We start from the raw sequence: 229,075 nt of genomic DNA on the forward strand, positions 1-229,075 counted from the left end.
GCGATCAGCGTGCGCAGGCGGCGCTCGGCCTCGGCCGGGCGCTCCTCGCGGCGGGCCAGTTGCGCCTGCAGCAGTTCGATGTAGTACGGCAGTTGCGGGTGGCACTCCGGCGGCGTCGCCGGGTTGGCCCCCGAATAGGTTTCCCCCAGGCGCTCCAGCCAGGCCGAGGCCAGCTCCAGCTGGCCCTGGGCCAGCCACAGCTCGCATTTGACCAGGGTGATGACCGACAGGTAGTAGACCGGCGGCACGTCCCACACGTGCATCAGCCGCTCGGCCTCGGCCAGTTGGGCGAAGGCCTGGGTGTAGTTGCCCTGGCGCCCTTCCAGGCCGGCCAGCGCGCAGTAGCCGATTACCAGGCTGACGTCGCGGCAGGCGCGGGCCTCCTCGATGCCGGCGCGCAGTTTCTGGCGCGCCTCCTCGCCTTGCAGGCCCAGGCCGCGCAGGTAGCCCTGGTAGATCAGCAGCCGGCCGCGCACGGCGTAGCGCCGGTGCGCCGGTTGCCCGGCCAGGCGCGCCAGGCCCTGTTCCAGTTCCTCGCTGGCGCGCAGGACTTCGCCGCGGGCCTGCAGGCCGCGGGCGCGGTCGTAGTGCACCAGCGCTTCGAGCAAGGGGTTGCCGAAGCGCTGCGCCAGCTCCAGGGCCTCGCGGTTGAGGCCGCGGGCGCCCCAGGAGTCGCCGCGCACGATGGCCAGGTTGGCCAGGCTCGACAGGCACATCAGGCGCGGCCCGGAGCGCTCCATCGGGAGCTGCGCCAGGGCCTCGGCGCAATGCCGTTCGGCGCCTTCGATGTCGCCGCGGCCGCGGGCGATGATCCCGGCCAGGGCCTGCCACTGGGCCAGCAGGTCGGCCTGGGTAGCGGCGTCGGCGGCGGGCAGGAAGCGCGCCAGCTGGGCGCCCAGCTCCTCGGCGGCGTCCAGTTGGCAGGCCAGGGCCAGGGCCCAGCTGTACAGCACGATCAGCCGCGGCGTGCTGGCCAGCAGGCTGTCGGGCAGGTCCATCTTCCAGCGCAGCAGGGTGGCGACGTTCTGCTCGGCCAGCAGTTGTTCTTCCGACAGGCTCTGCACCAGGCTCGCCGCCACTTCCGGGTGGCCGGCGCGCAGGGCCTGGTCCACCGCCTCGTCGAGCAGCCCGCGGGAGCTGAACCAACGGCAGGCGCGCAGGTGCAGCGAGCCCGCCGAGGGGCCGTCGGCCGGCAGTTCGCGGGCCAGCAGCAGGTCGGAGAACAGGTGGTGGTAGCGGAACCACTGGCCCTGCTCGTCCAGCGGCACCAGGAACACCTGGTGCCGCTGCAGGTGGCGCAGGATGGCGGCGCTGTCGTGGCTGTCGCGCAGGGCGTCGCACAGTTCGCCGCAGAAGCGCTCGAAGCGCGCCGTCTGCAGCAGGAAGGCCTGGACCTCCGGCGGCTGCTTGTCGATCACCTCTTCCAGCAAATAGTCGCGGATCAGTTCCTCGGTGCCGTTCAGCGGCGCGTCGCAGCCCTGGCCGCCGAGGCCCTCGGGATGGGCCAGCAGCCACAGGCGCAGGCCGGCGATCCAGCCTTCGCTGCGTTCGATCAGGCGCTCGACCAGCGCCTCGCTGGCCGGGGTGCCGCTGGCCGAGACCAGCGCGGCGGTTTCCTCGGCGGTCAGGCGCAGGTCCTGCTCGCTGAGTTCCAGCAGCTGGCGCGACAGGCGCAGGCGCGCCAGGTGCCAGTCCGGGCGCTGGCGGCTGGTGACCAGCAGCACCAGGCCGGGCGGCTGGTGGTTGAGGAGGAATTGCAGGCAGCGGTCGAGCACCGCGCCCTGGGCCAGGTGGTAGTCGTCCAGCACCAGCAGCAGCGGCGCCTCGGCGGACAGGCGCTCGGCCAGTTCGTCGAGCAGTTCGTCGAGCCAGGCCTCGAAGGCGAACGGCTGGTGGCGCTGGCGCATCTTCAGCACCGCCATGGCGTCGTCGCCGAGGTTGGGCAGGTACAGGCGCAGCCCGTCGAGCAGGCGTTCGAGGAAGCGCCCCGGGTCGCTGTCCCGCGCGCTCAGGCCCAACCACAGGCTGCGCCAGTGCGGCGCCAGGGATTCGCAGAACTCGATGGCCAGGGAACTCTTGCCGAACCCGGCCGGGGCCGAGAGCAGCAGCAGGCGCCCGCCCAGGCCCGCGCCCATGCGCTGGCACAGCCGCGCGCGGCTGACGTAGCCGGCGGGCAGCGGCGGCCGATAGAAGCGGCTGCCGCCTGGCGGGCTGGCGTTCTCCGGCGGGAGTGGCAGAGTCGAGAAGTCGGTCATGCCCTGGCGCTTGCTCTAGTTCTTATGGGGGATCTTTCGTAGCCGAGCCTAGTAGCTCGACCGGGCTATTTGAAGCCGAATTTGTTACATAACCCGGCGTTTTGCCACTAAATAATTCAGCATTCTCAGATAAATACGACATATTCCGACGGAACATCCTCTTCTGTATCGGCAGGGGATTCCGTATTCACAGCCGGAATATCCGCCAATTATCGGAAAGGTAACGGGGTTCGCGGTTTTCGGGGCGTTGGGATGCCTATGGGCTGGCCCACGCCGAGGTGTTCCGTAGGATGGGTTGAGCCTGCGAAACCCATGCTGCCGTGGTGATGGGTATCGCTTCGCTCAACCCATCCTACGGGGCTCGTCCCCCTGTAGGAGCGCGTCCTGCGCGCGATTTCGCGGGCAGGGCCCGCTCCTACAATTCCAGGATGGCACGGGCGTAGGAGCGGACCTTGTCCGCGATGGCCGGGCATTCCGGCGCGGATCGCGGATGAGATCCGCTACGCTGCCCCACCTGCGCCGTTCCCCTGTAGGAGCGCGCCCTGCGCGCGATTTCGTGGGCAGGGCCCGCGAGGCCGATACATGGGCAAAAAAAGGGCCGCAACGCGGCCCTGGAGGAAAGCCGGCCCGCAGGCCGGCGCGTGGGTTCAGCTGGCCCGGGCTAGGCCCACGGCCTGCAGGCGGGCGGCGATTTCGTCGAGGATGGCCGGGTCGTCGATGGTGGACGGCGGCGCGTAGTCCTCGCCGTCGGCGATCTTGCGCAGCACGGCGCGGAGGATCTTGCCCGAGCGCGTCTTGGGCAGGCGCTTGACCACCACCGCGCGCTGGAAGCAGGCCAGCGCGCCGATGCGCTCGCGGACCAGCGCCACCAGTTCGCGCTGCAGCTGTTCCTCGGTGACGCGCGCGTCGTCCTTGAGCACCACCAGGCCCAGTGGCACGTGGCCCTTGAGCGGGTCCTGCACGGCGATCACCGCGCATTCGGCCACCGCGTCGTGCAGCGCCAGCAGCTCTTCCATCTCGCCGGTGGACAGGCGGTGGCCGGAGACGTTTATCACGTCGTCGGTGCGGCCCATGATGTGGACGAAGCCGTCCTCGTCGATGAAGCCGCCGTCGCCGGTGTGGTAGTAGCCGGGGAAGGCCCGCAGGTAGGCGCTGAGGTAGCGCGGGTGGTCGTTCCAGAGGGTCTGCGCGCAGCCGGGCGGCAGCGGCAGGCCGATGACGATCGAGCCGGTCTGCCCCGGCGCCAGCAGGCGCCCCTCCTCGTCCACCACCTGCACGTTGTAGCCGGGCACCGCCAGGTTGCTCGAACCGGCGCGCTGCTCCTGACAACCCAGCCCGGTGCAGGGCGCGGTCACCGGCCAGCCGGTCTCGGTCTGCCACCAGTGGTCGAACACCGGCTTGCCGGTCAGTTCCTCCAGCCACTGGTGGGTGCTGCTGTCGAGCTTCTCGCCGGCGAGGAACAGTTGGCGCAGCGAACCCAGGTCGTAGCGCTTGAGCAACTCGCCGTTGGGGTCTTCCTTGCGGATCGCGCGGATCGCCGTGGGCGCGCAGAACAGCGCGTTGACCTGGTGTTCCTCGATCACCCGCCAGTAGCTGCCGGCGTCCGGCGTGCGCACCGGCTTGCCCTCGTAGAACAGCGTGGTGCAGCCGTTCATCAGCGGACCGTAGACGATCAACGAGTGGCCGACCACCCAGCCGACGTCGGAGATGCCCCACCAGACGTCGCCCGGCTGCATGCCGAAGATGGTCGGCAGCGTGTAGTGCAGGGCCACCGCGTGGCCGCCGTTGTCGCGCACTATGCCCTTGGGCTTACCGGTGGTGCCGGAGGTGTACATGATGTACAGCGGGTCGCCGCTGGCCACCTCCACCGGGTCGGCCGGCTCGGCGTGGGCCACCGTCTCGCGCCAGTCGAGGTCGCGCCCGGCGTGCAGCTCGGCCATCGCCTGCGGGCGCTGCCAGACCAGCACCTGGGCCGGCTGGTGCAGAGCCAGCTCCAGAGCCTTGTCCACCAGCGGCTTGTATTCGATGACGCGTTCGAACTCCAGGCCGCAGGAGGCGGTAAGGATCAGCTTGGGCCTGGCGTCGTCGATGCGCAGCGCCAGCTCGTAGGGGGCGAAGCCGCCGAACACCACCGAGTGCACCGCGCCGATGCGCGCGCAGGCCAGCATGGCCATGGCCGCCTGGGGCACCATCGGCATGTAGATGATCACCCCGTCGCCCTTGCCCACGCCCAGGGCGCGCAGGGCGCCGGCCAGGCGCGCCACTTCGTCGCGCAGCTCGCGGAAGCTGTAGCGCTGCTGCACGCCGGTGACCGGGGAGTCGTAGATCAGCGCCGCCTGCTCGCCGCGGCCCAGGGCGATCTGCCGGTCCAGGGCCAGGTAGCAGCTGTTCAGGCGGCCGTCGGCGAACCAGCGGTGGCTGCCGTCGGGGAGAGTTTCGAGGATGTTGCGCGGGCGCTGGTACCAGGCCACGGCCTCGGCCTGTTCGGCCCAGAAGGCGGCAGGGTCCGCAATGGAGCGGGCATGGGATTGCCGGTAATTCATCATCTGACCCTCTGAATTGTTTTTATCGAGGTCGAATAACGAGTATGGACAGGCCGCGGGGAGCCGCCATCAACCTTTGGTCGTAAGCCGGCGGCGCCTTCCCGGGAGACCGCGCCCCGCGGCCGAACCGGCTGCCCTGGCAGCGGGCACAGCTTCGCCCAGGTCAGCGAGGCCCTGGGGTATGACGATAGCTATTATTTTTCAAGACTTTTCAGCAAGGTCATGGGGCTGTCGCCCAGCGCCTACCGCGTCCGCCTGGGCGAGGGCCGCGGCGGCGCCTGAGGACCCCGGCGCCGATTGTCGAGTCGCCCCGGACAGCGCGGCTGGCGGAACTACACTCAGCTTCCCCCAACACAGACACGGGTGTCGCGCCATGCACATACTCGTTCGTCCGTCGGCCGGCGCCCAGGGCAAGCGCTGGCAGGTCTGCCTCGATCAGTTCGCCGTGGACTTCCGCAACGAGCAGGAGGCGCGGCACTTCGTCAGCACCCTGGAGGCCCGCCTGCGCGCGCCCCACGCGCTGCCGCGCACGGAGCAGCCACTGACCGGCTGAAGCGCCTCAGACGCTGCGCTCGCTGATCTGCCCCGTGTACCAGCCCAGCAGCGCCGCGCAGCCGCCGCAGGTCGTGATCACCAGCGCCATGGGCAGCGCGCTGCCGTCGTGCAGCACCCCGACCAGCGCCGAGGCAGCCGCCGCCACCGTGAACTGCAGGCTGCCCATCAGCGCCGAGGCGCTGCCGGCGTGGCTGCCCTGCCCGGCCATGGCGCAGGCCGAGGAGTTGGGCAGCAGGAAGCCCAGGCTGGCGATGGCGCCGAACAACGGCAGCAGCAGCGGCCACAGGTGTTCCGGGCGGTACAGGGTGACCGCCAGCAGCGCCAGGCCGCAGAAGAAGTACACCCACACCGCGCGGCGCAGCCAGAACCCCGGCCCGCGGTAGCGCAGCAGCCGCGCGTTGACCTGGGCCATGAGGATGAAGCCGGCGGCGTTGCTGCCGAAGATCCAGCCGTAGTGTTCCGCCGGCACCTGGTAGAGCTGGATGAACACGAAGGGCGAGCCGGCGATGTAGGCGAACATCCCGGCGATGGCCACGCCGCCGGTCAGCGCGTAGCAGAGGAAGGCGCGCTCGCCCAGCAGCCGGCGGTATTCCCCCAGGGCGCCGGACAGCGGCGGCCGCGGGCCGGCGGGGATGGTCTCGGGCAGCCACAGGGCGATGGCGCTGCCGGCCACGGCGCTGAACGCCACCAGGCAGAGAAAGATCGACTGCCAGCCGAACAGCCCCAGCAGCGCGCCGCCGCCCAGGGGCGCGAGGATCGGCGCCAGGCCCATCACCAGCATCAGCTGCGAGAAGGCCTTGGCCGCCGCCACCGCATCGCACAGGTCGCGCACCACCGCCCGCGAGATGACCATGCCGGCGCAGCCGCCCAGGGCCTGGACGAAGCGCGCGCCGATCAGCCAGTGCAGGTCCGGCGCGAAGGCGCAGGCCAGCGAGGCCGCGGTGAAGATGATCACCCCCAGCAGCAGCGGCAGGCGCCGGCCGTAGCGGTCGGCCAGCGGGCCGTAGAGCAGCTGGCCGATGGCCAGGCCGGCGAAGTAGGCCGACAGGCTCAGCTGGATGTGCTCGACGTCGGTGCCGAAGGCCGCGGCCAGCGCCGGGAAGCTGGGCAGGTAGAAGTCGATGGCCATGGGGCCGAAGGCGCTCAGCGCGCCGAGGATCAGCAGGATGCGAAAGGTCATGGAACACCGTTGGCCCCGTCGCCTGACGGGGCCTGGAAAGATTCGGGCAAGAATTGCAAGCAGGCTAACGAAACGCCGGCAAGCATATCAATTCGCCGGCCCCGGGGCAGGGCCGGAAGAGGAAATTTGCGAGTTGGCTTCAGGCGCCGGCCAGGCGGCCGGCGCCCGTGCCCGTCAGTGCCCCGGCCCCTCCCCCCGGGCCGCTTCGGCAGCCGGCTGGGCCTTGGTCTTGCGCTTGCCCAGGCGTTCGGCGGCCGATTCCACCAGCATGTAGAACATCGGGATGAGGAAGGTCGCCAGCACGGTGGCCGCGAGCATGCCGCCGATCACCCCGGTGCCGATCGAATGGCGGCTGGCCGAGCCGGCGCCGCTGCTGATGGCCAGCGGCACCACGCCGAGGATGAACGCCAGGGAGGTCATGACGATCGGCCGGAAGCGCAGCTTGGCCGCCTCCAGCGCCGCCTGCAGCGGGCTCAGCCCCTGCTCCTCGCGGACCATCACGGCGAACTCGATGATCAGGATGGCGTTCTTCGCCGCCAGGCCGATCAGCGTCACCAGGCCGACCTGGAAGTACACGTCGTTGCTCAGCCCGCGCAGCCAGATGGCGAGGATGGCGCCGAACACCGCGAAGGGCACCGCGGTGACCACCGCCAGCGGCAGGGTCCAGCGCTCGTACTGGGCGGCGAGGATGAGGAACACCAGGATCAGGCCGAAGACGAACGCGGTGCTGCCCGAGCCCTGGGTCTCCAGCTCCTGGTAGGCCGAGCCGATCCAGGTGAGGAAGTAGCTGTCGCCGAGGGTCTGGTCGGCCACCTCCTGCATCGCCGCCAGGGCCTGGCCGGAGCTGTAGCCCGGCGCCGGGCCGCCGAGCAGCTTGGCCGCGGGGAACACGTTGAAGCGCGCGTAGGAATCCGGGCCGAGGGTGCGCTGCACGCTGACCAGGGCCGACAGCGGCACCAGGTCGCCGCTGGAGGAGCGCACGTACACCTGGGTCAGGTCCTCGGGCTTGCGGCGGAAGTCCGACTCGGACTGCAGGTTGACCTTCCAGGTCCGCCCGTAGAGGGTGAAGTCGTTGACGTAGTAGGCGCCGAAGGTCGCCTGCATGGCGGTGAACACATCGTTGATGGCTACCCCCAGCGAACGCGCCTTGGTGCGGTCGAGGTTGATGAAGTACTGCGGCACGTTGGCGTTGAAGGTGCTGGTCACCCCGGCCAGTTCCGGGCGCTTGGCCGCCGCCGCCATGAACTTCTGCACCATCTGTTCGAGCTGCGCGGAGGTGCCGCCGCTACGGTCCTGGATGTACGCCTCGAAGCCGCCGGTGGTGCTCATGCCGGTGATCGGCGGCGGGTTGAAGCTCATCACCACGCCATCCTGCTGCCTGGCGCCCATGGCCATGAAGGTGCGCGTGAGGTTGCGCGCGTCCAGCTCGGGGGTCTCGCGCTCCTTCCAGTCCTTGAGGGTGACGAAGGACACCCCGGCGCTGGTGGTGTTGGCGTTGGTGAGGATGTTCAGGCCGGCGAAGGTCAGCACGTCCTGCACCGCCGGGTGCTTCTCCAGCTGCTGCGAGACGGCGTCGGTGAGCGCCTCGGTGCGCGACAGCGAGGCCGCCGGCGGCAGCATGTAGGCGTTGATCACGTAGCCCTGGTCCTCGTCGGGCACCAGCGAGCCGGGCACCCGGCCGAACAGCACGAGCATCAGCGCGATCATCCCGCCGAACACCAGCAGGCCGATGAGCACGCGCTTGAGGAAGAACTGCACGCCGGCGCCATAGGCCGAGGTGGCCGCGTCGAACATCCGGTTGAACCAGCGGAACGGCGCCGGCGGCTCCTTGTGCTCGGGCTTGAGGATCAGCGCGCAGAGCGCCGGCGAGAGGGTCAGCGCGACTATCCCGGAGATCACCACCGAGACCGCGATGGTGATCGCGAACTGCTGGTACATCTGCCCGGCCAGGCCGCCGAGGAAGCCCACGGGGACGAACACCGCGCAAAGCACCAGGACGATGGCGACGATCGGCCCGGTCACCTCCTCCATGGCCTTGATCGCCGCCTCCCGCGGCGGCAGCTTCTCGGTGCGCATCACCCGCTCGACGTTCTCCAGCACCACGATGGCGTCGTCCACCACGATGCCGATGGCCAGCACCATGCCGAACAGCGTCAGCAGGTTGATGGAGAAGCCCAGCAGGTACATGCCGGCGAAGGTGCCGACCAGCGACACCGGGATGGCCAGCACCGGGATCAGCGTGGCGCGCAGGTTCTGCAGGAAGATGTAGACCACCAGCATCACCAGCACCAGGGCCTCGAAGAAGGTGTGCACCACCTCCTCGATGGACACCTTGACGAAGGTGGTGGTGTCGTAGGGGATCTTGTAGACGACGCCTTCGGGGAAGCGCTTGGCCAGCCGCTCCATGGTGGTTTCCACGGCCTCGGCGGTGTCCAGGGCGTTGGCCCCCGGCTGCAGGTAGACGCCGAAGGAAGCGTTGAGCCGCCCGTTCAGCGTGGTCTTCATCGAGTAGTCCTGGGCGCCCAGCTCGATGCGCGCGACGTCCTTCAGGCGCAGGCTGGCGCCGGTGCTGTCGGTGCGCAGGATGACGCCCTCGAACTCCTTCGGGTCGGTGAAGCGGCCCTGGGTGCTCACCGTGTAGGTGAAGTCCTGCGGGGTGTTCAGCGGCTCCTTGCCGAAGTTGCCGGCGGCGAACTGCGAGTTCTGCTCGCGGATGGCGTCGACCACGTCGCTGGGGGTGAGGTTATACTGCGCCAGCTTGTCCGGGCGCAGCCAGATGCGCATGGCGTAGTCCTTGGAGCCGAACTGAGTGACGTCGCCCACGCCGGGGAGGCGCTTAAGCTCGTCGATGACGTTGATCAGCGCGTAGTTGCTGATGAACACCGGGTCGCGCGAGCCGTCCGGGGAGAACAGCGTCACCACCTGGAGGATGTCGGCGGACTTCTTCTGCACCTTCACGCCCTGCCGGCGCACTTCTTCCGGCAGCTTGGCCAGGGCGGCCTGGACCTTGTTGTTGACGTTGATGGTGGCCTGGTCCGGGTCGGTGCCGACCTTGAAGTACACGGTCAGGCTCATGGCGCCGCTGCTGTCGGAGTTGGACAGCTGGTAGATCATGCCCTCGACGCCGTTGATCTCCTGTTCCAGCGGCGCCGCCACGGTCTCGGCGATGACCTGCGAACTGGCGCCGGGGTAGGAGGCGGTCACCGAGACCTGCGGCGGCAGGATCTCCGGGTACTGCGCCACCGGCAGCGCGCGCAGGGCCGCCAGGCCCGCGAGCAGGATGACGATGGAGATCACCATGGCGAACACGGGGCGGTCGATGAAGAAGCGCGAGATCACGATGGCCGCTCCTTCAGGACTGGGCTGGCTGGGCGGGGGCCTGCTGCGCCGGCGCGGCCGGCGCCTCGACGGCCTTCACCGGCTGGTCCGGGCGGACCTTGGGCAGGCCGTCGACGATCACCCTGTCGCCGTCGTCGACGCCGGAATCGACTATCCAGCGCTGGTTGACCACCTGCGAGGTGGTCACCTGGCGCACGCGGGCGAAGCCATCCTTGTCCACCACGTAGACGAAGGTGCCGCGCGGCCCCTGGGCCAGGGCGCGCTCGGGCACGGTCACCGCGGCCTTGCGGACGATGCCGGTGACCACCACGCGGACGAACTGGCCGGGGATCAGGTGGGTTTCCGGGTTGGGCACCACGGCGCGGGCGTTGATGGTGCCGGTGCCGGTGTTGACGAAGCTGTCGGTGAAGTCCACCACGCCGTCGATGGGGTAGCGGCTGCCGTCGCCGAAGAAGATCTGCGCGTTCAGCTTGCCGTGCTCGGGCAGCACCAGGCGGCCCTGCTGCACGCCCTCGCGCAGGCGCGCGGCCTCGGTGTCGGAATAGGCGAAGTTGACGTAGATGGGGTCGAGCTGGGTCAGCTCGGTGAGCAGGCTGGTGTTGGGGTCGCTGGCGGTGACCAGGCTGCCCTCGGAGCGCGTCTCCTTGCTGGCCATGCCGGAGATCGGCGCCTTGACCGTGGTGTAGTCCAGGTCGATCTGCTTGGCGTCGACGTTGGCCTTGGCTGCCTCGACATCGGCCTTGGCCTGCTCGTAGTCGGAGGTGTAGCGGTCCAGCTCGCTGGCGCTGGCGAAGCCCTTGCGCTGCAGCTCGCGGATGCGCTTGAGGTCGCGGTCGGTCTGGCGGTAGCGCGCCTGGGCCTGGGCCAGCGCGCCCTTGGCCTGGCCGAGGGCGGCCTGGTAGGGGCGCGGGTCGATCTGGAACAGCACCTGGCCCTGCTTCACCGGCCGGCCTTCCTCGTAGGTGCGTTTCTGCAGGATGCCGCTGACCTGGGCGCGCACCTCCACCTCGCGGTAGCCGGCCGCCCGCGCCGAATACTCGAGGTTCAGCGGCAGGCTGGCGCTCCTGGCCACTTCCACCGTGACCTCCGGGGCCGGTGGCGCCGCGCTCCCCTCGTCCGCCAGGGCCGGCAGGACAGACTGCGCGGCGACCAGGGCACACAGGGTCAGGGCGGCGGGCAAGCGCGGGGTGAACGGCATAGAACCTCTCCATGGAAAATGTCGGCTAAGACGATTCGGCACGCTATCGGGGGAAATCTGCCATCCGCCAGTAACTCACGGTTCCCGCTCGAAATTTCAGTAAACTGCGGAAATACCAGTGAGCCTAGCCCGTGTAGCAAACCGCGCCATGAGAAGAACTAAAGAAGATTCGGAACGAACCCGCCAGACGATCCTCGACTCGGCGGAGGCGCTGTTCCTGGAAAACGGCGTTTCCAGCACCAGCCTCGAGGAGATCGCCCGCAACGCCGGGGTCACCCGCGGGGCGGTGTACTGGCACTTCGAGAACAAGGCCCACCTGTTCAACGAACTGCTCAACCAGGTGCGCCTGCCGCCGGAGCAACTGGCCTTGCGCTTGTCCGGCTGCGACGGGGTGGACCCGCTGCAGTCGCTGTTCGACCTGTGCGTGGAAGTGGTGCACAGCCTGGCGCAGAACGCGCAGAAGCGCCGCGTGCTGACCATCCTGATGCAGCGCTGCGAGTTCACCGAGGAACTGCGCGAGGCGATCCTCCGCCACAACGCCTTCATCCGCCAGTTCATCGACCTTTGCGAGCAGCTCTTCGCCCGCGACAAATGCCGGGTGCGGCTGCTGCCCGGGGTGACGCCGAAGACCGCCTCGCGGGCGGTCCACGGCCTGATCCACGGGCTGATCAACGACTGGCTGCGCGACCCGCAGCTGTTCGACCCGCTACAGGACGCCGAAGCGCTGCTCGAGCCGCTGTTCCGCGGCCTGATCCGCGACTGGAGCCAGGCCGGCGCGGCTCAGGCCAGCGCGGCCTCGTAGCCCTCCTCGCGGATCGCCGCCAGCACCTCTTCGCTCGCCAGGCGGCTGGCCACCCGCACCTCGCCGCCGGCCAGGTCCACCTGGACCTCGGCGGCGCCGTCGCGGGCCTGGATCGCCTGGGTGATGGCCCGCACGCAGTGGCCGCAGGACATGCCTTTCACGCTGAACGCTTGCATGGTCGAACTCCTCGGGTTCGCTTGACGATGGGCGCAGTGTCGACCTTGCCACCGTGGCAAGGTCAAGCCCCCTGCGGCGCCACGCCGCGGGCTTGCCCCCGGCGCCGCCCTCGGCCAAGCTCTGCGCATCCGAGCCCTACCGGGAGCCCCCCATGCACCGCCTGCTCCGCGCCCTGCCCTGCCTGCTCTGGCCCGCCCTGGCCCTGGCCGCCGACCCGCCGACGGTGCAGGCCTGGCCGCAGCAGGAGCCGCCGCCGCCCGGCTATGCCGTGCTCAACATCAGCCGCCAGGGCCTGCAGAGCGGCAGCGCCTGCGACATCGACCTCTACGTGCGCGGCGAACTGCTGGCGCGCCTGCAGCCCGAGGGCACGGTGGCGCTGAACCTGTCCCCCGGCGAGGTGCCCATCCGCCTCGCCGTCTCCGCCACCGGCGCCTGCCGCGACGGCATGCAGCAACTGCAGGCGCAGACCCTGCGCCTGCGCGCCGGGGAGATCCGCAGCTACCGTATCGGCTACCGCGAAGGCGGGCTGTTCCTGACGCCGGTCAACGATCCCTGAGCGAGGGCTTGACCTTGCCCTCGTGGCAAGGTTCATCCTCGCAGCATCGTCGGATCGTGACCGCCGCGCCCGCAGTAAGCGGGCGGCGGACATCAGGAGGATCGTCCATGAACAGCCCCATCGAGCTCGACCTGCCGGTGACCGGCATGACCTGCGCATCCTGCGTCGGCCGCGTCGAACGCGCCCTGAAGAAGGTGCCCGGGGTGCTCGCGGCCAGCGTCAACCTGGCCAGCGAGCAGGCGCGGGTGAGCGTCGACTCGCCCGAACAGCTGCCGGCCCTGGTGGCCGCGGTGGAGAACGCTGGCTACCAGGTACCCAGCCACAGCCTGGAGCTGGCCATCGACGGCATGACCTGCGCCAGTTGCGTGGGCCGCGTCGAGCGCGCGCTGAAGAAGGTCCCCGGGGTACGCGAGGCCAGCGTCAACCTGGCCAGCGAGCGCGCCCGCCTGGACCTGCTCGGCCCGGTGGACCCGGCCACCCTCATCGCCGCGGTGGACAGGGCCGGCTACCACGCCCGCCTGCTGCAGGCCGAGCGCCCGGCCGAGGACCCGGCCCTGACGCGCCTGGCCCGCGAGCGCTGGTTCCTGCTGGCGGCCATCGTCCTGGCCGTGCCCCTGGTGCTGCCGATGTTCGCCGAATGGGCCGGGCTGCACTGGATGCTGCCGGCCTGGGTGCAGTTCGCCCTGGCCACCCCGGTGCAATTCATCATCGGCGCGCGCTTCTATGTCTCGGCGTGGAAGGCGGTGCGCGCCCGCAGCGGCAACATGGACCTGCTGGTGGCCCTGGGCACCAGCGCCGGCTATGGCCTGAGCCTGTACCTGTGGCTGAGCGCCGCCCCCGGCGCCATGCCGCACCTTTATTTCGAGGCCAGCGCCGTGGTGATCGCCCTGATCCTCCTCGGCAAGTACCTGGAAAGCCGCGCCAAGCGCCAGACCGCCACGGCCATTCGCGCCCTGGAGGCGCTACGCCCGGAACGCGCCACGCGCATCCGCGACGGCCACGAGGAAGACGTCGCCATCGCCGAGCTGAGCCTGGGCGACGAACTGCTGGTGCGCCCCGGCGAGCGCTTCCCGGTGGACGGCAAGGTGCTCGACGGCCGCAGCCACGCCGACGAGGCGCTGATCACCGGGGAAAGCCTGCCGGTGCCCAAGGCCCCGGGCGACAAGGTGACCGGCGGGGCCATCAACGGCGAGGGCCTGCTGACCATCCGCGCCACCGCCCTGGGCGGGGAAACCGTGCTGGCGCGCATCATCCGCCTGGTGGAAGACGCCCAGGCGGCCAAGGCGCCGATCCAGAAGCTGGTGGACAAGGTCAGCAACGTCTTCGTCCCGGTAGTGATCGGCATCGCCCTGGTCACCCTGGCCGGCTGGCTGCTGGCCGGCGCCGGCGTGGAAACCGCGTTGATCAACGCGGTGGCCGTGCTGGTCATCGCCTGTCCCTGCGCCCTGGGCCTGGCCACGCCGACGGCGATCATGGCCGGCACCGGCGTGGCCGCACGCCACGGCATCCTGATCAAGGACGCCGAGGCCCTGGAAGTGGCCCACGCGGTGAGCGCCGTGGCCTTCGACAAGACCGGCACCCTCACCTCGGGCACGCCCAGCCTGGTCCACTTCGCCGTGGCCGAAGGCGAGCCCGACGCAGCCCTGGCCCTGGCCGGCGCCCTGCAGCGCGGAAGCGAGCATCCGCTGGCCAAGGCGGTGCTCGGCGCCTGCGCCGAGCAGCACCTGCGCGTGCCCATCGTGAGCCACAGCCAGGCCCTGGCCGGGCGCGGCATCCAGGGTCAGGTCGGCGAGCGCCTGCTGGCCCTGGGCAACCGCCGCCTGCTCGACGAACAGGGCCTGGCCGCCGGCGAACTGCAGGACAAGGCCACGGAATGGGAAGGCCAGGGCCGCACCCTGTCCTGGCTGCTGGAACTGCAGCCGCAGCCGCGCCTGCTCGGCCTGTTCGCCTTCGGCGACAGCCTCAAGCCCGGCGCCGCCGAGGCGGTACGGGCATTGCGCGAGCGCGGCATCGGCAGCCACCTGATCACCGGCGACAACCGCGGCAGCGCGCGGGTGGTGGCCGAGGCGCTGGGCCTGGACGACGTCCATGCCGAAGTGCTGCCGGCGGACAAGGCCGCGGTGGTGGCGCAACTCAAGAGCGGCGGCAAGGTGGTGGCGATGGTCGGCGACGGCATCAACGACGCCCCGGCGCTGGCCGCGGCGGACGTCGGCATCGCCATGGGCGGCGGCACCGACGTGGCCATGCACGCCGCCGGCATCACCCTGATGCGCGGCGACCCGCGGCTGGTCCCCGAAGCCCTGGACATCGCCCGGCGCACCTACGCGAAAATCCGCCAGAACCTGTTCTGGGCCTTCATCTACAACCTGGTCGGCGTGCCCCTGGCCGCCTTCGGCCTGCTCAACCCGATGGTCGCCGGCGCCGCCATGGCCGCCTCCAGCGTCAGCGTGGTGAGCAACGCCCTGCTGCTCAAGCGCTGGAAACCGGCGCACGACGCCAACGCAAAGGGAGACGGCGATGAACATCGGTGAAGCGGCGAAGAAGAGCGGTCTGTCGGCGAAGATGATCCGCTACTACGAATCCATCGGCCTGCTCGCCCCGGCCGGCCGCAGCGCCAGCGGCTACCGCCACTACAGCGAGCAGGACCTGCACCGCCTGGCCTTCATCCGCCGCTCGCGGGACTTCGGCTTCTCCCTGGAAGAAGTCGGCCGCCTGCTAGCCCTCTGGCAGGACCGCCAGCGCGCCAGCGCCGACGTCAAGGCCCTGACCGGCCAGCACATCGCCGAACTGGAACGCAAGATCGCCGAACTCAGCGCCCTGCGCGACACCCTGCAGGAACTCCACGACCACTGCCAGGGCGACCACCGCCCGGACTGCCCGATCCTCAAGGACCTGGAGTCGGGGAGTTGTTGTCATTGAAGTCCCTCTGCTGTCCCAACGGCCTTGCCGGCTGCGCCGAGGTGCTCTTCGTAGGATGGGTTGAGCTTGCGAAACCCATGCGGTCGCGGCGATGGGTATCGCTTCGCTCAACCCATCCTACGACGGCGTTCCTCCTATGGTTGATCGGCGGTAGGGCGTATAACCGTTCGCGGTTATACGCCGCCATCCTGAACTCCATGGCCATCCGATCGGCGGATAACGCTTCGCGTTATTCGCCCTACGTCCACATGAAGCACAGCATTTCCCCGTAGGAGCGAGCTTGCTCGCGAACGGTGTTTACCGGCAGCAGCTGTGTTTCGGATTGACTCCGCTCCCTCTCCCCAGCCCTCTCCCTGAAGGGAGAGGGGGCTAGGCCGTGCCGAGAGCAGGCATGGTTTCAGCCGGAAACCACCGCGCTTGCCGGCTGACTCGGGAAAACCAGATCGCACCGAACGGTCCCCTCTCCCTTCAGGGAGAGGGTTAGGGAGAGGGCGCTCTTCAGGGCCAGCACCAGAGCAACCTCACCACACCATCACCATAAGGCCTGGCCCTGAACCAAGGTCAGCCACGCACCTGCGCCACCACCCCACGCCGCCACAGCGACGCCGGCAGCACCGTCACCGCCAGCCCCACGAAGACCAGCGCGCAGGCCAGCCAGTCCTGGGCGGTGAGTCGTTCGCCCAGCAGCAGCCAGCCGGACAGCAGGCCGGAGACCGGCACCGCCAGGGCGAAGGGGGTGACCTGGCTGGCCGGGTAGCGGCGCAGCAGGAAGCTCCACAGGCCGAAGCCCACGGTGGTGGCGAGGAAGGCGATGTACAGCAGCGCGCCCATGCCTTCCCAGCTGATGCCGGTCAGCGCCGTCGAGATGGCTTGCGGGCCTTCGAAAATCCACGACAGGACCAGCAGCGGCAACGGCGGGATCAGGCTCACCCAGCTGATCAGGCGCAGCATGTCGCTGGCCCCGGAGCGCTTGGTGGCGATGTTGGAGAAGGCCCAGGCCAGGGCCGCGGCCATCACCAGGGCGAAGGCCAGCAGGCTGTCGCCCAGGGGGCGTTCCAGGCCGATCAGCAGCAGGCCGCCGGCGGCCAGGGCGAGGCCGGCCAGGGCGCGGGCGCTGGGGCGTTCGCCGAGGAAGGCGGCGGCGATCAGCACGGTGAAGAACACCTGGCTCTGCAGCACCAGGGACGACAGGCCGGCGGGCATGCCCAGGTGCATACCGACGAACAGCAGGCCGAACTTGACCACCCCCAGCAGCACGCCGATCTGCACGATGCGCCAGAACGGCGCCGGCAGCGGCCCGCGCAGGAATACCAGCGGCAGCGCCGCCAGGGCAAAGCGCAGGGCGCAGAACAGCAGCGGCGGGAAGTCGTGCAGGCCGACCTTGATGATGACGAAGTTGACGCCCCAGATCAGCGTGACCAGCAGGGCGAGGAGGACGTGCGGCAAGGGCATGGCGGTGCTTCCGGGTGGGATCGGGCCACGCTAGCAGGGCCGCGGCGGGCTGTATGTACACAGTTGCCGCGCAAATGCATCAGGACAGTTCGATGCGCAACTGCGGCCAGCGCCGCGTCCAGTCCTTGCCCCGCAGGCGCTGGCGGTAGACCTCGGGCTTGCCGCGGAAATGCTCGGTGGGGCGAACGCGCAGTTCGAACAGGTCGTCCAGGCCCAGCGGCGCCAGCAGCTCCAGGCCCTGGTCGGCGAGGCGCACCGCCACCGCGGTGCAGACTTCCGGCCAGTGGCGCATGGCGTCGGCGACGTCCGCATAGGGCGCATCGCCGTTGCGCAGGTGCATGCGCGCCTGGTTGCGCACCGACCAGGGCGCCTGCGGGCAGGCCCGGGCCAGGCGTCGCTCGAAGGCTGCGTCGGCCTCGGCCTGCAGGCAGCGGGCGTCGAAGTACAGCACGTCCACGTCCGCCAGCGGGCCGGGCGCAAGTCCGTGCAGGTGGTCCCAGACGGTGTTGCGCACGACGCCGGCGCCGATCCAGGCGCCGGGCGGGCCGTAGTCGCGCAGGGCGCGCAGCAGGCCCAGGCGTTGCGGACAGGCGGCGAGCAGCGCGATCAGGCGCGCCGCCTGCGGGCTCACTGCAGCCACGGCGGCGGTGGCGGCTCCTCGGCGCGCGGCGGGCCATCCTGCTCGGCGCGGGCCGCCTCGCGGCGCTCCTGCTCGCGCAGGGCGGCGGCGATCTCGCGCATCACCGCATCGACGTCGGCTTCCTCTTCCGGCTCGTCGAAGTGGCCGGTCAGCGGGGTGTCCGGCTGCAGCTTGCCGTCTTCGAACAGCGCCCACATTTCCTTGGCGTAGCGGGTGTCCTTGAGCTCCGGGGCGAACTGGCCGAAGTAGGCGGCCATGTTGCCGACGTCGCGTTCGAGCATGCGGAAGGCATGGTTGTTGGCCGCCGCGTCCACCGCCTGGGGCAGGTCGATGATCACCGGGCCGTCGGGGCCGAGCAGCACGTTGAACTCCGAGAGGTCGCCGTGCACCAGCCCGGCGCAGAGCATCATGACGATCTGGCGGATGAGGAAATCGTGGTACTCGCGCGCCTGCTCCGGCTCCAGCACCACGTCGTTGAGGCGCGGCGCGGCCTCGCCGTATTCGTCGGCGACCATTTCCATCAGCAGCACGCCATCGAGGAAGTCGTAGGGCTTGGGCACCCGCACCCCGGCGTTGGCCAGGCGGAACAGCGCCGCCACCTCGGCGTTCTGCCAGGCCTCCTCCTGCTCGCGCCGGCCGTAGCGCGAGCCCTTGGCCATGGCCCGGGCCTGGCGGCTATTGCGCACCTTGCGGCCCTCCTGGTATTCCGCGGCCTGGCGGAAACTGCGTTTGTTGGCCTCCTTGTAGACCTTGGCGCAGCGCAGCTGCTCGCCGCAGCGCACCACGTAGACCGCCGCTTCCTTGCCGCTCATCAGCGGGCGTATGACTTCGTCAACCAGGCCGTCCTCGATCAGCGGCTCTATGCGTTTGGGTGTCTTCATCAGGCTCCGTCGTCGTTCTTGTCCGGCCCAAGCGGCCGCAGCCGCTCCTTATACGACATGCGCCGGGTGACGCCCAGCACCGACCGCCGGAATCATGGTGGCGTCGTGGTCATTTCGATGCTTTCGCCCAGGGCGTCGGCCATGCGCTCGATCTCGCTGCCCAGGGCCTGGGCGTCGTCGGCGTAGCGGATGGCGATGGCGGCGAAGCCGTCGGCGACCTCGGCGAAGGCCTCCACCACCTGCGGGTCGAAGTGGCTGCCGCTGGCGGCGAGGATCTGCTGGCGGGCCTCATCCGGCGACAAGGTCGCGTGGTAGGGATGGCGGCTGGTCAGCTCGTCGTAGCAGTCGATCAGCGCCAGCAACCGTGCCGACAGCGGAATCTGCTCGCCGCGCAGGCCCCGCGGGTAGCCGCTGCCGTCCCAGCGTTCGTGGTGGCCGTAGGCGATTTCCTTGGCGTAGCGCAGGAATTCCGCCGGGCTGCCCAGGCGGCGTTCGGCGGCGGCCAGGGCGTCATGGCCGATGCGCGTGTGGCTCTGCATCAGCAACTGGTCCTCGGGACTGAGCTGGCCGGGGTTGAGCAGCACGCGGTCGGGCACCGCCACCTTGCCGATGTCATGCAGCTGCGCCGAGCGCGCCAGCAGTTCGATCTGCTCCAGGTCCAGGCCGCCGGCCTCGCCTTCGCGCCGGGCCAGGGCGTCGGCGAGCAGGCGCATGTACTGCTCGATGCGCAGCAGGTGGCGGCTGTGCGGGTTGTCGCGCAGGTCGCAGAGGGTGGCCATGGCCTCCAGGGTGGCGTCCTGGGCGGCCTGCAGTTCGCGGCTGCGGCGGCGCACTTCCAGCTCCAGGTATTCGCTCTTGTCGCGCAGGAAGTCGGCGTTGGCCTTGAGCTTGAGGTGCGCGCGGATGCGCGCCAGGGTCACCGGCGGGCTGATCGGCTTGGTGATGTAGTCCACCGCGCCCAGGTCCAGGCCGCGCTGCTCGTCGGCGGTGCTGACCATGCCGGTGAGGAAGATCACCGGGATCTCGGCGGTCAGCGGGTCGGCCTTGAGCTGGCGGCAGACTTCGTAGCCGTCCATCTCCGGCATCATGATGTCGAGCAGCACCAGGTCCGGCCGCGGCTCGCTGGCGGCCAGGCGCAGGGCCTTGGCGCCGCTGCCGGCGACGCGCACCTGGTACTGGCCCATGAGCAGCTCGCTCATGAGCATGAGGTTGTCCGGTTGGTCGTCGACCACCAGGATCACTTCCTGGTCCGGTCGGTCCAGCATGCTGTCCAAGGTTCCACCCCTCTTGCGCTCAGATGCGGATGTCGCGCTCGCGCGACAACACCAGCAGTTTTTCCAGGGCCCGCTCGAACTCGAAGCGACGGATGCTCGCCGCGACTTCGTCGTACCCGTCATTGAAGATACTGCGCAGCAGGCCCGCGCGCTCGCCCACCAGTCGTCCGGCGCGCGGGTCGTCGGCGGCCAGCAGGTGCGCCAGGCGGCGCACCACCTGCTCGGCCTGCTGGCGCTCGGCCGCCGGCAGTTCGACCGCCGGCTGCCCCGCCGGTTCTGGCGCCTCCAGCAGCGGCGGCGCCGTCGAGGGGGAGCGCAGGATGCGCGACAGGTCGATGGGCCGCGCGTCCTCCACGTGGCCCAGGGGCAGGCGGCACCAGAACAGGCTGCCCCTGTCCGGCTCGCTTTCCACCCCGACCTCGCCGCCCATGGCCTCGGCCAGGCGCTTGCAGATCGCCAGCCCCAGACCGGAGCCGCCGTAGCGCCGGGTGATGGAGTTGTCGGCCTGGCGGAAGGACTCGAACAGGCGTTCCTGCTGCGCCGGGCTGATGCCGATGCCGGTGTCGCGCAGGCCGAAGTACAGCCAGTCCTCGTCGCCGGCCTGCATGTCCAGGCGCACCTCCAGCGCCAGGGAGCCGTGCTCGGTGAACTTGAGCGCGTTGTTGCCGTAGTTCATCAGAATCTGCCGCAGGCGCAGCGAGTCGCCCAGCAGGTGCGAGGGCAGCCGCGGGTCGATGTGACATTCCAGGCTCAGGCCCTTGCCCGCGGCGCGGATCGCCAGCAGGTCGACCAGCTCGCCGAGCAGGCGCTCCAGGTCGAAGTCCAGGTGCTCGAACTCCAGGCGCCCGGCCTCCACCTTGGACAGGTCGAGGATGTCGCTGATCAGCTCCAGCAGGTACTGGCCCGAGCCCTGGATCTTGCCCAGGTAGTCGCGCTGCTGCGGGTCCAGGGCGGTCTGTTCGAGCAGGTGCGCCAGGCCGATGATGATGTTCAGCGGGGTGCGGATCTCGTGGCTGACGTTGGCCAGGAACTCGCTCTTCAGCCGCGCCGCCTGCTCGGCCAGGTCGCGGGCCTGGGCCAGGGCTTCCTCGGTGGCCTTGCGCGCGGTGATGTCGCGGCTCACCCCGACCAGCCCGAGCAGCGCGCCGTGGTCGTCGTGGAAGGCGCTGCGCAGGGTGTCGAACAGCACCCGCCGGCCATCCGGGTAGACCACCCAGCCCTCGCTGGCGAACGGCTGGCTGGCCGACAGCGCCTGGCGGTCGCGCTCGCCGCGGCCGGCGCTGGCGGCGTCGCTGAACAGTTGGGCGTCGCTGCGCCCGATCACGTCCTCGGCCGGCAGCCCCAGGCATTCGGCGAAGGCGTGGTTGGCGCCCAGGTAGCGGCCTTCGGTGTCCTTGAACCAGATGGGGTCGGGGATGGCGTTGATCAGCGCCAGCAGGGTGCGCCGCTGGCGGTGCTCCTCGGCCTCGGCGCGGGCGCGCTCGGCCACCTGGATCTGCAGGCGGCGGTTCCAGACCAGGACGAAGGCGAGCAGGGCGAAGAAGCCCGCCACGTAGGGCCAGGCCGCCTGCAGCAGCTGCATCCAGTCGAAGGCGTCGATCTGCGGCAGCCAGCGCTGGCGGATGCGCTCCTGCTCGCCGTCGTCGATGCTGGCCAGGGCGCGGTCCAGCAGCGGCACCAGGGGCGCCAGCTCGCGGCGCACGGCGAAGCGCACCTGGCTGTTGTCCAGGCCGCTGTCGCCGCGCACCTCCAGGTTGCTCAGGTTGAGCTGGCCGATCAGGTAGTTGGTCGAGATGAGATTGCCCACGTAGGCGTCGGCGCGCCCGGAAGCCACGGCCTTGAGGGCTTCGGCGGTGTCGTCGACGATGACGAAGGCCACCCCCGGCACCGCCGTGCGCAGCAGGTCGTGTACGGCGAAGTCGCGCTCCACGGCCACGCGCTTGCCGGAGAGGTCGTCCAGCACCCGCACATTGCTGTCGCGGCGGGCGAAGATCAGGCTGCTGGTGCTCAGGTAGGGCTGGCTGAAGGCGAGGAAGCGCTCGCGCTCGGGCGAGCGCGCCACGGTCGGCAGCAGGTCGACCTCGCCCTTGCGCGCCGCTTCGATCACCTGCGCCCAGTCGTCGAAGGTCTGCGTCTGCAACTGCAGGCCCAGGCGCTGGGCGACCTGGTTCAGGTAGTCGGCGCTGATGCCCTGGAACCCGCCCTGGGCGTCGACCATCTCGAACGGCGGCCAGCCATCGCGGGAAATGCCCACCCGCAGCGTCGGGTGGGCCTCCAGCCAGCTGCGTTCGTGGCCGCTGAGCGCCAGTTCCGCGCCCCACAGCGGTGGGCACAGCAGGAAGCAGAGCAGCAGGCAATGGCTAAGGAGTCGGCGGCAGGGCATGGCGGGCTCTCGACGGACCTCCTGCAAGCGTAGCCGGCAGTTTGAAAAGCGATTACGGATTGCCCGCCCGCCGGGCGACGCCGACAATTTCCCCATGTACCCGGTCCTCCCTGGAGAGCGCCATGCCCCCACTTCCCGATGACGAACGCTGCTGGCAGGCGGTCTGCGAGCGTGACGCCGGCTTCGACCAGCGTTTCGTGTTTTCCGTTCGCTCCACCGGCGTCTATTGCCGGCCGAGCTGCCCGGCGCGGCGGCCAAGCCGCGCCAACGTGCGCTTCCACGCCGACGCGGCGGCCGCCGAGGCCGCGGGCTTCCGCCCGTGCAAGCGCTGCACGCCCGACGGCGAGAGCCCGGCGCAGCGCCTGGACGCCCTGGTCGTCGCCGCCTGCCAGTTGCTGGAGCAGGCCGAGCGCCCGTTGACCATGGACGAACTGGCCGCGCGCATCGGCCTCTCGGCCTCGCACCTGGCCCGCGCCTTCAAGGCGCGTACCGGCCTGACGCCGCGGGCCTGGGCCGAGGCCCGCCGCCAGCAGCGCCTGGCCGCCGCCCTGCCGCAGGCGCGTTCGGTGCTCGATGCCGCCCTGGAGGCGGGCTATTCCGGCACCCGCGCGCTCTACGAGGCGCCCACCGCGCTGAGCCCGGCGCAACGCCGGCAGAAAGGCGCCGGCACCCGGCTGCGCTATGCCATCGCCCCCTGTCCGCTCGGCCAGGTGCTGCTGGCCGCCAGCCCGCGGGGCGTCTGCGCCCTGCTGTTCGGCGACGCGCCGGAGCAGTTGGAGGCGGAACTCCGCCAACGCTTCGCCGCCGCCGAGTTGCAGCGCGACGACGCCGGCCTGGGCGACTGGCTGGGCCGGGTGCTGCGCCAGCTGGAGCAGCCCGAACGCGCCGCCGGCCTGCCCCTGGACCTGCACGGCAGCGCCTTCCAGCTGCGCGTCTGGCGCGCCCTGTCGCAGATTCCCAGCGGGCAGACGCGGCGCTACGGCGAACTGGCCGAGCAGTTGCACAGCCATCCCCGGGCCATCGCCCGCGCCTGCGCCAGCAACCCGGTGGGGCTGCTGGTGCCCTGCCACCGGGTGGTGGCCGCCGACGGCGGCAGCGGCGGCTACCGCTGGGGCCTGGAGCGCAAGCGCGAGCTGCTGCGCCGCGAGGACCAGGCGGCGCAGCAGGACGAACCGGCCTGAGCTGCCTCCGATCGGCCAGGCCCATGGCAGAGCCCTCGCTGTGCTATGGTTCGGCCCCTCGAAGGACCGCCTGCAAGCCCCATGACCCTCTGGAACCTCATCACCCGTTTCGGCGACAGCTCGCTGCTGCTGCCCTGCGCGCTGTTCATCTATGCCTGGTTGCTGCTGCGCCGGGAAACGTACAACGCCAACTGCTGGCTGCTGCTGTTCGGCCTGGCCGCCGGCGTCACCCTGGTCTCCAAGCTGGCCTTCATGGGCTGGGGCATCGGTATTCCCGCCTGGAACTTCACCGGGCTGTCCGGCCACAGCATGATGGCCGCCAGCGTCCTGCCGGTGCTCTGCAGCCTGCTGCTGCCCGCCCGCCCCGCCTGGCGCCTGGCCGCCGCGGCCGGCGGCGCCGTGCTGGCGGTGCTGGTGGGCGTGTCGCGGCTGCAGATCAACGTCCATTCGCCGGCGGAAGTCTACGGCGGGCTGGCCGTGGGCCTGGCCGCCAGCGGCGCCTTCCTCTGCCTTACGCAGCGCCGCCTGCCGTCGCTGTCGCCCGTGCTGCTGGCCCTGGTCCTGCTGCTGGCCTCGCTGCAGGGCGTGACCGGCGTGCGCGCCCCCACCCACCAGATGCTGGAACGCATCGCCGCCTACATGGCCGACCGCGACCAGCCGTTCAAGCGCGGCGAGTGGGGCGGCTTCCATCGCCTGGACGCCCAGCAGACGCCAGCGGCCTGAGCCGAGATGCCCTTCGTAGGATGGGTTGAGCCAGCGAAACCCATGCGGTCGTGGTGATGGGTATCGCTTCGCTCAACCCATCCTACGGTGAAATACCCTGCCTCCCTTACAGACCGCGCTGGAGCGCTCTTCGTAGGAGCGGGCCCTGCCCGCGATTCGCGCGCAGGGCGCGCTCCTACAAGGGAGCGGAGCGCGTGTTCGGAAAACCGAACGCGCGAACGGCATCTATTCGGCAGTCCGAACACCCGTCTCGCCAACGGCCCGCCGACCCTGAATATAAATCCTTTAAATTCAATTACTTGAAATAAATCCCAGGGACTGGCACGGTCCCTGCTCCAGTGCTTCCCGTGAGCATGCGGCAGCGCCGCGCTTGCCCGCCGGCCGCCAGGAGGGCCCGCCGCCGGGTACGCCTGCCGCAGGATCGACAACAACCAGAACAAGTCGAGGAAGCATCAATGCGTATCGCACCCCGTGTGCTGGGCGTGGCCATCGTCGCCGCCCTGTTCGCCACTCCGGCCCTTTCCGAGGAACTCACCGGCACCCTGAAGAAGATCAAGGACTCCGGCACCATCGTCCTCGGCCACCGTGACGCCTCCATCCCCTTCTCCTACCTGGCCGACGACCCGCGCCAGCCGGTGGGCTATTCCCACGACCTGCAGCTGAAGGTGGTGGAAGCGGTCAAGCAGGAACTGGGCATGCCCGACCTCAAGGTGCGCTACAACCTGGTCACCTCGCAGACGCGCATCCCGCTGGTGCAGAACGGCACCGTGGACATCGAGTGCGGCTCCACCACCAATAACCTGGAGCGCCAGAAGCAGGTCGACTTCTCCCTCGGCATCTTCGAGGTGGGCACCCGCCTGCTGACCAGGAAGACCAGCGGCATCAACGACTTTGCCGACCTCAAGGGCAAGAACGTGGTGACCACCGCCGGCACCACCTCCGAGCGCCTGCTCAAGTCGATGAACGCCGAGAAGAAGATGGGCATGAACATCATTTCGGCCAAGGACCACGGCGAATCCTTCCTGATGCTCGAATCCGGCCGCGCCGTGGCCTTCATGATGGACGACGCGCTGCTCTACGGCGAAATGGCCAAGGCCCGCAAGCCCGACGACTGGGCGGTGGTCGGCACCCCGCAGTCCTATGAAATCTACGGCTGCATGGTGCGCAAGGGCGATGAGGGCTTCAAGAAAGTGGTCGACAAGGCCATCGCCGATACCTTCGCCTCCGGGCAGATCAACGACATCTACGCCAAGTGGTTCACCCAGCCGGTGCCGCCCAAGGGCCTGAACCTCGAATTCCCGATGAGCGACACGCTCAAGAAGCTGATCGCCAGTCCCACCGACAAGTCTGCCGAGCAGATGTAACGGTGGCGCCCCGCCGCGCTCACGAGGCGCGGCCGGGCGGGGAACGGGAGCGCCAGCGGCGCTCCCGGCCTCCCCTTCCTTCCCGATCCACCACCGGAACACGCCCGCCACCCACGGGCGCAGGCGCCTGCGCGCCGCGTTCCGGCCGTTTCGACGCCCCGCACGGGGCCATCGAGGGCAACCTTCATGAACTACAACTGGGACTGGGGCGTGTTCTTCAAGTCCACCGGGATCGGCGACGAGATCTACCTGGACTGGTACATCGCCGGCCTGGGCTGGACCATCGCCGTCGCCCTCACTGCCTGGCTCCTCGCCCTGGCGCTGGGCCTGGTGCTGGGCGTGCTGCGCACCGTGCCGAACCGCTGGCTGTCGGCCATCGGCACCGGCTACGTCGAGCTGTTCCGCAACGTGCCGCTGCTGGTGCAGCTGTTCATCTGGTACTTCCTGGTCCCGGACCTGCTGCCGCAGCCGCTGCAGGACTGGTTCAAGCTCGGCCTGGCGCCGGAGACCTCGGCCTTCGTCAGCGTCGTGGTGTGCCTGGGCCTGTTCACCGCCGCGCGCGTCTGCGAGCAGGTGCGCACCGGCATCCAGGCGCTGCCCGGGGGGCAGGTCGCCGCCGGCCGCGCCATGGGCTTCAGCCTGCCGCAGGTGTACCGCTACGTGCTGCTGCCGCAGGCCTTGCGCATCATCATCCCGCCGCTGACCTCGGAGTTCCTCAACATCTTCAAGAACTCCTCGGTGGCCTCGCTGATCGGCCTCATGGAGCTGCTGGCGCAGACCAAGCAGACCGCCGAGTTCAGCGCCAACCTGTTCGAGGCCTTCACCCTGGCCACGGCGATCTACTTCACCCTGAACATGAGCCTGATGCTGTTCATGCGCCTGGTCGAGCGCAAGGTCGCGCTGCCCGGGCTGATTTCCGTGGGAGGCAAATGATGGACTTCGGCTCGATCGTCCCGGCGCTGCCGGGCCTGTGGGACGGCATGGCCATGACCCTGCAGCTGACCGGCCTGGGCGTACTCGGCGGCGTGGTGCTGGGCACCCTGCTGGCGCTGATGCGCCTGTCCCACAACCGCCTGCTGAGCAACCTCGCCGGCTTCTACGTCAACTACTTCCGCTCCATCCCGCTGCTGCTGGTGATCACCTGGTTCTACCTGGCGGTGCCCTACATCCTGCGCTGGATCACCGGCAGCGACACCCCGGTGGGCGCCTTCACCAGTTGCCTGGTGGCCTTCGTGATGTTCGAGGCGGCGTACTTCTGCGAGATCGTCCGCGCCGGCATCCAGGCCATCCCCAAGGGCCAGATGGGCGCGGCGCAAGCCCTGGGCATGACCTACGGCCAGTGCATGCGGCTGATCATCCTGCCCCAGGCGTTCCGCAAGATGACCCCGCTGCTGCTGCAGCAGAGCATCATCCTGTTCCAGGACACCTCGCTGGTCTACACCGTCGGCCTGATGGACTTCCTCAACGCGGCGCGCTCGCGCGGCGACATCATCGGCCAGCCCCACGAATTCCTGATCTTCGCCGGTCTGGTCTACTTCATCGTCAGCTTCACCGCCTCCTTCGCGGTCAAGCGCCTGCAGAAAGGGTTAGCCCTATGATCACCATCGACAACGTCAACAAGTGGTACGGCGACTTCCAGGTCCTCACCGACTGCAGCACCTCGGTCGCCAAGGGTGAAGTGGTGGTGGTCTGCGGGCCGTCCGGCTCGGGCAAGTCGACGCTGATCAAGTGCGTCAACGCCCTGGAGCCGTTCCAGAAGGGCGACATCGTGGTCGACGGCACTTCCATCGCCGATCCCAGGACCAACCTGCCGAAGCTGCGCTCGCGGGTGGGCATGGTGTTCCAGCACTTCGAGCTGTTCCCGCACCTGACCATCACCGAGAACCTGACCATCGCCCAGGTCAAGGTGCTCGGCCGCGGCAAGGACGAGGCCACCGAGAAGGGCCTGGCGCTGCTCGACCGCGTCGGCCTCAAGGCCCACGCCCACAAGCACCCCGGCCAGCTTTCCGGCGGCCAGCAGCAGCGCGTGGCCATCGCCCGCGCCCTGGCCATGGACCCGATCGTGATGCTGTTCGACGAACCCACCTCGGCGCTGGATCCGGAGATGGTCAACGAGGTGCTCGACGTGATGGTCCAGCTGGCCCAGGAAGGCATGACCATGATGTGCGTGACCCACGAGATGGGCTTCGCCCGCAAGGTGGCCGACCGGGTGATCTTCATGGACCGCGGGCAGATCGTCGAAGACTGCGCCAAGGAAGAGTTCTTCGGCGACCTGGAAGCCCGCTCCGAGCGCGCCCGGCAGTTCCTCGCCAAGATCCTCACCCACTGAAGCCCACCCATGCCCCGTAGGATGGGTTGAGCGAAGCGATACCCATCAGCGGCCGGCCCGTCGCCACGCCCGTCGCCACACCCGGCGCCGGGCTGGCCCGCTTCCGACGACTGTGATGCAATGCCCGCCCAGCCATTGACCCTGCCACCGCCGAACGTGAAGCCGAGCCTCGTGCGCAACCTGCTGTTGCCGATTCCGCTGATCCTGCTGATGCTCGGCTTCGGCTACGGCGGCTACCTGGTCAGCGCCGGCGCTGGCACCCGCGCCCTGGTCGCCAGCGGCGAGCGTCAGCTGGAACTGCACGCCCGCGGGGTGGAAAGCGAGATCAGCCGCTACACCTACCTGCCCAGCCTGCTGGAGCTGGAAAACAACGTCACCCGCCTGCTGCTGGAACCCACGTCCGACCGCCGCGACCTGGTCAACGCCTACCTCGAAGGCCTCAACCGCCGCGCCGGCAGCCGCGCCATCTACCTGCTGGACACCTCCGGCCGGGTGCTGGCCACCAGCAACTGGCAGGACGCCGACAGCTACCTGGGCGAGGACCTGTCCTTCCGCGCCTACTTCCAGGACGCCGTGCAGGGCCGCCCGGGGCGCTTCTACGGCATCGGCAGCACCGTCGGCGAGCCCGGCTACTACCTGGCCCACGGCCTGGTGCATGGCGGGCGCATCGTCGGCGTGGCGGTGGTCAAGGTGAAGATGGAGGCCCTGGAGGAACGCTGGGAGAAGGCCCAGCTGCAGGCCTTCGTCAGCGACGAGAACGGCATCATCGTCCTCTCCAGCAACCCGCAGCTGCGCCTGAAGGCGGTGCGCCCGCTCAGCGCCGCTGACAAGGAGCGCCTGGCGCGCAGCCTGCAGTACTACTGGTGGGCGCTCAACGAATGGCAGCCCAGCTCGCGCCGGGCCCTGGGCGAGGGCGTGGAGGAAATCGGCTTCCGCGACCGCGACGCCAGCGGCGAGCAGCACACCGAGCGCCTGTACCTGAAGCAGAGCCGCCGCCTGAACGACACCCCCTGGGACTTCACCCTGCTCAGCCCGCTGCAGGACGTGCGCCGCGAGGCCATGATCCACGGCGTGCTGGCCGCGGTGGGCTTCGCCCTGCTGGCGTTCCTGCTGATCGCCTGGAACGAGCGGCGCAAGGTCCTGGCCACCCGCCTGGCCGCCCGCGAGGCGCTGCAGCAGGCCAACGACGAACTGGAGCGGCGCATCGCCGAACGCACCGCCGACCTGCGCGCCAGCAACCAGCATCTACGCGAGCAGATCCGCGAGCGCCGCCAGGCCGAGGACACCCTGCGCAAGGCCCAGGACCGCCTGGTCCAGGCCGGCAAGCTGGCGGTGATCGGGCAGATGTCCACCAGCATCGCCCACGAACTGAACCAGCCGCTGGCGGCGCTGCGCACCCTCTCCGGCAACACCGTGCGCTTCCTCCAGCGCGGCGCCCTGGACATCGCCAGCAGCAACCTGGAAGCGATCAACGAAATGGTCGACCGCATGGGCCGCATCACCGCCAGCCTGCGCGCCTTCGCCCGGCGCGCCGACGACCACGGCCAGGCGCGCCTGGGCAAGGCGGTGGACGCCGCGCTGCGGGTGCTGCAGGTGCGCCTGAAGGACTGCCCGCTGGTCCTGCACCGCGAATTCGACGACGTGTGCCTGGGCATCGACCAGACGCGCCTGGAGCAGATCCTGGTCAACCTGATCGCCAACGCCCTCGACGCCATGAGCGCGCAGGCCGACCGCCAGCTCTGGCTCAGCGGCCGCGCCGAGGGCGCGCAATACCACCTGACGGTGCGCGACAACGGCCCGGGCATCCCGCCGGATGCCCGCGAGCACCTGTTCGAACCCTTCTTCACCACCAAGCCCGGCGAGCACGGCCTGGGCCTGGGCCTGACGCTCTCGGCCAGCCTCGCCACCGCCGCCGGCGGCAGCCTCGGCGTGGCCCACCCGGAGGCCGGCGGCACCGCCTTCGAACTCAGCCTGCCCCTGCTGCCCACTCAGGAACCCACGCCATGAGCGACGAAAAACTCCGCGTACTGGTGGTCGAGGACGACCCCCACGTGCTGCTCGGCTGCCAGCAGGCCCTGGCCCTGGAAGACATCGACAGCGACGGCGTGGCCAGCGCCGAGGAAGCGCTGCGGCGCGTGGGCGCCGACTTCCCCGGCATCGTCATCAGCGACATCCGCCTGCCCGGCATGGACGGCCTGCAGCTGCTGGCCCGCCTGCGCGAAAAGGACGCGCAGCTGCCGGTGGTGCTGATCACCGGCCACGGCGACATCGCCATGGCGGTGCAGGCCATGCGCGACGGCGCCTACGACTTCATGGAAAAGCCCTTCGCCCCCGAACGCCTGGTGGACGTGGCGCGGCGCGCCCTGGAGCACCGCCGGCTCAGCCGCGAGATCGGCCAGCTGCGCCGCCAGCTGGCCGGGCGCCAGGCCCTGGAGGCCCGGCTGATCGGCCGTTCGCCGGCGATGCAGGCGCTGCGCGAGCTGATCGCCAACGTCGCCGACACCTCGGCCAACGTGCTCATCGAGGGCGAGACCGGCACCGGCAAGGAGCTGGTGGCGCGCTGCCTGCACGACTACAGCCGGCGCCAGGCCAAGGCCTTCGTCGCGCTGAACTGCGGCGGCCTGCCGGAAAGCCTGATCGACAGCGAAATCTTCGGCCACGAGGCCCACGCCTTCACCGGCGCCGGCAAGCGGCGCATCGGCAAGATCGAGCACGCCGACGGCGGCAGCCTGTTCCTCGACGAGATCGAGAGCATGCCGCTGAACCTGCAGGTCAAGCTGCTGCGGGTGCTGCAGGAACACCAGCTGGAACGCCTGGGCTCCAACCAGCTGATCCCGGTGGACTGCCGGGTGATAGCCGCGACCAAGTCGGACCTCGCCGCCATGGGCCGCGAGGGCAGCTTCCGCAGCGACCTCTACTACCGCCTCAACGTCATCACCCTGCAGTTGCCGCCGCTGCGGGAAAGACGCGAAGACATCCTGATGCTCTTCGAGCACTTCCTGCAGCAGTCCTCGCTGCGCTTCGACCGCCCGGCGCCGGCCATCGACAACGCCACCGCCGCCAGCCTCATGGCCCACGACTGGCCGGGCAACGTGCGCGAACTGCGCAACGTCGCCGAACGCTTCGCCCTCGGCCTGCCGGTGCTGACCGGCGGCGGCCAGGGCCCGGACGCCAGCGAACCGCGCTTCGCCGAAGCCGTGGAAGCCTTCGAACGCAGCCTGCTGCAAAGCGCCCTGGAACGCCACGCCGGCAACCTCAGCCAAGCCGCCGTGGCACTGGGCATGGCCAAGACCACGCTGTTCGACAAGGTGAAGAAATACGGGTTGGCGTAGCTCCAGGGAAGCACGGTCGTAGGAGCGGACTCCGTCCGCGATTGTCCGATCCATTGCACCGAACCCTCCATCGGCACAGCCCTCGTAGGATGGGTTGAGCTTGCGAAACCCATGCGGTCGTGGTGATGGGTATCGCTTCGCTCAACCCATCCTACGGGGTGTCATATTTGCCGGAAGGTGCAGGAGACGCCCCTTACCCCGCGCGCACCTCTTCCAGCAATTCGGGATGGCGGTCGAGCACCTTGAGCAGCTTGACCAGCGCCAACGGCGGGCGCGTCTTGCCATTCTCGTAGCGGGAGAACGCGTTCACGCCGCCACCGAAGATCTCCGCGGCCTCGCGCTGGTCCAGCGCCAGCTTCTTGCGTACCGCGGCGATGAATCCCGGATCGACCATCGAAGCGTTCACCCGCTTGTTGAAGGCCAGCATCTGGGCATTCACCCGCGCCGACTCTTCGGCGTCCAGCACCGCCTCGCCACAGGCCGGGCAGAACTCACCGCGCACAGCCGTTATCAGGGTGCTCTCCCCCTTGTAGGCATAGGGAAGGTCGCGGGTCTCGTGGAGCAGTTCGGCTCCACCGCAGAGGGGACATTTCATGCTCATAGCTCCTTGAAGGACACGACAAGCACATCGTCTATGACGGTCAACTTCAGATAGATCCGCCCCACGGCGGTCGAAGGTCGGTAGACGTCCTGCCAGACCCGATGATCGGCGTGAGTCGTCATGCTCTTGTGGAAATCGCGGGGCGCCAGGGCCTCGATGACCGCCAGCATGCCGGCGAAGTCCAACCCCAGCGCCGCGCCGCCGGAGAGCGCGGAATAGGTCGCGCGAACCCTGCCCTGGGCAAGCAGCGACTTGACTCGATCGAGACGGCAATGGGGTGCCGATTTCTCCATCGAGCAAGGCTAGACAAACCCCGGCCATTTGGCAACTTGGTTAATTCCAGCCTGCCGCATTGCACTCCCACGCAAGCTCCGGGACACTACCCGCCTTTCCCATCGCCGCCCCGCCGGAGCCGCCCCATGTCCGCAAAATCCGAAGCCTTCTGGAACCAGCTCTGCGCCGACGCCGGCGTCGATCCGCAGCGGCGCCTGGCCGCGCGCCAGGCCATTCTGGCCGATGCGAAGGCGGTGGATGCCTGCTTCTACCGCCCCGACGACAACGACCCGGACGCCGAGGAGCTGGACCTGGGCGACGCCAGGGTGCTCATTCTCGGCCCCTTCGAGGCGCCCGCCGACTGGGACGCCGCCGAGCGCGAGGCGTTCTTCGAGGATGCCGACCCGGCGGCCTTCTTCAACGCCCTGGTGGAGTGCGAGGCCGCGCCCGGCAGCAAGGCCTTCTTCGTCCCGGAGATCGGCGATTTCGTCGCCGTGATGCCGAGCCCGGACAAGGTGCAGATGTACTTCCTGCACGACTGGCACGAAGAGGAAGACGGCTGCCATTGCGTGCTGGTGCGCGACGACGAAGGTCTCTGAGCCGACACGCAACCCAGGCTTTTTCCTACAGAAGCAGCGGTGAATCTCCACTAGGCCGGGCGCCGGGCCGAACCTACAGTTGCGGGCTCATTGCACCCAGCGGCGCCCGCCATGCCCCACGATCACGACAGCCTGCCGGTGGAACTCGAAACCCACCTGCCCAACCACGCCCCGCGCATCCTGCGCGGGCGCATCAGCCTGAACGACTACCACGACCTGCTGCTGGGCGACACGCCCGCCCTGGTGCGCCTGACGGACCTGCATGGCCAGAGCGACCTGTTCATCCGCGGGGTGAACATCCGCTGGGTGGTCCGCACCGACGACAGCGACGCAGCCGCCTAGGCGCCGCGCCGAAACCTGCGCGGGCCTGGCTGAACCGAAGCTGAATATCGCCACGATTCATCGGCGCCCGGGGAACCGGGCGTCACGGCGTCAGTCACAGAGGAATCTTCGGCAACTTCCTACGCAGCCTTCGGCAGCAGCGCCGTGCGAGAGCCCACCATGCAACCGGATCAAGACACCCTCTGGGTCGAACTGGAAACCCTGGACAACGCCCAGCGCCCGCATCGCCTGCGCGGACGCATGCAACTGCGCGACTACTTCGACCTGCTGGCCGGCTGCGCCCCCAGCCTGGTGCGCCTGGACGATTGCCGCGCCGACCGTCGCGGCCCGGTGGCCGACCTGTTCATCCGCAGCGTGCATATCCTGCGGGTGATGGCCCTGGGCCCGGTGCCGGCCTGAAGCGGCCTCAGTCGGCCATCCCCTTGTAGACATAGGTCATCGGCCGCGGCCCCGGCAGGTACTCGCGGCTCAGTTCGCGCATCTGGAAACCGCCGGCCTCGATCAGCGCCGGGATGTCGCGGTCCAGGTGGCAGCCGCCGGCCAGCGGCTTCCAGATCGGCGTCAGGCGGTGCTGCCAGGCGCGCACGCCGGCATCCGGCGCCAGGCCGTGCTCGCAGAAGAGGAACTCGCCGCCCGGCTTGAGCACCCGGCGCATCTCCCGCAGCGCCGCCAGCACGTCCGGGATGCTGCACAGGGTGAAGGTGCAGACGATGGAGTCGAAGCTGCCGGCGTCGGCGCGAATCTGCCCCAGCTCCAGCGCCACCATTTCCACCGGGATGCCGATGCCCGCCGCGCGCTTGCGCGCCAGGCCCTGCATCTGCGCCGCCGGGTCGACGCCGACGATTGTCGACACTTTCCCCGCGTCGTAGAAACCCAGGTTCAAGCCGGTGCCGATGCCGATCTCCAGCACCCGGCCACGGGCCCGCGGCACCAGCTTCGAACGCTGCTTCATCACCTCGCCCATGCCGCAGGCGCAGTCGATCAGCCGTGGCAGCAGGTAGCGGTCGTAGACACCCATGCTCGTCTCCGGTGGCGGTTTCGCCCAGCCTAGCGCAGCCCAGGCCGCGTCGCGCGGGCTTTTCCGCCATCCGCCGGATTCCTGGGAACCTTTGTGCATAACTCGTCGGCCCATTAGACGATTGTCGACAATCCCCTTGACCACACGAACGAGGGGGGTTAGTTTTCGCCGCACCTGATGTGGATTGTCGACACCATGAACGAATCCCTGCTCCTGCCCAACGACGTCGAAGGCGACGGCGAGACGCTTTCGGAACACGTGTTCCGCAAGATCCAGTCGGCCATCGTCAAGGGCGAGATCGCCCCCGGCAGCAAGATCTCCGAGCCGGAGCTGGCGCGCACCTACGGCATCAGCCGCGGCCCGCTGCGCGAGGCGATCCACCGCCTGGAGGGCCAGAAGCTGCTGGTGCGCGTGCCCCACGTCGGCGCGCGGGTGGTGTCGCTGAGCCACGCCGAACTGATCGAGCTGTACGAAATCCGCGAATCCCTGGAAGGCATGGCCTGCCGCCTGGCCGCCGAGCGCATGAGCCAGGCCGAGATCGACGAGCTGCGCCGGGTGCTCGACACCCACGAGCGCGACGAGGCCTTCCAGGCCGGGCGCGGCTACTACCAGCAGGAAGGCGACTTCGACTTCCACTACCGGATCATCCAGGGCAGCGGCAACCGCACCCTGAGCCAGATGCTCTGCGGCGAGCTGTACCAGTTGGTGCGCATGTACCGCCTGCAGTTCTCCGCCGTGCCGAACCGGCCGCGCCAGGCCTTCGCCGAGCACCACCGCATTCTCGATGCCATCGCCGACCGTGACGGCGAACTGGCCGAACTGCTGATGCGCCGTCACATCGGCGCCTCCAAGCGCAACATCGAGCGTCACTACCTGGACGCCCAAGCCAAGACAGCCAACGAACGAGGTGAGTCATGAGTCTGCTTTCCCCCGGCCAGCGTTTCCGTACCGCCCTTGCCGAAGAGAAACCGCTGCAGGTGATCGGTGCGATCAACGCCAACCACGCCCTGCTCGCCAAGCGCGCCGGCTTCAAGGCCATCTACCTCTCCGGCGGCGGCGTCGCCGCCGGCTCCCTGGGCCTGCCGGACCTGGGCATCAACACCCTGGACGACGTGCTCACCGACGTGCGCCGCATCACCGACGTCTGCGACCTGCCGCTGCTGGTGGACATCGACACCGGCTTCGGCCCCAGCGCCTTCAACATCGAGCGCACGGTCAAGAGCCTGATCAAGGCCGGCGCCGCCGCCGCGCACATCGAGGATCAGGTCGGCGCCAAGCGCTGCGGCCACCGTCCGGGCAAGGAAATCGTCTCCACCGAGGAAATGGCCGACCGCGTGAAGGCCGCCGCCGACGCCAAGACCGACCCGAACTTCTTCCTCATCGCCCGCACCGATGCCATCCAGGCCGAGGGCGTGGACGCCGCCATCGAGCGCTGCCTGCGCTACGTGGAAGCCGGCGCCGACGGCATCTTCGCCGAGGCCGCCTACGACCTGCCGACCTACAAGCGCTTCGTCGACGCGCTGAACGTGCCGGTGCTGGCCAACATCACCGAGTTCGGCGCCACCCCGCTGTTCACCCGCGACGAGCTGGCCTCGGTCGGCGTGGCCATCCAGCTCTACCCGCTGTCGGCCTTCCGCGCCGCCAACAAGGCCGCCGAAGCCGTGTACACCGCGATCCGCCAGGAAGGCCACCAGCAGAACGTCATCGAGCTGATGCAGACTCGTGCCGAGCTGTACGACCGCATCGGCTACCACGCCTTCGAGCAGAAGCTCGACGCGCTCTTCGCCAGCAAAAAATAAAAGCCGATAAAAGCCGAAAAAAGCGCTGGAGGCTGGACGACTCGCTCTTCGTTCAGCCTCCAGCCTCCAGCGCTCTTATCGGCTCTTAAAAGTCCAAGATGAGGAAACACCGATGAGCACGACTGAAACCACAACTGCCTTCAAGCCGAAGAAATCCGTGGCCCTCTCCGGCACCGCCGCCGGCAACACCGCCCTGTGCACCGTCGGCCGCACCGGCAACGACCTGCACTACCGCGGCTATGACGTGCTCGACTTCGCCAACCGCTGCGAATTCGAGGAAATCGCCCACCTGCTGGTCCACGGCAAGCTGCCCAACGTCGCCGAGCTGGCCGCCTACAAGGCCAAGCTCAAGGCCCTGCGCGGCCTGCCGGCAGGCGTCAAGGCCGCCCTGGAAACCCTGCCGCCGTCGGCCCACCCGATGGACGTGATGCGCACCGCGGTGTCCGTGCTCGGCTGCCTACAGCCCGAGAAGGACGACCACAACCACCCCGGCGCCCGCGACATCGCCGACAAGCTGATGGCCTCCCTGGGCTCGGCGCTGCTGTACTGGTACCACTTCAGCCACAACGGCAAGCGCATCGACGTGGAGACCGACGACGACTCCATCGGCGGCCATTTCCTGCACCTGCTGCACGGCGAGAAGCCGCGCGAGTCCTGGGTGCGCGCCATGCATACCTCGCTGAACCTGTACGCCGAGCACGAGTTCAACGCCTCCACCTTCACCTCCCGCGTCATCGCCGGCACCGGCTCGGACATGTACTCCTGCATCGCCGGCGCCATCGGCGCGCTGCGCGGCCCGAAACACGGCGGCGCCAACGAGGTGGCCTTCGAGATCCAGAAGCGCTACGACAACCCGGACGAGGCCGAAGCCGACATCCGCGCCCGCGTCGAGAAGAAGGAAGTGGTGATCGGTTTCGGCCACCCGGTCTACACCGTGTCCGATCCGCGCAACAAGGTGATCAAGGAAGTCGCCCGCCAGCTCTCCGAAGAGCAGCACAACAGCAAGATGTACGACATCGCCGAGCGCCTGGAAAGCGTGATGTGGGAAATCAAGAAGATGTTCCCCAACCTCGACTGGTTCAGCGCCGTCAGCTACCACATGATGGGCGTGCCCACCGCCATGTTCACCCCGCTGTTCGTGATCGCCCGCACCGCCGGCTGGTCCGCCCACGTCATCGAGCAGCGCATCGACGGCAAGATCATCCGCCCGAGCGCCAACTACGTAGGTCCCGAAGACCTGAAGTTCGTGCCGCTCAAGGACCGCCCCTGAATAACGATGAATAACATCATGAATACCCAATACCGTAAAAGCCTGCCCGGCACACAACTGGACTACTTCGACGCCCGCGCGGCCGTCGAAGAGATCCAGGCTGGTGCCTGGGACAAACTCCCGTACACCTCGCGCGTGCTGGCCGAGCAGCTGGTGCGCCGCTGCGAGCCGGAGCTGCTCACCGCGGCCCTGGAGCAGCTGGTCTACCGCAAGCGCGACCTCGACTTTCCCTGGTACCCGGCGCGCGTGGTCTGCCACGACATCCTCGGGCAGACCGCGCTGGTCGACCTGGCCGGCCTGCGCGACGCCATCGCCGACCAGGGCGGCGACCCGTCCAAGGTCAACCCGGTGGTGCCGACGCAGCTGATCGTCGACCACTCCCTGGCCGTGGAAGCCCCGGGCTTCGACCCCGAGGCCTTCGAGAAGAACCGCGCCATCGAGGACCGCCGCAACGAGGACCGCTTCCACTTCATCGAGTGGACCAAGACCGCGTTCAAGAACGTCGACGTGATCCCCGCCGGCAACGGCATCATGCACCAGATCAACCTGGAGAAGATGAGCCCGGTGATCCAGGCGCGCGGCGGCGTGTCCTTCCCCGACACCTGCGTGGGCACCGACTCGCACACCCCGCACGTGGACGCCCTGGGCGTGATCGCCATCGGCGTCGGCGGCCTGGAAGCCGAGACCGTGATGCTCGGCCACCCGTCGATGATGCGCCTGCCCGACATCGTCGGCGTCGAGCTGACCGGCAAGCGCCAACCCGGCATCACCGCCACCGACATCGTCCTGGCCCTGACCGAGTTCCTGCGCAAGGAGCGCGTGGTGGGCGCCTACGTGGAGTTCTTCGGCGAAGGCGCGGACAGCCTCTCCGTCGGCGACCGCGCGACCATCTCCAACATGTGTCCGGAATACGGCGCCACCGCCTCGATGTTCTACATCGACCAGCAGACCATCGATTACCTCAAGCTCACCGGCCGCGAGCCCGAGCAAGTGGCGCTGGTGGAGAACTACGCGAAGACCCTCGGCCTGTGGGGCGACGCCCTGAAGACCGCCGAGTACGAGCGCGTGCTCAGCTTCGACCTGGGCAGCGTGGTGCGCAACATGGCCGGCCCGTCCAACCCGCACCGCCGCCTGCCGACCTCGGCGCTGGCCGAGCGCGGCATCGCCGACGAGGCCAAGCTGGAGTCCGGCCGCGACGAAGAAGCCCACGGCCTGATGCCTGATGGCGCGGTGATCATCGCCGCCATCACCAGTTGCACCAACACCTCCAACCCGCGCAATGTGGTGGCCGCCGGCCTGCTGGCGAAGAAGGCCAACGCGCTGGGCCTGGTGCGCAAGCCCTGGGTGAAGACCTCCTTCGCGCCGGGCTCGAAAGTCGCCAGGCTGTATCTGGAAGAAGCCGGCCTGCTGACCGAGCTGGAGAAGCTCGGCTTCGGCATCGTCGCCTACGCCTGCACCACCTGCAACGGCATGTCCGGGGCGCTGGAGCCGAAGATCCAGCAGGAGATCATCGACCGCGACCTGTACGCCACCGCGGTGCTCTCGGGCAACCGCAACTTCGACGGGCGCATCCACCCCTACGCCAAGCAGGCCTTCCTCGCCTCGCCGCCGCTGGTGGTGGCCTACGCCATCGCCGGCACCGTGCGCTTCGACATCGAGCAGGACCCGCTGGGCACCGACAGTCAAGGCAACCCGATCACCCTGAAGGACCTGTGGCCGTCCGACGAAGAGATCGACGCCATTGTCGCGGCCAGCGTGAAGCCCGAGCAGTTCCGCCAGGTGTACATCCCGATGTTCGACCTGGGCAGCGTGAAGGAAGCCGACAGCCCGCTGTACGACTGGCGCCCGATGTCCACCTACATCCGCCGCCCGCCGTACTGGGAAGGCGCGCTGGCTGGCGAACGCACGCTCAAGGGCATGCGCCCGCTGGCGATCCTGCCGGACAACATCACCACCGACCACCTGTCGCCGTCCAACGCCATCCTCGCCAGCTCCGCGGCCGGCGAATACCTGGCGAAAATGGGCCTGCCGGAGGAGGACTTCAACTCCTACGCCACCCACCGCGGCGACCACCTCACCGCACAGCGCGCCACCTTCGCCAACCCGCAACTGGTCAACGAGATGGCCGTGGTCGACGGCCAGGTGAAGAAGGGTTCGCTGGCCCGCGTGGAACCGGAAGGCAAGGTGATGCGCATGTGGGAAGCCATCGAAACCTACATGAACCGCAAGCAGAACCTGATCATCGTCGCCGGCGCCGACTACGGCCAGGGCTCGTCCCGCGACTGGGCGGCCAAGGGCGTGCGCCTGGCCGGCGTGGAAGTGATCGTGGCCGAAGGCTTCGAGCGCATCCACCGCACCAACCTGGTGGGCATGGGCGTGCTGCCGGTGGAGTTCAAGCCGGGCACCACGCGCCTGACCCTGGGCCTGGACGGCACCGAGACCTACGACATCGAAGGCGAACTGTCGCCGCGCTGCGACCTGACCCTGGTGGTCAACCGCCGCAACGGTGAAGTGCTCCGCGTCCCGGTGACCTGCCGCCTCGACACCGCCGCCGACGTCAGCGTGTACAAGGCCGGCGGCGTGCTGCAGCGCTTCGCCAAGGACTTCCTCAAGGGGGCAGTAGCCTAAGACCGCAGGTTCGAGAAAAGCGCTGGAGGCTGGAGGCTGAAAGCTGAACGAGAAGCCGCTCCCTCGTTCAGCCTCCAGCGCCTTTTTCGGTTTTTCATCCCCTCAGCCAGGACGAAATCATGGCTCAGCAACCCCAGATAAAGATTCCTGCCACCTACATCCGCGGCGGCACCAGCAAGGGCGTGTTCTTCCGCCTGCAGGACCTGCCCGAGCGCTGCCAGGTGCCGGGCGCGGCGCGCGACAAGCTGTTCATGCGCGTGATCGGCAGCCCCGATCCGTACAGCGCGCACATCGACGGCATGGGCGGCGCCACCTCCAGCACCAGCAAGTGCGTGATCCTGTCCAAGAGCAGCCAGCCCGGCCACGACGTCGACTACCTCTACGGACAGATTTCCATCGACAAGGCCTTCGTCGACTGGAGCGGCAACTGCGGCAACCTCTCCACCGCCGCCGGAGCCTTCGCCATCCACGCCGGCCTGGTCGACCCCGAGCGCATCCCGGACAACGGCACCTGCGTGGTGCGCATCTGGCAGGCCAACATCAACAAGACCATCATCGCCCACGTGCCGGTGACCAACGGCCAGGTCCAGGAAACCGGCGACTTCGAGCTGGACGGGGTGACCTTCCCCGCCGCCGAGATCGTGCTGGAGTTCCTCGACCCGTCCGACGACGGCGAGGAAGGCGGCTCGATGTTCCCCACCGGCAACCTGGTGGACGACCTGGAAGTGCCCGGCGTCGGCACCTTCAAGGCGACCATGATCAGCGCCGGCATCCCCACCGTGTTCGTCAATGCCGAGGACATCGGCTACAAGGGCACCGAACTGCGCGAAGACATCAACTCCGATCCCGAGCAACTGGCGCGCTTCGAAAAGATCCGCATCGCCGGCGCCCTGCGCATGGGCCTGATCAAGACTCCCGAAGAAGCGGCCACCCGCCAGCACACGCCGAAGATCGCCTTCGTCTCGCCGCCCAAGGACTACCGCACCTCCAGCGGCAAGCAGGTGCAGGCCGGCGACGTCGACCTGCTGGTGCGCGCGCTGTCCATGGGCAAGCTGCACCACGCGATGATGGGCACCGCCGCCGTGGCCATCGGCACCGCCGCGGCCGTGCCGGGCACCCTGGTCAACCTCGCGGCCGGAGGCGGCGAACGCACCGCCGTGCGCTTCGGCCACCCCTCCGGTACCCTGCGCGTGGGCGCCGAGGCCAGGCAGGTGGACGGCGAATGGACCGTGACCAAGGCCATCATGAGCCGCAGCGCGCGCATCCTCATGGAAGGCTGGGTGCGGGTGCCGGGCGACGCCTTCTGAGCGCCGCCGCGTAGGAGCGGATTCCGTCCGCGATGGCCCTGGCCGGCGCAATCGCGGATGAATCCTACGGTTCCAGGAAGCACGGCTTTTCGTAGGATGGCGTTGAGCGAAGCGATACCCATCAGCGCAACCGCATGGGTTTCGCAAGCTCAACCCATCCTACGAAGAGCACCTCGGCGCAAGACAGTCGCTCCTACGTTGCAGGCGAGCACCTCGGCAGCTGCTCGCCGTAGGATGGGTCGAGCGAAGCGATACCCATCGCCATCGTTCGCGAAAGCTTTGCGCCGCCAGCGTCTAGACTCTCCCGGATTACCGCGCAGGAGCACGCCATGAGCACCAACGCCGATCCGAACACCCGCCCCGACTACGACGGCGTCCTGCAGCAGATCGCCGACTACGTCCTGACCTACCGCGTCGACTCCGCCGAAGCACGCGACACCGCGCGGCTGTGCCTGATGGACAGCCTGGCCTGCGCCCTGCTGGCCCTGCGCTTCCCCGAATGCACCAAGCTGCTCGGCCCGCAGGTGGAAGGCACCGTGGTGCCCCACGGCTCGCGGGTGCCGGGCACGCGTTTCTGCCTCGACCCGGTCAAGGCCGCCTGGGACATTGGCGCGCTGGTGCGCTGGCTGGACTACAACGACACCTGGCTGGCCGCCGAATGGGGCCACCCGTCGGATAACCTCGGCGCCATCCTCGGCCTCGCCGACCACCTGGCGCAACGCGCCCAGGCCAACGGCGAGCCGCCGCTGAGCATGGGCGACGTGCTGGAATCCATGGTCCTGGCCCACGAGATCCAGGGCGTGTTCGCCCTGGAGAACGCCTTCAACCGCGTCGGCCTGGACCACGTGTTCCTGGTCAAGCTCGCCTCCACGGCGGTGAGCGCACGGCTGCTCGGCGCCGACCGCGAGCAGCTGCTCTCCGCCCTCTCCCACGCCTGCGTCGACGGCCAGGCGCTACGCACCTACCGCCACGCGCCCAACGCCGGCTCGCGCAAGTCCTGGGCCGCCGGTGACGCCAGCAGCCGCGGCCTGCGCCTGGCGGACATCGCCCGGCGCGGCGAGATGGGCATCCCCGGCGTGCTGAGCGCGCCGCAGTGGGGCTTCTACGACGTGCTGTTCAGCCACACCAACAAGGACCTGGCGCTCAAGCCCGACGACCAGCGCCGCTTCCGCCTGCCGCAGCCCTTCGCCAGCTACGTGATGGAGAACGTGCTGTTCAAGATCAGCTTCCCCGCCGAGTTCCACGCGCAGACCGCCGTGGAAGCCGCGGTGCAGCTGCACCCGCTGGTGCGCAACCGCATCAGCGAGATCACCCGCATCGTCATCGACACCCAGGAATCGGCGATCCGCATCATCTCCAAGACCGGCCCCCTGGCCAACGCCGCCGACCGCGACCACTGCATCCAGTACATGGTCGCCGTGCCACTGATCTACGGCACCCTGGAAGCCGAGCACTACGAAGACGCCTTCCACGCCGCGCACCCGCTGATCGACCGCCTGCGCGACAAGATGGAAGTGGTGGAAGACCCGCGCTACAGCCGCGAATACCTGGAGCCGGGCAAGCGCAGCATCGCCAACGCCGTGCAGGTGTTCTTCAGCGACGGCAGCAGCACGCCGAAGATCGAGGTGGAATACCCGGTGGGCCACCGCCGCCGCCGCGCCGAGGGCATCCCGCTGCTGGAGGCGAAGTTCCGCAACGCCCTGGCCACCCGCTTCGCCCCGCAGCGCTGCGCGCAGATAACCGCGCTGTGCGACGACCCCGCGCAACTGGAAGCCACGCCGGTGCACCGCTTCATGGATTTGCTGGTGATCTGAGCAAAGGAGCGTCCTGGACGTAGGGCGAATAACCGTTCGCGGTTATCCGCCGATACACCGTGGCCACAGCCCACGCCAAGGCCAACCCGGACGCCGCCGGGGAGCAAGGCCAATCGGCGGATAACGCCGTAGGCGTTATTCGCCCTACGCCAGGCCCAACGGTGACGTAGGGCGCATAATCGTTCGCGCGCCGCCCACGCTCAAGCCAACAGATCCCCCTGCAACTGCTCCAGCAACACCTGGATGCGCGCCAGGCGCACCGTGGGGTCGTCCATCTCCAGCAGCACCTGCTTCTGCTCCGGCTCGAAGGGCAGCAGGTAGGCCAGTTGGCAGGCCAGCTCCTGCTGGCCGTGGACTTCGCCGCCCATCTCCAGGGTGGCGACCATCGGGTGCAGCGACAGCGCGCCGAGCAGCGCGGCCAGGTCGTCGTGTTCCTCGGTCAGCGGCTGGTCGGGCTGTTCCTCCAGCCAGGCCACGTCGGCTTCCAGCAGTTGGTCCGGCTGCACCTGCGTATCCAGCACGCGGAAACGCCGGCCGCCCTCGACGCGGATGCCCAGCAGGCCGTTGGGCAACTGCTGCCAGTCGCGGATCAGCGCCTCGCAGCCGACCTGGCTGAACGCCTGCGGCGCCTCGCCCACTTCGCGGCCTTCGACGATGGACACCACGCCGAAGCCGCCGCCCTGCTTCATGCAGCGGCCGATCATGTCCAGGTAGCGCGCCTCGAAGATCTGCAGGTCCAGGCGGCAACCGGGGAACAGCACGGTGTTGAGGGGGAAGAGCGGCAACTTCATGTGAATCTTCCTGCTTCAGGCGATCAACGCTACCGCCAACGGTAGCAGCACTGCGGTGGCCACGCCCATCAGGCTCATCGCCAGGGCGGCGAAGGCGCCGCATTCCTCGCCCTCCTGCAGGGCGCGGGAAGTGCCCACGGCATGGGCGGTCATGCCCAGCGCCATGCCCTGGGCGGCCGGGTGGCGCACGCCGATGCGGCGCAGCAGCTCCGGGCCGAGGATGGCGCCGAGCACCCCGGTGATCAGCACGAACACCGCCGCCAGCGCCGCCACGCCGCCGATCTGGCTGGCCACCAGCATGGCGATGGGCGAGGTCACCGACTTCGGCGCCAGGCTCATCAGCAGCTCGCCGCGCAGGCCGAACAGCCAGCCCAGGCCGATACCGGCCACGGTGGCCAGCACGCCGGCCACCAGCAGGGTGACCAGGGTCGGCCAGAACAGCTGGCGGATGCGCTTGAGGTTGAGGAACAGCGGCACCGCCAAGGCCACGGTGGCCGGGCCGAGCAGCACGGTCAGCACGCTGACCCCGGCGCTGTAGGCCTGGTAGTCGATGCCGGTGCCCAACAGCACCAGGATCACCATGGCCATGGACACCAGCACCGGCTGCAGGAACACCCAGCGCGTGCGCTCGTAGGCCGCCAGGGCCAGCTGGTAGGTCGCCAGGGTGATGCCGATGCAGAACAGCGGGTGATGGGTGACCGCCTGCCAGGCGCCTTGCCAGTCAAGCATCGCGGGCCTCCTTGCGGCCGCGCTGGCGGTCGATCAGCTTCTGCATCAGCCAGCCGGCGAACAGGAAGGAGCCCAGCAGCGACAGCGCCAGGGCCCCGGCCAGCGGCCAGAAGTCCGCCAGCAGCTGGCGGCCGTAGACCATCACCCCCACCGCCGGCGGCACCAGCAGCAGCGGCAGGTAGCGCAGCAGCGAGGAGGCCGCGAGCGTGATCGGCTCGCCCACTTCCCCGCGCGCCAGCAGGAACGCCAACAGCAGCACCAGCCCAATGATGGGGCCGGGGATCATCGGCAGGATGAGAACATTCAGACCGGTGCCCAGCAGTTGGAACAGCACCAGCCAGGTCAGGCCGCGGAGCAGCATGGCAACCTCCTGTGAAAAAGCCCGACATTATGCCCAAGTACGCCCGGCCTATGGCATGGCATTCGCTTCAAGCATAGGTGCGCAGCCGTCATCGACCTGTGCCATGCTGCATCGCACGCAAAAAACAACAACACGCGTTCGCGGAGGAAAACATGCCGTTCGTTCCCGTCAGCACCCTCAAGGACTACATTGGCAAGGACCTGGGCCATTCCGAATGGCTCACCATCGACCAGAACCGCATCAACCAGTTCGCCGAGTGCACCGAGGACCACCAGTTCATCCACGTCGACCCGGAGAAGGCGAAGAAGACCCCGTTCGGCGGCACCATCGCCCACGGCTTCCTCTCCCTGTCGCTGATTCCCAAGCTCTGCGAAGGCCTGCTGGTGCTCCCGGAGAACCCGAAGATGGTGGTCAACTACGGCCTCGACAGCGTGCGCTTCATCCAGCCGGTGCCGGTGGATTCGCGGGTGCGCCTGCAGGTGACCATCCTCGACGTCAGCGAGAAGAACCCCGGCCAGTGGCTGATCAAGGCACGCTGCACCCTGGAGATCGAGGGCCTGCCCAAGCCGGCCTACATCGCCGAATCGCTGAGCCTGGCCTTCGTCTGACGCCGGCGCCCGGCCCCCTGCAAAAAAGCCCGCGCCCGCGGGCTTTTTTGCGTCACACTGGTGCAAAACCGCCGTGACCGACCTGCCGCATGCGCCTGCACCTTCCCCTCCTCGCCCTGATCCTGGCCCTGGCGGCCTGCGACCAGGGCCCCGCCCAGCCCTCGGCCGACCTGGTGCTGCCCGACGGCGCGCGCTACCACGGCGCCCTCGTCGACGGCCGCCTGCACGGCGAGGGGCGCCTGGAGCACGGCAACGTCGCCTGGTACCGGGGCCGCTTCGCCAAGGGCCTGTTCGACGGCCCGGGCGAATGGCACGGCGCCGACGGCAGCCACTACCAGGGCGGCTTCCGCGCCGGCCTCTACCACGGCCAGGGCCAATTGGACGACGGCCAGGGCAACGAATACGCCGGCACCTTCGAGAACGGCCAGCTACGCGGCAAGGGCAGCTTCAGCGACGCCGACGGCGACCGCTACGAGGGCGGCTTCGAGAACACCGAATTCAGCGGCCAGGGGCGCTTCGTCAACGCCGACGGCGACGTCTGGAGCGGCCAGTTCAGCCAGGGCGCGCTGAACGGCCAGGGCAAGTACGAAGGCCGCGACGGCAGCCGCTACGAAGGCGGCTTCAAGGACTGGCGCTTCGCCGGCGAAGGCGTGCTGACCCAGGCCGACGGCCAGGTCTACCGTGGCCAGTTCGCCGACGGCAAGTTCGCCGGCAAGGGCAGCCTGCGCGGCGCCGACGGGCGCCTGCAGGCCGGCACCTGGAGCAACGGCCTGCTGCGCCGCGACGAACAGGGCCGGCGCCTGCCCAACCCGGTGGAGGTCGGCCTGCTGGAACAGGGCCGCCTGCTCGACCGCGCCCTGGCCGCGCTGCCGCCTTCCACGCCGCAGGTGGAGCTGTACGCCCTGAGCGTGGGCGGCGACGGCAAGCAGAGCGTGTTCCTGCGCGAGGCCGACTACGTCGCCCGCCTGCTCGGCCAGCGCTTCGGCGCGCGCGGCGTGGTCACCCTGGTGAACAACCGCAACCATGCCGACGACCGCCCCATGGCCACCCGCGAGAGCCTGGCGCGGGCGATCCGCGCCCTGGCGCGCAGCAGCGGCCCGGAGGACCTGGTGTTCATCTACCTGACCAGCCACGGCAGCCACGACCACCAGCTGATCCTCGACATGCCCGGCATCCGCCTGGACAACCTGCCCGCCGCCGACCTGGCCGAACTCCTCGCGCCGCTGAAGGATCGCGACAAGGTGCTGGTGATCTCGGCCTGCTACAGCGGCGGCTTCATCGAACCTCTGAAGGACGACAGGACTCTGATCATGACCGCGGCGCGCAGCGACCGGGTGTCCTTCGGCTGTTCCGAGGAAGCGGACTTCACCTACTTCGGCCAGGCCCTGTTCGCCAACGCCCTGAACGCCACCGACGACCTGCAGCAGGCCTTCCAGCTGGCCAGCAGCGAGGTCGCCCGGCGCGAGACGGCGGACGGCTTCGACGCTTCCGAGCCGCAGCTGTGGGCGCCAGCGGCCGTGCTGCAGCGCTGGAACACCTTGCGTGCGGGCCAGGCCAGCCGGGCCCTGAGCGCCGATGCGGGGCACGTGCAGGAAAAACGATAGCCCGGCAACTACGCTTGTAACTGTGTCAGCGGAGAAACCAGGATGTATTCAACACCGACGCATGTCATTCTCGCCGGCGCCACCGGCCTCACCGGCGAACACCTGCTCGACCGCATGCTCAGCGAGCCGACGGTCAAGCGCGTGCTGGCGCCTACGCGCCGGCCACTGGCCGCCCACCCGCGCCTGGAGAACCCCATCGGCCCGCTGGCCGAACTCATCCCCAACCTGGCCGGGCCGGTGGACACGGTGTTCTGCTGCCTGGGCACAACGCTCAAGGAGGCCGGCTCGGAGGCGGCCTTCAAGGCGGTGGACTACGACCTGCCGCTGGCCCTGGGCGAGCACGCGCTCAAGCTCGGCGCGCGGCACTACGTGGTGGTCAGCGCGCTGGGCGCGGACAGCAAGTCCTCGCTGTTCTACAACCGCGTCAAGGGCGAGCTGGAAGAGGCCCTGCAGAAACAGGGCTGGGCGCAACTGACCATCGCCCGCCCGTCCCTGCTGCTGGGCCAGCGCGAGGAAATCCGCCTGGCCGAACTGCTCGCCGCGCCCTTCGCCCGCATCCTCCCCGGCAAGCTGCACGGCATCGAAGCCTGCGCCCTGGCCCGCGCCCTCTGGCGCCTGGCCCTGGAGACGGGCAAGGGTGTGCGGTTCGTGGAGTCGGACGAGTTGCGCAGGCTGGGGAAATAGTCCCGACAGCGCCGAGGCGCTCTTCGTAGGATGGGTTGAGCCTTGGCGAAACCCATGCGGCCGTGGCGATGGGTATCGCTTCGCTCAACACCATCCTACGACGGTATTTCCTGTTGCGCCCTGCGCGCGATTTCGCGGGCAGAGCCCGCTCCTACAGTTCGGCATGAGGCATGGCATTCCCCCGTAGGAGCGGACCTTGTCCGCGATAGCCGGAGGTTCCGGCGCAGTTCGCGGATAAGATCCGCTACGCGACGCCCACCTGTAGGAGCGCGCCCTGCGCGCGATTCGCGGGCAGGGCCCGCTCCTACAGTTCGGCATGAGGCATGGCATTCCCCTGTAGGAGCGGACCTTTTCCGCGATAGCCGGGGGTTCCGGCGCGGTTCGCGGATAGGATCCGCTCCTACGCAACGCCCACCTGCAGGAACGCGCCCTGCGCGCGATTTCGCGGGCAGGGCCCGCTCCTACAGTTCGGCATGAGGTATGGCATTCCCCTGTAGGAGCGGACCTTGTCCGCGATAGCCGGGGGCTCCGGCGCGGTTCGCGGATAGGATCCGCTCCTACGCGACGCCCACCTGTAGGAGCGCGCCCTGCGCGCGATTCGCGGGCAAGGCCCGCGGCGTCAATTCCCGCCCCACACCTGCAGGCCGATGCCCAGCTCCGCGGCAATCGACAGCGGCAACAGCACGGTGTCCAGCAACGCGCTACCCGGCAGGTCCAGCCGTGGGTATTTCGGCGCCTCGGTGCCGTAGTGGTCCTGCGGGCAACAACCGCCGTTGATGGAATACCAGTCCAGCCGCGTGCCGGCGTAGATCAGCGGGGCGCCGGGCTTGTTGGCGTTGAGGGTCTTCACGGTGGCGCAGCCGCCCAGCTGCAGCAACATCAAGGCGGCTAGGAGCTTATTCGTCACTGACAAGGTGGTGTTCGCCCCAGCGCGGCAGCATGTCCTGGGGGATGCCCAGTTGGTTGAGGATGCGCGCGACCACGAAGTCGATCAGGTCGTCGATGGTCTGCGGCTGATGGTAGAAACCCGGCGCCGCCGGCAGGATCACCGCGCCCAGGTTGGACAGCTTGAGCATGTTCTCCAGGTGGATGCTGGAGAGCGGCGCCTCGCGCGGCACCAGGATCAGCTGACGGCGCTCCTTCAGGGCGACGTCGGCGGCGCGCTCGATCAGGTTGTTGCAGGCGCCGCTGGCAATCGCCGACAGCGTGCCGGTGGAGCAAGGCACCACCACCATGGCGCCGGGCGCGCCGGAGCCGGAGGCCACCGGGGCCATCCAGTCTTCCTTGCCGTAGACGCGGATCTGCCCCGGCGCGGCGCCGGTGTATTCGCTGAGGAAGGCCTGCATCGCCTGGGGCTTGCCCGGCAGGGTCACGTCGGTCTCGGTGGCCACCACCAGTTGCGCGGCCTTGGAGATCAGGAAGTGCACCTCGCGGTCTTCCTGCACCAGGCAGTCGAGCAGGCGCAGGCCGTACTGCGCGCCGGAGGCGCCGGTCATCGCCAGGGTGACGCGTTCGGCTCCCGCCATCTCAGTCCTCCAGGGCCTTGGCCAGCTTGCCGTGCAGGCCGCCGAAGCCGCCGTTGCTCATGATCACCACCTGGGTGCCCGGCGTGGCCACGGCCTTCACGCCCTCGATGATGGCTTCCAGGGAGTCGCACACCTGGGTCGGCACGGTCGAGCCGGCCACAGTGGCGGCCAGGTCCCAGCCCAGGTTCGGCGGCGCGTACCAGAACACCCGGTCGGCCTGGGTGACACTGTCCGCCAGGCCGTCGCGGTGGGCGCCCAGCTTCATGGAGTTGGAGCGCGGCTCGACCACGGCGATCACCGGGGCGTCGCCGACGCGCTTGCGCAGGCCGTCGAGGGTGGTGGCAATGGCGGTCGGATGGTGGGCGAAGTCGTCGTAGAGGGTCACGCCCTTCACTTCGGCGACCTTCTCCATGCGCCGCTTGACGCTCTTGAACGCCGACAGCGCGGCGCAGCCCAGCTCCGGCACCACGCCGACGTGGCGCGCCGCGGCCAGGCAGGCCAGGGCGTTGGCGACGTTGTGCTGGCCGGTCAGCTCCCATTCCACCGTGCCCTGGGCGGCGCCGTCGAACAGCACCTCGAAGCGCGAGCCATCGGCGCTGAGCAAGCGCGCCTGCCACTGGCCGCCCTCGCCGGTGGTTTGCACGGGAGTCCAGCAGCCCATGCCGATCACCCGCTTGAGCGCGGTTTCGTTTTCCGGGTGGATGATCAGGCCTTCGCCGGGGATGGTCCGCACCAGGTGGTGGAACTGCCGCTCGATGGCCGCCAGGTCCGGGAAGATGTCCGCGTGATCGAATTCCAGGTTGTTCAGGATGGCGGTGCGCGGGCGGTAGTGGACGAACTTCGAGCGCTTGTCGAAGAAGGCGCTGTCGTACTCGTCGGCTTCCACCACGAAGAACGGCGTGCCGCCCAGGCGCGCGGAGACGCCGAAGTTCTGCGGCACGCCGCCGATCAGGAAGCCCGGGCTCATGCCGGCGTGTTCCAGCACCCAGGCCAGCATGCTGCTGGTGGTGGTCTTGCCGTGGGTGCCGGCGGCGGCCAGCACCCAGCGGCCCTGCAGCACATGGTCGGCCAGCCATTGCGGGCCGGAAACGTAGGGCAGGCCCTTGTTCAGCACGTACTCCACCGCCGGGTTGCCGCGGGACAGGGCATTGCCGATCACCACCAGGTCCGGCGCCGGCTCCAGGTGGGCGGGCTCGTAGCCCTGCATCAGCTCGATGCCCTGGGCCTGCAGCTGGGTGCTCATGGGCGGGTAGACGTTGGCGTCGGAACCGGTGACGCGGTGCCCCAGTTCCTTGGCCAGCACGGCCAGCGAGCCCATGAAGGTGCCGCAGATGCCGAGGATGTGGATATGCATGCAGACTCCTGCAATCAAGCCTGGGAAGGCGCTTCGAATGGGCGGCAGATTAGCACAGCGCCGGGTGCCGGCGGGGTGGCTGGATGCATCAGACGGCGCCATTGGGCGGGGGTTCCACGCAAGCCATTGGTGGGCCTGGCGTAGGGCGTATAACCGTTCGCGGTTATCCGCCGATACACCCAATCTTCACCCAAAGCCAAGGTCGAACCTGAAGCCATCCATCTACACAGCCGCCCCCACCGCCAAGGTCGAACCCGGAGCCGCCTGGGGCCTGGGTCAAACGGCGTACAACCGCGAACGGTTGTACGCCCTACGGTACGGAGCGGCTCAAACCATGGCGGCGCAGCTTGCGGTACAGGGTGTTGCGGCTGATGCCCAGTTGCTGCGCGGTGCGGCTCATGTGCCAGCGCTGCGCTTCCAGCACTGCCAGCAGGGCGCCGCGCTCGGCGTCGAGCAGGCAGTCGGCGGGTGCTTCCGCTTCGGGCGCGGGCTTGGGTTGCGCGGCGCGGCGGATGTCCACCGGCAGGTCGGCCAGGTGCACGCGGCCGCCCTCGCTCAGCGCCACCAGGGTGCGCAACACGTTGCGCAGCTGGCGCACGTTGCCCGGCCAGGGATGGTCGAGCAGGACCTGGCGCACGTCCTCGTCGAGCACGATGGGCCGGCCCCGGGATTCTTCGGCGAGCAGTTGCGCCAGCAGCTGCGGCCGGTCCTCGCGCTCGCGCAGGGCCGGCAGTTGCAGCACCAGGCCGTTGAGGCGGTAGTAGAGGTCCTCGCGGAAGGTGCCGGCGGCCACCAGCGCCTCCAGGTTGCGGTGGGTGGCGCTGATCAGGCGCAGGTCCACCGGCTGCGCCACGCCGTCGCCCAGGGGCACCACCTGGCGCTCTTCCAGCACCCGTAGCAGGCGCGTCTGCAGGGCCAGGGGCATGTCGCCGATCTCGTCGAGGAACAGGGTGCCGCCGTCGGCCTGCAGCAGCTTGCCGCGCATGCCTTCCTTGCGCGCGCCGGTGAAGCTGCCGCCGCGGTAGCCGAACAGCTCGCTCTCGATCAGGCTTTCCGGGATGGCCGCGCAGTTCAGCGCGACGAAGGCCTTGCCGGCGCGCTCGCCGGACTGGTGCACGGCCTTGGCGAAGGCCTCCTTGCCCGAGCCGGTCTCGCCGTGCAGCAGCAGCGGCACGTCGTGGGCATACACCTTGAGGGCGCGGCGGAAGTCCGCGGCCAGGTGTTCGTCGCCCAGGCACAGCCCCGGCGCGACAGGCGCCGGCCGCGCCACGGGCACCACCAGCGGCCGCGGCTCGCCCCGCAGCTGGGCGTGGAACTGGCGCCCGGCATGGCTGCGCAGCGGCCAGCTGAGGCCGGCCTGGGTGCTGGCGCGGCCGAGCAGCTCGTCCAGGCGGATGTCGAAGCAGTCCTCCACCGATCGGCCGAGCAGGCCGTCGCGCGGGCGGTCGAGCAGGTTCAGCGCGCCCTGGTTGGCGGCGAGGATGCGCCCGGCGCCGTCGAAGGCCACCAGGCCCTCGCTGAACAGCCCGACGTACTCGGCCTGCAGGTGGAAGCGCAGCAGCCACTGGCCTTCGAAGCGGCGCAGGAAGTAGCAGCTCTCGATCATCTTCGCCGAGAGGTTGACCAGGGCCATGGTGTGGAACTGGCTCTGCCGCGACAGGTCGCGGCGCGCCGAGGACACGTCGAGCACCGCCAGCAGTTCGCCGTGGGGGTCGAACACCGGGCTCGCCGAGCAGGTCAGGCCGGTATGCAGGCTGCGGAAATGTTCGTCGCGGTGGATGGTCAGCGCCTGGCGCTCGATGAGGCAGGTGCCGATGCCGTTGGTGCCCTCGCGGGCCTCGCTCCAGTCGGCGCCCAGCCACAGCCCGGCGTGCTCGAAGGTGGCGCGCTCGGCCTCGTCGCAGACGCGGTTGAGGATCACCCCGCGGGCGTCGGTGAGCAGCACCGCGTGGCCGGCGCCGGCGAGTTGCTGGCGCAGGCTGGTCATCTCGCCGCTGGCGATCTCCAGCACCTGCTGCAGGCCTTCGCGGCGCTCCAGCATGCGCCGGTGCTCCAGCACCGTGGGCGGCAGCGTCTGCGCCGGGTCGAGGTGGTATTCCTCCAGGCAGCGCAGCCAGGAACGGGCGATCGACGGATCGGCGGCGGGGCCGCTGGCCGGTTGCTGCCCGCGGGCCACTGTCATGACCTGGCGGGCGTGGCGACTCATGGCGTTCGCACTCATTGTTATGGTTCTCCACGGAAGGGACGGCAGGCAGTCCCGGGGCGACCGTTCCCGCAGCATCGTCCAGCGCGCCGCGCAATGCAATGCCCGCGTGACCTGGCGGTCAGCCGCTGTACCGGATGCGGGACAAACTGTCACCCAGGCCTGTACCAGCGCTGCCACACCGTCCGTCGGCGGGTGCCCACCAACCGACCGCCGGCCCAGCAACCACGCGGTTCGCGCTGGCATGGCCCGGCCCTTGCTCTACGCTTGTCAGACCGCAAACGCGTCCTCCCCAACAAGCACAAGAGCCAGGAGATCCACCATGCGTTACGCCCAACCCGGTAGCCAAGGTGCTGTCGTTTCCTTCAAGTCCCGCTACGGCAACTACATCGGTGGCGAGTTCGTGCCCCCGGTCAACGGCCAGTACTTCGTCAACACCTCGCCGGTGAACGGCCAGCCCATCGCCGAGTTCCCCCGCTCCGACGCCGCCGACATCGACAAGGCCCTGGACGCCGCCCATGCCGCGGCCGATGCCTGGGGTCGCACCTCGGTGCAGGAGCGCTCGCTGGTCCTGCTGAAGATCGCCGACCGCATCGAACAGAACCTGGAAGTGCTCGCCGTCACCGAGACCTGGGACAACGGCAAGCCGGTGCGCGAAACCCTCAACGCCGACATCCCGCTGGCCGCCGACCACTTCCGCTACTTCGCCGGCTGCATCCGCGCCCAGGAAGGCTCGGCCGCGGAGATCAACGACAGCACCGTGGCCTACCACATCCACGAGCCGCTGGGCGTGGTCGGGCAGATCATCCCGTGGAACTTCCCGCTGCTGATGGCCGCCTGGAAACTCGCCCCGGCCCTGGCCGCCGGCAACTGCGTGGTGCTCAAGCCGGCCGAGCAGACGCCGCTGGGCATCTGCGTGCTGATGGAGATCATCGGCGACCTGCTGCCGCCGGGCGTGCTCAACGTGGTGCAAGGCTTCGGCAAGGAAGCCGGCGAGGCGCTGGCCACCAGCAAGCGCATCGCCAAGATCGCCTTCACCGGCTCCACCCCGGTGGGCTCGCACATCCTCGAATGCGCGGCGAAGAACATCATCCCCAGCACCGTGGAACTGGGCGGCAAGAGCCCGAACATCTACTTCGAAGACATCATGCAGGCCGAGCCGACCTTCATCGAGAAGGCCGCCGAGGGCCTGGTGCTGGCCTTCTTCAACCAGGGCGAGGTGTGCACCTGCCCGTCGCGGGCGCTGGTGCAGGAATCCATCTACCCGCAGTTCATGGAAGTGGTGATGAAGAAGGTCAAGGCGATCAAGCGCGGCGACCCGCTGGACACCGACACCATGGTCGGCGCCCAGGCCTCGCAGCAGCAGTTCGACAAGATCCTCTCCTACCTCGACATCGCCCAACAGGAAGGCGCCGAGGTGCTGGTCGGCGGCCAGGTCGAGAAGCTCGAAGGCAGCCTGGCCACCGGCTACTACATCCAGCCGACGCTGCTCAAGGGCAGCAACAAGATGCGCGTGTTCCAGGAAGAAATCTTCGGCCCGGTGGTGGGCGTCACCACCTTCAAGGACGAAGCCGAGGCCCTGGCGATTGCCAACGACACCGAATACGGCCTGGGCGCCGGCGTCTGGACCCGCGACATCAACCGCGCCTACCGCATGGGCCGCGGCATCAAGGCCGGCCGCGTGTGGACCAACTGCTACCACCTGTACCCGGCGCACGCCGCGTTCGGCGGCTACAAGAAATCCGGCGTGGGCCGCGAGACCCACAAGATGATGCTTGACCACTACCAGCAGACCAAGAACCTGCTGGTCAGCTACGACATCAATCCGCTGGGCTTCTTCTGATAGCAGCGAGCTTCCGACTCTCTTCCGCGCGGCCTTCGGGCCGCGCTTTTTTTTCGCCTCGAAGAAGTAAGCGTTCGCGGTTATCCGCCGTTATCTCCCGGCATGGATGGGAAATTCGCAGTCAACCTGTAGGAGCGGGCCCTGCCCGCGATTCGCGCGCAGGGCGCGCTCCTACATGGGAACGGTGCGGGTCGCGCAGCGTAATCCGCGCCGGAATCTCCGGTTATCGCAGTCAAGGTCCTACGTTGCAGGCGTGCGCCGGGAAGATCAGGCTTCGTCGCTGCGCCACTGCCGCGGGCTCACGCCGAACCAGCGGCGGAAGGCGCGGGAGAAGGCGCTGGTCTCGGAGTAGCCCAGCAGCGGCGCCAGCTCGGAGATCGGCCGTTGGCGCTGGCGCAGGTAGTGCACCGCCAGTTCGCGGCGGGTGTTTTCCACCAACTGGCTGAAGCTCAGTCCGGCCTCGCGCAGGCGCCGTTGCAGGCCGGCGGTGGTCAGCTCCAGGCGCTCGGCGATCAGTTCCAGCACCGGCTCGCCCTCGCTCAGGGCCAGGCGGATCTGGGTGCCGGCGTCTTCCAGCAGGTCCGGCCCGCGGCCCTGCTCGCCCAGGCGGCGGATCACGTCCTGCACCAGGAACAGCAGGTTGGCGTCGCGCTCGGGCATCAGCCGGCCCTTGATGTCGGCCTTGGGCACCAGCAGCGAATTGCAGCCGCGCTGGAAATGCACCGGCGCGCCGAACACCCGCGCGTGCTCCTGCCAGTCCTCCGGGCGGGCATGCTCGAAGCCCACCGCGCGCGGCGACCAGCCCTGGCCGAGGGCGTGGCGCAGCAGGTTCAGCGCCATGCCCATGGTCAGCTCGGCGTCCTGGCGGCGGTCGAGGATGGCGCCGTGCTGCACCTGGTAGTCGAAGCGGAAGCACTCACCGCAATCCACCAGGCGGATCAGGGTGCTGTGCTGGTGGAAGGGAAAGGCCGCGGCGAAGTTGCGCAGGGCGTCTTCCAGGGTTTCCGAACATAGTCCGACGTAGCCCAGCAGGCCAAGGGCGCGGGGCTGGAACTGCTGGCCGTAGCGCAGGCCGAAGTTATCGCAGCCGGACTGCCGCGCCGCCTCCTCCAGTACCTGGCAATAGTTGGTCAGGGCCAGGCTCAGGGTGGGGTGGCGCAGGCGCTCGGGGTCGATGCCGGCGCGGCCGAAGACGCGGTCGATGTCGCCGCCCTGGGCGGTGATGAAGCTATCCAGGCCGCTGGCGGCGGCGGACAGCACGCCCAGGTTGCTCGCCGAGGGCGTGGCGACGGCACAGGAAAACAGGGACGGGTTCATGGGCACGCTCGTTGTTATTGATCGCTTATCCGACAAAACTACTTAGCAATTACCGTTAGCAATTAACGTGCCTCGCACCGGAACCCCGAAATACCCCATGACAGCCATCCCATCGGCCCCTGGACGCGACATTCCCGTGCAGGCCCCGCGCCATCCTGGGGCGATGGGTAACACCTCGTTGCAAGTTGACCGCAGAGGCCGCACGGCGGGCTCCAGGGTCAAGTCCTGGGCCGCCGCCGTCGCTACCATCGAAACCAGGCAACCCGTCCACGCCCCGAGGGGCAGAGGAGTCCGCAATGAGCGCATCACAACTAAAACCGACGCTGGGAACCTTGCACCTCTGGGGCCTGGCCGTGGGCCTGGTGATTTCCGGCGAGTACTTCGGCTGGAGCTACGGCTGGGGCACCGCCGGCACCCTGGGCTTCCTGGTCACCACCCTGATGGTGGCCCTGATGTACACCTGTTTCATCTTCAGCTACACCGAGCTGACCACCGCCATCCCCCACGCCGGCGGTCCCTTCGCCTACAGTCTGCGGGCCTTCGGCAAGACCGGCGCGACCATCGCCGGCATCGCCACCCTGATCGAATTCGTCTTCGCCCCGCCGGCCATCGCCATGGCCATCGGCGCCTACCTCAACGTGCAGTTCCCGGCGCTGGACCCGAAATGGGCGGCCACCGGCGCCTACGCCATCTTCATGACACTGAACATCCTCGGCGTGAGCATCGCCGCCACCTTCGAGCTGGTGGTCACCGTGCTCGCCGTGGCCGAGCTGCTGGTATTCATGGGCGTGGTGGCGCCGGGCTTCAGCTTCAGCAACTTCGTGCTCAACGGCTGGGCCGGCTCCAGCACCTTCAGCAGCGCGGCCATCGGCGGCATCTTCGCGGCCATTCCCTTCGCCATCTGGTTCTTCCTCGCCATCGAGGGCGCGGCCATGGCCGCCGAGGAAGCCAAGGACCCGAAACGCACCATCCCGCGCGCCTACATCGCCGGCATCCTCACCCTGGTGACCCTGGCCATCGGCGTGATGATCTTCGCCGGCGGCGTCGGCGACTGGCGCGAGCTGTCGAACATCAACGACCCGCTGCCGCAGGCCATGAAGGCGGTGGTCGGCAACAACTCCACCTGGATGCACATGCTGGTGTGGATCGGCCTGTTCGGCCTGGTAGCCAGCTTCCACGGCATCATCCTCGGCTACTCGCGGCAGTTCTTCGCCCTGGCCCGCGCCGGTTTCCTGCCCGCTGGCCTGGCGAAGCTGTCGCGCTTCCAGACGCCGCACCGGGCCATCCTCGCCGGCGGCGTGGTGGGCATCGCGGCGATCTTCAGCGACAACCTGATCAGCCTGCAGGGCATGACCCTGACCGCCGCGATGATCACCATGAGCGTGTTCGGCGCCATCGTCATGTACATCATGAGCATGCTCAGCCTGTTCAAGCTGCGCCGCAGCGAGCCGCACCTGGAGCGCACCTTCCGCGCGCCCGGCTACCCGATCGTGCCGGGCATCGCCCTGGCCCTGGCGCTCGTCTGCCTGGCTGCCATGCTGTGGTACAACCAGGTGATCGCCCTGGTGTTCCTGGCGCTGATGCTCGCCGGCTTCATCTGCTGCAACCTGGTGATCGCCGCGCGCCGTGGCGTGCCGGCCAGCTTCGCCAGCGAAGGTTGATCCACCCGCGCCGGGCCGCGAGGCCCGGCGCCGTTGAGCACAAGGAGTTCCCATGCCCGGATACGCCCACAGCGTCGGTGGCCAGACCTGGCGCTTCGACAGCCTCAGGCAGCTGATGGCCAAGGCCAGCCCGGCGCGCTCCGGCGACTGCCTGGCCGGCGTCGCCGCCAGCAGCGACGCCGAGCGCGTGGCCGCGCAGATGGCCCTGGCCGAGGTGCCGCTTAAGCGCTTCCTCGACGAGGCGCTGATCCCCTACGAAGCCGACGAAGTCACCCGCCTGATCATCGACGGCCACGACCGCGCCGCCTTCGCCCCGGTCAGCCACCTGACGGTGGGCGACTTCCGCGACTGGCTGCTCGGCGACGCCGCCGACGAGGCCAGCCTGCGCGCCCTGGCGCCGGGGCTGACGCCAGAGATGGCAGCGGCGGTATCGAAGATCATGCGCGTGCAGGACCTGGTGCTGGTGGCGCAGAAAATCCGCGTGGTCACCCGCTTCCGTAATACCCAGGGGCTGCGCGGGCGGCTGTCCACCCGGCTGCAGCCCAACCACCCCACCGACGACCCGGCCGGCATCGCCGCCAGCGTCCTCGACGGCCTGCTCTACGGCAACGGCGACGCCATGCTGGGGATCAACCCGGCCACCGACAGCCTGCAATCCATCTGCACCCTGCTGGAAATGCTCGACGCCATCATCCAGCGCTACGAAATCCCCACCCAGTCCTGCGTGCTGACCCACGTCACCAGCTCCATCGAGGCGATCAACCGCGGCGCGCCGCTGGACCTGGTGTTCCAGTCCATCGCCGGCACCGAGGCGGCCAACGCCAGCTTCGGCGTGAGCCTGGCGGTGCTGCAGGAAGGCTACGAGGCGGGCCTTTCGCTCAAGCGCGGGACGCTGGGCGACAACCTCATGTACTTCGAGACCGGCCAGGGCAGCGCGCTCTCGGCCAACGCCCACCACGGCGTCGACCAGCAGACCTGCGAGACCCGCGCCTACGCCGTGGCCCGGCACTTCAAGCCGTTCCTGGTGAACACCGTGGTCGGCTTCATCGGCCCGGAGTACCTGTACAACGGCAAGCAGATCATCCGCGCCGGCCTGGAGGACCACTTCTGCGGCAAGCTGCTGGGCGTGCCCATGGGCTGCGACATCTGCTACACCAACCATGCCGAGGCCGACCAGGACGACATGGACATGCTGCTGACCCTGCTGGGCGTGGCCGGCATCAACTTCATCATGGGCATCCCCGGCTCCGACGACGTGATGCTCAACTACCAGACCACCTCCTTCCACGACGCCCTCTACGCCCGCCAGAGCCTGGGCCTGCGCCCGGCGCCGGAGTTCGAGCAGTGGCTGGAACGCATGCACATCCTGCAGCAGCGCGAAGGCAAGGTGCGCCTGGCCGAGCAACTGCCGCCGGCGTTCCGCCCGGCCCTGGCGCAACTGAACTGAGGACGCGCGGATGAGCGAAGAGAAGTCCACCGCCACCCCCAACCCCTGGCAGGAACTGCGCCGCCTGACCCCCGCGCGCATCGCCCTGGGCCGCGCCGGCACCAGCCTGCCGACCAGGGCGCAACTGGACTTCCAGTTCGCCCACGCCCAGGCCCGCGACGCCGTGCACCTGCCCTTCGACCATGCTGGCCTGAGCGCCGCCCTGGCCGAACGCGGGCGCGCCAGCCTGCTGCTGCACAGCGCCGCCGCCGACCGCCACACCTACCTGCAGCGCCCCGACCTGGGCCGCCGCCTGGACGAAGACTCGGCGGCGCTGCTGCGCCAGCACGGCGAGGCCAACCCCGCGGGCTACGACCTGGCCGTGGTGGTGGCCGACGGTCTCTCTGCGCTGGCCGTGCAGCGTCATGCCCTGCCCTTCCTGGAACGCCTGGAGGACATGGCCGCGGCCGAGAACTGGAGCCTGTCGCCGGTGGCCCTGGTGCAACAGGGGCGCGTGGCGGTGGCGGACGAGGTGGGCGAACTGCTGCGGGCGAAGATGGTGGTCATCCTCATCGGCGAACGCCCCGGCCTCAGCTCGCCGGACAGCCTCGGCCTGTACTTCACCTGGGCGCCGAAGGTCGGCCTGAACGACGCCTACCGCAACTGCATCTCCAACGTGCGCCTGGAAGGCCTGAGCTACGGCATGGCCGCCCACCGCCTGCTGTACCTGATGCGCGAAGCCTGCCGCCGCCAGCTCTCGGGGGTGAACCTGAAGGACGAGGCGGAACTGCCGACGCTGGAAGGCCAGGGGCCGGGGGCCAACTTCCTGCTGGCCGGGCGCTAGGGCACGCTCCTGCTTCGTAGGATGGGTTGAGCGAAGCGATACCCATCACCCTGACCGCATGGGTTTCGCAGGCTCAACCCATCCTACGAAAAGCGCCTCGGCGCAGCCGGCAGGCCAATTGCCCTGCGTCCGGCCGAAACACCACTGTCGATCAAACGCTCGCTTGGATTGCGCTTTCAACGATTTCTGGTGCAGCATCCGGGCAGTGCTGTGCTGGCACAGCACCTGCATCGTGACAGCAGCCCATTCACCGAACGCAGAGATCCGCCCATGCGCATCGTGCAAGCCACCCTCGATCACCTCGACCTGCTCGCCCCGCTGTTCGTCAAGTACCGTGAGTTCTACGGGATGCTGCCCTACCCCGAATCCTCGCGGAAATTCCTCGAGAAGCGCCTCAAGCGCAAGGAGTCGGTGATCTACCTGGCGCTGCCGGACGACAGCGACGACAAGCTGCTGGGCTTCTGCCAGCTCTACCCGAGCTTCTCCTCGCTGTCGCTCAAGCGCGTGTGGATCCTCAACGACATCTACGTCGCCGAGGACGCCCGCCGCCAACTGGTGGCCGACCACCTGCTGCAGCACGCCCGGCAGATGGCGCGGGAAACCAACGCCGTGCGCATGCGCGTGTCCACCAGCACCAACAACGAAGTGGCGCAGAAGGTCTACGAGTCCATCGGCTTCCGCGAGGACACCGAGTTCAAGAACTACATCCTGCCCATCAGTGACGATCTCGTCTAAGCCGAGGGCGCATTACGCTGGCAATGGCTTAACGCCAGCATTACAGTGAAGCATCGCACGTGCCGCCCGGCGTTCGGCGGCTAAGGGGCTCCATGGGCATTCCCCAGCGTCTACTGCGTCACTTCTCCCTGCTCCTGCTGTTCGGCCTGGGCACCGTCCAGGCCGATACCCTGCGCGTGGCCACCCTCGACTGGGAGCCCTACGTCGGCGCCGACCTGCCCGGCCAGGGCCTGGCCAGCCGCATCCTCGACGAGGCCCTGGCGCTCAACGGCGACCGCGCCGAGCGGGTGTTCCTGCCCTGGCAGCGGGCCCTCAACGAAACCCGCGAAGGCCACTACGACGCCCTGATGCCGGCCTACCTGTCGGCCGACCGCAGCCGCGACTTCTACACCTCGATGCCGCTGCTGGACTCGCAACTGGGCTTCTTCCACCGCCGCGACCGCGCCATCGCCTACCGCGCCGGCGACCTCGACAGCCTGCGCCCCTACCGCATCGGCGTGGTGCGCGGCTACGTCAACCAGGCCGATTTCGACAAGGCCGACTTCCTCACCAAGGAAGTGGTCAACAACGACTGGCAGAACCTGGAAAAGCTCCTGCGCGGGCGCCTCGACCTGGCGGTGGTGGATCGCTACACCGGCTACCACCTGCTGGCGCGCAACGCCCCGGCGCTGCGCGAGCAGCTGGAATTCATCGAGCCGCCGCTGGAGGTCAAGCCCCTCTACGTGCTGATTCCCAAGACCCGCACCGGCGGCGAGGCGCTGGCCGCCAACCTCGACCGCGGCCTGCGCACGCTGCGCCAGAGCGGGCGCCTGCAACAGCTGATCGCCGACGCCCACCTGGAAACCGCCCAGGGCATCCGCGCCGTGGCCGAACACCCGCTAGCCGAGCAGGTACCAGACGCCGCCGGCCACGACCGCGCCCGCGAAGGCGCCGACAACCGCCCAGCGGCGCCAACCCTGGACTGGCAGGCGAGCCTGCGCTAGCCCGGCCCCGCTTCGACAGCCGCACCGGCGCCAAAAGCGCCCCCGGACAGGGACATCGGGCGAGGTTCCGACAGAGATTTCCACTGCGGAACTGCAGCCTTCATGCCGACAGTCTTTTCACTCGCGCGCTGTAATATCCTGCAACCTGTCGTGGGCAGACGCCTGCGACAAAGCGCGCCCCACGGCAACGCGGGGGTGCCTATAATGCCGGGCTCGGCAGTTCACCACGCGGTTTTCAAGGCGCCTCATGGATTTCAACCCGATCGACCTCGTTCTGCATCTCGACACCTATCTCTCGCTGCTGGTCAACAACTACGGGGCCTGGATCTACGCCATCCTGTTCCTGGTGATCTTCTGCGAAACCGGCCTGGTAGTAACGCCCTTCCTCCCCGGCGACTCCCTGCTGTTCATCGCCGGCGCCATCTGCGCCACCGGCGGCATGGACCCGTGGGTGCTGGGCAGCCTGCTGCTGTTCGCGGCCATCAGCGGCGACAGCACCAACTACGTGATCGGCCGAACCCTGGGCAAGCGCCTGTTCAGCAACCCGGACTCCAAGGTGTTCCGCCGCGACTACCTGGACCAGACCCACGCCTTCTACGAGCGCCACGGCGGCAAGACCGTGACCCTCGCGCGCTTCCTGCCCATCGTGCGCACCTTCGCCCCCTTCGTCGCCGGCATGGCCTACATGCCCTACCTGCGCTTCCTGTTCTTCAGCGTCGCCGGCAGCATCGCCTGGGTCGGCGGCCTGGTCACCCTGGGCTACTTCTTTGGCAACGTGCCCTTCATCAAGCAGAACCTCTCGGTGATGATCATCGCCATCATCGCCTTCTCCCTGGTGCCCATGCTGATCGGCGTGGTCCGCCACAAGCTGGCGCGCAACGGCAAGCCGCAGGCCTCGGAGCGCTGATACCGCGATGTGGTCGTTCAGCGCCTGGCGCCGCCGGCGCTTCCTCGCCCGCCACCCGCTGGACGCCCAGCTGTGGGCCGAGGTGCTGCGCCACCTGCCGATCCTCGACGGCCTGAGCGAAGAGGAACTGCGCCTGCTCGGCGAGCGGGCGCTGCTGTTCCTGCGCGACAAGCACCTCACCACCCTGCCCGGCGTCGAGCTGGACGACTTCCGCTGCCTGCTGCTGGCGGCCCAGGCCCAGCTGCCGCTGCTGCACCTGCCGGAGCTGAACTGGTACGGCGGCTTCCACGAGTTGGTGCTCTACCCGGACGACTTCCTCAGCCCGCAAAAGCACCGCGACCCGGCCGGGGTGATCCACGAGTTCGACGACGAGCGCAGCGGCGAAACCTCGCTGCAGGGCCCGGTGGTGCTGGCCTGGCCCGGGGTGGAAAGCGGCGGCGGCTGGGACGCCTACAACCTGGTGATCCACGAACTAGCGCACAAGCTGGACATGCTCGACGGCGACGCCAACGGCCTGCCGCCGCTGCACCGCGACATGCGCATCGGCGACTGGTCGGCGGCCATGAAATCGGCCTACGACGAGATGAACCGCAAGCTCGACCGCCATCCCGAGGCGCACACCGCCATTGATCCCTATGCCGCGGAGAACCCGGCGGAATTCTTCGCCGTCACCAGCGAATACTTCTTCACCGCCCCGGACCTGCTGCACCAGGCCTATCCGAAGGTCTACGAGCAACTGGGGCTGTTCTACCGGCAAGATCCGCTTGCGCGCCTGCAGCGACTGCAGCGCGAGCACCCCGACTATCAGGAAACTCCGGCGCACTGAGCGATGTCTGTGGCTTGGCCACGGCAATCTGCCTATAATCCGCCGCACTTTTTCGGCCCGACCAACCCCCTTGGAGTCGTCCATGAGCTACAGCAGCATCCCGGCTGGCAAAGACCTGCCGAACGACATCTACGTCGCCATCGAGATCCCGGCCAACCACGCGCCGATCAAGTACGAGATCGACAAGGACACCGACTGCCTGTTCGTCGACCGTTTCATGGCCACCCCGATGTTCTACCCGGCCAACTACGGCTTCATCCCCAACACCCTGGCCGACGACGGCGACCCCCTGGACGTGCTGGTCGTGACCCCCTACCCGGTGGCCCCGGGTTCGGTGATCCGCGCCCGTCCGGTCGGTGTGCTGAACATGAGCGACGAAGCCGGCGGCGACGCCAAGCTGATCGCCGTACCGCACGACAAGCTGAGCGTGCTGTACCACGACGTGAAGGAATACACCGACCTGCCGGCCCTGCTGCTGGAGCAGATCAAGCACTTCTTCGAGAACTACAAGGACCTCGAAAAGGGCAAGTGGGTCAAGGTCGAAGGTTGGGGCAACGCCGAAGAAGCGCGCTCCTACATCACCAAGGCCGTCGCCGCCTTCCAGGCCAAGTGATGGTCGCGGGGCAACCCGCCACGAAAAAGCCCCGCCCCCGCGCGGGGCTTTTTTCTGCGCGCGACAGGCACGCTCGTCGCAACGACGGCGCCTGGTGGAAAAGCCATTAGTCAAGCCCGGCCGAATTTGCTAAAGTGCGCGCCCAAGACGCCGGTCCCAGAGCCGCGTCCACAGCATTCAAAGGCGGTCGCTGCTTACCAGAAGTAAGGACGGGCCACCCCCTGAAGAGCCGGCCACAAGCCGGCTTTTTTAATGTCTGCAGAAATCCACCAATGTCCGTCAAGCCCTAGAAAATCAAGGGCTTGAGACGTACCATCTGTCTCTCAACGTCCACCAATAATCGATAGAATCTCCCGCCAAAGTGTGGGTGAGGGTGTGGGTAGATAGGGAGTCTGTATGGGTAAGCTAACGACCAAGACCATCGAATCCTTGGCTAGGACTGCAGAACCTGGAAAAACCAACGATGGCGATGGGCTCTACTTCCAGGTAGCCAAAGGCGGCTCTTCGAGCTGGATCTTTCGTTACAAGCTGGACGGGCGAAGCCGTGAAATGGGACTCGGCCCCTTCCCGGTCATTACCCTCAGCCAAGCGCGGCAACTCGCAGCGGATCAGCGAAAACTTCTCGCGACCGGGATCGATCCCCTAGCCGCCCGAGATGCAGGGCGAGAAGCGAAGCGAGAGGCTGAGCGCCAAGCTGCAGCGCGTCGTAGCACGTTCGAAGATCTTGCCCGCGATCATCAACAGGCCCATGGAGCCACCTGGTCTGAAAAATGGCGTAAGGGCTGGCTGCGGAAGCTGGAGCTATACGCATTCCCCATCATCGGGAAGCTATCGGCTGACGATATCCAAACCGAGCACATGCTGAGCGTCTTACGGCCGATCTGGTCGACAAAAACGCGTACCGCCGATGAAGTGCGTGGACAAATCGAGCAGATACTAGATGCAGCCAAGGCTCGCCGCCTTCGCGACGGCGACAACCCCGCCCGCTGGCGCGGCCATCTGGAAAACCTCCTCAGCAAAGCTGAAAAGAAAAAAGCTCGGCAACGCCAGCACTTCCCTGCCATGCATTGGCGCGACCTGCCGGAGTTGATGATCAAACTGGCTCAAGACTCCAGTCGAGATGCCGTAGCCGCACGCCTGCTGATTCTGACTGGAGCTCGCTCCCACATGATCCGCTTCGCGCAATGGCCCGAGATGGACTTTGCAACTGGGACATGGGCGCTTCCGGCCGAACGCATGAAGATGAGAAAGCCGTTCGTCATTCCCCTACCCTCTCAGGCTGTGGATATCCTGCAAAGCCTGCCTCGTACGGATTCGCCGTATCTGTTCCCAGGAAAAGGCAAGAGCGGTGCCATACATGCCAATGCCATACGCAACCTCCTGCATAAGCTAGGGCATGCAGACATTACTCGACATGGCTTTCGCTCCACATTCCGCGACTGGGCCAACGAGAACACTCACTACCCACGAGAGGTATGCGAACTCGCACTCGCTCATGACGAACGGGATCAGACCGAAGCCGCTTACTCTCGCTCAGACTTTCTAGAGAAACGCAGGGCGCTGATGGCTGACTGGGCTGAATTCTGTACAAATTCCATGCGACAGAAATAACCCCCTCTGCCACATTCCTGTCGGTAGAGATCGATCACTCAACCCAACGGCTCACGCCCGCCCCTAGCCTCCATGAGGTTGGACAGAGGTGGTGGTTCACCATAATGCCCTGCGCCCCCGAGAGGTAAGGCGCCGATTTCCCAACCCAAAGCTAGCTACACTCGATGTCGGACGATACTCGACCGCAATTTTGGAGCGTAGCTATGCAGGAAAGCACCACACCAGCCACCATCTACTCAGCATCCAATCCGTGCTACACGGGGCGTTTCCCAGACTCTCAGCATGACGAACTATGGCTTGCAGATATCAAGGCCTGTAAGCCTGGTGGATCATGCCGCCTTTTCAAGGATGTGATGTTTGTCGAGTCCCAAGAGACGGTGTACCTCTATGGACTCGAACATGAAGACGGTCGCCCGAGAGAGCTCAAAAGGGAACTGGCAGATTCTCAGCAACTCTTCGTCGGTTTTGTGCGAGAGCAGACTGAGCTCACGCTGGCTAGGATGGGACTGCTCGCTCCTGTCTTCAACGGGGCGGAATACGCCTGCCAAGCCCGTGTCACTGCAGCCTATATGATCCACCGTGAAAATTTGCGGTATCTCGCCTTCGGCTACCACAATCGCGAGGGCGAGTACGTCAGAGAAAAATTGGAAGAGCCTGAGGACTGGCTCGACAACGCCCGAGCAATCCGGTCTTTTGACGAGTTGGAAACGCCAGGGACGTGAATCGCTAGCGGGAAGCTTTGAGTTGTCGCCAATAGCTCCCCTCTAGGGCCTCCGTGTCGCTAAATATCAACCAGACACGCATCAAGCGACCGAAGGAGAATCCATGAGTTCGTACGGTGAATACATCGAAAGGTTGGCCAGGAAGGTCGAAGCACGGCTGCAGGACATCGAGGCGATCTACAACTTTGATCTTGGGGATGAATTCGAAGTCGCCATCTGCGCTTTGCTGGAGGACATTCTGCCATCCAAGTTCGGTGTGTGCAGGGGCTTTGTCGTGGCTGAAAATGGCGAAACGGCTGGGGATGACCTCATCATCTACGACAAGATGTCCAGCCCCACCCTACGCTCCAGCATGAGACGTCAGTTTCCCGTAAAAGAACAAATCCCGGTTGACGCTGTGTACGCCTACATTGAGTGCAAGCACTCGATTACTGATACAGCAGTGTTGGAAAAGGCGATCGGCCAGGCCGAGGCAGTGAAAAAACTGATGCTTACCCGCCGACCTCTTTCCAATCCCGACTATGAAGCGGATGGGCCGACATACAACGGAAAGGTCAGGGGCTGGCCCCGCACTTATCCCCCGCTCAAGAACCAACCCTTCTGTGCGATTTTTGCACGCAAATACTCACTTGGCGTTTCTGTTCACAACGCCCAAGGGGAGCACACTCCAGATCTGCTAATTCTTGGGAATGACCACATAGCAACTCATACCGTGAACATGGGCGCGGACGGTATTAAATCGGCACTCTTTTACGATACTAAGTTTGGGTCACCCCTGTGCGTGGAATCAGCCCCTGGAAATGCATACGGTCTAGGTCTGGTGATCCTTCTACAGGCACTGAGTTGGGTTCGACTTCTGCCGATTGACTGGATAAGGGCTCTGAACGCCACCTTCCTCGACAACCTGCTCAACCGCAAAACCAGCCCTCACCGCTGAAGCCCTCAACCTCCACAGCCGGTGTCCGGTATGGAGTGCGATACCATCGACCGACGGACAGCCAAGGCAAGCCTTCTATGGCCGTAATCTAGTCTCCGGCTATTGCTGGGTTGGGGATAAGGTGTTGGTGCTGAGCCGCCATCTGCCTCCAGTGCCGTACCTCGGTGCTGACGCTTATTCCTACAACGTTCTCGCCTTCGAAGACTGGGAAGAAAACATGCGTCACATTCCAACTGCAAAAAAGTAAGAAAGGAATGTGCCGATGAAGGGTGTGATTAAAGTTAAAGGATTTAATAGATGGCAGTACGGTTAGACTTTTTGACTCAAGATCCAGATGAGATTGCGCTGGCAGTACGTTATTGGGCCGTAGATGAGAACGGGGATTATCTGGAGAAAGTGAGTGAGCTCGTCCCATTTCGGGAGGTTGTTCAATCTGGATTGATTTCAAAATATGTTCGTCAATACTGTCTGGCTTATGATGAGAACTGTGTGTGCGCACACTGCGATGGCGCTATGCTGGTATTGAGTCGTACTGACACCAAGAAAACTCTTCAGCGCTCTGTTCGCCCTTGCGAGGGGTGTGCGAAAGTCATAGCGGAGCGTGATTTAAAGCTAAAACAGGCAGAGATGGAGGAGCTTCAGTGGCGATTAGCAGAGCGCATTGAATATGTATGCTCTAGAGCGATTGCATATGATGGCCTGCCAGATGATATCTGCTTAATCCTGTTGGCGGTGGATGCGCTTGTCGCACCTCGTCTTGCTAAAGGTACTTTTAGAGAAGGCGATTGCGCTGGTCTTGTACCATATAGCCCAGAGTCCTATATTGCTCGTCTTTATGAAGATGGAGTCATAATCGACGACCCGGGATCGTCCGTGTCCGGGGCTTATTTTATTCGAGATGGGCGCCTCAAAATGAATTGGGCGAGTGTCGAGTTATTCTTGCCTGGGGATAGGCAATTGGGGCGTGGTGGGGAAGCTTTAGAGATAATTACCCAGCGAGAATTCGTCGACTCAGAGGCTATTGCCATCCTTTGGCAGGACTACGCTGTGGGTGACGTAATTCGGTATCTGTTGGATCAGTGCTATATTTACGGCCTCGAACTCTATGATGAAGATATCGAGAAGGTGCAGGCTACCGTCAGATTCGGGTTGCGATCCTACAGTGTCTCGCAGCTTTGGTTCATTATGTGGAAGGTTGTAAAGGATGCTGCGAGTCTTGCGAGTCGTGAGTATTACAACCGCCTTAAGGCTGCGGCGACGATACCGAGCAAAATTCGAAAGCAACTTGAGAAGGCTGATTCTGAGGGTGGTATAAGAAGGGGCTGGGACCGTCCTGAAAACCATCTCGCAGGATCGCTCGGGATGGTGCTCCTAGAGTTGTTCGGAATTAATGAGTACACGAAAGGGAGCGAAGTAATAGAAATACTTTCTCAGCTTGGCGGTACTTCAGAAGGTAGGTGTAGGGAGGATATGCGGGCCTTGGTTTCCTCTTTCATGAAGGTTGCAATTGAAAGCGAGGCGAGTGTGGCGTTTATGGAAAAATTTGCGGAGTTCATTCGCTCTGGGCTTGAGACAAGAGCTGCGCTTGAAGAGGTTATGAAGGATGACTGCTGAGTAGTCATTTAGCAAGATTTGCCTTTCTATAAGGTAAACTCAGGTGACTGAGGTTGTGTTTAGGTGAGGGAGCGCTTGGGCTGAGGTGAGTCGACGCGACAATTGCTCCGACAGCGCGGTCGCGGAAAGCTGTGCGGTATTCCAAAGCTTGGGGAGAGTCTAGGAATGCTGGAGAGATTCAAATCTATAGATCAGGCCGGACGGCAGCGGCCCGATCTATAGTTGACTCTCCCGTTTCTAGAAAACGATCTTAACCGAGAGCGCAGTAGGCCCTTTCATCGTAAAGGCTAGTTTGAACGTCACGTCCACGTTGGCCTTTATTCCCTCATTCGGTAGGTTCTCAAATCGATCAGCATGAGCAAATATGCTGTCATTAAGCTCTGTGCACTTGATAAAACAGAAGCTCACATGTTCGTGTGAGATGTGCCCGCGATAGATAATTTCATTGCCATCTGAGTTGATCGATATTCCGTTGAGTGCGTTCTTTTGTCGAGGTGGCATTCTGGCCTTTTTTAGAAAAGAGAATATATCTCTAGACTTGGTTCTGTCACCATGAAGGTACTGGTGCCGGGCATACCAGAATTGTGCGTCATAGTTTGAGTCCGACGGAGAGAAGCTTCGTTTAAGATGATGCTCAATTTCAGTGTTCTGTTGCTCGTTGTTTAGCTTTATCAAAAGTTTTGCAAGCTCTAAGTGAAGTGGCTTGCTGTTGGGGTTGTGGATTATGCCGTCACGCAAAATACGTTCCGCATCTTCATGCTTAAATGAGTCGATACGTTGCCGTGCTAGGCGTATAGAAACAAATTCACTTGAACTGTTCTTTTCGTAAGCCTCTTCAAGAATATTTTTTGCTCTGTCGTTGTCGTGGAGCTTTTTGGCTAGATCCTGTTGTCGGGTTAATAGGTACTCGTCACCCGGAAATTTTTGCAGGCCTGTGTATATGGTTGTTTCGATTTTCTTTACTTGCTCAAGAAATACGCGCTTTGTTAGGTCGTCGAACTCAATCCTGCTGATTTCGTCAATTCGAGACTCAAGTTCATCAAGTTGAAGCTCTGCTAGCCCATTAATTGCACGTGAGTCCTTCTGTCCAGGAACAAGTCGTTCAAAAATTACTCTTGCTTCTGCTCTGTACTTCTCTATTTCCAAGGAGTTGCTGCTTTCTCTGGCCAATCTCTTGTAGATGTTGGCCTTTGTGTGGGCAATAGCCTTGTCTGCTCTCCCTTCTGGAAGAGCCTTTTCAGCTTGAAGGATGATGCTAAGAGCAGCCCTTGTGTCACACCCTGGATGATTAAATTCGAATACAGCCTTTTGGTGAAGAATATAGTGTTGGTCGGCCCCTGTTTTATCCGCCGCTTCATATATTTTACCCGCAAGAGCTTTGTCGCCGAATATTTCAGCTAGCTGCTTTCCTTTTATGAGGTGGTTGAAGGCCTCACTATCGGCGCCATATTCGAGATTTAGATGCTCTAAAACTCTAACTATTTGGGTTGCTTTCTCTTCGGGGGTCTTTAATGCGTGCTCAAAAACAAACTTTGCTATCAGCGAGTGCCGAGCAATAAAGGCATAGTCTCGCGAGGCGTGGTCCATATAAACTTTAACTACATGTTCGAGTGGGCCGAAGAATCTGTTCCTGAACTCCTCAATGCCTATTCCAGAAATTCTTGATATTAATCCGACTCGAACTGGTACATCTAACCTGTTGAGAGTGCAAACATCCATGTACAGGATCTGTGCCTCAGGAGGTGTAATCCTGGCGTATTCATCTAGCACAATCTCTTCAAAAGGCTTCCCAGATGTGGCCTCGTGTAGAGCGACCAATAGTTGGCGGTCAGCGCTTAATGAAAAATATTTCCGAACATCATCAACCTTGTCGCTCTTGAAGTTTCCAAGGCAATTGTGTTGGCTTAGTTTTTCAATTAGGTCGTTGGTTTCCTTCTCGGAAAGAGTGGAGATTTCATATTCCGAGCTAATATACTGGTCTAGATCCGCGCCATATTGGTTCCATTCATTGTTTCTTGCGGAGGTGAGGATTGAAATATTGGCCGGTTCGTATTCAAAGGCCCTGTACAGCTTAAGAAGGTCATCCGCGTGGGATATTGCGTCATCAAGTACAAGTATCAGCCTACTGGTACACTTCAATGCCAACTCTTTAATTAGGGCGGGCCGAAGTATTGCGCCGTCGCGCAGCCGAACAACCATCGCACCAAGGTCATTAGCTGCATACCAGGAAACTCTTTTTAATACTGTTGATTTCCCGCTGCCTGCATACCCTTTAAGGAGGAAAGTATTCACTCCTGCTAGGCTCGACTCAATCACTGAGTCTATTATTATTTGGTCGCTAACACGCCTTTTTATATCTAGGTCCTGTCGAATTCCTCCCCACTCCGCGTCTAGCCCCTTATAAAAGTCGATAGGTTTGACGCCGCTGAATTTCATTCCTGAATATATGTGCTCAAGCTCTGTGTTTAGATAGGTTTTCAAGTGCTCAGATAGGGTTAAGCCGGGCTTGAGATGTCTGTCAACCGGGCTGGCCTCGGATGGGGAAAGTTTTGCTAGTGCCCGTAGTCGTCGATCTATTTTATGGTCTACAAAACTTAGAAAATCTTCAAAGGTCGCTTTTATAGGCTCGACACGCTGGCCAGACCACATCTTAATGTCGTACTTCCCCAGCCCGGGGTCGACCAGCAGATACGTTGGTCGATTAACCCCCATGTCGTTAAGGTCAAATAGTATCTGCTGAATATTTGGGTCACTAAGCTGATATCCGCAAAAAATAATAGGATGTTCAAGTCCGAAATCAGAAAGATGTCGAAAAAGCCTCACTCGTCCCTTTTTGTGCTTCGCATATTCTTCACTGGCAAGAATTAAGGGAAGTTCAGGGTCGTTAATGGTATTTATACATCCATGAAGCTTAAAGTAAGGGACTAGCGTGCTGTCACTCATTACATCACTGAAGTTGCCGCCATCGCGGATAATCGGTGCGATATTTTGCATGCGATCAGGGACGTCCGAGTACGCACGCTCTATGATAAGATCGTAATTAGTTGTGAAAATGGAGTGCCAGCGAAAACTTGGTATGATTTTATGAAAATTAGCGGGCTTTAAAGGGTAGAATGTCTTCTTGATGAACTGCTGAACTTCAAGAAGGCCGCCTTCATGTTTTGCGTAGTCAGAAACCTGGACGAGAGTCTTATGTTTTTCCTCGCCACCTAAGAATTGGTCTGATATACGATCGCGGAGGCCGAATCCCGATAGGGGTAACTCTCCATGGTCCCCCTTAGCACCGAATGCAGCCCCTGCTCCTAGAAAGAGGATTGCTTTACCTTGTGCAATCTTGTCAAGAATCCATGGCTTCACCAAGTCGTCCATTCTCTACTCCATCAGATAACGATACCGGCTACAGAGTTCTTTTTTCTGCGCTCGGTTGAGTATGCCTCAACGTAAAAGAAATTCTCAGCTTGCTCTAGCCCCAGTTGCACTCGCTCTGAATTTCCCTGCCCGCTCGACTCTATCCCTCTTGCCACGCTTCGTTCGTAAAGTTTGATCTGCTGAGATGCACATAAATTTACGCAATCCTTTACTCTTTTTTGTATATTGTTGATTTTATGGAAGTTTTCAATATGATTTTCTATGTGTTGTGTTCATTACCGTTCTGAGTGTTAATCGGGCCTGTGAAGGCCGGGCAGACTCCGCTGCCGGGAGGGACGGCGCGTCAGAGAGGAAGGCGCTCAGCCGGCATGGATTCGTATCGAATCACAGCCCGTGCCCAAAGATCGCCTTTTCCGGCCGCCCGTTGAATGGATGAGGGCGATGTCACGAGCCACTTGCCAATTTTCGGTTTGACCAGGGGCTGCCCCATCCGGGAATGGCAGGCTGCTAGGAATGGCACCATTTTTTCGATGATATGCGGATCTAGATGCGCCACCTCTGGCGATGCATAGCGAGCTTCAGGAGCGTATTTCAGCCCCTTGGGCATGCGGTAGCCCGTGTCCCAGAAAAGCGCCGGGATCTCAGAGGCTGCGAAACTTGAACCGACAGGCAAGTAGTACGTACCTAGGTCAATGATCGAACTATCGAGTTCAACCCAATAGTGTGAGTGTTCGCCAGACTCGGATGCATACCCTTGCATGGAGGCCTGGCGCTGATCCCGCGAGACGACAAAGGCCAAGAAGTTCCCCCCACGACCACAGGGCTGTGCCCCATTGCTCGAAGGAGACTGTGCACACCAAAGGATGCGTACAGGCATCGCTTGTAGTAGTCGTCTGGAAACTGGCCCCTCAGACACCTATCAACCACGCAGAGAACGCGCTCAACAATCGCTGCCTCAACCAAAACGAGTTCTTCCTTAGAACATAGCGACTCAGTAGAAGCTGCAGTTGTAAGGCATGTCGGTGACTTGTGCCAGTACTCCACAGTTTCCGGACTATCTTGGGCCGCTTCCTGCAGAGCGATGCCAGCACCGTAAACGACCTAAGCAAGCTGACCTGTGCCCGGCTCACCTCTTCGATGAATCGTTTCATACGCTGCCTCACTGACGTTGCTCCAGCAACTCTAGGCGAGGACGACGTTTTCACACAGCCTGGCCCCAAAGCGGACGCTTGATCCTTCAGTAGTTCGTTCCCGGAGAAGGGGCAAGCCGCACGTAAATCGCGCGAGCTCACTTTTTTGGCCAAAGTACGAGCGGACGTCCTGCCGGCTAACCCACCACTCGTCCATCTCCTGCGACTCATTCGGTAGTATCGCTCGTTGTATTAGTGCTCGACCTGCAACTCTGCAACCAGCTCCTCCCTGGTCGCGGCGGTGTAGTCGTCTCGCTTGAGCTTGAGGTTTTCGAGCATGAAACCGTGCGTAAGCTCGAATCCATCAAGCAGCGTGTACCAGTTCATGACGTATAGCTTCATGCGCGGGTCATCAGTCACGAGGCCTGGGTCGTTACGCAGGACATGAGATTGCAATCGGCTTTTGATGTTGGAGTCCGCCGAGGAAATCTGGCGACCGAGGAGGATAAGCTCAAAGTGCATCTTTTCCGACTTGAATTGTGGCTCGCTGGCGATGATTTCCGAGTAGTCCTCAAGCTGCCGGAGGTGCTTCTTGTTAAGAGATATCGCCGGACGTTTTATCTCCACCACGATGCATTTGTAGATCCTGTTCCCCAGCGAATCAAAGGCTGGAAACTTGCGCGCCATGAAGAGATCGACTTGCCGCTGTGCACCGGGAAAATCGGCCTCTTCATCAACATCTTCCATGCTCAGCGGCGACCGCGCCATGACCTCATCCCGCATACGGCGAACAATCTTGGCGAAGGTATCCTCCTCCGCGCCTATGGTCTCGTAGCGGGGCCCAAACAGCCATGTGTTGCTCTCGATGATCTTTTGCAGGTCAGGCGTTTCGAGAACTTCGCGGTAGTGCTCGTTCATCACATACCGCAGTTGCTGTACCGCGGTTGCTCGTCGTTGCAGCACCTCGATGCTCGCGACGATGTTCTCGAGCGTCGTACGATGCAGTTGCTTCGCTAGGTCTTGCATCGATTTCTCATCGAGGCCTAGCGCGCCTTCGAGCACCTCGAACAGGGCGTCATTCTCGTTTGAGACGGCTAGCCTATCTAGAAGGCGAATGATCAGCATCGCCTGCTTCTTGTTGGCTTTGTGGAAGATGCGCGGTTCAGCGATGTAAATGTTCCGCACCAGCTCGCGGGTGTTCTGGTGCCGCCATTCTTTCTCCGTGTCATCCATTCCCGCGTAGCTCGGGAAGTAGCCTTCATCTTCGTAGCCCTGCACCACCTCCTCGGCTCGCAAGCGCAGGAAATCGTCATAGACGGACTGGCACAAGCGGTCCAACTGTGACTTGAACTTCTTCCAGGTTGAGGACGCCGGCGTGTGCGCTTCCGGATTTAGCAGATCCTTCTCTTTCGAGAAGGTGTCAGCCCATGCCGATGTCACGCATATGCTGGTGTAAAAGTTAGGCTTCTGGTTGAGCGAACTCAGTACTTTGTCGACAGGTGCACCCTTGGAATTGAGCAGATATAGGTACGACAGCTCCGAGGTGGGCCGTTGCTCCCAGCGAAACACCTGTGCCAAGAAGACAGCGTCGTCAGCCGCAATTTCTTTCTGAACCACCTCATGTTTCGGAACCAGAACGGGCATGCCATTCAGTACAACCTGTTTCTCCGGATGCACGGCAAGGTACCAACCGAACTCGATGGAGAATTTCTCGCGAAGCTTATCCTGCTCCGGCAGAGCACCCGTGAAATGCGTGAGCTCCACTAAAGTGCCTTTTCCTTGCGTCAGCAGTTCCTGCTTCTGTTCGGACCTATCCAGAAGCCGCCCTTCAAAATCTTTGATAGTCGGCTCGGCGACGTCGATTACGGCATCGATGTTGTTGAACTTGGTGAACCATGATGCATAGCGACAAAGCAGATGGAACGCGAGGCGCCCGCGACCATGCTCGCCCTTCATTGAGAGGTTGGCCTTCTTTGCCGAGTCGTTGAAGCTACCGAACGTGTCGTTTAGGGTGTCGAATTCTATTCCATCACCGTTGTCTAGCACGACGATACGCTCCACGCCGTGCATATCATTCTCGAGCACAGTGACGGATATAGAGCTCGCGGCGGCATCGAAGCCGTTCCAGACCAGCTCGAATAGAGGTTGCCAAGGCTCCGCCTTTTTGAAGTGTTTTTTGATACCGGAGTTGCCGATGGCGGCACTGCCCTTGAAGACAGTATTCATACGTTTCCCCGTCATATTTCGGACGATTTTTGCATAACTCCTCGAGCAGATGGGAGTCCGCCTCCAACGTGTAAAGCTCGGCCGAGGAGATAAGGCTATCCGTGGCAGTGTTGGTTGGATGACCGTGCCGTCGAGTTCGGTCAGGTCTCAGTTCCGTCCGTTGTCATGGCTTGTGAAAGTTCGCGGCAAAGTAGTCGATCACCTCCGCGGCCTGTGTTCCCTGACGAAAACGCTTCTGCTCTGCGAAATCGATCGAAGGCAACAAATGGATCATCTGGTGCTCCGCATACTGGGCCATGACCTGATCAGCATCCAGTGCCCCTGCACGCTGCCCCGTGAGTGTGTTTGCTGCCTCAATAGCTGCGCCGATCATCACGTCCGCCAATTGCACCGCCGGACTGGACTTGGAGTCGACCTGGGTCACTGACTGGAGCTTCAGGGGGAAAGTGATGCTCGCGATCTCTGATTGGCGGAATGTGATCGCTTCCTCGTGGCTGATGTAACGCTGAAGCACATCGTGATAGGTGAGCATGTTCTTGGACTGATCATGTTCGACCCGATAGGGACCCTCGGCCATGACCTCCATCCGGCTGACTAAGGACTGGAGCACTATGAAGGCGGCATCGGTACTGACGCCGGGAGTGGCAATAGCCTGGAGGCATTCCGGTGCTGCGAATTGCGCTAGGGGACCCAGGGCTTCCGGCAGCTCCCGCCAGCGCGATGCCCGCGCGATCGCTACCAAGTCGTGAAGGGCCACCCGGCTCTTTTCCTTCACTGCGCGCTGGAAGCTCGAGAGCAATCGATCGAGCGCACCTGGCCCAAGGGTCTTCGGTCCCGTTACGTACAGCAGTGACGCGAGAGAATAGTTTTGCCCGTCCTTGTAGAAGTCTATCCCGCGCTCGTAATAGAACGGCTCGACTGCGTAGTCCAGGAACATCAGCAGTAGAAGGAAGCGCTTGTCACAGACGTAGGTCACGCACTTGTGGTGCATCAGCAGATCGCGCTGGAGCGCCAGGAGGCGAGGATGGTTACCCGGCCGGCGCGCTAAGGCCCGATACTTGAGCTCGTCGGCCTGCAGCTTGGGAAAGTGCTCTCGGATCAGGCGCTTGGCCTCGTCATCGTCGATGGCGATAGCCGTAGCTCCTTGGAACCGTTGCTCAGGGTTGAGCAGGTCGAAACCGGTGTAACCGCTTTCGTCGATTCGAAAGCACTCCATCTGCAGGCCTCGTCTTACGGCTGGAAAGATTCCGTCAAATTAGTAGCTAGGAACAAGTACAACGCATGCAAGCATGCTTTCCGCAGCGTTTCTATTCCGTCACATGTCTGCTCCTGGCCACTTATTGCCAGCCGCGACTGGCAGCTTTGGGCTTTCTACGACACAACAGTTCGATTCGAAAAAATTTCAGTTCTATATCACTGCCATGACATTCCCACCACGGAGGCTCTCCAGCCATGTCATTGCAGTGCCCTCGCTGTAACTCTCCCAAGATCGCATCCCTGCATCCCGCCATGAAAATCGGTGCCTTCGTCGGCACGGTCGGTGGTGCCGCGCGTGGTGCTTCCGCCGCTCTTGCCGGTGGCCAGGCCGGTGCGGCAGTCGGCGCCATTGCTGGTCCGCTGGGCATCACCCTCGGCTCGTTGTCCGGCGCCATTCTTGGCGGTTTGGCCGGTGGCGTCGGCGGTTGTGCGCTCGGCGCCCAACTCGGCGACCAGTTGGATCGCCACGTGCTCGCCAACAACCTCTGCCTGATCTGCGGGCATCGCTTCAACCTGCCGACCTAATCGGTTTCGCGCTTCTTCTTCCCCCTTCCCTTTCATCCCTTCCGCCGGTGCTGCGCGTGGCGCAGCGCTTTATGCCGGCTATTGCTCACAGGAAACTCATCATGGCTCATCTCATCGAACGTATGGCCTATGTCGGCGAAGCCCCCTGGCATGGTCTGGGCAGCCGCCTCTCCCCGAAACAGCCGCTGGAAGTCTGGCAGCGTGAAGCCGGTATGGACTGGCAGATCCAGGAAAGCCCAGTCCACTTCAAATCGGACGCGGTCGGTCACCTCGGTAGCATCCACTCCTTTCCCGAACAGAAGGTGCTCTACCGCTCCGATACCAAGGCGCCGCTCTCGGTAGTTTCTCAACGCTACCAGGTGGTACAGCCGAAGGAGGTCCTGGAGTTCTACCGCGACCTCACCCAGGTCTCCGGTTACGAGCTGGAAACCGCCGGCGTGCTCAAGGGCGGTCGCAAGTTCTGGGCGCTGGCGCGCACCGGACAGAACACCTCGCTGAAGGGCAACGACCTGGTCAACGGCTACCTGCTGCTGGCCACCTCCTGCGACGGTACCCTGGCCACCACGGCAACACCAACCACGGTGCGAGTGGTGTGCAACAACACCCTGACCATCGCCGTCGACGGTGCCACCCGGGCGATCAAGGTGCCGCACAGCACGCGCTTCGATGCCCAGGCGGTGAAAAAGCAACTGGGTATCGCCGTCTCGCAATGGGACGAGTTCATGTACCGCATGCACCACCTGGCCGAACGCAAGGTGCAGTGGCACGAGGCAATGGGCTATTTCATGCAGGTGCTCTGTGATGCCCAGCCCAACAATCCGTTGCCGGATGCCTTGCCGAACGAACGTGCGCTGCGTCGGGTACAAAGCCTGTACGAAGGCCGCGGCCGTGGCTCGCAGTTGGAAGCCGCCAACGGCACTGCCTGGGGCCTGCTCAATGCCGTCACCGAGTACGTCGACCACGAACGCCGTGCGCGCAGCAACGAGTACCGCATGGACTCGGCCTGGTTCGGCCAAGGGGCGGTGATCAAGCAACGCGCCCTGAATGCGGCCCTGCAGTTGGTGGCCTGACGGCCGTTCCCTCCTCTCGTTATCCCTCTTTGCCCAGCCGGTTCTGCGACGACAGCGGTCGCTCGCCGAGACCGCGGCGTTGGGCGTTCTCTTCCACCCGCCGGGGTTCCGCTCCTGGGGAGTGGGCTCCGGTGTTTCATTGGAGGCCTCTCTCATGGGCTGGCTGTTCTCATCCCGTACCCGGGCAGAGCTGATCCGGGACCTGACTCAACCTGAAGACCATGTGCACGCCCGCATTCACGTCATCGCCCACACCCTGCGGGGCAACGTGCTGTGGTCGGTCACCGAAGTGACGGCGAAAACCGAAGGCGTTTACCCAGACCTCGTTCCCGGCGAGTCCATGCGCTACATCCGCTGTGATCTGTTGCAACGCAGTGGCGGTGAGTGGGGGTACAAAGCCATGGATGAGTCCATGGCGCCGTACGACTACAGCTGCCCGCTGCGCTATCTCGACATGGCCCAGGAACTCTCGCCCGGCTGGCGCGAGAAGGTTCGTGCCCATCACGCACGGCGCCGTCAGCCGGCGACCGCAGTAGCCGGTGGTGTAGCCCGGTAAGTGGGCGTGATCGCAGCGCCGCCTGGAGGCGGTCCTTTCGTTGATGGCCTGACAGCCACCCACTCCCTCACCCGATGCCCGACTGGCTTTGCCGGCCGGGCATTTTTATGTCCGGAGAAAAATCCTCATGACTCATGCTCACTCCACGCCCAACAGGGCACGGCAGCGCCCTGCCCTGCGCCTGGTCGGCACCAAGGACCTGTCCCGTGACGACTGGCTGGCCGTGCGCAAGCACGGTATTGGCAGTTCGGACGCTGCAGCCGCGGTCGGCCTCAACCCCTACAAGTCGCAGTTGGAACTGTGGCTGGAGAAGACCGGCCGCGATGCCGGACTGCCCAAGAGCGATCCGAACGACGAAGAAAGCCCGACCTACTGGGGCAACATCCTCGAGCCCATCGTCGCTAACCACTATGCCCGCCGCACCGGTAACCGGGTGCGACGGATCAATGCCGTGCTGCAGCACCCCGACCCGAAACTGGATTGGATGCTGGCCAATATCGACCGCGAGGTGATCGGCGCCAGCGACGTGCAGATCCTCGAATGCAAGACCGCCGGCATCAATGGCGCCCGTCTCTGGAAGGAAGGTGTGCCGGTGTACGTGCAGTTGCAGGTGATGCACCAGTTGGCGGTCACCGGTAAACAGGCGGCTGACGTGGCCGTGCTACTCGGTGGCCAGCACCTGGAGATCCATCGCATCGAGCGCGACGATGAGCTCATCGCCCGGTTGATCGAGCTGGAGCGCGACTTCTGGGACTACGTGCAACGCGATACGCCTCCACCGGCGGATGGTTCCGACTCGGCAGAGCAGGCCCTGCGCTGCCTGTACCCGGAGGACCAGGGGCACACCCTGGACTTCACCCAGGATCCGCTGCTGTCGGCAACCTTCGATGAACTGCAGACGGTACGCGTCAGTCTGGAGCTGCAGAGCAAGCGCGAAGCCGAACTGAAGCAGCAACTGCAGCAGGCCATGGGCGATGCCAGCCGAGCGCTATTCGCCAATGGCTCGGTGTCCTGGCGCAAGGCCAAGGACAGCGTGGTGCTCGATGTGCCGCGGCTGCTCAAGGAAAAGCCCTACCTGCTGGCGCGCTACCCCACCACCAAGGTCGGCAGCCGGCGCTTCCTGATCACCTGATTTCGCTTCCCCCCTTGACCACCCCGGCGTTTCCCCTGCGCCGGGGTGGTCTTTTTTATTCATCCACTGGAGAACCACCATGCTCAAAGGCTTGGCTATTACCCCGCCGGTGCTCGGGCGGATTTCCATCGGCAAGGTCGTCGAGAAGAACGGCAAGCGTCTGCCGGAGAAGGACGATCAATTCACCATCACCTCGCAGGTGCAACTACGCGATGGCTGGGTGGCCCATCCCGTCGACGAGGAATTGCGCAAAGCCCAGGAGGGCAAGATTCGGCGCATTCCGATTCGTCTGCTGTTCAACGCGCCTGAGCTGAACTTCCGCGCCGAGTACTGCCTGTTCGATCGGCAGTCCGGGCGGCCGGTGTGTGTCGGCAACGGTGAGACCTGCAAGCGCCGGGGCCAGGACGGCATCGCTTCGCTACCCTGCCCTTCGCCGGATGGCTGTCCATTGGCCAAGGGTGGTGCCTGCAAACCCTACGGTCGCCTCAACGTCGCAATCGGCGACGAGGATCCGCTGGGCAGCTTCGTGTTTCGCACCACCGGCTTCAACAGCATTCGCACCCTGGCGGCCCGGTTGCAGTACCTGCAGGCGATTTCCGGCAACCGCCTGGCGTGCTTGCCGCTGGAGCTACGTCTGCGCGGTAAGTCCACCCGGCAAAGCCATGGCTCGCCGATCTTCTACGTCGACATCACGGTACGCAGTGGCCTTTCAATGGAGGAAGCACTGCTGCAAGCGCGGGAACTCGATGAAGCACGCCAGGCCTCAGGCTTCGATCAGGTGGCGCTGGATGCCACCGCGCGACTGGGCTTTGCCAATGGCGCTTTCGAGGACAGTGACGAAGAAACGGGGGCCATCGCCGAAGAGTTCTTCCCGGAGCCTGCTCCTGAATCGCCCCCTTCAACTGCTCCTGCAGCAGAGCCACACACCGCACCGAAACCCACCCTGTCGACACTGCTGAAAGCCCGCGCCGAAGCTCGGGCCCAACACGCCGCGGAGTGACATCCGCGGCGTCACCCCCATTCAACCTACGAGGAGGATCGCGCCATGAACCTGGTGCGCTTCATTGGTTTGCTGTTCGTGTTCATTGGGATGCTGGCCAGCTGTGCGGTAGCTGTGGCGCTGCTGGTACTCATGCTGCGCTTTTGGCCAGTACTACTCGCTGTAGCTCTAGTTTGTGGCGTATTCGGGAGGGTGCTGAAAAGGATGGGGTACAGCTAAACGAATCAGAGGTCCTGGAAGAGAGCAGCCAATGTCATTCCTAACGCATCCGCCAACACCTTGATTGCATCAAGACTCGGATTGGCCCCACCGGTCTCGATGCGAGACATATAGGTCCGAGCAAAACCGCACCTCTCCGCGAACTCCTCTTGCGTGATGCCGCTCGCTACCCGCAGCTCCCGGATACGGGTGCCAAAGCGAATGCGCAAGGACGGGTGGTGGGGCTGGCTCATCATTCCCAAATCGTTTAGGAATGTGATCTAATCGTGAACACACTAATCGTGACATTCGGCGATTTTCTGCCCGCTTGAACTCGATTAGCTGGTTCGCATGCCTTGAGGAAGGACCCTCCCGCCGTGATCAGCAGAGACACAGAGGGTCGGATTTCAACAACCTGCTACGCGAGAACCAAAATGAATTTTCGAGCCCCCCTTATCACAGCATTGCTTTGGGCCGCACTGCAGGCGTGCGTCATCCCTGTCGCCCAGGCAGCCGATACAGCCATCCCCTGCTCCAAACCTTGGAGCCTCAAAGGGACGCCCTTCAACAGTGTATTCACTCGCTACAACGGCCCCGTTAGCACCTGCCTACCGCTGGATGCTCCCCGAAACGTCCGTCTGGTCATGCCAAACGGGGAGGTTCGCAATACCTATGGCTACATCCCCGTGACCTGCGGAGAAGATGGTATCTGCGCGCTCGGCAATGAGTTCTATGGCAACGCTCCGGCAGGCCATTACATCGTGGCCTCCGGCTGGTACATGGGAACGGATACGACAGGGCAGCCTGTGTCTTATGCGAGGGGCACAGGACCCGCCTTCAATGGCAAACCCTACGTTGCCAACCCGAACATCAAACGCGAGCCCGGCGAGAAATTCCATGTCGCTTGCCCCGTCAACGACAGTGCCTACTGCTTCGTCGATACCGACATGGGGCTCATCACAGTGAAGATGGAGAGCTTGCCGACAATCGGTATTCCGACCGTGAAAGCAGAAGAGGTCGAAGCCAAGGGTGGTAGCTGCCAGTCCATTCCCATGTGCTACGACAAGGATGGTAAGCAAATAGGCCTGGATCCTGAGTTTCTAAAGTAACACTTACTACATTTCTCAAACTCGCCCCATGGAAATCCAATTTCCGTGGCGTTTTCGATCACCTAAAGGAAGCCAAAAATGGAACCAAATAACGAAAACACTCAAAGCACTGAGTCGGATAATGACAATACTTCTGCTGCTATAAATCCAGCTTTTATCGGCTGGGGAGTGGCCGCTGTGGTCTGCTCGATAATCATGATCGTCTTCAATACGTCCCCCCTGGTTCTGGGAGCAAGTTTCTTCACAAAGCTATTTGCCGTAATCGTCGGTTCGGTGTTGGGCTGGATCGGCGCGTTGCTCGGTGATGCCATCCGCAAGTTCGCTCATCCCGATGCCGTCTACACCAATGGTGGCATCCTCAGTCTGGTCTGGATAAAGGTGTTCTGGCTCCTGGGCCCGCAAGTGATCGGCCTGATTGCAGGGATCGCCATCGGCTGCGGCATCGTGCTGCGATAACGGAGTAGCCATGAAAGCAGTAGCCCTTACCCTGCTGTGCGCACTGTCCCTTGCCGCCTGCTCCGATGAAAACTCGAAACTCCGAGGACAGTTCATCGCTGGCTGTATTCAAGGCGGCGCGCCCAAGTCCATTTGCGCCTGTACCTTCCAAAAACTGGAAGAGAAATACACTCCAGCCGAGCTTCGGAAACTCAACACGCCTTATAGAGCGCCACCTGAGAGCTTCGTAAAAGACACGATGCAAGCGGCTCTTGCCTGCCAAAGGGAATAGTTCCAACCCAGAAAACCTAGACGCCAATCTCACCCCTCCTGCAGCCAAGTTCACGGCTGCAGGAGGGGTGAGATGGCCTTTCTTTTTTCTTTTATCAGGAGAACACAACGAACGCTTACTCAGAACAACCTAACTAATAACCCAAAGCCAACCTGATGTTTCTTTGCTGATCAGCACTGTTTAAGGAATAAACGATGAATTCTGCGGCATGTCGTAAAACGCTTTTATCGCTTGCTGTTTCCACAGCCAGCTTTTCCCTGAGTGCTCACGCCCTCCCCCTGACTGATACGGGAATCCACACGGAAGAACAGACCTACAGTGACACGGTGGAAGTCACCGGCACCTTCAATGGCAGCGAACAGCCCATTCGCTTCTACAGCGACACCTTCCACCACGACCTGGTGCTCAACGCCCAGGTGCAAGCCACCGGCGATGACCTCAATGGTGTCGACCTGTCCTTCGCCGGGAACGATGACAATCCCTCTTCGATCGGCGCGCCGACAGAAGTCTTCGGCAACCTGCAGAACAAGGGCAGCATTTCGGTGAACGGCGCCGGCGTCACTGGTCTGCTGATCGACCCCGCTGTTATCCACGGCAACCTAGTCAATGAAGGTACCCTGCAGGTAGCCGGTGGTGTGCTCGAGGGCGATGGCATCCGCGGCCTCAAGTTCGCCGGCCAATCCGAGCTTCAGGGCGACCTGGTCAACGCCGCCAGCGGCAAGATCCTCGCCGATGGCCAGGAAGCCACGGGCATCCAGCTCAAGGGCGGCAGCATCGGTGGCAAGCTGATCAACAATGGCCTGATCCAGGTCAGCGGTACTGAATCGACGGGCGTTCTCGCCACCTATGACGATGACATGGGTGGTCCGGATCGAGTGGACCTCGGCGGAATCGAGAACCACGGCAGCATCGTGGCCAGCGGCGACGATGCAACCGCGCTGCGTCTCGACGGTGTGAGCTTTGCCAGCGCGCCGGTGCAGGTGCTCAACACCGGCACCATCCAGGCTGACGATGCGGCCATCGAGGTCGGTGCCTTCGATATCGACGGCGCGAATGCCAGCAATACCCTGGTCATCCAGAACAGTGGCAACCTGATCTCCCAGGACGAAGCCATCGATGCCTCCCAGGCCAGTGGCGGTGTGCACCTGGTGTGGAATGCCGGCAGCATCACCGGCAACTTGATCGACCTGTCCAACATCGAAGTGAACGGCGACGTGACCTTCAATGGCACCGACGCCAGCACCGATGGCGCGAACATCCGCCTGAAGGACGCCGGTTGGCTGGATGTCGGCAGCGATGCGGGCAACACGCCGGCGCACCTGGAATTCGCTCAGCCGCACACCACTATCCAGGGCAACCTGGACGTGGCCGGCAACTCGTCGCTGGGGCTCAACCTGAGTTCGGCCACGGATCCGAACAAGGCCGTGGTTGCGGTCTCCGGCACGGCGGAGTTCGCCAAGGGCTCGCAGATCCAGTTGGCGGCCCAGGGCAATGACTTCAAAGCCCAGGGCACGACCTACACCCTGGTCCAGGCCGGTACCCTGCAGGATGATGGGGTGAGCGTGACCAGCCGTTCGGCACTGCTGAACGTCGACACCGTCAGCAGCGGCGGCAACCAGATCGTGGCCAAGGTCAACACCAAGGGCCAGGACGAAGTCGGCGACGTGATCGGCCAGATTGGTGGCTCAGCCAACGCCCAGCGTGCGGGGGCAGCCTTCAGCCAGGTGGTGACCGGTCTGGCGCAGAGCAATCCCAACGATCCGGTGTTCCAAGCCTACGTGAATGCCTCGCAGGATCCAGCAGCGCTGAAGCAACTGGCTGAGCAGCTAGCCCCTGAAGTGAACGGCGGTGCAACCCAAGCCGCCACCAGTGGGCAAACGCTGGTGAGCAACGTCACCGGCAATCGCACCAGCAGCCTACGCGGTGCATCCTCGGGAGATGTCCTGCAGAACACCGGTGTCTGGGCCCAGGCGTTGTACAGCGATGCCAACCAGGACCTGCGTGACGGCGTAGCCGGCTTTAACGCCTACAGCCGCGGCATCGCCATCGGCGCCGATGGCAAGCTCACCGACCAGTTGACCCTGGGCGTGGCCTACAGCTTCCTGCACACCGGCGTGAACAGCGACAACGGCAACACCACCGATGTCGATGGCAATGCCCTCACCCTGTACGGCGGCTTCGAACAGGGCAACTACTTCGTCGACGCCAACCTGAGCTATGGCCTCAACGACAACGAGAGCAAGCGTCGCATTGCCAGCACCACGGCCAAGGGCGACTACGACAGCCAGGTCCTGGGGGCCAACGTCGTCGGTGGCTACACCTATCACCTGAACGAGCAGTTCCTGGTCGAGCCGCGCCTAGCCGCACGCTATGCGCGCGTCGATATCGACGGCTACCACGAGAAAGGTTCGTCGGCGGCGCTCAAGGTGGATAGCCAACGCTACGAAGTGGCGGAACTCGGTGCTGGCGTGCGCGTAGCCGGCAACTTCCTGGTCGGCAACGGCAGCCTGCAGCCGCAGGCCAAGCTGATGGCCTACCATGACTTCGCTGCCGACGAAGCCCAGAGCACGTCGACCTTTGTGCTGGGTGGCACGCCCTTCGTGAGCCAGGGCGCCAAGGCCGTGCGCAACAGCTACGAAGCGGGTGTGGGGGCGGACTACCATCTGGGTGCGGTCACAGTTGGTGTCAGCTACGACTACACCGGCAAGACCGACTTCAACGCCGACACCTTCACGGCCAAGGTCCGTTACGACTTCTGATGAGCCACTACCTTTCCGGCCCACGCAGGTGGGCCGGTTTTCTTCGAGTTCTCCCGGCGCTGCTGCTCAGCGCCCTCCTCGCCGGCTGCCAGTCGCCTCGCGAGGCGCTGCAGCAGTTGGCGGATGCAAATGACCGGCAACTACAAATCCTGCCGGGGCAGCCGTTTCCGCTCGCCATGCTGGCACCGCAGGGCACAGCGAAAACCACTCGCCTGCGCGTCTACCTGGAAGGCGATGGCCATGCCTGGGCCACTGCGACACAACCCAGTCAGGATCCGAGTCCGCACAACCTGCTGGTGGCGCGGCTGGCAATAGATGATCCAACGCCGAATGCCTATCTGGCGAGACCTTGTCAGTTCGTCATGGCACCAGCCTGCAATCTCACCCTCTGGACCCATCGGCGATTTTCCCAGGAGGTGGTGACCAGCCTAAGCCACGCACTCGACCAGTTGAAGCAGCGTTATGGCAATCGGGAATTCGAGCTGGTGGGGTATTCCGGAGGCGCAGCGTTGGCACTGCTGCTGGCAGCCCAACGGAAGGATGTTGCCCAGGTCCAGACTCTGGCCGGCAACCTCAGCCCACGGCTTTGGGCACAAATGAAAGGACTCTCGCCCCTCGGCGGTTCGCTGGATCCGTTGGACTATCGGGATCAACTGGCAGCAATACCGCAGCGACATCTGGTAGGCGACGCAGACAACGTTGTCCCCGCATCGCTAGCCACGACTTACCTGGCACAATTACATCCATATACCTGCAGTCAGATTGTGATCTCGCCTGCGACAGATCACGAGCAAGGGTGGGAGACCGCCTGGAGAAAATGGCGAGTTCAACCACTAAATTGCATGAGCAATTGAATCCATAATTAAAAGATATCGGTGATCATCGCCCATCCTTAGCAAACGAACCATAGTCCACTATCAACCAAAATCAGCCGCATCAATGATGCGGCGCCACACGTCCGGTTGTCGCGCTGTGAGCTTCGTGAAGACCATAGATGAACAAGTCTCTTCATGGCCAGCCGAGGCCGGCCAGCATTGCTCGTGAACACTCGCCAGCCCCATGCGAAAAGACCGAGAACGGATTCTGAAGCGTGGGTATGGAGCGCCGGACCTGTCCCCCAAGCAGCTTTCCCAAGCCCAGGCCGGCGATATGTTCTAGAACCGCGTATCCGCATCCTGCGTCGCGCCGTAGTAAGCATGAATTTCCTTGCTCCAGGTCGGGTCCTGCATGTCAGGCCAATCGTCCTTGTCGAATCCAGGCGCATTGGCAAGGCGTTCCTTGTCGACGTCCAGCACAAAGCGCTTATGCGCCGTGTCCAGAGTCAAGGCGCTCCAAGGTACAGCGAACAACTTCTCACCCATGCCGAGGAAGCCACCGAAGGACAGCACTGCATAGGCGACACGGCCGCTTCGCGTGTCCAGCATGATCTCCTTGATGTCACCTAGGTCTTCGTCTTGCGGGTTGTAGACATCATTGCCGATCAGGGTGTCGGCCCCCATCAGGCGAGGGCCTGGCCCCGGGTCCGTGCCGCTCTTGGCATCGGCGCCGTTGTAGGACTTATACATGCCGTAGGTGTCGCGATCTTCATAGTTCATGTTCAACTCCTGGCAATACGCCATGGGACCAATTGGGCGAAGCGTCGAACCAAGGCTCGACGCTTCGACTGTTCAAGCTGCTCGCAAAGTGAGCGCCAGTCTGTACGTTAGGGAACGTTAGTGCTGCCTCTCAGTCACCCTCTTCTCGCCAGGCCATTCTGGCTAGGGGATCTTGGTACGGTGCCGTACAGACCCCTCCTCCTGGCCGGCTGCAACCTACACAAAGACAGGCCATTGCCATGCAGTGGAAGGAGGCATCAAATGTTCGAAGCTCTCGTACTAACGCTACTGGCCCTGTGGGCACTAGGGTTGATCACCTCGTACTACATGGGAGGGCTGATTCACATTCTGCTGCTCGTGGCAATCGGACTGGTGGTGTATCGATTCAGAAGAAGACCGCTGCCGTAACATCTGTACATTGCACCAAGGCTCATTCCGAGCTCACACCGTTGCGGGCAGTCGGCAGGCAGACGATGGCAACCCAGGACCATTGCGTCGAAGCGTCGCCATGCATCCCTCCACAGATTTCCGAGTTGAGCGCCTCCGCACGGACTGCCCTGGCGCCGGGTACGCCGCGGGCGAGCATCACGGCACGCGCACGCTCGGCATCGTTATGCAAGGTCCCACGAAGAGTGACCAAGCCGCCGCAGGTGCTCACCGCAACGGCCGAGCCACGGATGTCCCCCATGGACACGAAGGCCAGCATCACTTTGGTGGTTATCCAGATATCGTCGGTGGCCAGGCCGAACTCCGTGGCGAAAACCCTGCAACGTCCGTCATTCACCGGCGCCTGCCCTGGGCTCTTCGATTCGACCTCCACCTTCGCTCGAACGACCGATGCCTGCGGTAACGGTCGTGCCCCGGTGATCCGGTTGTCCACCGAGATGATCCCCGCAACGCCCATGGCGATACGCGCAGCCAGCCTCCTGGCCCCCCCGTCGTCGACGCGCCCGCTCAAGATGGCGCGGCGTGCCTGCACGAAGGCTTCCAGGTTGCTGGTACGCAACTCGGGGCGTTGCGCATACCCCGTGAGAATCGATATCTCCAGGCGTATGTCGGCAGCGTCCTGCGCCCCCTGTTCGGCGGCGATGGGCGCAGCGCTCGCGGCCAGCAAGAACCCTGCGAAAAACCCACGCATGATCGTACCCGGCCTGAAAAGCCTGCATCCCATGGTGCTCGCTCCTGGACTTGATGTTTAAATCATGCCACCGGCGAGTTCCGGCATCGGTGCGCTGGCGTACCCTGGAGCTCGCCTCGGCGCCCCTGCTGCGGTAGCGCTCTGTACGCTTGCGCACAGATACCAGGGGTGCTCATGCGTAGGCTGGAGCCAGGTCGCAAAGAGGCGGCCCTTTTCCAGGAGAATCGCCATGGCCGGCTATCGCCATCAGGTATCGGGCGTGTTTGCCCACCGTGCACAGGCCGAAAGCGCACGTGTCCGGTTGAGCGAGCGCGGAATACACGACTGGCAGATGCGGATACTCGGCGCCGAGGACCTGCCTCCTGCTAACGGCTCCAGACAGATCAAGCGCACACTCCGGCAAATACTAACAAGTGGTGCGGTCGGGACTCTGCTCGGCTTGGCGGTGAGTACGCTGACCGCCATCGCCCTGACCCGCACCAACGCCGGGCTGTTCAGCGGCCCCCCGCTGGTTCTTGTGGGCTGGGGAAGCGCCCTAGGCGCCCTGCTCGGAGGAATGATCGGAACTTCGGCGAACGCCGGCCAGGTTGACAGGACCTTCCGCTATGCCATTGCCCATGGCGACGTCGTCCTGCTGGTGGAGACCCTTTCGGAACGCGAGACACTGCTCGCCCGCGACACCATCGAAGCCTCCCTAGGCGTCGGTACGCACATGGACATCAGCCTGGTCTGAACCTGCGCAAGAGCAGGCCGGGCTTAGCCAATGGGCGCCCCTTGCGACGGAGCCCTTTCATCACCGACCAGTCGGTGCTCCCCAGGTTACCCAGGGTAGCGGGGCGCGGCTGGCAGCCAACGAGGTTTTCCCATGAGACCACCCCGGCAACTGCACGACCTAGGCCAGAGCCTGTGGCTGGATAACATCACCCGCGAGCAGCTCGACAGCGGCACCCTGCGCCGCTACATCGACGAGCTCTCGATCAGCGGGCTGACCTCCAATCCGAGCACCTTCGACGCCGCCATCGGCAACGGCAGTGCCTATGACGCCGGTATCCGCGAAAAAGCCCAGGACGGGCTCTCCGGCGAGGCGCTGTTCATCGAACTGGCCCTGGAAGACCTGCGTCGCGCGGCGGACCAGTTGCGTCCGCAATTCGAGGCGAGCCACCGGCTCGACGGCTGGGTGTCGATGGAAATCTCGCCGAACCTGGCCGACGACAGCGCCGCCAGTCTCAAGGCGGCACGACACATCCAGAGCCGGGCCGCGCGGCCCAACCTGCTTGTGAAGATTCCCGGCACCCGCCACGGCATCCCAGCAATCGAGGACGCGATCTTCGCCGGCGTGCCGGTCAACGTCACCCTGCTTTTCTCTCCAGAACATTACCTGGCTGCCGCCGAAGCCTACCTGCGTGGTATCGAGCGACGCATCGCCGCCGGCCTGGATCCGCGGGTCGGTTCGGTCGCTTCATTGTTCGTCAGCTGCTGGGACGTGGCGGTGAACGACCAAGTATCGGCCGAACTGCATAATCGCCTGGGCCTGGCCATCGCCGGGAAGACCTACCACGCCTATCGCCAACTACTCGCTTCGCTACGCTGGCGCCGCCTAGCTGCGGCCGGGGCACAACCTCAGCGGCTGCTCTGGGCCAGCACCGGCAGCAAGATCCCCACGGTCGCCGATACCTTCTACGTCGAGGCCCTGGCCGCACCAGACACGATCAATACACTGCCAGAGAAAACTCTGCAGGCGTTTTCTGAACACGGTTCGCTGACGCAGACCATGGCCGAGGACGGTGCTGACGCCGAAGTGCTGCTCGCGCGCTTCGGCCAGGCCGGAGTGGATATCGGCGCTCTGGCGGAACGCCTGCAGAAGGAAGGCCTGGAGGCATTCATCAAATCCTGGCGGCAGTTACTGCATCGTATCGACGAGAAGAGCGCGGGCTTCGCCCCACGCCGACGCTGGGTAAAATGACCGCCATCGGGCCGCCAGAGTGCGCTAACGCACTGACGGCCGCCCCCATCACTGACAAAGTACTGACTCCGGCCGCCACGAGCACGGTATGTACCGGCTCCGCCATCCAGCGGCCCTTCCCTTGCGCTACCGTTGGAGCGTGCCCCGTGAACGAAGATCAAGTGAAAGGCAAAGTCAAACAGGTTTCCGGCCAAGTCAAGGAAACCACTGGAAAGGTGGTCGGCAACAAGTCGCTGGAGAACAAGGGCAAGGTGCAAAAGACGATCGGAAAGGTCCAGGAAAGCGTTGGCGACATCAAGGAGGATATCAAGAAGGGAATCTAGCCTTGGCCATATGGTAGGGACAGGCCACGGCCTGCGACGCCTGACTGGAGGCAGTGAAAAAGGCTCCGCCTCTTACCCGATGATCGTTGTGAGGCGGAGATCGTCAAAACACTCTGTCGCGGTCGCTTGGTGATACACAGCAGTGCCACCTCCAAGCGACCAGGAAGGTCCCCCATGATCACTCACTTCAAAGTCGACGGACACCTGGCCTGCGGCCGCCATGGCAGCAACCTCCTTTCCACTGGCGAACCTAGCCGCGTGAAGTGTCGCAACTGCAGAGGCACCGAGGCTTTCCAGAGAGCCCGCAAGGACATGAGAAATGCCGCGCGCAGAGCCGCCCGCAAGTCTCTGAAAGTCCATACGAAGCAAAGCTGGCGTGCATTCTGGCTGGAGAAGCTCACTGAGATGCCCGGGTTGCAGCGCCTCCCAAGAGGCTTCAGCGGCCAACCGTACATCTAGTAGTAGCCACCGCCCAGGCAGCCAAGCCTGGCTGCACCGTACCGGCACCCTCCACATCGGTCCCGTTCTCGATTCCCCGCCTCCGAAGCCAGGGGCGTCGTTGGCGGGGCTATTATTATCGGCCGTCGCCGGCATCAGTGTCTCTGTCGGGGTAAGGGCCATGACCGGTCGTCAGGCCGCTCAGCGCTTGATCCTGGAAATTTTGGTCCCCTCGATACTGATGCCGGCCATCAGCCCCTGCTGGTCGAAGACGAAGGCATAGGCGTCATCCTTCAGCGTCGAGGTCGAGAGGTTCTTCGCCACCCCCTCGTCCACCACCACCACGGTGGGCCCAACGCCGATCTCCCAACCTTGGGTGTTGCTGACGTACTGGACGGCCTTCTCGGTCATCAGGAACACAACATAGCCATACGACTGGGCGCCCGCCTGCAGGCCCCAGGAACCGGTCACGGAGTTGTAGTAGCCTTCGACCTTCGAGCCCTTCAGCAACTCGCCTTCACCATAGCTGCCGCCGAACACCAGGCCTGCCTTGATGACCTTGGGGAACACCAGCACAGCCTTGGCATTGTGGGAAATGGTCTCGGCGAACGGGGTGGCCTTGTAGAGGATCTGCAGGGCCTGGAGGGAGTCCTTGTCCAGGTCCTCGGCAGTGGCCCCCCTCGCATCGGTCATGAACCCCGCCGAGACGAGCGAGAAGAAGGCAAGCATGAGCAATGGAACGAAAGTTCGTGAACTGATCATCGTCGTACTCCACAGGTAGATGAGGACTCGGTCATGAATGGCCTGCGCTTGCAGGTCCACGCCCGAGTACCCGGGTGATAGCACCGATGCACATCGCGGCGTGTCGATCATGATGTGGGGAGAATGGCAATTCTTCCGTACGCTAGCGCACCCACGGCACCAGGACTCCCCGGCATTACACGCCTTCCGTGCCTATGGAAACGCCATGACGGCCGGTGTTCGGAATCACTGCTCAGCAGACGGGTCATCGTCGTCGGGAAGGAGAATGTTCTTCAGTTGCGGCCACTTCGAACCGTAGCTCGTCGGCTCCTCCAACGGCACAAACGCCGGCTCTTCCGGGGGCTGTACCTCGTCTGGTTTGCCGCCGGCTGCCTTGCAGCTGCCACGGGAGGAATAGCGTTCAGCAGCCGATTCATATCGCTGAGCCAAGGGAATGCCCTCGCCTGTCGACGGCTTCTCGATGGTGGATTCAATACGCTTGCACATGGTGCTCTCCAGGTACGGCTTCGGGTTTCAACAACAAAACGATGAACGAAAATCGCCGCCGCGTCGGTGCGTAGGCGTACAGACCAGGCCCACCATCGGCTGCAGGACGAAACAAGTTCATCGCGCAGTTGCGTAGAAGCTCGAAAAATGGACAGCCTCACCCTGAGCACCCAGCAGTACCCGCCCGACGCGGCGCCAAGTGCACCGCAACGCCTGTATCCGCAGAAACTCAGCGGTGTCCGCTACCTGGACATCCTCGAGATCGACGGCACCTACACCCTCATACCGGCCTACGGATGCACCAAGCACGTAACGGGCGAAGACCTGACCAACACCGATGCCTGGAAAAAGCAGCATTGAACGGCAGACCCCGGCCCAGTTGCAGCCTCTTGCCATAACCGGTGGGCAAATGTTCGATAGCGTACCGACTGGCCCTACCGATGCTGCAAATCTTGATTCCCCGCAGCCCTTCGATGACGAGGGGCGCAAGACAACAGCGAGGCCGCCATGAACAAGTACACACCCACCGAACACGGCGCGATCGAGAAAGCACCGAACCAGCAGCGCCGCTCCGAGCACGACTCCCCCTTGGCCCACCGGGCCGAACGTTCTTCAGACGGCAAGCCGCAGGAGAGCAGTCCGGCGCCCGCCACCACGACGGAACCCACGAACCGGGGGAGAAAACCGTTACGGGCCAGTGATCAGAAGGGCTAGACGCGTTTCCGGAGTACCAGGGCCCGGCGGTCGTAGCCCACTCCCGACGGTACGTAAGGAGTCAAAGACGATGCTGACATTCCAAGATGCAAAACAACGGCTCATGTCCGCCTTCACGCCCTTCACCTGTACCCCTTCCAAGAGCTGGGACGGCTCGTTGAGCCTGCTTTTCAGGAACCCGGGGACGGGAGCCGTCGAGACCTTCGTCACCGCCATCGGACCTGAGCAATGGCAGAGCGAAGTCGCCATCGCACGACTCATCGGCGAGTTGCGCCTGGAGGCAAACACCTGGAATTGCGGCCATTTGTTTGCCGACGACTTGGAGCACGATGCGAACGAACGGCCCCCAGAACAATCACTGGAGGCAGCATGAGTACCTTTACCATCGAAGGCTGGTGCAAGGCTGGCAACGAACAGAAGGCCGTCGCGCTGGAAGGCATCCACTTCTGTCTGAATGGCAACGATCACCTGCTGCTGGAACAGGCGCAGGAACGCCTGCAAAGAACCCATGAGCCGGACGTCATGGTCTACGTCAACCTGGCCACGCTGGAACTGCGCCTACCGCCAGGCTATGGTCCCTTGTCCGACTGCGGGATGCGCGTTTACCTGGACTCGACCCAGCGCGGTCAGTTCCACTTGGTCGGCCACCGGGCCAGCGACGGCAGCCTCATCTATAGCAACGCGGTGCTGATTGATCAGTTGATCTAGATACGGCCACCCCGCATGACCACACTCGAGCCGGCGCTAGCAACGGTACTGGCGCGATCCAGCATACGCCATGACGGTACCCGGAAGACTTTGACAGCGGGCTAATTCTCCGACCATTTGCGCGCGTTTTCCGCGCGCGTGGCCGGGTCGTCCGCCCTTGGTGGTTGCCAGAGCGAACTCCTGGCAGTGCTTGCACTCACCCGGCACCAAGCCCGCCGACAAAGTACCAAGGCGTGCCGCCATTGCCGTTTGAGAGCGGCCGCCACGGAGCGTTTCATGATACCTGCGGCTCCTGGCTCATCAGATCATCATCGCCGCGGGCGGCGTGACGTTCCGCTTCGGGGGTTCCCTTCGATGCCGTCGATGGGCGGGTCAACTCGGTATCCGCGGCCTGACGAAGAGCCTCGTCGGCGCGGGTCTTCGGGTTGGAGTAGTTTTCCGCCGGGGACAGCCGAGGTGCTTCGTGGCGGGGACCTTGTGGGTGGGATTGCCCCTTCGGGCGACTGGACTCATTGTTCGGGCCTTGCTTGCCTGGCTTGTCCATGGTGACCTCTTGGCTCATCCCGCTCTCGCATCATTGCGAGGCGTCGGGGGTACTGACAATGGCAGCCCGCGGCCACCATGTCGGTGCGTTAGCACGCATACCCGGAGGCCAGAATTGTCTTCGCGGTGATCCTGTCCCCGTCGACCTCGGCCCGCCCCGCATCGGGGCGAGCGACCGGACTCGGCCACTGGGTGCGCTACCGAACAGACAGTGGAAGTCCGGGCTCGCAGGGTAGATACGCGACAGATCGCCTGGCGATCCCATCTCCAGGACGAAAAAGAGATGACAGTTGCGCTTTCCAGCCTCGAAGAAGGAGTACCCTGATGCCGACCGACCATTCGGATGCTTTCGTCTTTTTCGGCGTGCGGGGCGACCTGGCGCAAAAGAAAATCTTCCCGGCTCTGCAGGCTCTCACCCGTGCCGGCGAACTGGACATGCCGGTCATCTGCATCGCCCGCGCGGGCTGGACTTCGGGGCAGTTGCAGGAATGGGTGCGCACCAGTCTCGAAGAACACGGTGGAATCGATCGCGACGCCTTCGCCCGACTATGCAGCCGCCTGCACTACATCGATGGCGACTACGACGATGCGCAGACCTATGCCCGGCTCAGGCAAGCCTTGGGCGACGCGGTCCGGCCGCTGTACTACCTGGGCATCCCGCCGAGCCTGTTCGACAGCGTGGCCCGGGCCCTGGCTGAATCCGGCTGCGCCGGCAACGCTCGGGTGGTCCTGGAGAAACCCTTCGGCCACGACCTGCGCTCCGCCCAGGCACTGAACCGCTCGCTGCGCGAAGTCTTCCCCGAGCCAGCGATCTTTCGCATCGACCATTACCTGGGCAAGGAGGCGCTGCTGAACCTGCTGTACTTCCGCTTCGCCAACGCCTTCCTCGAACCGGTGTGGAACCGCAGCTACATCGACAACGTACAGATCACCCTGGCTGAGCGCTTCGGCGTGCCAGGCCGCGGCCATTTCTACGAAGAAGTCGGAGCGATTCGCGACGTGGTGCAGAACCACCTGCTGCAGGTCATCGCCCTGCTGGCCATGGATGCGCCGCAGGGTACCGACAGCCGCTCGATGCGCGCCGAGAAGCTGCGGCTGCTGCAGGCCATGCGCCCGATCGACACGACGCAGGCGGTACGCGGCCAATTCCACGGCTACCGGGACGAGCCGGGCGTCGCGGCGCACTCCCAGGTGGAGACCTTCGCCGCCCTACGCCTGTACATCGATACTTGGCGCTGGGCCGGCGTCCCCTTCTACATCCGCGCAGGCAAGTGCCTGCCACTGACTGTCTGCGAAGTCCTGGTGACGCTCAAACGCCCACCGCTGGCAGTGTTCGACGCGCGCCCGGAGGCCCGCCCGAACTATTTCCGCTTCCGCCTCGGCCCGCAGGTCACTCTCGCTACCGGCGCCTACGTCAAACGCCCTGGCGAAGCGATGCGCGGAGAGACCGTGGAACTAGTGGCGCACCATGCCCCAGGCAATGAGGAGCTACCCTATCAACGCCTGCTCGGCGACGCCCTGCGCGGCGATGCCACCCTGTTCAGCGGAGACGAGTGCGTCGAGGCGGCCTGGCGCGTGGTCGATCCTATGCTGTGCCAGCCAGGCGTGCTGCACACTTACGCCACCGGCAGTTGGGGACCTGCGGCCGCGGCCAGCGTGCTGGACAGTGGCGACGACTGGTACGACCCGCAAGCGGAGGCCCTTTCGCCATGCTGAAACCGGTCCCACTGGTCTTCCTCGTCGACGTCGACAACACCCTGCTCGACAACGACCGCTTCATCGACGACCTCTCAGCGCACCTCGTCCAGGCCTTCGGCAGTGAGCAGAGCAAGCGCTACTGGAGGGCCTTCGACGAGTTGCGCAGCCAGCTCGGCTATGCCGATTACCTGGGCGCCGTGCAGCACCTGCGCAACGGCTGCGACAACGAGGAGGAGTTGCTGCGGATGTCCAGCTTCCTGCTCGACTATCCGTTCCGCGCACGGCTGTATCCCGGCGCCATGGCCCTGCTCGCGCACCTACGCACGCTGGGCCAGACGGCGTTGCTGTCCGATGGCGACATGGTCTTCCAGCCACGGAAGATCCAATGCTCCGGGCTGTGGGAGGCAGTCGGTGGCCAAGTCCTGATCTACGTTCATAAGGAACGCATGCTCGCGGCTATGCAGCGCCGCTTCCCGGCCCGCCACTACGTGATGATCGACGACAAGCCACTGCTGCTGGCAGCGATGAAACGCGCCATGGGTTCACGCCTGACCATTCTGTTCGTCCGCCAGGGCCACTATGCTGCCGAAGCCTTCAACCGCCGCATCTCACCAGCGGCGGACATCAGCGTCGAGCGCATCGGCGACCTCTGCGCACTGAACATGTCGGACCTGAGCATCGCCGCAGCGACCGACCTGGTGGCCAACGAGGACATGCCATGATACCGGCCCAGCAACTGCACGACCTCGACCGGCGGGACACCGAGCCGGGCAAGGTCTCGGCCGGCAGTCTGCCCCGGCACGCTGGCCAGTCACAGGAGCCCCTCCCATGAGCAACGGCATCAGTCCCCTGGCCGGACAGTTGGCCCCCGCCGCGTCGCTGGTCGACGTCGCCGCCCTGCTCGCCGCCTACGCCGACCTGCGCCCCGATCCGGCGGAACCGGCGCAGCGGGTCGCCTTCGGCACCTCCGGGCACCGCGGCATCCCGTTCGAGCGCAGCTTCAACGAGTGGCACGTGCTGGCGATCAGCCAGGCCATCTGCGACTACCGCAGGCTGCAGGGCATCGACGGCCCGTTGTACCTCGGCGCGGACACCCACGCGCTGTCGCAGCCGGCATTCGAGAGCGCGCTGGAAGTGCTCGCCGCCAATGGCGTGGAAAGCATGATCGCCAAGGGTGGCGAGTTCACCCCGACGCCCGCCGTGTCCCATGCCATCCTGGCATACAACCGCGGGCGCGGCAGTGCGCTGGCCGACGGCATCCTCATCACTCCGTCGCACAACCCGCCGGACAATGGCGGCTTCAAGTACAACCCGCCCGCCGGCGGCCCGGCTGCCGACGAGGTCACCGGCTGGATCGAGGCCCGCGCCAACGCCCTACTCTCCAGTGGCCTGCATGGCGTGCGGCGGATGCCCTTCGGCAGCGCCCGCCTCGCCGCCAACACCCATGGCCACGACTTCCTCCACACCTACGTCAATGATTTGGTCCGGACCATCGATTTCGCCGCGATCCGCGCCGCCGGTCTGCACCTGGGTGTGGACCCGCTCGGCGGCGCCGGCGTGCATTACTGGCGGGCCATCGCCGAGCGCTACCGCCTGGACCTCGACGTGGTCAGCGAAACCGTCGACCCGACCTTCGGCTTCATGCCGCTGGACTGGGACGGCAGGATCCGAATGGACCCCTCCTCACCCTACGCCATGCAACGCCTGCTGGCCCTCAAGGACCGCTACGACCTGGCCTTCGCCTGCGATACCGACCATGATCGCCACGGCATCGTCACCCGCGGCAGTGGGTTGCTGCCGGCGAACCATTACCTGGTGGTGATGATCGACTACCTGTTCCGCCACCGCCCACTGTGGACCCCCTCGGCGGCCGTCGGCAAGACTCTGGTCAGCAGCGCACTGATCGACCGCCTGGCGGCCCACCTCGGGCGGCGCCTGTACGAGGTGCCGGTGGGCTTCAAATGGTTCGTCGACGGCCTACTCGACGGTACTCTGGGCTTCGCCGGCGAGGAAAGCGCAGGGGCCTCCTTCCTGCGCCAGGATGGCACGGTCTGGACCACCGACAAGGACGGTATGGTCGCGGCCCTGCTGGCTGCGGAACTCACCGCGCGCAGCGGCCACGACCCCGGCCAGCGCTACCGCGAGATCGCCGACGCGCTCGGCGACCCGCTGGCCGACCGCGTCGAGGCACCGGCCAGCGCCGAGCAAAAGGCGCGGCTGGCGAAGCTCTCGGCGGTCCGGCTGAACGCCGGCGAACTGGCCGGCGAGAAGATCACCCAGGTACTCGACCGCGCGCCGGGCAACCAGGCGCCGATCGGCGGCATCAAGGTCTGCGCCGCCAGCGGCTGGTTCGCTGCGCGACCATCCGGCACCGAAGCGATCTACAAGATCTATGCCGAGAGCTTCAAGGACCCAGCTCACCTGCAGGCCATCCTGCAGCAGGCGCAGGGCATGGTCGACAGCGCGCTCACGAGCCCTTGAACCCCGGCTGCGGAGGCCATCATGCCCAGCGTCCTCGATCGGCAATGCATCGATACCCTGCGTTTCCTCGCGGTGGACATGGTGCAACGGGCCAACAGCGGCCATCCCGGCCTACCACTGGGCGCCGCCCCCATGGCCTACGTACTGTGGACCCGCTGGCTGAAAACCAACCCGGGCAACCCGGACTGGCCCGACCGCGACCGTTTCGTCCTCTCCGCCGGGCATGGCTCGGCGTTGCTCTACGCCTTGCTGCACCTCAGCGGCTATGACCTGTCCTTGGAGCAGTTGCAGCGCTTCCGCCAATGGCGCAGCCAGACTCCTGGCCACCCCGAGCGCGGCCATACCGCCGGCGTCGAAATCAGCACCGGGCCGCTCGGCCAGGGCCTGGCCAACGCGGTGGGCATGGCCGTGGCCGAGGCGCAACTGGCCGCGAGCTACAACCGCCCCGGGCACAGCGTGATCGACCATCGCACCTTCGCCCTGGTCAGCGACGGCGACCTGATGGAGGGCGTAGCCAGCGAGGCCGCCTCGCTGGCCGGGCATCTCGCCCTGGGTAAGCTCACCTGCCTATACGACGACAACAGCGTGACCCTGTCCGCCGGTACCGCCATCGCCTTCAGCGAGGATCGCGCGCAGCGCTTCGCCGCCTATGGCTGGCACACCCAGGCGGTCGAGGACGGCAACGACCTCGACGAGTTGGAGACCGCCCTGCGCGCCGCCCAGGCGCAGGTTTCCCGCCCCTCGCTGATCCTGGTGCGCACGCACATCGGCTATGGCTCGCCCGAGCAGGACAGTTTCAAAGCCCACGGCGCGCCGCTGGGGGTCGAGGGCGTGCGCCTGACCAAAGCCAGGTTGGGCTGGCCTGCGCAACCGGCGTTTCTCATCCCAGACGTAGTCCTCGCGCACTTCCGCCTGGCCCTGCAACGCGGTGCCGGTGACGAGGTGGCCTGGCGCCAACGCATGGCGGCCTATGCGCAGGCCTTCCCGGTGCTGGCCAAGGAGCTGGCGCAACGCCTCGATGCGCAACTACCGACCGACTGGGACGCCGACATTCCGGTGTTTCCCGCCGACGCCAGCGGCCTACCCAGTCGCGATGCCTCCGGCCAAGTCATGAACGCCATCGCCGCGCGGCTGCCGGCACTGGCCGGCGGTTCCGCCGACCTCGATCCCTCGACTCGGACTGCTCTCAAGGGGCTGGGCGACTTCAACGCGGCGCCGGCAGCGGGCGAAGACCTGCAAGGCTCCGATAGCGCCGGCTGGAGCCGCTCGGGGCGCAACCTGCACTTCGGCGTGCGCGAACATGCCATGGGCGCCATGCTCAACGGCCTGGCTGCCCACGGCGGCTTCATCGCCTACGGAGCAACCTTCCTGGTGTTCTCCGACTACCTGCGCCCAGCGCTGCGCCTGGCGGCGCTGATGGGCCTGCATCTGGTCCACATGTTCAGCCACGACAGCGTGGCCCTTGGCGAGGACGGCCCGACCCACCAACCAGTGGAGCATCTGGCCAGCCTGCGGGCGATCCCCGGCCTGCTGCTGATCCGACCGGCCGACGCCAACGAAACTGCTGTGGCCTGGCGGGTCGCCGTAGAGACCCGCGACCGCCCGGTGCTACTGGTGCTCAGTCGGCAGGCGCTGCCGACACTCGACCGCATGCGCTACGCCGCCGCCGAGGGGCTCAGGCAAGGCGCCTACGTGCTCAGCGACCCGGTGACCGGTCCACCCGAACTGATCCTCCTGGCCAGTGGCTCGGAGGTAACGCTGATCCTCGCCGCCGCCAGGCGCCTGGCGGGCAAAGGCATCGCCGTGCGCTGCGTCTCGATGCCCTGCTGGGAACTGTTCGAAGCGCTACCTCAGGCCGAGCGCGAGGCCGTGCTGCCGTCTCAGGTAACGGCACGGCTGGCGGTCGAGTTGGGCGTGCGCCAGGGCTGGGAGCGATACATCGGCGCCCACGGCGAGATGCTCGGCGTCGAGCGTTTCGGTGCCTCGGCGCCAGCCGAGGTGTTGCTGCACGAATACGGCTTCAGCGTGGACAACGTCTGTGCCCGCGCCGAGGCGCTGCTCGCCCGCTGCCACACAGGCCCTATTCCTTCCTGAGCTCGTGGCCACCGAACTGGTTGCGCAGCACCGCCAGCAGGCGGTCGGCGAAGGACTCGGGGTCGCGCGAACGCAGCCGGGCGATCAGCGCGTGGGTGATGACCGGTGCCGGCACGCCCAGAGCGATGGCCTCGTCCACCGTCCAGCGGCCCTCGCCGGAGTCGGCGACGTAGGGCACGACGTCGTGTAGGCCCGGGTGTTCCGCCAAGGCCTTGGCGGTCAGCTCCAGCAACCAGGAACGTACTACGCTGCCATGGCTCCAGATATCCGCCAACTGCTGCAGATCGAGGTCGAATTCGCACTTGTGGCGCAGGATCGAGAAACCTTCGGCATAGGCCTGCATCAAGCCGTATTCGATGCCGTTGTGCACCATCTTGGCGAAGTGCCCTGCCCCGGCAGGGCCAACGCGTCCCCAGCCGCGGTCAGGCACCGGCGCCAGGCATTCGAACAGCGGGTACAGGCGCTCCACCACCGCCTCGTCGCCACCGATCATCAGGCTGTAGCCCTCGGCTAGGCCCCAGACGCCGCCGCTGGTGCCACAATCCACGTAGCCGATGCCATGTCCAGCGAAGGTCGCGGCCCGGCGCAGGCTGTCCTGGTAGTGGGAGTTGCCGCCGTCGACCAGCGTATCACCGGCCCGCAGCAGCGGCAGCAGGCCATCCAGGGTGGCGTCGGTGACCTCGCCGGCTGGGACCATTAGCCAGATCACCCGCGGCGGCTGCAATTTTGCTACCAGTGCGGCTAGGGACTCCGCGGTTTGCGCGCCCTGCCCTTCGAGGGCCTTGCGGGCCTCGATCCTGGGATCGAAGCCGACCACCGGGTGACCGCCGCGCTGCAGGCGCTGGGCCATGTTGGCGCCCATGCGCCCCAGTCCGATCATGCCGACTTTCATGGGAAGTCCTCCTTGCGGGCCGTGGGTAATCGTTCAACGCTCCAGCCAGCGCATCAGGCGCGCCCTGATCCGGGCCGACAGGCGAGTCCGAGTGTAGGCGTCGGCCGCCATGCGGATCGCCTCGGCCTGGGTCGGGTAGGCATGCATCACCCTGGACAGGCTACGCAGGCCAATGCCCGCAACCATGGCCAAGGTGACCTCGTTGATCATGTCGCCGGCATGCCGGGCGACTATGGTCGCGCCGAGGATCCGGTCGCTGCCTTCGCCGACGTGGATTTTCACGAAACCGTCGGTTTCGCCGTCGGTTACCGCACGGTCAACCTCGTGCATCGGGATGGTGAAGGTCTTCACCGGGATGCCCCGCTCGTTGGCCTCGCGCACGTAGAGCCCGACATGGGCGATCTCCGGGTCGGTGAAGGTGCACCAGGGCACGACCAATGCGCTCATCCGCCGGCGGCCGCGGAACAGCGCGTTGTGCACGGCGATGTGTGCCGAGGCCGCCGCCGTATGGGTGTACTTATGTTCCAGACAGACATCGCCGGCAGCGTAGACATTCGGGTTGCTGGTGCAAAGGAAATCGTCGACGCGGATGCCGTCAACGGCGCCGTGGTCGATGCCAGCGGCTGCCAGGCCTAGCCCCTGCACGTTCGGCGAGTGGCCAATGCCGGTGAGGATGGTGTCGACCGCAAGCGTGTGCCGATAGTCGTCGCAGAGCAGCTCGACGCGCTTCTCCCCCGCCACCGCGCACACGCCCAGTACCTGGGTGTTCAGGCACACCGCGATGCCGTCGCGGGCGAAGGCGTCGGACAGCAGCTGCGCGGCATCGCGCTCTTCGTTACCGAGGAACAGCGGCATGTCCTGAACGATGGTGGTCCGTGAGCCGAGACGGCAAAAGGCCTGGGCCAGCTCGCAGCCCAGCGGGCCGCCACCAATCACCAGCAACCGCCGTGGCAGGTCGAGGAGGTCGAAGACGTTCTCGTTGGTCAGGTAGCCGGCCTCTGCCAGACCGGGAATCAGCGGCACACTAGGCCGGGCACCGGTGGCGACCAGAGCCTTGCTGAAGCGCAGCAGCTGCCCCTCGACTGCCAGCGTATCGGAGTCGACAAAACACGCCTCGCCGAAGAACAATTCGACGCCCAGCGCGCGCAAGCGCAGCGCCGACTCCGCCGCGCTCAGGTGGCCGCGAATATGCCGTACGCGTGCCATCGCCGCGGCGAAATCGACCTGGATATCCCCTGGTATCCGCGCGCCATAGCGCTGCGCATCGCGCATCTCGGCGTACAGACGGGCCGTACGGATCAACGTCTTCGAGGGCACGCAGCCATCGTTCAGGCAATCGCCGCCGATCAGCCGGCGTTCCACCAGGGCCACTCGCGCCCCCAGCGCCAGCGCGATTTTCGCAGCAGCCAGGCCGGCCGGACCGGCACCGACGATCACCAAGTGGTAGCGCCCGCTGGCGCGGGGGTTGCGCCAATGCGGTGGGGGCGCGTTGGTCACCAGGCCCGTCTTGGCGGCAGCTTGCGGAGGCCGGTCATCGTCGGCCATCAGTTCGCTCCCCGTGCACCAGCCAGCCGCCCTGGAACCCGGCGCGACGTAGGCCGGTGCGCAGATAGGGTGAGCGCCGCATCAGCTGCCAGAGCCCCTGGTTGCAGTGGTTCTCGATCATCAGCAGGACGATGCCCTGGTCCAATCCAAACTGCCCGGCAGACACCCAGGCACGCCCATCGGCTCCAGCCAGGCCTGGGTTGAAGCTGCTGGCCAAGCGCCCTTCGCGGCACATTTCCGGGTAGCACGCGAGCATGTGCCGTAGTGCTGGCAGAACGATTTCTGCGGCGAAGGGCAACGACGCCAGCAGCGCCGGCGCCGACAGTGAACCGTCATCGGGGCCGTAAGGCACGCCGCGGGCGGCATAGCCGAACAGCCGGCGGCGTTCGTTGGCTTGGTCAGTCTGTTCGTCGCTCGGCCCGTCGCAAGCCGACAAGCCCCAGCAGTTTTCCGCGTAGCCGGCAAACCCGTGTGGGTTGTGCCGCGCGTACTCGCGCTGGATGTAGGTGGCACGCCGGCTGTTCTCGAAGTAATCCGAGCGTTTCTCGCCCATGAACGGGTCGCGAATGCCGCGGAAGTCGATCCAGGCATGGGAGAACTGGTGGATGAACAGCGGCCCGGCATACAGGTAGTCGTGGTCGTAAAGGTTCTCCCACTGGTAGGTGGCGGTCCAGGCGCGGTAGCCGTCGGCAGCTATCGGCTGGCTGGGTGAGCCGAGGGCCAGCACATACAGCAGAATGGCCTCACTGTAGCCCTCCCAGCCGTAGTGCAGGAAGCCACACTCAGGCTTCCAGCCCTGACGGATGGTCGCTTCGCCGCCCTGCGCCCAACACCAGTCGACCCGCCGGTAGAGTTGCTCGACCAGATCGCGCAGTTCGTGTTCCGCGGCGTTGGCTCCGCTGAAGAACTCGCTGGCGGCGAACATCCCGGCGATCAGCAGCGCGCTGTCGATCATCGACAGTTCCGAACGCCAGGCCCGCGCGCCGCTACGGAAATCCAGAAAGTGGTAGTAGAAGCCCTTGTAGCCGCTGGCCATGGGGTCGTCGCTCTGCTCGCTGCTGGCGAAGAAGCGCAATGCCGCGAGACTGGAGCGCAGCGCTTCGACACGAGTCAGCCAGCCGTGCCGCACCGCCAGCGGGTAGGCGCTCAGGGCAAGACCGACCACCGCGATGCTCACCGGAGAGTCGGGCCGCGAGGTGTCGGCCACCAATCCGTTACGCGGATTTAGGTTTTCCCGGAAGTAGCTGAAAGCCGCACGCTGCAGGTGCTCCAGCAGCGCCTCGGCGGGCAGCGTGGAAAGTCGCGTCGGCGAATACGGGCTGCAAAAGTCCATTTCGCCGGCTATGACCGGAGCGTCCGCTCGATCAGCAGCACCAGGGCGAGTAGCGCAAGGATCAGCAGGACGTGGATGAAACCACCCAGGGTGTGCGAGGTCATCATCCCCAGCGACCACAGGGCAGCCAAGACGACCACTATGCCTTCAAGCATGCCGATTCTCCTCCCCTACCGCTGGCAGGGTTGCATGACAGCCCCAGCGTGCACGCCCGGAGCCGTGCTGGTCTGTGCGCCAACGTACCCAGGAGCACTGGCTAACGGCGGCGCCAGGTGTATGCTGAACGGCGGGTGAGGTGAAAGGCTTCCACCGAGAAAGGATACGGCTATGCAAGAGACCCCTTCCCCCCTGCAGAACCATTTGCTGGCCGCGTTGCCGAGCACCGTGCAGGAGCGCCTGTTCCCCCACCTGGAGCTGCAGCACCTCGCCCTCGGCAAGGTTCTCTACGAGTCCGGGGACGCCATGCGCCACGTGTTCTTCCCCACCGATGCCATCATCTCGCTGCTGTACGTGATGGAAAACGGCGCCTCGGCGGAAATCTCGGTGGTCGGCAACGAGGGCCTGATCGGCGTCGCGGTGTTCATGGGCGGCGAAAGCACCCCGAGCCGGGCCATCGTGCAAAGCGCCGGCAATGTCTACCGGTTGTCCGGGCAACGCATCAAGGAGGAGTTCAACCGCCACGGCGAGATGCTCCAGCTCATGCTCCGCTACACCCAGGCGCTGATCACCCAGATGGCCCAGACCGCGGTGTGCAACCGCCACCACTCGATCGACCAGCAGCTCTGCCGATGGCTACTTTTGTCCCTCGACCGATTGCCGAGCAACCAGTTGACCATGACCCAGGAGCTGATCGCCAACATGCTCGGGGTACGCCGCGAAGGCGTCACCGAGGCCGCCGGCAAGTTGCAGAAGCAAGGGGTGATCGAGTACAGCCGGGGGCGCATCACCGTGCTCGACCGGGCCAAACTGGAAGAGCTGAGCTGCGAGTGCTACGCGGTGGTGAAGAAGGAGACCGACCGCCTGCTGCCCTATGTCCCCACTTGGCCATCCGTCCCCTCCGGGGGGCAACGACGCAAGGAGTAGGTCCGCAGCAACCCGGCGAACTCGTGCAGCGCATGCAGTTGGCTGGCCTCCGCCTCGCTCACCCACTGCACGATGGCCTCGCCCAGCCCTGGCCCGGCGGCCCTGGCCCAGATCCGCTGCAGAGCCATGCGCCGTTCGTAGGCAACGCCCAGTACCCGACTCACTTCCAGCGTAGCGTTGACGAGCGCCTGCTGGTGCTCGTCGAGCAAGCTCGGCTCGCGCCCCAGCAGCCGCCGCGCGCGCCGGATCAAGCGACGCAGCGAGGCGTCGGCATTGGCCAGCTCCTGCGCCACCAGCGGCGCCATGACCTGCTTGCGGTACTGCGCCATGACCTGGAAGCGATCGTTGAAGATGGCCATGGCGGTGTCCGCATCCAGGCTCCGCTTGCCCTGCAGCCGATAGGCGACAGGCGCCACCCTTAGCGCCCGGGCCAGTCCCAGGCCGCTGAACAGGCGGATCCATGCCCAGCCCAGGTCGAATTCCCAGGATTTCACCGACAACTTGGCCGAGTTGGGATAGGTGTGATGGTTGTTGTGCAGCTCCTCGCCGGCCACCACCAGGCCCCAGGGCACCAAATTGGTGGCGGCGTCGCGGCATTCGAAGTTGCGGTAGCCGACGGCATGGCCGAGGCCATTGACCACGCCGGCGGCCCAGAAGGCGATCCACATCATCTGTACGGCCCATACGGTCAGGCCCGCCACACCGAACAGGGCCAAGTCGAGCAGCGCCATCAGCGTCACCCCGCCATTGGGGAAGCGGCTATAGAGGTGCCGCTCCAGCCAGTCGTCCGGGCAGTTCTTGCCGTACAGGCGCAGCGTCTCCGGGTTCCTGGCCTCTTCGCGATACAGCTCCGCACCTTGCCAGACAACCCGGGACAGGCCCTTGTAGCGCGGACTATGTGGATCTTCGGCGGTTTCGCAGCGGGCGTGGTGCTTGCGGTGGACGGCGGTCCACTCGCGAGTGAGCATTCCGGTGCTCAACCATAGCCAGAAACGGAACACATGTTTCAGCGTGGCATGCAATTCCAACGAACGGTGCGCCGAGTACCGATGCAGGTAGAGGGTGACGCTGAGCGTGGTGAGGTGGGTGAGCAGCAGCGTGACGGCAATCAGTTGCCACACCGATAGATCAAGAAGGCCGGAATACCACATGGCGGCGTTGCCTCATGGTGAGTGCGGATGGCCCTTCGTGGAGCCACCCGCATGGCACTAGACTCCGACTCCCGGGATCAGAGCCGCCGGCCCTGTAGCACCCGGAATACCACGGCCATGAGTGCCAGAATCAGCAGGATGTGAATGAAGCCTCCCAGAGTGTACGACGAGACCACCCCGAGCACCCACAGGACGATCAATAGAACCGCAATGGTTTCGAGCATTTTGACACCTCCGCTATCGACAGCTTCAGTCTGGGCAGCCCGGGCGCGCGTGTCTGTTCGTCAACGCACGCAGGAAAAAGCATCGAGGCCGGAGTCATTCATCAGGGGACGGCGCGCGCTCTTCCTGATCCTGCCGGAGCGGCGCCGGGTCGGCGTCGTGGCCCTGCGAAGACTCTGGTGGCGCCGGCCGCTTGGCGCGATCGATGAAGGAGTAGCGCGCGGCGGGCGAGCCATGCTCCCCGCCAGACGTCTGTTCGCTGCCTTCGGCGAATGCCGGTTCACCAGTGGTTTCGATGGTCCTTTTCATGGGAACCTCAGAAGAATGGAGTCTGGCCAGCACCACAGCGGCGCGGCTCCGGTCCGGAGTTGGCCGATCAGTACCGCAGTCCCTTCGCCTGCACCTCCCTGACGCCCCGCACGTTGGATGCCAGCTCGATGGCCAGGCTCCGTTCCGCTCGGCTGCCCAGCCCACCGCTGAGGGTGACGATGCCATTGTGGGTGCTCACGGTGATATCCGAACTGCTGACGTTGCGCGAATACAGCAGGGTCGATTTCACCTTGGTGGTGATCCAACTGTCGGAGATGCCCTGCCCGGCGGCATTCACCGTGCTCTTGCCGGTGGCCAGCGCAGTATTCGGCTGTTCAGCCTTGACCTGGATGCCGTTGTCCACTGCAACGACACCCTGGGTGGTCGAAGCCAGGCGGCCGGCCGCGGTACGTGCGGCGGAACTCGTGGCGGTGCCACGCAAGGTCACCTTGCCGGCGGTGGTTTCGACGTTGGTCGACAGGCCATCGGTGTATTTGCTCCACAGCAACTTCGACTTGACCGCGGTGGTAATGCTGGCGTCGTCGATCGTCTGGCCAAAACCACGGACGCCATCCTGCTTCGGCGGCAGATAGTCGGGCTTGACCAGGATCTGGTTGTCCACCGACCTGATCCCCTTCACCCCCATGGCGATCTGCGTCGCCAGGTCCTTGCTGGTGCTTTCCTCCACGGTGCCGCGCACGGTGGCCTTGCCGTCGAGCACCGAGACCTCGAGGCCGTTGTCACGCAGGTACGGGCTCAGGGAGTAAGTCGTGGCGATCTGCGATTCCTGCCGCGCGTCCATGACCTCTTGCGAGGTCGGGCTTGCGGCGAAGGCCGGGCCGCCCGCCGCCATCGCCATGGCGATGCAGGACGCCACCTGCAGTTTGCGGAAATAACTGTGCATGCTGTTTCTCCACCAGGGATAGCGTTGCGTCCGCCCCTGGGCGGCCCCGTCCCTGGGACCTGCCGCCCACTGCAGCACACGGCAGCAGCAGGACGGCAGGTTCGTACCTAGGGTTGGTGCAAGGTGCTGTGCCGGGTATACGCGCCACAACGGCACGTCGGCGACGTCTGTGGCCATCAGGTTTCCTTGGGCTCGGCCTTTTTCATGCCAGGCTTGGTTTCCTGCGTGCGTTCCGTGCGGGTATCGGTCGGTGACTGCGGATGAGTCTTTTCAGCGGCCTTGGGAAGGCCGCTACCAGGGTTGTGCTTGTTCGTTCTGTTCATACTGACCTCTGTGTGCCGGGATTCGCGAAACTGCGAGGAAACCGGGAATGAGACAGTGACAGGCGTGCCCCCGGGCGTCGGTGCGCCGACGCACTTATCCGCAGCAAAAGGCTGCGATAGCGCCCGGAGCCCTGCCCTACGTGCGCTAGCAGACAGACCGCCGCTGCCGCCGTTAGGGATGCTAGAAGCTCAGTCCGAAGGCCCATTCCCGAGCCTTCGCCCTCACCGATCGGGGACCAGCATGAAGCTGCTCAAGTTGGAGCACAGCCCGGCAGCCTACCTCGCCGACTTCATTCTCTATGGCCTGGCCAGCCTGGCCCTCGCGGGCCTGCTCGCAGCTTTCTGCCCACCCGTGCTGCGTCTGCAGAGCCTGCTCCTCGCGCTGCTCGGCCTGCTCGGCTGGACGCTGCTCGAATACCTGCTGCACCGCTTCGTGCTGCATGGCCTGCAGCCATTTCGCGACTGGCACCTGCAGCATCACCGGCGCCCCACCGCGCTGATCGGCATACCCGCGCTGCTCAGCGCCCCGCTGATGGCGCTGCTGGTGTTCCTGCCGGCCCTGCTGCTGCTCGATGTCTGGCGCGCCGGGGCGCTCACCCTCGGCGTGCTCGTCGGCTACCTGCTCTACTCAATCACCCATCACGCCCTGCACCACTGGCACGGCATAGACAATCGCTGGCTGTCACGGCGCCGGCGCTACCACGCCTGGCACCATGGCACGCTGGCGCAGCCTGGCCACTACGGGGTGACCAGTGGCTTCTGGGACCGCCTGCTGGGCAGCGACCGCCAGGCGCTGGTGCGCGGCCGGCCCACACCGGGCGCAGTGAAGGCGGCCGGATTGGCGCCACCACGCTCGCTGGCCGCCGAAGCCGCGGGCCGGTTGTTGCAACGCCTGCTGCGCGGTACCGGCGCGAGCTTCGCCATCCGCCTGTGGGACGGCGACGAGCTGCATTTCGGCAACGCCGGGGCACCGCGCTTCACCCTGGTCTGCCGTACTCCCGCGGCGGTCCAGGCTCTGGTGCTGGGGCACGACCCACTGCGCCTGGTCGAGTCCTACTTGCGCGACGACATCGACGTCGAAGGCGACCTGTTCGCCGCCATCGGCATGAAGGATTTGCTGCAGGACAACCCACTGCCCTGGCACCAGCGCCTGCGCATCGGCCTGGAGGCCTTGCGGCTGCCTTGTGCCGGCAGCGGCGAAACCCTCACCGGAGGCTACCGGCGCCCGGTGAGAAGCCATACGAAGCAAGAGAACCGCGACGCCATCGCCTTTCACTACGACGTCTCCAATGCCTTTTACGGCCTCTGGCTAGACGCCGACATGGTCTATTCCTGCGCCTACTTCGAACACCCCGGCGACAGCCTGGAGCAGGCCCAACACGCCAAGCTCGAACACATCTGCCGCAAGCTGCTGTTGCAACCCGACGAGCAACTGCTGGACATTGGTTGCGGCTGGGGCGCGCTAATCATCCACGCCGCCCGCTATCACGGCGTGCGCGCTCATGGCATCACGCTCAGCCGCAAACAGCTGGAATTGGCCCGCGAACGCATCGCCCAGGCAGGCCTGGACGACCGGGTGACGGTGGAGCTGTGCGACTACCGCGACCTTGAAGGCGCCGCCCGCTACGACAAGATCGCTAGCGTCGGCATGTTCGAGCACGTCGGGCTGGCCAACCTACCGCTGTACTTCGCCACCATGCAGCGCCAACTCAAGCCTGGCGGGCTGTTCCTCAACCACGGAATCACCAACACCCGCGAGGGCTGGAAAACCACCACCGGCACCCGCTTCATCAACCGCTACATCTTCCCCGACGGGCAACTGGATAGCATCGGCAACATCCAGCGCGCCATGGAGCGCGCGGACTTCGAGATCACCGACGTCGAGGCCCTGCGCCGTCATTACGCGCTGACACTCAGGCACTGGGTCGCGCGCCTGGAACAGCACCACGCGGAGGCCTTGCAGCACGTCACCGAGCCAATCTACCGCACCTGGCGCCTATACATGGCGGCCAGCGCGCTGGAATTCGAAGCCGGCGGCCTCGGCATCTACCAGATTCTCGCCAACCGCCGCGCCGACGGCGCCGCCAGCCCGCTGCCGCTGACCAGGCGGCACCTGTACGCACAGTGACAGTGCCAAGGGTATCGCATAGACGAGTGAACGCCCCACGCGCAGCGTCAAGAGAGCCCCCATCATCGCACCGTCGGAGGTCCCACCATGAACCCCATCACCCTGTTCATCGTCACCGTACTCACGGCCATCGGCGCCGTGCTCTTCTACAACGACCACCTGGCGGCCGGCATCGCCCTGCTGGCCAGCGCCCTGGTGGTCTCGCAGGCACTGAAGATGGCCAATACCTGGCAGAAATTCGTGGTGCTGCGCGCCGGCAAGCTGCAGGGTGTCCACGGCCCGGGCCTGTTCGTCATCGTTCCGGTGCTGGACAGCGTGGTCGCGGTGATCGACGAGCGCATCCAGACCACCGCCTTCAACGCCGAACAGGCGCTGACCCGCGATACCGTGCCAGTGAACGTTGACGCCATCATCTTCTGGCACGTGCATGACGCCCGCAAAGCCGCGCTGGCAATCACCGATTACCGCCAGGCCATCGACCGCGTGGCGCAGACCTCGCTGCGCGAGATGATCGGTTCGTCGATGCTCGCCGCATTGCTTTCCGACCGCCGCAGCTCCGACCGGCAGCTGTGCCGAGAGATCGGCGAAAAGACCCTGGAATGGGGCGTGACCGTCACCTCGGTGGAAATCCGCGACGTGGCCATCCCGGAAGCCTTGCAGGATGCCATGTCGCGCCAGGCCCAGGCCGAACGCGAGAAGCAGGCGCGGATCATCCTCGGCTCGGCCGAGGCGGAAATCGCCGGGCGCTTCGTCGAGGCCGCCAAGGTCTATGCCACCCAGCCCTCGGCCCTGCAGTTACGGGCGATGAACATCATCTACGAGACCACCAAGGAACGCGGCACGACCATCCTGATTCCCAGCGCGATGGTCGACAGCATGAACCCGGCCGCCGTCGCCGCGTCCCTGGCGGCACAGCCAGGCGTGGTCTACGCCGGTGTCGGGCCGGCGTACGAACGGCCCCATGGCAATGGCCAGACGCCCGAGGAAAGACGCCAGGCCGCCCGCCTCAACGAAGCGCTGTCAAAGGAACAGTTGTAGATGGTGCTCGCCCGTCTCCAGCCGGACGCGTATCGTGCCCTCATCGCAAAGCAGCGGCCTGTCGTCGAGCAGCGCCCGCTGTATTCCCCGACAGCGCAGTCCGGCGGACACCAGGCTGATCTCGTAGCGGCAGCCTTCCAGCGAAACAATGGCCTCGAAGCCCGGCCAGTCCCTCGGGATGCACGGGTCCATGACCAAGTTCGCGCCCTCCCGGCGCAAACCGAGAATGCCCTCCACGCCTGCCCGGTACATCCAGGCGGCGGAGCCGGTGTACCAGCTCCAGCCACCCCGCCCGATGTGCGGGGCGACAGAATAGACATCGGCGGCGACCACATAGGGTTCGACCTTGTAGCGCTGCACTGCATCCGGCGTAAGCGCATGGTTGATCGGGTTGAGCAGCGCGAACAGCCTGGCGGCCTTGTCGCCCTCCCCCAGGCGCGCCAGCGCGAGGATATTCCACATCGCCGCGTGGGTGTATTGCCCGCCGTTCTCGCGCACGCCCGGCGGATAGCCCTTGATGTAGCCGGGGTCACGCTGCGTGTGGTCGAAGGGTGGGGTGAACAGTAACGCCAGGCCGTCTTCCTGGCGGATCAGCCAGCGCTCCAGGGCATCCATGGCGATGGCCGCGCGTACCGGGTCGGCGCCGCCGGAGAGCACCGCCCAGGACTGGGCGATGGCGTCGATCCGACATTCCTCTCCGGCTGCCGTACCTAGCCAGGCGCCGTCGTCGAAGGTCGCCCGGCGATACCACTCGCCATCCCAGGCGTCGCGCTCCAGGGCGTGCTGCAGCCCCCCCGCATGTTCGCGCCAGCGCTCGGCACGTTCGTCGTCACGGCCATCGGCCAGGGCGGCGAAGCGCTCCAAGGTATGCAGAAGCAGCCAGCCCAGCCAGACGCTCTCGCCCTGGCCACCTGCGCCGACGCGGTTCATACCGTCGTTCCAGTCACCGCCTCCGATCAGCGGCAGGCCGTGGGCGCCGGTCAGTTCCAAGCACTGGTCGAGGGCGCGGGCGCAGTGCTCGAACAGCGAGGCGCTCTCCTCCGCCGGCAGCGGCTGGAAGAACGCATCGCTCTCGCCGGGGTGCAGTTGCGGCCCTTCGATGAAGGCTACCGACTCATCCAGTACAGCACTGTCGCCCGAAGTCTCGATGTAGCTGGCACAGGCATAGGCCAGCCAGACCCGGTCGTCGGAGATCCGCGTACGCACGCCCTGCCCCGTCTGCGGCAGCCACCAGTGCTGCACGTCGCCCTCGACGAATTGCCGGCCGGCGACGCGTAGCAGATGGCGGCGGGTTTCCGCCGGGCAGGCGAACGACAGCGCCAGGCAGTCCTGCAGCTGGTCACGGAAGCCATAGGCGCCGCTGGCCTGGTAGAACGCCGAGCGCGCATGGATGCGGCAGGCCAGGGTCTGGTACAGCAGCCAGCCATTGAGCATGAGGTCCATGGCGCGATCCGGTGTGCGCACCCGGACCGCGCCGAGCAGCCCTTCCCAGTGCGCGATCACCGACGCGAGCAGCGCATCCAGGTCGGCCACGCGGTAACGCTGGAGCAGTTCGCGCACCTCACCGGCTGAACTGGCCTGGCCTAGCAGGCCCAGCACCTCGACCGACTCGCCGGCAGCCAGTTCGACCACGCACTGCAGGGCCGCGCAGGGATCGAGCCCGGAGCCGCAGGCCCCGGTCAATGGCACAGAGCCCAGCAGCGCCTGTGGCGCCGCCAGGCTGCCGGTATAGCCGATGAACTCGCTGCGGTTGGCGCTCCAGGCGCTCTGCCGGCCGCCGAGGTCGGCGAAGGCTAGCGGGTCGGCAAAGGCGATACTCCAGGGGTTGCGCGCCAGCAACGCGCCGCTGGCGGCATCCACCTCGGTCTGGATGAACGGCGCCGACGACCCGCGCGCGGTCCCTAGCACCCACTCCACGTACGCCGTGACCGAGAGCCGGCGCGTGCGTCCGGAGGTGTTGCGCAGGGTCAGCCGGGAGATTTTCAGCGGATCGTCCAGCGGTACGTACTGCAGCAGTTCCGCCTCGATGCCGTGGGCGCAATGGCTGAAGCGGCTGTAACCGAAGCCGTGTACACAATGGTAGACCCCTCCATCGCGGATCGGCTGCGCGGTGACACTCCACAGCGCCCGGCTCTCCTCGTCGCGGATGTAGAAGGCCTCGCCCGGCGGATCGACGACCGGGTCGTTGGACCAAGGGCTGAGCTGGTTGTCCCGGCTGTTGCCGGCCCAGGTGTAGCCACTGCCCTCGGCCGAGACCTGGAAGCCGAAAGCCGGGTTAGCGACTACGTTGATCCATGGCGCCGGGGTGGTGCGCTCGCCGTCCAGGTCGATTCGGTACTCCCGGCCGTCGCGGTCGAAACCGCCCAGGCCGTTGAAGAACTCCGGCCGCTCGCCGTTTTCACCGGCGGCCGCCGGCAAGACCGGGGCGATTGCCTGCGCATGCCTGGTCGGTGGCACGCGCAGCTCGGCCGGCGGCAGGTGGCTGAGCTGTGCTGCGATCAAGCCGCGCCGTGCCGGCAGGCTGACCCGCGCCACCGATTGCAGCAGCTCCCGCGCTTCCAGCGTCATCAGGTCGGCGCGCAGGGTATACACGCCACCGCGCAGGGCCTGACCGTTGGCACGCGGACGCGACGGGCTGCTGCGCACGGCGGTCTCGATGGCCACCTGCAGGTCCTGCACATAGGACGAGGCGCGTTCGTTGACAATCACCAGGTCGATGTCCAGGCCCTTCATGCGCCAGTATTCGCGGGCACGCAGCAATTGCCGCACCAGTGCCAGATCCTCGATCTCGTCGATGCGCAACAGGACGATCGGCAGGTCGCCGGAAATCGCTAGCGGCCACAGCCCCGACTGGCGCCCGGCGCCGCGCCGGAGCGCCTCGGGCGGCGCGCGGAAACGCCGGTCGGCGTACAGGATGGGCGCAGCCAGGCGCTGGAAGTCCGCGGCTTCCTCGACGTCGATGCCGAGGTCGCGCAGCTCTACCTGGGCCTGGGTCCAGGCCAGGGTCTTGGCGCGTTCGAAAGCGCTGCGCTCGTGATGCTTGTCGATCAGGTCCAGCAGCGCCTCGCGGGAGCCCGCCACCAGGGTCCAGAACGCCACCCGCGCGACCTTGCCCGGCGCCACCCGCAGGCGCTGGCGCAGCGCGAAGATCGGGTCGAGAACACTGCCCTGGCTATTCGACAGCGGCCGGTGCGAGTGGATCGCCTGCGCTTCGCGCAAGCTGCGGCCTCTGCCGAGGAAGCGGGCGCGGTCGGACTCGTACTGCGGCTCAGCGGTCAGCTCGCCCTCGACCACGGTGAAATGCGCCGCCCACACCGGCTTATCACCAGGCGAGCGCGGACGGCGGGTAGCCATCAGCGCGCCGAACTCGGCGAGGTACTCGGTCTGCACGAACATCCGCGAGAACACAGGGTGGGCAGCATCGGCGGCCGGGGTCGCGAGCACCACCTCGGCATAGGAAGTCAGCTCGATTTCCCGCGGGCGGCGACCGTGGTTGGTCAGCGAAACCCGTCTCACCTCGCCGTCGTCCTCGCCGGACACCAGTACATCGAGGGTGGTCACCAGCGAAGCGTCGCGCTGGATGAACTCGGCGTGGTCCTCGTCGAACAGCACCTCGCCGTTCTCCACCGCCTGCCCGCTGGGCTGCATGGTTGGCGACCACAGCGCCCCGCTCTGCATGTCGCGCAGGAAGATGAAGCTGCCCCAGTCGTCGCGGGTGGCATCCTCGCGCCAGCGGGTCACGGCGATATCGCCCCAACGGCTGTAGCCGCCACCGGTGGCGGTGAGCATCAGCGCGTAGCGGCCGTTGGAGAGCAGATGGGTAATGGGCGGTCCGCCGAGCGCAGCCTCGACACGGCGCAGCGTCGACACCTCGCCACGGCCCTCGCTGGCCGACACCGTGACCTCCTCAGCGCGCGGATGGGCCAGCGCCACATCGCGCGGCACGCGCTCCTGCAACAGCAGCTCACTGGCCTGGATCATCGGCTCGCGGTGCAGGCGGCTACGCATGCACCCGTCCTGCAGAGCATTGGCGATGGCGACGATGCTCATGCCCTGATGGTGGGCCATGAAGCTTCGCACGATCGCCACGCTTTCCTCGTCCTGCAACCGCGAACGGGTGAAATCCAGCGCTTCGTAGTAGCCGTAGCGGCCGAGCGCACCGATATCAGACAGTCGTTCGAAATTGCGCTGTGCCGCCTGCGGGTCGACCATCGCCGCCAGTGCCGTGGCATAGGGTGCGACTACCACGTTCTCGGCCAGCCCACGCTTGAGGCCAAGCCCCGGCACGCCGAAATTCGAATACTGGTAGGTGAACTCCAGGTCGCGAGCGTTGTATGCCGACTCCGAAATGCCCCAGGGGATGCCCAGGGTGGTGCCATAGGCCTGCTGCTGCGCCACCACGCACCAATTGCTCCGCTCCAGCAAGCTGCCGGCCGGTGCGCGCATGACCAGCGATGGCATCAGGTACTCGAACATCGAGCCGGACCAGGAGATCAACGCCGAACCACCGGCCACTGGCGTCGCGGTACGGCCCAGATGGAACCAGTGGCGGGTCGGTAGGTCGCCCTTGGCGATAGCGAACAGGCTGGCAAGGCGCGCCTCGGAGGCCAGCAGGTCGTAGCAACTCGGGTCGAGGCGATTGTCGTCCACGGAATAGCCGATCGACAGTAGCTTGCGTTCCGGGTTGAGCAGGAAGCCGAAGTCCATCTCCAGCGCCAGCCGTCGGGCAGTGTCGGCCGCGGCCTGCAGGCGCTCCGCCAGAGCGTCCCGATAGACCGGCAGACGATCGCGGCTGTGCTCGACCAAGGCCTTGCGCAGGGCCTCGATCCAGTACAGCAGGTCGCTCACAGCGCCCTCTTCCCCAGTCGGCACCAGGCAACCGGCCGCCTTGGCAGCCTTCTCGGCCAGGCGCCCGAGGCTCGGCAGCAGCACATCGAGCGCCTGCGGACCGCTCAGGGCAACGTGGATTTCTTCCAGCTCGGCCTGCAATTGCCGCAACGGCTCTCCACCGACCAGCGGCTGCCCAGCGATGCCATTGGTGACCTGTAGCGCCAGTTGCAGGTCATCCAGCAGGCCCTGACGCGCCTGGGCCACCGTTGGCTGGTCGCACCATTGCTCGCAGGCATTGGCGAGCACGATCAGGTGCCCGGCGAGGTTGCCGCTGTCTACCGAGGACAGGTACATCGGATCAAGGATGCGCAGGTCTCGGGTGCCGTACCAGTTGAAGAAATGGCCGTGGCTGCGCGGTAGTTTCTCCAGCACCGCCAGGGTGCCCTCCAAACGCGCCAGCGTCTCGTGGGCGCCAGCCCAGCCGAAATCGCGCGCGGCCACCGTTGAGAGCAGGTAGAGGCCGATGTTGGTCGGCGAGGTGCGGTGCGCCAGTACCGGCTTAGGCTGCTCCTGGAAATTGTCCGGCGGCAGCAGGTTGTCCGCCGGGGTAACGAAAGTCTCGAAGAAACGCCAAGTACGCCGGGCAGTCAAGCGCAGGGCCTCGGCGTCCTCCAGCGACAGGCTCAGCCGCCGGGCCATACGGGTTGGCCGGCTGCTGTACCAGGCGAGAACCGGTGCGCCCAGCCAGAGCAGCGTCAGCGGCAGAACCAACGGCCAGTTCGTCGGCACCAGGGCTAGCCCGGTGAGCCCCGCCAGCAATGCCAGCGTGGTGCCCGCTGCCATCTGCCGGTAGCTGCCGCACCAACCGGGCATTGGCCGGCTCGACGACTGCGCGGCCGTGGTCCACTCCAGCAGGTGCCGTTGGCTGACATACGTTCGCCACAGGGTACGGACAATAGCATCGCCCATGCTCCATGCCTGGTTGGGCAGAAAGGCCAGCGACAGAAGCATCTGCAGCGCGGTACGGCGTAGGTCGGCCCCGAGCATGGCGAAGTGACTGCGCAGGCAGATCGCCCTGCGTGCCGGCAACAGCGCGCAGGCGATCGGTAGCAAAGAAGGGATCACCTGGGTGACCAGCACCAGCAGTGTGGCGAGCAGCGCCAGGGGAAGCGGCAGCCACCAGCAGAGCAGCAGGCTAGCTAAGGCGAAGGGTGAGACCAGCGAGCGACGCAGGTTGTCGAGCATCTTGCAGCGGCCGATCAGCGGGACCGCATGCGGTCCCGTCCAGTGCCCGAGCATCCAGGGCAGCAGTTGCCAGTCGCCGCGGGTCCAACGGTGCATGCGCTTACTAGCCACGTCGAAGCGCGACGGCGACTCCTCGACCACCTCGACGTCCGAGGCCAGCCCCGCGCGGGCGAAGATGCCTTCGAATAGGTCGTGGCTGAGCAGGCGATTATCCCCTACCCGGCCGGCCAGCGAGGCCTCGAAGGCATCCACGTCATAGATACCCTTGCCGGTATAGGAACCCTCGCCGAACAGGTCCTGATAGACGTCCGATACGGCCGCCGCGTATGGGTCCATGCCGGCGGGGCCAGAGAACACACGCTGGTACAGCGAGCCCTCGCCGCCTATCGGCAGCGACGGCGTCACCCGAGGCTGGAGCACCGCGTGGCCGTTGACTACGCGTTGCAGCGCCGCGTCGAAGCGCGGCCGGTTCAACGGATGGGCCATCTTGCCGATCAGGCGTATCGCCGCCTCCCGTGGCAGGCGGGTATCGGCGTCGAGGGTGATGACCAGTTGCACGTGGGACGGGACCCGTGGCGGCTCCCCGGCGACCGGCAGGAAGCTGGTATCGGTTGCGCCACGCAGCAGGCGGTTCAGCTCATGCAGCTTGCCGCGCTTGCGCTCCCAGCCCATCCAGCAGTTCTCGGCGGCATTGAAGCGCCGACTCCGGTAGAGCAGAAAGAAGCGCTGGCCGTCGGGGCCGGGGCCATAGCGTCGGTTCAGGCGCTCAATCGCCTCGGCCGCCACCGCGAGCAAAGGCCCATCGCTGTCCAGTACCTCCTGTTGCGCATCGACCCCATCCAGCAGCAGGACGAACGCCAGGTCGCCGCCGATGCCCGCCAGATGGTGCACCTCCAGACGCTCAATCTGCTCCAGCAAGTCGGCCTCGCTGGTCAGCAGCGTCGGTACGGCGACCAGCGTACGCAAAGCCTGCGGTACGCCGCCCAACAGTTCCAACGCCGGCAGGGTTATGGCGCCGAAGCTCCAGGTGACCAGGCGGTTGATCAGGGCGGTTGCCGCCTCGGTCACCGGCACGCACAGGCACAGCAGGAACGCCAGTATCCAGCCCCAGGGGAGTGCCGGGCGGTATAGGAGCTGCGCCGCCAGCACCAGCAACAGGGCGCTGAGCAGCAGGATGGCGCCGATGTAGCCGCCTATGCCCAGGCGTACGTTGAAGCGACTCAGGCACAGACGCAACGGCGCGCGGAACGCGATGGCACGTTCCAGCGCCGGACGCCCCTCGGCAATCAGGTGAAAGCCCGGATCGGCGGCGCGGCGGGCCTCGACACCTTCCTGTCCGTCATGGGCAGCCCGGTGGGTGGCCTCCAGTACCTGATCGACCACTTGCAGTTCACTGAGCCTGCAGCCTCGTGCCAATTGCTCGATGGCGTTGCGATAGAGGTTGCGGGTTGGGAAATCCATGGCAGCAAAGGCACTGCCGGCACGCAGATGCGCATCCACCAGGCTGACGCTCTCGAACAGCCGGGCCCAGTCGATGTCGGAAATCAGCCGCATGCTGGTGATCACGTTGCGTACCGTAACGTTCGAAGCACCCTGGCGTTGCTGCGCGTGTTGCACCACCTCTTCGACCGTGGTGCCCTGCTCGCGCAAGCGCTCCTCCAGCCAGCCGAGCGTGGGGGTCGTACGCGGGTCCTGGTCGCGCAGGCGCTTGGCCAACTGCGCGGCGAACAGCTCGGACAGCGGCCCCCGCGGACGCTGAGCGATGTCCGCATCCAGCGCCGAACGGGCGCACCCGGCTACCAGCAGGCGGTCGGCCAGCGCATCGGCGTCGGCCCGGGTCTCCCGGCCGCTGCCGATCTGTTCGGCGAGCCGTCGCAGGTTCTCGATCAGCACGATGCGCAAGGTGATCGCCACCGCCCACAGCTCGCCGATGGTCAGCGGCTGGACGTGCTGGTAGGCAGTGATGAAGCGCCGCAGCAGATCCACGTCCAGGTGGCTGTCGGTATGTGCGACGAAGGCCCAGGCCAGCCCGAAAACTCTCGGGTAGCCGGCGAACGGCCCCTCGGCGAGCTTGGGGAGTTGCCGATAGTAGCCCGGCGGCAGGTCATCGTGGATCTCGCGGATCTGCTCTTCGACGATGTGGTAATTGTCCAGCAACCATTCGGCGGCGGGCACCACCGCATGACCACTCTCCAGTTCGGCGGCACTGGCCCGGTAGGCCGCCAGCAGGACAGCGGCGTTGTCGTTCATCCGAACATGCAGAGGCAGCACCGACGGCGGATGCTCAGTCACCTGCTGGGCAAGGGCCAGGCTTTGAGCATGCTGTTCGAGTCGCTCGACGCCGAACAGTTCTTCGCGCACAGGGGTCAGGCTGTCCCAGGGAGGGAATGAACGGCTACGGACAAAGGCCCGTCGAAAAAACGATGTCATAGGCAGGACTCCGGGTCCGTGGCAAAAGCCTTGGCCCCTTCAACAAAAGGCAGGGTCAGCCATGACGGTGCAAATACTGACGCCTCGATTCGGGTGAACGCTCGATAGGAAGCAAAGCGGCGCTGGGTACAGTTCAGGATCAGTCCCGACTGAAAAGCTTCTGCGCCATCCGATTGGCCTCATCGCGAGTCATGGAATAGCGCTTCTGCACCACACCCAAAACCTGTTGCTTTACCTGAATCACCTGTTTGAAGCGTTCCCGACTCCAGATCACCTTTATGGCATCAACACGCCTCCGCCATTTGGCGAGCAGGCTGGCTTCAACAAGACATTCGAACGAATCGTTGCCAGTCTGGGGTAAGGCCGCACCCCATGCGGGGGGAGTATCTAAGGCCGAATGGTCAGCCCATTTGTCAGAATCAGGGGTGTCGTCCTTCGTCTTGGGCAAGTCGGGCGCTTTCGACTCAACAGCTGCAGTCTTCACGTCGGAGAGCTGCCTGAACTCCTCGCCATCGATGGGTGCTTTCATGTAGACCTCTGAAGCGAACCGGCAACGCACGAAATTGTCCATTGTCGGTCCTCTCAGACTGACGGTCTTACCTGGTAATGTCGGTGCGCTGGCGCACTTACATCATCAGCACAACCCTCCGAATGAGGATAAGCACAACCGTCTCGCCGCTTATTGGAGCCAGTTCAGCCTCCGTTCTCGAGAAATGCCTGACCCCATACCGAACTCACACCCCTCAGACATGAAGTCGACATATACACCCAAAGCAGGTCAGGCAAGGCTGGGCTGCTCTCACGACGGCGAACTACGGCTGGTCGGCCGACCAGTGGTTCAAGCGCTTGGATGTGGATGAGAGCGAGATACCCGCCTGGCGTGCCAAGCTACTTAGCAACGAACCATATCTGGATGCCACGAATACCCTGCCGGAGCGTCTGTAGAACGGTCGTCACCACACAGTCAACGCGGAGGTCAACATGCTCTTGCCGGGCGCGGAAGCACAAGGCATGACTCACAACCAGTGCCTGGAGCTACTGGAAGGTGTCGAGGACACCCTTGAGCTTCTGACCTCCACACTGAGCTATCTGATCCATGCGGAGAGCCAGCGTCCCCTGCCGGATGCGGCAGTGATCGCTTCCTGGGAAGCGTTGCGAGAGGAGGTCATCGACGTTGAACATGCCCTGCCAGGCGCCGACGTGACGGTCTACCAGCAGACGTTGCTGATCTACGGCAAGCGCAATCGCGAGTTGCGTCCGTTGATTGACCGGTACATGGCCAAATAGTTACATCCCCACCGTCCTGGAGGCCGCCCGGCCTCCAGGGCGTTTACGCCCCACACTCCACGCATTTCCGACCGGCTCTGCAGCCAACCTTTCACGCGGGTCAGCATTGGCCTGATGAGTATGGGGAAAGCGAAGGGGACTGCAATGAGGGGTCCATATACGGACGCTCGAGTCCAATGAGCTTGCATTAAATATATGGAAATTCGTATATTCGATTTTCCATATATTCAGGTGAAGCCATGATCACTCCGCCCGAAGTCTTCAAGAGCCTGGCCGACGAGACTCGCGCCCGAGCGACCCTACTCATCGCCAGCCTGGGCGAACTCTGCGTCTGCGAACTGATGTGTGCCCTGGACGACAGCCAGCCGAAGATCAGCCGCCACCTGGCGCAGCTGCGCAGCAGCGGCCTGCTGCTGGATCGCCGTCAGGGCCAGTGGGTGTACTACCGCCTCAACCCCGAGCTACCCGCCTGGGTACACGAAATGCTGCAGGTAACCCTGCTGGCCAACGCGCAATGGTTGGCCGACAACACCCTCCGCCTGCAGAACATGGACGGCCGCCCCGTCCGTGACGCCGCCTGCTGCTGATCACCGCCGAGCAAGTCCTCCCATGCTGGTCGCCGTTGCTGTCTTCGTCTTCACCCTCATTCTGGTCATCTGGCAGCCCAAGGACCTCGGAGTCGGCTGGAGCGCCGCCCTGGGCGCGATCATCGCCCTGGCCGCCGGCACGGTTTCCCTGCACGACATCCCAACCGTGTGGGCCATCGTCTGGAATGCCACCGCCACCTTCATCGCCGTCATCATCATCAGCCTGCTACTGGATGAGGCCGGCTTCTTCGAGTGGGCCGCGCTACACGTGGCGCGCTGGGCAAACGGCAGCGGTTACCGCTTGTTCGCCTTCTGCGTGCTGCTCGGTGCGGCTGTCTCCGCGTTGTTCGCCAACGATGGCGCGGCGCTGATCCTCACCCCCATCGTCATGTCGATGCTGCTCGCGCTGCGCTTCTCGCCGGCTGCGACTCTGGCATTCGTAATGGCAGCCGGTTTTATCGCCGATACCGCGAGTCTGCCGCTGGTGGTTTCCAACCTGGTGAACATCGTCTCGGCCGACTACTTCGGGCTGGGCTTCGCCGAGTACGCGTCGATAATGGTGCCGGTATACCTCGCCAGCGTGGCCGCGACATTGCTGGTGCTGTTCCTGTTCTTCCGCCGGGATATCCCGAGGCAGTATGCCCTCGATGCGCTGAAGGAACCCAAAGCCGCCATTCACGACCGCGCCACCTTCATCGTCGGCTGGTGGACGCTGCTGGTCTTACTGGTCGGCCTGTTCGCCCTGGAGCCGCTGGGCATCCCGGTCAGTGTCGTGGCCGCTGTCTGTGCAGCGATCCTCTTCGCCGTCGCCGCCCACGGCCACCGCATCTCCACCCGTCGCGTGCTGCGCGAAGCGCCCTGGCAGGTGGTGGTGTTCTCCCTGGGTATGTACCTGGTGGTCTACGGCCTGAAGAACGCCGGTCTCACGGACATCCTCACCCACCTGCTCGACCGGCTTGCCGAGCAGGGACTGTGGAGCGCTGCCATCGGCACCGGCCTGCTCTCGGCGCTGCTGTCCTCGGTGATGAACAACATGCCCAGCGTGCTGGTCGGCGCCTTGTCGATCCAGGCCAGTAGTGCGGAGGGGTTGGTGCGCGAGGCGATGATCTACGCCAACGTGATTGGCTGCGACCTCGGCCCGAAGATCACGCCCATCGGCAGCCTCGCCACATTGCTCTGGCTGCACGTGCTGGAGCGCAAGGGCATGCGCATCACCTGGGTCTACTACTTTAGGGTCGGCACTCTCCTGACCTTGCCTGTGCTGTTGATCACCCTTTCGGCCCTGGCGCTGCGCCTGGGCCTCTGACGTCCGCGTTGAGCGGAGGAGCCTTCCATGCGAGTCCTGTTCATGTGCACGGCCAACAGCTGCCGCAGCATCCTTTCCGAAGCGCTGTTCAACCATCTGGCTCCGGCAGGCTTCGAGGCAGTCAGCGCCGGCAGCTTCCCCAAGGGACAGGTGCTGCCACGCAGCCTCACCACCCTGCAGCAGGCCGGCATCTCCACCGAGGGCCTGAGCAGCAAGGGCAACGACGCCTTCGCGGGCAACCCGCCGGACATCGTCATCACCGTCTGCGACAAAGCCGCCGGCGAAGCCTGCCCAGTCTATTTCGGCCCCGCGCTGAAGTCCCACTGGGGACTGGAAGACCCTTCCGATGTCGTGGGTGACGAGGCCTCGATCGATGCCGCCTTCCGCGCCACGCTGGCCCGTATCGAGCGGCGCTGCCAGGCCTTTTTCGCGCTGCCCTTCGATACCCTCGCCCGAGATGAACTCAAGCGCGAGCTGGATCGCATCGGCGCGCTCTGAAGAGGAGGAGAACATGTCCGAGCAACTGCCCAACCTCGACCTTTCGCTGTTCGACGCGCCGCCGCCGACGCCCCGCGCCAGCGAACACAAACCGCGCATCCTGCTGCTGTACGGATCGACCCGCGAGCGCTCCTTCAGCAGGCTGCTGGTGGAAGAAGCCGCGCGCCTGCTGGAGCACTTCGGCGCCGAGACTCGCCTCTTCGATCCATCCGGCCTGCCGCTGCCTGACGACGCCCCCGTGGAGCACCCCAAGGTGCAGGAGCTGCGTGACCTGGTGCAGTGGTCGGAAGGCCAGGTGTGGTGCTCCCCCGAACGCCACGGCGCACTGTCCGCGGTATTCAAGGCGCAGATCGACTGGATTCCCCTAGCACTTAGCGCCGTCCGCCCCACGCAGGGCAAGACGCTAGCGGTAATGCAGGTCTGCGGCGGCTCGCAGTCGTTTAATGTGGTCAACCAGTTGCGCGTGCTCGGCCGCTGGATGCGCATGTTCACCATCCCCAACCAGTCCTCGGTGCCCAAGGCCTACCTGGAGTTCGACGACGCCGGGCGCATGAAGCCTTCGGCGTACTACGATCGTGTAGTCGACGTCATGGAAGAACTGGTGAAGTTCACCCTGCTGCTGCGTGATCGTCAGGAGTTCCTGGTGGATCGCTATTCGGAGCGCAAGGAAAGCGCCGAGCAGCTCTCCACCCGCGTCAATCAGCGCTCCATCTGAGGTCGCCATGCCCATCGAAATCAGAGAAGCACGCCCCGAAGATGCTCCTGCGATCCAGGCTATCTACGCCCCGATAGTGGCAGGCACGGCAATCTCCTTCGAGGAAATACCGCCGACCATTGAGGAGATGCGGCAAAGGATCGTCACGACTCTGCAGACCTATCCGTACCTCGTCGCAATGCGCGATGGGCGCCTGGTTGGGTACGCCTACGCCAGCCAGCACCGGGCGCGTGCCGCGTATCGATGGGCAGTGGATGTCACCGTCTACATCGCGGAGAGCGAGCGTCGCTCTGGTGTTGGCCGCAGACTCTACGCGGAACTGCTTCCGATCCTTACCAAACAGGGATTCAACGCGGCCTATGCCGGCATTGCGCTGCCCAACGCCGGTAGCGTCGGCCTGCATGAGCTGCTGGGATTCCGGCACATCGGCACCTTCCCGCAAGTCGGCTTCAAGCTGGGCCAATGGCACGACGTAGGCTACTGGCGCCTGGAGCTTGGTTCGCCGAGCGGTTCGCCCAGAGACCCTCGTCGATACCCGGACATCGCCCTCTGACCGTCCGCTATGGGTTGTGCTCGTTCCCTGTCGGCCATGGCCATGCGGTGTGATGCGTCAGATCCGATGCAAGTGCTTGGTCAAGTCGAATGCAATCAGGTGGTCAAGTAAGTGCAATTGCGCATGGGGCAGCTAGGCGACGGGACCTAAACCAGATATGTAGAACTCGCCCCGCCCTACTGAAAGTCGGGAGCTCGACCATCATCCCAAACTATCGAACCGCTCCCAGATGGAAGCACCTGGCGCCTACTGGCTTAATACGAAGAGGCTTTGCGAAGCCTGATAGACGACGTATTGCATGAGCGATGTTGACGATGGCTCTTTCATCGGGATGATCGAATACTCCAACACCCAGCTCGCCCCAGTAGCGGCTCATGTCATGGTTCGAACTGAAGTAGCCTCCTCGGCCTTGAGTCACCCCGCTCCAGAACTCGCCGATGCTTCTCGCCTTGTTCCAGTCGCTTTTGACGTAGGTACCATCGAAGAAGAACGTCGTACGGATGAGGTATCCCTTGTCCGCATCCTGCCCCACCAAGTAGGTGTGCCCTACCTCATGCTTGAAGATCGAGCTACCCCTCCTTTGGAGCATGAAGCGCCTCAGATCTTCAAAGAGCTGCTTCACCTGCACATCCACCAAAGCACCACCGAGATACGAGAAGTCGATCCGCACGATCACCGTTCGAGAACGTTTTTCCAGTACTGCCTTCGCATAGTTGAAAACCGCCACCTGGTTCTTCTCGGTCCGGTAACGGCAGTCGTACCGCTCACGCAGGTAGCGCTTACCACAGGCTCTCTCACGGATTCGATCCACGAGCCAATTGAACGTCTCCACCTCGCTGAGGTAACGGCTTTCACTCTCGTCCAGGCAGGTGATGCCTACCAACGGACTGAACTCAATGCCGACGTCCTGGCAAGCCTCCCGAAAAACCCGTAGCTTTTCGCTGACTGCGTGGCCGTCCGTAGAGATCGCGAAGTCATACATCGGTTGGAGATCCACGAGGAATTGTCCAACCGAAGTGGCTACGGCGCGCTCCTCCCCAGAGCGGCTAGTCGTGATGATGAACGCAGGCTCACTAGAGAGTTCGATGTGTTCCACGAAGTAATCAATCATCATGGAAGCATCAGCTTGAGACAGTTGGCGTGGCTGGGGATAAGAAAAGTTGATCATGGCACGGCACCTGGTTGTTGGGTTTCATACCAGGTGCCGGATTGGTTTTTTCTACTGAGTCGGCCTGAAACCTACCCCGCCCTACCGGATGCCACGGAACAACTTCTGCCGTCGTCCCACGCGGAAGCAACGAGCCCTTGCAGGCCTCATCCGCAGATGCTGGCCGTCCTTCGCCAGGTAGCGCATCGCCTCGATGACATTGGTCCGCATGTGCGCATCCCCTCGACGCACCACGCCCACCCCACAGGCATCCCCATAGCTCTCCTTGTCCTCATTGCAGCTGTGGTAGTAGCCCTGCCCTCTCGTGATTTCCACCCACAACTCGCCGATCTGCTGAGCCTTGTAGCGGTCACTCCAGACGTGCTCTCCGGTGAAGAAGAAGGCGGCATGGATGTGAATGCCCCTCTCCTCCCCCTGCTCCACCGAGCAGATGTATCCCGTCTCGTGCTGGAAGATCGGATTACGCTCCCGAGCCCTCGTGAGCGCCTCCAGGTCGTCAAACACCTGCTCGACTCGCAGCCTGCTCTGCACCACTGCCCGGTAATGCAGATCCACCCGTACCACCACCGTACGTGCGCAGAGATTCAGCACCCAGTCGGCGTACTCAGCGACGTCGATCTGTTGCTGCTTGGCTTGATGGGTACGGTCGTTCTTTCTGCGTCGATACCACGGGGCTTTGGTGAGCTCACGGATCCTGTCGACCAAGGCATTCATGCTCTGGTGATAGCTCAGATAGCCCTGACCATGCGGGCAAACCAGGTCCCTGTCCAAACCGATGTCCTGGCAAGCCTGCAGGAATACCTGCAGATGCTCGCTGTAGCTGTACGAGCATCGATCATCGAAGAAGTCGACCATCGACTGCATGTGCTCGAAGTGGCTGGACAGGTTGGTGGGTTGCATTCGCTCCTGCCCTGAGCGTGTACGAATGGTCTCGTAGGCAGGACTGCTGGAGGATTCGACAGCCCTTACGAAACGCTCGATACGGATGGAGATATCGGATTGGGAGAGATAGGTGGAAGTACGTTTGCTCATGATGAGTACCTGATTGGTTTGTGATCGCATACCAGGTACTGGCTGAGTATTTATTTATCGAGAAAGGACTGGCTGATGGTGGCTATCGCCAAGACCATTGACTGCTGACTCATGAGTGATGATGGCTGGATGAAGACTGTGCTTAGTAGGTGAACCCTATTCGGGTGGGATAGGCTCACGTGGAGTCCATTCGAAGGTGATCTATGCAGACGTGGGAGTCTCCAAGCGTGGGTGAACGAGTCCGGTTTGATAGGGGTAAATCCAGTGGGTCTGTAGACCTATCCCTATATAAATAAAACCAGCTCAACGAAGGATCGCTCTCCCCAGCAAGGCAAGGTGATGGGGAGCAACATCACCTTGCCTGCCGAGCGTTCTTCCAGGTGGAGCACTGTGGGAATTAGCTGATTCCAAGACTCGACTCCACCCAGCCGGCATAGACGCCATGACCGACTAACGCCGGTCATGGCGCAGATATTTAGTGTTTAACCAACCACACCCAGGCGACCCAATCGGACAGGAGTGTCCTCAGCCGAATCACGCTCTTCGATTCTAGCCAGGATCCAGTCGTGCACCTCGCTGTCTACCCAACCGACACAACGGTCACCCAGCGAGACGGGCTTCGGGAAGGTACCCTCCCCGATGTACTTGTAGATGGTCGACCGTGCCAAGCCGGTCGAATCGATGACTTCTTTCAGACGGATGATCCTCATGAACGGGCTCCTCGTGTTCGTTCAGAGGATTGGCAAAAAATGGTTTTTTTTACTGTGCCCGGGCTCTTCTTACCTTGCGTGGTAAGGTAACCAATCCGAAGTCCATTCGGTTCTGCAGAGCCAACTCAGTGTCGTTTCTTGCAGGCAATCGTTTCAGCGCACCTCGGGCCGACGCCTCAAACACCGCAAAACGGCCTACCCCTTCAGGGACTGGTTGATACAGAATCGTGAGTGCTTTGTATCCGAGGTCGTCCGACACCGGAAGGATTCGAATTTGAGCGGCAGAGAAATCCACCTCAGACACTTGTCCAAACCGTGTCCTGCATTCATGTGCAATTTCTAAAGCCCACGAATAGATACGCTCACACACCTCACCAAAATCAATCCCCCCTCTCCTAGCCAGACGCGCATCCGGAGATTTTCCGCTGACCTCACCAGAAGTCTCAGTTGCCAACTCACCCAATCGATCAGGGACAGGCTCTCGGAAAAAGTCTTTCGCAATCAGCTCCCGCAAAACTAAATCGTTAACCACCTTGCCCTCGGCCAGATCTTTCCAGTGGCTAGAGACAAGCCAAGACGCGTATCGATAAAGCAGATGCTGCAGATAAAAAAATGGGCGTCGGCTGCGCCCAGCCGAAGAGAAGAACTCCAGAATGCTGGCAGACATTTTATTAGCATTTCTCGATCTACCACCAGCAAGATGCTCATCAATGGCTAACCAAAGAGTGTGCGCGTGATCATCTGCTTTTGCGTCAGAATCAGAGGCGATGTGGACCGCTATCGCACCCTGAGCCCTGACAGCATCGACATTGAGGAAATAAGTGCTGTGGACCCTCCCCGTTGCGAACACTTTGCTCGAAAGACCTGAAATATGCCGCCGAATTAGCCCAAGGGTCATCAGCCGGTGCAGACGGTTTTTCACCTGCTCGATCTGCATTCCTGAAAGCTGGCTAAGCTCCGGCAGCCCAAGTTGAACCTCACCAAACTGATCCGCACGCGAAAGCAAAACAGCAAACAGCACACGGTTACGGAGACTTAATCTTCCACGACCGCCAGGGGGTTGGCGCGCTCCTCTCTTAGATGCCGTGGAACTTGCTCCATTGACTGGCTTAAGCCTTAAAACAGGAAACGCTAAGTCCGCCCCTGAAAAAATCGCACGCAACAACTCACCGTGCCGGAGATATGGCTCATCCGCCAATGCGCCCCGCTTACCTGGAAGCAGCCTATAGCTGATTGGTGCCCGTCCACCACGCCCTAACCGAGCACCAACCAGACGCTCGAAGACACCCAACTCCACAAGCTCACTGAACGCTGACAAAACGACCTTCTCGTCCAGATGGAGCCACTTTGCCAGCGGCTTCACAGCCAGCCCATCCTGAGAGGCCGGATCTGCTGCAATAACCTCAAGCAGAAACCGAGCATCTGGAGAGCATGAAACCCCACATCCAAGAATTTTTTCGTAGCGCAAATTCATCGATGAGCATTCCCATCCAAAGCGTGTATTTTACACCCTGTATTTATCACTAATTGTTACAGTAACGAACCATACTACGCAACAAAACATTACCGTACCACAAACAAAACGTATTGACGAACGAACCACACGACTATTGTCAGACGTCTTGGTAACGGATAAATTTTGCACGTTTGGCTGAGCATGGTTCGACACCCGTCGAGGGGGATGAAATGGCTGAGAGAGAGATGACATTGAAGTGGTTGCGCAGCGAAGGGGATGAGTGGCGATGGGCCGCCAGATATCTCAGTCAGCGGCTAGACGAGAAATATCTTCTGACACTGGACGACCATGCTCTTCGTCGAATCATTTCGTACGAAAAAGTTGTAACCGTGATTAGGCAAGTTCAGCAGGACAAGCCGGAGTTAGTCATGAAACTCCAGAGCGCAATACGGCAACGCCGCTATCGCTCCGACAGCAACGGCAGAAAGCCTGTTACCTTTACGCTTACAAAAGAAAGCATCGAAAGCCTGAACAGGCTTTCCAAGAAATACAAAAAAAATGATACCGCCATCATTACAGAGCTTCTAGGAATAGAAGAGAGAGAACTTAAAGCAGAAATCGATTACGAGAAAAAACTGAAAGATTCGATTTCAAGGGAAAGGAAGATTGCCACTCAGACGGCATCATCTTTAAGAAAACAACGCGACGAAGCTTTAAAGCATGCAGAAAAATATTTAAAACTGCTTGCACGCTGGGAGCTATCAAGGAAAGACGAGACCCCGCCCGCAGTCGATGAAAAAGAAATTGAGCAACATGTCGCCCCCATGATGAAAAGCATCAAGGAAGCTATCGAATACATCGCACTCCGGGATACTATATTTACCGACCGAGAATAATCAGCCTCTACTCTGACGCTATTAAAATAGGGCGACCTGAGGTTTACCTCATCCACTTGATCAGCGCTGCGCCGCAGGCAGAACATAGGCGCGGGCCGGGAGATTGCGGCCTCTCACCCGTAAGCTTCCCATGGCAAGCACCGACCTTGATGCATCGTGACCATAGAGTCGGCAGCAACGGTATCGTTTCCCTCCCGCCCCGGTACAGGCGATCACGAATCAGCGAAAGCCATCTCCCCTTAATACGCCCTTGACGCTCAACCGCGCGATTCGCCAGGCCCATCATGCACACGCAAAGCTGCTCATCCGATGGCACTGGTTCGACTCGGCCGATTGTCGCCCCGGCCACGGCGAGATCCACCTAACCGCCCCTGGAGGATCTACAGCTGTCGACGCCCAGCGATACCTGATGACAAGCGAAGGCGGCAGCACCAGCAATACTCAACGCTCGCCGCACACAGGATCGCATCAGCACCAATGAATTCAAAACTGGGTATACAAATCACACAAGACCAGAAAAGCCCCATGAAATATGTCCAGAAGCCTCACACTTCCCGGCTAACGTCTAGGTGCGACTGCCGCCCGGGGAGCGGTTGAGCATGCCTAAACTCTGATGAACGTAGGAAATGCTGTTGGTACCACTGAACAAATGAATGACGATTTCTGCACACCGGCCTTTGGCCCCAATCTGCGGTCGCTGCACACAAAAGGCGATCATTTTCTAGCGTAGAAATTGGTGTGGGTAAAGGTGTGGGTTAAAATGGAAAACATAAATATTAATCAACAAAATCAAATACTTATAAACTAAAAAATCCGACCACAAGCCGGCTTTTTTAATGCCCGCGGGAAACGCCGGCCTTACGCCAGCTTTGCTCTGGCCGCTCAACTCGGCTCTGCCTCAGCGTCAGGTGGAAGATATCCACACGCTGCACGCCTAACCATTCGCCGCATGCCCTCCACCAGCAGTCCCGCCGCAGCGAACAAAGTGGCCCTGGCGATGGCCAGCAGCGCCAGGTTTACCGCCAGCGACGAGCCGTCCGGTACCAGCAGCATCACCACGCCTAGCCCCGAGGAGCGCCGCCCCCATCAGCCCCCCCGGCAGCTCCTACCCGCGCCACCTCGGCCAACGCCAGGCCAAGGCTGCCGAATGCGCAGGTGGCGGCGATCACCCGCCCCTGAAGATCGCATCCCATGATTCCCCTCACTGAGCGCCCGTAAAGGCCTTCAGACTAACCAGCAGAAGGGAAGATGCTCGTTTCATTGCGACAATGGCCATGACGAATAGCGCCAAGGAAGCAGAGAGTGAAGTATTCGGGAAAGAAGCTTCAGTAAGTGAGCAGCGTAATACTGCTTCTGAAACCACAACGGGTTGTCGATTTCCGCTACCTCCAGGCGAGCGACGCGCGGTAGTGGGCCGACCAGAGGATTTCGCCGCCGTAGCTGGTCAGTTCCTGCGGAGTGCCCAGGTGGTCGAGTGATAGTAGAAGGGCTCGGCCTTCAGTGGTCCTTCGCCGTCCAGCATGACCAACGACCCGGCTCGTTGCCTCTTCACTCTGAAACAAGCTCACCCGAGGTTTTGTGCAATAGCCTCTCCGGCTTGTACGTCACGCTATCTACAACTGTGTTTTCCATATAAATCCCAGGTTGCAACTCCGCGATCCCTCCCAGGCTGAACCATTAACAAATCATTTACTTCTCGATTGCGACAACGCCTGACAAATGGCAAAGCCAAACTTTGGTTGCTCATATATAAACCAAAAGCAGCCTTATCTGCCTCAAAATACTCCTCATAATCAACCATACCATTACTTATTGGCATTGAAATATAGACCTTCCTGAGCCTTCTTCTCCCCCTATAGAAAATCGCCCATACTTACAAAAAAAACATTAAACCTCATACATTTCAACCCCACACCCACCAAACAATAAGAGCCCATAAAGCTAATAATTAATAACTTCCAACCTACCAAGCTTTTCTTCTAGCGCTCTCAATAGCTCCTCAGAATCAAGACCATCATTATCCTTCAAAAAATTCAGTATCCACTCAGCCCTCAGCTCTTCGAATACAACTCTCCACTTGTCTTGTCCAGCAACTTCTTCGCGAAGCACTCCCCCCATAAGACCATGCCCTGAGCCCTCCAGAAATAAAAAGCGTCTCAAAAAGGGAGAGTAGGCTATTTTCTTTGGCCATTCTGGATCATTCCCACTTCTTCCAGGAACATCCTTACTTGCCAACACGAAATATTTTTCCATCAATTCTCCGGGCGAATATCGACCTTATCAAAATCTAGCATCCTTCCATCTAGATGCAATTGCACCGCACCACCACTCCCATACTGAGGATATGCTTTAGCAAACAACTCAAGCTTTTCTTTTTCAGTATCTCCTTTCCAGTATGGTACCCGAGCCTGAGGAACTCCGGACTCATATAACTGGAGAGTATCAAACTGTCCTCTCAATCTGGCATCACTCCATGAACCAGCTCCACTTTCGTCATGACCAAACTCTCGCCCCTTGATCTGAAAAGCGCCTCTAGCAGAACTCCCTGTTTGATACCTCTCAAATCCGACATACGTAGCAGGAGCGGACTTTGACCCCATAGTCATTTCAGCATATTTATTTACTGAGCCATCATAATTCATGTATCGCATATATCTATATCCGGTTGCCGGCAGTGTAGACTCCGGGCCAGAAGGACCAACGTAAAAATCTGGCCTCGCCCCTGAAGGGCACTGGGCTTTCGCACTAGCCAACCCCAACGGATTCACCCACCCCGTCGGGCTAGGCACATACTGGTAATGGCTCAACCCGATTGGGTCCGAAGCCAGGAAAAAGCCGTTGCGGGGATTTTAGTAACAACACCGGTTGTAGTGCAGACAGAAACTTTATACTTTCTTCAAAATATACCCTCAGTTTTCGATATCTCGATTTGAGTCTGACTAGACCTCATCTATCAAAACATGTCGACCGTCTAAAAAGTAGAGATCTAGCCAGATGCCTTTACACCTTGGCCCACATCCCTCTGAAGGGAGGGTCTGGTTCTACCAGTCTCCAAACACTCCCACATCGTTTACACTCAAACCAAAACTCCTCAAGCCCACCTATATCAGTATATTTGCTTCCCACTACCACAGGAGAAAAAAGATCACTATTGCGAAGTAGTTGAAGATGAGACTCATAATCTGGAAAGCTATTAAACCCTCCAGTTTCTCTAAGCAATGAACAGTCGCATGTCATTTCAAAATACCCTCCCCCGACTTCCAATCAGGAAGCACTGAACCATCCTTTATCAGAAGCTGACTCCCGCCACCAGTCCATACTCCTCCTTGAGATCCGACTTCACCAATATAGATCTTTGTGCCTTTAGGTATGATAACCATGGTATACCTAGTAGCTTGCTGCCTTTGGATTGGGTTGTTTCTAAGCTTACCCCATTCAGGTAGCAACGCGGAGTCAATACGTGTCTGCAAGCTTCTCGAAAGTCTATCAAGAGACCAAAAAGCGCCAAACTCCTTGGCTTGTTCAGGGTGCCAAGCACAACTGTATCTTTATTTAACTCCATTTCAGCATAACGAGCTCCCGAGAATGTTGCAGCTAGACTACCTTGCTGCTCAGAAGCAGTTTTTGCTGCAGCACTAAGAGGGTCATTATCTAAAGCCGTATACTCATTTATTATTCTGCCATCAACAGATGAGACTATCTCTCTATAACGAGCTCCTGCTGAGGTTTTATTAGGCTCCTTGCCTCCAGGACATATGCATGGGCTACAAACGGATCCACCTACCCCGTCGGGTTAGGCACGTACTGGTAGTGGTTCAACCCACCCGCCAGCTTGATCGGGTCCGGGGTCAGGAAACGGCCGGTGTTGGGATTGTAGTAACGATGCCGGTTGGAGTGCAGGCTGTACCACCCAAGGAATCGCGGTGTGCTGTCAATTCCCGCCACTTCTAAGCAGGTGACATTACTCTAGGCGTAATATCGAGCGATTTAAATAACTCCGTTCTTGCAGGTCTCGAAAAATTGAAATATTAGAATATCCCCCCGTAAGTGCAGCCACGCTAGTCTTGCGTCGAACGCGAAAGCCTTATATTCAAGGCATATAAAACCACCAAGAAGTCAATCCTTCAATATATCAATGATATATTTACTTCCCCCGCCGCTCTTCCAAAAATCCAGCATTGCAATTAATATACTTTCGTCCTTCCGCAGCGCAATCAACGCATCAGAAAGGAGCGGGTGACTCTCTCCTTTGTCACGATAATACTCATACAAACTAGATATCATAATGCACGCGACTGCTGCTCTCACCCCCCAATCTTCTTCACGCTTCAAAAGAATGTTTATTGCAGGTGCAATTAAATCAGCATCGGAGAGCGTAAACTCCCAATCCTGTCCCATTTCAGACAGTTTCAAACCTAGGAGAGAAGAAACAACTTTCCTCTCATCCTCAGACGCTCCATAATACTCCAAATAAATCCCCTATCTGGAAGGCAGTCATTAGTCCTCCCACCCTATTAAAGAACTATTAAAAAACCACCCATCATCCTTTATATAATTCCAGCAAAAACTCAACCAAACCAATCAACCACCACAACATCAGACCGTTGAATATTACAGGAATAGTATCAAAATCTTAGCCACCTGAAAAAAGAGAAAAATAGAGAGATGCGATCTACGCCAAACACTATTACAAAGAGAGCTTACAATTACATTCTAAATATTTACAATTGATCTACCCACGCAATCATGATCATCAAAGAATATCAATTCACATCCATTGGAGTTTGCCAGCCAGAATGGGTATCCTGTTGTTTCAGAAAGCAGTAATTCAACTTGCTCGATTGATGAAAATCTCCATCCATGCCAGCTAATATCGAAGACTATCAACACTGCCCCCTCCCAGCCTAAATACTTAATTTTTTTCCAAAAGAACGGATCATGCTCTTTACTAGTTACGCACATTTTAGAAGAATCAAGCCCCTCACCTCCTTCAAAAAACCTTGTATTCAAAAAGGAAATCAAGGACCGAAGCTCCTCCTCTCTTAATTTACTTACCAAGAAACCATGCTTCTCAATTTCTTCGTCTATTTCAATCTCGAGATAATTCACTGTTGCACTCCTATCCTTGCACGTAAAACTGGAACACGAGATACCAGTACATGACCTCTTACGGCCCCTCCCTCACCTCTTTTCCCTGGGGTTTGATAACCTATATGTGGGTCTCGTGGCCCATCAGAACTCACCACTAGAGATGGATCATCGATATTAACCTCTGCCCCTCTATTTTTCCTTTTAAAACGCGCCATTCGGTGGGGAATGACTTACCATATTGATCCTTCCCCCATTTAGTAACCTCAAATTCACTTTTAGGAATTTTGGTTCGTTCAAATGCCTCATCTAAACCAGCAGTCATCTGCTGATAGGAGGTCCCAGGAGCAGTTCTTAAGTCAACATCTACTTCGGGATTAAATTTCCATGTACCACCGTTCACTGGTTGTGGACATACATCAGACAACCCCAACGGATCCACCCACCCCGTCGGGTTAGGCACGTACTGGTAGTGGTTCAACCCACCCGCCAGCTTGATCGGGTCCGGGTTCAGGAAACGGCCGGTGTTGGGATTGTAGTAACGATGCCGGTTGTAGTGCAGGCCGGTTTCCGTGTCGTAGTACTGCCCCTGGAAGCGTAGTGGGTTGTCGATTTCCGCTACTTCCAGGCGGGCGACGTTGCCGTAGGCGCGGTAGCGGGCCGACCAGAGGATTTCGCCGCCGTAGCTGGTCAGTTCCTGCGGAGTGCCCAGGTGGTCGAGCTGGTAGTAGAAGGGCTCGGCCTTCAGCGGGCCTTCGCCGTCCAGCATGGCCAGCGGGCGGAAGCTGCCAAACTTACAAGGTGGCAGTGATATAAGCCGTCACTAATTTCGATCAGCTTGTTGCTTTCTAGAAAAGCTAATGGTAGCTCAAGAGAGGAATCTAATATGAGCGTATTTCCCTGTCCGGGCTTCAGTAACTTATCAATCTCTGCCTTAAACATGACGAAAAATTACCCATCACGCCAATCAAACCATACTTAGTCTTTCTTCATGAACTCAGCCAAATTTCTTCTTTACAAAACCAAAGAGAGAATTCGCAACACCACAGACAGGTAGAAAAACTCAAATTTATATTTATTCTTTCAAGAGCATCAAACATAAGTTCCTCCGAATCGCCCCTTGTTCTCCAACAGTACTGATATCCTCTACATAGAAGTTATCGTATTCAACAAGACTTAGCCGTGACACATCCTCCCCCTTAAATCTTTTCAAAAACGCATACGTAGTCGAACCATATTCAACTGATGAAATCGCATATATGGCTACCCATCGTCTTCTCTCAGGAGTCTCAGCAGGAAGCTCTTGGGCTATCTCAGCATACGCCCCCAATCAGCCCCATATATCTTGCGCCATATTATTCTTCAGTTCAGCCTCCAATCTCTCCAAACCAATACAGCCTAATGATTTAGATCTTTTTAGAGTGCATTAAAAAATGAGGACGAGTGGCGTGAAGATCATGGAAACATGGTTTGTAATTTATAATTCATTTAGAATCCCAATATGAGAAAATAATAAACCTTATGACAAACCTGACAACCATGCCTCACACTGGCATAGGATCTCTGACTCACTTAAAGATTGCGAGATCAGCCGCTCTTTCTCCTGGAGCCTCCCCTCCCCTAATTCTATATAAAAAAACATCCAACCATCCCGCCCATCATTCTCAATCAGATAATTCTTCCCATTTTTTAAGACTCTAATTGACCAAGATGAAAAAAAATCCGGGTGATCCGAAAATAAAATCACCTTTGCACCACATTTTCTCACAACTTCATATAGAGCTTTTTGATCCATAACGGCTCCAGCTAATCAATTTTCTCAAAGTTTTCTTTCATCCCTGTAAACACCTGAGTACCGCCACCGCTAGATGGTTGGGAGATACCTCTAACAGACCATGTATCGTCGATTTCCTTTGCGGTCGACTTCAAGACTTTTGTTTTTTCATTCGTCAGATAAACCCCTTTTAATTTAAGTTCTACTGTACGAGCAGCACGATTTTCACCCAACGCACCTATCCCCAACTCCGATGGAGTTGTACTAGAACTTATTGAGTAATAGTTTCCCTGAGGCGCCCCCGGAGACTGGTATTGATAAACTCGTTTACCTCTATTTAAAGTCTCTACGTTTACCGACTGGGTAAAATCGATACCATTCAAGTGGCCCGGGATACTAGCCTCATCAAATCCTTGAGATCGATAAAACTCAGTTGCAACCTCACGTCTACCACGCTGAGTAATATCAGCTTGAAGATCGCCTGTCCGCTCATATTTTTCATTTAGTTCTACCCGTCTCTGTAGAGGGCAGTCGTTGGAAACTTGAGCCAACCCCAACGGATCCACCCACCCCGTCGGGTTAGGCACGTACTGGTAGTGGTTCAACCCACCCGCCAGCTTGATCGGGTCCGGGGTCAGGAAACGGCCAGTGTTGGGATTGTAGTAACGATGCCGGTTGTAGTGCAGGCCGGTTTCCGCGTCGTAGTACTGCCCCTGGAAGCGCAGCGGGTTGTCGATTTCCGCCACTTCCAGGCGGGCGACGTTGCCGTAGGCGCGGTAGCGGGCTGACCAGAGGATTTCGCCGCCGTAGCTGGTCAGTTCCTGGGGTGTGCCCAAGTGGTCGAGTTGGTAGTAGAAGGGCTCGGCCTTCAGCGGGCCTTCGCCGTCCAGCATGGCCAGCGGGCGGAAGCTGCCGGGTTCGTAAACGTAGCTGCGGTAGCGGCCTGCGCCGCTTTCGGCGACCAGGCGGTCGCCCTGCCAGATGAATTCGGTGGTCTTGCCGTCCACTTCCTTGGCGATGCGCCGGCCGAAGGCGTCGTATCGGTAGCTGACCTGGCGGCCATCGGGCAGTTGCACGCCCACCAGGCGGTGCTGGCTGTCGTAGCGGTACTGGGTGACCAGCTTCTGCCCGGCGCCGCGGCGTTCGCGGAGCAGGTTGCCGTAGGCGTCGTAGTCGTAGTGGCAGTCCCCCTGCATCAGCAGGCGGTTGCCCTGTACGTTGACCTGCCGTGGGTCGCCCTGCTGGGCATTCTGGGTCAGCAGGTTGCCCGCCGGGTCGTGGGCGAAGCTTTCCGGCAGGTCGCCGCGCACGGCGACCAGGCGGTCCAGCGGGTCGTAGTGGTAACTGCGCGCGCCCTTGCGGCTGTCTTCGACGCTGGCGAGGTTGCCGCCGGCATCGTAGCTGTAGCGCCGCTGGTACAGCGCGCGCTCGCGCTGGCTGACCTGGTGGGCGAGAAGCCGGCCCTGTTCGTCGTACTGGTACTGGCTGAGCAGTTGGCCTTGCTGGCGCTGGCGTTCCCGGCCGAAGCTGAACTGGTGGCTGGTCAGGCGCTGGCCGTTCAGGTCGATGGCGCTGAGTTCGCCGCCCGCCCGGTGGCGGTAGTCGAGGGTGCTGCCATCCGGGAGCCGGCAATGGCTCAGCCGCCCCAGGGCGTCATAGCCGTATTGCAGGGTCGCCCAGCCCTGGTGTTCGCGGGTCAGGCGGTTCTGCAGGTCGTACTCGTAGGCCAGCGGCCATTCGCCGTCGTCCACGCCCACCAGGCGGCCCAGGGCATCGTAGCTGTAGTGGACCTCGCTGCCGTCGGGCTGCGTTCTGACCAACAGGCGGCCCGAGGCGTCGCGCTGGTAGCGGGTGACGAGTTCGCTGCCGTCCTCGCCATACTCGGTCTTCTCCAGCAGGTGCCCGTTGAGGTCGTAGGCATAGGCGCAAGTGCGCCCGTCGAAACCGGTTTCCCGGCTGATAAGGCCACTGGGGTGGTAGTCGAGGCGGTACAGCTCGCCACGCTCGTTCTCGATCTCGCTGAGCAGCAGCCGGGCGTTGTCATAGCGGTAGCGCAGCTGGCTGCCGTCGGGGTTGATGCGCCGGGTGACGAGGTGCAGGCCACCGTCGTATTCGTAACGGGTCACCCGGCCGAGCTCATCGCGCTCCGCCGTCACCTTGCCGTAGGCGTTGTATTCGTAGGCGCGGCTGGCGCCCCCCGGCAGGGTGACCTGGCGCAGGCGGCCCAGGGCATCCCACTCGAACCGGGTGATGGCGCCCTGTTCGTCCTGGCGGGTGATCTGGCGGCCGAATACGTCATAGCGATAGCGGCGCACGCCGCCATCCGGCAGGCGTTCCTCGATCAGTTGGCCCAGGCCGTTCCATAGCAGTTGATGGCTGCTGCCGTCGGGATGCTGGATTTGCAGCAGGCGGCCGCGTTCGTCGTAGCGGAAGAAGGTGGAATGGCCGTCCGGATCGGTTTGCTGGATGACGTCGCCCTGGGCATTGCGGCGGTAGCGCCAGCTCGCCTTGCCGCGCTCCACGGCGCTGACGAAGCCGTCGCGGTACTCGAAGCTGGTGGGCTCTTCCTCCGGCGGCACCAGGGCCACCAGGTGGCCGGCCTCGTCGTAGTGGTACTCGGTCACGGCCCCAAGGGGGCCGCGCTCGGCCACCAGTTGCCCCTGCGGGTTGTAGGCTTTCTCGTGTACCGCGCCGTCGGGATCGACCTGACGTACCAGGCGTGCGTTGCCGTCGTGGACGAAGACCTGGCGGCCGCCATCGCTCTGGAGCAGGGTCGCGGTACCCGCTTCGTCGTCCCATTCGAACTGGAAGTCCAGGGGCTCGATGCTCGACCACTGACGCACGCAGCGAGCCTGCTTGCCGGCGCCCTCCCAGGCCCAGTAGAAGCTGGCGCCGCCGGCCAGGTGGCGTTCGAGGATCACATGCTGTTCGTCGTAGCGGTAGCGCTCGATTTCGCCAAGCGCATTGTGCGCCTCCAGCAGTTGGCCTGCGGTGTTGTAGACGTAGCTGGCCAGTGTCTGCACGCTGCGCCAGGAGGCCTCCTCGGTGTCCGCCGGGACCTGCTGCTGATATTCCACGGCCTGGATGCGGCCGTGTTCGTAGCGGAACGCCAGGGCCCGACCGGCGCCGTTGCTCAGGCGGCTGATGCGGCCGGCGAGGTCGCGGCCGACGTGAAGGCGGTTGCCGTAGGCATCGCTGATGGCGACCAGGTCGCCGCCCTTGCCGTCGTGGCGGAAGTGGTAGAAGCGCGGCTTGTCGCCCGCCTGGGCCAGGACGAGTTCGGCCGGGTCGGCGCCGATGAAGATGGCGGCCTTCGACAGCCGGTTGTTGATGGCGGGCCGCTGCCGGTCCGGCAGCGGGAAGCTGGTGCGGCGGTTTTCATGATCGATCCAGGTCACCTGCCCATCTTCGATCAGCAGGCGATGGGCCAGTCCGTGGCTCCAGCCGTACCCCAGGCCGTGGTCGACCTCCACCGCGCTGGTGCGGTACAGGCGACTCCAGACGAAGGGCAGCAGGCCATCGAGGCTGGCATCGTCGAGCGTCAGCAGTTCCTCGCCGGTGACCATGGAGACCGGTTCGCCACCGGTGCAGGTTTCCTTGCACGCCTGGGCCGGCCGCTCGTTGGGCGTCGTGGCCTGGCGGTCGACGTTGGGCCGGGCATCGACTTCGCGCAGCGTGCTGTTCTTGCGCGCATCCCAGATCAGTTCCGCCTTGCCACGCTGGACGCCGCTGGCGATGCCGCGGGCGGCCACCACACGGTATTTCTCGATGTAGTCGAGCACGCCTTCGAGGATGCCGAACACCGATTTGACGAAACCGATGACGGCATCGACCAGACGCTTGCCGTACTTGGCCAGGCGCACCGCCAGGTAGGCAATGCCCGTCCCCTCGACCGCGACGGTCAGGACGATGGCGATGAGGATGTCGATCAGCACGGAGACCAGGATGCGGGAGATTTCCTTGGCAGCCGTACCGGCTATCTGGCTCGGCGGCAATGCGGAAAGCCAGAGAGTCGCGCTGCGCAGCAGCAGGTAGAGCACCGCCTCGTCGCTGGCCAGGAGCATCACCCGGGCCATCTTCTGCGGCGCGCTCTTGGCCAGGGCGGCCAGTTCGCTGGCCTTGTCGCCCAGCATGTGGGCGTACTTCATCGGGTCCTGGAGGATCTCGAAGATCAGCTTGATGCCTTCCCAGACATCCTTCACCGCCTGCCAGCTGCCTTCGAGGATGCCGGTGCCGGCGGCCGACAGCACCGACGATGCGCCATGGGCCTGCCATTGCGGCCTGAAACCGGCCCACTGCCCCCGCAGCCAGGTCTCCAACTGGTTCGCCAGGCCATCGTAGCGGCTGAACAGTTCGTCGACCTGTTGCGCACTGACCGCGGAGTTCACCTGGATGGAGTACCACTTGCCGGGCTGCCCCTTGAAGCTGGCCTTGCCGTCGTCGCCCAGGGTCAGGGTCTGCTGCAGGCTATTGTCGTCCCGGGAACGGACGTCTACCTGTATGCGCCCCAGCGGCACCTCGTAGGCCGACTCGAACTTGCTCTCGATTTCCAGGATGCCGCTGAGCGGGCACTGCGCGACCAGACCGAAGTCGCTATCGCCCAGGCTCACCGACTTGCTGCTGGAACCCGCCCGGATGCTGCGCTCCATACCCAGCAGGGATGGCAGGTCCGTCGCGCGGCTACCGGCATCGGCCGTCCGGGCGTACCAGCTCTCGGTCATCTCGCGGTACCGGGTCAGGCTGTTCCTGAAGTCATTCAACTCCTGTTCGATTACGGCAATCTGGTCCATCAGTTGAGCTCCAGCGCCAGCTGTTCCAGCAGGGCGTTCTTGAGAGTGGCGACGTCACTGCCGCGACGGGCGAGATGGGCGATCTTCAACCGCAGGTTCGCTTCGGGCAGGCAGTCACAGAGGTCGGGATGTTCTTCCTGCAGCCATTGCAGGAGGTTGGCGGACAAGGTGCTGTTGTCCTCGCGCGCCAGGCTGTCCAGCAGCGCCTGTGGCGGCGTCCACCAGGGGAAGGGCCGCTCGGGCGGCAGCACCGCCTCGGCTGCCTGAAGGGCGCGGCCGTTTATCAGGTAGCGATCGAACATCGGCAGTAGGGTCGCGGCATCGGTACCGAGGAAAGTCAGGATCGGCAGGAGATGCCGTCCATCCCAGAAGCGGAAGAACACTTCGTTGCCTTCCGGCATCCGTACCTGGGTCAGGCTGCGCAGGTGCCCGAAGATGCGCTCGGGGTCGCCGCTGGAAACGGCCAGCCACCCCCAATCCTCAGACTCGACCTCGTCGGCCCAGGTAAGGAAATCGTTGTCGACGGACAGTTCGGCCAGGTAAGGCATGACCTCGAGCCAATCGGCATAGGGCGTCCCCTTCCAGAGCGGCTGGGAAGCCTGGGTCTGTCCCCGGCGGAACCAGGCACTCAGCGGATCGGACTCGCTCACGCTGCTAAACACGACATACAGGCGCTCGCCTTCGGCCAGCGGTTGAGTAGCCAGCCATTCCTTTGCTTGCATTGACCTCACAGATGCCATCCCTCGCCCAATATTCAGAGACTCATGCCGCCAACAATAAAGAGATGAAGTAATCGTTTCTCTTCAATTGGACTCTATATGTTCCTCATAACCTGAGATTCGGTTTAGCACACGCTCGTCACCAGCGTATTTTGCTTTTATCCGAGCTAAATCCATGTCAGCGCCTTTGCACTTTGAATTTACCTGAGAGACCACTTCATCGATTTCCTTGGAGTTTTCAGGGTTTGAATCTGGAATTTCTCCGCGCAGAGTTTCACAAGCCTCACGCTTTTTTATGAAACTCACGACATCATCGGGAATGTTATCCACCGCCTCGTTAGCACATCCAGATTGAAAAGTAACAAGCAATGCAAGTAAAACCAAAGCTCTCTTTATGCACATAATCAATGACCATTATTCGACCAGTGAGGCTTATCAGCATTTCCACCTACATACTTTATAACACCATAAGTACTCCCCACCGCATGTAAATCATGATTCATCCCGCTTCGGGGAGACGATGATATGTTCACCATCTCTCCATTGGATCGGGAAATACTTAAAGTCCCTGACCAACTGATGGACATATCTATTGCGATACCTTGTATATGTCTTGAGTTCAGTGCTGGCGCGACATTCAGCCCCATGACCCCATAGCCAACAACCATAGCTCTTGCCGCAGTTACCGATGCGGTGGCGTCGTAGCCCCCGGAGGCAGACTCATGATCCCACTTGATATTCACGCCACCACCAGCGTACGCCGGAACGCTTCTCGGATCGTATCCTTGCTTTACTATTTTCCATGCCCAATGCATTAGAAATGCTCGCTCCGGAGGGCGATAAGTTGCAGCTATGCTGACTTGTGCGCCAGCCAGCTCCAAGGCATTTATAAATCGTTCCACCCCTTCGCGAAATGGAGACTCAAGATCCCTAACATCAGTGCTTGTTGGGTATCGCGCAACCCATTGAGACCCGCTCGGCTCAATACCAGAAACCTCAACAACCGCAGGAGTCTGATCCGCTAGGGGTGTTAGCGCCTGCTGAGCAGTAGCCATCTTCGAATACCTCTATCTTGGCAATTTCTGCACGATCTGATTGGACTTTCTGGGTGAGCCCCTTAGCATCTGTCACGCCTTCAACTATTTGTCCCGACTCGAGTTGAATCCGATAGGGTGCATTAGCCTGGGGTTTCCCTGTTCCTTTATTTCTAACCAGAAAGCTCAAGTCATGTGTGACATCACTTGCGGCACAGACTCCCTCCTTGCACTTCTCGCATTCCTCGCAGAAGGGCGCGCTGCGCTTGAAGGTATTGATCTGCGCCGGGGTCAGGAGGAACCCGGGCCGGTCGGCATCAGCCTGTTGGAGCAGGCCCGGCAGCAAAGGAGCCGCCACGGTGCCCGTGCCGGGGCTGCCTCCACTGTTGAGCTTGACGTCGGCGCCGCTGAGGGTGACGCCAGCACCGTCCAGCTTGACGAAGCTGCCGCCGGCCTTGAGGGTCAGTTCGCTGCCGGCTTCCAGCACCACCTTGAGCCCGGCGGAGAGGTGGATTTCCTGACCGGCCTCGATGAACTGGCCACTGCCGAGCTTCAGGTGCTGGTCGTTGCCCACCGTCAGGTGGTCGTCGGCGCGCACCTCGACCTTGCGGTCGCCATGGGTGGTGCGGTGTTCCTCGGCCTTGAACTCGCTATAGGCGTTGGCTTCCACGGTGTCGTGGCGTTCGTGGCCGACGCGGATCTTCTGGTCGTGCTCGATGTTCTCGTCCCAGTCGCGTTGGGCATGCAGGTAGATCTGCTCCTGGCCCTTGCGGTCCTCGATGCGCAGTTCGTTGTAGCCACCGCCGCCGGGGCTGGAGAGCGTCTTGAACAGGCTGCGGGTCTTGTTCGCCGGCAGTTCGTAGGCCGGCAGGTGCTCGGCGTGGTACAGGCAGCCGCTGATCAGCGGCTGGTCCGGGTCGCCCTCGAGGAAGGTCACCAGCACTTCCATGCCGATGCGCGGGATGGCGATGGCGCCGTACTGCTTGCCAGCCCAACTGGAGGCCACGCGCAGCCAGCAGCTGGTCTTGTCGTCGGCCTGGCCCTCGCGGTCCCAGTGGAACTGCACCTTGACCCTGCCGTAGCGGTCGCAGTGGATTTCCTCGCCCTTGGGCCCCGTCACCACAGCGGTCTGGCTGCCCAGCACGCGCGGCTTGGGATGCGCCAGCGGCGGGCGGTAGGGCACGTCCCAGGGCGTGGCGAGGAAGCGGTTGCGGTAGCCCTGCTGGAAGTCGTCCTTGCCGTCGCGGGCGTCGCTGGTGACCGACTCTTCCAGCACCTGCGGCTGCTTGCCTTCGTGCCGCACTTCGGTGAGCAGCCAGAGGTCGTTCCACTCGCCGCGCGGGTGCTCGCGCAGGGGCAGGAAATGGCCGCTGCGCAGGCTCGGCTGGTCGCTGCGGCCTTCGGCCTGGCGGTAGTCGGCGCGGTGCCTTTCCAGGCTGCGCTGGCTTAGCAGCTTGCCGCGCTCGCGGTCGGTGAAGCGACCGGGGTAATCGTAGTCCCTCGAGGTCCGGGCGACTGTCGCTGCGCGCCGTGATTTCCAGTTGCAGCCTGGGCTTCTCGAAGTCGTAGTCGCGGCGGCTGACGCGGGCGGTACGGGTATCCAGACGCTGACCGAAGCGCTTGATCACCGGCAGGTCGGCGACCAGGCCGGAGTCCTGCTGGTAGGCCACCGGCGCCAGCCTGGGAAAGGCCGTCTGGTCGTCGCCGAACACCAGCAGGTGCCCGTCGGGGCTGTGCTCGAAGTGGTAGTGGAGGCCTTCCTCTTCGCACAGGCGCTGGACGAAGTGCAGGTCGCTCTCGTCGTACTGGGTGCAGTAGTCGCGCGGCGGGTAGACGGTGGGGCCGAGCTGGAAGCGGTAGGCGTCGGCGAGGACGCCGTGTTCCTCCAGCACCCGGGTGATGATCTGCGGCACCGTCAGCTGCTGGAAAATGCGCTGGTTATGCCGATGCGCGAGGTAGGCCAGGCGCGGCACCAGGCTCACCTGGTAGCGGGTCAGGCGCTTGCCGGATTCGCCCTGGGCCACCCGGTGCAATTGGCCATGGATGCCGTGGCCCTGCCCCAGGTCCAGGTAGGCGCCCTTGTGCAGCAGGCTTTCCAGGTCCAGGTCGGGACGTTCGCTGACCAGTTCGATGTCGAAGCGGTAGGGCTGGTTCAGGGCTTCGCGGCCATGGAATTCGAGCACCTGCAGGTCGCTGTCGAGGCCGTCGATATTCAGGCTGAAATGGGGCTGGTTGGCCGGGGCGAACATCCTATGTTCCTCTGCGCGGAGGGCCTGCCCGGCAGTTGCCGCAGCGCCGGCTCAGGCCTGGAAAAGACACATCGGCCGGAAACCCGGCCGATGTGAACAGCACGTGTCGCGACCGATCAGGAAGCGATCGGGGTGCGCCAGTCGTCGGAGCCGGAGGTGCCGGAAACCTCATGGGTCCAGACGATCTTGCGGTAGGTGAAGTAGACGTCTTCCAGGTGGGTGAAATGCGCCATGTTCGGATCCTGGCAGTTCGGCATGCGCGACTGCACGTCGACGATCACCGCGTCTTCCAGTTCGATGGTGAAGTAGTGCTCCTGGGTGCCGGTGGAGGAGGTGCGGTACCACTCCAGGCGGCACTTGTTCAGGCGCTCGCCGGAGGTCAGGGCGTTGAAGATCAGCGGCGAGGACTTGTCGAAGACCTTGGTGATCATCAGCGGCTTGTGCACGCGCTGGCCGGTCGGCTGGCCGGACTGCGGGTCGCGCGGGATGATGACCTGGTGGTTGAACGCCTGGACCAGGACCTGGTCTTCGTGGCCTTCCTGGAAGATGTTGCCGACCGAGTCCTCGGTGAAGGTGCCGGCGGTGATCAGGCCCTGTTTGGTGCCTTCGAGGGACAGGTATGCGGGTGTTGGCATGAAAGCTCTCCTTGCCGTGTGAGTTGATGGCCCCGGGGTTCAAAACCCTGTGGGTGGCCAGGCTATAACAATTTGCGTGCCAATCACTTCTCAGCGCCCGGAATACAAGGCTTTCGATAAAACAGCCATTGTTCTTGAACAACTCATGCCGCGATTACTGCGCAACTTCTTGCACACCACTGCGCAACTTCTTTCACACCAGGCATCCATCCCTACTCCCATCTGTTCGGAAGCAGCTCAACCCTTGCTTTCTCGATGAAAATCTCGGCAAGAATTTGCACACCTGGAATATCGCACCCCAACACACCAAGGTTGTAAAAAGTTCCCGGAAAAATGATATCAAACCGATATCAATCGACACGAATCGGAGATTAAGAAATTTCTTAGCAATGCCATAAGAGTGCGACAAAGCGCCTGGAAAACCGCTGAAAACCATCGTTCTAGAGCCATCCACGAGGAATGAAGATTGTGTGCGCCAACTCACACGACCTCATTTGGGCTTGAAAATCCTACAAATAAAATAGCCAATGTCCTACAAGACATCCCTGGCCAATACATGCACTATTGCCCGCCACTTGAGTGGCAGTTTTTTGCCACCCAGGAACGTCCCGTCGCTTGCCCGGGTATCTCATACCGGAACTTTTAGTACGGCGTCATATAGATAGTTCAGCCTAATCACGGAACGATTGCAGGGATGAGCCACACCAGAAAACTTGCATCGCATTATCTCGAACTGGCCGATACGCCTGCCTCGCGGGAGAGCTACGCCGGTGAGGACGTCCGTTATTCGGTGGAATTCGAAGCGCTGGAAACCGAGCTGGGCAAGGCCACTTCCCTGCATGGCAGCGGCCCGATCGACTGGCAGAAGATTCTGGAGGGCAGCGAGCGCCTGCTGCGGGAGCAATCCAAGGATCTACGCGTCGCTGCCTGGCTGACCTGGGCCCTGCAGCAACGCGAATCCTTTTCCGGCCTGCTGGCCGGCCTGGGGATGCTCCTGCGGCTCTGCGAGCAGCACTGGGATGATCTCCACCCGCGCAAGCCGCGGACTCGCGCGGCAGCCCTGGAATGGCTGGCGACACGTCTGGAGCCCCTGTTCGCCGACGACGTTGCGGTAAAGGAGCAACTGCCGCTGTTCCGCCAGTTGGCCGACACCCTCAAGAAGCTGGAAGAGTTCCTCCACGAGAAGCTGGGCGATGATGTCCCCAGGTTGCTTCCGCCGCAGAGGGCCCTGGAGGCGATGGTCGAACGGGCCTCCCAGGCGCAGCCCGAACAGGGGCCGGTCGGCGCGGTGATGGCCCAGATGAAGCAGGCCGCCACTCAGTTGCTGGCGCCTGTCAGCAGCATCGAGAACGAGAAGGATGCCCACAAGGCCCTGCGCGCCCAGCAGGATGGGGCCCGCCCGCTCTGCGCCTGGTGGCTGAAGCAGAAGGCCACCGACCTGCGCGCACTACGCCTGAACCGCACCCTGCTGTGGCTGCCGATCGACAACCTGCCAGAGCGCAATGCCGAACAGCTCACGGCGCTGCGCGGCCTGCCTCAGGACAAGCTGAACATCTACCGCGAGCGTTTCGAGAAAGGCCACTACGCCGACCTGCTGGTCGACCTGGAAGGCAGCCTCGCGCGTTCGCCCTTTTGGTTCGACGGCCAGCGCCTGGCCTGGGAGTGCCTGCAGGCGCTGGACGCCGAACACGCCATGCGTGAAGTGGAAATCCAGCTGGCGCTGTTCCTGCAGCGGCTGCCCGGGGTGGTCGAGTTGCGCTTCCACGATGGCAGCCCTTTCGCCGACCCAGCCACTCGCGCCTGGATCAGCGCCTATGTCCTGCCCCATCTGCAGGCGCCGGCCAGCGTCCGCGAAGTGCCGGTGAGCCAGGAACTCCCGGCCTGGGAACAGGCCCTGCAGGAAGCCTTGCCGGTGTTGCGCAAGGACGGCCTGAAACCCGCGGTACAGCAGCTCAAGCAGGGGCTGCAGAGCGCCTATGGCGGCCGCCAGCGCTTCTTCTGGCAACTGAGCATGGCGCGCCTGTGCTACCAGGCCAAGAAATACGAACTGGCCCGCACCCAACTGGAATCCCTCGACCAGGAACTGCAGGACACCGGCCTGCACGACTGGGAACCCGACCTCGCCCTGGAGGTGCTGCACCTGTTGCACAGCTGCTGCGAACTGCTACCGCAGAACCATGCCGTGCGCGAGCGCAAGGACGAGGTCTATCGCAGGCTGTGCCATCTCGACCTCGAGATGGTGCTCGACTAGGCCTTCGGGCCCTAACGCAAAGGAGACATGCCATGGCCAAAGAAGGCTCGGTAGCCCCCAAGGAACGCATCAACATCACTTTCAAGCCGGCTACCGGCGGCGCTCAGGAAGAAATCGAGCTGCCGCTGAAGGTACTGGTGCTCGGTGACTTCACCCAGCGCGCGGACGAACGCAAGGTCGAGGATCGCAAGCCGATCGGCATCGACAAGAACAACTTCGACGAAGTGCTCGCCAAGCAGGAACTGGGCCTCACCCTGAGCGTGCCGAACCGACTGCAGGACGAAGGCGGCAGCGACGAGTTGGCCATCGCCCTGAAGATCAATTCGATGAAGGACTTCAACCCCGCCAACCTGGTCGACCAGGTACCGGAGCTGAAGAAACTGATGGAGCTGCGCGAAGCCCTGGTCGCCCTGAAGGGCCCGCTGGGCAATGCCCCGGCCTTCCGCAAGGCCATCGAAGGCGTGCTCGCCGACGAGGAATCGCGTGGCCGCGTACTCAACGAGCTCGGCCTCGACGGCAACGAGCAGGACGCCTGAGCCAAGGACTGAAAAGGAAGCCAACACATGAGCACCAGCGCAGTACAGCAAAACGGCGGCGCCAGCGCCGAATACGGTATTCTCGACCGCATCATCGCCGAAACCCGCCTGAGCCCGGACGACGACGCCTACGGCATCGCCAAACGCGGCGTGTCGGCCTTCATCGAGGAGCTGCTGAAGCCGCAGAACCAGGGTGAACCGGTGAAGAAGGCCCTGGTCGACCGGATGATCGCCGAGATCGACGCCAAGCTCAGCCAGCAGATGGACGAAATCCTCCACCACGCCGAGTTCCAGGCGCTGGAGTCGTCCTGGCGCGGCCTGAAGCTGCTGATCGACCGCACCAACTTCCGCGAGAACATCAAGGTCGAGCTGCTCAACGTCTCCAAGCAGGACCTGCTGGATGATTTCGAGGACTCCCCGGAAGTGGTCCAGTCCGGCCTCTACAAGCACATCTACACCGCCGAGTACGGCCAGTTCGGCGGCCAGCCGGTGGGCGCCATCGTCGCCAACTACTACTTCGACCCGAGCGCGCCCGACGTCAAGACCATGCAGTACGTGGCCAGCGTCGCCAGCATGTCCCACGCGCCCTTCATCGCCGCCGCCGGCCCGAAGTTCTTCGGCCTGGAAAGCTTCACCGGGCTGCCGGACCTGAAGGACCTGCGCGATCACTTCGAAGGCCCGCAGTTCACCAAGTGGCAGAGTTTCCGTGAGCAGGAGGACGCGCGCTACGTCGGCCTGACCGTCCCGCGCTTCCTGCTGCGCAACCCGTACGACCCGGAAGACAACCCGGTGAAGACCTTCGTCTACAAGGAAAACGTCGCCAACAACCACGAGCACTACCTGTGGGGCAACACGGCCTATACCTTCGCCAGCCGGCTGACCGACAGCTTCGCCAAGTTCCGCTGGTGCCCGAACATCATCGGCCCGCAGAGCGGCGGCGCGGTGGAGGACCTGCCGCTGCACCACTTCGAGAGCATGGGCGAGATCGAGACCAAGATCCCCACCGAGGTGCTGGTATCCGACCGCCGCGAGTACGAGCTGGCCGAGGAAGGCTTCATCGCCCTGACCATGCGCAAAGGCAGCGACAACGCGGCGTTCTTCTCCGCCAACTCGGTGCAAAAGGCCAAGAACTTCGGCATCAGCGAGGAAGGCAAGATCGCCGAGCTCAACTACAAGCTCGGCACCCAGCTGCCCTACCTGTTCATCGTCAACCGCCTGGCGCATTACCTGAAGGTGCTGCAACGCGAGCAGATCGGCGCCTGGAAGGAGCGCACCGACCTGGAGCTGGAGCTCAACAAGTGGATTCGCCAGTACGTCGCCGACCAGGAGAACCCCAGCGCCGAAGTCCGTAGCCGCCGTCCGCTGCGCGCCGCGCAGGTGGTGGTCAGCGATGTCGACGGCGAGCCGGGCTGGTACCGCGTCAGCCTGAGCGTGCGTCCGCACTTCAAGTACATGGGGGCGGACTTCACCCTGTCGCTGGTCGGCAAGCTCGACAAGGAATGAGCAGGAGCTGAGCGATGAGCGGATACGGCAGCCTTTTCGAACGCCTCGGCGGCGAAGCCGGCCAACGCGCCGGCTGGAGCCGGGAGGTCGCCGCCATGGCGTCGGTGGCTGCCCATCTGGCCAAGATGCTCAGCACCCGTGCGGGCAGCGTGCAAACGCTGCCCGACTACGGGCTGCCCGACCTCAACGACATGCGCCTGAGCCTGCACGACGCCCTGAACCAGGCCCGCAATGCCATCGAGCGCTTCATCGAAGCCTATGAGCCGCGCCTGTCGAATGTCCGTGTGAGCCCCCTGCCCCGCGAACGCGACCCGCTGCACCTCGCCTTCTCCATCGAAGGCGTGCTCGAGGTCGACGGCCTCAAGCGTGCGGTCAGCTTCGCCGCGAGCCTGAATGGCAGCGGCCAGGTCCAGGTCAGCTAAGGAGAACCCCATGTCCGGAAAACCCGCCGCCCGCGTCACCGACCCGACCGCCTGCCCCGTCCCGGGCCACGGCGTGAACCCGATCGCCGCCGGCTCCCCCGACGTGCTCTTCGACGGCCTGCCCGCCGCCCGACAAGGCGACCCGTCCGCTTGCGGCGGCGCCATGGTCGGCAACGTGATCCCGAACGTGCTGATCAACGGCAAGCCGGCCGTCGTGGTCGGCAGCGTGGGTAGCCATGGCAATGTGGTCGTTGGTGGGTCGGGGACAGTAATAATTGGAAGTACGCACTCGCCCGCTCCGTTCATTCCTCCCACCCCGTTACTGGGCAGATTTGATGAACAATTCAGGATCGTGGATGAGAACGGATCTCCGCTGGCCAACGTGCCTTTCCACATCCGTGAGCAATCTGGAAGGGTCCATAAAGGATTTTCCGATGCAGAAGGTAAAACTCCTAGAATCTTCACCCATCATGAAGAACAACTGGAGATTACCGTAGGAGTCTCTGCGCTTGAAAAGTGGAGAGACAAATGAGCGAATTCCAATGCAAAGCACCGACTAATCAGAATTCTGGGTCCATTAGCAATATTCCCGGATATCTGATGCCTACTCGTGCATTTTTCTTTGTCATAGTCGAGGAAGTTGGAAAGGATGGATTCCTAGTACGAAAAATCTATGCCTCCAACAAAAGCCCGTATTTGCAGAACATGAATCTCTCTCCCCTTCAGCAACTTTCAGAGCTTAATCCAGAGCGCTATGGAATGCAGCCGAAAGGACCTAATGCTCCCTACTCAGTTGCCGAGCATGTCATGGGTGGCGGGAAAAATGTCTCTCCGTATATATCAACCAGCTCGATATTTCCTGATGGCTCACCGCGATTCGATGGTCGAAGTATATTCATCGATATTAATAAGGCCCAGAGCGCTGGACTGAAACTGATCTCAACCAATGAGATCCTCAGTCAACTTGAGCACTACAAGAGAGCCAACCCTCACCTCACCAAACGCATTGACAAGATTGCGAGTTACATCCGAGATGTGGATAGGGAGGTGCTGATTCATGGCGAGAAGGTGCCCGCAAATGCCATTTTCAATGAAAGCTCTCTCAAGTTCACATTAACTGCTACCAAGGCTGCACGTGTAATCCAAGTCGTCGGTATCGTGTTTACTGCCTATGACATAACTCAGGCTTCCAACGAGTCGATCCGGGTTGGCAGCGCAAAGCCGATAACTGCCGAACTGGTGCGTCAGGCAGGGGGTTGGGGAGCGGCGTGGGCCGGTTTCAAGATCGGAGGAGTCGCTGGTGCAGCCTTGGGAGTCGAGACCGGTCCCGGTGCGTTCGTCAGCGGTCTGGTAGGCGGAATTATTTTCGGCACGGCCGGGTACTTCGGTGCTGATTGGGTTGCTGATCACATCTATGAGAACTGACACATTAACGAATCGGTGAGCTATAGATGAATCCAATAAAGTTTCTGCTGAAAATATTTCGCCAGGAACGGCCAGCCTGCCTATTTCCTTACCTGCCAGAAAACCCAAGCATAATCAAGGGAAATGAGCAGTTCAATTCCTACCCACCCAAGAGTTTCCTTGGGAGTCAAGGCAACTACGCATACTATGTCGTCATGGTGCTCGGACACGAGGAACTCCCCGAACTTCTCACCCTTATTAAATCACGATTTTCAGCTACCGAATCAATAAATGAATCCATATTGAGCAATGAAAATCAGGAATCGCTAGCCCTTTCCTATCGAGATGAATTCGGCGGAATACTCGTGGAGGCAACAACCAACTCCATATCATTATTACAGTCATTTGATGAGCGATTCAGGTGTCCGCCAGCACCATGGATCGCTTTCCCGGACATGGCCCCCATAGAAGCAAGCCTCCCCAAACAAGGTAGCCTTGAGTACTGGTGGGATCACATCTGGACGCCATTCTGGACGAGTCAATCTGCGAGCGAGAAAGAACAGTATCTACACAACGCTACCGAAGAATGGCGGGAGGTTCTCTCTTGAGCGCCTTTCTCAAAAAACCCTGCATCTATTGGATCAATTTCGACAAAGAGAAATAAGGCATTAGAGATGGGTGAGCCGGACCGGCAAAACATCGGATTAAGCATCTTCATCAGCAATACGCCATACCGGAGCAATGAGAACTGACGCCTCGGCGTCAACAAGTGCATCGCAGGGCGGGACGCCCGGCAGACAGAGAAATCCTCAGGGACTGCAGCATGTCATTCAACCACTACTACCAAAGCGAACTGAGCGCCCTGCGCCAGCTGGGCCGGCGTTTCGCCGAGCGCAGCCCGGCGTTGGCGCCGTTCCTTGCGCAGAGCGGGCGCGACCCGGATGTCGAGCGCCTGCTGGAGGGCTTCGCCTTCCTCACCGGGCGCCTGCGGCAGAAGCTCGACGACGAGCTGCCGGAGCTGACCCATTCGCTGATGCACCTGCTGTGGCCGAACTACATGCGGCCACTGCCGGCGTTCAGCATCCTGCAGTTCGATCCGCTGCCGCATCCCGGCCCGGCGCTGCTGGTTCCGCGCGATACGCCCGTGGAAAGCCAGCCCATCGCCGACGTGCGCTGCCGCTTCCGTACCTGCTACCCGACCGAGGTCGTGGCGCTGCGTACCAGCGGCCTGAACTACTCGGTGAAGGGCGATGGCGCGCTGCTCAGCCTGCGCCTGGAAATGACCTGCGACGGCCACCTCGGCGAACTGCAGCTGAACCGTCTGCGCTTCTACCTGGCCGGCGAGCGCTATATCAGCCAGATGCTCTACCTGGGCCTGGTGCACGACCTCGACAACGTCGAGCTGGTACCGCTGGACGGCGACCACAAGCCCCTCGTCGAAGGCGAGAAGCCGATGCGCCTGCCGGGCGACCGGGTACAGCCGGTCGGCTTCGCCGAAGACGAGGCGCTGATCCCCTACCCGCTCAATACCTTCCGCGGCTATCGCTTCCTGCAGGAATATTTCGCCTTCCAGGACAAGTTCCTGTTCGTCGACCTGCTGGGCCTGGACCGCCTGCGCACCCTCCCCGAGGACAAGCTCAAGCAGGTACGCGGCCTGGAGCTGCGTTTCGACATCCGCCGCAGCGGCATCCAGCGTCTGCGGCCAACCCTGGACAACCTCAAGCTGCACTGCACGCCAATCGCCAATCTGTTCAGCCACGACGCGCTGCCGATCCGCCTGGATGGCAAGCAGGACGAATACCTGCTGCTGCCCGCCGAGTACGACGTGCAGAACTGCGGCGTCTTCGCCGTGGAGAACGTCACCGGCTGGCGTCCCGGCGGCCTGGGCCACCAGGAGTACGTGCTGTTCGAGTCCTTCGAGCACGACGCCAGTTTCGACGTACCCAGCAGCCGCCCGCACTACAGCGTGCGCCAGCGTTCCTCGCTGCTGCACGACGGCCTGGACACCTACCTGAGCTTCGGCGTGCGCGACTACGAAGAGCACGAGACCCTGTCCATCGAGCTGACCTGCACCAACCAGAACCTGCCGCGCCGCCTGAAGCTGGGCGACATCAACCTGGCCAGCGAGAAAACCCCGGAGTTCCTCAGTTTCCGCAATATCACCCCGGTGACGTCCAGCTACGCGCCGCCGCTGAATCGCGACTTCCTCTGGAAGCTCATCAGCAACATGTCGCTGAACTACCTGTCGCTGGCCAACATCGAGGCGCTCAAGGTGATCCTCGAGACCTACGACCTGCCGCGCTACTACGACCAGCAGGCCGAGAAGGTCAGCAAGAACCTGCTCAACGGCCTGCGCTCGGTCCGTCACGAACCGGTCGACCGCCTGCACCGCGGCCTGCCGGTACGCGGCCTGCGCACCGAACTGACGATCGACCCGCAAGGCTACATCGGCGAAGGCGACATGTTCGTCTTCGCTTCCGTGCTCAATGAATTCTTCGCGCTCTACGCCAGCCTCAACTCGTACCACGAGCTGCAGGTGAAAAGCACACAGGGAGAGGTGTACCAATGGACACCGCGCATGGGACAGCAGCCCCTGCTCTGAGCCGGCTCAGCCGGGACATTCGCGAGTACTCGCTGTTCCAGGCCGTGCTCCTGGTCATCGAGCGCCTGCGCCAGGCGACCCCGGAGGGCCTGCCGTGCAGCGACGAGGCGCTCTACGAACGCCTGGAGTTCCAGGCCAACCCGAGCCTGGGTTTTCCCGGCAGCGATATCCACAGCGTGCAGTTCTTCGAGGAGAACGGCGAGCCGCGCGCGCGCCTGCGCCTGAACCTGGTCGGCCTGTGCGGCTCCGGCTCGCCGCTGCCGGCCTTCTATGGCGAGCAGGCGCTGGGCGACAGCGAGGACGGCAACCCGACCCGCGATTTCCTCGACCTCTTCCATCACCGACTGCACCGGTTATTGCTGCCGATCTGGCGCAAGTACCGCTATTACGCCCGCTTCGAAACGGGCGCGCTGGACGCCTTTTCCGAGCGCCTGTTCGCCCTCATCGGCCTGGGCGGCGAGCAGTTGCGCCGCGCCGAGGAGCTGAACTGGAAGCGCCTGCTGCCGTACCTGGGCCTGCTCAGCCTGCGGGCCCATTCCGCAGCGCTGATCGAGGCGGTGCTGCGTTACTACTTCAAGCACGCCGCGCTTTTCATCGAGCAGTGCATCGAGCGCAGCGTGTGCATCCAGGCGGACCAGCGCAACCGCCTCGGCCTGGCCAACAGCCGCCTGGGCGAGGACCTGGTGCTGGGGGAACAGGTACGCGACCGCAGCGGCAAGTTCCGCATCCACATCCGCGAACTCGACTGGGAGCGCTTCCACGACTTCCTGCCGATCGGCAACGGCTATCAACCGCTCTGCGCCCTGGTGCGCTTCACCCTGCGCGACCCGCTGGACTACGACCTGCGCCTGGAACTGCACCACGAGGCCATCCGCGAGCTACGCATAGGCGCCGACAACCCTTGCCGCCTGGGCTGGACCAGTTGGCTGGGACGGGAGCATGCCGACGGCATCGTCACCCTGGGCAGCCGCATTCATTAAGGACCGATGACCCATGATCAACCTCGACCTGCAACAACTCGTCCAGGCCCTGGACACCGAGACCCGCCGCGACCTGGAAGGCGCCGCCGAGCGCTGCGTGGCCCGCAACGGCAGCAAGATCCTCGTCGAGGATCTGTTGCTGGCGCTGCTGGAACGCCCCCAGAGCCTGTTGCAACGCGCCCTGCAGGATGCCGGGGTGGATGCCGGCGAGCTGGCGGCGGCGCTGCAGCCACGCGCCGAGAACAGCGCCTCGCGCAACCCGGTGTTCGCCGTGGAGCTGATGCAGTGGCTGCAGGACGCCCTGCTGGTGGCCAACCTGGAACTGCGCCAGAGCCTGATCGACCAGGCCGCGCTGATCCTCGCCCTGCTGCGCAATCCCCTGCGCTATGCCGGCAGCCACTACCAGGAGCTGCTGGCCAGACTGAACGCGGAGCGCCTGCGCGAATACGCCCTGGCCCAGCAGGAGCGGCAGCCCGCCACTGACGCCGCCAATCCCGGCGAGTCGATGCTCGAGCGCTTCACCCACAACCTCACCCGCCAGGCCCGCGAAGGCCGGCTGGACCCGGTACTGTGCCGCGACGACGCGATCCGCCAGATGATCGACATCCTCGCGCGGCGGCGGAAGAACAACCCCATCGTGGTCGGCGAGGCCGGGGTGGGCAAGACCGCCGTGGTCGAGGGGCTGGCCGCGCGCATCGTCGCCGGCGAGGTGCCCGAGGCGCTGCAGGGCGTCGAACTGCTGTCCCTGGACATGGGCCTGCTGCAAGCCGGGGCCAGCGTCAAGGGCGAGTTCGAGCGCCGCCTGAAGGGTGTCATCGAAGAAGTGAAGGGCGCGGCCCAGCCGACCATCCTGTTCATCGACGAAGCCCACACCCTGATCGGCGCCGGCGGCCAGGCGGGCGGTTCGGATGCGGCCAACCTGCTCAAGCCGGCCCTGGCGCGCGGCGAGCTGCGCACCATAGCCGCGACCACCTGGGCCGAATACAAGAAGTACTTCGAGAAGGACCCGGCGCTGGCGCGGCGCTTCCAACCGGTGCAACTGCACGAACCCAGCGTGGCCGAGGCGGTGACCATCCTGCGTGGCCTGGCCAAGGTCTACGAGGCCAGCCACGGCATCTACCTGCGCGACGACGCCGTGGTCGCCGCGGCCGAGCTCTCAGCGCGCTACCTGGCCGGCCGCCAGTTGCCGGACAAGGCCGTGGACGTGCTCGACACCGCCTGCGCCCGTGTGCGCATCAGCCTGGCCGCCGCGCCGGAAAGCCTGGAGCGGCTGCGCGGCGAACTGGCCGAAGGCGAGCGCCAGCGCCAGGCCCTGCGCCGCGACCGCGAGGCCGGCCTGGCGGTCGACGAGCAGGCCCTGGAGGCATTGCAGCAACGTCTGGAACAGGCCGCTGTGGAACAAACCGAGCTGGAACAGCGCTGGCAACGTCAGCGTGAGCTGGCCAACGAACTGCTCGACCTGCGCCAGCGCCTGGCCAAGGCCCGCGAGGACGCGGAAGAAGATTCGGAAGGCCTGGAAGAACGCCTGCACCAGACCCACGCCGCCCTGCGCGACGCCCAGCAGGACGAACGCCTGGTCAGCTTCGAGGTCTGCCCGCGGCTGGTCGCCGAGGTCATCAGCCACTGGACCGGCGTGCCCCTGTCGCAACTGGCCCGCGAGCACAACGCCAAGGTCGCCAGCTTCGCCGCCGACCTGCGCCAGCGCGTGCGCGGCCAGGAACAGGCGGTGCAGGCGCTGGACCGGGCCATGCGCGCCACCGCCGCCGGCCTGAACAAACCCGACGCGCCGGTGGGCGTGTTCCTGCTGGTCGGCCCCAGCGGCGTCGGCAAGACCGAGACCGCCCTCGCCCTGGCCGACCTGCTGTATGGCGGCGAGCGCTTCCTCACCACCATCAACATGTCCGAGTTCCAGGAGAAGCACACCGTGTCCCGGCTGATCGGCGCGCCCCCCGGCTACGTCGGCTACGGCGAAGGCGGCATGCTCACCGAGGCCGTGCGCCAGAAGCCCTACTCGGTGGTGCTGCTGGACGAGGTGGAGAAGGCCGACCCGGACGTGCTCAACCTGTTCTACCAGATCTTCGACAAAGGCATCGCCAACGACGGCGAAGGCCGCGAGATCGATTTCCGCAACACGCTGATCCTGATGACCTCGAACCTCGCCAGCGAGCGCATCGCCGCACTCTGCGCCGATGGCCAGCGGCCCACCGCCCAGGCGCTCGAGGAAGCCATCCGCCCGGCGCTCAGCCGTCACTTCAAGCCAGCCCTGCTGGCCCGCATGCGCGTGGTGCCCTACTACCCGGTGGAGGGTGAAGTGCTGCATGAGCTGGTGCGCCTCAAGCTGGCCCGCCTGGGCGATCGCCTGCAGCGCCGCCAGCTGCAGTTCAGCCATTGCGATGCCCTGGTCGAACACCTCGCCGCTCGCTGCACCCAGGGCGACAGCGGCGCCCGCCTGATCGACCAGTTGCTCGACCAGCACCTGCTACCACAGATCGCCGACCGCCTGCTGCAGGCCATGGCCATGGGCGAAACGCTGAACCGCGTGCACGCCACCCTCGAGGGTGGAGTGGCCGTTACCTGCGAGTTCGCCTGAGGTGCCGGTCATGTTCAAGCGCATCTCCCAGCCGCTGCGCTATGCCGAAAGCCTGCTCGGCCACTACAACGAGCTGGCCCGGGCAGCGGACGCCCAGGGCCTGCTGGACGGGTTCGTCCGCGCGGCCGGAGCGCTCAGCGGCTGCGAACTGGTCCAGCTGTACCTGCTGGATGCCACCCACACCAGCCTGGGGCTGCATGCGGAGTGCCTGGAGGGGCGCCTGCAACCGCGGGAGGCAACCAGCCTGCCGGCCGACTACAAGGACCAGCAACTGCTGCAATACAGCCTCTGCCAGAACCGTGTGCTGAGCCTCGCCGAGCTCAACCCCAGCCTGCACGAAACCGCCTTCCTGCCGAACGGCGGGCAACCATGGCGCGCCCTGCTCTGCGTACCCCTGCGGAATGGCCAACAGGCGGTGCAGGGCCTGCTGCTGTGCGTCGGCCGCCAGGCCCATGAGCTGGGGGGCTTCGCCGCCTCGCTGGAACAACTGGGCACTTTCGCCCTCTCGCAGTTGCAACTGCTGCAACGCCTGCGCCTGCGCCGGGGCGAAGCCACTCCGCCATCCACCCCGGCGAGCCCTTGCGCCAGCGGCTACGGCCTGATCGGCGACAGCCCGGCCATGCGCCAGACATACCAGATGATCGGCAAGGTGCTGCACAGCCCCTACACCATCCTGCTGCAGGGCGAGACCGGCACCGGCAAGGAACTGGTGGCACGCGCCATCCACGACTGCGGTCCGCGCCGCAGCAATGCCTTCATCGTGCAGAACTGCTCGGCGCTGCCGGAGCATCTGCTGGAAAGCGAGCTGTTCGGCTACCGCAAGGGGGCGTTCACCGGCGCCGACCGCGACCACCGGGGCCTGTTCGACGCTGCGGACGGCGGCACCCTGTTCCTCGACGAGATCGGCGACATGCCCCTGCCGCTGCAAGCCAAGCTGCTGCGGGTGCTGCAGGAGGGCGAAGTGCGGCCGCTGGGCAGTACCCGCACCCACCGCATCGACGTGCGGATCATCGCCGCAACCCACCGCGACCTGAATGCGATGGTCGCCACCGGGGAATTCCGCGAAGACCTCTACTACCGGCTGGCGCAGTTCCCCATCGAATTGCCGCCGCTGCGCCAGCGCGGCGAAGACATCCCGCGCCTGGCCCGGCACTTCGCCGACAAGGCCTGCGCCTTTCTCCAGCGCGACCTCTGCCACTGGTCCGACGCCGCGCTGGACTGCCTGTCCGCCTATGCCTTCCCCGGCAACGTGCGCGAGCTCAAGGGCATGGTCGAACGCGCCGTGCTGCTTTGCGAAAGCGGCGAACTGCAACCCTCGCACTTCGTCCTGCGCGAAGAGCCAGTGGACCCCGACCGCAGCCTCAACCTGCGCGAACGCCTGGAACAGGTGGAACGCGCCCTGCTGCTCGACTGCCTGCGCAAGAACGGCGGCAACCGCACCCTGGCCGCCCGCGAGCTGGGCCTGCCCCGACGCACCCTGCTGTACCGCCTGGGGCGCCTGAACATCCATTCGACGGAGGCCTGAGCCGCCATGTCGAGCCCATCCACCACCGCTCTGCCATCAACCGGAGGTCGTCCGATGTCCCCTCTTTCCTGGCGCGCCGCGCTGCTCACCCTGGCCGTTCTGCTCGGCCTGGCCGGATGCAGCGGCAACTACAAGTTCAACGACAAGGACTACCGCCCGCTGGGCGACCCGCAGACGCTCAACCGCGGCAACTGACCGCAAGGAGTCCACGACCATGGAACTGGTTTTCGAAATGGTGAGCGCCCAGCAATTCGTGCCCGGGCTACTGACCAACAAGACCTTCAAGCAGGCCGGCGGAGTGATCGGCCGTGCCGAGGACTGCGATTGGGTGATTCCCGATCGCCGCCGGCACCTGTCCGGCCACCACGCCGAAATCAGCTATCGCGATGGCGCCTTCTACCTGACCGACACCAGCAGCAACGGCATCCAGCTCAAGGAGAGCGGGGCCCGCCTGCGCAAGGGCGAGGCCCTGCGCATCGAGCACGGCTGCGTGTACTGCCTGGGCGACTTCGAGATCCGCGCGCGTCTGGTCCAGGACCCGGCGCAGTTCCTCGACCAGGTCGGCCGCCCGAGCGCGGCCGGCAGCATCATCCCGGACGACGCCTTCCTCGACCTCGACCCGCTGACCGCCCTCAACCAACAGGAGCGGGCCTACGTGCAGAGCGACGATTTCGGCCTGCTCGGTGCCCACCAACAGACGGCGCGCCAGCAGGCCGACTATGCGCGCATCGACATGGAAAGCCTGCCCCTGCCGGAACTGGTGCCCGCCCCGCAGCCGGCGCCGGCCGCCGAACCGCCTGCCGAGCCGCAACGTCAGCCGGACGGCTTCTGGCAGCGCTTCGCCGGCGCGCTGGGGGTAACCCTCGACGACCTCGACCAGGATGCCCGCGAAGCCCTGGCAGTGGACGCCGCGCGCCTGCTGCGCCAGTGCGTGGGCGGCCTGCAACAGAGCCTGCGCACACGCACCGAGCTGAAGAACGAATTGCGCCTGGCCCTGACCACCGTGCAAGGCGCTGGCAACAACCCGCTCAAGCACAGCGCCGACAGCCACGATGCGCTCAACGCCCTGCTGCGCCCCGGCAAGCCCGGCCAACTGCCCGCCGAACAGGCCGTGGCCCGCGCCTTCCGCGACCTGCAGGCGCACCAGGTGGCGTTGCTCAGCGCCAGCCGCGCCGCCGTGCGCGAGGCCCTCGAACACTTCGCCCCGGAACAGCTGGCGCTGCGCTTCGAACGCGACGGCCAGGTCTCGCGCTTCGCCGGCGCCGCCGGCCGCTGGCGCGCCTACGGCCGCTACCACCAGAGCCTGCGCCAGGACGACGAGTGGAGCGAACGCCTGCTCGCCCGCGATTTCGCCCAGACCTACGAAGAACAGGTCCGGCTGATCGCCACCCTCAACAGCGACTCCCAAGGATGATCTCCATGCCCCGCATGAAACCCTTCGCCGTGCTGGCCCTGCTGCTCCTGTGCAGCGCCTGCTCGAGCCTTTCGCCCTATTCCCGGCTGACCAAGCTCGACCTCGAGCTCAGCGCCAGCGAGCAGCTCAACCCCGATCTCAACGGCCGTCCCTCGCCGATCGTGGTGCGCCTGTTCGAACTCAAGCATCCCGTGGCTTTCGAGAACGCCGACTTCTTCAGCCTCTACGAACGCGCCAAGGAATCCCTCGCCCCTGACCTGGTGGCGAGCGAGGAACTGGAACTGCGCCCCGGCGACAAGCGCGAACTGAAGCTCAGCGTCAACGACGGCAGCCGCTACGTCGGCGTGCTCGCCGCCTACCGCGACCTGCCGGAAAGCCAGTGGCGCTACGTGGTGCAAGTCGCCCCGGCGCGGCAGACCCGTGCCCAGCTGCGCCTGGAACAGGACGGCATCCACGATCTGGGCGCCAGCCTGGCGAAGAAGGGTGACTGAGCATGACGGCACACAAGGTCATCTGGCGCGAAGGCATGCTCCTGCGCCCGCAGCACTTCCAGCAGAACGATCGCTACTACGATCACCAGCTCAAGGCCCGCACACGCCTGTTGAACCGCTACAGCTGGGGCTTCTTCGAACAGGAAGTGGACACCCAGGGCCTGGCCATCGGCAAGCTGGTGCTCAACCGCGCCTCCGGCGTACTGCCCGACGGCACCCTGTTCGACCTGGGCAAGCTCGCCCAACCGCTGGCGGTGGACGTTCCGTCGAACACCAGCAATACCCCGGTGTACCTGGCCCTGCCGCTGGTCACCGGCAACCACATCGAGGCACGGCGCCCGGAACAGCTGGACTTCCTCGCGCGCTACACCTGCCGCGAACAGGAAGTGGCCGACTCCAACGCCGGTGACGACAGCAGCAGCCAGGTCACCTGCGCCCACCCCGACTTCCAGCTGCTGCTGGGCGAGCAGCGCAACGACCAGGCCTACGTGCGCCTGAAACTCTGCGACATCCTCGACACCTCGCTGGAAGGCGGCATCACCCTCGACCCCGAGTTCATTCCCACGCACCTGCACTTCCATGCCAGCGGCTACCTGCTGTCGTGCCTGAAGGAAGTGGTCAGCATGCTCGGCCACCGCGGCGAAACCCTGGCCGAACGCATCCGCTCCACCGGCACCGTGGGCGGCGCCGAGGTCGGCGACTTCCTCATGCTGCAACTCATCAACCGCACCGAACTGGTCCTGCGGCATTGCATGGACCTGGAGCAGGTGCACCCCGAGGAGGTCTACCGCACCCTGCTGGCGATGCTCGGCGAACTGGCCACCTTCGCCAGCGACAGCAAGCGCCCGCGCCTGGATGGGCGCTACCAGCACAGCGACCAGGGCGCCAGCTTCCGCAAGCTGATGGAAGCGATCCGCCAGGTGCTGTCGATGGTGCTGGAACAGCACGCCATCGAGCTGGTCCTGCAACAGCGCCAGTACGGCATCCTGGTCTCGCCGCTGCATGACCACAAACTGCTCGGCAGCGCCTCCTTCGTCCTCGCCGCCAGCGCCCAGTGCGACGCCGAGACACTGCGCCAGCGCCTGCCAGCGCACCTCAAGGCCGGCCCGGTGGAGCGCATCCGCCAACTGGTCAACCTGCACCTGCCGGGTGTCCGCATCAAGCCGCTGCCAGTGGCTCCGCGGCAGATCCCGTTCCACGCCAACAAGACCTACTTCGTTCTCGAACTCAGCCCGGAAGAACAGGCGCAACTGGAACGCTCCGGCGGCTTCGCCTTCCACGTCACCGACGAATTCCCCGGACTCGAGCTGAAGTTCTGGGCCATCAGGAACTGAGCGCATGATCAAGGAAATGGACTATTCGCAGGACGACAAGACCGTCCTGCTCGACCGTCGCACCGAGGAGCCGGCCCGCGGCCCGCTGACCGACCTCGAGGAGCCGCCACGCTTCGAGCACCTGGAGCAGCGGATGATCTACGCCGCGCGCCTGCGCCCGGCGGAAGCCATCAACATCGGCCTCAATCCGCTGGTCAGCGCCGCCGCCGAACTGCTGTCGGAAGTGGTGCGGCTGAAGCACAGCCCAGCCGGCGAGGAGTTGCAGGGCCTCAACCAGCACCTGTCCGATGGCGTTCGCCAGTTCGAGCTGCTCGCCCTGCAGGACGGCGCCGACAACGGCCAGGTCATGGCTGCCCGCTACGTGCTCTGCACCGTGCTCGACGAGGCGGTGGTCACCACGGCCTGGGGCAACGAGAGCGAGTGGGCGCAGATGAGCCTGCTGAGCAACTTCCACAACGAGACCTTCGGCGGCGAGAAGTTCTTCCAGCTGCTCGAACAGGTCACCCGCAACCCGGTCAAGCACCTGCACATGCTCGAACTGATGTACCTGTGCCTGGCGCTGGGCTTCGAGGGCAAATACCGGGTGCTACCACGCGGCCTGCTCGAACTGGAGGCGATCCGCGACAGCCTCTACCGGCAGATCCGCCAACTGCGCGGCGACGTGCCGCGCGAACTATCCCCCCACTGGGAAGGCCTGCGCGACCAGCGCCGCGGCCTGGTGCGCATCGTGCCCTGGTGGCTGGTGGCGCTGTTCACCCTGGTCTGCCTCGGAGTGATCTATTCAGGCTTCGCCTGGGTCCTCGGCGAACAGCGCGAAAGCGTCCTGCAACCCTATCAGCAGCTCGACCCGGCGACGGTCGAGCCCACGTCGTAACACAGGGATTGGTGTAATGAAGAACTTCCTCAAGAAGACCGGCGCCTTCCTGCGCCGGACCTGGGTCTGGAGCCTGCTGCTGGTGCTCCTGCTGGCCCTGCTGGTGTGGTTCGCCGGCCCGCTGCTGGCGGTGGACGACCACAAGTTCTGGGCCGGCGCCAGCGCGCGGCTGCTGAGCATCGCCGTACTCTTCCTGGCCTGGGGCCTGTTCATGGTCTTCGTCAGCTGGCGCAGCACGCGCCGGCGCAAGCAGGAACAGGAGAGCGAAGATGGCCAGCAGCGCCTGCGCCGCGAAGAGATGATGGACGAGGAGCAGCGCGAGCTGCGCAGCCGTTTCAAGGACGCCCTGCACACCCTCAAGGTCTCCAGCCTCTACCGCGGCCGCAGCGAGCGCTGGCGCCAGGAGCTGCCCTGGTACCTGCTGCTCGGCCCGCAGGGCAGCGGCAAGACCAGCCTGCTGGACTTCTCCGGCCTGGAGTTCCCGATCAACCGTATCGACCGCAAGCTGACCCGCGACACCAGCGGCACCCGCTACTGCGACTGGTACTTCGCCGAGCACGGCGTGCTGATCGACAGCGCAGGGCGCTACCTCACGCAGCCGGCCAGCGAGGTCGACAGCAGCGCCTGGCACACTCTCCTCGACCTGCTGCGCAAGCGTCGTCGCGCACGCCCGCTCAACGGCGTGCTGGTGAACCTGCCGGTGGACCTGCTGCAGCGCGGCAACGAGGAGGAACTGACCCTCCTGGCGCACCAGGTGCGCGCGCGCCTGCTGGAAATCCACCAGCGCCTGCACGTCGAGGTACCGGTGTACGTGGTGCTGAGCAAGGCCGACAAACTGGCCGGCTTCGAGGAATTCTTCGACCAGCTGTCCCGCGAGGAAAGCGACCAGGTGCTCGGCACCAGCTTCCGCAAGGAACAGAACGGCACTGATATCACTGTGTTGCGCCAGGAGTTCGAGGAACTGCTGCGCCGCCTGCACAGCCAGATCATCATGCGCATGCACCAGGAGCGCGATACCCAGCGCCGCGGCCGCATCCTCGACTTCCCGCACCAGCTCGGGCAGATCGGCGAGCTGTTGTGCCTGTTCGTCGACACCGCCTTCACCGGCAACCGCTACCAGCGCGCCACCCAGTTGCGCGGCTTCTACCTGACCAGCGCGCCGCACCTGACCGCCAAAGTGGACAACAGCACCGCCCAGGTCGGCGCCAACGCCGGGCTCGCCAGCAAGGCCCTGCCGACCTTGCGCAATGGCCGCTCGCGCTTCATCCAGCACCTGTTCAGCCGGGTGATCTTCCCCGAAGCCGACCTCGCCGGGCTCGACCACAAGGAGCGCCGCCGCATCAACTGGGGACAACGTGCGGTCTACGCCACCGCCCTGGTCGTCCTCGGCCTGTTCGGCCTGCTCTGGGCCAACAGCTTCTCCAGCAACCACGGGCGCCTGGAGCAAGTGCGCGACATCGACCGCCAACTGCAGGAGCAGCACGCCGCGCTGGCCCCGCAGGACGACGCCCGGGCCGCGCTCAAGGCGCTGGACAGCGCCTATGCCGCCAGCCAGGTATTCCCGCCCAAGGGCGATGTATCGCTGCTCGAACGCAGCGGCCTGTACCAGGGCGAGAAAAGCACCCCGGTACTGCAGGCGGCCTACCAGCGCGAACTGCAAAGCCAGCTGCTGCCGCGCGTCGCCCGTACCCTCGAAGGGCAGATCCGCGCCAACCTCGGCGACCGCGAGCGCCTGCTCGGCAGCCTGCGCGCCTACCTGATGCTCAACCTGCCGGAACGCCGCGACCCGGCCTTCCTCAAGGATTGGCTGGCGGCCGACTGGTCGCTGCGCTACAGCGGCGACGCCGTGGTGCAGAACGGCCTGGGTAGCCACTTCGCACGCCTGCTCGAACTGCCCTTCGTCCACCCGCTAAACGACCAGTTGGTGGCACAGGCACGCCAGGTGCTGCGCGCCGAATCCCTGGCCAGCGTGGTCTACCGCGTGCTCCGCGAACAGGCTCGCGACCTGCCGCAGTACCGCCTCAGCCAGCACCTGGGTCCGCAGGGCGCGCTGTTCTCCGGTACCGACTATGTGATTCCCGGCCTGTATACCCGCAACGGCTATCAGCAGTACTTCATCGCCCAGGGCACGCCCATGGTCCGCGAGATCCTCCGCGACAACTGGGTGCTCGGCGAAGGCAGCAGCCTCAGCGGCCAGGACCTCAGCCGCCTGATGGTCGAACTGCAGCAGCTGTACTTCCGCGACTACGCCAACCACTGGAGCGAAGCGGTCAACCAGGTGCGCCTGCAACCGGTGGTCGACGCCGGCCGCGGCGCCGACGAAGTGGCCGGGCTCACCGCGGCCAACTCGCCGCTGCTGCAACTGCTCCAGGAAGTGCGCGACAACACCCGTATCCCGAGCCTGGCGGACAACGCCGGGGACGTCGCCGCGGCGGCCGGCGCGGCCAGCGATGCCGGCGGCAAGCTGGGCAAGGTCGGCAAGATGGCGGCGGCCGCCGCCGAACAGGCCCAGGACGCCCTCGCCAAGAACCTGCCGGATACCGCGCGGCAAGCCATGCAGCGGCGCTTCGAGCCACTGCACCGCCTGCTCGACGACAACGGCGGCCCCACCGCCGACCTGGCGCCGGTGATGCAGGCGCTCAACGACCTGCAACTGCAACTGGCCGCCCTGGCCCGCGCCAGCCAACCGCAGCAGGCCGCCTTCGAACTGGCGCGCAACCGCATGGGCGGCCAGCTCGACGCCCTGGCCAACCTGCGCAACGCCGCCACGCGCCTGCCGCAGCCGGTCAGCGGCTGGCTGGCCCTGCTCGCCGAGGACAGCTGGACGCTGGTGCTGGGCGACGCCTACATCTATCTCAACCAGCGCTACCAGAGCGAGCTGTACAGCTTCTACTTCAAGGCCATCAACAAGCGCTATCCGTTCAACCCGCAGAGCAGCAGCGACGTGGCCATCGCCGACTTCCGCGAGTTCTTCAAGGCCCAGGGCGTCGCCGACCGCTTCTTCGAAAGCTACCTGCAGCCCTTCGTCAGCGGCGATCCGGGCAACTACCGGCTGCGCAGCGTCGACGGCCACAGCCTGCCGATGTCGCGCGCCTTCCTCGAGCAGATGGGCTACGCCCAGGCGATCCGCCGCAGCTTCTTCGCCGACAACCCGGCCGAGCCCCAGGTGCAGTTCAAGCTGGAGCCCTACTCCATCGACTCCAGCCTGAGCCGCGCCGACTTCCGCTTCGGCGACCAGCAGTTGGAATACCGCCACGGCCCCATCGTGCCGGTGGCCTTCAAATGGCCCACCGACGCCGACGACGGCCGCACCAGCCTGGTCCTCGAGGAACTCGGCGGGCGCCGCGTGAGCCTGGAGAAGAACACCGGCCCCTGGTCGCTGTTCCGCCTCTTCGACCAGATGCGCACCGAGTACCACAGCGGGCGCGACGTGCTGATGCTCAAGGCCGACCTGAGTGGCCTGCGCGCCAACTACCTGGTGCTGGCGCAGCGCTCGCCGAACCCGTTCGACCTCGGCACCCTGCGCAGCTTCCGCCTGCCGGTGTCGCTCTGATGCCGTCCGCCAGCCCCTGGCGCAGCGCCGCGCGCACCGACCCCGGCAAGGTCCGTGCGCGCAACGAGGACGCCTTCCTCGACTGCCCGGAGCGCGGCCTCTGGGTGGTCGCCGACGGCATGGGCGGCCACCATGGCGGCGACCGCGCCAGCCGGCTGATCGTCGAAAGCATCGCCGCGCTGCCGGGCGATTGCGGTTTCGAGGCGCGCCTGCAGCAGTTGCGCCAGTGCCTGCACTGGCTCAATCGCCGCTTCGGCCAGGAACTCACGGTCACCGCCGACCAGCCCTCGCGCATCATGGGCAGCACCGTCGCCGCCCTGCTGCTCGACGGCCAGCGCGCCGCCTGCGTCTGGGCCGGCGACAGCCGCTGCTACCTGTGGCGCGGCGGGCGCCTGTACCAACTGACCCGCGACCACTCGCTGCAACAGCAACTGATCGACGAACAGGGCCTGAGCCCGGAGGACGCCCGCCAGCACCCTTCGGCCCACGCCCTGACCCGCGCCATTGGCGCCAGCGACGACCTGACGCTCGACATCCTCGAGCTGCAGGTCTACCCCGACGACGCCTTCCTGCTGTGCAGCGACGGCCTCTACCAGTACGTCAGCCAGGAAGCCCTGGGCTACGCCCTCAGCCTGGCCTCGCCCACTGCCGCGCTGGAACGCCTGTTCGACCATGCGCTGCTGGGCATGGCCCGCGACAACCTCACCGCCGTGGTGGTCCGCCGATGAGCAAGCAGAGCATGGCCACGGACCAGGCCGAAGCCGGCAACCTCACCTACTTCGCCTTCATCGACCCGGAGCGCGCCGTGCCGCTGGCTGGCAGCGAACCGCCGCCGGCCCCGGCCACGGCGACCTTCAGCCCCCAGGCGCTCCCCGAAGTGCTGGGCGGCCGCTACCGCCTGGAACGCCTGCTGGGCGTCGGCGGCATGGGCGCCGTGTACCGCGCCCGCGACCTGCTGCGCGAGCAGTTCGGCGATCCCGATCCCTACGTGGCGCTCAAGGTACTGAGCGAAGAGTTCGCCGAATACCCCGACGCCAGCGCCCTGCTCTACAGCGAATACGCCCTGACCATGCGCCTGCGCCACCCGCACGTGGTGCGCCTGCACAGCTTCGAAGTGGACACCGCCTGCCAGCGCGCCTTCATCACCCTGGAACTGATGCGCGGCCTGACCCTCGACCAGTTGCTCAGCGAGCGCCCGCAAGGGCTGCCCTGGGACGAGTTCCGGGAAGTGGCCGGCGCGCTGCTCGACGCCCTGGCCTATTCCCACGAGCGCGGCGTGCTGCACGGCGACCTCAAGCCCAGCAACGTGATGCTCGGCGAAGACGGGCTGCGCCTGTTCGACTATGGCCTGGGCCAGGCCCGCGATGGCCTGCTCGACGGCCTGCCGAAACTCTGCCGCGCCCGCATCGCCGCCTGGACGCCACGCTATGCCGCCCTCGAACTGCTCGAAGGCGCGCCACTGTCACCGGCCAGCGACCTCTACGCGGTGGCCTGCGTGCTCTACGAACTGCTGTGCGGCACCCACCCGTACCGGCGCCTGAACGCCAAGCAGGCCAAGGCCATGCAACTGGAGCAACAGCTGGCGCCTCCCGCGCAGCTGCCGCGCCCGGCCTGGCAGGCCCTGCGCTGTGCACTCGCACTGAATGAAGCGGACCGCCAGATCAGCGTCGCGCAGCTGCGCGATGCGTTCCACACACTGCCACCCCAGGGGCTGCGCCGCTGGTTCCGGTGGCGCAACGGATGACTTTCGAACAGGGAGCCCGAGCATGTTCAACCCGGCCAACCAGACCCACTTCAGCCTGACCCTCGACGGCCTGGAGCACGACTTCCAGGTCCTGCGCTTCCACGGTCGCGAAGCCATCAGCCAACCCTACCGCTTCGAGCTGGAACTGGTCAGCGAACGCCCCGGCCTCGACCTGGAAGCCCTGCTGCACAAGCCCGCGTTCCTCGCCTTCAGCCCCGCCGGGCCGGGCGTCCACGGGCTGATCCAGCAGGCTGGGCAAGGCGACGCCGGCCAGCGCCTGACCCGCTACCGGGTGGTCCTGGCGCCGCAGCTGGCCTACCTCGCGCTGCGCAGCAACCAGCGCATCTTCCAGCAGCTGACGGTGCCGCAGATCATCGCCCGGGTACTGGAGGAGCACGGCATCCTCGCCGACGCCTACCGCTTCCAGCTCGGCCCCACCGTCTACCCGCCGCGCGACTACTGCACCCAGTACGACGAGAGCGACCTGCACTTCGTCCAGCGCCTGTGCGAAGAGGAAGGCCTCCACTACCACTTCGAGCACAGTCCCGACGGGCACCTGCTGGTGTTCGGCGACGACCAGACCGCCTTCCCGCGCCTGGGCCAGCCCACGCCCTACATCGCCGACACCGGCCTGGTGGCCGACGAGCCGGTGATCAAGGGCTTCGTCCTGCGCCTGGAAGGCCGCACCAGCCGCGTGACCCGCCGCGACTACGACTTCCAGAAGCCGCGCCTGCGCATGGAAGCGGCCTACCGGCCGCAGCAGGAGCAGGACCAGCCGGACCTGGAAGACTACGACTACCCCGGCCGCTTCACCGACCGCGAGCGCGGCAAGCTGCTGAGTCAGCGCAGCCTGGAAAGGCACCGCGCCGACTACCGCCAGGCCGAGGGCCGCAGCGACCAGCCGAACCTGAGCAGCGGCCACTTCCTGGAAATGTCCGAGCACCCGCGCGGCGAATGGAACGACCTCTGGCTGCTCACCGAAGTGCGGCACGAAGGCAGGCAGCCGCAGGTGCTGGAAGAGTCCATCACCAGCGACACCGCCGACAGCCAGGACGACTTCCACCAGGGCTACCGCAACCGCTTCCTCGCCACCCCCTGGGACGTGCACTACCGCCCGCCGCTGGCCCACCCCAAGCCGCGGGTGCTGGGTACCCAGACCGCCGTGGTGACCGGCCCGGCGGGCGAGGAAATCCACTGCGACAAGTACGGGCGGGTCAAGGTGCAGTTCCACTGGGACCGCGAGGGCCAGGCCGACGACAAGACCAGTTGCTGGCTGCGCGTGGCCAGCGGCTGGGCCGGCAACGCCCTGGGCGCCGTGGCCATCCCGCGCGTCGGCATGGAGGTGCTGGTGGACTTCCTCGAAGGCGACCCGGACCAGCCGCTGGTCAGCGGCTGCCTGTACCACGCCGAGCACCTGCCGCCCTACGAACTGCCGGCCCACAAGACCCGCACCCTGTTCAAGAGCAACAGCTCGCCGGGCGGCAGCGGCTACAACGAACTGCGCATCGAGGACCGCAAGGGCCAGGAGCAGATCTTCATCCATGCCCAGCGCGACTGGGACGAAAACATCGAGCACGACCAGAAGATCCGCGTCGGCCACAAGCGCCACGACACCGTGGAAGCCAACGCCTACAGCGAGTTCAAGGCCGAGGAGCACCAGACCATCCACCTCGACCGCAAGGTGGAAGCCAAGCTCGACGACCACCTGGCGGTAGCCAACAACCAACACATCCGCCTGGGCAACGCCCAGCTGACCCGCGCCGGCCGGGAAATCCACCTCAAGGCCGGGCAGAAACTGGTGATCGAGGCCGGCCAGGAACTGACCCTCAAGGCCGGCGGCAGCTTCATCAAGCTCGACGCCAGCGGCGTCACCGTGTTCGGCCCGCTGGCGAAGATCAACGCCGGCGGCTCGCCGGGCAGCGGTTCGGGCATCGCCCTCAAGTCCCCCCTGCAACCGGGCGCCGCGGATGCGGACAAGGCCGGCGGGCCGATGGACGAGGCGCTGGCCAATCCGCTGAGCGAGACCAAACCTACCGGCCAGTACCCGATGTCCCTTTGAACGAGCCAGAGAGCACTAACGGATAAGGACCATTCAAGATGATCATCAGCCCTCCCTTCCTTCCCGCCCCTATCGCGGGAGAAAGCGATGAAGCCTTCCTCGACCGCGCCATGGTGGGCGGTATTCCGGGTGATGGCGGCTTTCCCCTGAGCTTCGATCTGAACTGGCACGGCGGCATTCATCTCACTGCCCCGCAGGAAGCTGGGGCCCCCCTACCGGTAAGGGCCATCGCCGACGGCACAGTTGTCTATTTCAGGAAACCCACCGAAGAATCCAGCAACCCGGAACACCCATTGCATTACATGGATGGCTGGACCGATGACGGCTGTATCGTCCTCAAGCATGAAACCGAAATCGGCGAAGGCGACAACGCCAAGGTCGTTTACTACTCGATCTACATGCACCTGTCGAAAATCAACCTCGCCAATCCCTCCGTGGGCCAGGTGGTCTACCGCAAGGACAGCATCGGCGAGGCCGGCAAGATCTACGGCAAGGCGGGACGCATTCATTTCGAGATCATCGCCGACCAGACCCAGATCGCCAACCTGACCGGCAGAACCACCCGCGAACTCGACTATCAGTCCGGCAATGGACGAACGGACAGTTGCTGGGGCGACATGTATTTCTTCGTCCCTCCCGAGCTTCTCGCCTACTCGGCGCCCCCGACCAATCGCACCCAGGCGGAAAATACCTCGGCGGTAGCCTACCGCTGCCCCGCCATGCCAGCAGCCACTACGCAAGAAGGCGCCACCTCCACGGAAAGTGCTCCAGCCCAAGTCACTCCGGACGGGTATGAGTGGGCTGCGGCCTCCCAACTACAGCACGGCATCTTCGTGCGTATGAGCTACGAAAAAGGCCAGTGCAAGCTGACTTCGTACTACCTCTCCGGCGACGTCATAGGCACGCAGGAAGAGGAGGCTGATTTCGAATACAACCTCTACAGCAAAGCCTCAACGCTCTATCCCCAAAGCCCCAGCGCCGGGTATGAACTGCTGCGCTTCGGCCGCGTCCTCGGGCCGGACATACTGCGCCCCACCGATGCAGCCCATTGGCGACAGATCAAGGTCCCGGGCAAATCCGGGGAAGAAAGCCGCGGTGCCTGGGTAAACCTGAACGCCCCCACCGTCACCAAGTTCAGCGATGCCGACTTCCCCCACTGGCAGGGTTGGTACCTTGTAGATGACGACACGGACAAAGACAGCCATTGCCAGTCGGCCTTCATCCGCAACCTGCTCAACCTGGACGAAGGAAAAGTGGTAGCGGATAACGGCGATGCCGTAAGCATCGCGACTTCGCCCGCATACGATGCGCTCTCTCCAGACGAACAGAAGAAACTATCCGAGCGTTATGTCAGGGAGCGCACTCTGAACATGAGTCGGTTGACTAGCAGCGAAACCCAGTCGCGCATCAGGCGACTGGTCTGCAAGTTTCCCACGGAGTGGAGTGCCAATGACTTTGATGACCGTTATGGCTGGCTTCAGAAAGTAGCAGAAGGAGGCCCCTTGACATCAGACCAGTACGGGAAGCTCAAGAGGCATCAGGAAGCTTTGGCGTTTTGGAAAAATGTCAATCTGGACCAAGTGATAAAAAAACATTGGCATTTCCCACCAAGATATTTTATTCAGGTATTTAGGAAATGCGGCTGGCTTAGTAAGAAAGAATTAACTCAAATAATTCCCAAGAACATAATAAGAAAGCCTGGCTCACATAACTCAAACACGCATGGAGTCTGGGAGCAACCGAATATAAATTATGCCATAAACTTCATAAACACACACCTTTTAGAGATCAACAAATCCCTGCAAAAATTTTTAATAACAACTCCGATGAGGCAAGCCTGTTTCTTTGGAAACTCAACCCAGGAGACAGGTTGGTTCAGATATATGAAGGAATCAAATGGAAACTCGCCGACACTCCACTCAGGATGGTACGGTCGCGGACTGCTCCAACTAACCAACCCCAATGGTAATCTGGGCAATGGCAACAACAACTATTATAAATACTTTAAATTCCTCGGAAGAACACCTGTAGTACCTGCCAGCGCAAACGAAATAGCTTGGCGTAATGAAATTGGAGAAACATCTCGACACGCGTGCCATAGCGCCGGCGCATACTGGGTATGGCCAAATAAGTCCGCTCCAACCGCCAGCAACCCTGACAGGCCACTAGTTGGAAATACCAACCTATACGCAGACACTCCGGCTACAAACTCTCGCAGAACAATACAGACCAATGCAGGCATCAAGACTTGGTATTTCAACCAATCTTTTACAAACTGTGCCACTGCTGTTAACTATCCATCAACAACAGGATCCCCATCTCCGAACATGAATGGGTTAGTAGATAGATCCACAGCGTTTATTAATGCCCTAATAGTCCTAGCGGATAGACCAACATTCGGTACGACCACGGACGCCCTCTCGGACACTCCAGAAGATTACATAAGGAGAGAGACCCAATGAAATCTGCAGCTTTTTTAGGTTTTTTTATAGCCAGCGCATTAATTCCTACCTTATGCAGAGGCGAAGATAATTTTGAAACAAAAACGGAACAAGATAACTACTGCAATTACAGCATTGGAGGCAAGCTAAAAAAGATATCATCCCCACCCAAAAAAGAAACAAGAAATGGAGTAATAATATACACATCAGAAGTTCATATAAAAACAAAAGATAAAACAAAAATCGGACTTTTAAAATTCTCATGCCTTGAGAATTCAAGGCAACCTTTCGAAGCCTCAGAAGAGACTACCAGTCCATCAGCTGCAGCAGAAATTGAAAACGAAGATTCTGGAGGTAGGTACTACCGGATAGTGAATTGGGAAAAGCCAATAATCGGACAGAACTGGAAAGGTACCATAGCGTATACAAACTCAAGTTTTGGCGACAACCAGAAAACATTGGCCCCTGATTTTTTCTATATATGCCCAAACAACCGTGTCACAACTTGCTTCTCTTTCTCCTTCTCAGAGACTGGCACACTAAAAAACTCAGAGGCCACAACAATTTCTCAGATATTATCTGACATAAAAATAAATAATTAATAAATTTCAAAACTCAAGAAAAACGATATATCGCCCCTTTATCCGGACCTAGCTATTTGAGAAAGCCATAATCAATAATCTCGACCTATTTTGACTTGACGGCGACTATGAAAACCAGAAACTGCATAGTTTTATTTATCTCAACAACGGGGGCCATCAGCACAGCAATCGCTTCCACCCCTGAGCACACGGTTTCACTAGGAAACCGGTTGGAAGACGTGAGAGATTTTTCAGGACCAAGTGTAATCGAAACTAAGCAGGGAGACTGTTCATACTCGCTTTCATTAGGTGACCACCAACACGCCCAATACGATGACCCAGATATAGTCATCTATGAGGCACCATCTAAGATTAATAGGAATTCTACCCCATATTTATGGCAAGCAGAATCAGCAACAGGGTACGATTGGGCTTTCAAAAATCCAGGAAACCCTGAATTGAAATGGTTCGGGTTAATGTGTGAAAGCAAGGAAAATTTTCCATTTTCCATTACCAACGATGATGACTTACTCCCCGAATATAGAGAGATATTAGAATCTAACTCCTTAAAGTGCCCAGCAGATTTCAGAAACGGAAGATTCGTAATCAAGCCTAGTATGGCAGGCGATAATAGTTATATTTTTCAGCGATTATCCGAGAACAACTGGGAGGGCGTTCTAGTTCTTCATAAACAGAAAGGAAAAGAAAACTATGACCAGATTCGCTTTTGCTTAGTTCATGAAGGAGCTGTACTAATTGGAACATCCGAAAATGAAGAGCCAACCCCAAATATAGATAAGAATTTCGCAGATGATCTGATAAAGATCATAAAAACGATAAATTTCAAAAGCCATTAACCCCCAAGACACAGGCTTGAATGACCAAGAGAGACTTATTTCCATTGAGAGACACCATGAGTTTCGCCAAATACTTCCTGGTCAACCTTCTATTAGTTAGCACGATTGCTCAGGCATCTCCCTCAATCATGGAGGCTGTATGTGTAGAGCATTTAAATAGTGAGCGAATGACCCGCATAAACATAAAGCAAGAATCAACAACAATAATTGATACAGAGAAAGACTGCAGCTCCACATACACATACTACAAAATACCAAATAAAGGTATTGTAATATTTGCAGGCCCATCAGGCGACGAATTAGGATTAAATGCACAGAACGATATATTTATCAAATCTGAAACTGGAAAGATTGCAAAAAGCATTGGATCAATACCCGTAGCATCGACCCCGGTAAATGATGAGACTTATGTAAACATCACACTGTCTGGCGGTTCGGTGTTCAAAACTATCTATGTAATCAAGGACCAAGAAATTGACCTCATTCCCTCGGGGCTAGAGCTAATATTTTCGGATACCCAGTGCATATATGATACGTCCAACAGCCAACACTGCAGAAACATGACAGGAACATTTGAGAGACCAATCTGCATACAGAAAATCGATAATAAAAAGATCCTACAACCCCAAGAGACTTGTGCTGACATGGAAGCGGAGATAGCCCAACCCGACAACTAACAAACAACAATACAGGAAAATCGCCAAATCTTTCCAAAGCAGGCTATCTCTTACATCAAACAAACTTAAAAAGACGCACACAGTGAGATACATACTGCCTTTATTTGCAATTTTATATCTCCCCAAAACTCTTCCAACTGAACAATGCACATCTGACGAAAAGAATTCAAAACCATATAACTGCACAGGTAAATTCGAAAACAAAATAGAAACTCTACTCGAAAATCTCTCAGACAATGAAAAAATTGAATTCACAGATATAAACTTCGACGGACAACCCGATATTATAATTAGACATCCGCCCTCCGGTCAGACTCAGATGTCATCCGCTTTTATTTTCGACAGGAAAAGCAAGAGCTTCATAAAGAACGAAGAGATAAGCAACATTCCATGCCTTGCAATTGATGAAAAAAAACAAAAGAATTTCAGGGACCTGCTTCTCCTCAAGCAACTGCGATACCTGGAGTGAAGAATACAAATTTAGCAAGGAGGGGAAATTAGAAATTACTGCTATGAAAGGAACCTACTGCGCCCCCTCAACAGGAGATGCATACTCTTACTTTGAAACATACAATGACGGAAAAATATTCGAAAGAAAAGTAGCCCCAATAGTTAAGAAAGATTAATGGCCCGTCAGGAGCCTAGCCTTGCGCGCCTCCTTCAGACTAAACGAAAAATAAACGACGAAAATAGAGATGATAAGGAATATTTTATCGTCCTACTAATCTACAGCCGCCCAACTATATAGCAAAAGAGCTATCTTTCCTTACCTAGCCATATAGAAAAACCATATGAAAAAGCACAACCCCACTCTTTATATTCTAGGTTTCTTCTATTCATTCTCTGTGAATACTGTCACTGCTGATCAAGACAAACATAAACCCTCACCATTCAGCACTGATCAATACCTAATCGAGACTCTAACAGATGGAGATTTAAACACGAAAAAATTGACACTTAAAGATAACTCACCCTATGCAACTGAACTAGACAAACTACCCACAGCAATAATAGCCAGCACCAATCAGAATAAATTTGAAAAAGCTATAAAACCTGAAAAGAATGCAAAAAACTATAGCAACATACTAAAACTACCAATCGATGATGAGAGCGTATCAGTTGCTGAGTCGCCCTTAAGTGCTAGAGAACAAGTGAAAATTCCAAACTGGAGCGTATCAGATATGCAGACAGTTATATACCAGGCACCTAATGGATCAGATGGAGTAATATTAGTATGCATGACATTGCGGCGAACGATGAAGAATGAAAATCTTGCCATATTGCAATGTAATGACTTCTACCCCGAGAGCCTACAAAGACTAGAACGCATTGCAGAAGAAACTGATAACTACTTTGACACCATCTCCCACGACAAACAGTAGAAACTAGAAAGGAGAGACGAGAAAGCATGTAGCCCCCTCGTCCAAACCTTAGCGCCAACAACATAAAATGTAGAGTCTTTTAGTATCGAAAGAGGAACACAGTCATTCGAAACCACTAAAAACAGCTGCATCGCAAAAGAAAGCGAGAAAACATCACATTAGTTAGTCAAGCTAAACACATTAGCTTTTAGTGCAAGCGCAAGAAACATTCCTTTAAACCATAGAAGCTATATATAAAGCATCTAGATTCTCACCCGAGGGCTGACTACCCAGAAGAATTAGCCCCCATCCCCTTCTGCCCACGATCTCCCCAGCCCCTTGGCCGGCCCCACGCCAATCGGCCTAGTGACATCCCCTCTCTCCCACCACCCACCTACTATCAACCCCATCGATCATCATCATCGACCCAAACGAATTCATATCGCTTTTCACCGATATATAGTTCGTTCCCAAGCGATACACACAAAGGCAGCGATGAGCGAAGCACTGAACCTCGACGAGATCTTCAAGGCCCTGGCCCACCCCGTGCGGCGCGACATGCTGCGCTGGCTGAAGGAGCCGGAGCGCTATTTCGACGAGCAGGAGCACCAGCCTTTCGCCATCGGCGTCTGCGCCGGGAAGTTCGACCAGCGCACCGGGTTGTCGCAATCCACCGTGTCGGCGCATCTGGCCACCCTCCAGCGCGCCGGATTGGTGACCAGTCGGAAAATCGGCCAGTGGCACTTCTTCAAACGCAATGAAGACACCATCGCGGCCTTTGTTCGCCACTTGAGCGAAGCGCTGTAGTCGCAGCGATCTGCCTAGAACGTCCCACTTTTTTCAGGAGCAGGCGCATGCCCCTTCCGCTTCTCGTCCTCGCTTTGTCCGCGTTCGCCATCGGCACCACGGAATTCGTCATCATGGGGCTGCTGCCGGACGTGGCCGGCGACCTCGCGGTGTCCATCCCCAGCGCCGGCTGGCTGGTCAGCGGCTATGCCTTCGGCGTGGCCATCGGCGCGCCCATCATGGCGCTGCTCACCGCCAAGCTGCCGCGCAAGCGCGCGCTGCTGATGCTCATGGGCATCTTCATCCTCGGCAACTTCCTCTGCGCCGTCGCCGCCAGCTACGGCATGCTGATGCTGGCGCGGATCGTCACCGCGCTCTGCCATGGCGCCTTCTTCGGCATCGGTTCGGTGGTCGCCGCCGGCCTGGTGCCGGCCAATCGCCGGGCTTCCGCCGTGGCGCTGATGTTCACCGGACTGACCCTCGCCAACGTGCTCGGCGTGCCCCTGGGCACCGCGCTGGGCCAGGTCGCCGGCTGGCGCTCGACCTTCTGGGTGGTGACGGTGATCGGCGTGTTCGCGCTCATCGGCCTGTGGCGCATCCTGCCCGCCGGGCACGACGAAGAGGCCGTGGACCTGCGCCAGGAAGCCGCGGCCCTGCGCAGCGGCCAGCTGTGGCTGGCGCTGGCCACAACAGTGCTGTTCTCCGCCGCGGTGTTCGCCCTGTTCACCTACGTCGCGCCGCTGCTCGGCGAAGTCACCCAGGTGTCGCCGCGCGGCGTGACCTGGACCCTGGTGCTGATCGGCCTGGGCCTGACCTTCGGCAACATCCTCGGCGGCCGCCTCGCCGACTGGCGCCTGGGCACCACCCTGGCCGGGGTGTTCGCCACCATGGCCGTGGTTTCCGCGGCGCTGAGCTGGACCAGCCACGCGCTGCTGCCGGCCGAGATCACTCTGTTCGTCTGGGCCGCGGCCGCCTTCGCCGCCGTGCCGGCCCTGCAGGTTAACGTGGTGCGCGTCGGCCAGAGCGCGCCGAATCTCGTCGCCACCCTGAACATCGGCGCCTTCAACGTCGGCAACGCCATCGGCGCCTGGGTCGGCGGCAGCGTCATCGACCACGGCCTGGGGCTGACCCGCGTGCCCCTGGCCGGCGCCCTGCTCGCAGTACTGGCGCTGATCGCGGTGATGATCGCCTTCAGCGGCAAGCCCAACCAGGCGCAACCCGTCCTGGACTGAACCCACCGTGCATCTACCGAACATCCACCGAACATCCCGTAACGGAGCACCGCAGCAATGACCACGCTCTTCGACCCGATCACCCTCGGCGACCTGCAACTGCCGAACCGCATCATCATGGCCCCGCTGACCCGCTGCCGCGCCGACGAGGGCCGAGTGCCCAACGCGCTGATGGCCGAGTACTACACCCAGCGCGCCGGCGCCGGCCTGATCCTCAGCGAAGCCACCTCGGTGACGCCCATGGGCGTCGGCTACCCCGACACCCCCGGCATCTGGTCCGACGACCAGGTGCGCGGCTGGAGCAACGTGACCAAGGCCGTGCACGCCAACGGCGGGCGCATCATGCTGCAGCTGTGGCACGTCGGCCGCATCTCCGACCCGCTGTACCTGAACGGCGAAACGCCGGTGGCGCCCAGCGCCATCAAGCCGGCCGGGCACGTCAGCCTGGTGCGTCCGATCAAAGAGTTCGTCACCCCGCGCGCGCTGGAGACCGAAGAGATCGCCGACATCGTCGAGGCCTACCGCCAGGGCGCCGAGAACGCCAAGGCCGCCGGCTTCGACGGCGTGGAGATCCACGGCGCCAACGGCTACCTGCTCGACCAGTTCCTGCAGAGCAGCACCAACCAGCGCACCGACCAGTACGGCGGCTCCATCGAGAACCGCGCGCGCCTGCTGCTGGAAGTCACCGACGCCGCCATCGAGGTGTGGGGCGCCGGCCGCGTCGGCGTGCACCTGGCGCCGCGCATGGACTCCCACGACATGGGCGACGCCGATCCGCTGGCGACCTTCGGCTACGTGGCCCGCGAACTGGGCAAGCGCGGCATCGCCTTCATCTGCACCCGCGAGAAGGAAGGCCCCGACAGCATCGGCCCGAAACTGAAGGAAATCTTCGGCGGCCCCTACATCGCCAACGAGCGCTTCACCAAGGCCAGCGCCAACGCCTGGCTGGCCAGCGGCAAGGCGGATGCAGTGGCCTTCGGCATCCCCTTCATCGCCAACCCGGACCTGGTGGAGCGCCTGGCCAAGGACGCGCCGCTGAACGAAGCGCATTCGGAGACCTTCTACGCCAAGGGGCCGGTCGGCTATCTGGACTACCCGCGGCTGTAAGGACAGGGCATGAAGAAAAGGGCGCCTCCTGGAGGCGCCCTTTTCGTTTGCGGCGGATATGTTGCCAACTGCGCCGGCGCGCTTTTCGTAGGATGGGTTGAGCCTGCGAAACCCATGCGGTGGTGGGTGATGGGGTATCGCTTCGGTTGAGGGTTAAGAGCCTAGAGCCCCTCTCCCCAGCCCTCTCCCTGAAGGGAGAGGGGGCTAGACCGTGCCGAGAGGGGGCCTGGCTTTAACCGGTAATCTCTGTGCTAGCCGGCTGACTCCATCCAAGCGCTCCGAACGGTTCCCTCTCCCTTCAGGGAGAGGGAACGGAGCCAACCCAAAGCACGAAAGCCACCGGTGAATACCGTTACAAACCATGTAGGAGCGCGCCCTGCGCGCGAATCGCGGGCAGGGCCCGCTCCTACACGGGCGCTCAGCGATTGGTCAGCTGCTGTTGGAGGTTCTGCACCTGCGCCTGCAGCGCGTTGATGTTGCGCGTGACCTGGGCGCGGAAGGCGTCGAATTCGGCGGTGCTGCCGCCCTGCTGGCCCTGCTTGCCCTCGACTTCGCTGCGCAGGATCAGCAGGTCGTCCTGGATGCTCTTGATCGACTGGCTCTGGTCGCCGCGCTTCTTCAGTGCCGCGATGTCGGCGCTCAGGTTCTGGATCTGCGCGTTGGCGGTGGCCAGGTCGCCCTGCAGGCTCTTCACCTTGGCCTGTTCGTCGGCCAGCGACTTGATCTTGCCGTCGAGCTGGGCGATCAGCTGCGCGGCGCTGTCCTGCTGGGCCTTGAGTTCGTTGCTCAGTTGGTCGAGGCGCTTGGCCTGCTGGCCGTCTATCTGCGACAGCGAGTCCTGCTGCTGGCGCGCCTGGTCGGCGAGCCGGCCCTGCAGCTGCTTGACCTGCAGCTTGAGCTGCTCGCGCTCGCTGGTCACCGAGGACTCGTTCTGGACGAACTTGCCGCGGATGTCGTCGAGGCGGCCGGCGGCTTCCTCGCTGATCTTGGCGAAGCTTTCCTGGGTGGCGATCAGCTGGTGCTCCATCAGCGCCAGCTGCTGGTGGCTCCACCAGGCCAGGCCCCCGAGGGCGATGGCCATGGCCGCCACCAGCGCCCACAGCGGCCCGGTGCTGGCGCCGCCCTTGGGCTGGGGCGCCAGGCGCTGGCCACCGGGCTCGTAGACGCGGCGCGGATGGTGGCCGAACTCGTCGCGGTCGGCGGCGTCGGTGGTCAGGCTGGGCACATCGTCGAAGTCGTCGAAACTGTCGTTACGCATGAAGGAAACCTGTGGGGGAAAAGCGGCATGGCGCCTGCGCAGGGCGCAGTATATCCGTTCGCGCCGGCGGCTTGGACAGCGCGCCATCGGGGGGCGCGGCGCACCGCGGCGGCGCGTGCGGGCCCTGGCAGAGACCACGCCGGCGCGGCCGGGGTTCCCGCCAGGCCGCGGAAATAGTGGCAAGGCGACAGTATGGCATATGCCTTGCTCCGCCTCCGCACCGGCGCCGCCCTGGCGCCCACTGCGGGGGAGGGAGTTGGGTGATCGAATTCAACAAGGCCATCCTGGACTGCATGCGCGAACTGCGCCGCCGTCTGCGCGAGGAACAGGCGCTGGACATCCGGTTCCAGCAAGCCGATGCCATCGCGCTCATGCTGCGCGCCTGCGAGGGCTCCAGCCGGGACGACACCCGCGAGCTGGGCCAGCGCCTCAGCGAGCTGAGCGGCGTGCGCCTGCCGCGGGTGGTGCAGGAGCCGAGCTTCCTGCCCAGCGAGTCCGGGCAGCGGCATTACTCGGGGCCGTTGCGCGGGTGACGGCGGGGTCGGGTGCAGCAAGACCCCGGGCGATGGGTTTCGCTGCGCTCTACCCATCCTACGAAAGCCGCGACGGATGCTTCAGAGCCCGCTGGCTTTCCACCAGTCGCAGAACTCGTCCACCGCGTCCCACAGGCTGGCGCGCGGCTCGTAGCCGAGGAACTGGCGGGCGCGGCTGATATCCAGGCTGAAGTCCTTGGCCAGCACCGCCATGCCCATGCGCGTGAGCACCGGCTCGGGGCGGCCCGGGCGCAGGTAGCAGAGACCCTCGTTCAGCGCCGCCACCGACCAGGCCAGGGGATAGGGCATGTGCGCGGTCACCGGCGGCAGGTCGAGGCGGCGCATCACGTAGTTGACCACGTCCCACAGCGGCACCGGCTGGCCGTTGCTGATGTTGTAGGCCTGGCCCAGCGCGGTGCCGGTGACCAGCAAGGCGCTGAAAAGGGCGTCGTTGAGGTTCTGGATGCTGGTGAAGTCGACCTTGTTCAGACCCTTGCCGATGATCTTCAGCTTGCCCTTGCGCTGCGCCGCGATCATCCGCGGGAAGATGCTGGTGTCGCCGGCGCCGGTGACGAAGCGCGGGCGCAGCGCCAGCACCTCCAGGCCGAACTCGGCGGCGCCCAGGGCGACCTTCTCCGACTGGTACTTGGTGGCGCCGTAGTGGTTGGCGAAGCGCGTCGGCACCTGGTCCTCGTTCAGGCCGACGTGGGCGCGGCCGTCGAAGTAGATCGACGGCGAGGACAGGTGCACCAGGCGCCGCACGCCCTGTTTCAGGCAAGCCTCGACCACGCTCTCGGTCATCACCACGTTGGCCTGGTGGAAGTGTTCGTAGGGGCCCCACACGCCCACCGCGCCGGCGCAGTGCACCACCGCATCGACGCCCTCGCACAGGCGCCGCACCAGGGCCGCGTCCGCCAGGTCGCCCGGCATGAACTCCGCGCCCCGCCGCACCAGCGGCTCCAGGGCCTCGGCGCGGCGGCCGTTGACGCGCACCGCCAGGCCCTGTTCCAGGGCGAAGCGGGCGAAACGCCCGCCGATGAACCCGCTGGCGCCGGTGACCAGAATCTTCATGCACGCACCTCTATAGTTGTTGTCTGCCGACTCTAGCAGGCCACCCGCCCGGCCACGCTGGCCGCGCACGCCAGAACGGCGTCCTTGCGAGCCGCCCGACTCGCGGCCGGGTGACAGCCGGCGTCGAGGCCGGTTAGAACCACGGCGATCCTTCCCTGTTCCCTGTGCGAGGCCCCGAATGAGCAAGCCCTACTGGATGATCTACGGCGCCAACGGCTATACCGGCCGCCTGGTGGCCGAGGAGGCCCGACGCCAGGGCCTGAGCCCGCTGCTGGGCGGGCGCGATCCCGCCGCCGTGCAGGCGCTGGGCAGCGTGCTGGGCCTGGAGTGCCGGGTATTCGGCGCCGAGGGCGCGGGCGCGGCCCTGGCCGACGTCGCCGTGCTGGCCAACTGCGCCGGGCCCTTCTCCGCCACCGCAGCGCCGCTGCTGGAGGCGTGCCTGGCCAATGCCACGCACTACGTCGACATCACCGGCGAGATCGGCGTCTTCGAACACGCCCACGGCCTGGACGAGCGTGCCCGCACCGCCGGCTGCGTGGTCTGCCCCGGCGTCGGCTTCGACGTCATCCCCACCGACTGCGTCGCCGCCTGCCTGGCCGAGGCCTTGCCCGACGCCACCCAGCTGGCGCTGGGCTTCGACACCGGCAGCGGGCTCTCGCCGGGCACCGCCGCGACCACGGTGGAAGGCCTGAAGCTGGGCGGCAAGGTGCGCCGCGACGGCCGCCTGGTGGAGGTGCCGCTGGGCTACAAGCGCCGCGACATCGACTTCGGCCGCGGCCTCAAGCATGCCGTGAGCATTCCCTGGGGCGACGTCGCCACCGCCTTCTACAGCACCGGCATCCCCAACATCGAGGTGTACCTGCCGGCGCCGCCGCTGGCGGCCCTGGGCATGCGCCTGATCGACCCACTGCGCCCGCTGCTCGGCCGCGACGGCGTCCAGCATTGGCTCAAGCGCCAGGTGCAGCAGCGCGTGAAGGGCCCCGACGAGCAGGCCCGCAGCCGGTTGCGCACCTGGGTCTGGGGCGAGGTGCGCAACGGCCGCGGCGAGCGGCGCACCGCGCGCCTGGAGACCGCCAACGGCTACGACGTCACCGTACACGGCGTGCTCCTGGCCGTGCGCCACCTGCTCGGCCACGACGGCCCCGGCGGCTACTTCACGCCCTCGCAGCTGTTCGGCCCGCGCTGCGTGGAGGCCCTGCCGGGCAGCGGGCGCATCGTCATCCGCGGCTGATCGGCACCAGGCTGGCGGCGGCCCGGCGCAGCAGGTGGGCGGTCAGCGCGGCGAGCAGCTCGCCGCCGTTGCGCCAGTGGTGCCAGTACAGCGGCACGTCGATGACCTGGCCCGGCAACAGTTCCACCAGCTCGCCGCGGGCCAGTTCGCCCTGCACCTGCTGCTCCGGCACCAGGCCCCAGCCCAGGCCGCCGCAGGTCATGCGCACGAAGCCCTCGGACGAGGGGCACAGGTGGTAGATGAAGGTGCCGTCCACGCCGAGGTCGGCAAGGTAGCGGTGCTGCAACTGGTCATCCGGGCCGTAGACGATCGCCGGCGCCCGCGCCAGGGCCTCGACGCGCACGCCCTCGGGGAAATGCCGGGCGACGAACGCCGGGCTGGCCAGGCCGCGGTAGCGCATCGCTCCCAGCGGCTCGCTGCGCGCGCCCGCCACCGGCCGCGGGCTGGCGCACAGGCAGCCGGCCACCTCGCCGGCGCGCATGCGCTTGAGGCCCACTTCCTGGTCTTCCACCACCAGGTCCAGCAGCACCCGGCGCTCGGCGCAGAAATCACCGATGGCAGCGGCCCACCAGGTCGCCAGGCTGTCGGCATTGAGCGCCAGGCGCAGGCGCTCGGGCGAGCCGCCCTCGTCCAGCGCCGGCACCCACTGCTGCAGGTCGCCCTCCAGCAGGCGCACCTGCTGCACGTGGTTGAGCAGGCGGCGACCCAGCTCGGTGGGCTGCGGCCGCGCCGCGCGCACCAGCACCGGCTGACCGACGCGCGCCTCAAGCAGCTTGATGCGCTGCGAGATCGCCGACTGCGACAGGCCCAAGGCCTGGGCGCCGCGTTCGAAGCCGCCCTGCTCCACCACCGCCGCCAGGGCGGCCAGCAACTTGTAGTCGAACATCAGTTTTCCTAATGAGCCATCAACAGGATTCGTTTTCCTTATACAGGCACAAGCCCCAGACTCGCCAGGCATTCCCCCTCGAACCCGCCCACCGGAGCCCGACCATGCCTGGCCTGACCCTCTCCGTTTCCTCGCTGCCCCGCCAGTGCTCCAACTGCCAAGGGAGAGCCTGAACATGTGGCAGAGCTACCTCAACGGCCTGCTGGTGGCCGCCGGCCTGATCATTGCCATCGGTGCGCAGAACGCCTTCGTCCTGGCCCAGAGCCTGCGCCGCGAGCATCACCTGTCGGTGGCCGCGCTCTGCGTGCTGTGCGACGCCGTGCTGGTCAGCGCCGGGGTGTTCGGCCTGGCCAAGGTGCTGGCAGAGAACCCGACGCTGCTGGCCGTGGCCCGTTGGGGCGGGGTGATCTTCCTGACCTGGTACGGCGCCAAGGCGCTGCGCCGCGCCATCGCCCCGCAGGCCATGGCCGACGCCGGGCAGACCGGCCCGCGCTCGCGCCGCGCGGTGCTGATGGCGGCGCTGGCGGTGACCCTGCTCAACCCCCACGTGTACCTGGACACCGTGCTGCTGATCGGCTCCCTCGGCGCCCAGCAGGCCGCCCCCGGCGCATACGCCATGGGCGCGGCCAGCGCCTCGCTGCTGTGGTTCTTCACCCTGGCCCTGGGCGCCGCCTGGCTCGCGCCCTGGCTGGCGCGCCCGGCCACCTGGCGCCTGGTCGACCTGATGGTGGCGGTGATGATGCTCGGCATGGCCAGCCAACTGGTGCTGGCCAGCTGAATGCCGGCGGGACGAAAAATCGAACGTCGAACGGTCATCACAGTCAGCTATGGCGAATCGCGGCGAATGCCCTGCGCCGCGCAGTGATGGGCCTTTGCCCCTACAGTTGCTGCGTGGATATGCCGGGGGGCGGGTGCTATGATCCGAGGTTCGCGGCGCCAGCCTGCCAGGCCTGCTGGACGCACCCGACGCGCGCCTCGCTCTGCGGAGCAGGGGCGCTACGTACGGATGCCGCGACAATCACGAACCGGCCCCGTGTACCGGTCGCGCGTTCGCCGCGCTAGCCCTGACCTGAGGAAATAGGAGAAACACCATGGCTTTCGAATTGCCGCCGCTGCCTTACGCCAAGAACGCCCTTGAGCCGCACATTTCCGCGGAAACCCTCGAATACCACCACGACAAGCACCACAACGCCTACGTCGTGAACCTGAACAACCTGATCCCGGGCACCGAGTTCGAAGGCAAGAGCCTGGAAGACATCGTCAAGACCTCTTCGGGCGGCATCTTCAACAACGCCGCCCAGGTGTGGAACCACACCTTCTACTGGGAATGCCTGGCTCCCAACGGCGGTGGCCAGCCCACCGGCGCCCTGGCCGATGCCATCAACGCCGCCTTCGGTTCCTTCGACAAGTTCAAGGAAGAGTTCACCAAGACCGCCATCGGCACCTTCGGCTCCGGCTGGGCCTGGCTGGTGAAGAAGGCCGACGGCTCCCTGGCCCTGGCCAGCACCATCGGCGCCGGCAACCCGCTGACCAGCGGCGACACCCCGCTGCTGACCTGCGACGTGTGGGAACACGCCTACTACATCGACTACCGCAACCTGCGTCCGAAGTACGTCGAAGCCTTCTGGAACCTGGTCAACTGGGACTACGTGGCGAAGAACTTCGCTGCCTGATACCCTCGGTTGCTCCGCGGAAACCCGGCCTGAAGCCGGGTTTCTGCTTTCTGCGCGCCAGAAGGACAAGGCTCGGCTAACCTGAGAGTCGGATTTGGTCGGAAAAAGGGTGATGGCCCTTTGACGTCAAAGCTCCGTTTGCCAATACTCAGACCTGTCTTTCGCCGGATGGCGATGAACAAGGAAAGCACCCTTGAAACTGGACCCCCGGCACAGGCTCTCCCTCAAGCTGCTGCGCGTCGTATTGCTCGCGGCGCTGGTGGTGGGTGTCGTCCTGAGTTGCGCGCAGATCGTCTTCGACGCCCACAAGGCGCGGCAGGCGGTGCACAACGATGCCCAGCGGATCCTCGCCATGGTCCGCGACCCGTCCACCCAGGCGGTGTACAGCCTGGACCGCGACATGGCCATGCAGGTGCTCGAAGGCCTGTTCCAGCATGAAGCGGTGCGCTACGCCGCCATCGGCCACCCCGACGAGCCCATGCTGGCGGAGAAATCCCGCCCGCTGCTGGACTCCCCCACCCGCTGGCTCACCGACCCCATCCTCGGCCCCGAGCAGCACTATTCCATCCGCCTGGTCGGCCGCGGCGAGCCCGGCGAATACTACGGCGACCTGAAGATCACCCTGGACACCGCGCCCTACGGCCAGGACTTCGTGGTCACCTCGGTGATCATCTTCCTCTCCGGCATCCTCCGCGCCCTGGCCATGGGCCTGGTGCTGTTCCTGGTCTACCACTGGCTGCTGACCAAGCCGTTGTGGCGCATCATCGACCACCTCACCAGCATCAACCCCGACCGCCCCGGCGAGCACAAGCTGCCGATGCTGGCCGGCCACGAGCACAACGAACTGGGGCTGTGGATCAACACCGCCAACCAGCTGCTGGAATCCATCGAGCGAAACGGCCACCTGCGCCGCGAGGCGGAGAACAGCCTGCTGCGCATCTCCCAGTATGATTTCCTCACCGGCCTGCCCAACCGCAAGCTGCTGCAGCAGCGCCTGGACCAAATCCTCGCCGACGCCGGCCGCGAGGAACGCCGCGTGGCGGTGCTGTGCCTGGGCCTGGACGACTTCAAGGGCATCAACGAACAGCACGGCTACCAGTTCGGCGACCAGCTGCTGATCGCCCTGGCCGACCGCCTGCGCGGCCACAGCGCCCAGCTCGGCGCCCTGGCGCGCCTGGGCGGCGACCAGTTCGCCCTGGTCCAGGCCGACATCGAGCAGCCCTACGAGGCGGCGGAACTGGCCCAGCAGATCCTCGACGACCTGGAGCTGCCCTTCCAGCTCGACGAGCAGCCGGTGCAACTGCGCGCCACCATCGGCATCACCCTCTACCCCGAGGATGGCGAGAGCACCGAGAAGCTGCTGCAGAAGGCCGAGCAGACCATGACCCTGGCCAAGACCCGCTCGCGCAACCGCTACCAGTTCTACATCGCCAGCGTCGACAGCGAGATGCGCCGCCGCCGCGAGCTGGAGAAGGACCTGCGCGAGGCGCTGTCGCGCAACGAACTGCACATCGTCTACCAGCCGCAGGTGGACTACCGCGACCACCGCGTGGTCGGCGTCGAGGCCCTGCTGCGCTGGCAGCACCCGACCCAGGGCTGGGTCGCGCCGGACCTGTTCATCCCCCTGGCCGAACAGAACGGCAGCATCTTCTCCATCGGCGAATGGGTGCTCGACCAGTCCTGCAAGCAACTGCGCGAATGGCACGACCAGGGCTTCGACGACCTGCGCCTGGCGGTCAACCTGTCCACCGTGCAGCTGCGCCACAACGCCCTGCCCAGGGTGGTCAGCAACCTGTTGCAGATCCACCGCCTGCCGCCGCGCTCGCTGGAGCTGGAAGTCACCGAGACCGGCCTGATGGAAGACATCTCCACCGCCGCCCAGCACCTGCTCAGCCTGCGCCGCGCCGGCGCGCTGATCGCCATCGACGACTTCGGCACCGGCTACTCCTCGCTCAGCTACCTGAAGAGCCTGCCGCTGGACAAGATCAAGATCGACAAGAGCTTCGTCCAGGACCTGCTGCAGGACGACGACGACGCCACCATCGTCCGGGCCATCATCCAGCTGGGCAAGAGCCTGGGCATGCAGGTCATCGCCGAGGGCGTGGAGACCCTCGAGCAGGAGGCCTACATCATCGACCAGGGCTGCCACGAGGGGCAGGGCTACCTGTACAGCAAGCCGCTGCCGGCGCGCGAGCTGACCCTCTATCTGAAGCAGGCGCGGCGCCTGGCCGAGGCCGCCGGCAGCTCCAGCATCGAACGCCGCTGATCCCCCCGCAGTGAAGGCTGCTGGCAAATCGCAAGCGCGGCCTTTTCAAAAATGCAAATCTTTCGCATTATGTTGCCGCTTTCGTTGCGCACACCTTTTTGCGCCACCCTCATGCTAAGGAACCCGCCATGACTCGTATGCCCTGGGCCACCGCCAGCCTGCTGGCCATCGCCATCTCCCTCGCCGGCTGCGGCGACGACAAGAAAGAAGCTTCCGCCCCGGCCAGCCAGGCAGCCACCCCGGCCGCCAGCACCCAGAGCGCCGCCCCGGCCGCCGCCAAGGTCGACGAGGCCGCGGTCAAGGCCGTGGTGAAGAACTACGCGGACATGGCGGAGGCCGTCTTCAGCGACTCCCTGACTACCGCCCAGGCCCTGCAGAAGGCCGTCGACGCCTTCCTCGCCAAGCCCAGCGAAGAAACCCTCAAGGCCGCCCGCGAGGCCTGGCTGGCCGCGCGCGTGCCCTACTCGCAGAGCGAAGCCTTCCGCTTCGGCAACAAGGTCGTCGACGACTGGGAAGGCGCGGTCAACGCCTGGCCGCTGGACGAAGGCCTGATCGACTACGTCGCCAAGGACTACCAGCACGCCGAGGGCAACCCGGCCGCCAGCGCCAACATCGTCGCCAACACCGAGATCCAGGTCGGCGAAGACAAGATCGACGTCAAGGAAATCACCGGCGAGAAGCTGGCCAGCCTGAACGAAGTGGCCGGTTCCGAAGCCAACGTCGCCACCGGCTACCACGCCATCGAGTTCCTCCTCTGGGGCCAGGACCTCAACGGCACCAAGCCCGGCGCCGGCAACCGCCCCTACACCGACTACGTCCAGGGCAAGGACTGCACCAACGGTCACTGCGACCGTCGCGCGGCCTACCTGAAGGCCGTCACCGACCTGCTGGTGGCCCAGCTGGAAGAAATGGTCGGCAACTGGAAGGCCGGCGTCGCCGACAACTACCGCGCCAAGCTGGAAGCCGACGGCGCCGGCGCCAACCTGCGCAAGATCTTCTTCGGCATGGGCAGCCTGTCCCTGGGCGAGCTGGCCGGCGAGCGCATGAAGGTGGCCCTGGAAGCCAACTCCACCGAAGACGAGCACGACTGCTTCAGCGACAACACCCACCACACCCTGTACTTCAATGCCGAAGGCATCCGCAACATCTACCTGGGCGAGTACAAGCGCGTGGACGGCAGCCTGGTCAAGGGCCCGAGCGTGGCCGACCTGGTGGCCAAGGCCGATGCCCAGGCCAACACCGACCTGAAGGCCGACCTCGACGCCACCCAGGCCAAGATGCAGGCCATCGTCGACCGCGCCGAGAAGGATGGGGTGCACTTCGACCAGATGATCGCCCCGGCCGACGAAGCCGACCACAAGATCATCAGCGACGCCATCGCTTCCCTGGTCAAGCAGACCGGTGCCATCGAGAAGGCCGCCGCCGCCCTGGGCATCCAGGACCTGAAGCCGGACAACGCCGATCACCAGTTCTGATCGACGCCCGCGCTGCGGCAACCGGCCGCAGCGCACTGGCTAAGCCAAGGCCCCGCGAACCGGGGCCTTGGCGTTTCATCCGGGCCACACGGCAATAGCGAATACAAATTTTTCATATTTGCATTTGCCCAACTGCTAAGATGGCCCGCCCGTTTTTCAGCCTGGATCGCCTCGATGTACCGCCGTCCAACCGCCGCCCTCGCCGCCCTGCTCGCCACCCTGGCCCTCGCCGGCTGCGGTCGCGAAGAGCCCAAGGCGGTGGCCGAACCGGGCGAGGCCCTGTCCGGCGGCGGCGCCACCGTCTACCAGGCCGACCGCAACGCCTACTCCATGCCCTCGGGCAACCTCACGCCCAGCCGCCGCCTGGACTTCAGCGTGGGCAACAGCTTCTTCCGCAACCCCTGGGTGATCGCGCCCACCACCACCACCGCGCGCGACGGCCTGGGGCCGCTGTACAACACCAACGCCTGCCAGAACTGCCACATCAAGGACGGCCGCGGCCATCCGCCGGGACCCAAGGACATCAACGCGGTGTCCATGCTGGTGCGCCTGTCGATTCCCGCCGGCGCCGAGGACGCACGCACGCTCAAGCGCCTGGGCGTGGTGCCCGAGCCGGTCTACGGCGGCCAGCTGCAGGACTCGGCGATTCCCGGCGTGGCCCCCGAGGCGCGGGTGCGCATGGACTACGAGCCGGTGAAGGTAAGCTTCAAGGACGGCACCGAGGTCGAGTTGCGCAAGCCCATCCTGCGCCTCACCAACCTGGGCTACGGCCCCATGCACCCGGACACCCAGTTCTCCGCCCGCGTCGCCCCGCCGATGATCGGCCTGGGCCTGCTGGAGGCCATCCCCGAAGCGGCGATCCTGGCCAATGCCGACGCCGAGGACCGCAACGGCGACGGCATCCGCGGCCGCGCCAACCGCGTCTGGGACGACGCCCGCCAGCAGACCGTGCTCGGCCGCTTCGGCTGGAAGGCCGGGCAGCCCGACGTGGCGCAGCAGAACGCCCACGCCTTCTCCGGCGACATGGGCCTGACCAGCCCCCTGCTGCCCGGCGACGACTGCACCGAAGCCCAGACCGCCTGCCGCCAGGCCGTCGACGGCGGCAAGCCCGAGGTCAGCCAGCGCATCTTCGACCAGGTCGCCTTCTACGCACGCAACCTGGCGGTGCCGGCGCGGCGCAAGGTCGACGACCCGCAGGTGCTGGCCGGCAAGGCGCTGTTCCACCAGGCCGGCTGCGCCGGCTGCCACACCCCGAAGTTCACCACCGGGCCCGACGCCGCCGAGCCGGAGCTGGCCAACCAGGTAATCCGCCCCTACAGCGACCTTCTACTACATGACATGGGCGAGGGACTCGCGGACAATCGCCCGGAATTTCTCGCCAGCGGACGCGACTGGCGCACCCCGCCGCTGTGGGGCATAGGCCTGACCGAGGTGGTCAACGGCCATACCCAGTTCCTCCACGACGGGCGCGCGCGCAACCTGCTGGAAGCCGTGCTCTGGCACGGCGGCGAGGCCGAGGCGGCCAGGCAGCGGGTACTGGCCTTCGACGCCGCGCAGCGCAGCGCCCTGCTGGACTTCCTGAATTCACTCTAAGGAGCCGAACATGTTCCGCCCCCGACTACTGCTCACCAGCCTCGCCATCGCCCTGGGCGCCTGCTCGCCGCAGGACCCGCAGGCGACCACCAGCGCCGCGCTGGCCCAGCAGGTGATCCTGCCGGCCTACAGCCGCTGGGTCGACGCCGACCGCGCCCTGGCCGCCAGCGCCCTGGCCTTCTGCCAGGGCAAGGAAGAGCTGGCCAAGGCTCGCGCCGATTTCGTCGCCGCGCAGAAGGCCTGGGCCGAGCTGCAGCCGCTGCTGATCGGCCCGCTGGCCGAGGGCAACCGCGCCTGGCAGGTGCAGTTCTACCCGGACAAGAAGAACCTGGTGGCGCGCCAGGTCGAGCAACTGCTCAACGGCGACGCGCAGATCACCCCCGCCACCCTGGCCAAGTCCAGCGTGGTGGTGCAGGGCCTGACCGCCTACGAATACATCCTTTTCGACGCCAGGATCGACCTGGCCGACGCCGCCACCCGCGCGCGCTACTGCCCGCTGCTGGAAGCCATCGGCGAACACCAGCAGGCCCTGGCCCAGGACATCCTGACGCGCTGGAAGGCCGACAACGGCATGCTCGCGCAGATGAGCAAGTTCCCCAACGAGCGCTACGCCGACGCCCACGAGGCCATCGCCGAGATGATGCGCGTGCAGGTCACCGCCCTGGACATGCTGAAGAAGAAGCTCGGCACCCCGCTGGGCCGCCAGAGCAAGGGCATCCCGCAGCCGTTCCAGGCCGAGAACTGGCGCAGCGACATCTCCCTGGCCAGCCTGGAGTCGAGCCTGAATGGCGCCGAGGCGCTGTGGAAAGGCACCGACGGCAAGGGCCTGCGCGCCCTGCTGCCGAGCGAGCAGAAGGACCTGGCCGGCAAGATCGACGCCGCCTACGCCGACGTCCACGGCAAGTTCGCCGCGCTCAAGCAGCCCCTGGGCGAACTGCTCAAGGACGATGCCGGCGTCAAGCAGCTCAACGAGCTGTACGACAGCCTGAACGTGGTCCACCGCCTGCACGAGGGCGAACTGGCCAAGGCGCTGAACGTGCAACTGGGCTTCAACGCCAACGACGGCGACTGACCAGTCGAGCGTCGGCCATGCGTCGTTGGACAGACACGTCGAATTCGCAGATGCGAACTCCGCATTCGCCGTGTCTCTCCGCCTGGCCTGGCTCTAGCTCGCCGGATCAGGGATGAATGAAGTGAAAGAGGTGAACGCCATGCTGCGACGTCACGTGATCGGCCTGGGCAGCCTGCTGCTCGGCGCCCTCTCCTTCGGTGGCTGGACGCTGTCGCGCAAGGGCAAGGAGCCCCTGCTGCTGTCCGCCCGCGACGACGCGGATGGCAAGCACTACGCGGTGGGCTACCGCCTGGACGGCAGCTGCGCGTTCGCCACCGAGGTGGGCCTGCGCTGCCACGCCATCGTCCAGCACCCGACGCTGCCGCTGGCGCTGTTCGTGGCCCGCCGCCCGGGGCGCCAGAGCTACCTGGTGAGCCTGGAGGACGGCCGCCTGCTGCAGACACTGGACTCGCAGCCGGACCGCCACTTCTACGGCCACGGCGTGTGGCACAAGGACGGCGAGTGGCTCTACGCCACCGAGAACGACACCACCGACCCCGGCCGCGGCCTGCTCGGCATCTACCGCTTCGACGGCGAGAAGCTGGCGCACGCCGGTGAAGTACCGACCCATGGCCTGGGCCCCCACGAAGTGGCCTGGCTGCCCGACGGCGAAACCCTGGTGGTGGCCAACGGCGGCATCCGCACCGAAGCCGAAAGCCGGGTGGAGATGAACCTCGACGCCATGGAACCGAGCCTGGTGCTGATGCGCCGCGACGGCTCGCTGGTCTCCAAGGAAACCCTGCCCCAGCAGATGAACAGCGTGCGCCACCTGGCCATCGCCGCCGACGGCACCATCGTCGCCTGCCAGCAGTTCATGGGCGACGCCCACGAGGCCGCCGACCTGCTCGCCATCAAGCGCCCCGGCCAGCCCTTCCAGCCTTTCCCGCTGGGCGAGGAACAGCGCCAGGCCATGGTCCAGTACACCGCCAGCGTGGCGGTGCACGACGAACTGCGCCTGGTGGCCCTGACCGCGCCGCGCGGCAACCGCTTCTTCATCTGGGACCTGGACAGCGGCGCCCTGCGCCTGGACGCGCCGCTGCCCGACTGCGCCGGCGTCGGCGCGGTGAAGGACGGCTTCGTGGTCACCTCCGGCCAGGGCCGCTGCCGCCTCTACGACTGCCGCGGCGAGAAGATCGCCGCCGAGGCGCTGCAACTGCCGCCGGCGTTCTGGGACAACCACCTGCACCTGGCGTCCTGAACCGCGCAGGGCCGCGCTAAATCCCCCGCGAGGGGAAACGTCCTGCAATCAAGGCACTTTGACGCGGCAGCGAACTCCGTCTAATGTGCGCACTTCTGCCCCGCAACGGGGCATTCCCGCCAGGCTCCGGGAACCGATGCAGTCCCGCGAAGGCAGGGCCGGTCATACAGGAACGGGCCCCTCGCAGCGCAGAGCCGCCAGGCACTTACCAAGGAACAGGAACATGTTGCGCCGCATGCTGATCATGCTCGGCGCGGTCGCCGTCATAGTCGCGGTGCTCGCCGGCTCCAAGTACTTCTCCATCCAGAAGCAGATCGCCCAGTTCACCGCGCCGCGCCCGCCGGTCAGCGTCACCGCGGTCAAGGCCGAAGAGCTCACCTGGCAGAGCCGCCTGCCGGCCATCGGCACCCTGCGCGCCAACCAGGGCGTGGTGCTCACCGCCGAAGCCTCGGGCACCGTGCGCCAGGTGCTGTTCGCCTCCGGCGAGAAGGTCCGCGTCGACCAGCCCATCGTGCAGCTGGAGAACGACGTCGAGGCCGCCACCCTGCGCACCGCCGAGGCCGACCTCAACCTGGCCCAGGTGGAATTCGAGCGCGGCCGCAGCCTGGTCGGCCGCCAGGCCATCTCCAAGAGCGAGTTCGACCGCCTGGCCGCGCAGCTGCAGCGCTCCAGCGCCACGGTCGCGCAGCTCAAGGCGGCGCTGGCGAAGAAGCGCGTGCTCGCCCCCTTCGGCGGCACCATCGGCATCCGCCAGGTGGACGTCGGCGACTACGTCTCGCCGGGCACGCCCATCGCCACCCTGCAGGACCTTTCCACCCTGCTGGTGGACTTCTTCCTGCCGGAACAGGACTTCCCCCGCCTGCAGGTCGGCCAGCGCGTGCTGGTCACGGTCGCGGCCTACCCGGGCCAGGTGTTCGAGGCGCGCATCCAGGCGCTGAACCCGCGGGTGGACAACGAGACGCGCAACCTGCAGGTGCGCGCGGCCATGGCCAACCCCGACGGCAAGCTGCTGCCGGGGATGTTCGCCAGCCTCGAGGTGCAGCTGCCGGAAACCGCGCAGCGCGTGGTGGTGCCGGAGACCGCCATCGCCTTCACCCTGTACGGCAACTCGGTGTACGTGGTGGGGCCGAAGCAGGACAAGGACGGCAAGCCGCAGAACGATGCCAAGGGCCAGCCGCTGCTGGGCGTGGAGCGCCGCTTCGTCAAGGTCGGCGAGCGCCGCGAAGGCAAGGCGGTGATCCTCGATGGCCTGAAGGCCGGCGAACAGGTGGTGACCAGCGGCCAGCTCAAGCTGGACAGCGGCACCCCGGTGGCCATCGTCGACGACGTGCGCTGAGCCGCAACCCAAGCACCAGGGCGGCCCGCGCGGCCGCCGAACCCCGCCCGGCCACGGCCGCGCGGGCGCAACGACAAAGGACTGAACCATGGCCTTTACCGATCCCTTCATCCGCCGCCCGGTGCTGGCGACGGTGGTCAGCCTGCTGATCGTCCTGCTCGGCATGCAGGCCTTCAGCCGCCTGGTGATCCGCGAATACCCGCAGATGGAGAACGCGCTGATCACCGTCACCACCTTCTACGCCGGGGCCAACGCCGAGACCATCCAGGGCTACATCACCCAGCCGCTGCAGCAGAGCCTGGCCAGCGCCGAGGGCATCGACTACATGACCTCGGTGAGCCGGCAGAACTACTCGGTGATCTCCATCTACGCGCACATCGGCGCCAACACCGACCGCCTGGTGACCGAGCTGCTGTCGAAGATCGGCGAGGTGAAGACGCAGCTGCCGCCCGACGCCGAGGACCCGGTGCTGGACAAGGAAGCCGCCGACGCCTCGGCGCTGATGTACATCAGCTTCTACAGCGAGCACATGGACAACCCGCAGATCACCGACTACCTGTCGCGGGTGATCCAGCCCAAGCTCGCCACCCTGCCGGGCATCGCCGAGGCCGAGATCCTCGGCAACCAGGTGTTCGCCATGCGCCTGTGGCTGGACCCGGTGAAGATGGCCGCCTACGGCATCACCGCCAGCGACATCGACGACGCCGTGCGCAAGTACAACTTCCTCTCCGCCGCCGGCGAGGTGAAGGGCGAACTGGTGGTCACCAGCGTCAACGCCGCCACCGACCTGAAATCGCCGCAGGCCTTCGCCGCCATCCCGCTGAAGACCCTCGGCGATCGCCGCGTGCTGATGAGCGACGTGGCGCGGGTGGAACTGGGCGCGGCCAGCTACGACTCGGTCAGCTCGTTCAACGGCATACCCTCGGTGTACATCGGCATCAAGGGCACGCCCAGCTCCAACCCGCTGGACGTGATCAAGGAAGTCCGCGCCAAGATGCCCGAGCTGGAAGAACAGCTGCCGCCGGACCTGAAGGTGTCCATCGCCTACGACGCCACGCGCTTCATCCAGGCCTCCATCGACGAGGTGGTGAAGACCCTCGGCGAGGCCATCCTGATCGTCATCGTGGTGGTCTTCCTGTTCCTCGGCGCCTTCCGCTCGGTGCTGATCCCGGTGGTGACCATCCCGCTGTCGATGATCGGCGTGCTGTTCTTCATGCAGCTGATGGGCTACTCCATCAACCTGCTGACGCTGCTGGCCATGGTGCTCGCCATCGGCCTGGTGGTGGACGACGCCATCGTGGTGGTGGAGAACATCCACCGCCACATCGAGGACGGCAAGTCGCCCTTCCAGGGCGCCATCGAGGGCGCCCGGGAAATCGCCGTGCCGGTGGTCACCATGACCATCACCCTGGCCGCGGTGTACGCCCCCATCGGCTTCCTCAGCGGCCTGACCGGCGCGCTGTTCAAGGAGTTCGCCTTCACCCTGGCCGGCGCGGTGATCATCTCCGGGGTAGTCGCGCTGACGCTGTCGCCGATGATGTGCTCGCGCCTGCTGCGCCACGACGAGAACCCCAGCGGCCTGGCGCACCGCCTGGACCTGCTCTTCGAAGGCCTGAAGCGACGCTACCAGCGCAGCCTCCACGCCACCCTGGACAACCGCCCGGTGGTGCTGGTGTTCGGCGCGCTGGTGCTGGCGATCATCCCGCTGCTGCTGGTGTTCACCCACAAGGAACTGGCGCCGGAGGAAGACCAGGGCATCGTCTTCCTCATGGCCAACGCGCCGCAGACCGCCAACCTGGACTACCTGAACAAGTACACCGGCGAGTTCGAGCGCATCTTCCGCAGCTTCCCCGAGTACTATTCGGCGTTCCAGATCAACGGCTACAACGGTGTGCAGAGCGGCATCGGCGGCATGTTGCTCAAACCCTGGGACGAGCGCGAGCGCAGCCAGATGGAGCTGCTCCACGCGGTGCAGGCCGAGCTGGACAAGATCCCCGGCCTGCAGATATTCGGCTTCAACCTGCCGTCGCTGCCAGGCACCGGCGAGGGCCTGCCGTTCCAGTTCGTGATCAACACCGCCGCCGACTACGAGTCGCTGCTGCAGGTGGCCGAGCGGGTGAAGAAGCGCGCCGAGGAATCCGGCAAATTCGCCTTCCTCGACCTCGACCTGGCCTTCGACAAGCCGGAACTGGTGGTCGACATCGACCGCGCCAAGGCGGCGCAGATGGGCGTGTCCATGCAGGACCTGGGCATCACCCTGGCCAGCCTGCTGGGCGAGGGCGAGATCAACCGCTTCACCATCGACGGGCGCAGCTACAAGGTGATCGCCCAGGTCGAGCGGCGCTTCCGCGAGAACCCCGAATGGCTGGGCAGCTACTACGTGAAGAACGGCCGCGGCGAACTGCTGCCGCTGTCCACCGTGGTGACCCTGCACGAGCGCGCACGGCCGCGCCAGCTCAACCAGTTCCAGCAGTTGAACTCGGCAATCGTCTCCGGCGTGCCGCTGGTGAGCATGGGCGACGCCATCGACACCGTGAAGCAGATCGCCGAGCAGGAGTCGCCGCGCGGCTTCGCCTTCGACTACGCCGGCGCCTCGCGGCAGTTCGTCCAGGAAGGCAACGCGCTGCTGCTGACCTTCGGCCTGGCCCTGGCGGTGATCTTCCTGGTGCTGGCCGCGCAGTTCGAGAGCTTCCGCGATCCACTGGTAATCATGGTCACGGTGCCGCTGTCGATCTGTGGCGCGCTGGTGCCGCTGTTCCTCGGCCTGTCGAGCCTGAACATCTACACCCAGGTGGGCCTGGTGACGCTGATCGGGCTGATCAGCAAGCACGGCATCCTCATCGTCGAGTTCGCCAACCAGCTGCGCCACGAACGCGGCCTGGGCGTGCGCGAGGCGGTGGAAGAAGCCGCGGCCATCCGCCTGCGCCCGGTGCTGATGACCACCGCGGCCATGGTCCTGGGGGTGATCCCGCTGCTGCTGGCCACCGGCGCCGGCGCGGTGAGCCGCTTCGACATCGGCGTGGTGATCGCCACCGGGATGACCGTGGGCACGCTCTTCACCCTGTTCGTGCTGCCGTGCGTGTACACGCTGGTGGCGAAGAAGGACCTGACGCCCGTGGCCGAGCCGACGCCGGCGCACTGAACGAAAAAGCCCCGCAGCAGCGTAATGCTGTTCACTTAAGCGATATGTGGTGGTTCAGCGAAGGTGCGCCAGCCTGGCTTCGCTCCGTCACCCCAGCCCTCTCCCGCAAGCGGGAGAGGGGGCCGTTCGTGCCACCGGGGTGTCCGGCGGGGGCGTTGAGTCCAATCGCGGACAAGGTCCTACTACGCCCGTGCTTCCTGGAACCGTAGCGGACCTTGTCCGCGATTCGGATTTCCAGAGAAATAGCCGCGCACTCCGAAACGCCCCTTCAGCAGGCCGAGCGAAACCGGCGCTCAGGAGGTCATGCGACATGGATGTCGCGAGAGCCCCGATGGGCTACAGGGACGTACCCTCGGGGCGGGCCTCCGTGGCGGGGGAATTCGCGAGGGTAGCCCGGCTCCATCGGGCCCGTATGTCGGGGCAAGCCTTTTTGGTTACTTTTGTGGCGACTGACAAAAGTGACTCGCCCGAGGGGGCGAAACAAGGCGGTCGGGCAGACTCGGTGCGGCGCAGAAACACCCAAGCCAAGGCAACTGGGTTATTCCCCTTCGGGCCAGCGCAAGTATTGTTCGCGGCAATCACCAGGTTAAGGCCGGAGTGGGGCAAGCTTCGCGAGCCAAGCCATAACCCCAAATGAAAAATACCGTTTCCCCAGGCAGAGAAACGGCATCCTTTCTTAAGTGAACAGCATTACCGCAGCAGCGGGGCTTTTTCTTTGCCGGCCTTGCGGCCGGATCGCGGACGGAGTCCGCTCCTACGGGGGAATGGCGTGGGTGGGGTGGCGTAGGAGCGGATCTCATCCGCGAATCGCGCCGGAACGTCCGGCTATCGCGGACAAGGTCCGCTCCTACAACGGTATTCCCCGTGGGAGCGGGCTCCGTCCGCAATGGCCCGGCCCCAGCCACGGTGCTGGCCGGGGCATGACAGCCTACGCCGGCTGCCGCTGCATCCCGCCCTTGTCCTGCCCAAGCTCGCGCTGCAGGCTCCAGTTCTGCAGGTGCTCGCGGCTCTGGCGGTAGGGCTTCAGGCCCATGCCCAGCAGCAGCACGCCGCCCAGCAGCGCCAGGCTGGTGACGATCAGCAGCGAGTAGCGCAGCGCCATGTCGTCGTGGAACACGAAGTCGGTGACCAGCGCCACCGCGGTGGGGCCGACCCCCAGGCCGAACAGGGTGACCACGAACAGGTAGATGGCCGAGGCCTGGCCGCGCATGGAGTTGGGCATGATCTCCTGGATCGCCGCCGGCGCCACGCCGAAGGGCATGCTCAGGCAGAACACCGTGGGCGCCATCAGCAGGGCCACCAGGTTGGCGTCGTCCAGCAGCGGGAAGGTCACCGACAGCGGCAGCGCCAGGCAGGCCGCCAGCAGGCCCACGCGCATGTTGGCGTCGGTCCTGCCGCGCTTGGCCCAGCGGTCGGCCAGGCGCCCGCCGAAGACGATGCCCAGGCAGCCGAACACCGCCACTATGCTGCCGTACACCACGCCGACGTGGCCGGCGTCCCAGCCATAGGTGCGGACGAAGAAGGTCGGCACCCAGGCGCCGCTGCCGTAGCTGGCGAAGGAGATGCAGGCGAAGCCGAAGTTGTGGCAGATCACCGTCTTGCGGTTGGCCCGCAGGTAGGCGCCGACCTCGCGCATCGGCACCTCGACGCCGGCGCCCACGCCGTGGCGCTGCGGCTCCTTCACCGCCAGCATCAGCAGGGTGAAGAGCACACCGGCGGCGCCGAGAATGAGGAAGATCAGCTGCCAGGGGCGCACTTCGCCGAGCAGCGGCAAGTGCACGTCGCCCTGGGCCGAGGCGAACTTGATCACCAGCCCGCCGAGCAGGAAGGCCAGCCCGGAGCCCAGGTAGATGCCCATGGAATAGACGCTGATGGCGGTGGCCCGGCGCTGCGCCGGGAAGCTGTCGGCGATCAGCGAATAGGCCGCCGGCGACAGCGCCGCCTCGCCCACGCCGACGCCGACGCGGAACAGCAGGAACTGCCAGTACTGCCGGGCCAGGCCGCAGGCCGCGGTCATGGCGCTCCAGATCAGCACGCCGACGGTGATCAGCCCGCGCCGGCTGCGGCTGTCGGCCATGCGCCCGAGGGGGATGCCGCAAAGGGTGTAGAAGAGCGCGAAGGACAGCCCCATGAGCAGGCTCATCTGGGTGTCGCTGATGGCCAGATCGCGGCGGATCGGCCCGACCAGCAGGTTGAGGATCTGCCGGTCGATGAACGACAGGACGTAGGCGACCATGAGGATCGCCACCGTGGACCAGGCCACGGCACTGGAGGGGTAGCCGTTGTTGTTATTGTGCATGCCGAACTCCTGTTCGCCGCCAACGCGGCCAGAGCGAAGGGGTGGAGTGCAGCTTAGGCAAGCGAGGGGGAAGCTGGCGCGCACTATCAGGCTGCTGAATGCGAGTGGGGGCCTCTGGATGATAAGGCGGATGGTTGGGGGTGTTTTTTGTAGGAGCGAGCTTGCTCGCGAAGCGTGTTCACCGGTGGCTTCGGTGTTTCGATTTGGCTCCTTTCCCTCTCCCTAACCCTCTCCCTGAAGGGAGAGGGGACCGTTCGGCGTGCATGGGTATTCCTGCGTCAGCCGGCAAGCGCGGTGGTTTCCGGCTGAAACCATGCCTGTTCTCGGCACGGTCTAGCCCCCTCTCCCTTCAGGGCGGGGCGCGCAGCCGAGGGCTGGGGAGAGGGAGCGGAGTCAATCTGTCGCACCTCGACAATCGGGAGGCGCCATTCGCGAGCAAGCTCGCTCCTACGAAAAGCCCCTTCAGCGCTCCCGCATCAAGCCGGCGTCAAACACTCCGGCCCATCGCAAGCCGGATCGTTGACTATGCTCGCCAACGCCTGCTCCCGCAGCCGCACCTGCGGCCGCGCCAGCAGGCTCAGCAACTTGGGCAGCGGCGTCTCGTCACCCAGCCAGAGCGCCCTGTCCTCCTCGCTCTCCAGCAGCAACGGGCGGCGCAGCGGTCCGGCCGCCTGGGTCACCAGGGCCAGGCTCAGCCAGGTGTGGCCGTCCACCGGGTAGGCCTCCCAGACTGCGGCGAAATAACTCAGGCCACTGGCGCCGGCCACCCAGTAGGACCGCTTGCGCACGCCGCGCCATTCGTAGAAACCGTTGGCCGGCACCAGGCAGCGGCGGCGGGCGAAGGCTTCGCGGAACATCGGCTGCTCGTGCAAGGTCTCGGCGCGGGCGTGGGCCGGGGTGCGCGACAGGTCGGTGAGCCAGGCCGGGGTCAGGCCCCAGCGCGCCAGGTCGGCGCGGCGCACGCCGGCCTCCTCGCGCAGCATCAGCAGCTGCGCGCCGGGGGCAAGGTTCCAGTGCGGCGGGTGGTCCTTGGGAAAGCCCGGCAGCTCGGCGAGCTCGCGGGTCCAGCGGAACAGGGCAAAGCGGGCGGTCATCGGCGCTCCAGCGCGGCCTCAACAGAGCAGCACGCCGCTGGCCGGGCCGAACTCGTCGGCCGGGCCGGGCAACGGCTGCGCGGCATTGTACGCCTGGATCAGCTCCCGCGCCTGTTGCGCCGCATCGTCGTCGACCCACAGGTGCAGCAGCCCGTGCAGCGGCAGCTCGCCGATGCCACCGAGCAGGTGGCGGCCGCCGAGGTGGCAATCGATGCCCTCGCTGGCCAGCATGCCGGCCAGCAACTCGGCCTCGGCCAGGTCGGCCGGTTCGTAGACTCGCTGCATCAGTCGTCCTCCCGGTGAACCTCCAGCGTCCACTGGGCGCCGTCGGTGTACAGCTGGAACAGGATGGGCCGGCAACACACCGGACAATCTTCATAGTAGCTCTGGTCGCCGCCGGAGAGGTCTAGCACGGCCTCGACCGCTTCCCCGCAATAGGGGCAGCGGTAAGCCTGGGTCTCGAGCATCTGAAGGTCCCCTGTGACTTCCGTTATACTCCCGCGGTCTTTTTATCCGGCCAGGCCCGCGGGCATGGCCGGTTTTCCGGGGGAGAGGCCCGCGCCAGACGCGTGCCGTGCCAGTTACACCCATGAACAAGAGAGCATGATGGGCGAGTTCGAAGCCATCCGACCGTACAACGACGCCGAAGTCCCGGCCGTTCTCCAGCGCCTGCTGAGCGACGACGCCTTCCTGGGTATTCTGGCGCGTTATCGTTATCCGCGCCTGTCGCGCCCCTTCGGCTGGCTGCTGCGCCCGCTGATCGCCCACCGCCTGGCCCGCGAGGTCACCGGCATCCGCAGCGTGGTGGAACTGCAGGACAAGTGCGAGCCCTACGTCGACCGCACCATCGAGCACGCCACCGACGGCGTCACCTACTCCGGGCTGGACAACCTCAAGAGCGGCCGCGCCTACCTGTTCATCGCCAACCACCGCGACATCGTGATGGACCCGGCGTTCTGCAACTACGCCATCTACCACGCCAAGCTGCCGACGCCGCGCATCGCCATCGGCGACAACCTGCTGCAGCGGCCCTTCGTCAGCGACCTGATGCGCCTGAACAAGAGCTTCATCGTGCACCGTTCGATCAGCGGCCGGCGCGAGAAGCTGGCGGCCTACACCACCCTCTCGGCCTACATCAACCATTCGATCCGCCACGACGGCGAGTCGGTGTGGATCGCCCAGGCCGAGGGCCGCGCCAAGGACGGTGACGACCGCACCGACTCGGCGATCCTCAAGATGTTCCACATGAGCCGCAAGGACGAGCCCTTCGCCGAGGTGATCCGCGAGCTGCACCTGATCCCGGTGTCGATCAGCTACGAATACGACCCCTGCGACGCCGCCAAAGCCCGCGAGCTGTACACCCGCGCCACTACCGGCGAGTACCGCAAGGCGCCGGGCGAGGACGACGCCAGCATCGCCCAGGGCATCACCGGCTACAAAGGCCGCGTGCAGATCAACTTCGGCGCCGAGATGGACGGCGACTACGCCGACGCCAAGCAGCTGGCCGCCGCCCTGGACCGGCAGATCCTCGGCAACTACCGGCTGTTCCCGGTGCACTACCTGGCCTACGAGATGTCCGAGCTGCGCGACCCGGCCCTGGCCGTGCCCGGCGCCGAGAGCCTGTTCGGCGCCGAGGAACTGCGCCGGGCCCGCGAGCAGTGGCAGCAGCGCCTGCAGGCCTGCCCGCCGGAGCACCGCCCCTACCTGGTCCTGCAGTACGCCAACCCGGTGCTGAACCAGTACCGGCTCAAGCAGGCCTGAGCCACCGCATGAACGAAAAGGGCGCCCATGGGCGCCCTTTTGCATCGTGACGGTGCGTTTTCAGCCCGGCAGGTGCGTGCTGTACTGGCTCAGCGCGACGGCCAGGGCCAGGCAGGCGAAGCCGAAGAGGTAGAAGAAGCGGTTGATCTTCGCCGTCGACGGCTCGGCCTCGGCCAGCGGCGCGGCCACGCCCTCGCCACCGGCGACCAGGCGTTGCAGGGCCTGGCGCTCGCGCCGGCGGGTGGCCAGCAGCAGCCAGGCGCCGGCCAGGGCGAAGAACAATGCCAGGTCGTTGAGAACCCGGGCGGGATGGGCCTGGAACAGATTCCAGAGCGCCTGCAGCGACATCACGACCTCCACACTTCAGGACTGCACGCCCGGAAGCCAGAAAGCGCCAAGGCCGAGTTCTGTACGAAGCGACGAACCGCAGCGGGTGCGTCACAGGACTGAAAGAAAGACGCCCGATTGTATCTGTCAGGAGGAAGGCACAGCCAGTTCGGTCGTCTTATTCACGACGAACGTCAGCCTTATCGAGAAGGGTTCTAAGCCTTTTCCGACACCTGGCACGTGACTGGCTAGTCACCTTTCGCCATCCGGTATCCCGCCTAGGAGATTCGCCATGCTCGAAATCGTACCCCACGAAAGCGCCTACCTGATCGAACACCTGGATGAAATCGAAGCCGTGGTCACCGACCTCTCCTTCAACGTCCAGGACGACCACTGGCTGGTGTACTGCCAGGCCTGCGGCCACGAACACCTGGACCTGCCGGAAGCCGACGAGCGCCAGCCGGCCTACGAGAACGACCCGTTCCGCCAGGCCGCCGCCTGAGTTCCCGCGACCATGAACGAAAAAGCCCGGCACTCGCCGGGCTTTTTCATTCGCGCCAGGACGATCAGCGCTGGTTCAGCGTCTGCCCGATGGTCGGGTCCTTGAACACGCGGTCCAGGGCGTCGCTGAGCACGTCGCTGACCAGCTTGGTGTTGGTCTGCTGGTTCGGCGCCATGCCGAAGCGCTGGTTCAGGCTGGAGCCGTAGCGGCCGCTGTAGCGGCGCCCGCCGGCCTGCACGTCGACGCGGAAGGTCGCGCCTATGGTGGCCTCGGTGACGTAGATGCCGTCCTTGGGCGACTGGTACTTCAGCTCGGCCAGGGTGAGGGTCAGGGTCGGGGCGTTATAGGCGTTCGGCGAGGGAGTGAAGCCGAGCAGGCGCACCGCCGCCTCGGTCTGCGCCTGCAGCTTGGGAATCACGTCCTGGCTGCGCACGGTGACCGCGCTGGTCTCCGAGTAGAGGCCGCCACGGGTTCCCAGCTCGGTGCTCTGGCGGCCGTCGACCACCTTCACCACCACCGGCTGGCCCTGGCCGACGGCGACCGGCTGGCCCGTGAACAGCGGGTCCGGGTTCAGTTGTTGCGGGCTGAGGGCACAGCCGGACAAGGCCAGGGTGCCGGCGGCGATCAGACTGAGCAACAGGCGCTGCAACATGTTCGTGTCTCCATGGGTTGGGCTCGGAACGGCGGGCAGTATACCGGCCGTCGGAGCGCCCTGATAGCGCTCTGCAGCTTGGACGCTGGCACTTTGTTACAGGTTCCTTGGCGGCGACATGCGCGAGGGCATGTCGCACCATATTGGTGCAAAAATAGGAAATACGGTGACTGGAACTCGGAAAAAAGTCTAAGTACGAGGGCTTTTTTTGCATTTCGTCGTTATAATCGCGCCCCGATTATAAGGACGCCTCCTGATCGGGTCCCACAGCACGACAGCCTTGCGCCCGTCGGCCTGTCACACCCTCCTAGAGAGTCGCCAATTGCGCCGTGGCCACCGGTCCCGCGCTTTGTACCGATCGTTGCGACGACACTTTCAGGCAAGGATTGCCGCGAGTCCCCTCCGTACCGAGTCCGGACCCGCCCGCAGCGACGACCCCCTTTGAGCTTCACGTCTCCATAAGAGCGTGATTTGAAGGTTTTTCACTACTTCACGAGAGTGTGGCGAGCGAGAATGGCGAACGAACACGAAGCGTTGGATGTGCTGCTGGTTGGCGCCGGCATCATGAGCGCAACCCTGGCGACCCTGTTGAAGGAAGTCGAACCCGGCACCCGCCTGGAGATCGTCGAACTGCAGGAGTCCGGAGCCATCGAGAGCTCCAACCCCTGGAACAACGCCGGCACCGGCCACGCCGGCCTCTGCGAGCTGAACTACACGCCGCAGGCCGCCGATGGCTCCATCGACATCAAGAAAGCGGTGCAGATCAACGCCCAGTTCGAGGTGTCCAAGCAGTTCTGGGCGCACCTGGTGGACAAGGAAGGCTTCGGCAATCCGCGCAACTTCATCAACCCGGTGCCGCACCTGAGCTTCGTCCGTGGCAAGGACGTGCCCTTCCTGAAGAAGCGCTTCGAGACGCTGAGCCAGCACCACGCCTTCGAGTCCATGGTCTACACCGAGGACCGCGAGCAGCTGGGCCAGTGGGCGCCGCTGACCATCCCCGGCCGCCCGGCCGACGAGCAGGTCGCCGCCACCCGCGTCGAGCATGGCACCGACGTCAACTTCGGCGCCCTGACCAACCAGCTGCTGGCCCGCCTGGGCAAGCAGGACGGCGCGAAGGTCAGCTACTTCCAGAAGGTCGTGGGCCTTGAGCGCGACGGCCAGGACTGGATCGTCGACATCAAGAACACCCAGAACGGCCAGTCGCGCAAGATCCGCGCGAAGTTCGTCTTCCTCGGCGCCGGCGGCGGCGCGCTGCCGCTGCTGCAGATGTCCGGCATCCCGGAAAGCAAGGGCTTCGGCGGCTTCCCGGTGAGCGGCCAGTGGCTGCGCTGCGACAACCCCGAGGTGGTCAAGCAGCACCAGGCCAAGGTCTACAGCCAGGCCGAGGTCGGCGCCCCGCCGATGTCCGTGCCGCACCTGGACACCCGCGTGGTCGATGGCAGGAAGTCCCTGCTGTTCGGGCCCTACGCCGGCTTCTCCACCAAGTTCCTGCGCCACGGCTCCTTCCTCGACCTGCCGCTGTCGGTGCGCGGCAGCAACCTGATGCCGATGCTGGCGGTCGCCCGCGACAACATGGACCTGACCCGCTATCTGGTGCGCGAAGTCATGCAGTCCATGGACCAGCGCCTGGAAAGCCTGCGCAAGTTCTACCCGCTGGCCAACCCGGCCGACTGGCGCCTGGAAACCGCCGGCCAGCGCGTGCAGATCATCAAGAAGGACGCCAAGAAAGGCGGCATCCTGCAGTTCGGCACCGAGCTGGTGGCCTCGGAGGACGGCACCATCGCCGCCCTGCTGGGCGCCTCCCCGGGCGCGTCGGTCACCGTATCGATCATGCTCGGCCTGCTGGAGCGCTGCTTCCCGCAGCAGTACAAGTCCGAAGCCTGGGGCGCCAAGCTCAAGGAAATCTTCCCGGCCCGCGAGAAGCAGCTGGAGACCGATGCCTCGGCGTACCGCGAGATCAACGCCTACACCTGGCAGAAGCTGCAGCTGGATCAGTGATCCAGCGCCAGTGCAAAAGGCCCGCCATCCGGCGGGCCTTTTCGTTTGTGCAGCCTTCGTTTCAGCGAGCGCTGATCATCCAGCCAACGCCGAAGCGGTCGTGGAGCATGCCGAAGCGCTGCGCCCAGAAGGTCTTCTCCAGCGGCATGTCCACCTGCCCCTCCTCGGCCAGCGCGGCGAAGGCCTTCTCGGCGGCGGCCACGCTGTGCAGGGCCAGGTGCAGCGAAAAGCCATTGAACGGCGCTTCGTGCTCGCCGCGGCCGTCGGACATCAGCACCTCGGTCTGGCCGATCTGCAGGCTGGCATGCATGACCTTCTCGCACCAGCCGTCGGGCACCTGCAGCGGCCCCGGCGCCTCCTCGTAGCGCATCAGCGCGTTGAGCTGCGCGCCGAGGGCCTGCTGGTAGAAGGCGATGGCTTCGTCGCACTGGCCGTGGAAGAACAGATAGGGCTGTACATGCATGTCGGCGTCCTCACCTTGTCGTTGTTCTACCTGCAAGTCTAGGCGGGGGGCGGGGGATCTGCGCCGATGCGCTCTTCGTAGGATGGGTTGAGCTTGCGAAACCCATGCGGCCATGGCGATGGGTATCGCTTCGCTCCACCCATCCTACGGGGCGAGCGTCAGGCACGAAAAAGCCCGCACGCGGCGGGCTTCATCACGGCAAGGCCGATCAGCCGCGGGCAGCTTCGATCACCTCGATGTAGGGCTCGGCCTGGCGCTGGTCGCGGATCAGCGCGACGAAGTCCTCGCCCTTGGCGTTCTTCGCGCCGAGGTCGTAACCGGCCTCGACGAAGAACTTCACGAAGCGCTCGAAATCGTCGATGCGCAGGCCGCGGTAGGCCTTGATCAGCTTGTGCAGCGACGGCGGGGTGTCGTCGGCCGGTTCGACCTCGAGGAACAGCTTGATCGACTCGTCGCCGATCTCTTCGCCAATCACCTGCTTCTTGTCTTTACGCATCGCTCGCTTCTCTCTACGGCACCAGTCGACGGCCCGGCCGTCATCAAAGGCGGGCAGTGTAACCCCGCGGTGGGCGCCGGCTCAACGCAGGCGCACGGCGCCGCTGTGCAGGTCGGCCCAGACGTGGCCGTTGGGGTAGCTGAGGAACTGGCAGAACACCGGGCCATGGCGCAGCAGGTCGAGCAGCTGGGTATAGGACGAGGCCGGGTAGGACAGGCTCAGGGTGCGGCTGGCGGCGTCGTAGCTGGGCTTCTTCAGGCTCTTGCCCTCGCTGTCGAAGCTGATCAGCACCTGGGTCACGGCGCCGCCCTTGTTCAGCGGCTTGCCCTTCAGGCGCAGCAGCGCCGGGGTGGTGATCGGGATCGGCTGCTGGTTGGACTGGCGCTGGTTGCCCAGCACCACGCTGTATTCGGTGACCTGCAGCAGTTGCTGCTGCTCCGGCGCCTCGCCGCGTAGGTTGTTGTCGTCCGGCGGCAGGAACTGGGCATGGGCCACCGGCGCAGCGGCGGCGAACAGCGGCCCGGAGAAGGCCAGGAAGGCAAGGCAGAACAGGTGGCGCAACGTCATCGTGAACCCCGCGGGAAAACTCGTCCGGCACTCTAGCACGGGGCCGGCGGCACTCGTACAGGTACGTGGTGGGGGCTTTCACGCATCGATAAGATTCGATGCATTCGCTCGCTCACATGCCGCCAGACGGAGGCAGAGGCCCCATGCTGCACAACGTTTCCGACCTCGACCTGCGCCCGCTGCTCGCCGAACGGCTCGGCTACGGCATCGAGCACAGCCTGCTGCTGCGCGACGATGCGGGCCGCAACCAGGCCCTGCAGGCGCAGGTGGAGGACCTTTGCGCCGTGCATGGCGTGTCCCTGCCCTAGCCTGTGAACACGCTCAGGAATCCGGCTATCGCGGACAAAGTCCGCTACGTTGCAGGCGAGCACGGCGCTGCCTGCAAGAGGGGCGTAGGCGCTATGCGCCCTACATTGCTATGCCCTCCGGCAAACACAGAACCCCCGTAGGATGGTGTTGAGCGAAGCGATACCCATCCTACGAAGAGCATCTCGGCGCAGCCTGCAAGACCGTGCTTCCTACGATGTGTCAGCGCGGCGCGGTGATGTGCTTGATGCCGAGGAACGCCGACAGCCCCCAGGGCCCCAGCTCGCGCCCTATGCCGCTGGCCTTGCCGCCGCCCCAGGAGGTCTGCGGGAACACCACCTGCGGCGAAAAGCCTCGCACTCAGGCGGGAAACTGCGCCCGCATCCAGGCCAGGTATTCAGCCGCGCCGGGCTCGCCCTCGCGCGGGGCCCAGGCGCCGCGTTCGTCGTCGGCCAGGGCCTGGTAGGGGCCGGCCTTGCACTCGAAGATCAGGCTGTCCGGCGCCAGCGCCACCAGGGCGTGGAAGGTGCCCGGAGGCAGGTCCACGCCGGGGCAGTCGCCTTCGGGCGACAGCTCGCGGGTGGCGAGCAGTTCGCCGGCCTCGGAGAAGATCAGCAGGCCCAGGCGCCCCTTGAGCACGATGATGCTCTCGGCCTTGTCGGGGCTGCGGTGGCAGTGCGGCTGCACGTAGGTGTCCGGCTGCAGCGCATTGAGCAGGCGATGGCAGGGCTCTTCCATCGCGTGCAGGTTGTGGTGCTGGCGGCGGCGCGGGTTGGCGGCCGCCTGCCCGGCCAGCCCGGCGAACAGGGCCTGGTCGAGGAAACGCGGCCCGGCCACGGCTCAGAGGCCCTTGACGGCGAAGATGCCCGGGGCGTTGCGCCAGTAGCCCTTGTAGTCCATGCCGTAGCCGAAGATGTAGCGGTCCACGCAGGACAGGCCGACGTAGTTGGCCTTCAGGTCCGGGCGCGCCTTGCGGTCGTGGTCCTTGTCGATCAGCACCGCGGTGTGCACTTCGCGGGCGCCGGCGTGGCGGCAGAAGTCGATGATCGCCGAGAGGGTGTGCCCTTCGTCGAGAATGTCGTCGACGATCAGCACGTCGCGGTCGATGAAGGAGATTTCCGGCTTGGCCTTCCAGAACAGCTCGCCGCCGGTGGTCTCGTTGCGGTAGCGGGTGGCGTGCAGGTAGGACAGCTCCAGGGGGAAGTCCAGCTTCGGCAGCAGCTTGCCGGAGAAGATCAGCCCGCCGTTCATCACGCAGAACACCACCGGGTTGCGCTCGGCCAGGTCCGCGTTGATCGCCTGGGCGACGCGGCCGATGGCGGCATCCACTTCGGCGTCGTTGTACAGGCAATCGGCTTCGGCCATGACTTGGCGGATGTGCGCGAGATCGACGGACATTGGCGGGCTCTCCCGGAAAAAGTGCGCAAAGGTACCCATCCCTCTGCCCTGGAGCAAGTACCGGCGGACGAAAGTCGCCGACAATCCCGCGCCAGGCCAGGCGGGTTCCGGCAGTAGGCGGCCGGCGGCTATTTGTCGCGCACTGACTGCCAACTGCCCCTAAGATGCTTTACGCTACCGCAATTTTTTGCCAGCCCTCTCCCGGAGACCCCGTCCATGCCCGTGCACGAGATTCGCCATCCCCTGATCCGCCACAAGATCGGACTGATGCGCCGCCACGATATCAGCACCAAGAATTTCCGCGAGCTGGCCCAGGAAGTGGGCGCCCTGCTGACCTACGAGGCGACCGCCGACCTGCCGCTGGAGAACTACGAGATCCCCGGCTGGGCCGGCTCGGTGCAGGTGGAGAAGATCGCCGGCAAGAAGATCACCGTGGTGCCCATCCTGCGCGCCGGCATCGGCATGCTCGACGGCGTGCTCAGCCTGATCCCCGGGGCCAAGGTCAGCGCCGTGGGCGTGGCGCGCAACGAAGAGACGCTGCAGGCGCACACCTACCTGGAGAAGCTGGCGCCGGACATCGCCGAGCGCCGCTCGCTGATCATCGACCCGATGCTGGCCACCGGCGGCTCCATGGTCGCCACCATCGACCTGCTGAAGAAGGCCGGCTGCAGGGAAATCCGCGCCATGGTGCTGGTGGCCGCGCCCGAGGGCATCAAGGCGGTGGCCGAGGCGCACCCGGACGTCATCATCTATACCGCCTCGATCGACCAGGGGCTGAACGAGAACGGCTACATCATCCCCGGCCTGGGCGATGCCGGCGACAAGATCTTCGGCACCAAGCAGAAGGAAAACTGATCCATGGCCGACGAATTCCATGACCCGCTGTGGCGCCAGGTCATCGCCGGCGCGCAGATGCTCTTCGTCGCCTTCGGCGCCCTGGTGCTGATGCCGCTGATCACCGGCCTGGACCCGAACGTGGCGCTGTTCACCGCCGGCTTCGGCACCCTCATGTTCCAGCTGGTGACCGGGCGCCAGGTGCCGGTGTTCCTGGCCTCCAGCTTCGCCTTCATCACTCCGATCATCCTCGCCAAGGGCCAGTTCGGCCTGGCCGCGACCATGGGCGGGGTGGTCGCCGCCGGCTTCGTCTACACCTTCCTGGGCCTGGCGGTGAAGATCAAGGGCACCGGCTTCATCGACCGCCTGCTGCCGCCGGTGGTGATCGGCCCGGTGATCATCTCCATCGGCCTGGCCATGGCCCCCATCGCCGCCAACATGGCCATGGGCAAGGCCGGCGACGGCGCCGAGCTGATCCCCTACCGCACCGCCATGCTGATCTCCATGCCGGCGCTGATCACCACCCTGATAGTCGCGGTGTTCGGCAAGGGCATGCTGCGCCTGGTGCCGATCATCAGCGGCGTGCTGGTGGGCTACGCGCTGTCGTTCATGTTCGGTGTGGTCGACGTGGCCAAGATCGTCGCCGCGCCCTGGCTGGAGCTGCCGAAGTTCACCGCGCCGGAATTCAACTGGCAGGCCATCCTGTTCATCGTCCCGGTGGCCCTGGCCCCGGCCATCGAGCACATCGGCGGGGTGATCGCCGTGGGCGGGGTGACCGGCAAGAACTACCTGAAGACCCCGGGCCTGCACCGCACCCTGCTGGGCGACGGCATCGCCACCTCCGCCGCCGGCCTGTTCGGCGGCCCGCCGAACACCACCTACGCCGAAGTCACCGGCGCGGTGATGCTGACCAAGAACTACAACCCGAAGATCATGACCTGGGCGGCCGCGTTCGCCATCGGCCTGGCCTTCGTCGGCAAGTTCGGCGCCATCCTGCAGAGCATCCCGGTGCCGGTGATGGGCGGCATCCTCTGCCTGCTGTTCGGCACCATCGCCTCGGTGGGCATGAACACCCTGATCCGCCACAAGGTCGACCTGTCGCAGGCGCGCAACCTGTGCATCGTCTCGGTGACACTGGTGTTCGGCATCGGCGGCGTGTTGATCGGCTCGGGCACCGGCCCGGACGACTTCGGCCTGAAGGGCATCGCCCTGTGCGCCATCGTCGCCATCGTCCTGAACCTGATCCTGCCCGGCGAGGAAGGCTGGCAGAACAAGGCGCTGGAGGAAGGTGCCAAGGAAACCGAACACCCGTGAGCCCCGGATGCCCCGGACCGACGAAAGGACCGGGGCGCCACTGCCGAGGCTGCCGTAGACTCCCCTCAGCGACTGCGAACGCCTGCCCGAAGCGGTAGTCCACAGAAGAGGGAAGCGCACAGTCCCGGAGGTAACCGTCATTTTCGTCTGCCGCAACACCCCGCGCCCCGAACTGAACGGAGCGCGCCCCACTCGCCGCGAGGCCCGGCCATGAGCCGCGCCTGGTGGCTGCTGATCGCCCTGCTCGGCGCCTCGCTGGTGCCGCTGGTGCTGGGCGGCCGGCCGATGCTCGAGCAACTGGCGAGCTTCCCGCTGGACAACCTGCTGCTGTTGCTCGGCATGATCCTGCTGTGCTGGCTGATCAACGCCCAGAAGCTCCGCGTGCTGCTGGCCGGCCGCGCCGGGCCGCTGAGCCAGCGGCAGTCGATCGGCATCATCATGGCCTCGGAATTCGCCTTCTACGCCACCCCCGGCGGCAGCGGCGCGCCGCTGACGCTGATGGCCCTGCTGGCCCGCCGCGGCCTGCGCCCGGCGCAGAGCAGCGCGATCTTCGCCGTCGACCAGTTGAGCGACCTGCTGTTCTTCCTCACGGCGCTGCTAGTAGTGCTGTGCTACACGCTGTCCCACAGCCTGAGCCCGAACCTGGAATCCTCGCTGCTGGTCAGCGCCGTGCTGCTGGGCGGCATCCTGTTCGGCGTGGTGCTGCTGGCGCGCTTCCAGCGCCGGGTGATCCGCGCCAACGGCCGCCTGCTGGCGCGCCTGGGCGTCAAGCCGCGGCGGCGCCTGCACTGGGCGCGCAAGCTGCTGCACTTCCGCGACAGCATCGCCACCAGCCTCAAGCAGCCGCGCCGGCGCCTGGCGCTGGTGTTCCTGCTCACCAGCAGCCACTGGCTGCTGCGCTTCTCGGTGCTCTACCTGATCCTCCAGGCCATGGGCGTGGAGCTGCATTGGGCCTGGACCTTCCTGATCCAGCTGCTGTCCCTCGCCGCCGGCCTGGCCACCCTGCTGCCGGGCGGCGCCGGCGGCACCGAGCTGACCTCGCTGGCGATGCTCAGCCCGCTGGTAGGCAAGCCGACCGCGGCCGCAGCCATCCTGGTCTGGCGGGTGGTGACCTACTACTTCTACCTGGTGGCGGGCGCGCCGGTGTTCGCCATCATGGCCGGACGCCCACTGTTGCGCCGCCTGATCGGCCTGCGCAACCGCGACGCCTAGCGCCGGCCCTGCCGGCGATTTCGCGCGCAGGGCGCGCTCCTACAGGGGAATGGCGCGAATGGAGCAGTGTAGGAGCGGACCTTGTCCGCGATAGCCGGAACCACCGGCGCGTTTCGCGGATAAGATCCGCTCCTACACCGTCCGGCAAACCTATCGCCATGATCCGATGGGTATCGCAAGCTCAACCCATCCTACGAAAAGCACCTCGGCGCAGTCGGCAAGACAGTTGCGCCTACCGCACAGGCAGGCACGGCTCGCTCCCACGAAAAGCCGGGGTATCCCGCTGCCCCTTCACGGCACCAACACCGCCGCGCCCTGGAAACGCCCGTGGCGCAGATCGTCCAGGGCCTGGTTGGCCTGCTCCAGCGGGTAGCGCTGCACCTCGGTGCGCACCCCGGCCCGGGCGGCGACGGGGAAGAACTCCAGGCCGTCGCGGCGGGTCAGGTTGGCGACCGAGACCAGCTCGCGCTCGCCCCACAGGATCGAATAGGGGAAGCTCGGGATGTCGCTCATGTGGATGCCGGCGCACACCACCCGGCCGCCCTTGCGCACGGCGCGCAACGCGGCGGGCACCAGTTCGCCGGCCGGGGCGTAGATGATCGCCGCGTCCAGTGGCTGCGGCGGCGCCTGGTCGGACGGCCCGGCCCAGACGGCGCCCAGCGAGCGGGCGAAAGCCTCGGCGGCGTGGTCGCCGGGACGGCTGAAGGCGTAGACCTCGCGCCCCTGCCAGCGCGCCACCTGCAGCACGATGTGCGCCGCCGCGCCGAAGCCGTACAGGCCCAGGCGCCGGCCGTCGCCGGCCTTGACCAGCGAGCGCCAGCCGATCAGCCCGGCGCAGAGCAACGGCGCCAGCTCGGCGTCGTCGCCCGCCTCGCCCAGGGCGAAGGTGAAGCGCGCATCTGCCACCACGTACTCGGCATAGCCACCCGGCCGGGTGTAGCCGGTGAACTGCGGCGCGTCGCAGAGGTTTTCCTGGTCGCGGGTACAGGGCGGACAGTGACCGCAGGTGTGCCCCAGCCAGGGCACGCCGACCCGCTGGCCCAGGGCGAAGCCCTCGACGCCCGCGCCCAGGGCATCGACGTAGCCGACGATCTCGTGCCCGGGGATCACCGGCAGGGGCACCGCCGGCAGCTCGCCGTCGACCACGTGCAGGTCGGTACGGCACACCCCGCAGGCCGCCACGCGCACGCGCAGCTCAGCGGGGCCGGGTTGCGGCACGGGCAGCTCGCGCAGTCGCAGCGGCTGGCCCACCTGTTCGAGCAGCATGGCGCGCATGGGTCACCTCCACACGGGCGAATCGGCTAGGGTTTCTTCGGCGGCGCCTCGGGGCGCGGCCCGTCGTACTGCAGTTCGCGCCAGAGTTCGGCGGCGCCGGGGAACTCGGTGCCGTCCTCCTCGCTCAGCGCATCGATGTCGTAACGGCTGGTACAGCCTTCGCCCAGGGTGGGCGGCGGGGTGGCTGTGCCGGGGGCTTTCTCGTCGGACATGGCCGGGCTCTCCTGCAATGCGGGTTCGCCCGGCCGACGCGGCTCAGGGCCTGTTTACGATCTCGCGAGCTAGAGCAGAACAAGGCAGAAACAGGCGAGAGAGCGCAGTTTAGTCCGCTAAATGAGCATCGCTCGCCTGTTTTTAACGCCGTTATGCCGACGCGCAGCAGATCGTGGACAGGTCCTCAGTCGAACACCACGGTCTTGTTATCGTGCACCAGCACGCGGTCTTCCAGGTGATAGCGCAAACCGCGCGCCAGCACCATCTTTTCCACGTCCTTGCCCAGGCGCACCATTTCCTCGACGTTGTCGCGGTGGCTCACGCGCACCACGTCCTGCTCGATGATCGGGCCGGCGTCCAGTTCCTCGGTGACGTAGTGGCAGGTCGCGCCGATCAGCTTCACGCCGCGCAGCGAAGCCTGGTGGTAGGGCTTGGCGCCGATGAACGAGGGCAGGAAGCTGTGGTGGATGTTGATCACCTGGTGGCGGTACTTCTGGCACAGGTCCGGCGGCAGGATCTGCATGTAGCGCGCCAGCACCACGTTGTCGGCCTGGTGCTCGTCGATCAGCCGCGACACCTCGTCGAAGGCCGGCTGCTTGTTCTTCGCATCCACCGGCACGTGGAAGTAGGGGATGCCGTGCCATTCGACCATGCTGCGCAGGTCGTCGTGGTTGGCGATCACGCAGGGGATCTCGCAGTCCAGCTCGCCGCTGTGCCAGCGGTGCAGCAGGTCGGCCAGGCAGTGCGACTCGCGGCTGGCCATCAGCACCACGCGCTTCTTCACCGCCGAGTCGGTGATGCGCCAGACCATGTTGAACTCGCGGGCGATGGGGGCGAAGGCCTGGCGGAACCCGTCGAGGTCGAACGGCAGGGAGTCGGCGCGAATCTCGTGCCGCATGAAGAACCAGCCGTTGTCGTTGTCGGAGTGATGACTGGCCTCGGTGATCCAGCCGTTGTAAGTGGCCAGGAAATTACTCACCTTGGCGACGATGCCGACCCCGTCGGGACAGGCGATCACCAGTCGGAAAGTGCGCATGGGTGTGGCTCCAGATACTTCGCGAAGGCCGCCATTCTAGCGGCTGCCCGGGAAAACCGCGACCGCCGCCAAGGGACATTCGGACAGGTCCTGATTTAAGTGCGCGGACAATACGTCTATCGAAGCAACTTAAATATTACGTTAAGTAGCCAGAAAACTTTATCCAATGGTTTACTCGAACAAATCGGCTGACTATTATTGGGAGTACTAATATTCCAGCAACGCTTGACCTCAAGACAAGGTACGCCGACATGTCACTGATCAATGAGTACCGCGCCACCGAAGAAGCCATCAAGGAACTTCAAGAGCGCCTCAAGTCCCTGGAAAAGGACGACAAGCTGAAGAAGGAACTGGAGTTCGAAGAGAAACTCCGCACGCTCATGGGCAGCTATGGCAAGTCCCTGCGCGACATCCTCGCGCTGCTCGATCCGGACGCCAAACTGAGCAAGGCCCCGCGTGCCGCCAAGGCCACCGGCAGCAAGCGCGCGCGCAAGGTCAAGCAATACAAGAACCCGCATAACGGCGAAGTCATCGAAACCAAGGGCGGCAACCACAAGACGCTCAAGGAATGGAAGGCCAAGTGGGGCGCCGACACCGTCGAGAGCTGGGCCACCCTGCTGGGCTGAGCCCGCCCCGCCGCGTCACGCGCATTGCGAAAACGCCAGCTTCGGCTGGCGTTTTTTATTGCCCGCGAAGAACTCGCGGAACACTAAAGGCAATAACGCTGACGCAAGACTGCCGCATATGCCTGCCACTCCTGCAGCAATGCCCTGCCCTGCAGCCCAGTATTTTCGAGCTGTTCGGCCAGAGCCACTTCGAAGTTCGCGAGGGTATTGGGCGCGCCGTACTCGTCGAGCATCAGCCGGCAACGACAGAACTCCCGCCATTGTTCCTGCTCGGCCGTAGACAAAGTTTCCGGAAAATTCCGCGCGCGATAACGGAACAGAAGTTCCACCAGGCGCGGATCGTCGAATGGCCATTGTTCTCGTCCCAGGCGCACGGGGTCCGCCTGGCGTACCTGTTCGCAGAGCCGCCGGTCACGGTCGCCGATAAAACCGTCATATAGCTGCTGTTCCGGATCGGCGACGCCGGGGAAGTTCTCTTGTTCATATATCGCGGCCAGCTTGTCCTGCCACTGCGGCTTGCCTTCGACCAGCACCTGCGCGCGCGCCTGCCAGGCCGCCAGGTCGATGCCCAGGCGCGCCTGGTCCTGCTCGCGCAGCACCGCCAGCGGCGCCAGCACCGGGCAGCGGTTGACGTACACCAGCTTCAGCGGCACCGGCAGCTCGCCCTCGCCCAGTTCCTCGCGGCGGGTGTACAGGCGCTGGCGCAGGGTCTCGGCGTCCAGTTCCAGCAACGGCGCCGGGTCCAGCCCCAGGTCGCAGACGATCAGGGCGTTGCGGTTGCGCGGGTGCCAGGCCAGCGGCAGCACCAGCGACAGGAAGCTGCGCGCCGCCGAGAAACGCCCGGACACGTGCACCAGCGGCTTGAGCAGCTGCACCTGGTCGAGCACCGCGTGCTTGCCGCGCAGGCGGTAGAGGAAGTCGTAGAGCTTGGGCTGGCGCTGGCGGAGCAGCCGGGCCATGGCGATGGTCGCGCGCACGTCGGACAGGGCGTCGTGGGCCTGGCCGTGCTCCAGGCCGTTGGCCTCGGTCAGACGCTCCAGCTTCAGGGTGACCACGCCTTCGTCGTTGAGCGGCCACTGGATGCCTTCCGGGCGCAGCGCGTAGGCGGTGCGCACCAGGTCGATGAGGTCCCAGCGGCTGTTGCCGCCTTGCCATTCGCGGGCGTAGGGGTCGAAGAAGTTGCGGTAGAGGCTGTAGCGGGTGACTTCGTCGTCGAAGCGCAGGGTGTTGTAGCCGGCCACACAGGTGCCCGGGCGCGACAGCTCGGCGTGCAGGCGGGTCATGAACTCGGCTTCGCCCAGGCCCTGCTCTTCCAGGCGCTGCGGAGTGATGCCGGTGATCAGGCAGGCAGCCGGGTGCGGCAATATGTCGTCGCTGGGGCGGCAGTAGAAGTTCAGCGGCGCCTCGATCTCGTTGAGCGCCTCGTCGGTGCGGATGCCGGCGACCTGCAACGGGCGGTCGCGGCGTGGGTCGATGCCGGTGGTCTCGTAGTCGTACCAGAAGATGCTGGCGGTCATGACGCTCTCCCTTGGCCTGGCCGGGCAGTCTACCATCCCCCTGCGGGCTGCCCGGAACCTCGGTATGGGTTATGGTGTAGGCGCGGTTTCTTTCACATCACCAGGGATTGGCTCATATGAACCAGGAATTCGAACAGAACCCCTACGCGACACCGGCCAGCCAGCTGCAGCAGAACCCCACGGGCGCGGGCGCGCCCAGCATCGAGGAAGCCCTCGCCCGCGGCTACGACTTCCGCATCGGCGACGTGCTGGGCGAAGCCTGGCACAAGGTCAAGGGCATGAAGGGCACGCTGGTGGTCGCGGCGATCATCTACGCCGTGGCGGTCAACCTGCTGAGCTTCGTCATCGCCTTCGTCCTCGGCCTGCTGGGCCTGATCCACGACTCCGAACCCGGCGCGCTGCAAATCATCGTCAGCGTCCTCGCCGGCGCGCTCTGCTACCCGCTGCTGGCCGGGCTGAACATGATCGGCATCCGCCGCGCCGCCGATCAGCCGGCGACCATCAACGAGCTGTTCGCCTACTTCGGCCTGTTCGTCCCGCTGCTCGTCACTGGCCTCGCGATCACCGTGCTGACCTACCTGGGCCTGTTCCTGCTGGTGCTGCCGGGCATCTACCTGGGCGTCTCCTATGCCCTGGCCATCCCGCTGGTGGTGGAGCGCGGTCTGTCGCCCTGGCAGGCCATGGAGGCCTCGCGCAAAGCCATCGGCCAGCACTGGTTCAAGGTCTTCGGCCTGTTCCTGGCGCTCGGCCTGATCATGCTGCTCAGCGCCATCCCGCTGCTGATCGGCCTGGTCTGGACGCTGCCGCTGGCCTTCATCGCCATCGGCGTGCTCTACCGCACCATCTTCGGCGTCTTGCCGCCGGCCAACTGAGAAACAGCCCGGAATTGCCCGCCGCCCTGGTTGCCTAGCAGGGCGGCGCTGGCTAGCATCGGACTTTCCCTCTAGCGACTGCCAACGCCCTTGATCGCCGCCGCGCCACCACGCCCCGCCAGCCCACCGCTGGACACCCGCTACCAGGTGGAAACCCCGGAAGGCATCGACCTGCTGCTGCGCCCGGCCGGGCCGGTGGCCCGCGCCCTGGCCTACCTGATCGACCTGGGCATCCGCGTGCTGCTGATGCTGGTGATGTATATCCTGCTGGCCTTCCTCGGCCAACTGGGCACCGGCCTTGGCCTGTTGCTCACCTTCCTCGTCACCTGGTGGTACATGGTCCTCTTCGAAGTGCTCAACCAGGGGCGTTCGCCCGGCAAGCAGGTCATGGGCCTGCGCGTGGTCCACGACGACGGCACGCCGGTCGGCTGGCCCGCCTCGCTGCTGCGCAACCTGCTGCGCTTCGCCGACATCCTGCCCTTCGGCTACACCCTGGGCCTGCTCGCCTGCCTGTCCAACCCGGCGTTCAAGCGCCTGGGCGACCTGGCCGCCGGCACCCTGGTGATCTACCGCGACCCGCCACCGAGCCGGCCGCCGGTTCCCCAGGTGCCGCCGCAACTGCCGCCGTGCCCGCTGAGTCTGGCCGAGCAGCGCGCCGTCACCGGCTTCAGCGAACGCGCCGCGGGCCTGTCGGCGGCGCGCCGCGAGGAGCTGGCGGGGATTCTCGCCGAGCCCCTGGGCGTGCCCGCGGAACAGGCCGAGGCGCGCCTGGCCGGCATCGCCAGCGGCCTGCTCGGCGGAGGCCTGGCGCCATGAAGCAGAGCCTGTTCGAGCAGCGCCACCGCAACGACTGGAAGCGCTTCGCCAAGCGCCTGGAGCAGTTGGAGAGCGGCAAGCGCGAGGAATCCACCCGCGACGGCGACTTCGCCAGCGACTACCGCAGCCTCTGCCAGCAACTGGCCCTGGCCCAGGACCGCGGCTACAGCAGCCACCTGATCGACCACCTGCAGCAGCTGGCCATGCGCGGCCACCAGCAGTTCTACCGCCACCGCAGCCACCTCGGCTCGCGGCTGATCGGCTTCCTGCTGGCCGGCTTCCCGCGCCTGGTGCGCGAAGAGTGGCGCGCCATCGCCGTCGCCAGCCTGCTGTTCTACGGCACCCTGCTGCTCATGGGCGTGCTGGTGTACTGCTTCCCCGACCTGGTCTACAGCGTGCTCAGCGCCGAACGGGTGGCGGAGATGGAAGGCATGTACGCCCCCGACGCCGCGCGCCTGGGCCCGCTGGGCGAGCGCGGCGCCGGGGACAACTGGCAGATGTTCGCCTTCTACGTGATGAACAACATCGGCATCGCCTTCCAGACCTTCGCCAGCGGCCTGCTGTTCGGCCTGGGCAGCCTGTTCTTCCTGTTCTTCAACGGCCTGATGATAGGCGCGGTGGCCGGCCACCTGACGCAGATCGGCTACGTGCAGACCTTCTGGTCCTTCGTCATCGGCCACGGCGCCTTCGAGCTGACCGCCGTCACCTTCGCCGGCGCCGCCGGGCTCAAGCTCGGCTGGGCGCTGCTCGCCCCGGGGCGCCTGAGCCGCGGCGAGGCGCTGCGCCAGGCCGCGGCCAAGGCCATCCAACTGGTCGCCGGGGTGATCCTGCTGCTGCTCGTCGCCGCCTTCGTCGAGGGCTACTGGTCCTCGCTCACGCGCTTCCCAGCCACGGTCAAGTACGGCGTCGGCGCCGCGCTCTGGCTGCTGGTCGGCAGCTACTTCCTGTTCGCCGGACGCCAGCGCCATGCGCCTGACTGACGCCAGCGTGGCGATCCGCCCGCGCAGCGCCTGGGAGGCACTGGACCTCGGCGTGCTCCTGGCGCGACGGCATGCCGGGCTGCTGATGGCCAGCTGGGCACTGGTCACGCTGCCGGTGTTCGCCGTGCTCAGCCTGTTGCTGTGGGACTACTCCAGCCTGGCCATCCTGATCTTCTGGTGGCTGAAGCCGGCCTTCGAGCGCCTGCCGCTGTACATCCTCTCCCGCGCCCTGTTCGCCGACACCCCGACGCTGCGCGAGGCCCTACGCGCCTTCCCCGGCCTGCTGCGGCGCCAGCTGCTGCCCAGCCTGCTGTGGCGGCGCTTCAGCCCGACGCGCAGCTTCGACCTGCCGGTGCTGCAACTGGAGGGCCTGGCCGGCCAGGCGCGCAGCCAGCGCCTGGTGGTGCTGGGCCAGCGCAACGCCGGCGGCGCCACCTGGCTGACGGTGGTCGGCATGCACTTCGAGCTGGCCCTGTACCTGGGGCTGATGGCGCTGCTCTACCTGATGCTGCCGCAGCAATGGCTGTCGGACTGGAAGTGGCAGGCCCTGCTGGACGCCCTGCAAGGCGACTGGCAGTGGCTGGAGCACCTGTCCAACCTGCTCTACGCGCTGGTCCTGGTGGTCTGGGAGCCGGTCTACGTGGCCTGTGGATTCACCCTCTACCTCAACCGCCGCACCGAGCTGGAGGCCTGGGATATCGAACTGGTGTTCCGCTGCCTGCGCCAGCGCCTGGTGGGCAGCGCCTACGCCCTGCTGCTGGTGTGCGCCGGCGCCCTGGCGATGCTGCCCGGCAGCGCGCCCTGGGCCGCGGAAAGCGCCACCAGCTGCCCGCTGCCCAACCAGGACCCGAACGGCCCCGAAGCCGCGCGCCTGCTGCACCAGAAGCTGACCAGCGAACAGTCGCGCCAGGCCGTCGACAGCCTGCTCGACGCCCCGCCCTTCCGCAACAGCGAGACGGTCACCCGCTGGCGCCTGGGCGAGCCGCCCAGGGAAAAGGCCGGCAAGGGCAACGAGGACGACCTCAAGGCCTTCTTCGACGCCCTGGCCCACTGGCGGCCGCTGGGCCTGATCCTGCAATCGCTGCAGACGCTGCTGTGGGCCGCGCTGATCGCCGCCGTGGTCCTGCTGCTGTGGCGCTACCGCGAATGGCTGCGCCTGTTCGCCACCCGCCTGGGCCTGCCGCAGAAGGCCCCGCGCGAGGCGCCGGCGGTGCTGTTCGGCCTGGAACTGGCGCCGGAAAGCCTGCCCGAGGACGTCGCCAGCACTGCCGAACGGCTCTGGGACGAGCAACCCCGCGCGGCCCTGGGCCTGCTCTACCGCGCCCTGCTCAGCCGCCTGCTGCACGACTACCGGGTGCCGCTGCGCGACTCCAGCACCGAAGGCGAAGTGCTGGGCCAGGTTGAAGGCCTGCAGCAACCCGAGCTGGACAGCTACGCGCGGGAGCTGACCGGCCACTGGCAGGCCCTCGCCTACGGCCACCGCCCGCCGCCCGGCGAACTGCGCCAGGCGCTGTGCGACGGCTGGCGCCGGCTGTTCGGCCCGGGAGCGCCGGCATGAACCGCTCCACCCGCTGGCTGCTCGGCGTGCTGGTGCTGCTGGTCGGCGCCGCCGTGGCCTGGTACCTGTACCAGAACCTGCGGCCCTACCCGGAGAAGATCGAACACGGCCCCTCCCCCGAGGTGCGGGCCAACCCCTACCTGGCCGCCGAACGCTTCCTCCGCGGCCGCGGCCTGCGGGTCGACAGCGCCAAGGGCCTGGAAGTGCTCGACAACCTCCCCAGCCAGGGCCACACCCTGATCCTGCTGGGCGGCCGCGAGAACGTCACCCCCGCGCAGAACCGCGCCCTGCTCGACTGGGCGCGCCGCGGCGGCCACCTGATCGTCACCGCCGAGCGCCTGTGGGACGAGAAGGACGGCAAGAGCGGCGACCTGCTGCTCGACCCACTGGGCATCCAGCAATACCTGACCGAGGACCTGGACAAGGGCGCCAGCGCCGACAAGCCCGAGGCCGATGGCGAGGCCACGGCGCCGGCCAAGGTGCCGCCGCCCAAGGGCGTCGAGCAGCCAGCGTCCCCCGCGGCGGACCCGGCCAAGGCCGGCGAAGAAGAGGACGCCGACGCCTACCCGGACCTGACCAAGCTCTACCTGGAGAACGAGCAGGCCCCGGCCTACATCGGCTTCGACACCGAGTACCACCTCTACGACTCGAAGAACCTCGCCTACGCCTGGGCCAACAGCCACGACGCCACCCACCTGCTGCAACTGCAGCTGGGCGACGGCCTGGTCACGGTGCTGACCGACAACTGGATCTGGCAGACCGCCAACCTCGACGCCTACGACAACGCCTGGCTGCTCTGGTACCTGACCCAGGACAGCGCCGTCACCCTGGTCTACCGCGCCGACGGCGACAGCCTGCTCAACCTACTTCTGCGCAACTACCCGCAGGCGCTGGTCGCCCTCGCCCTGCTGCTGGCGCTGCTGCTGTGGCGCGCCGGCCAGCGCCAGGGCCCGCTGCAACCGGTGCCCAGCCGCGCCCGCCGGCAACTGGTGGAACACCTGCGCGCCGGCGCCGACTTCCTGCTCCGCCAGCGCGGCCACGTGGCCCTGGTGCAAGGCCTGCAGCGCGACGTGCTGCGCCGCGCGCGGCAGCGCCAGCCGGGCTTCGAACGCCTGCCGATCGCCGAACAGTGGCAACTGCTCGGGCGCATGACGCGCCTGCCGGTCAGCGCCATCAGCCAGGCCATGCGGCCCTACCCGGCGCCACGCATGAGCGCCGCCGAATTCACCCGCCAGGTCGCCCACCTGCAAAGCCTCAGGAATGCCCTATGATCTGGCACCTTCGAAGTGTTAGGAGGCTAGCTGGCTAGGTCATAGAGTGTTTTAGACCTGCAAATACAAAGAAAAGGGCAACGAGTCACTACGCCAATAAAGGAGAGCCATATGCTGATGATCCCTGTCCGATCTTCCGCTATCGCAGCCGTTGGTTATGACCCGACTACGCGTCGAATGAAAATCAAATTCAAGCAAGGGCGCACCTACGATTTCTGCGGCGTACCTCCGGAGGTGTACCAAGGCCTGATGAGCGCTGGCTCCATTGGCTCCTACTATGATCGCGTAATTCGAGATAGGTACCAGTGCTGACGATGACGTTAATCGTCACGATAAGGTTGTCGAAACGTATCCCCGGTGGCAAAGGCCCACGCCGGCTGGTGGTGATTACCCCTTAAAGTCTGCCAAAGGTGTTGCCTGCTCCACACGGAAGCTATTGTCTCCGACGTCAGGAGTCTGAAGGAGCTGGCTTAGCTTGGGGGTACTAAAGTGCCGCCACACAGATCTCATCCGCTAAGAAGGCAGAGAAGACCTTGGGTGCAGTTGAGCAGATGACAAAGCGACCAAAATTTCGGGTTACACGCTACCGCCCACTGGCCTTGTATCGCCTGCTAGGCTAATGCAGCGCTGTTGAACGACGAGCAGGGAGCTATTCAGTGGGGCGGACATTCGCTTTCGTCGATGAGTCAGGGAATCATGATCTGGACACCTCTAAGTCAGGCAGTTCCGGATATTTCGTTGTCTGCTCAGTGATTATCGTAGAGAAAAATCTTCACCAAGCTTACGAGCTCGCTGAGGCGATCCGGGCACGCAACTTCCAAACGGGCGAGATCAAGTCCAGCAATCTTAAAGCTAAGGATTCAGAGCGTCGGAAGCGAATCCTGCTCGAGCTTGCTGAGCTTCCCTTAAAACTTTACGTGATGGTGGTCGACAAGAGCCGTGTGCACCGCGATGGCGGTCTGAAATTCAAGCGGTCCTTCATCAAGTACGTGAACGGACTGCTTTACGAGCGGCTTTTCAACCACTGTGAAAATTTGCACATGACGGTCGATGAGCACGGTGGGGCGGAGTTTCAGGCCGGCTTGAAAGGCTATGTCGAAGCCCGCTATGTGGATGACCTCTTCAGGGAGGAGGCCTTTCAAACCAAGAGCAGCAAAGATGACGTCCTGATCCAGGTTGCAGATTTCTTCGCTGGCTCCATCGCTCAGATCTACGAGGGGAAGGCGCCTAGTGATGTTGAAGGAGCGTATAAAACCATCCTGCGAGACATCACGCTGGGCATTCTCGAGTGGCCTCCAAAGTATCAATCGCTCTTGCCGCCAATGGACGGGGCAGACTATGCAGACCATCGGGTACATCAGGCAGCAGTCAAGCAGGCCGATAGATTCACGGAAGAGATAGGCCAGCACCCTGATGAAGATCAGCGGCTCCAGCTCTGTATCCTGGACTACCTCCGCTTTCGGAGCGAGTTCATTGGCAACGAGTATGTTTCGACTGCGGAAATCGCCGACCACCTAGCTGATCGAGGCTTTGGAGATCTTGGCGAGCAGAAGATTCGATCCAGCGGTATTGCAAAACTGAGGGATGCCGAAGTCATCATCGCGAGCTGTCAGAAGGGCTACAAATTCCCGAAGACGCGTGCTGACATCAACGATTTTCTGGAGCTTGCTTCGAGCCAAGTCTTACCGCTTCTAGATCGAGTCAAGAAAGCCAGGGACGTCTACTTGCTCAGCAGTGTGGGTGAGTACGACGTGCTAAAGGGGAATGAGTTTGCACAGCTAAAGAGGCTGTTATCCTCGCTTGATGCATTGCGAGACTAGGAGCTCAACGTGTTGCGTTCACGGATTGAATCCACAGCCAATAGCGGACATCGCGCTAACCTCAAACCAACAACCTTGTCGGTAGCTTGAGACTCGCGAACAATGCGATGGCGACCAGAACCGCCATAAGGACGAGCATCACCGGTGCTCCTTGTCCACTCAGCACAAACGCTACCGCAAATGGCCCGGCGGCCTGCGCCAGAAGCATTGGTCGTGCTAACACTCCCATTCTCGCCCCGTAGCCCTCGGCGCCGAAAAGTACCAGCGGCAGTGTCCCTCTCGCGATAGTCAGGATTCCAACGCCCGCCCCATAGAGCGCAGCAGCGACGAATGCCAGCCAGGGCGTTCCTGGGATGAGTAGGCAGATACCGAGCAGGCTTATCAGCACGCCAACACGAGCAGACCAGGTTGGATGGAGATGTCGCGCAAGGGAGAACTCCAGCACCCTCGCCACCACTTGAGCTGGGCCGATCACCATGCCGATTGCCAGCACTGTTACGGTCGGAATCCCAAGCTGCTGCAATGACGCCAGTAGGTGAACTGAAAGGCTTGCCATAACGAATGCAATGACCGTCAGTAGGCCAGCCACTAACCAGAAGAGCTGGCGAGTGGATCGATCCAAAGCGAGGCCGCCCTGCCTCTGCTTCGGCGCGTCTCTCGCCGCGTCGACAGGCTTGGGGACTGCCAGCCAATGGATCGGCAGGCCGATCACTGCATGTACCGCTGCGAGCACCCAACAGGTCTCCCGCCACCCGCACCAGGATTCAAGTGCAGCCATGGCGGGCCACGCGGCAGTGCTCGCGAACCCGCCAATTAGGGTGAGTCCCGTGATCGCCCCACGAGCGCGCGCTCCCAGCAGCGTACCTAGTGTGGCGAAGGCCGAATCGTACAAACCAGTGGCCATCCCCAGCCCAAGAATCGACCAGGCCAAGTAGTAAACCCACAAACTGCTTGCCGTGGACATCACCAAGAGACCCACGCTCAGCATCAACGAACTGAAGGCGAGTACGACACGCCCTCCGTGCCGATCAAGCAGGCGGCCAGCAATGGGCGAGCAGAGTCCTGCCACTAACATCCCCCAGGACAAACCACCGACAACTGCCGATAGAGACCAACCAGTGTCCCGTGCAATCGGGCTCGCCAGCACTGCCGGCAGGTAGAAGGTGGAGCCCCACGCAAAGATCTGGGTTATGCCCAATACGGAAACCAACCGGAGACGATTAGGGGCGTCTGGAACGTTCGATTCGAGCTGAGTCACGGCACCCTGCACGCATAGTTGTCAGTAGCAACCAAGCTAGACCAACGTGACCTTTCTGGTCAATCGGAGGCGGCAATAGCTTGACCGCTGTATCCTCTCGGAATATTGTTGCAGGTAACAACCAATTGGAAATGACATGCCGAACAAGCGTACCGACGACCTGAGCCAGGATGCCGAAGCCCTGTATGAAGCGCTAAACCAACTGGTGCGGGTCTACCAGTTCAGAGACCGTGATCGTATTTGCTGCTACGACGTTTCAGTGACTCAGTGCTACGCCGTTGAGACCTTGGTGAAGCAGGGGCCGCTCCGCCTCCAGGCACTCGCTGAGGAGATGTTCCTGGACAAGAGCACTGCGAGCCGGGTGGTCGATACCCTCGAGCGCAAGGGCTACGTGTCGCGCGTTGAAGATCCAGAAGACCGCCGTGCAGTACGAGTTCAAGCTACTGAAGCCGGCGCAGATTTGTACGAACGCATTCGAGCCGACCTGATCGCTGAAGAGAAGGAAATGATCAGCGGCATGCCAGCCGAGGTTCGCCAGGGTGCGCTGACTTTACTGCGTCAGCTCACTCGAGCTGCCGAGATTCGTTGTGGCCTTGTCAGTGAATGCTGCCCAGGTCAGACCAAGGACAAGTGAGGGGGTAGCTCCCCCTTTTTTAACTATATTGTTGTTACTACCAATCAAAAGGAAAGCACGATGCTAGTCCGCCTCGCAAAGCTCAGTGATAGCCAAGCCATCACCGATATCTACAACCAAGGCATCGAAGATCGCAGCTCCACGTTCGAGACCCAGCCGCGCACCGTCGAGGACATGCAGCCCAAGGTGGCCGATATGTCGCGCTACCCAGTTCTGGTGGTTGAGCTTGATGGTGAAGTGGTTGCCTGGGCGAACTTGAGCAGCTATCGCGCGCGCTCCTGCTATGACGGTATCGCTGATTTCTCGATCTACCTG

At 64.4% G+C, this 229,075-nt stretch carries 206 protein-coding genes and 6 pseudogenes (2 of these 212 running past the window's edge); 131 read left to right on the plus strand and 81 right to left on the minus strand.

Features of this window, described 5'->3' with window-relative positions; all coding sequences use genetic code 11:
* Positions 1 to 2,255, minus strand: the 5' portion of a protein-coding gene (locus tag IG194_RS08230; RefSeq protein ID WP_058487401.1) for a LuxR C-terminal-related transcriptional regulator. Its footprint begins 472 nt before the window's first position; 2,255 of the gene's 2,727 nt are visible here — the first part of the coding sequence; the start codon lies at positions 2,253 to 2,255; its stop codon lies off the left edge, out of view.
* A 647-nt stretch (positions 2,256 to 2,902) separates the two neighbouring features.
* Positions 2,903 to 4,798: a propionyl-CoA synthetase gene (locus IG194_RS08235; RefSeq protein ID WP_058489656.1), complete on the minus strand. Its 1,896-nt coding sequence runs from the start codon at positions 4,796 to 4,798 to the stop codon at positions 2,903 to 2,905.
* A 141-nt stretch (positions 4,799 to 4,939) separates the two neighbouring features.
* On the opposite strand from IG194_RS08235, the pseudogene IG194_RS08240 reads away from it, so the two are divergent.
* Positions 4,940 to 5,080, plus strand: a pseudogene (locus IG194_RS08240) (AraC family transcriptional regulator); the annotation flags it as partial.
* 91 nt (positions 5,081 to 5,171) lie between these two features.
* Positions 5,172 to 5,351: a hypothetical protein gene (locus IG194_RS08245; protein WP_009616018.1), complete on the plus strand. Its 180-nt coding sequence runs from the start codon at positions 5,172 to 5,174 to the stop codon at positions 5,349 to 5,351.
* Between the two features lie 6 nt (positions 5,352 to 5,357).
* Here the strand turns inward: IG194_RS08245 and IG194_RS08250 are convergent, their stop codons facing one another.
* The 3 genes from IG194_RS08250 to IG194_RS08260 all read right to left on the minus strand — a co-directional run bounded on the left by IG194_RS08250 (position 5,358) and on the right by IG194_RS08260 (position 11,070).
* Positions 5,358 to 6,533, minus strand: a complete 1,176-nt coding sequence (locus IG194_RS08250) for a multidrug effflux MFS transporter (RefSeq protein ID WP_058487402.1) — start codon at positions 6,531 to 6,533, stop codon at positions 5,358 to 5,360.
* A gap of 174 nt (positions 6,534 to 6,707) precedes the next feature.
* Entirely contained in the window at positions 6,708 to 9,872 is a 3,165-nt protein-coding gene (locus tag IG194_RS08255) for an efflux RND transporter permease subunit (RefSeq protein ID WP_058487403.1), read from the minus strand.
* A 13-nt stretch (positions 9,873 to 9,885) separates the two neighbouring features.
* Positions 9,886 to 11,070 carry an efflux RND transporter periplasmic adaptor subunit gene (locus IG194_RS08260; protein ID WP_009616015.1) on the minus strand — a complete coding sequence of 395 codons (1,185 nt, stop codon included), beginning with the start codon at positions 11,068 to 11,070 and terminating at the stop codon, positions 9,886 to 9,888.
* 148 nt (positions 11,071 to 11,218) lie between these two features.
* On the opposite strand from IG194_RS08260, the gene IG194_RS08265 reads away from it, so the two are divergent.
* Positions 11,219 to 11,872 (plus strand): TetR family transcriptional regulator, encoded by a 654-nt coding sequence (locus tag IG194_RS08265; RefSeq protein WP_058487404.1) that lies wholly within the window; start codon positions 11,219 to 11,221, stop codon positions 11,870 to 11,872.
* On the opposite strand, the gene IG194_RS08270 is transcribed toward IG194_RS08265, so the two are convergent.
* The gene (locus tag IG194_RS08270) at positions 11,851 to 12,048 is read right to left on the minus strand and encodes a heavy-metal-associated domain-containing protein (protein WP_058487405.1); all 198 of its coding nucleotides are present in this window, start codon (positions 12,046 to 12,048) and stop codon (positions 11,851 to 11,853) included. The genes IG194_RS08265 and IG194_RS08270 overlap by 22 nt on opposite strands.
* Before the next feature lie 152 nt (positions 12,049 to 12,200).
* On the opposite strand from IG194_RS08270, the gene IG194_RS08275 reads away from it, so the two are divergent.
* The 3 genes from IG194_RS08275 to cueR all read left to right on the plus strand — a co-directional run bounded on the left by IG194_RS08275 (position 12,201) and on the right by cueR (position 15,524).
* Entirely contained in the window at positions 12,201 to 12,605 is a 405-nt protein-coding gene (locus IG194_RS08275) for a hypothetical protein (protein ID WP_058487406.1), read from the plus strand.
* 107 nt (positions 12,606 to 12,712) lie between these two features.
* Entirely contained in the window at positions 12,713 to 15,136 is a 2,424-nt protein-coding gene (locus tag IG194_RS08280) for a heavy metal translocating P-type ATPase (protein ID WP_058487407.1), read from the plus strand.
* A complete protein-coding gene (gene cueR, locus IG194_RS08285) occupies positions 15,123 to 15,524 on the plus strand; it encodes a Cu(I)-responsive transcriptional regulator (RefSeq protein ID WP_009616010.1) in 402 nt (133 codons plus the stop codon). Before IG194_RS08280 ends, cueR begins: the two co-directional genes overlap by 14 nt.
* A gap of 561 nt (positions 15,525 to 16,085) precedes the next feature.
* On the opposite strand, the gene IG194_RS08290 is transcribed toward cueR, so the two are convergent.
* The 5 genes from IG194_RS08290 to IG194_RS08310 form a co-directional block, all read right to left on the minus strand.
* Complete coding sequence (locus IG194_RS08290) at positions 16,086 to 16,976, minus strand: EamA family transporter (RefSeq protein WP_058487408.1); 891 nt, start codon at positions 16,974 to 16,976, stop codon at positions 16,086 to 16,088.
* A gap of 79 nt (positions 16,977 to 17,055) precedes the next feature.
* Positions 17,056 to 17,607 carry a nucleotidyltransferase family protein gene (locus IG194_RS08295; RefSeq protein WP_058487409.1) on the minus strand — a complete coding sequence of 184 codons (552 nt, stop codon included), beginning with the start codon at positions 17,605 to 17,607 and terminating at the stop codon, positions 17,056 to 17,058.
* Positions 17,604 to 18,497 (minus strand): PA4780 family RIO1-like protein kinase, encoded by an 894-nt coding sequence (locus IG194_RS08300; protein WP_009616007.1) that lies wholly within the window; start codon positions 18,495 to 18,497, stop codon positions 17,604 to 17,606. Before IG194_RS08300 ends, IG194_RS08295 begins: the two co-directional genes overlap by 4 nt.
* Before the next feature lie 92 nt (positions 18,498 to 18,589).
* Entirely contained in the window at positions 18,590 to 19,771 is a 1,182-nt protein-coding gene (locus IG194_RS08305; protein ID WP_043273188.1) for a two-component system response regulator, read from the minus strand.
* Positions 19,772 to 19,790: 19 nt separating this feature from the next.
* Complete coding sequence (locus IG194_RS08310; protein ID WP_058487410.1) at positions 19,791 to 22,154, minus strand: ATP-binding protein; 2,364 nt, start codon at positions 22,152 to 22,154, stop codon at positions 19,791 to 19,793.
* Positions 22,155 to 22,276: 122 nt separating this feature from the next.
* Here IG194_RS08310 and ada point away from each other — a divergent pair, with 122 nt between their 5' ends.
* The 8 genes from ada (at position 22,277) to IG194_RS08350 (ending at position 31,083) form a co-directional block, all read left to right on the plus strand.
* Positions 22,277 to 23,335, plus strand: a complete 1,059-nt coding sequence (gene ada, locus IG194_RS08315) for a bifunctional DNA-binding transcriptional regulator/O6-methylguanine-DNA methyltransferase Ada (protein WP_058487411.1) — start codon at positions 22,277 to 22,279, stop codon at positions 23,333 to 23,335.
* A gap of 81 nt (positions 23,336 to 23,416) precedes the next feature.
* Positions 23,417 to 24,058, plus strand: a complete 642-nt coding sequence (locus tag IG194_RS08320; protein ID WP_058487412.1) for a phosphatase PAP2 family protein — start codon at positions 23,417 to 23,419, stop codon at positions 24,056 to 24,058.
* A 455-nt stretch (positions 24,059 to 24,513) separates the two neighbouring features.
* Positions 24,514 to 25,422: a glutamate/aspartate ABC transporter substrate-binding protein gene (locus IG194_RS08325; RefSeq protein ID WP_009616002.1), complete on the plus strand. Its 909-nt coding sequence runs from the start codon at positions 24,514 to 24,516 to the stop codon at positions 25,420 to 25,422.
* Between the two features lie 186 nt (positions 25,423 to 25,608).
* Complete coding sequence (locus tag IG194_RS08330) at positions 25,609 to 26,355, plus strand: amino acid ABC transporter permease (RefSeq protein ID WP_009616001.1); 747 nt, start codon at positions 25,609 to 25,611, stop codon at positions 26,353 to 26,355.
* Complete coding sequence (locus IG194_RS08335; RefSeq protein WP_173427889.1) at positions 26,352 to 27,020, plus strand: amino acid ABC transporter permease; 669 nt, start codon at positions 26,352 to 26,354, stop codon at positions 27,018 to 27,020. The genes IG194_RS08330 and IG194_RS08335 overlap by 4 nt, the downstream gene beginning before the upstream one ends.
* Positions 27,017 to 27,751 carry an amino acid ABC transporter ATP-binding protein gene (locus tag IG194_RS08340; protein ID WP_058070655.1) on the plus strand — a complete coding sequence of 245 codons (735 nt, stop codon included), beginning with the start codon at positions 27,017 to 27,019 and terminating at the stop codon, positions 27,749 to 27,751. The genes IG194_RS08335 and IG194_RS08340 overlap by 4 nt, the downstream gene beginning before the upstream one ends.
* 120 nt (positions 27,752 to 27,871) lie before the next feature.
* The gene (locus tag IG194_RS08345) at positions 27,872 to 29,758 is read left to right on the plus strand and encodes a sensor histidine kinase (RefSeq protein ID WP_058487413.1); all 1,887 of its coding nucleotides are present in this window, start codon (positions 27,872 to 27,874) and stop codon (positions 29,756 to 29,758) included.
* Positions 29,755 to 31,083, plus strand: coding sequence for a sigma-54-dependent transcriptional regulator (locus IG194_RS08350; protein WP_058487414.1), 1,329 nt, complete (start codon positions 29,755 to 29,757; stop codon positions 31,081 to 31,083). Before IG194_RS08345 ends, IG194_RS08350 begins: the two co-directional genes overlap by 4 nt.
* 193 nt (positions 31,084 to 31,276) lie before the next feature.
* On the opposite strand, the gene IG194_RS08355 is transcribed toward IG194_RS08350, so the two are convergent.
* Both IG194_RS08355 and IG194_RS08360 read right to left on the minus strand, forming a co-directional pair.
* Positions 31,277 to 31,678: a type II toxin-antitoxin system MqsA family antitoxin gene (locus IG194_RS08355; RefSeq protein ID WP_058487415.1), complete on the minus strand. Its 402-nt coding sequence runs from the start codon at positions 31,676 to 31,678 to the stop codon at positions 31,277 to 31,279.
* A gap of 2 nt (positions 31,679 to 31,680) precedes the next feature.
* A complete protein-coding gene (locus tag IG194_RS08360; RefSeq protein WP_058487416.1) occupies positions 31,681 to 31,977 on the minus strand; it encodes a type II toxin-antitoxin system MqsR family toxin in 297 nt (98 codons plus the stop codon).
* A gap of 126 nt (positions 31,978 to 32,103) precedes the next feature.
* On the opposite strand from IG194_RS08360, the gene IG194_RS08365 reads away from it, so the two are divergent.
* The 3 genes from IG194_RS08365 (at position 32,104) to IG194_RS08375 (ending at position 33,297) form a co-directional block, all read left to right on the plus strand.
* Positions 32,104 to 32,556, plus strand: a complete 453-nt coding sequence (locus IG194_RS08365) for a hypothetical protein (protein WP_058487417.1) — start codon at positions 32,104 to 32,106, stop codon at positions 32,554 to 32,556.
* Between the two features lie 111 nt (positions 32,557 to 32,667).
* Entirely contained in the window at positions 32,668 to 32,898 is a 231-nt protein-coding gene (locus IG194_RS08370) for a hypothetical protein (protein ID WP_009615992.1), read from the plus strand.
* 159 nt (positions 32,899 to 33,057) lie between these two features.
* Positions 33,058 to 33,297, plus strand: a complete 240-nt coding sequence (locus IG194_RS08375) for a hypothetical protein (protein ID WP_009615991.1) — start codon at positions 33,058 to 33,060, stop codon at positions 33,295 to 33,297.
* Positions 33,298 to 33,304: 7 nt separating this feature from the next.
* Here the strand turns inward: IG194_RS08375 and IG194_RS08380 are convergent, their stop codons facing one another.
* Complete coding sequence (locus tag IG194_RS08380; RefSeq protein WP_058487418.1) at positions 33,305 to 33,916, minus strand: class I SAM-dependent methyltransferase; 612 nt, start codon at positions 33,914 to 33,916, stop codon at positions 33,305 to 33,307.
* A gap of 195 nt (positions 33,917 to 34,111) precedes the next feature.
* On the opposite strand from IG194_RS08380, the gene IG194_RS08385 reads away from it, so the two are divergent.
* The 6 genes from IG194_RS08385 to prpD all read left to right on the plus strand — a co-directional run bounded on the left by IG194_RS08385 (position 34,112) and on the right by prpD (position 42,734).
* The gene (locus IG194_RS08385) at positions 34,112 to 34,834 is read left to right on the plus strand and encodes a GntR family transcriptional regulator (RefSeq protein ID WP_009615989.1); all 723 of its coding nucleotides are present in this window, start codon (positions 34,112 to 34,114) and stop codon (positions 34,832 to 34,834) included.
* Entirely contained in the window at positions 34,831 to 35,715 is an 885-nt protein-coding gene (prpB, locus tag IG194_RS08390) for a methylisocitrate lyase (protein WP_009615988.1), read from the plus strand. Before IG194_RS08385 ends, prpB begins: the two co-directional genes overlap by 4 nt.
* A gap of 112 nt (positions 35,716 to 35,827) precedes the next feature.
* On the plus strand, positions 35,828 to 36,985 hold the full coding sequence (gene prpC, locus IG194_RS08395) for a 2-methylcitrate synthase (RefSeq protein ID WP_058487419.1): 1,158 nt from the start codon (positions 35,828 to 35,830) through the stop codon (positions 36,983 to 36,985).
* 18 nt (positions 36,986 to 37,003) lie between these two features.
* Complete coding sequence (acnD, locus tag IG194_RS08400) at positions 37,004 to 39,613, plus strand: Fe/S-dependent 2-methylisocitrate dehydratase AcnD (protein WP_058489657.1); 2,610 nt, start codon at positions 37,004 to 37,006, stop codon at positions 39,611 to 39,613.
* A 119-nt stretch (positions 39,614 to 39,732) separates the two neighbouring features.
* A complete protein-coding gene (gene prpF, locus IG194_RS08405; protein WP_058487420.1) occupies positions 39,733 to 40,920 on the plus strand; it encodes a 2-methylaconitate cis-trans isomerase PrpF in 1,188 nt (395 codons plus the stop codon).
* Positions 40,921 to 41,249: 329 nt separating this feature from the next.
* On the plus strand, positions 41,250 to 42,734 hold the full coding sequence (gene prpD, locus IG194_RS08410; protein ID WP_043273206.1) for a 2-methylcitrate dehydratase: 1,485 nt from the start codon (positions 41,250 to 41,252) through the stop codon (positions 42,732 to 42,734).
* Positions 42,735 to 42,934: 200 nt separating this feature from the next.
* Here prpD and IG194_RS08415 read toward each other — a convergent pair whose 3' ends face one another.
* Genes IG194_RS08415 through IG194_RS08425 form a run of 3 tightly spaced genes read right to left on the minus strand, consistent with a single transcriptional unit; the run spans position 42,935 to position 44,615 of the window.
* Positions 42,935 to 43,525, minus strand: coding sequence for an LON peptidase substrate-binding domain-containing protein (locus tag IG194_RS08415; RefSeq protein WP_043273207.1), 591 nt, complete (start codon positions 43,523 to 43,525; stop codon positions 42,935 to 42,937).
* A gap of 15 nt (positions 43,526 to 43,540) precedes the next feature.
* Positions 43,541 to 44,254: an LrgB family protein gene (locus IG194_RS08420; RefSeq protein WP_043314037.1), complete on the minus strand. Its 714-nt coding sequence runs from the start codon at positions 44,252 to 44,254 to the stop codon at positions 43,541 to 43,543.
* Positions 44,247 to 44,615: a CidA/LrgA family protein gene (locus IG194_RS08425; protein WP_009615981.1), complete on the minus strand. Its 369-nt coding sequence runs from the start codon at positions 44,613 to 44,615 to the stop codon at positions 44,247 to 44,249. Before IG194_RS08425 ends, IG194_RS08420 begins: the two co-directional genes overlap by 8 nt.
* A 152-nt stretch (positions 44,616 to 44,767) precedes the next feature.
* Between IG194_RS08425 and IG194_RS08430 the strand changes: the two genes are divergently transcribed.
* From IG194_RS08430 to IG194_RS08440, 3 genes are all read left to right on the plus strand, one after another.
* Complete coding sequence (locus IG194_RS08430) at positions 44,768 to 45,223, plus strand: MaoC family dehydratase (RefSeq protein WP_009615980.1); 456 nt, start codon at positions 44,768 to 44,770, stop codon at positions 45,221 to 45,223.
* Between the two features lie 89 nt (positions 45,224 to 45,312).
* Positions 45,313 to 46,827, plus strand: a complete 1,515-nt coding sequence (locus IG194_RS08435; protein WP_058487421.1) for a C13 family peptidase — start codon at positions 45,313 to 45,315, stop codon at positions 46,825 to 46,827.
* A gap of 42 nt (positions 46,828 to 46,869) precedes the next feature.
* A complete protein-coding gene (locus tag IG194_RS08440) occupies positions 46,870 to 47,511 on the plus strand; it encodes an oxidoreductase (RefSeq protein ID WP_009615978.1) in 642 nt (213 codons plus the stop codon).
* A gap of 619 nt (positions 47,512 to 48,130) precedes the next feature.
* Here IG194_RS08440 and IG194_RS08445 read toward each other — a convergent pair.
* From IG194_RS08445 to IG194_RS08460, 4 genes are all read right to left on the minus strand, one after another.
* Positions 48,131 to 48,391, minus strand: coding sequence for a YceK/YidQ family lipoprotein (locus IG194_RS08445; protein ID WP_009615977.1), 261 nt, complete (start codon positions 48,389 to 48,391; stop codon positions 48,131 to 48,133).
* 16 nt (positions 48,392 to 48,407) lie between these two features.
* A complete protein-coding gene (gene ubiX, locus IG194_RS08450; protein ID WP_009615976.1) occupies positions 48,408 to 49,037 on the minus strand; it encodes a flavin prenyltransferase UbiX in 630 nt (209 codons plus the stop codon).
* 1 nt (position 49,038) lies between these two features.
* Positions 49,039 to 50,391, minus strand: a complete 1,353-nt coding sequence (mpl, locus tag IG194_RS08455) for a UDP-N-acetylmuramate:L-alanyl-gamma-D-glutamyl-meso-diaminopimelate ligase (RefSeq protein WP_058487422.1) — start codon at positions 50,389 to 50,391, stop codon at positions 49,039 to 49,041.
* Positions 50,392 to 50,701: 310 nt separating this feature from the next.
* The gene (locus IG194_RS08460) at positions 50,702 to 52,612 is read right to left on the minus strand and encodes a sigma-54-dependent Fis family transcriptional regulator (protein WP_058487423.1); all 1,911 of its coding nucleotides are present in this window, start codon (positions 52,610 to 52,612) and stop codon (positions 50,702 to 50,704) included.
* Between the two features lie 304 nt (positions 52,613 to 52,916).
* On the opposite strand from IG194_RS08460, the gene IG194_RS08465 reads away from it, so the two are divergent.
* Entirely contained in the window at positions 52,917 to 54,437 is a 1,521-nt protein-coding gene (locus IG194_RS08465; protein ID WP_009615972.1) for an aldehyde dehydrogenase family protein, read from the plus strand.
* A gap of 267 nt (positions 54,438 to 54,704) precedes the next feature.
* Here IG194_RS08465 and IG194_RS08470 read toward each other — a convergent pair whose 3' ends face one another.
* Positions 54,705 to 55,754, minus strand: a complete 1,050-nt coding sequence (locus IG194_RS08470) for an AraC family transcriptional regulator (RefSeq protein WP_058487424.1) — start codon at positions 55,752 to 55,754, stop codon at positions 54,705 to 54,707.
* 296 nt (positions 55,755 to 56,050) lie between these two features.
* Here IG194_RS08470 and eat point away from each other — a divergent pair, with 296 nt between their 5' ends.
* From eat to IG194_RS08530, 12 genes are all read left to right on the plus strand, one after another.
* Entirely contained in the window at positions 56,051 to 57,415 is a 1,365-nt protein-coding gene (gene eat / locus IG194_RS08475) for an ethanolamine permease (RefSeq protein ID WP_058487425.1), read from the plus strand.
* A gap of 52 nt (positions 57,416 to 57,467) precedes the next feature.
* On the plus strand, positions 57,468 to 58,862 hold the full coding sequence (locus tag IG194_RS08480) for an ethanolamine ammonia-lyase subunit EutB (RefSeq protein WP_058487426.1): 1,395 nt from the start codon (positions 57,468 to 57,470) through the stop codon (positions 58,860 to 58,862).
* A gap of 10 nt (positions 58,863 to 58,872) precedes the next feature.
* Positions 58,873 to 59,685: an ethanolamine ammonia-lyase subunit EutC gene (eutC, locus tag IG194_RS08485; protein WP_058487427.1), complete on the plus strand. Its 813-nt coding sequence runs from the start codon at positions 58,873 to 58,875 to the stop codon at positions 59,683 to 59,685.
* A gap of 270 nt (positions 59,686 to 59,955) precedes the next feature.
* The gene (locus IG194_RS08490) at positions 59,956 to 60,420 is read left to right on the plus strand and encodes a GNAT family N-acetyltransferase (RefSeq protein ID WP_009615966.1); all 465 of its coding nucleotides are present in this window, start codon (positions 59,956 to 59,958) and stop codon (positions 60,418 to 60,420) included.
* A gap of 92 nt (positions 60,421 to 60,512) precedes the next feature.
* The gene (locus IG194_RS08495; RefSeq protein ID WP_058487428.1) at positions 60,513 to 61,403 is read left to right on the plus strand and encodes a substrate-binding periplasmic protein; all 891 of its coding nucleotides are present in this window, start codon (positions 60,513 to 60,515) and stop codon (positions 61,401 to 61,403) included.
* A 247-nt stretch (positions 61,404 to 61,650) separates the two neighbouring features.
* Complete coding sequence (locus IG194_RS08500; protein WP_009615964.1) at positions 61,651 to 62,310, plus strand: DedA family protein; 660 nt, start codon at positions 61,651 to 61,653, stop codon at positions 62,308 to 62,310.
* Between the two features lie 7 nt (positions 62,311 to 62,317).
* Positions 62,318 to 63,136: a zinc-dependent peptidase gene (locus IG194_RS08505; RefSeq protein WP_058487429.1), complete on the plus strand. Its 819-nt coding sequence runs from the start codon at positions 62,318 to 62,320 to the stop codon at positions 63,134 to 63,136.
* A gap of 82 nt (positions 63,137 to 63,218) precedes the next feature.
* Complete coding sequence (gene ppa / locus IG194_RS08510; protein WP_009615962.1) at positions 63,219 to 63,749, plus strand: inorganic diphosphatase; 531 nt, start codon at positions 63,219 to 63,221, stop codon at positions 63,747 to 63,749.
* 396 nt (positions 63,750 to 64,145) lie between these two features.
* Positions 64,146 to 65,360, plus strand: coding sequence for a tyrosine-type recombinase/integrase (locus IG194_RS08515; protein WP_082996394.1), 1,215 nt, complete (start codon positions 64,146 to 64,148; stop codon positions 65,358 to 65,360).
* 203 nt (positions 65,361 to 65,563) lie between these two features.
* Entirely contained in the window at positions 65,564 to 66,082 is a 519-nt protein-coding gene (locus IG194_RS08520; protein ID WP_141679862.1) for a hypothetical protein, read from the plus strand.
* Positions 66,083 to 66,185: 103 nt separating this feature from the next.
* Complete coding sequence (locus IG194_RS08525; protein WP_058487432.1) at positions 66,186 to 67,019, plus strand: DUF6602 domain-containing protein; 834 nt, start codon at positions 66,186 to 66,188, stop codon at positions 67,017 to 67,019.
* 297 nt (positions 67,020 to 67,316) lie between these two features.
* Positions 67,317 to 68,633: a hypothetical protein gene (locus tag IG194_RS08530; RefSeq protein ID WP_064987672.1), complete on the plus strand. Its 1,317-nt coding sequence runs from the start codon at positions 67,317 to 67,319 to the stop codon at positions 68,631 to 68,633.
* Positions 68,634 to 68,870: 237 nt separating this feature from the next.
* Here the strand turns inward: IG194_RS08530 and IG194_RS08535 are convergent, their stop codons facing one another.
* The 4 genes from IG194_RS08535 to IG194_RS08550 all read right to left on the minus strand — a co-directional run bounded on the left by IG194_RS08535 (position 68,871) and on the right by IG194_RS08550 (position 76,574).
* Positions 68,871 to 72,002, minus strand: coding sequence for an SIR2 family protein (locus IG194_RS08535; RefSeq protein ID WP_082996393.1), 3,132 nt, complete (start codon positions 72,000 to 72,002; stop codon positions 68,871 to 68,873).
* A 343-nt stretch (positions 72,003 to 72,345) separates the two neighbouring features.
* Entirely contained in the window at positions 72,346 to 72,801 is a 456-nt protein-coding gene (locus IG194_RS08540) for a hypothetical protein (RefSeq protein WP_141679861.1), read from the minus strand.
* Between the two features lie 583 nt (positions 72,802 to 73,384).
* Positions 73,385 to 75,358 carry an ATP-binding protein gene (locus tag IG194_RS08545; RefSeq protein WP_225617186.1) on the minus strand — a complete coding sequence of 658 codons (1,974 nt, stop codon included), beginning with the start codon at positions 75,356 to 75,358 and terminating at the stop codon, positions 73,385 to 73,387.
* A gap of 163 nt (positions 75,359 to 75,521) precedes the next feature.
* The gene (locus IG194_RS08550) at positions 75,522 to 76,574 is read right to left on the minus strand and encodes a DUF3800 domain-containing protein (protein ID WP_058487435.1); all 1,053 of its coding nucleotides are present in this window, start codon (positions 76,572 to 76,574) and stop codon (positions 75,522 to 75,524) included.
* A 293-nt stretch (positions 76,575 to 76,867) separates the two neighbouring features.
* Here IG194_RS08550 and IG194_RS08555 point away from each other — a divergent pair, with 293 nt between their 5' ends.
* From IG194_RS08555 to IG194_RS08580, 6 genes are all read left to right on the plus strand, one after another.
* Positions 76,868 to 77,140, plus strand: a complete 273-nt coding sequence (locus IG194_RS08555) for a hypothetical protein (RefSeq protein WP_172628431.1) — start codon at positions 76,868 to 76,870, stop codon at positions 77,138 to 77,140.
* Positions 77,141 to 77,241: 101 nt separating this feature from the next.
* The gene (locus IG194_RS08560) at positions 77,242 to 78,210 is read left to right on the plus strand and encodes a DUF932 domain-containing protein (RefSeq protein WP_058487437.1); all 969 of its coding nucleotides are present in this window, start codon (positions 77,242 to 77,244) and stop codon (positions 78,208 to 78,210) included.
* Positions 78,211 to 78,364: 154 nt separating this feature from the next.
* The gene (locus IG194_RS08565; RefSeq protein ID WP_058489658.1) at positions 78,365 to 78,766 is read left to right on the plus strand and encodes a hypothetical protein; all 402 of its coding nucleotides are present in this window, start codon (positions 78,365 to 78,367) and stop codon (positions 78,764 to 78,766) included.
* A 127-nt stretch (positions 78,767 to 78,893) separates the two neighbouring features.
* Positions 78,894 to 79,898 (plus strand): YqaJ viral recombinase family protein, encoded by a 1,005-nt coding sequence (locus IG194_RS08570; RefSeq protein ID WP_058487438.1) that lies wholly within the window; start codon positions 78,894 to 78,896, stop codon positions 79,896 to 79,898.
* A 79-nt stretch (positions 79,899 to 79,977) separates the two neighbouring features.
* Positions 79,978 to 80,898, plus strand: coding sequence for a hypothetical protein (locus IG194_RS08575; protein WP_058487439.1), 921 nt, complete (start codon positions 79,978 to 79,980; stop codon positions 80,896 to 80,898).
* Between the two features lie 45 nt (positions 80,899 to 80,943).
* Entirely contained in the window at positions 80,944 to 81,117 is a 174-nt protein-coding gene (locus IG194_RS08580) for a hypothetical protein (protein ID WP_176707193.1), read from the plus strand.
* 5 nt (positions 81,118 to 81,122) lie between these two features.
* Here the strand turns inward: IG194_RS08580 and IG194_RS08585 are convergent, their stop codons facing one another.
* Positions 81,123 to 81,353 (minus strand): helix-turn-helix domain-containing protein, encoded by a 231-nt coding sequence (locus IG194_RS08585; protein ID WP_058487440.1) that lies wholly within the window; start codon positions 81,351 to 81,353, stop codon positions 81,123 to 81,125.
* Between the two features lie 177 nt (positions 81,354 to 81,530).
* Here IG194_RS08585 and IG194_RS08590 point away from each other — a divergent pair, with 177 nt between their 5' ends.
* The 5 genes from IG194_RS08590 to IG194_RS08610 all read left to right on the plus strand — a co-directional run bounded on the left by IG194_RS08590 (position 81,531) and on the right by IG194_RS08610 (position 86,545).
* Complete coding sequence (locus IG194_RS08590) at positions 81,531 to 82,205, plus strand: hypothetical protein (protein WP_141679860.1); 675 nt, start codon at positions 81,531 to 81,533, stop codon at positions 82,203 to 82,205.
* A 78-nt stretch (positions 82,206 to 82,283) separates the two neighbouring features.
* Positions 82,284 to 82,661, plus strand: a complete 378-nt coding sequence (locus tag IG194_RS08595) for a hypothetical protein (RefSeq protein WP_058487442.1) — start codon at positions 82,284 to 82,286, stop codon at positions 82,659 to 82,661.
* Between the two features lie 10 nt (positions 82,662 to 82,671).
* A complete protein-coding gene (locus IG194_RS08600) occupies positions 82,672 to 82,932 on the plus strand; it encodes a hypothetical protein (protein WP_141679859.1) in 261 nt (86 codons plus the stop codon).
* Positions 82,933 to 83,126: 194 nt separating this feature from the next.
* Positions 83,127 to 85,691, plus strand: coding sequence for an autotransporter outer membrane beta-barrel domain-containing protein (locus IG194_RS08605; protein WP_058487443.1), 2,565 nt, complete (start codon positions 83,127 to 83,129; stop codon positions 85,689 to 85,691).
* The gene (locus IG194_RS08610; RefSeq protein ID WP_082996392.1) at positions 85,691 to 86,545 is read left to right on the plus strand and encodes an alpha/beta hydrolase; all 855 of its coding nucleotides are present in this window, start codon (positions 85,691 to 85,693) and stop codon (positions 86,543 to 86,545) included. The genes IG194_RS08605 and IG194_RS08610 overlap by 1 nt, the downstream gene beginning before the upstream one ends.
* A 300-nt stretch (positions 86,546 to 86,845) precedes the next feature.
* Here the strand turns inward: IG194_RS08610 and IG194_RS08615 are convergent, their stop codons facing one another.
* On the minus strand, positions 86,846 to 87,286 hold the full coding sequence (locus IG194_RS08615) for a PRC-barrel domain-containing protein (RefSeq protein WP_058487445.1): 441 nt from the start codon (positions 87,284 to 87,286) through the stop codon (positions 86,846 to 86,848).
* 261 nt (positions 87,287 to 87,547) lie between these two features.
* Here IG194_RS08615 and IG194_RS08620 point away from each other — a divergent pair, with 261 nt between their 5' ends.
* Complete coding sequence (locus IG194_RS08620; RefSeq protein ID WP_141679858.1) at positions 87,548 to 87,694, plus strand: lmo0937 family membrane protein; 147 nt, start codon at positions 87,548 to 87,550, stop codon at positions 87,692 to 87,694.
* Positions 87,695 to 87,716: 22 nt separating this feature from the next.
* Here the strand turns inward: IG194_RS08620 and IG194_RS08625 are convergent, their stop codons facing one another.
* Positions 87,717 to 88,457, minus strand: coding sequence for a BON domain-containing protein (locus tag IG194_RS08625; protein ID WP_058487446.1), 741 nt, complete (start codon positions 88,455 to 88,457; stop codon positions 87,717 to 87,719).
* Between the two features lie 196 nt (positions 88,458 to 88,653).
* On the opposite strand from IG194_RS08625, the gene IG194_RS08630 reads away from it, so the two are divergent.
* The 4 genes from IG194_RS08630 (at position 88,654) to IG194_RS32720 (ending at position 91,169) form a co-directional block, all read left to right on the plus strand.
* A complete protein-coding gene (locus IG194_RS08630; protein WP_058487447.1) occupies positions 88,654 to 89,157 on the plus strand; it encodes a hypothetical protein in 504 nt (167 codons plus the stop codon).
* 132 nt (positions 89,158 to 89,289) lie between these two features.
* Positions 89,290 to 90,387: a transaldolase gene (tal, locus tag IG194_RS08635; protein WP_058487448.1), complete on the plus strand. Its 1,098-nt coding sequence runs from the start codon at positions 89,290 to 89,292 to the stop codon at positions 90,385 to 90,387.
* Between the two features lie 146 nt (positions 90,388 to 90,533).
* Complete coding sequence (locus tag IG194_RS08640) at positions 90,534 to 90,710, plus strand: CsbD family protein (protein WP_082996391.1); 177 nt, start codon at positions 90,534 to 90,536, stop codon at positions 90,708 to 90,710.
* 174 nt (positions 90,711 to 90,884) lie between these two features.
* On the plus strand, positions 90,885 to 91,169 hold the full coding sequence (locus IG194_RS32720) for a hypothetical protein (protein WP_058487449.1): 285 nt from the start codon (positions 90,885 to 90,887) through the stop codon (positions 91,167 to 91,169).
* Between the two features lie 180 nt (positions 91,170 to 91,349).
* Here the strand turns inward: IG194_RS32720 and IG194_RS08645 are convergent, their stop codons facing one another.
* Together IG194_RS08645 and IG194_RS08650 are read right to left on the minus strand one after the other, a co-directional pair.
* The gene (locus tag IG194_RS08645; protein WP_058489659.1) at positions 91,350 to 91,910 is read right to left on the minus strand and encodes a YSC84-related protein; all 561 of its coding nucleotides are present in this window, start codon (positions 91,908 to 91,910) and stop codon (positions 91,350 to 91,352) included.
* A 225-nt stretch (positions 91,911 to 92,135) separates the two neighbouring features.
* Positions 92,136 to 92,396, minus strand: coding sequence for a hypothetical protein (locus tag IG194_RS08650; RefSeq protein WP_058487450.1), 261 nt, complete (start codon positions 92,394 to 92,396; stop codon positions 92,136 to 92,138).
* Between the two features lie 147 nt (positions 92,397 to 92,543).
* Between IG194_RS08650 and IG194_RS08655 the strand changes: the two genes are divergently transcribed.
* The 4 genes from IG194_RS08655 (at position 92,544) to IG194_RS08670 (ending at position 93,818) form a co-directional block, all read left to right on the plus strand.
* Complete coding sequence (locus IG194_RS08655) at positions 92,544 to 92,756, plus strand: hypothetical protein (protein ID WP_058487451.1); 213 nt, start codon at positions 92,544 to 92,546, stop codon at positions 92,754 to 92,756.
* Positions 92,757 to 92,903: 147 nt separating this feature from the next.
* Positions 92,904 to 93,110: a hypothetical protein gene (locus IG194_RS08660; RefSeq protein WP_141679857.1), complete on the plus strand. Its 207-nt coding sequence runs from the start codon at positions 92,904 to 92,906 to the stop codon at positions 93,108 to 93,110.
* A 70-nt stretch (positions 93,111 to 93,180) separates the two neighbouring features.
* Positions 93,181 to 93,483, plus strand: a complete 303-nt coding sequence (locus IG194_RS08665; RefSeq protein ID WP_058487452.1) for a hypothetical protein — start codon at positions 93,181 to 93,183, stop codon at positions 93,481 to 93,483.
* Complete coding sequence (locus IG194_RS08670) at positions 93,480 to 93,818, plus strand: hypothetical protein (protein ID WP_058487453.1); 339 nt, start codon at positions 93,480 to 93,482, stop codon at positions 93,816 to 93,818. The genes IG194_RS08665 and IG194_RS08670 overlap by 4 nt, the downstream gene beginning before the upstream one ends.
* Before the next feature lie 274 nt (positions 93,819 to 94,092).
* Here the strand turns inward: IG194_RS08670 and IG194_RS08675 are convergent, their stop codons facing one another.
* Entirely contained in the window at positions 94,093 to 94,380 is a 288-nt protein-coding gene (locus IG194_RS08675; RefSeq protein WP_141679856.1) for a hypothetical protein, read from the minus strand.
* A gap of 305 nt (positions 94,381 to 94,685) precedes the next feature.
* Between IG194_RS08675 and zwf the strand changes: the two genes are divergently transcribed.
* The 4 genes from zwf to tkt all read left to right on the plus strand — a co-directional run bounded on the left by zwf (position 94,686) and on the right by tkt (position 100,634).
* Entirely contained in the window at positions 94,686 to 96,077 is a 1,392-nt protein-coding gene (zwf, locus tag IG194_RS08680) for a glucose-6-phosphate dehydrogenase (protein WP_058487454.1), read from the plus strand.
* Complete coding sequence (locus tag IG194_RS08685; protein ID WP_058487455.1) at positions 96,071 to 96,781, plus strand: HAD family hydrolase; 711 nt, start codon at positions 96,071 to 96,073, stop codon at positions 96,779 to 96,781. The genes zwf and IG194_RS08685 overlap by 7 nt, the downstream gene beginning before the upstream one ends.
* A gap of 106 nt (positions 96,782 to 96,887) precedes the next feature.
* Positions 96,888 to 98,540, plus strand: coding sequence for a phosphoglucomutase (alpha-D-glucose-1,6-bisphosphate-dependent) (pgm, locus tag IG194_RS08690; RefSeq protein WP_058487456.1), 1,653 nt, complete (start codon positions 96,888 to 96,890; stop codon positions 98,538 to 98,540).
* Positions 98,541 to 98,561: 21 nt separating this feature from the next.
* A complete protein-coding gene (tkt, locus tag IG194_RS08695; protein WP_058487457.1) occupies positions 98,562 to 100,634 on the plus strand; it encodes a transketolase in 2,073 nt (690 codons plus the stop codon).
* On the opposite strand, the gene gnd is transcribed toward tkt, so the two are convergent.
* From gnd to IG194_RS08715, 4 genes are read right to left on the minus strand one after another with little or no spacing between them, the layout of a single operon-like run.
* On the minus strand, positions 100,621 to 101,526 hold the full coding sequence (gene gnd / locus IG194_RS08700; RefSeq protein ID WP_058487458.1) for a phosphogluconate dehydrogenase (NAD(+)-dependent, decarboxylating): 906 nt from the start codon (positions 101,524 to 101,526) through the stop codon (positions 100,621 to 100,623). The genes tkt and gnd overlap by 14 nt on opposite strands.
* Before the next feature lie 33 nt (positions 101,527 to 101,559).
* A complete protein-coding gene (locus tag IG194_RS08705; RefSeq protein ID WP_058487459.1) occupies positions 101,560 to 103,071 on the minus strand; it encodes a mercuric reductase in 1,512 nt (503 codons plus the stop codon).
* Entirely contained in the window at positions 103,058 to 104,404 is a 1,347-nt protein-coding gene (locus IG194_RS08710) for a glucoamylase family protein (protein WP_058487460.1), read from the minus strand. Before IG194_RS08710 ends, IG194_RS08705 begins: the two co-directional genes overlap by 14 nt.
* 8 nt (positions 104,405 to 104,412) lie before the next feature.
* Positions 104,413 to 104,559, minus strand: a complete 147-nt coding sequence (locus IG194_RS08715; RefSeq protein WP_141679855.1) for a lmo0937 family membrane protein — start codon at positions 104,557 to 104,559, stop codon at positions 104,413 to 104,415.
* 172 nt (positions 104,560 to 104,731) lie between these two features.
* On the opposite strand from IG194_RS08715, the gene IG194_RS08720 reads away from it, so the two are divergent.
* Positions 104,732 to 105,487 (plus strand): Crp/Fnr family transcriptional regulator, encoded by a 756-nt coding sequence (locus IG194_RS08720; protein ID WP_058487461.1) that lies wholly within the window; start codon positions 104,732 to 104,734, stop codon positions 105,485 to 105,487.
* On the opposite strand, the gene IG194_RS08725 is transcribed toward IG194_RS08720, so the two are convergent.
* From IG194_RS08725 to IG194_RS08745, 5 genes are all read right to left on the minus strand, one after another.
* On the minus strand, positions 105,433 to 106,638 hold the full coding sequence (locus IG194_RS08725; protein ID WP_058487462.1) for a fatty acid desaturase: 1,206 nt from the start codon (positions 106,636 to 106,638) through the stop codon (positions 105,433 to 105,435). The genes IG194_RS08720 and IG194_RS08725 overlap by 55 nt on opposite strands.
* 77 nt (positions 106,639 to 106,715) lie before the next feature.
* Positions 106,716 to 106,862, minus strand: a complete 147-nt coding sequence (locus IG194_RS08730; protein WP_141679854.1) for a lmo0937 family membrane protein — start codon at positions 106,860 to 106,862, stop codon at positions 106,716 to 106,718.
* Between the two features lie 94 nt (positions 106,863 to 106,956).
* Positions 106,957 to 107,169: a hypothetical protein gene (locus tag IG194_RS08735; protein ID WP_141679853.1), complete on the minus strand. Its 213-nt coding sequence runs from the start codon at positions 107,167 to 107,169 to the stop codon at positions 106,957 to 106,959.
* A 67-nt stretch (positions 107,170 to 107,236) separates the two neighbouring features.
* Positions 107,237 to 108,073: a BON domain-containing protein gene (locus tag IG194_RS08740; RefSeq protein WP_058487463.1), complete on the minus strand. Its 837-nt coding sequence runs from the start codon at positions 108,071 to 108,073 to the stop codon at positions 107,237 to 107,239.
* Positions 108,074 to 108,249: 176 nt separating this feature from the next.
* Entirely contained in the window at positions 108,250 to 108,396 is a 147-nt protein-coding gene (locus IG194_RS08745) for a hypothetical protein (protein ID WP_160329388.1), read from the minus strand.
* A 241-nt stretch (positions 108,397 to 108,637) separates the two neighbouring features.
* On the opposite strand from IG194_RS08745, the gene IG194_RS08750 reads away from it, so the two are divergent.
* Together IG194_RS08750 and IG194_RS08755 are read left to right on the plus strand one after the other, a co-directional pair.
* Positions 108,638 to 110,524, plus strand: coding sequence for a class I SAM-dependent methyltransferase (locus IG194_RS08750; protein ID WP_160329389.1), 1,887 nt, complete (start codon positions 108,638 to 108,640; stop codon positions 110,522 to 110,524).
* An 87-nt stretch (positions 110,525 to 110,611) separates the two neighbouring features.
* Positions 110,612 to 111,562, plus strand: coding sequence for a slipin family protein (locus IG194_RS08755; protein WP_082996389.1), 951 nt, complete (start codon positions 110,612 to 110,614; stop codon positions 111,560 to 111,562).
* Here IG194_RS08755 and IG194_RS08760 read toward each other — a convergent pair.
* On the minus strand, positions 111,545 to 119,998 hold the full coding sequence (locus tag IG194_RS08760) for a GH36-type glycosyl hydrolase domain-containing protein (protein ID WP_225617188.1): 8,454 nt from the start codon (positions 119,996 to 119,998) through the stop codon (positions 111,545 to 111,547). The two genes, IG194_RS08755 and IG194_RS08760, sit on opposite strands and share 18 nt — an antisense overlap.
* Positions 119,999 to 120,206: 208 nt before the next feature.
* On the minus strand, positions 120,207 to 120,596 hold the full coding sequence (locus IG194_RS08765; protein ID WP_176707192.1) for a hypothetical protein: 390 nt from the start codon (positions 120,594 to 120,596) through the stop codon (positions 120,207 to 120,209).
* 262 nt (positions 120,597 to 120,858) lie between these two features.
* Between IG194_RS08765 and IG194_RS08770 the strand changes: the two are divergent.
* The 7 genes and pseudogenes from IG194_RS08770 to IG194_RS08800 all read left to right on the plus strand — a co-directional run.
* Positions 120,859 to 121,012 (plus strand): annotated as a pseudogene (locus IG194_RS08770) (DUF3396 domain-containing protein); the annotation flags it as partial.
* A gap of 36 nt (positions 121,013 to 121,048) precedes the next feature.
* The gene (locus IG194_RS08775; protein ID WP_058487466.1) at positions 121,049 to 121,354 is read left to right on the plus strand and encodes a hypothetical protein; all 306 of its coding nucleotides are present in this window, start codon (positions 121,049 to 121,051) and stop codon (positions 121,352 to 121,354) included.
* 239 nt (positions 121,355 to 121,593) lie between these two features.
* Entirely contained in the window at positions 121,594 to 121,941 is a 348-nt protein-coding gene (locus IG194_RS08780; protein WP_058487467.1) for a metalloregulator ArsR/SmtB family transcription factor, read from the plus strand.
* Between the two features lie 22 nt (positions 121,942 to 121,963).
* Positions 121,964 to 123,247, plus strand: a complete 1,284-nt coding sequence (locus tag IG194_RS08785) for an arsenic transporter (RefSeq protein WP_058487468.1) — start codon at positions 121,964 to 121,966, stop codon at positions 123,245 to 123,247.
* 27 nt (positions 123,248 to 123,274) lie between these two features.
* Entirely contained in the window at positions 123,275 to 123,745 is a 471-nt protein-coding gene (locus IG194_RS08790) for an arsenate reductase ArsC (RefSeq protein ID WP_058487469.1), read from the plus strand.
* A 13-nt stretch (positions 123,746 to 123,758) separates the two neighbouring features.
* On the plus strand, positions 123,759 to 124,460 hold the full coding sequence (gene arsH, locus IG194_RS08795; protein ID WP_058487470.1) for an arsenical resistance protein ArsH: 702 nt from the start codon (positions 123,759 to 123,761) through the stop codon (positions 124,458 to 124,460).
* Positions 124,461 to 124,467: 7 nt separating this feature from the next.
* The gene (locus tag IG194_RS08800; RefSeq protein ID WP_058487471.1) at positions 124,468 to 125,013 is read left to right on the plus strand and encodes an arsinothricin resistance N-acetyltransferase ArsN1 family B; all 546 of its coding nucleotides are present in this window, start codon (positions 124,468 to 124,470) and stop codon (positions 125,011 to 125,013) included.
* 211 nt (positions 125,014 to 125,224) lie between these two features.
* On the opposite strand, the gene IG194_RS08805 is transcribed toward IG194_RS08800, so the two are convergent.
* From IG194_RS08805 to IG194_RS08820, 4 genes are all read right to left on the minus strand, one after another.
* A complete protein-coding gene (locus tag IG194_RS08805) occupies positions 125,225 to 126,181 on the minus strand; it encodes a hypothetical protein (protein ID WP_058487472.1) in 957 nt (318 codons plus the stop codon).
* 81 nt (positions 126,182 to 126,262) lie between these two features.
* A complete protein-coding gene (locus IG194_RS08810; protein ID WP_058487473.1) occupies positions 126,263 to 127,213 on the minus strand; it encodes an inovirus-type Gp2 protein in 951 nt (316 codons plus the stop codon).
* Between the two features lie 482 nt (positions 127,214 to 127,695).
* Positions 127,696 to 127,923: a helix-turn-helix transcriptional regulator gene (locus IG194_RS08815; RefSeq protein ID WP_058487474.1), complete on the minus strand. Its 228-nt coding sequence runs from the start codon at positions 127,921 to 127,923 to the stop codon at positions 127,696 to 127,698.
* A gap of 49 nt (positions 127,924 to 127,972) precedes the next feature.
* Positions 127,973 to 129,397: a hypothetical protein gene (locus tag IG194_RS08820; RefSeq protein ID WP_141679852.1), complete on the minus strand. Its 1,425-nt coding sequence runs from the start codon at positions 129,395 to 129,397 to the stop codon at positions 127,973 to 127,975.
* 212 nt (positions 129,398 to 129,609) lie between these two features.
* Between IG194_RS08820 and IG194_RS08825 the strand changes: the two genes are divergently transcribed.
* Entirely contained in the window at positions 129,610 to 130,275 is a 666-nt protein-coding gene (locus IG194_RS08825) for a hypothetical protein (RefSeq protein ID WP_058487475.1), read from the plus strand.
* Between the two features lie 1,335 nt (positions 130,276 to 131,610).
* Here the strand turns inward: IG194_RS08825 and IG194_RS33280 are convergent.
* From IG194_RS33280 to IG194_RS08895, 14 genes and pseudogenes are all read right to left on the minus strand, one after another.
* Positions 131,611 to 131,803 (minus strand): annotated as a pseudogene (locus IG194_RS33280) (RHS domain-containing protein); the annotation flags it as partial.
* Between the two features lie 413 nt (positions 131,804 to 132,216).
* Positions 132,217 to 132,528 (minus strand): hypothetical protein, encoded by a 312-nt coding sequence (locus IG194_RS08835; RefSeq protein WP_141679851.1) that lies wholly within the window; start codon positions 132,526 to 132,528, stop codon positions 132,217 to 132,219.
* Positions 132,528 to 132,926, minus strand: a complete 399-nt coding sequence (locus IG194_RS08840; RefSeq protein ID WP_141679850.1) for a hypothetical protein — start codon at positions 132,924 to 132,926, stop codon at positions 132,528 to 132,530. The genes IG194_RS08835 and IG194_RS08840 overlap by 1 nt, the downstream gene beginning before the upstream one ends.
* Positions 132,927 to 134,058: 1,132 nt before the next feature.
* Positions 134,059 to 134,238, minus strand: a pseudogene (locus IG194_RS08845) (RHS repeat-associated core domain-containing protein); the annotation flags it as partial.
* Positions 134,239 to 134,391: 153 nt separating this feature from the next.
* Complete coding sequence (locus tag IG194_RS08850; RefSeq protein ID WP_141679849.1) at positions 134,392 to 134,745, minus strand: hypothetical protein; 354 nt, start codon at positions 134,743 to 134,745, stop codon at positions 134,392 to 134,394.
* Positions 134,746 to 134,988: 243 nt separating this feature from the next.
* Positions 134,989 to 135,384, minus strand: a complete 396-nt coding sequence (locus tag IG194_RS08855; protein WP_064987670.1) for a hypothetical protein — start codon at positions 135,382 to 135,384, stop codon at positions 134,989 to 134,991.
* Positions 135,381 to 135,581 (minus strand): polymorphic toxin type 47 domain-containing protein, encoded by a 201-nt coding sequence (locus IG194_RS33030; protein ID WP_141679848.1) that lies wholly within the window; start codon positions 135,579 to 135,581, stop codon positions 135,381 to 135,383. Before IG194_RS33030 ends, IG194_RS08855 begins: the two co-directional genes overlap by 4 nt.
* Positions 135,521 to 136,153: pseudogene (locus IG194_RS08865) on the minus strand (RHS repeat-associated core domain-containing protein); the annotation flags it as partial. The pseudogene IG194_RS08865 and the gene IG194_RS33030, both read right to left, overlap by 61 nt.
* Before the next feature lie 1,016 nt (positions 136,154 to 137,169).
* On the minus strand, positions 137,170 to 141,927 hold the full coding sequence (locus IG194_RS08870) for a polymorphic toxin type 46 domain-containing protein (protein WP_058487476.1): 4,758 nt from the start codon (positions 141,925 to 141,927) through the stop codon (positions 137,170 to 137,172).
* Positions 141,927 to 142,649, minus strand: coding sequence for a DUF4123 domain-containing protein (locus IG194_RS08875; RefSeq protein ID WP_141679846.1), 723 nt, complete (start codon positions 142,647 to 142,649; stop codon positions 141,927 to 141,929). Before IG194_RS08875 ends, IG194_RS08870 begins: the two co-directional genes overlap by 1 nt.
* A gap of 81 nt (positions 142,650 to 142,730) precedes the next feature.
* The gene (locus IG194_RS08880; RefSeq protein ID WP_141679845.1) at positions 142,731 to 142,976 is read right to left on the minus strand and encodes a hypothetical protein; all 246 of its coding nucleotides are present in this window, start codon (positions 142,974 to 142,976) and stop codon (positions 142,731 to 142,733) included.
* Positions 142,977 to 143,050: 74 nt separating this feature from the next.
* Complete coding sequence (locus tag IG194_RS32735) at positions 143,051 to 143,389, minus strand: hypothetical protein (protein ID WP_225617190.1); 339 nt, start codon at positions 143,387 to 143,389, stop codon at positions 143,051 to 143,053.
* Positions 143,390 to 144,000: 611 nt separating this feature from the next.
* Positions 144,001 to 145,929 (minus strand): annotated as a pseudogene (gene tssI / locus IG194_RS08890) (type VI secretion system tip protein TssI/VgrG); the annotation flags it as partial.
* Between the two features lie 116 nt (positions 145,930 to 146,045).
* Complete coding sequence (locus tag IG194_RS08895; protein WP_043269424.1) at positions 146,046 to 146,564, minus strand: Hcp family type VI secretion system effector; 519 nt, start codon at positions 146,562 to 146,564, stop codon at positions 146,046 to 146,048.
* Between the two features lie 694 nt (positions 146,565 to 147,258).
* Between IG194_RS08895 and tssA the strand changes: the two genes are divergently transcribed.
* The 29 genes from tssA to IG194_RS09040 all read left to right on the plus strand — a co-directional run bounded on the left by tssA (position 147,259) and on the right by IG194_RS09040 (position 180,888).
* The gene (tssA, locus tag IG194_RS08900) at positions 147,259 to 148,815 is read left to right on the plus strand and encodes a type VI secretion system protein TssA (RefSeq protein ID WP_058487479.1); all 1,557 of its coding nucleotides are present in this window, start codon (positions 147,259 to 147,261) and stop codon (positions 148,813 to 148,815) included.
* Positions 148,816 to 148,847: 32 nt separating this feature from the next.
* Positions 148,848 to 149,351 carry a type VI secretion system contractile sheath small subunit gene (gene tssB, locus IG194_RS08905; protein WP_043273230.1) on the plus strand — a complete coding sequence of 168 codons (504 nt, stop codon included), beginning with the start codon at positions 148,848 to 148,850 and terminating at the stop codon, positions 149,349 to 149,351.
* A 27-nt stretch (positions 149,352 to 149,378) separates the two neighbouring features.
* Positions 149,379 to 150,854: a type VI secretion system contractile sheath large subunit gene (gene tssC, locus IG194_RS08910; protein ID WP_043273232.1), complete on the plus strand. Its 1,476-nt coding sequence runs from the start codon at positions 149,379 to 149,381 to the stop codon at positions 150,852 to 150,854.
* Positions 150,855 to 150,868: 14 nt separating this feature from the next.
* Entirely contained in the window at positions 150,869 to 151,276 is a 408-nt protein-coding gene (gene tssE / locus IG194_RS08915) for a type VI secretion system baseplate subunit TssE (RefSeq protein WP_058487480.1), read from the plus strand.
* Positions 151,277 to 151,286: 10 nt separating this feature from the next.
* Positions 151,287 to 151,808: a PAAR domain-containing protein gene (locus IG194_RS08920; protein ID WP_082936853.1), complete on the plus strand. Its 522-nt coding sequence runs from the start codon at positions 151,287 to 151,289 to the stop codon at positions 151,806 to 151,808.
* Positions 151,805 to 152,701: a hypothetical protein gene (locus IG194_RS08925; RefSeq protein ID WP_082936854.1), complete on the plus strand. Its 897-nt coding sequence runs from the start codon at positions 151,805 to 151,807 to the stop codon at positions 152,699 to 152,701. Before IG194_RS08920 ends, IG194_RS08925 begins: the two co-directional genes overlap by 4 nt.
* A gap of 26 nt (positions 152,702 to 152,727) precedes the next feature.
* Positions 152,728 to 153,288, plus strand: coding sequence for a hypothetical protein (locus IG194_RS08930; RefSeq protein ID WP_141679689.1), 561 nt, complete (start codon positions 152,728 to 152,730; stop codon positions 153,286 to 153,288).
* 215 nt (positions 153,289 to 153,503) lie between these two features.
* The gene (gene tssF / locus IG194_RS08935; RefSeq protein ID WP_058072780.1) at positions 153,504 to 155,282 is read left to right on the plus strand and encodes a type VI secretion system baseplate subunit TssF; all 1,779 of its coding nucleotides are present in this window, start codon (positions 153,504 to 153,506) and stop codon (positions 155,280 to 155,282) included.
* Complete coding sequence (tssG, locus tag IG194_RS08940; RefSeq protein WP_058487482.1) at positions 155,246 to 156,262, plus strand: type VI secretion system baseplate subunit TssG; 1,017 nt, start codon at positions 155,246 to 155,248, stop codon at positions 156,260 to 156,262. The genes tssF and tssG overlap by 37 nt, the downstream gene beginning before the upstream one ends.
* 13 nt (positions 156,263 to 156,275) lie before the next feature.
* Positions 156,276 to 158,852, plus strand: coding sequence for a type VI secretion system ATPase TssH (gene tssH / locus IG194_RS08945; protein ID WP_058487483.1), 2,577 nt, complete (start codon positions 156,276 to 156,278; stop codon positions 158,850 to 158,852).
* A 10-nt stretch (positions 158,853 to 158,862) separates the two neighbouring features.
* Entirely contained in the window at positions 158,863 to 160,377 is a 1,515-nt protein-coding gene (locus IG194_RS08950; RefSeq protein ID WP_058487484.1) for a sigma-54 interaction domain-containing protein, read from the plus strand.
* Positions 160,378 to 160,431: 54 nt separating this feature from the next.
* On the plus strand, positions 160,432 to 160,572 hold the full coding sequence (locus tag IG194_RS08955; protein ID WP_043273242.1) for a hypothetical protein: 141 nt from the start codon (positions 160,432 to 160,434) through the stop codon (positions 160,570 to 160,572).
* A 19-nt stretch (positions 160,573 to 160,591) separates the two neighbouring features.
* Positions 160,592 to 161,791, plus strand: coding sequence for a type VI secretion system-associated FHA domain protein TagH (gene tagH / locus IG194_RS08960; protein WP_043273243.1), 1,200 nt, complete (start codon positions 160,592 to 160,594; stop codon positions 161,789 to 161,791).
* A 5-nt stretch (positions 161,792 to 161,796) separates the two neighbouring features.
* Complete coding sequence (gene tssJ, locus IG194_RS08965) at positions 161,797 to 162,282, plus strand: type VI secretion system lipoprotein TssJ (protein ID WP_058487485.1); 486 nt, start codon at positions 161,797 to 161,799, stop codon at positions 162,280 to 162,282.
* A 2-nt stretch (positions 162,283 to 162,284) separates the two neighbouring features.
* A complete protein-coding gene (gene tssK / locus IG194_RS08970; protein WP_043273245.1) occupies positions 162,285 to 163,616 on the plus strand; it encodes a type VI secretion system baseplate subunit TssK in 1,332 nt (443 codons plus the stop codon).
* 4 nt (positions 163,617 to 163,620) lie between these two features.
* Positions 163,621 to 164,490, plus strand: coding sequence for a type IVB secretion system protein IcmH/DotU (icmH, locus tag IG194_RS08975; protein ID WP_043273246.1), 870 nt, complete (start codon positions 163,621 to 163,623; stop codon positions 164,488 to 164,490).
* A 16-nt stretch (positions 164,491 to 164,506) separates the two neighbouring features.
* Positions 164,507 to 168,043, plus strand: a complete 3,537-nt coding sequence (tssM, locus tag IG194_RS08980; protein ID WP_058487486.1) for a type VI secretion system membrane subunit TssM — start codon at positions 164,507 to 164,509, stop codon at positions 168,041 to 168,043.
* The gene (locus IG194_RS08985) at positions 168,043 to 168,771 is read left to right on the plus strand and encodes a PP2C family protein-serine/threonine phosphatase (protein ID WP_058487487.1); all 729 of its coding nucleotides are present in this window, start codon (positions 168,043 to 168,045) and stop codon (positions 168,769 to 168,771) included. Before tssM ends, IG194_RS08985 begins: the two co-directional genes overlap by 1 nt.
* The gene (locus IG194_RS08990) at positions 168,768 to 169,787 is read left to right on the plus strand and encodes a serine/threonine-protein kinase (protein WP_225617191.1); all 1,020 of its coding nucleotides are present in this window, start codon (positions 168,768 to 168,770) and stop codon (positions 169,785 to 169,787) included. Before IG194_RS08985 ends, IG194_RS08990 begins: the two co-directional genes overlap by 4 nt.
* Positions 169,788 to 169,809: 22 nt before the next feature.
* Complete coding sequence (gene tssI, locus IG194_RS08995) at positions 169,810 to 171,846, plus strand: type VI secretion system tip protein TssI/VgrG (protein WP_058487488.1); 2,037 nt, start codon at positions 169,810 to 169,812, stop codon at positions 171,844 to 171,846.
* 38 nt (positions 171,847 to 171,884) lie between these two features.
* On the plus strand, positions 171,885 to 174,308 hold the full coding sequence (locus tag IG194_RS09000; protein WP_082996184.1) for a M23 family metallopeptidase: 2,424 nt from the start codon (positions 171,885 to 171,887) through the stop codon (positions 174,306 to 174,308).
* On the plus strand, positions 174,305 to 174,889 hold the full coding sequence (locus tag IG194_RS09005; protein ID WP_141679690.1) for a hypothetical protein: 585 nt from the start codon (positions 174,305 to 174,307) through the stop codon (positions 174,887 to 174,889). Before IG194_RS09000 ends, IG194_RS09005 begins: the two co-directional genes overlap by 4 nt.
* Positions 174,890 to 174,996: 107 nt before the next feature.
* A complete protein-coding gene (locus tag IG194_RS09010) occupies positions 174,997 to 175,725 on the plus strand; it encodes a hypothetical protein (protein ID WP_141679691.1) in 729 nt (242 codons plus the stop codon).
* Between the two features lie 56 nt (positions 175,726 to 175,781).
* A complete protein-coding gene (locus tag IG194_RS09015; protein WP_141679692.1) occupies positions 175,782 to 176,402 on the plus strand; it encodes a hypothetical protein in 621 nt (206 codons plus the stop codon).
* Positions 176,403 to 176,484: 82 nt separating this feature from the next.
* Positions 176,485 to 176,871 carry an XAC2610-related protein gene (locus tag IG194_RS09020; RefSeq protein WP_141679693.1) on the plus strand — a complete coding sequence of 129 codons (387 nt, stop codon included), beginning with the start codon at positions 176,485 to 176,487 and terminating at the stop codon, positions 176,869 to 176,871.
* A gap of 322 nt (positions 176,872 to 177,193) precedes the next feature.
* On the plus strand, positions 177,194 to 177,784 hold the full coding sequence (locus tag IG194_RS09025) for a hypothetical protein (RefSeq protein WP_141679694.1): 591 nt from the start codon (positions 177,194 to 177,196) through the stop codon (positions 177,782 to 177,784).
* Positions 177,785 to 178,258: 474 nt separating this feature from the next.
* Complete coding sequence (locus IG194_RS09030) at positions 178,259 to 178,570, plus strand: ArsR/SmtB family transcription factor (RefSeq protein ID WP_043273253.1); 312 nt, start codon at positions 178,259 to 178,261, stop codon at positions 178,568 to 178,570.
* A gap of 47 nt (positions 178,571 to 178,617) precedes the next feature.
* A complete protein-coding gene (locus IG194_RS09035; RefSeq protein WP_058487489.1) occupies positions 178,618 to 179,781 on the plus strand; it encodes an MFS transporter in 1,164 nt (387 codons plus the stop codon).
* 57 nt (positions 179,782 to 179,838) lie between these two features.
* Complete coding sequence (locus IG194_RS09040) at positions 179,839 to 180,888, plus strand: alkene reductase (protein WP_058487490.1); 1,050 nt, start codon at positions 179,839 to 179,841, stop codon at positions 180,886 to 180,888.
* A gap of 418 nt (positions 180,889 to 181,306) precedes the next feature.
* Here the strand turns inward: IG194_RS09040 and IG194_RS09045 are convergent, their stop codons facing one another.
* On the minus strand, positions 181,307 to 182,146 hold the full coding sequence (locus IG194_RS09045) for a hypothetical protein (RefSeq protein ID WP_058070297.1): 840 nt from the start codon (positions 182,144 to 182,146) through the stop codon (positions 181,307 to 181,309).
* A gap of 263 nt (positions 182,147 to 182,409) precedes the next feature.
* On the opposite strand from IG194_RS09045, the gene IG194_RS09050 reads away from it, so the two are divergent.
* Positions 182,410 to 182,679: a hypothetical protein gene (locus IG194_RS09050; protein ID WP_024128440.1), complete on the plus strand. Its 270-nt coding sequence runs from the start codon at positions 182,410 to 182,412 to the stop codon at positions 182,677 to 182,679.
* Positions 182,680 to 182,760: 81 nt separating this feature from the next.
* Here the strand turns inward: IG194_RS09050 and IG194_RS09055 are convergent, their stop codons facing one another.
* Positions 182,761 to 183,750 (minus strand): NAD-dependent epimerase/dehydratase family protein, encoded by a 990-nt coding sequence (locus tag IG194_RS09055; protein ID WP_043314051.1) that lies wholly within the window; start codon positions 183,748 to 183,750, stop codon positions 182,761 to 182,763.
* A gap of 178 nt (positions 183,751 to 183,928) precedes the next feature.
* Between IG194_RS09055 and IG194_RS09060 the strand changes: the two genes are divergently transcribed.
* Positions 183,929 to 184,981: a saccharopine dehydrogenase family protein gene (locus tag IG194_RS09060; RefSeq protein WP_058487491.1), complete on the plus strand. Its 1,053-nt coding sequence runs from the start codon at positions 183,929 to 183,931 to the stop codon at positions 184,979 to 184,981.
* Here IG194_RS09060 and IG194_RS09065 read toward each other — a convergent pair.
* Positions 184,968 to 185,867: a LysR family transcriptional regulator ArgP gene (locus IG194_RS09065; protein ID WP_009615882.1), complete on the minus strand. Its 900-nt coding sequence runs from the start codon at positions 185,865 to 185,867 to the stop codon at positions 184,968 to 184,970. The two genes, IG194_RS09060 and IG194_RS09065, sit on opposite strands and share 14 nt — an antisense overlap.
* Positions 185,868 to 186,042: 175 nt before the next feature.
* Between IG194_RS09065 and IG194_RS09070 the strand changes: the two genes are divergently transcribed.
* The 9 genes from IG194_RS09070 (at position 186,043) to IG194_RS09110 (ending at position 199,661) form a co-directional block, all read left to right on the plus strand.
* Positions 186,043 to 186,645, plus strand: coding sequence for a LysE/ArgO family amino acid transporter (locus IG194_RS09070; protein WP_058487492.1), 603 nt, complete (start codon positions 186,043 to 186,045; stop codon positions 186,643 to 186,645).
* Between the two features lie 313 nt (positions 186,646 to 186,958).
* Positions 186,959 to 187,540, plus strand: a complete 582-nt coding sequence (gene sodB, locus IG194_RS09075) for a superoxide dismutase [Fe] (protein WP_058487493.1) — start codon at positions 186,959 to 186,961, stop codon at positions 187,538 to 187,540.
* Positions 187,541 to 187,733: 193 nt separating this feature from the next.
* Positions 187,734 to 189,806: a putative bifunctional diguanylate cyclase/phosphodiesterase gene (locus IG194_RS09080; protein WP_043314055.1), complete on the plus strand. Its 2,073-nt coding sequence runs from the start codon at positions 187,734 to 187,736 to the stop codon at positions 189,804 to 189,806.
* 128 nt (positions 189,807 to 189,934) lie between these two features.
* Complete coding sequence (locus IG194_RS09085; RefSeq protein ID WP_058487494.1) at positions 189,935 to 191,281, plus strand: imelysin family protein; 1,347 nt, start codon at positions 189,935 to 189,937, stop codon at positions 191,279 to 191,281.
* Between the two features lie 174 nt (positions 191,282 to 191,455).
* Complete coding sequence (locus IG194_RS09090; protein WP_058487495.1) at positions 191,456 to 192,874, plus strand: di-heme oxidoredictase family protein; 1,419 nt, start codon at positions 191,456 to 191,458, stop codon at positions 192,872 to 192,874.
* A 10-nt stretch (positions 192,875 to 192,884) separates the two neighbouring features.
* Complete coding sequence (locus IG194_RS09095; protein WP_009615871.1) at positions 192,885 to 193,946, plus strand: imelysin family protein; 1,062 nt, start codon at positions 192,885 to 192,887, stop codon at positions 193,944 to 193,946.
* Positions 193,947 to 194,085: 139 nt separating this feature from the next.
* Entirely contained in the window at positions 194,086 to 195,183 is a 1,098-nt protein-coding gene (locus IG194_RS09100; RefSeq protein WP_043314058.1) for a DUF1513 domain-containing protein, read from the plus strand.
* Between the two features lie 223 nt (positions 195,184 to 195,406).
* Entirely contained in the window at positions 195,407 to 196,519 is a 1,113-nt protein-coding gene (locus IG194_RS09105) for an efflux RND transporter periplasmic adaptor subunit (RefSeq protein WP_058487496.1), read from the plus strand.
* Between the two features lie 88 nt (positions 196,520 to 196,607).
* Positions 196,608 to 199,661 carry a multidrug efflux RND transporter permease subunit gene (locus IG194_RS09110; protein WP_058487497.1) on the plus strand — a complete coding sequence of 1,018 codons (3,054 nt, stop codon included), beginning with the start codon at positions 196,608 to 196,610 and terminating at the stop codon, positions 199,659 to 199,661.
* A 928-nt stretch (positions 199,662 to 200,589) separates the two neighbouring features.
* Here the strand turns inward: IG194_RS09110 and IG194_RS09115 are convergent.
* The 4 genes from IG194_RS09115 to IG194_RS09130 form a co-directional block, all read right to left on the minus strand.
* The gene (locus tag IG194_RS09115; RefSeq protein WP_058487498.1) at positions 200,590 to 201,960 is read right to left on the minus strand and encodes a spinster family MFS transporter; all 1,371 of its coding nucleotides are present in this window, start codon (positions 201,958 to 201,960) and stop codon (positions 200,590 to 200,592) included.
* Positions 201,961 to 202,436: 476 nt separating this feature from the next.
* Positions 202,437 to 203,054 (minus strand): SOS response-associated peptidase, encoded by a 618-nt coding sequence (locus IG194_RS09120; RefSeq protein ID WP_058487499.1) that lies wholly within the window; start codon positions 203,052 to 203,054, stop codon positions 202,437 to 202,439.
* Between the two features lie 18 nt (positions 203,055 to 203,072).
* Entirely contained in the window at positions 203,073 to 203,339 is a 267-nt protein-coding gene (locus IG194_RS09125) for a DUF2007 domain-containing protein (protein WP_058487500.1), read from the minus strand.
* A complete protein-coding gene (locus IG194_RS09130) occupies positions 203,339 to 203,521 on the minus strand; it encodes a CPXCG motif-containing cysteine-rich protein (protein WP_043314063.1) in 183 nt (60 codons plus the stop codon). Before IG194_RS09130 ends, IG194_RS09125 begins: the two co-directional genes overlap by 1 nt.
* Before the next feature lie 136 nt (positions 203,522 to 203,657).
* Here IG194_RS09130 and IG194_RS09135 point away from each other — a divergent pair, with 136 nt between their 5' ends.
* Positions 203,658 to 204,815: a 1-acyl-sn-glycerol-3-phosphate acyltransferase gene (locus tag IG194_RS09135; protein WP_024128437.1), complete on the plus strand. Its 1,158-nt coding sequence runs from the start codon at positions 203,658 to 203,660 to the stop codon at positions 204,813 to 204,815.
* Between the two features lie 60 nt (positions 204,816 to 204,875).
* On the opposite strand, the gene IG194_RS09140 is transcribed toward IG194_RS09135, so the two are convergent.
* A complete protein-coding gene (locus tag IG194_RS09140; RefSeq protein WP_043314065.1) occupies positions 204,876 to 205,163 on the minus strand; it encodes a hypothetical protein in 288 nt (95 codons plus the stop codon).
* Between the two features lie 271 nt (positions 205,164 to 205,434).
* Here IG194_RS09140 and IG194_RS09145 point away from each other — a divergent pair, with 271 nt between their 5' ends.
* Entirely contained in the window at positions 205,435 to 205,644 is a 210-nt protein-coding gene (locus IG194_RS09145) for a hypothetical protein (protein WP_058487501.1), read from the plus strand.
* 64 nt (positions 205,645 to 205,708) lie between these two features.
* Here the strand turns inward: IG194_RS09145 and IG194_RS09150 are convergent, their stop codons facing one another.
* A complete protein-coding gene (locus tag IG194_RS09150) occupies positions 205,709 to 206,296 on the minus strand; it encodes a YajG family lipoprotein (RefSeq protein ID WP_058487502.1) in 588 nt (195 codons plus the stop codon).
* A gap of 513 nt (positions 206,297 to 206,809) precedes the next feature.
* Here IG194_RS09150 and mqo point away from each other — a divergent pair.
* The gene (gene mqo, locus IG194_RS09155) at positions 206,810 to 208,294 is read left to right on the plus strand and encodes a malate dehydrogenase (quinone) (protein WP_009615846.1); all 1,485 of its coding nucleotides are present in this window, start codon (positions 206,810 to 206,812) and stop codon (positions 208,292 to 208,294) included.
* A gap of 61 nt (positions 208,295 to 208,355) precedes the next feature.
* Here mqo and IG194_RS09160 read toward each other — a convergent pair whose 3' ends face one another.
* The 3 genes from IG194_RS09160 to IG194_RS09170 all read right to left on the minus strand — a co-directional run bounded on the left by IG194_RS09160 (position 208,356) and on the right by IG194_RS09170 (position 209,820).
* Positions 208,356 to 208,757, minus strand: coding sequence for a VOC family protein (locus tag IG194_RS09160; protein ID WP_009615843.1), 402 nt, complete (start codon positions 208,755 to 208,757; stop codon positions 208,356 to 208,358).
* 208 nt (positions 208,758 to 208,965) lie between these two features.
* A complete protein-coding gene (locus IG194_RS09165) occupies positions 208,966 to 209,253 on the minus strand; it encodes a PA4642 family protein (protein ID WP_009615841.1) in 288 nt (95 codons plus the stop codon).
* 81 nt (positions 209,254 to 209,334) lie between these two features.
* Positions 209,335 to 209,820, minus strand: a complete 486-nt coding sequence (locus IG194_RS09170) for a hypothetical protein (RefSeq protein ID WP_043273280.1) — start codon at positions 209,818 to 209,820, stop codon at positions 209,335 to 209,337.
* A gap of 143 nt (positions 209,821 to 209,963) precedes the next feature.
* Between IG194_RS09170 and IG194_RS09175 the strand changes: the two genes are divergently transcribed.
* Positions 209,964 to 210,128: a hypothetical protein gene (locus IG194_RS09175; protein ID WP_160329391.1), complete on the plus strand. Its 165-nt coding sequence runs from the start codon at positions 209,964 to 209,966 to the stop codon at positions 210,126 to 210,128.
* A 220-nt stretch (positions 210,129 to 210,348) separates the two neighbouring features.
* On the opposite strand, the gene IG194_RS09180 is transcribed toward IG194_RS09175, so the two are convergent.
* From IG194_RS09180 to IG194_RS09190, 3 genes are read right to left on the minus strand one after another with little or no spacing between them, the layout of a single operon-like run.
* On the minus strand, positions 210,349 to 210,486 hold the full coding sequence (locus IG194_RS09180; RefSeq protein ID WP_160326813.1) for a hypothetical protein: 138 nt from the start codon (positions 210,484 to 210,486) through the stop codon (positions 210,349 to 210,351).
* Positions 210,487 to 210,963 carry a WbuC family cupin fold metalloprotein gene (locus tag IG194_RS09185; RefSeq protein ID WP_009615835.1) on the minus strand — a complete coding sequence of 159 codons (477 nt, stop codon included), beginning with the start codon at positions 210,961 to 210,963 and terminating at the stop codon, positions 210,487 to 210,489. It lies immediately after the preceding gene.
* Positions 210,964 to 210,966: 3 nt separating this feature from the next.
* Positions 210,967 to 211,524: a hypoxanthine-guanine phosphoribosyltransferase gene (locus IG194_RS09190; RefSeq protein ID WP_009615834.1), complete on the minus strand. Its 558-nt coding sequence runs from the start codon at positions 211,522 to 211,524 to the stop codon at positions 210,967 to 210,969.
* 216 nt (positions 211,525 to 211,740) lie between these two features.
* Between IG194_RS09190 and upp the strand changes: the two genes are divergently transcribed.
* The 3 genes from upp to IG194_RS09205 all read left to right on the plus strand — a co-directional run bounded on the left by upp (position 211,741) and on the right by IG194_RS09205 (position 214,884).
* Positions 211,741 to 212,379 (plus strand): uracil phosphoribosyltransferase, encoded by a 639-nt coding sequence (upp, locus tag IG194_RS09195; protein ID WP_009615833.1) that lies wholly within the window; start codon positions 211,741 to 211,743, stop codon positions 212,377 to 212,379.
* Positions 212,380 to 212,382: 3 nt separating this feature from the next.
* Positions 212,383 to 213,672: a uracil-xanthine permease family protein gene (locus IG194_RS09200; protein ID WP_064987530.1), complete on the plus strand. Its 1,290-nt coding sequence runs from the start codon at positions 212,383 to 212,385 to the stop codon at positions 213,670 to 213,672.
* A gap of 210 nt (positions 213,673 to 213,882) precedes the next feature.
* Positions 213,883 to 214,884 carry a lysylphosphatidylglycerol synthase transmembrane domain-containing protein gene (locus IG194_RS09205; RefSeq protein WP_058487504.1) on the plus strand — a complete coding sequence of 334 codons (1,002 nt, stop codon included), beginning with the start codon at positions 213,883 to 213,885 and terminating at the stop codon, positions 214,882 to 214,884.
* 291 nt (positions 214,885 to 215,175) lie between these two features.
* Here the strand turns inward: IG194_RS09205 and IG194_RS09210 are convergent, their stop codons facing one another.
* The 3 genes from IG194_RS09210 to purU form a co-directional block, all read right to left on the minus strand.
* On the minus strand, positions 215,176 to 216,159 hold the full coding sequence (locus IG194_RS09210; RefSeq protein WP_058487505.1) for a zinc-dependent alcohol dehydrogenase family protein: 984 nt from the start codon (positions 216,157 to 216,159) through the stop codon (positions 215,176 to 215,178).
* Positions 216,160 to 216,185: 26 nt separating this feature from the next.
* Entirely contained in the window at positions 216,186 to 216,371 is a 186-nt protein-coding gene (locus tag IG194_RS09215; protein WP_058487506.1) for a hypothetical protein, read from the minus strand.
* Between the two features lie 185 nt (positions 216,372 to 216,556).
* Positions 216,557 to 217,408, minus strand: coding sequence for a formyltetrahydrofolate deformylase (gene purU / locus IG194_RS09220; protein ID WP_009615828.1), 852 nt, complete (start codon positions 217,406 to 217,408; stop codon positions 216,557 to 216,559).
* Positions 217,409 to 217,659: 251 nt separating this feature from the next.
* Between purU and mvaT the strand changes: the two genes are divergently transcribed.
* Positions 217,660 to 218,034 (plus strand): histone-like nucleoid-structuring protein MvaT, encoded by a 375-nt coding sequence (gene mvaT, locus IG194_RS09225; RefSeq protein ID WP_009615827.1) that lies wholly within the window; start codon positions 217,660 to 217,662, stop codon positions 218,032 to 218,034.
* An 83-nt stretch (positions 218,035 to 218,117) separates the two neighbouring features.
* Here mvaT and sbcB read toward each other — a convergent pair whose 3' ends face one another.
* Positions 218,118 to 219,551, minus strand: a complete 1,434-nt coding sequence (gene sbcB / locus IG194_RS09230) for an exodeoxyribonuclease I (protein ID WP_058487507.1) — start codon at positions 219,549 to 219,551, stop codon at positions 218,118 to 218,120.
* Between the two features lie 116 nt (positions 219,552 to 219,667).
* On the opposite strand from sbcB, the gene IG194_RS09235 reads away from it, so the two are divergent.
* The 7 genes from IG194_RS09235 to IG194_RS09265 all read left to right on the plus strand — a co-directional run bounded on the left by IG194_RS09235 (position 219,668) and on the right by IG194_RS09265 (position 226,868).
* Positions 219,668 to 220,423, plus strand: a complete 756-nt coding sequence (locus tag IG194_RS09235; RefSeq protein ID WP_058487508.1) for a hypothetical protein — start codon at positions 219,668 to 219,670, stop codon at positions 220,421 to 220,423.
* 90 nt (positions 220,424 to 220,513) lie between these two features.
* Entirely contained in the window at positions 220,514 to 221,239 is a 726-nt protein-coding gene (locus IG194_RS09240; protein WP_043273289.1) for an RDD family protein, read from the plus strand.
* A complete protein-coding gene (locus IG194_RS09245) occupies positions 221,236 to 222,219 on the plus strand; it encodes a stage II sporulation protein M (protein ID WP_043314106.1) in 984 nt (327 codons plus the stop codon). The genes IG194_RS09240 and IG194_RS09245 overlap by 4 nt, the downstream gene beginning before the upstream one ends.
* A complete protein-coding gene (locus IG194_RS09250; protein WP_058487509.1) occupies positions 222,206 to 223,777 on the plus strand; it encodes a DUF4129 domain-containing protein in 1,572 nt (523 codons plus the stop codon). Before IG194_RS09245 ends, IG194_RS09250 begins: the two co-directional genes overlap by 14 nt.
* On the plus strand, positions 223,774 to 225,048 hold the full coding sequence (locus tag IG194_RS09255) for a DUF4350 domain-containing protein (RefSeq protein WP_058487510.1): 1,275 nt from the start codon (positions 223,774 to 223,776) through the stop codon (positions 225,046 to 225,048). The genes IG194_RS09250 and IG194_RS09255 overlap by 4 nt, the downstream gene beginning before the upstream one ends.
* Before the next feature lie 117 nt (positions 225,049 to 225,165).
* Positions 225,166 to 225,360: a KTSC domain-containing protein gene (locus IG194_RS09260; protein WP_225617216.1), complete on the plus strand. Its 195-nt coding sequence runs from the start codon at positions 225,166 to 225,168 to the stop codon at positions 225,358 to 225,360.
* Positions 225,361 to 225,704: 344 nt separating this feature from the next.
* Positions 225,705 to 226,868: a DUF3800 domain-containing protein gene (locus IG194_RS09265; RefSeq protein ID WP_058487512.1), complete on the plus strand. Its 1,164-nt coding sequence runs from the start codon at positions 225,705 to 225,707 to the stop codon at positions 226,866 to 226,868.
* A gap of 61 nt (positions 226,869 to 226,929) precedes the next feature.
* Here IG194_RS09265 and IG194_RS09270 read toward each other — a convergent pair whose 3' ends face one another.
* Positions 226,930 to 228,126, minus strand: a complete 1,197-nt coding sequence (locus IG194_RS09270) for an MFS transporter (RefSeq protein ID WP_141679695.1) — start codon at positions 228,124 to 228,126, stop codon at positions 226,930 to 226,932.
* A 136-nt stretch (positions 228,127 to 228,262) separates the two neighbouring features.
* On the opposite strand from IG194_RS09270, the gene IG194_RS09275 reads away from it, so the two are divergent.
* Positions 228,263 to 228,760 carry a MarR family winged helix-turn-helix transcriptional regulator gene (locus IG194_RS09275; protein ID WP_003109836.1) on the plus strand — a complete coding sequence of 166 codons (498 nt, stop codon included), beginning with the start codon at positions 228,263 to 228,265 and terminating at the stop codon, positions 228,758 to 228,760.
* 60 nt (positions 228,761 to 228,820) lie between these two features.
* On the plus strand, positions 228,821 to 229,075 hold the beginning of the coding sequence (locus IG194_RS09280) for an arsinothricin resistance N-acetyltransferase ArsN1 family A (RefSeq protein ID WP_058487514.1). Its footprint extends 261 nt past the window's final position; only the first 255 of its 516 coding nucleotides appear in the window; it begins with the start codon at positions 228,821 to 228,823; its stop codon lies beyond the right edge, outside the window.

It is taken from the genome of Pseudomonas sp. ADPe (assembly GCF_014843515.1).
Classification (GTDB): Bacteria; Pseudomonadota; Gammaproteobacteria; order Pseudomonadales; family Pseudomonadaceae; genus Pseudomonas; species Pseudomonas citronellolis.

Coding starts and splice junctions, on each gene's coding strand:
- IG194_RS08235 (WP_058489656.1), bottom strand. CDS start 4,798: ATGAATTACCGGCAATCCCATGCCCGCTCCATTGCGGACCCTGCCGCC.
- IG194_RS08245 (WP_009616018.1), top strand. CDS start 5,172: ATGCACATACTCGTTCGTCCGTCGGCCGGCGCCCAGGGCAAGCGCTGG.
- IG194_RS08250 (WP_058487402.1), bottom strand. CDS start 6,533: ATGACCTTTCGCATCCTGCTGATCCTCGGCGCGCTGAGCGCCTTCGGC.
- IG194_RS08260 (WP_009616015.1), bottom strand. CDS start 11,070: ATGCCGTTCACCCCGCGCTTGCCCGCCGCCCTGACCCTGTGTGCCCTG.
- IG194_RS08265 (WP_058487404.1), top strand. CDS start 11,219: ATGAGAAGAACTAAAGAAGATTCGGAACGAACCCGCCAGACGATCCTC.
- IG194_RS08270 (WP_058487405.1), bottom strand. CDS start 12,048: ATGCAAGCGTTCAGCGTGAAAGGCATGTCCTGCGGCCACTGCGTGCGG.
- IG194_RS08275 (WP_058487406.1), top strand. CDS start 12,201: ATGCACCGCCTGCTCCGCGCCCTGCCCTGCCTGCTCTGGCCCGCCCTG.
- IG194_RS08280 (WP_058487407.1), top strand. CDS start 12,713: ATGAACAGCCCCATCGAGCTCGACCTGCCGGTGACCGGCATGACCTGC.
- cueR (WP_009616010.1), top strand. CDS start 15,123: ATGAACATCGGTGAAGCGGCGAAGAAGAGCGGTCTGTCGGCGAAGATG.
- IG194_RS08290 (WP_058487408.1), bottom strand. CDS start 16,976: ATGCCCTTGCCGCACGTCCTCCTCGCCCTGCTGGTCACGCTGATCTGG.
- IG194_RS08300 (WP_009616007.1), bottom strand. CDS start 18,497: ATGAAGACACCCAAACGCATAGAGCCGCTGATCGAGGACGGCCTGGTT.
- IG194_RS08310 (WP_058487410.1), bottom strand. CDS start 22,154: ATGCCCTGCCGCCGACTCCTTAGCCATTGCCTGCTGCTCTGCTTCCTG.
- ada (WP_058487411.1), top strand. CDS start 22,277: ATGCCCCCACTTCCCGATGACGAACGCTGCTGGCAGGCGGTCTGCGAG.
- IG194_RS08320 (WP_058487412.1), top strand. CDS start 23,417: ATGACCCTCTGGAACCTCATCACCCGTTTCGGCGACAGCTCGCTGCTG.
- IG194_RS08325 (WP_009616002.1), top strand. CDS start 24,514: ATGCGTATCGCACCCCGTGTGCTGGGCGTGGCCATCGTCGCCGCCCTG.
- IG194_RS08330 (WP_009616001.1), top strand. CDS start 25,609: ATGAACTACAACTGGGACTGGGGCGTGTTCTTCAAGTCCACCGGGATC.
- IG194_RS08335 (WP_173427889.1), top strand. CDS start 26,352: ATGATGGACTTCGGCTCGATCGTCCCGGCGCTGCCGGGCCTGTGGGAC.
- IG194_RS08340 (WP_058070655.1), top strand. CDS start 27,017: ATGATCACCATCGACAACGTCAACAAGTGGTACGGCGACTTCCAGGTC.
- IG194_RS08345 (WP_058487413.1), top strand. CDS start 27,872: ATGCCCGCCCAGCCATTGACCCTGCCACCGCCGAACGTGAAGCCGAGC.
- IG194_RS08350 (WP_058487414.1), top strand. CDS start 29,755: ATGAGCGACGAAAAACTCCGCGTACTGGTGGTCGAGGACGACCCCCAC.
- IG194_RS08355 (WP_058487415.1), bottom strand. CDS start 31,678: ATGAAATGTCCCCTCTGCGGTGGAGCCGAACTGCTCCACGAGACCCGC.
- IG194_RS08360 (WP_058487416.1), bottom strand. CDS start 31,977: ATGGAGAAATCGGCACCCCATTGCCGTCTCGATCGAGTCAAGTCGCTG.
- IG194_RS08365 (WP_058487417.1), top strand. CDS start 32,104: ATGTCCGCAAAATCCGAAGCCTTCTGGAACCAGCTCTGCGCCGACGCC.
- IG194_RS08370 (WP_009615992.1), top strand. CDS start 32,668: ATGCCCCACGATCACGACAGCCTGCCGGTGGAACTCGAAACCCACCTG.
- IG194_RS08375 (WP_009615991.1), top strand. CDS start 33,058: ATGCAACCGGATCAAGACACCCTCTGGGTCGAACTGGAAACCCTGGAC.
- IG194_RS08380 (WP_058487418.1), bottom strand. CDS start 33,916: ATGGGTGTCTACGACCGCTACCTGCTGCCACGGCTGATCGACTGCGCC.
- IG194_RS08385 (WP_009615989.1), top strand. CDS start 34,112: ATGAACGAATCCCTGCTCCTGCCCAACGACGTCGAAGGCGACGGCGAG.
- prpB (WP_009615988.1), top strand. CDS start 34,831: ATGAGTCTGCTTTCCCCCGGCCAGCGTTTCCGTACCGCCCTTGCCGAA.
- prpC (WP_058487419.1), top strand. CDS start 35,828: ATGAGCACGACTGAAACCACAACTGCCTTCAAGCCGAAGAAATCCGTG.
- acnD (WP_058489657.1), top strand. CDS start 37,004: ATGAATACCCAATACCGTAAAAGCCTGCCCGGCACACAACTGGACTAC.
- prpF (WP_058487420.1), top strand. CDS start 39,733: ATGGCTCAGCAACCCCAGATAAAGATTCCTGCCACCTACATCCGCGGC.
- prpD (WP_043273206.1), top strand. CDS start 41,250: ATGAGCACCAACGCCGATCCGAACACCCGCCCCGACTACGACGGCGTC.
- IG194_RS08415 (WP_043273207.1), bottom strand. CDS start 43,525: ATGAAGTTGCCGCTCTTCCCCCTCAACACCGTGCTGTTCCCCGGTTGC.
- IG194_RS08420 (WP_043314037.1), bottom strand. CDS start 44,254: ATGCTTGACTGGCAAGGCGCCTGGCAGGCGGTCACCCATCACCCGCTG.
- IG194_RS08425 (WP_009615981.1), bottom strand. CDS start 44,615: ATGCTGCTCCGCGGCCTGACCTGGCTGGTGCTGTTCCAACTGCTGGGC.
- IG194_RS08430 (WP_009615980.1), top strand. CDS start 44,768: ATGCCGTTCGTTCCCGTCAGCACCCTCAAGGACTACATTGGCAAGGAC.
- IG194_RS08435 (WP_058487421.1), top strand. CDS start 45,313: ATGCGCCTGCACCTTCCCCTCCTCGCCCTGATCCTGGCCCTGGCGGCC.
- IG194_RS08440 (WP_009615978.1), top strand. CDS start 46,870: ATGTATTCAACACCGACGCATGTCATTCTCGCCGGCGCCACCGGCCTC.
- IG194_RS08445 (WP_009615977.1), bottom strand. CDS start 48,391: ATGTTGCTGCAGCTGGGCGGCTGCGCCACCGTGAAGACCCTCAACGCC.
- ubiX (WP_009615976.1), bottom strand. CDS start 49,037: ATGGCGGGAGCCGAACGCGTCACCCTGGCGATGACCGGCGCCTCCGGC.
- mpl (WP_058487422.1), bottom strand. CDS start 50,391: ATGCATATCCACATCCTCGGCATCTGCGGCACCTTCATGGGCTCGCTG.
- IG194_RS08460 (WP_058487423.1), bottom strand. CDS start 52,612: ATGAGTGCGAACGCCATGAGTCGCCACGCCCGCCAGGTCATGACAGTG.
- IG194_RS08465 (WP_009615972.1), top strand. CDS start 52,917: ATGCGTTACGCCCAACCCGGTAGCCAAGGTGCTGTCGTTTCCTTCAAG.
- IG194_RS08470 (WP_058487424.1), bottom strand. CDS start 55,754: ATGAACCCGTCCCTGTTTTCCTGTGCCGTCGCCACGCCCTCGGCGAGC.
- eat (WP_058487425.1), top strand. CDS start 56,051: ATGAGCGCATCACAACTAAAACCGACGCTGGGAACCTTGCACCTCTGG.
- IG194_RS08480 (WP_058487426.1), top strand. CDS start 57,468: ATGCCCGGATACGCCCACAGCGTCGGTGGCCAGACCTGGCGCTTCGAC.
- eutC (WP_058487427.1), top strand. CDS start 58,873: ATGAGCGAAGAGAAGTCCACCGCCACCCCCAACCCCTGGCAGGAACTG.
- IG194_RS08490 (WP_009615966.1), top strand. CDS start 59,956: ATGCGCATCGTGCAAGCCACCCTCGATCACCTCGACCTGCTCGCCCCG.
- IG194_RS08495 (WP_058487428.1), top strand. CDS start 60,513: ATGGGCATTCCCCAGCGTCTACTGCGTCACTTCTCCCTGCTCCTGCTG.
- IG194_RS08500 (WP_009615964.1), top strand. CDS start 61,651: ATGGATTTCAACCCGATCGACCTCGTTCTGCATCTCGACACCTATCTC.
- IG194_RS08505 (WP_058487429.1), top strand. CDS start 62,318: ATGTGGTCGTTCAGCGCCTGGCGCCGCCGGCGCTTCCTCGCCCGCCAC.
- ppa (WP_009615962.1), top strand. CDS start 63,219: ATGAGCTACAGCAGCATCCCGGCTGGCAAAGACCTGCCGAACGACATC.
- IG194_RS08515 (WP_082996394.1), top strand. CDS start 64,146: ATGGGTAAGCTAACGACCAAGACCATCGAATCCTTGGCTAGGACTGCA.
- IG194_RS08520 (WP_141679862.1), top strand. CDS start 65,564: ATGCAGGAAAGCACCACACCAGCCACCATCTACTCAGCATCCAATCCG.
- IG194_RS08525 (WP_058487432.1), top strand. CDS start 66,186: ATGAGTTCGTACGGTGAATACATCGAAAGGTTGGCCAGGAAGGTCGAA.
- IG194_RS08530 (WP_064987672.1), top strand. CDS start 67,317: ATGGCAGTACGGTTAGACTTTTTGACTCAAGATCCAGATGAGATTGCG.
- IG194_RS08535 (WP_082996393.1), bottom strand. CDS start 72,002: ATGGACGACTTGGTGAAGCCATGGATTCTTGACAAGATTGCACAAGGT.
- IG194_RS08545 (WP_225617186.1), bottom strand. CDS start 75,358: ATGAATACTGTCTTCAAGGGCAGTGCCGCCATCGGCAACTCCGGTATC.
- IG194_RS08550 (WP_058487435.1), bottom strand. CDS start 76,574: ATGGAGTGCTTTCGAATCGACGAAAGCGGTTACACCGGTTTCGACCTG.
- IG194_RS08555 (WP_172628431.1), top strand. CDS start 76,868: ATGAAAATCGGTGCCTTCGTCGGCACGGTCGGTGGTGCCGCGCGTGGT.
- IG194_RS08560 (WP_058487437.1), top strand. CDS start 77,242: ATGGCTCATCTCATCGAACGTATGGCCTATGTCGGCGAAGCCCCCTGG.
- IG194_RS08565 (WP_058489658.1), top strand. CDS start 78,365: ATGGGCTGGCTGTTCTCATCCCGTACCCGGGCAGAGCTGATCCGGGAC.
- IG194_RS08570 (WP_058487438.1), top strand. CDS start 78,894: ATGACTCATGCTCACTCCACGCCCAACAGGGCACGGCAGCGCCCTGCC.
- IG194_RS08575 (WP_058487439.1), top strand. CDS start 79,978: ATGCTCAAAGGCTTGGCTATTACCCCGCCGGTGCTCGGGCGGATTTCC.
- IG194_RS08580 (WP_176707193.1), top strand. CDS start 80,944: ATGAACCTGGTGCGCTTCATTGGTTTGCTGTTCGTGTTCATTGGGATG.
- IG194_RS08585 (WP_058487440.1), bottom strand. CDS start 81,353: ATGATGAGCCAGCCCCACCACCCGTCCTTGCGCATTCGCTTTGGCACC.
- IG194_RS08590 (WP_141679860.1), top strand. CDS start 81,531: ATGAATTTTCGAGCCCCCCTTATCACAGCATTGCTTTGGGCCGCACTG.
- IG194_RS08595 (WP_058487442.1), top strand. CDS start 82,284: ATGGAACCAAATAACGAAAACACTCAAAGCACTGAGTCGGATAATGAC.
- IG194_RS08600 (WP_141679859.1), top strand. CDS start 82,672: ATGAAAGCAGTAGCCCTTACCCTGCTGTGCGCACTGTCCCTTGCCGCC.
- IG194_RS08605 (WP_058487443.1), top strand. CDS start 83,127: ATGAATTCTGCGGCATGTCGTAAAACGCTTTTATCGCTTGCTGTTTCC.
- IG194_RS08610 (WP_082996392.1), top strand. CDS start 85,691: ATGAGCCACTACCTTTCCGGCCCACGCAGGTGGGCCGGTTTTCTTCGA.
- IG194_RS08615 (WP_058487445.1), bottom strand. CDS start 87,286: ATGAACTATGAAGATCGCGACACCTACGGCATGTATAAGTCCTACAAC.
- IG194_RS08620 (WP_141679858.1), top strand. CDS start 87,548: ATGTTCGAAGCTCTCGTACTAACGCTACTGGCCCTGTGGGCACTAGGG.
- IG194_RS08625 (WP_058487446.1), bottom strand. CDS start 88,457: ATGGGATGCAGGCTTTTCAGGCCGGGTACGATCATGCGTGGGTTTTTC.
- IG194_RS08630 (WP_058487447.1), top strand. CDS start 88,654: ATGGCCGGCTATCGCCATCAGGTATCGGGCGTGTTTGCCCACCGTGCA.
- tal (WP_058487448.1), top strand. CDS start 89,290: ATGAGACCACCCCGGCAACTGCACGACCTAGGCCAGAGCCTGTGGCTG.
- IG194_RS32720 (WP_058487449.1), top strand. CDS start 90,885: ATGATCACTCACTTCAAAGTCGACGGACACCTGGCCTGCGGCCGCCAT.
- IG194_RS08645 (WP_058489659.1), bottom strand. CDS start 91,910: ATGATCAGTTCACGAACTTTCGTTCCATTGCTCATGCTTGCCTTCTTC.
- IG194_RS08650 (WP_058487450.1), bottom strand. CDS start 92,396: ATGTGCAAGCGTATTGAATCCACCATCGAGAAGCCGTCGACAGGCGAG.
- IG194_RS08655 (WP_058487451.1), top strand. CDS start 92,544: ATGGACAGCCTCACCCTGAGCACCCAGCAGTACCCGCCCGACGCGGCG.
- IG194_RS08660 (WP_141679857.1), top strand. CDS start 92,904: ATGAACAAGTACACACCCACCGAACACGGCGCGATCGAGAAAGCACCG.
- IG194_RS08665 (WP_058487452.1), top strand. CDS start 93,181: ATGCTGACATTCCAAGATGCAAAACAACGGCTCATGTCCGCCTTCACG.
- IG194_RS08670 (WP_058487453.1), top strand. CDS start 93,480: ATGAGTACCTTTACCATCGAAGGCTGGTGCAAGGCTGGCAACGAACAG.
- IG194_RS08675 (WP_141679856.1), bottom strand. CDS start 94,380: ATGAGCCAAGAGGTCACCATGGACAAGCCAGGCAAGCAAGGCCCGAAC.
- zwf (WP_058487454.1), top strand. CDS start 94,686: ATGCCGACCGACCATTCGGATGCTTTCGTCTTTTTCGGCGTGCGGGGC.
- IG194_RS08685 (WP_058487455.1), top strand. CDS start 96,071: ATGCTGAAACCGGTCCCACTGGTCTTCCTCGTCGACGTCGACAACACC.
- pgm (WP_058487456.1), top strand. CDS start 96,888: ATGAGCAACGGCATCAGTCCCCTGGCCGGACAGTTGGCCCCCGCCGCG.
- tkt (WP_058487457.1), top strand. CDS start 98,562: ATGCCCAGCGTCCTCGATCGGCAATGCATCGATACCCTGCGTTTCCTC.
- gnd (WP_058487458.1), bottom strand. CDS start 101,526: ATGAAAGTCGGCATGATCGGACTGGGGCGCATGGGCGCCAACATGGCC.
- IG194_RS08705 (WP_058487459.1), bottom strand. CDS start 103,071: ATGGCCGACGATGACCGGCCTCCGCAAGCTGCCGCCAAGACGGGCCTG.
- IG194_RS08710 (WP_058487460.1), bottom strand. CDS start 104,404: ATGGACTTTTGCAGCCCGTATTCGCCGACGCGACTTTCCACGCTGCCC.
- IG194_RS08715 (WP_141679855.1), bottom strand. CDS start 104,559: ATGCTTGAAGGCATAGTGGTCGTCTTGGCTGCCCTGTGGTCGCTGGGG.
- IG194_RS08720 (WP_058487461.1), top strand. CDS start 104,732: ATGCAAGAGACCCCTTCCCCCCTGCAGAACCATTTGCTGGCCGCGTTG.
- IG194_RS08725 (WP_058487462.1), bottom strand. CDS start 106,638: ATGTGGTATTCCGGCCTTCTTGATCTATCGGTGTGGCAACTGATTGCC.
- IG194_RS08730 (WP_141679854.1), bottom strand. CDS start 106,862: ATGCTCGAAACCATTGCGGTTCTATTGATCGTCCTGTGGGTGCTCGGG.
- IG194_RS08735 (WP_141679853.1), bottom strand. CDS start 107,169: ATGAAAAGGACCATCGAAACCACTGGTGAACCGGCATTCGCCGAAGGC.
- IG194_RS08740 (WP_058487463.1), bottom strand. CDS start 108,073: ATGCACAGTTATTTCCGCAAACTGCAGGTGGCGTCCTGCATCGCCATG.
- IG194_RS08745 (WP_160329388.1), bottom strand. CDS start 108,396: ATGAACAGAACGAACAAGCACAACCCTGGTAGCGGCCTTCCCAAGGCC.
- IG194_RS08750 (WP_160329389.1), top strand. CDS start 108,638: ATGAAGCTGCTCAAGTTGGAGCACAGCCCGGCAGCCTACCTCGCCGAC.
- IG194_RS08755 (WP_082996389.1), top strand. CDS start 110,612: ATGAACCCCATCACCCTGTTCATCGTCACCGTACTCACGGCCATCGGC.
- IG194_RS08765 (WP_176707192.1), bottom strand. CDS start 120,596: ATGAAAGCACCCATCGATGGCGAGGAGTTCAGGCAGCTCTCCGACGTG.
- IG194_RS08775 (WP_058487466.1), top strand. CDS start 121,049: ATGCTCTTGCCGGGCGCGGAAGCACAAGGCATGACTCACAACCAGTGC.
- IG194_RS08780 (WP_058487467.1), top strand. CDS start 121,594: ATGATCACTCCGCCCGAAGTCTTCAAGAGCCTGGCCGACGAGACTCGC.
- IG194_RS08785 (WP_058487468.1), top strand. CDS start 121,964: ATGCTGGTCGCCGTTGCTGTCTTCGTCTTCACCCTCATTCTGGTCATC.
- IG194_RS08790 (WP_058487469.1), top strand. CDS start 123,275: ATGCGAGTCCTGTTCATGTGCACGGCCAACAGCTGCCGCAGCATCCTT.
- arsH (WP_058487470.1), top strand. CDS start 123,759: ATGTCCGAGCAACTGCCCAACCTCGACCTTTCGCTGTTCGACGCGCCG.
- IG194_RS08800 (WP_058487471.1), top strand. CDS start 124,468: ATGCCCATCGAAATCAGAGAAGCACGCCCCGAAGATGCTCCTGCGATC.
- IG194_RS08805 (WP_058487472.1), bottom strand. CDS start 126,181: ATGATCAACTTTTCTTATCCCCAGCCACGCCAACTGTCTCAAGCTGAT.
- IG194_RS08810 (WP_058487473.1), bottom strand. CDS start 127,213: ATGAGCAAACGTACTTCCACCTATCTCTCCCAATCCGATATCTCCATC.
- IG194_RS08815 (WP_058487474.1), bottom strand. CDS start 127,923: ATGAGGATCATCCGTCTGAAAGAAGTCATCGATTCGACCGGCTTGGCA.
- IG194_RS08820 (WP_141679852.1), bottom strand. CDS start 129,397: ATGAATTTGCGCTACGAAAAAATTCTTGGATGTGGGGTTTCATGCTCT.
- IG194_RS08825 (WP_058487475.1), top strand. CDS start 129,610: ATGGCTGAGAGAGAGATGACATTGAAGTGGTTGCGCAGCGAAGGGGAT.
- IG194_RS08835 (WP_141679851.1), bottom strand. CDS start 132,528: ATGGAAAAATATTTCGTGTTGGCAAGTAAGGATGTTCCTGGAAGAAGT.
- IG194_RS08840 (WP_141679850.1), bottom strand. CDS start 132,926: ATGCGATACATGAATTATGATGGCTCAGTAAATAAATATGCTGAAATG.
- IG194_RS33030 (WP_141679848.1), bottom strand. CDS start 135,581: ATGGCGCGTTTTAAAAGGAAAAATAGAGGGGCAGAGGTTAATATCGAT.
- IG194_RS08870 (WP_058487476.1), bottom strand. CDS start 141,927: ATGGACCAGATTGCCGTAATCGAACAGGAGTTGAATGACTTCAGGAAC.
- IG194_RS08875 (WP_141679846.1), bottom strand. CDS start 142,649: ATGCAAGCAAAGGAATGGCTGGCTACTCAACCGCTGGCCGAAGGCGAG.
- IG194_RS08895 (WP_043269424.1), bottom strand. CDS start 146,564: ATGCCAACACCCGCATACCTGTCCCTCGAAGGCACCAAACAGGGCCTG.
- tssA (WP_058487479.1), top strand. CDS start 147,259: ATGAGCCACACCAGAAAACTTGCATCGCATTATCTCGAACTGGCCGAT.
- tssB (WP_043273230.1), top strand. CDS start 148,848: ATGGCCAAAGAAGGCTCGGTAGCCCCCAAGGAACGCATCAACATCACT.
- tssC (WP_043273232.1), top strand. CDS start 149,379: ATGAGCACCAGCGCAGTACAGCAAAACGGCGGCGCCAGCGCCGAATAC.
- tssE (WP_058487480.1), top strand. CDS start 150,869: ATGAGCGGATACGGCAGCCTTTTCGAACGCCTCGGCGGCGAAGCCGGC.
- IG194_RS08920 (WP_082936853.1), top strand. CDS start 151,287: ATGTCCGGAAAACCCGCCGCCCGCGTCACCGACCCGACCGCCTGCCCC.
- IG194_RS08925 (WP_082936854.1), top strand. CDS start 151,805: ATGAGCGAATTCCAATGCAAAGCACCGACTAATCAGAATTCTGGGTCC.
- IG194_RS08930 (WP_141679689.1), top strand. CDS start 152,728: ATGAATCCAATAAAGTTTCTGCTGAAAATATTTCGCCAGGAACGGCCA.
- tssF (WP_058072780.1), top strand. CDS start 153,504: ATGTCATTCAACCACTACTACCAAAGCGAACTGAGCGCCCTGCGCCAG.
- tssG (WP_058487482.1), top strand. CDS start 155,246: ATGGACACCGCGCATGGGACAGCAGCCCCTGCTCTGAGCCGGCTCAGC.
- tssH (WP_058487483.1), top strand. CDS start 156,276: ATGATCAACCTCGACCTGCAACAACTCGTCCAGGCCCTGGACACCGAG.
- IG194_RS08950 (WP_058487484.1), top strand. CDS start 158,863: ATGTTCAAGCGCATCTCCCAGCCGCTGCGCTATGCCGAAAGCCTGCTC.
- IG194_RS08955 (WP_043273242.1), top strand. CDS start 160,432: ATGTCCCCTCTTTCCTGGCGCGCCGCGCTGCTCACCCTGGCCGTTCTG.
- tagH (WP_043273243.1), top strand. CDS start 160,592: ATGGAACTGGTTTTCGAAATGGTGAGCGCCCAGCAATTCGTGCCCGGG.
- tssJ (WP_058487485.1), top strand. CDS start 161,797: ATGCCCCGCATGAAACCCTTCGCCGTGCTGGCCCTGCTGCTCCTGTGC.
- tssK (WP_043273245.1), top strand. CDS start 162,285: ATGACGGCACACAAGGTCATCTGGCGCGAAGGCATGCTCCTGCGCCCG.
- icmH (WP_043273246.1), top strand. CDS start 163,621: ATGATCAAGGAAATGGACTATTCGCAGGACGACAAGACCGTCCTGCTC.
- tssM (WP_058487486.1), top strand. CDS start 164,507: ATGAAGAACTTCCTCAAGAAGACCGGCGCCTTCCTGCGCCGGACCTGG.
- IG194_RS08985 (WP_058487487.1), top strand. CDS start 168,043: ATGCCGTCCGCCAGCCCCTGGCGCAGCGCCGCGCGCACCGACCCCGGC.
- IG194_RS08990 (WP_225617191.1), top strand. CDS start 168,768: ATGAGCAAGCAGAGCATGGCCACGGACCAGGCCGAAGCCGGCAACCTC.
- tssI (WP_058487488.1), top strand. CDS start 169,810: ATGTTCAACCCGGCCAACCAGACCCACTTCAGCCTGACCCTCGACGGC.
- IG194_RS09000 (WP_082996184.1), top strand. CDS start 171,885: ATGATCATCAGCCCTCCCTTCCTTCCCGCCCCTATCGCGGGAGAAAGC.
- IG194_RS09005 (WP_141679690.1), top strand. CDS start 174,305: ATGAAATCTGCAGCTTTTTTAGGTTTTTTTATAGCCAGCGCATTAATT.
- IG194_RS09010 (WP_141679691.1), top strand. CDS start 174,997: ATGAAAACCAGAAACTGCATAGTTTTATTTATCTCAACAACGGGGGCC.
- IG194_RS09015 (WP_141679692.1), top strand. CDS start 175,782: ATGAGTTTCGCCAAATACTTCCTGGTCAACCTTCTATTAGTTAGCACG.
- IG194_RS09025 (WP_141679694.1), top strand. CDS start 177,194: ATGAAAAAGCACAACCCCACTCTTTATATTCTAGGTTTCTTCTATTCA.
- IG194_RS09030 (WP_043273253.1), top strand. CDS start 178,259: ATGAGCGAAGCACTGAACCTCGACGAGATCTTCAAGGCCCTGGCCCAC.
- IG194_RS09035 (WP_058487489.1), top strand. CDS start 178,618: ATGCCCCTTCCGCTTCTCGTCCTCGCTTTGTCCGCGTTCGCCATCGGC.
- IG194_RS09040 (WP_058487490.1), top strand. CDS start 179,839: ATGACCACGCTCTTCGACCCGATCACCCTCGGCGACCTGCAACTGCCG.
- IG194_RS09045 (WP_058070297.1), bottom strand. CDS start 182,146: ATGCGTAACGACAGTTTCGACGACTTCGACGATGTGCCCAGCCTGACC.
- IG194_RS09055 (WP_043314051.1), bottom strand. CDS start 183,750: ATGAAGATTCTGGTCACCGGCGCCAGCGGGTTCATCGGCGGGCGTTTC.
- IG194_RS09060 (WP_058487491.1), top strand. CDS start 183,929: ATGAGCAAGCCCTACTGGATGATCTACGGCGCCAACGGCTATACCGGC.
- IG194_RS09065 (WP_009615882.1), bottom strand. CDS start 185,867: ATGTTCGACTACAAGTTGCTGGCCGCCCTGGCGGCGGTGGTGGAGCAG.
- IG194_RS09070 (WP_058487492.1), top strand. CDS start 186,043: ATGTGGCAGAGCTACCTCAACGGCCTGCTGGTGGCCGCCGGCCTGATC.
- sodB (WP_058487493.1), top strand. CDS start 186,959: ATGGCTTTCGAATTGCCGCCGCTGCCTTACGCCAAGAACGCCCTTGAG.
- IG194_RS09085 (WP_058487494.1), top strand. CDS start 189,935: ATGACTCGTATGCCCTGGGCCACCGCCAGCCTGCTGGCCATCGCCATC.
- IG194_RS09090 (WP_058487495.1), top strand. CDS start 191,456: ATGTACCGCCGTCCAACCGCCGCCCTCGCCGCCCTGCTCGCCACCCTG.
- IG194_RS09095 (WP_009615871.1), top strand. CDS start 192,885: ATGTTCCGCCCCCGACTACTGCTCACCAGCCTCGCCATCGCCCTGGGC.
- IG194_RS09100 (WP_043314058.1), top strand. CDS start 194,086: ATGCTGCGACGTCACGTGATCGGCCTGGGCAGCCTGCTGCTCGGCGCC.
- IG194_RS09105 (WP_058487496.1), top strand. CDS start 195,407: ATGTTGCGCCGCATGCTGATCATGCTCGGCGCGGTCGCCGTCATAGTC.
- IG194_RS09110 (WP_058487497.1), top strand. CDS start 196,608: ATGGCCTTTACCGATCCCTTCATCCGCCGCCCGGTGCTGGCGACGGTG.
- IG194_RS09115 (WP_058487498.1), bottom strand. CDS start 201,960: ATGCACAATAACAACAACGGCTACCCCTCCAGTGCCGTGGCCTGGTCC.
- IG194_RS09120 (WP_058487499.1), bottom strand. CDS start 203,054: ATGACCGCCCGCTTTGCCCTGTTCCGCTGGACCCGCGAGCTCGCCGAG.
- IG194_RS09125 (WP_058487500.1), bottom strand. CDS start 203,339: ATGCAGCGAGTCTACGAACCGGCCGACCTGGCCGAGGCCGAGTTGCTG.
- IG194_RS09130 (WP_043314063.1), bottom strand. CDS start 203,521: ATGCTCGAGACCCAGGCTTACCGCTGCCCCTATTGCGGGGAAGCGGTC.
- IG194_RS09135 (WP_024128437.1), top strand. CDS start 203,658: ATGATGGGCGAGTTCGAAGCCATCCGACCGTACAACGACGCCGAAGTC.
- IG194_RS09140 (WP_043314065.1), bottom strand. CDS start 205,163: ATGTCGCTGCAGGCGCTCTGGAATCTGTTCCAGGCCCATCCCGCCCGG.
- IG194_RS09145 (WP_058487501.1), top strand. CDS start 205,435: ATGCTCGAAATCGTACCCCACGAAAGCGCCTACCTGATCGAACACCTG.
- IG194_RS09150 (WP_058487502.1), bottom strand. CDS start 206,296: ATGTTGCAGCGCCTGTTGCTCAGTCTGATCGCCGCCGGCACCCTGGCC.
- mqo (WP_009615846.1), top strand. CDS start 206,810: ATGGCGAACGAACACGAAGCGTTGGATGTGCTGCTGGTTGGCGCCGGC.
- IG194_RS09160 (WP_009615843.1), bottom strand. CDS start 208,757: ATGCATGTACAGCCCTATCTGTTCTTCCACGGCCAGTGCGACGAAGCC.
- IG194_RS09165 (WP_009615841.1), bottom strand. CDS start 209,253: ATGCGTAAAGACAAGAAGCAGGTGATTGGCGAAGAGATCGGCGACGAG.
- IG194_RS09170 (WP_043273280.1), bottom strand. CDS start 209,820: ATGACGTTGCGCCACCTGTTCTGCCTTGCCTTCCTGGCCTTCTCCGGG.
- IG194_RS09175 (WP_160329391.1), top strand. CDS start 209,964: ATGCTGCACAACGTTTCCGACCTCGACCTGCGCCCGCTGCTCGCCGAA.
- IG194_RS09190 (WP_009615834.1), bottom strand. CDS start 211,524: ATGTCCGTCGATCTCGCGCACATCCGCCAAGTCATGGCCGAAGCCGAT.
- upp (WP_009615833.1), top strand. CDS start 211,741: ATGCCCGTGCACGAGATTCGCCATCCCCTGATCCGCCACAAGATCGGA.
- IG194_RS09200 (WP_064987530.1), top strand. CDS start 212,383: ATGGCCGACGAATTCCATGACCCGCTGTGGCGCCAGGTCATCGCCGGC.
- IG194_RS09205 (WP_058487504.1), top strand. CDS start 213,883: ATGAGCCGCGCCTGGTGGCTGCTGATCGCCCTGCTCGGCGCCTCGCTG.
- IG194_RS09210 (WP_058487505.1), bottom strand. CDS start 216,159: ATGCGCGCCATGCTGCTCGAACAGGTGGGCCAGCCGCTGCGACTGCGC.
- IG194_RS09215 (WP_058487506.1), bottom strand. CDS start 216,371: ATGTCCGACGAGAAAGCCCCCGGCACAGCCACCCCGCCGCCCACCCTG.
- purU (WP_009615828.1), bottom strand. CDS start 217,408: ATGCGCACTTTCCGACTGGTGATCGCCTGTCCCGACGGGGTCGGCATC.
- mvaT (WP_009615827.1), top strand. CDS start 217,660: ATGTCACTGATCAATGAGTACCGCGCCACCGAAGAAGCCATCAAGGAA.
- sbcB (WP_058487507.1), bottom strand. CDS start 219,551: ATGACCGCCAGCATCTTCTGGTACGACTACGAGACCACCGGCATCGAC.
- IG194_RS09235 (WP_058487508.1), top strand. CDS start 219,668: ATGAACCAGGAATTCGAACAGAACCCCTACGCGACACCGGCCAGCCAG.
- IG194_RS09245 (WP_043314106.1), top strand. CDS start 221,236: ATGAAGCAGAGCCTGTTCGAGCAGCGCCACCGCAACGACTGGAAGCGC.
- IG194_RS09250 (WP_058487509.1), top strand. CDS start 222,206: ATGCGCCTGACTGACGCCAGCGTGGCGATCCGCCCGCGCAGCGCCTGG.
- IG194_RS09255 (WP_058487510.1), top strand. CDS start 223,774: ATGAACCGCTCCACCCGCTGGCTGCTCGGCGTGCTGGTGCTGCTGGTC.
- IG194_RS09260 (WP_225617216.1), top strand. CDS start 225,166: ATGATCCCTGTCCGATCTTCCGCTATCGCAGCCGTTGGTTATGACCCG.
- IG194_RS09275 (WP_003109836.1), top strand. CDS start 228,263: ATGCCGAACAAGCGTACCGACGACCTGAGCCAGGATGCCGAAGCCCTG.